Here is a 230686-nt window from a genome sequence, read left to right on the forward strand (position 1 = left end):
TGAACATCAGGGCATGGAGCATCAGCCCAGCCTCAAAGACCGGATCCCGCAGCAGCGCGGGATGAAAGACCAGCACGATGCCCGCCACCAGGACCATGGTGGCCGTCAAGGGCAGCTGGCTCAGCACCATCCGAGCCCGGGGAGAGAGCTCGTGGAAGAACCGGTGCGCCGGCAACCACGTCAAGCCACTGACGGGCGTTCTTGAGCCGCTCATGCCCGATGCCTTCCCCTCTGCCACGCCGCGGCCGGGAGTCCCGCGACTATAGCTTAGCTTTGATCCACCTATTCGCTCGGGTGGATGCTCTGATTCCGGTTTCGGCTCGTCATGTGGGCAGAAGGCATGCTGGGCCTCGCTGCCCTTGGGTGGCGGAAGCCATTACGGGAGCCACAATTTGCCCTAATATCGCGGCAATGGGCGAGTTGTTTCCTACGGATGGGTTCTACCGGTACCCGTCCACGATTGCAGCGGCGATCTCTTTGTAGGCACGCCGGGTCTCAGGTTTGAGCACATCCAGGGTGACGAGGTCGCCGTCGGCCACGCCGCGGTCGTGCGGGACGGCAATGAGCTCGCGGCAGATCCCGGCGAGGTGTTCCTCGATGGCGTCCTTGTCCACGCGGGAGGAGACTTCGTCCTTGTCCGTGATCACCACGATGGCGTTCCGGGCCAGCTCCTCGTAGCCGTGGCTGGCCAGCCAGTGCAGGGTGCTGCGGGCACGTTTGGCACCGCTCACTGCATAGCCTGCGGCGATCACCAGGTTGTCCGCTGACTGCAGGATCCCGCTCATGGCGTTGTGCGTCACGCCCGTGCCGCAGTCGGTCAGCGCCACGGAGTAGTAGCTGGAAATGAGTTTGCGGATCCGCAGGTACTCAGCCGCCGTGAGTGAATCCGAGACCTCCGGGTCCTGCTCCCCCGCGATCAGGTGCAGCCGGCCGGCGTGGTGCATGTACCGGGCCAGGGCTGTCAGCGAGTCGATGGAGTCGATGTTTTTCAGGAGGTCTGTAATGGTGCGCGGGCTGGACTGCTGGTAAATGCCCTCGCCCAGCGCGCGTTCCACCAGGTCTCCGGAGTCCGGGTTCGCATCGATGGCGCAGGGGGCGTCCCCGCGGTATTCGGCCAGCGTCAGGCCCACGCCCACGGTGGTGGAGGTCTTGCCGATGCCGCCTTTGAGGCTCAGGATCGCGGTGTTGTAGCTGCCCTGCAACTGTCGCGAGATGCGCCGGCCCAGCTCGTCCTCCTGGCGCTGCCTGGCACTGGGGCCCAGGTTCCAGGCGCCGCCGGTCATGCTGTAGATGGCACCCCGGATGCCGCCCACGGGCCGCGGCTTCTGCTCCTTTACGAACAGCCCCGGCGAGCTGATGAAGTCCGGCATAGGGCTCTCAGCAATGCTGTCTGCAACAGTAGGCCGGACGCGGCGGAACGCGGGAGCTTCAGCAGGGACGGCCGACGGCGGTGGGAGGGCTTCCCCAGCAGGCGCACCGGCGACGGAGGAGAGGGTGTCCTGCGCGGCCGTCAGGGCGGCTGCAGGTGGCCGGGTGGGAGGCGGGACAGCAGAGGCTGGCTGCGCGGCATCGGCGGCCGCGGCAGCTTCTGCCCACGAGGTCCGGCGTGTCAGCGGCACTCCGGCTTCAGGCGGGCTGGACGGGGCGGGCGGTACGGCTGGCATGGTTCCTGTCCGGACATCCGCCGGCCCGCCATCGACGCGACGAAGGTCGCGGCGTCGTCGCAGTGGCGGCTGTCCTGCATCTTCTGCATTGGCGCGCGCATTCTGATCCGCCGGATCGGACATGTTTATCCCCCAGGACGTTCGGCAAGAAGTTCAGCAGCACTCTGGTTCAAACCGTAAGTCTACGATGCTTTCGAGTGTCAGCCCGGACTCAGCGATGGGCCAGTGCGGCGGCAACTACGGCTGCGGTCAGTATTAAGAGAACGGCCAGGGCAGCGTAGCCCTGCCATCTGGGACGGTTTTTGTGGGGGTTGATGTCAACGTAGGGCATGGCTAGCGGCGGTTACCTCGCCGCAGCGCGGTGGCGTAGCAGTCCAGCATCATGCAAACCTCCGTCGATGGCAATATTCCCAAGTCAAGCTAGGAAGGACGCTACCCTCGCGTCGGGATAATTGACAAACGTGTCAATTCTGGTTGCTGGGGGGCTGCGCCGTCTGTGGAGGACCGATCGCTTGGCGCAGGTATCACGCGGCGCCGCTGATGCGGGCTTCCTTCCAGCTCTCCCATTCGCCGGGATGGAGGCTGGGACGGCCCAGGAAGTAACCTTGCGCCGATGTCATCCCCAGCCTCGTAACGGTAGCCAGTTCGGCCATGGTCTCAATACCTTCTGCCACGATCTGGGCCCCGATTTCCTGGGCGAATGTAACCATGGCGGCACCGAGCGCCCGCTGGGCATGGTCGCTGTCAAGCCCCGCAACCAGGCTGCGGTCGAGCTTAATAATGTCGGGCCGGAGCCGGAGGATGTGGCGCATTGATGAGAAGCCGGAGCCGGCGTCGTCGACGGCAATCTTCAGGCCCCGGCGCCGCAGGGGGGCCAGCGCGGACAGCAGCGGCGTGTACTCAGCCACTGGCAGTCTTTCTGTCAGTTCCAGAACTATCCGGTGGGCGGCCAGACCGGACCGCTCCAGCAGCATCGGCAGTCGGGGGTCCAGGCAGGTATCGGGTGAGAGGTTCAGCGCCACATAGAGGTGTTCGGGGAGCTTCGCGGTCCTAAACAGGGCAGCCTCCAGGGCCGCAAATTCAAGGTGTCCCCCGAGTCCAACGCTGGCGGCATCGCTGAACCAGTGCTCCGGGCTTCTGCCGTCATCACTGGGGAACCGGGTGAGCGCTTCCACTCCGGTCATGGTTCCGGTGCCAAGTTCGTAAATGGGTTGAAAGGCGGTGAGGATGCTTCCGCCCCGGACGGTGCTCTCGATGCGTTCCCGGACGTGCCCTTCGATGAGCGGTTGCACCGCCTGGGCGGCCAGGGGCCGGCTGGTTCCTTCATAGCGGGGGCGGGCCCCGTTCCTGGTGGGCCGTGCCCTGCCGGATACTTCCATCCACACGGATGTGCCATTGCGGTGGCGGTAGGAAATCCGGACCCCTTTCCAGTCCGTACCATGATCGCCGCGGGCGTCTGCCACGGCCTGCCGCGCCCCGGCGAGTTCGTTCGGTCCAATGACAGTGCTGACCGGCCTGCCGATCAGCTCGCCAGGTTCATACCCGAGGAGTGCGGCGCTGGCCCCGCTTGAGTAGCTGAAATTCTCCTGGCCGTCCACGGCCCACACCCATTCGCTGCTGGTGTCGGAGACGGTCTCCATGAGGTTGGAAACAGCGCTGCTACGGTCGCGTTCCCGGGCCTGGGCACGGACGCCCCGCGCGGCAGTGACCACGGCAACGAGGATCAACCCTCCGGCAACTGCGCAGACCAGAACGGGCCCTGCCTGTGGCTGCGGAAAGCCGTGGGCCAAGGAGTGCCAACCTGCGGCTACGGCCAGGGCAAATGCGGCCTGCACGCTTAGGACGCAGAGCAGCAGGTGGCTGCCGACAAATGACCGCATAGTCGTTTTTCCGTACTTGGCCATGCCCTGTTCCCCCATTGCACCCCGCGTTTGAGTCCGGTCATCCTGACTGGCCGCGGCCAAAGGTAGGCTAACAGGGCCGCACCAGGGTAAGTCCCATCTTTGGACTAATCTGTGGAAATCCTTGAAAAGGTACGCAAAAGCAGGCAAATCAACGTGAATGCACCTACGGTGCCGCGGTGATCATCGGCGAAGGGGTGGCCGCCGTCGCGGTGGCGGAAGGGATCGCCGTCGGGGATGCTGTAGCTGCGGAGGCGGGCGCCACAGCCGGCGACGTCGTCGGGGCGGGTGCAAGTGCCGGTGGCGCCGAGGCGTCGACTCGGGGCGAAGAAGTCACGGCCGCCGGTCCGGCTTCCGCGGGACCGTGGCCGTGGCCAGCCGATTCATGCCTACGGCTCTGTTCAACGGAGACTACCCATGCCGGCGCAGGTTTCGTTCCGTCGGCGCTCCGGTAGTCGGCCATCGTGATATCGGCCTTGGGATCGGGAGAATGCAGCGGCACCAGTGTCCATTTAGCAGGGTCGGTGTGGCTGCCGTTCAAGACCGTTTCGAAATGGAGATGGCATCCCGTTGAGGCGCCGGTTGTGCCGACCTTGGCGATAACGTCGCCGGCCTGGACGGACTGGCCCGTCCGGACAGCTATGCCTTCGAGGTGGTTGTAGGTGGTGATCAGCCCGTTGCCATGGTCCACTTCAACCCGGTTGCCGCCGCCCCACTGGTGCCAACCCACTGCCCGTACGACGCCGGCATCCGCCGAGTGGACGCGCGTGCCGCAGGATGCGGAGAAATCGAGGCCCCAGTGGAATTCCCCCGCTCTTCCGGTGATCGGACTCGTCCGGAGTCCATAGGGCGAACTGGGGAGAAGTGCCTCCAGCGGTGCCATCAGGGTTCCGGCCGCTGGGCGCTGCGAGGCGGTTGAGGCGGCACTGAGTTTCCCGGTCTCCTTCTTCGCCTCGGTATGGACGATGGAGCGGCTGTAGGTCAGCGAAGCATCGGCCCGGGCCGAGACAGCGTGCAAGGTTGAGCCGGCTGCCTGCGCAAGCGCCGTCTCCGCTGCGAAGCCGTGGCCGGCTGTGGCTGCAAAACCGACGGAAGTGTGCCCTGGCGCATATTGAGCAGCAGGAACCGAGCCGTTTGCCTGAAGTCCCATAGCGAGCAGGGCCAGCACGCCTGTACCTCCGCTGATCGTCAGCCGGCAGGCATGCCGCCGGTGCTGCCGGCTGCGGCGGGCAGCAGCCCGCGCTAGATGTTTTGCCAATATGGATGTCCCCCGTGAAGAGCCGCCTGTTGATGTGATTGGCGGGCGTTGTAACTATGGGAACACGGAGGACAAAGCGATTCGAGGCGTAAAGCCGCATATGTGAATAAGCTATGCAAACCCTCAGGCAGGCCTTGCCAAACTGGGCCGGTCTTCACAGAAAGCTGAGTAATAGCCGCGCCGCGCAGCGGCCAGGACGACTGCCTATCATGTCCAAGACCGGGGACTGAAATCTAATCCAGGGGAATGGTGACGGCGACCTTGGTTCCCCTGCCCGGAGCAGAGTCAACGCTCACGAAGCCGTGGGCTTCGTTGACGGCCATCGTCATCAAGCACACCCCGTATCGGTGGTTCCGGGAGGCTTCGGCCTGGCTTTCCGGGCTGAAGCCAATGCCGTCGTCAGAGATGGTCAGGCGGATGCCGTGGTAGACGGCCTCGAGCCGGACGGTCATTTCGGTTGCATTGGAGTGCCTGAACGCATTGGTGAGGATTTCCTGCCCGGCGCGGTAGAGCAGGATAGCGCAGGCCGCCGAAATCTCGAGGCCGTGGTGCGGAGTTTCCAGATGCACACGAACGCCCTGCTGCCGCAGCGGCATGGCCAGCCCGTAGATGCATCCCGCGAGACCCCAGGTGCGGAATTCATGCATGAGGTCGTCGGTGACGGTGCCGCCGGCGCTGTCCTTTTCCAGTACTGATGCCTGGCTCATGATTTCCCTGCTCCCTCGCATGCCTGCTCGTTTTAGTTTGCATTCCGGTCCGGCCGGACCCTCCATACAGGTAAGGATGCACCCCGGGACTCAAGGATTCCGGCAGTTAACCCCAGCCCGAGCAGAGGAATCCGGCAGTCTTTTGCAAGGTACGAGTGGGTTTCCCCCGCACCTTATGATGGGCGCCCCAAACTTTTGGACACGCCCCGCAGCGCATGTGGCTAAGCGCTCCGCTCCGGATTGGCGGCGTCCGCGAAGAAGGTCTCATCCCCTGCCGGAGCAGGGTCGACGGCGGGAGACCGGCCTCCCCCCGTGCGGTAGCGGTAGGTGGTGCTTTCGTCCTGCACAATGAAGGTTTCCACGCCGCTGCGGTTCCAGTGCAGGACCAGGAGTCCGTAGCGTTCGGCCAGCTTTGCGAGCGTTGCGAAACCGGTCACGTCGATGACCGGCCGCCCCTGGGGCGCAGTCATCGGATGCACACGGACCAGGAGTGATGAGTAACGGCGCCGAATGCCCGCGGCTTCATCCAGCGGCGCAGTGCGGCGTGCCAGTGCCAACAGCACAGCCCCGGCCACGATGACCGCGAACAGCAGCAGGGCGGACACGACGCGGGCGGTGGCAGCGGTGATGTTCCAGCCATTGAATCCAATGGTCCTGGGCGCCAGGACGGTCTGCTGGCTGGTGGCGCTGTCCGTGACGGTGAGGGCCTGCTCGCCGCCAACAAGGGAGAGCTGGAGCGGCGTCAGGGTCAGCGGAAGGTTGGGCTTGAACTCTGCGCCCGATTCCGTGGTCACCCGCGGCGTGAGGGCGATTGATACAGGGGCGGCGCTCACCCCGGTGACCGCCGCGGCCGCCTCGGCTTTGTCTTCGAGGGCGTTGAGGTCCAGGGTGACCGTGCCTTCATAGGTGTTGCCGGTGAATGACTCCGGGCCGGACAGCGGCACCGTTGAGTGCCAGCCGCTGGGGCTGGTCAGTTCCGCAGTAACGGCCACGGTTCCAGGGTCGCCCTTGTAGGCGAAGCTGACATCAACCCGGTTGGCGAGTTTGCGGAAGATCGGGTCCGGGGAGGTGGCGGTGGTGTCGTCGTAGGCGGCGGTCCGGCCGACGTCGGCGGTGTAGGCGAACGTCATGCTGGTGCCGCTCTTGATCTCGGCGGACGAGGGCACGTCGAGGGGTCCGGCCCAGGCTGCGGCACCCAGCGCCGCGCCCATGATCCCGAGGAGGCCCACAACGGCTGCGGGGATCCGCAGTGATGGGGGAAGGCTGCCGGCCGAAAGGCCTGCTGCCGAGTGGCGTGTGGCGGGGCGGTCGCTGATGTGGCGGGACACGGTGCTTCTCCTCTTTCTGCGTAACTTCCGGGTGGTGGCGGCCGTGCCGCCTCCGGCGACCAAGGCGAAGGCGATGGTTCCGAGAACTGGGGGGCTGGTCAGAATCCTCAGCCAGGTCCCGGCCTGAGGAATGTGGAGGACAGCGCGACCCACGAGGTCTGCGGCACCTGGTTGCGTGGGGTCGACAGATGCGTTGTTGTCGCCTTGAAGGACGAAATGCTGGGGATCCCCGCCGATGATTCTGTGGAGAGCCACGTCGTAACCGTTGGTGAGCTTGTATGCGGCGATGTCGCCCTTGGAGTATGACTGGGCTTTGGCGATGACGACGAGGTCGCCTTCATGGTAAACGGGCTGCATGCTGACGCCCTCGGTGACCACAACCGCCAACTGGCCGGCGCCGAAGGACAGCGCGGCCAAGCCAAGCAGTCCAGCAACCAGTGTGAGGAGTACCGCCGACAGAGTGCGGGCCAGCCGGTTAGTCATGAATCACCCATCCATTGAGAGCTGAAGGAACGGCCCGCCCCCAACCGGACGGGCCGTTCCTGGCGGTGCTACTAGCTGACTGTGACGGCGAGGCTCGTAGCGTTCGAGTAGCCGGTTGCGTCAGAAGAACAAATGATGTCGTGGACGGTTGCGCTCAAGGTCCCTGTGCAGGCGAGGTTCGTTCCCGTACCGCCGCTCAGAAGGGCAGACACTGTCTTTCCATATGTTGCTGCGTCGTCTGCGAAGGTCAGCGTGACGTTCGAGACTGAGGTATTGGAGGAGTCCACATAGGCATAGGAGATTCCCGACAGGGTTGCGCCGCTGATGGTCTGCGTAACGGAACCACCCACAAACGTGCTCGAACCGGCAGTGTTGGTAAGACCGCCGCCAGTGAAGGCGGAACCGGCAGCTACGGCGAGACCGGCGACGGACAGGGCGGTGATGATCTTGGCGGATTTGCGCATGGTGATGTTTCTCTTTCGGTTTAGGGGTGGCCCGGCTGACCTGACTGGTCCCGTGGCTTTGCGTCCCCGGCTTCCGCCGGGTTTGCCTTTATCAGTGAACCGTTGTGAAGAAGAACTTTGCGGTTTGTTTGCACCGATAAAACGAAGGTAGCAAGCGAAAAAGCCATCATCCCGGTTCCTCGGACGGTCTTGCGGGAACCCTTGGGCCCTTCTATCCATTCATTGGAGTTATCGCGGAAAATCTGCGTTTCAGGCGGAAAACCTGCGCTAAGCAAGTTGACCTAAGGCAGGTCAACGTGTTTTCCACGTGCACAGCGGACGACGTCGATAGCCCGGATTAGGAACGCAGGCTGCGGCCAGTCGACTGAACAGTCCCATCCAAGGTGGTGATCGGCGGGGAAATGGTTGACAGGTCCAGCTCCGCGGTGCGCCGGGCGCCCAGCACGATCCGCACCGCATCGCAGCTGCAGGATGCCAATAGCCGCAAGTCATCCCCTGAACGGCAACGATCCTGCCCGATTCTGCCTACACTGGACGACGAATTGTAAGTGTGAGCCGGATTACTGGCAGGGGCCGTGGAGCAAGTGGCAGCCAGGATGCCGGCACCGAACCCGTCCGCTGGACGAGATCGACCGCAGGATCATTGCCGAGCTGACCCGGGATGGCCGGATGTCCGTCACCCAGGTGGCGGAGAACGTCCACATCTCCCGCGCGCCCGCGTATACACGGATTGGCAGGCTCGCCAGCGAAGGGGTGCTGTCCAAGTTCACGGCGCTGGTGGACCCGATCAAGGCTGGCCTCCGCTCATCCGCCTACGTGACCCTGAAGCTGAAGCAGGACGCCTGGCGCGAGCTGCGCGACCAGCTCGCCGTGATCCCCGAGGTGCACCACGTGGCCCTGGTGGGCGGCGACTTCGACGTGATCCTCCTGGTCCGCGCGGTGGACAACATCGACCTGCGGCGGGTCATCTTCGATCAGCTGCAGTCCATGCCCGGGGTGCTGAACACCCAGACGCTCTTGGTGTTTGGGGATCTGGATACCCGGTAGGTCAGTGGCGGGCTTTTGCCTTGATGAGTCCTGCGGCGAGGAGCCCCATGCCCGCGAGTGATGCCAGCATGCCGCCCAGCGCTACGGCGTATTCAGTGATCGTCATTTCCGTTGCCCCTCCCCTGCTTGTCCTGCCCCGATGCGCCCAAGCTACGCCCGGAAGCTCAGCATTGGCCGCAGGCACGGCGAGGGTTTGGTCAAGATTTGGGCACGACAGGAAGGACTGGGACGACGTCACTACTCAGGGGCAACAGCCCCTACTGGTACCCGTCCACGATTGCAGCGGCGATCTCTTTGTAGGCACGCCGGGTCTCAGGTTTGAGCACATCCAGGGTGACGAGGTCACCGTCGGCCACGCCGCGGTCGTGCGGGACGGCAATGAGCTCGCGGCAGATCCCGGCGAGGTGTTCCTCGATGGCGTCCTTGTCCACGCGGGGGGAGACTTCGTCCTTGTCCGTGATCACCACGATGGCGTTCCGGGCCAGCTCCTCGTAGCCGTGGCTGGCCAGCCAGTGCAGGGTGCTGCGGGCACGTTTGGCACCGCTCACTGCATAGCCTGCGGCGATCACCAGGTTGTCCGCTGACTGCAGGATCCCGCTCATGGCGTTGTGCGTCACGCCCGTGCCGCAGTCGGTCAGCGCCACGGAGTAGTAGCTGGAAATGAGTTTGCGGATCCGCAGGTACTCAGCCGCCGTGAGTGAATCCGAGACCTCCGGGTCCTGCTCCCCCGCGATCAGGTGCAGCCGGCCGGCGTGGTGCATGTACCGGGCCAGGGCTGTCAGCGAGTCGATGGAGTCGATGTTTTTCAGGAGGTCTGTAATGGTGCGCGGGCTGGACTGCTGGTAAATGCCCTCGCCCAGCGCGCGTTCCACCAGGTCTCCGGAGTCCGGGTTCGCATCGATGGCGCAGGGGGCGTCCCCGCGGTATTCGGCCAGCGTCAGGCCCACGCCCACGGTGGTGGAGGTCTTGCCGATGCCGCCTTTGAGGCTCAGGATCGCGGTGTTGTAGCTGCCCTGCAACTGTCGCCAGATGCGCCGGCCCAGTTCGTCCTCCTGGCGCTGCCTGGCACTGGGGCCCAGGTTCCAGGCGCCGCCGGTCATGCTGTAGATGGCACCCCGGATGCCGCCCACGGGCCGCGGCTTCTGCTCCTTTACGAACAGCCCCGGCGAGCTGATGAAGTCCGGCATAGGGCTCTCAGCAATGCTGTCTGCAACAGTAGGCCGGACGCGGCGGAACGCGGGTGTTTCAGCAGGGACGGCCGACGGCGGTGGGAGGGCTTCCCCAGCAGGCGCACCGGCGACGGAGGAGAGGGTGTCCTGCGCGGCCGTCAGGGCGGCTGCAGGTGGCCGGGTGGGAGGCGGGACAGCAGAGGCTGGCTGCGCGGCATCGGCGGCCGCGGCTGCCTCCGCCCAGGAAGTCCGGTGCGTCAGTGACTCTCCGGCGTCAGGCTTGCTGGAAGGGGCGGGCGGTACGGCTGGCATGGTTCCTGTCCGGACATCCGCCGGCCCGCCATCGACGCGACGAAGGTCGCGGCGTCGTCGCAGCGGCGGCTGCCCTGCATCCTCTGCATGGGCCCGTGCGTTCTGATCCGCCGGATCGGGCATGCCTGTCCCCCCAGGACGTTCGGCATAAGATTCTGCGGCACTGGTTCAAACAGTAAGTCTAGGGGTTTGAACGGATATGCCGGCTCAGACGCGAACCAGGGCGGCGCCCGCCACTGCGGCGGTGAGGATCAGGAGGACGGCCAACACGGCGTAGCCTTGCCACTTGGGGCGGCCTTTATGGGGGTTGATGTCAACGTAGGGCATGGCTAGCTGCGGTCACCTCGGGATGCGGCAGGAGCGGTGAGCCTAACGGCGCGGCGCTTGAACCGCAGCATTTGATAAAGGACGAAGAATGGAACCAGCAGGGTGCCCAGCAGCGCGCAGAGCGCAAGGGCGTACTCGTATATAGCCACAACAGCCTCCATTGGTCACGGTGGTCCCCATTGACCACGACATAACCACATGGCAGTACAGATTGACAAGTCATGTCAACAACGGACAGGATCGCTGGCAATCAGCGACCCACTGCTATCAGCACCGCCGCAGCAGCCGCGATCAGGATGGCCAGTAGAACGTATGAAGATTGTCTTAGCCTCAGTTCCTGCGGTTTCTGCTGAGCCTGCCGCGCGAAGATTACGGCCCCAAACCGGAGAGCTGTAAATGAGGAACCCAGAGATCACGCAGAAGATGTCTACGCCCACGAAGCCACCAGTTGGCCAGCCGAGCAGGTGATCCAGGATCATTGCTGCAACCACACCGAACGTACGAAGCCTACGAAGCCCCTGTATGTCGGGACGCAGCGAGCTATTCGGCTTGGACTTATTTTGCGCAGGCTTACGCTAGGTGGCGATTGGCATTGATTTCCCCCATGTAGAGACCTGCCGAAATGATGCCTCTCGGCAGCGGCTACCTAAGACCGGCCTGGGGAATCCTCGGCGGGGTACTCCGGGCCGGACTGCGCCTGGTGGCCGCAAGTGCAATCCTGCGGATTGGCTCTTCGATGAATCGTGCTGAGAGCCAAGCCAGTGCAACAGTTATGACTAGGGCAGCGGCGAAGCGTATAAGACCAGAGGATTCACCGGTAATGACAGGCGTCAGCGCGAAAAGGACCGGATAGTGCCAGAGGTAGACGCCGTAAGAGAGACGACGCCCCGGCCGCGAAAGCGCCGGAGCGTCAAGCAGGCGCGTAAGGGTATGCTTCGGCTGGCTTACAACTGCCGCAATGACCACGGCTGTTGCCAGTGCGATCACGGCAGGAGCAAAGGATCTGTAAGCGACATCCCAGGCCCCCTCCCCGCGGGGATAAGTCACGGCGACACAAAGGCCAACCAGAGCCAGTGCGGCGGCAACTCCTGCCACCCGCCCCGTGACCTTTAACCTGCGTGCAAGCTCGGGATTCACCTCACTCATCTTGAATACGACAGCAAGTGCACAACCGATGAGCAACTGGTCAGCTCGGGTATCAGGACCGTTGTACACGCGTTCCCAGCCGGCGCCTTGGAGCTGAAGCACAAGGCGTACGGCAACCGCTGCGGCGGACAGGCAGAGAGTGACTACCAACAGTCCACGCAGTGCCAGGAACCTAAATCCGACTATCAACAGGAGAGGCCAAACAAGGTAGAAATGCTCTTCTACTGCCAGTGACCAAGTGTGTCCCATCGCGCCGCCGGAGATGCTCGGAGCAAACCACCCTCCTCTGGCAAAGTTCATGATGTGAAGTGAGGAAAGCAGCGCGTTTCCTTGTTCGTCCCTCCACGAACTGGACGGAAGGAGAAGGGACAGAGACGCCACCGCGAGACACACAAGAAGCAGCGCCGGCCACAGCCTTGCCATTCGGCGAAGGTAAAAGGCTCCCAGCCTTACCGAGCCGTGCTTCAGACGTTCATTGAGCAGGAGCAACGTGATGACAAAGCCGCTCAAGGTGAAGAAGATGTCTACACCCGCGCCGCCACCCCGCATAAGAGAGGGAACAGCGTGGTATGTGAAAACCGCGAACACAGCAAGGGAACGGATTCCATCAAGCGCGTCGAATCTCGAAGTTGCGTTCCTTCGGCGCGATGAGCGCGTGGTCTCGATGGTCATGCTCCCCCAATTCTCCAAATAAGCAAAGTCGGGGGTAATACTATCGGGCCGATAAGACCGGTAACGTTCCATGACCATGGATGCCCGGCCTCGTGTATTCACTTTCTGAAAATGCCCGACTAGTCGACTGCCCGGATAGCCGGGTTCCGTCGGAGCGCCCCATGGGCTACGGAGCATTTGCGGGACAGGCAAATGGCCCCTAACCCAAATGGAGGAGAACGTTGATATCCCAAAGGACGGGATGCCGTCCGGGTAACGACCGGGTCGACCCATTCAAGGCCGGGTTGAAGTCCTCCGCCCATACGTGACCGTGAGGCTGAAGCAGGACGCCAGGCGGAAGCTGCGCGACGAGCTGGGTGCCATCCCCAAGGTGCACCCCATCGTCCTAGTGTGCGACGACTTCGACGTGATGCACCTGGTCTGGCCATGGACAACATCGACCTGCGCCGAGTCATCTTCGACCAGCTACAATCCATGCCGGGGTCCTGGATATGCAGACCTTCCTGGTGTTCGAGGATGTGGATACGCGGGGAGGCACCAGCGGATGCGCCGGGCTTCCGGGTGACTACGGGTGTTTGAACTACCGGTACCCGTCGACAAGCGCCGCGGCGATTTCCTTGTAGGCGCGCCGGGTCTCCGGCTTTAGGCGTCCACTGTGACCAAGTCACCATCGGCCACGCCGCGGTCATTTGGCACGGCGATCAGTTCACGGCAGATCCCCGCAAGGTGTTCCTCGATGGCATCCTTGTCTACACGCGAGGACACCTCTTCTTTGCCGGTGATCACCACGATGGCATTCAGGGCCAGATCCTCGTACTGTGGCTGGCCATCCATTGCAGCGTGCTGCGGGCCCGCTTGCCGCCGCTCTCCGCGTAGCCGGCAGCGATGACTAGATTGTCCGCGAACTGCAGGATGCCGCTCATCGCGTTGTGGGTCACTCCGGTACCGCTGTCCGTAAGCGCCACAGAGTAGTAACTGGAGACGAGCTAGCGGATCCGCAGGTACTCCTCGGCCGTCAAGGAGTCCGAGACCCCGGGTCCTGCTCCCCCGCGATCAGGCGCAGGCGGCCGGCGTCGTGCATGTAACGGGCCAAGGCTGTCAGCGCATCGACGGACTTTATGTTCTTCAGGAGATCCGTGATGGTCCGGAGGCTGGACTACTGGTCAGTGTCCTCCCCACGGGGCCAAGAATAATTGCCAACGGTCGGCCTTTGCCGTCGCAGGCGTGGTGGATCTTGGTGCTCAGCCCGCAGCGGGAGCGGCCGATGGCGTTATCCAGAGGTTCAGCAAAAAGTTTCTTGTAATTCGGGAGTCGCCCCTGTGGCGCGGTCAAGGTTCGTCCAGTGCTGGTGAGCTCGATTGATGGTCGAGTCCACAGAAACCGTTCAGTCGATCACTCCGGCGCCGTCCGCTTTGGCCAGAAGTTGTCCGTGGACCCCGTCCCACGTTCCGTCGGACGCGTATAGGCGGTGCCGATTCCAAACCGTGTGCCACGGACCAAACTCCGCGGGAAGGTTCCGCCAGGCAATCCCAAACCAGTACCGGTAAATGATGCCTTCAACGACTTTGCCATCGCTCCGGAACGGACGCCCCCGGATTTAGGAGAAACGCCCTAGCGGCGGAGAGCCATCAAAACCACAACAAGCGTTCCCACCGCCAAAACACTGAGTGCAATTTAGGAAAATAAGCGAAACCGCACATCCCGCCGTGACTATCGCCCGGAAATTGTGCACCAGTATCCACGCATTGAGCCATGCAACAAAACAGATCTTCGAAATTCGATCAAGTTCAGCTGATTGCGACGAAACCGGCCTATAGGTGAACGGGAGGGCAGCTTCAGCAGTGACCCTCTGGACACAAGGGGATTAGCGCTCAAGCAGCAGAATAACGGCGACCGACCAACGTATCGGGCTATGGCAGGGTCAGAGACCGATTCCGGCTACTCCTGGCGAGTGCAGGCGCCCGAGGCGGGCACACCGTCTGCCAGCCGATACAACTAGCCCCCAGTTCAGAGACGGCAGACCTCTGGCGGACCATACCTCATAGACCCACAAACCTCCGATTCAAGAAGGAACGCGCACGTAAGGCGCCGACTTTCGCCCCGACAGTTTCAACCGTTCGTGTAAGGAATCTTCAACACAGTGCTTTGCCGCATATATTACGGCGCTCCATTATAGTGCGAATTCCATTTCTCAAGATGCGCTCAAGCGCAGCTCAATTAATCAGCAACTACAAAGCAACGGCGATCAGATCCGTCCTAAGTTGGCGAATTCCAGGTACTCGCCAAGGCATCCAAGTGTTCGCCCGAAGCAAATAGACGTACCGACCACACTGGCGTCAGGTTCATTTTGAACGTAGTTTGCAGGCAGGATATTGCGCTTTGTCGCGGACAGCCAAACGATCGCTTCGGTGATACCTGGCAAACGTACTCTCATCCAGCACAGTCTCCGGCTAGGCGGAAAATGCAACACCGCATTCTTCCGACTGGATAGGCATGCATGAGAAATCCATACCAAACGGAGCATCGATGAATATTAAAGATTCAATAAATTCAGGGAAGCCAGAACTTGATGCGAATTTGAAGCGGCGGATATTGCTTCGAATTGGAACCTTAATGACCGCCATCTCGGGTGCAGCCGCTATTAGCACGATGGGATCCGGTATCGGGAACGCAGCTCCTGGCGATAAAACTCAACCGATGAACTATGTACCTATAGCCGAAAAGGGTGCGGCCATGGGGGTGGCGACACTGGATATTGCGTCAAAACTTCCAATAAGTCAGATACCAGATCTATCGTCCGCTTATTCCGAGAAGCCAGACAATGGCGCCAAGCCCGTCGGAAAGGGTGAACTGCTAATCAACGTGAAAGACTACGGAGCAAAGGGGGATGGTATATCTGACGACACTACCGCGATTCAAGGTGCCATAAATGATGCTCATACTATGGCTGGCGGCGGTATAGTATTTCTTCCCCGCGGTACATACGCGGTGTCGAGTCTGACTGCTCGGCCCTATGTCTCAGTCCGGGGCGCAGGGCGCTATCGAACAACAGTTGTTGCCCAAGTTAGTGGCGCCCCAGCACTGGTGCTGTTCCCCGTAGGCATGGTTCAGTCCTTTTATTTAGAAGACTTGGCACTCTCGCCAGGTATAAAACCTAACCCGGACCAGCACGCCGTTTATGCTAAAGCCGTCGGTGATGGAGGGACGCCCGACCAAGGCGGATGGTGGTACGGCGGCTTGAGACGGGTCCGTATCGACCGTTTCGACGGTCACGGGATCTGGCTGCGGGGCGGCGGCCCCGACTTTCTGAAACCGCATCAGTTCTTAGTCTTTGAGGGTGTTGAAGTCTTCGCGGGACCGGGTGCTGCATCACGTTGCCTCTATCTGACGGGACAAGTGGGACAAGTAGTTTTCACGGCCTGCCAGTTTGACGGAAACGGACAGGGTATTGTCGGTGGTGGTACTTCCATCGAAGCTAGGCGGGAAGTCAACGATGCTGGATTGTTCAGTTCCGATGTCGCGCCGTATTCCATTGAGTTCTTCAATTGCACCGTTCAAGCTAATGCGCTAGGAGCACGCATCGAGCGCGCAGCAGGGTTGAAGTTCAACAATTGTTGGTTCGAGGACTTGAGATGTGGAGTGGTCTTTGAAACAAGCGTGGAAATGGGGATAGTCGAAGGCTGCAACTTCTCCGACACGGGCTCAGATCGTGGAAACGGATACGCAATCAAGGTCGGGGCCGCATCCTGTGTGACAGCAATTGGCAACAGGTTCGCCGGCACCTACGACAAGGCGCTTGTTGCGGACAGCTCATCAGGATCGTTTTTCTTGAAGGGCAACAGGTCCAACCAGTCTCCGATGAGCACAACTGGCCTTACGAAGCAACCGCCCTCTATAGCTGGCACAATCGATATCCAGGGCAGCAACACAGCGATAATCAGCGGGGGCCCAGCGATATCCAATATCACAAGCCGACATGCTCCGGGTGAGCCCGTGTACTTACGGGCATGGCTGACTGACTTTTCAATTGTGTCAGGGGGCAACATAAGCCTAGGAAATAAAGCGTCTCCGCTCGTAGTTCCTACAGGAGCAATAATTACGCTTGTTCGCATGGATCTTGGTGCCACCAACTGGTCAATCGTCTCTATCACCTAGAGAACTCGCCTCTCACTCGCGGCAGAGATTGATTATGACGTACCCGTCCAGACGATACCGAAAGCCATAGTTTTGCTTAACACCCACATGCCGCAAACTAGCCTCACGGGCAGCGCTATTCTGGGACGAATTGACGGCTAGCCCGACTTGAGTCTTTCGCATTGCATGCTCGATAGGTGCACGCTCATTCAACACCAGCCCTATCCAACCGGTCACTGATTTTTCTTGCCGGGCTCCCAGCCCAGACCTCCCACTGACCTGTAGAACGGGTAAGTACTGAATTGGCTGCGATTACCGTTCCCGCTCCGACTCGTAGGAGTTCCCCGGTCGGTGCCAATATCTTCGAGCCGGGGCAAAGCACTGCATGATCGCCGATTTCGACCCCAAGAAAAGGGCGACTACCGAGCGGAACCCATGAGTCAGCTCTCGCTATTGTGACACCATGATAGATCGTGACATTTGTTCCTAACTTCGTTTTTGGATTAATTACTACGCCAAATGCGCGGTGGACGAGATTTAATCGCTGACCGAATTGAACTTCTTTGGGGAACTCGATTCCGTAAAGAGCTAGGACTTCCCTTGCCATACGACCAACGATGGGTAAGCGCTGAGCAGTAACAAGCCTGTGCACGAAGTTTGCCATGCCCCACAGTGTAAGTCCACGTGCCTAGAGCAATGCCAAAACGATCAATTGCACGCCTGGGCCAAGTAGTCGTACCCACGAGAACGGATGTGTTACAGGCAGCGTCATGCATATTGCGAGCCGATCAAGGCCACAGCATCCGACGGGTAAGATTGCTGTGACCGCACGAATATTGCCGTTCCTGAGGGCGTGCCGATCGGCTGCCTGCAGCAATCGACACAGGGGGACCCGAGCTTGGACCTACGCGACTATCTCCGCATGCTTCGCCGAAATTGGATATTAGTTACTGCAGCCCCGCTTGTAGGCCTGTTACTCGGAGGAACGGCGTCTGTGCTCGCGACGCCAACCTACACATCCGAAACCCAGTTGTTTGTTGCTATACAAAGCTCAGGGTCTGTCCTCGAACTGCAGCAAGGAAACACCTTTAGCCAGGCAAGGGTTCAGTCTTACGTCAAGACAGTAGGATCGCCTGCGGTTCTGCAGCCAGCGATTGATCAATTGGGGCTTGACCTTTCCGCCGAGGAACTTGCAGCTCAAGTAACGGCTGGAACTGAAGCGAACACCGTGCTCATCAACATCGCAGTTTCCAGCGAGTCGCCCGTCCAAGCCGCCGCTGTCGCCGAGGCCGTGGCGAACAGCCTGATCAGAACCGTTGACAGCCTTGAGAAACCGAAAACTGGGGGCACTTCGCCCGTAAGCCTGTCTGTTATCAAGCCCGCAATTGCGCCTACCCTTCCATCAACACCCAATACACGGTTGAATCTGTCCCTGGGATTGATCTTGGGCCTTGCATTAGGGGTTGCGGCCGCAATCCTGCGCAGTACGCTCGACAGCCGTATCCGAGGCGAGGGTGATCTTAGACATGTCACCGACGCACCTCTCCTCGGCGGCATATCCTTCGATCAAAGTGCTAATCGCAGCCCTCTTCTGACTCAATCGCTTCCGCAGAGCCAACGTTCAGAGTCCTTTCGGCAGCTTAGAACGAACCTGCAATTCGCTAATGTCTCAGGCAGGGCGAAGACTGTACTTATAACGTCGTCGTTGCCGGGCGAAGGAAAAAGCACCACTGCAACTAACCTCGCAATCGCCATCGCTCAGGCTGGTCAATCTGTTTGCCTAGTTGACGCTGACTTGCGACGCCCAATGGTTCATGAATACCTAGGACTCGATCGAAATGCCGGACTGACGACAGCCCTAGTCGGCTCTGCCGATGTCGCTGACCTGCTACAGCACTGGGGCCAGGACGATCTCTATGTTTTAGCCTCCGGCCAGATCCCACCCAACCCCAGTGAACTTTTGGGATCCGATGAAATGAAATTTCTCATAGAGAGACTGGAACAGACCTTCGATACTGTCGTGGTTGACGCGCCCCCACTGCTCCCAGTCACTGATGCCGCGGTACTCTCACAGCACGTGGGAGGCGTTGTGGTGGTTGTTGGCGCGCAAAAACTTAGAGCGCAGGACCTAGGAAAGTCGCTGTCTGCCCTGGAACTGGTCGACGCCAAGATCTTGGGGATAGTTCTCAACAGGCTCCCAGCAAGGGGGCCAGATGCGTACTCCTATAGCTACTACGGATCAACTGAAGGACCTGACACTAGGCTTACGGGTAGGAAAAAAACACCGAAGGCCAAGGGCGCGAGCAAGACTCGTCCCGTAGCTGACGATTTCGACCGAACTATGTTCGATATAAATGAAGCAAGTCCCCACCGTTTCCCCGCAGGGCGCGTTTCCGGTAGAGGAACTTCGGGACATTCCGACGAATAATGCCAAAGTGCTTTTCCGTAACGGTGACTCCCTGATTTTTCCTGAAGTCTGCGGTGCATCTATCAATCTTTTTCGCGATACTCATTGCCAGTGTTGCAAAAGCCCGAAATGAGAAAGTCATGAGCAATCGCTTGTCTAAACTCGCTATTATAGGAACCAGAGGCTATCCGAGTTTCTATGGTGGATTTGAGACCGCTGTCCGAAAACTGGCACCCTATCTTGTCGATACAGGTTGGGACGTTACTGTGTATGGGCGCGATGGGGCCGTCCAGACCGAAGATCCGAACAGGGACAGTCGAGTACGGACGAAAACGACGCCCGGCTTGGAAACAAAGTCTCTAAGCACCCTTACTTATGGACTGACCGCTGTAATAGATGCGGTTAGGGATAAGCCGGACGCAGCTCTGATTATGAACGTTGCCAACGGATTTTGGATTCCACTTCTGAAGATAAGAGGAATTCCTACGGTCGTAAATGTTGACGGAATTGAGTGGGAGCGAGCAAAATGGGGAAGGCTCGCAAAAACTGTTTTTAAGCTCGGCGCGTGGTTCACAGCGAAATTTGCAACTGCGCTGGTTGCTGATTCTAAAGAAATCCAGCGCCGCTGGAAGGCAGAGTTCGGCCGCGATTCGCACTTCATACCCTACGGTGGTGAGATGACGGGCGAACTTCCCGTCCCTGAGGGGCAAAAACACAGAGGGTACATTCTCATAGTTGCCCGTTTTGTCCCGGAAAACACTGTAGGCGAATTCTTTGATGCAGTTGAGACTCTCGCTCACGAATATCCCGTTGTCATTGTCGGTTCGACCGGCTACGGTGGCGAACTTGACGCCCGTGCCACCTATCTAGCCGAGCACAACAACAGTGTCACTTGGATGGGCCACGTTAGCGATGACCAGAAACTACACGCACTCTGGCAGCATGCGGGCGCATATTTTCATGGACACAGCGTCGGTGGAACCAACCCCGCGCTAGTCCAGGCAATGGCCTGCGGCGCACCTATTGTAGCGCGGGACACCGTATACAATCGCGAGGTTCTTGCTGACACTGCTTCCTTTGTGGTGGCAGACCCAGAGGGAATCGCGAACGCTTTACGACAGGTCATGGAACGCTCCGCCGGAGGATCCTTCGATCCCTCCGGCCTTAAGAACCGTGCCCAGGAATTCTACTCATGGCGCGGAGTGTGCAAGGACTACGACGCAGCACTTCAAGAACAGCTCGGTGCCCTCACGCAGGCGTCGCAAGACAAGGTCAGCCGCCCGTGAAGATCTTATTCGACGCTTACTGGTGGCATGACGGTCCCCCATCCGGAAGAATGGTCGTTCAGGAACTTATACAGGAATGGGCCTCGTCCTTCCCTGAGGACTCTCTGATTGCACTGGTGCGGGAGGGAAAGCCTGTGACCGGTATGCCTGAGCAAGTCGAACTCGTTTCGACAAAATTGCGGCCACACGCGATAGCAACGAGGAAGCTGAAGAGCATAGCTCGCAAGCACGGTGTTAACTCCGTTATAAGCCAAAATTTTGCCGTAAACACGTCGAACTCCGCGGTATTCGTCCACGACGTTCTCTTCCAGTCGAATCCGGAGTATTTCACACCTCTCGAACGTGCTTATTTGGCAGTTATAAGTAAGAGGCTTCCTGATGCGACACACGTATTCACTAGTTCGGTCAGCGAGTCGGAGCGCATTCGGAAATACAACCCGCACGTCACCTCGATACAACCTGTAGGCTTAGGCGTCGGAACAGGGCTACAAGAAGTGATTGCCGAGCCACCGGTTGCTGCACGCGCACTAAGCCACTTCGTCTTAACCGTTGGACGCCTGAATGTACGTAAAAACCTAAATAAGGTATTTACCGCCCTAATCACGTCGCAGAAGGTTTCGCCCAGTTTTCCCCTTCTTGTCGTGGGTGAAGCGGACGGCAAAGCGCATGTGCTCGATCCCGCAGTTCAACATTTGATTGACAATGGGACGATTCGCTTTCTCGGTAGCGTCTCAAATGCTGAACTCCGGTGGCTCTACGAACACTCATCCCTGCTTATTTTTGCGTCACTGGACGAAGGCTTCGGGCTGCCACCTCTGGAGGCACTCCACTTCGGTTGTCCCATAGCCGTCAGTGACATTCCCGTTTTTAGGGAGCTGTATGAGGATGCGGCCAACTTTTTCGATCCTACGGACTCCGTCTCGATTGGCCGAGCAATTGACAGTTCTGCTGGCTCCGACGTCGGCAGTTCATCTTTGCGGATCGCGGCGCATAATTCTTGGGCGCGTACCGTACTGGAAATGCGTAATGCGATAGAACGAAAGTACATAAATGTTCGCTAGACTATTTGCATCTGCCTATTACAGGATCCGCGGTCATCGATTTGCGGCAGAAGAGATACCGAGTGCGGTACTTGCAGCCTTTACTTTTCGCAAAGCCTTTGATTTAGTGCGTGGCATTGCGTACCGTCCGTTTTATGGGTCGGCTCGAGGAATGCACTTTCGGGGTCCGCGGGTCACCGTCCGTCATCCCCGCTATGTTCATCTCGGCTCACATGTAGCGTTCGGTGCTGGCGTCAGTATGGATGCCTTCTCGACTAGAGGAATTCGGCTTGGATCGCGCGTCACCGTTGGAGACGAGGCAAATCTCGTGGCAACAGCCGTCATAAGAGAACAGGGTGTTGGGGTGGAGGTAGGGGACGACACCTCGATCGGCAGGTCAAACATCATCTGGGGACAGGGTGGCGTGAAGATTGGCGCCAACTGCTTACTGGGACCTGATGTCAGTATTTTCAGCGAAAATCATGTCTATGCTGATCCGAGAGTTCCAATCCGGCTCCAGGGAAATCATCGTGCGGGCGTAACAATAGAGGATGACTGCTGGATCGGCGCGGGGTCGACGATCCTGGCTGGCGTAGTGATAGGGCGCGGATCTGTTATCGCTGCAGGGTCGGTTGTGACCAAAGCCGTCGACGCCAATACGGTGGTAGCCGGCGTCCCTGCGAGAATAATCGGTCAGCGATCTCTCAAGACAGACAGTTTGGGCATATGAGCACGGTACCGCTGGATGGTCTCAAGGTCGCGTATCTATTTGTTCACGATGTGAATTACCCCAGGAACCGGCTTGTCAGGGAATACCTTGAAAAGTCCGGCGCGGATGTGGACGTGTATCCAGAGACACTGATTGGGCGACGCAACCCCCTGACACCTTCTTATATCAAGAATCTTATAACACTCTTGTCAGGCTACGACGTAGCGGTTCTATCGGAGTTTCAACTTAGATATGCTCTTGTCACTGGCATTGCTGCCAAGTTGTCTAACACAAGATTGATCGTTGACGGATTTGTCGGCCGCTTTGAAACTGCGGTCGGAGATTGGGGCCAAACCGCACCCTTATCACTGAAGTCTTTCGTTTACCGTGCCGTGGATTTTAGCAGCTTGCTAGTGGCAGACATTTTTATCATTGACAATGATTTCCGTGCACAGCAAGTACGCTCAAAGTACGCCGCACGAGTATTCTGTAAGCAAGTAGCCGCATTACCAGTTGGAGCCCCAAAGTGGGCTCAGCCTATAGACGCGATTAACTCAGCGTCACCGACAGGACCTCTTAGGGTCCTCTACTACGGGAACTACGTCCCGCTTCATGGAGTCGATGTGGTTTTGGCTGCCGTATCACAGTACGCCAAGAATGAACAGATTGATCTGACGCTAGTTGGGAACGGCACGGAACGCGAAAAGTTTGAGCAGAATGCGAGAAGTCTCGGAATTGCGGCGATTTGTGATTTTAGAGATTCAATAGAAGAAAAGGACCTTCGCCCACTTATAGCGTCTTCTGATGTTGTTCTGGGCGTATTTGGTGATTCCCCCAAAGCGAAATCCGTAATTGCGAACAAAGTCTGGCAAGGTTTAGCAATGGGAAAACGAGTTGTTACTCGTGAATCGCCAGCTCTAGTGGAGTTAAGATTCGTCAGCTCGACCCAACTGTTACAAGTTAGGCCGACAGCTGAGGGTCTCGCCCTCGTCCTTGCTCAGGTTTCCGAACTAAAGCAGAATGGCGCTTTGACCGAGTTCCATCAGACGCACCGTGATTTTCAAAGCTACATCGATGAACGCTTTGCCGATTTCATCGAGAATGTGAAGAAGGAAGTGCAGAGATGAGGTTGGCGATTTTCTTGCAGGCTCCCGAAGTATGGGGCGCGGAGAGGAGCCTCCTAACACTTCTCAGATCTGAAGCAGCACAGGCTCATCAGATAGATGTGTACGTCGGGCCCGGTTCGCCATTGGTACGCGAACTTTCTAACGCTGGGGTAGCCACACAGGAGTTCCCGTTCGTGCGGCACAAGTCGCTGGCTCAGGGGGGTTTGCGGAGTGCGTCGCTTACCGCAGTTGCCTCCGATTTCCTAAGCATCGCCAAACAAGCAATTCGGTCACGCAAACTATTGGCCAGGTATGACGCGGTGCTTACATTCGGTCTATGGGAGACAGCTGAAATAGCTTTAGCCGGACGGATAGCCCGAACTCCAGTCATTTTTGATTTTCACGTAACGTTTTCGGGTCGAGTTGGACGTGCTGCTCTGAGGGGTATCGCTTCGCTAGCAAAGGGCGTTATTGCGCCATCGTTGGCAACGTATCAACAGGCGGGAATTATGCCGAAGTCGGCGCGTTTCCGCGTCGTACCGCGGCCAGTCAGTGCCCTGGCACCCACCAGCCAAGCACCCCCATCTAGTAAGAAGTTGCGTATCGGTATATTTGGGCAAGTTGACGAACGGAAGGCTGTTTTAGAGGTTGTGACCACCTTGAGCCCGCTGGCCGAACTTGTCACCTTGGTGGTTGTTGGCGCTCGCCCCGAAAACATTCAAACGGCTTACGAAAAAGAAGTTATTAGGCTTGTCCAGCAACAGGGCCACGACTGGGAAGTGTGGGAGCGAACCAATGCTGTCGGAGAGCTTATGTCGGCATGCGATGTTGTGCTGAACATGTCACGACATGAAGCATTTGGAAGAACTGTCGTTGAAGCGGCCAGCGTTGGGGCTCTCCCCTTGGTAATGTCCGGTGGCGGGCCTGAGGAAGTCGTCCACGACATGACGCACGGACTTGTGATTTCTTCCTGGGAGGAACTGACAGCCACGATCGTTTCATTAAGTGATCAATTCCAAGATGGAAAGTCTGTCCGGTTGAGTCCGGAGCAAATGAGAGCCACAGTGGAGCGGTACTCACCTGCAACCATCGGAAGTCGCTACTTTGAGCAGTTGGAGGACTTATCCAAGGCCGGCCCGTTGGCAGAGTCGTGACCAAAGAAAAGCCGTTACAGGGCATGACAGCTCAGCCAAAGAACGTAGAACAATCAAGAACTTGGACTAGAGCGGCCTTGACGCTCGACACAGGGTCAATGCCTAGTCCACAGCATCTGCGTGCGATCCTAGCATCAGCTTCACTTACCTTCTCGCTCGTTACAGTCATTCTTGGGCTTGCCACGGGGGCATGGTCGCAGTCAGCGACCATCGCGACGGGCATGACCATGTTCATTTTTGCAGTTTACTCATTCCGCTTTGCTTGGATCTGCTTCACTGCTGCACTCACCATGTCCGGTATCAGCTTCCAATTGTTCGGCCTGACTGTTCTGCCTGAGCAGGTTCTTCTGACGATTCTCGTAGTTCATGCTGTCAGGTCCCAGTTGGCTATCGCAGTTCGGCCCCCACGAAGGCACAAGGCTGTCTCGAGAACGCGATTAGTTGTAGCAGGCCTCCTCATAGTGTGTTGGCTGCTCGTACTTACAGCTTTTAGTGCTTTCAGCGCGCCTTCGCCCAGCCAAAGTCTGCGCCTCGTGATTTGGGTTTTCGTCAACGTCTTGGCTGTTTTCGTTGTTCGTTGCTTAGCGCAGAACCCTGCGCTGCTCATCAAGGACGCCCTCAAGATAACGAACGTCATGCTAATCGTCTTTATAATCGGGTGGCTTGCTGCGAATCTCAGCTCATCCATCAATATCTTCGTCGAGGCAGACTATGCAAGCTCGACTTATCGGCTCAAGGGCTTGATGTTGGAGCCTAACCTTCTGGCTGCCCTCTCGCTTACGTGGCTGTGCATCGGCTTCGTTTACCGTGCGTCCATCGGTAATGGGCTCTACTGGTCTTCCTTGGCAATTATGTCGTTCGGCATCTTTATGACGTACACACGGGCCGCCTGGCTCATCCTCCTGGCACTGATCATCTGTACCTTGTGGACGACGTTCAAAGCACACAGAGGGTTGGTCGTCTCGGGGTGTTTAATGGTTCTACCTTTTATCGGCTTCTTTGTGTTTGACGAGGCAACAGGGTCCACGGGTTCCATTGCGGACACTATACAAGCTCGCTTTAGCTCAATACTGGATTTCGAGACTGGGACGGGTGCTTACCGTGCACGCACTTGGGAAATAGCCTGGCAAGACATCATAAGGGATGGTTGGTGGTCAGGCCACGGCTACAACTCATTCTCACAGTCTCATTTCAGCAGTGAAACTTCTAATGGCACCCTCTACCTTGGACTGCTGTGGCTCTCCCTTATCTACGACGGCGGCCTTCTTTCGTTCCTGTTATTCGTCTCTTCGCTATTTCTACTGTGGAAATCATCTTTGCCACACTCCGCTTGGTTCTATGTCGCATTCATTGTCCTCAGCACGAGCACAAACCCCACGTGGTTCATGTTCCCGTGGGTATTGGCCGCGTTACTTATAGCTCCTCGTGCCCCTCAAGGCTCACTGGAATTAGCACAAGGAAAATCGGCTTCCGTCTACGGATAGAGTGCGCCGAAATACTGCAGTAGGCATTAAACCGGTTCTTCGCATCTAGGCATGGTTGACCTGTTTGATTCGGTAGGGCGGTGGCCGCCGGCGGCAAGTCGGCATCTGATCTGAGTCCGTGGTAAACCGCAATCACCATTGACCAGATGGGAGTGCGAAAAATGGGCCCTAACGGGCTCTTCGCGGTTCGTGGGGAAACGGGTCCCTGGAGTGAGCGTCATGCCGCCGTGCGGACGGCACTTCTCAAGAGAATAATCGATTTGTAGTTGGCGGGATTGCGATAACCACGTGCGGTGCGCTTGATGTTTTTGATAGCGGTGTTGTTGGCCTCGACCTTGCCGGTCGTCGCGCCGGTAATGATGAGCACCTCGATCTCTTTCCACCACCTGCAGACAGTGCGGTAGAGCCTGTTCGTTTCCGGCCTGGCTGCTGCCTTCACGAGCTCTTCGAGTTTTGTGGCTCTTCGCGGTTCGTGGGGAAACGGGTCCCTGGAGTGAGCGTCATGCCGCCGTGCGGACGGCACTTCTCAAGAGAATAATCGATTTGTAGTTGGCGGGATTGCGATAACCACGTGCGGTGCGCTTGATGTTTTTGATAGCGGTGTTGTTGGCCTCGACCTTGCCGGTCGTCGCGCCGGTAATGATGAGCACCTCGATCTCTTTCCACCACCTGCAGACAGTGCGGTAGAGCCTGTTCGTTTCCGGCCTGGCTGCTGCCTTCACGAGCTCTTCGAGTTTTGTTTTCGCTGCCGCGGAGTCTTCGAGCGAGCCGCTGCGCAGCAGGGCCCGGAGCTGTTCCTTGACTTTCCAGACGGCCTGGAGGGTTCCTGTTGGATCGTCCAGCGCGAACACTTCCTTGAGTCGGAGGGCTGCCCTGCTGCTGAGGTTGTCGCCGCCGCGCAGGAGCAGCATGCGGTGGGCCCAGGCCTTGTCGACAGCCCGTCCGCGGCGGCCCTTGACCTGTTGGGAGAGGTTCTGCCGGGTCTCGGTCATGGCCTGGTTGGCCAGCGAGATCAGGTGGAAGTGATCAACCGCCACCGCGGTCCGGGGAAGCCACATCCGCAGCGCTTTGCGGAACGCCGCGGAGGGGTCGATGGCGACGACCTGCACGGCCAGCCGCCATTCCAGGGGCCGGGCGAACAGCCAGTCTCCGACGCCCTTGTGGTCCCGCCCGTCGACCACGCCGAGGACCTGTCCGGTGTCCAGGTCAACGATGGTTGTCATCCACGGCTCGAACCGGGTCCACACCTTTGTTGACGGGTCCTGGAAGTAGCGCACGGACCGGAATCGGTGTTCATCGATGCCGAGCATCCGAGGGCTGAGCTTGTCCACGTCAGGCAGTTTCAGTAAGCAGGCCTCGGTAACCGCGGCCCGGACCAACCACCAGGACACGGCGAAGCCGGCAGCGGTTTCAGACACCGCCCGGCCGGAGCGGATGACCGCCTCTGCAAGCTGGTCCCGAAGCCGGCCCGTCGAGCGGGCGCGGCGCGGGACTTGGGGCGTGGATTCAAAGAACGACAGCCGGTCGCACCTTGGCTCTTCGCAGTACCAGCGGTACTTGGACCAAAGCACTTCCACCGTGCCAGCGACCGGAATATCGCGGAGCCGCTGGAGACGGCGTTCCTTTCGCCGGGAGGCGATGACACCACAGCTCGGGCACCCCGGCGGGTGGTCGGTTTCGATAATGACCCGCCGCTGGCCGGCAGCGATGACAGTGGAAATGACGCGGTAGTCCGGAAGGTTAAAAAGGATGGTGGCAGCATCGGCTGCGACCCCGGTAGGCTCGATCACGGCTCGTGGTCCTGTTCCAGGTTGAATGCTTAGACACACTCATCCCAGCAGGGCCACGGGCCCTCTTGTCTTCAACGACACGAACACAATTCCCCATCAACCACGAAGAGCCAGTTTTGTTTTCGCTGCCGCGGAGTCTTCGAGCGAGCCGCTGCGCAGCAGGGCCCGGAGCTGTTCCTTGACTTTCCAGACGGCCTGGAGGGTTCCTGTTGGATCGTCCAGCGCGAACACTTCCTTGAGTCGGAGGGCTGCCCTGCTGCTGAGGTTGTCGCCGCCGCGCAGGAGCAGCATGCGGTGGGCCCAGGCCTTGTCGACAGCCCGTCCGCGGCGGCCCTTGACCTGTTGGGAGAGGTTCTGCCGGGTCTCGGTCATGGCCTGGTTGGCCAGCGAGATCAGGTGGAAGTGATCAACCGCCACCGCGGTCCGGGGAAGCCACATCCGCAGCGCTTTGCGGAACGCCGCGGAGGGGTCGATGGCGACGACCTGCACGGCCAGCCGCCATTCCAGGGGCCGGGCGAACAGCCAGTCTCCGACGCCCTTGTGGTCCCGCCCGTCGACCACGCCGAGGACCTGTCCGGTGTCCAGGTCAACGATGGTTGTCATCCACGGCTCGAACCGGGTCCACACCTTTGTTGACGGGTCCTGGAAGTAGCGCACGGACCGGAATCGGTGTTCATCGATGCCGAGCATCCGAGGGCTGAGCTTGTCCACGTCAGGCAGTTTCAGTAAGCAGGCCTCGGTAACCGCGGCCCGGACCAACCACCAGGACACGGCGAAGCCGGCAGCGGTTTCAGACACCGCCCGGCCGGAGCGGATGACCGCCTCTGCAAGCTGGTCCCGAAGCCGGCCCGTCGAGCGGGCGCGGCGCGGGACTTGGGGCGTGGATTCAAAGAACGACAGCCGGTCGCACCTTGGCTCTTCGCAGTACCAGCGGTACTTGGACCAAAGCACTTCCACCGTGCCAGCGACCGGAATATCGCGGAGCCGCTGGAGACGGCGTTCCTTTCGCCGGGAGGCGATGACACCACAGCTCGGGCACCCCGGCGGGTGGTCGGTTTCGATAATGACCCGCCGCTGGCCGGCAGCGATGACAGTGGAAATGACGCGGTAGTCCGGAAGGTTAAAAAGGATGGTGGCAGCATCGGCTGCGACCCCGGTAGGCTCGATCACGGCTCGTGGTCCTGTTCCAGGTTGAATGCTTAGACACACTCATCCCAGCAGGGCCACGGGCCCTCTTGTCTTCAACGACACGAACACAATTCCCCATCAACCACGAAGAGCCCGTTATGGATCTTTCCGACGAACCAGCGCAACCGAATCAAGTAGCCTCTTAAAGTCACGACGATAGGCTCCGCTGGCAAAGAAGACTCCGACTACGATGGCCTGAGCCAAGAGCGCGATGAGACAGGCCAAGACTGGTGGATCGACCACCGCGGACGAGAGCTGGCCAACAGCGGCACATACCAGCGCCAACACTAGAGCCCGAAATCCCGTACACATCAGCTGTGCAACGGGAATGTACACGAGTTTCTGCAGCCACCAGACCTGTATTGGCCATGTCATGGCCAGACCCAGCGAATACCCCATGGCCACGCCAGGGAGTCCGAAGAACGAACCGGCGATGATGCATAGAACCGAAATACCGTGAGTGACAAGGCTGTACCTCATCATTGCTGCGGCATTACCGGAGGAGACAAAAACCCAGTAGCCTACATGGCTCATAAATTGGAAGATTCCACCCGTGGCAAGCAGTGCCAATATACGAGCTGAATCTTCCCATCCCTCCCCTAAAAGGAGCTGCACGATTGCCTGAGCACTGCCGATCACGAAGCCGAACAGCAAAGCGCTTGTATAAGCAAGCGGCAGGAACATCGACAGTATGTATTTTGCGTACTTCCGAGAGTCACTGCGCACCCTTGTGAGCAACGGGAGGCCAACATTTGTTAACGGTGAAAGTAGTTGCCCGACAGGTGCTGCCACCAGTTGGTAAGCACGACTGTAAATCCCAAGCTGACCAGCATCCAATTTCAGACCGATGGTAACGGTGTCGGCGTTCGTGGCTGCGTAACCCAAGAGCAGCGATACGAGAAGCTGGCTTCCTGTCCGCAGGAATTTTTTGGCAGGCTTAAGCGAAAAGGAAAAGTTCGGTCGCCACCTAACCGCGAAGACCCGACTGCAGCAGATCACAGTCGCCGCAATGAGCTGCTGTCCGACGAGGGACCACACGCCAGCACCGGAAAGAGCCAGCGGGATAGCGGCAAGAATGCCCGCTAAATGACCCCCGAGTTCGGTAAGCGCAACTGCCGTGAAGCGCAAAGACCGAACTAGTTCCACTCGGAACTGGGCCTGAAAGCCGTTGATTAGAAAAGCGGCGGTAGTCACAGGCAGCAGTTGTGACAAGAGTGGCTCCTGAAAGACCAAAGCGGCTAGCGGAGCACCCATCATTACTAGGCCAGCAAGACCGAGACCAATAAGGATGTTGACCCAAAAAAGGCTATTTTTCTCCTCATTGCTCAGGCTGCCTGCCTGTATAGCTGCAGTTGAAAGTCCAAAGTCACGAAAAAGTTCGCCAACACTAATGACAGCAATGACGAGAGTAACGAGTCCAAAGTCGGAAGGGGGAAGAATTCGAGCAAGAATCGCGATTGAGGCAATTTGCGCTATGAACCTGACGCCTTGGGACCCCAATGTGATAGCGCTCCCACGCGCACCGGCTTGGCCTAACCCCATGACATCCTTCCTGCCCTTGTTTCTTGCACATATGACTACTAAGTTGTGCATGCCTTAGCCGCGTTTGCGCCACATGACGCACCAAGACTTCTCTTGAGAAGATCCCTGCCGGCCGGGTCAGAAAAAAGCGTCACTTTCAAAACTAACCGATGGGGGGTTGGGAGGAGACTCGCTGGGCACCTGATCATCTTTGCGGGTCCAGCCGAGTTCAACAAATCATCGGCGCCGGAATCTAAAGGCGAGGGCGATTCGCCTCCCCCGCGGACCTCCATAGGATCATTGAGAAGCCGCTCGACTTGTGTCTACGGTCCAGACTCCACGCTTGGGCCGCAATATTACTTCTCCTCGATCCCCGCCTGTATCCTATGCTGGGGGAAGCTCTCCTCGACGAATGAACGAGACCATGGAGATGCTAATTTTGGGGACGATGCCGGATTGGCGTTCGCGTACGTCGCGCAGGCTTCGCATTGTAGACGCATTCGTAGTTATTTGGGCAGTCGCTGGGGCATACGTCATCAGATTTGGCATAGAGCCGGATTTCGTTGCCGGTGGCCAGGAGGTTACCTACGTATGGCTGTCCGTTGCACTTGTTGTTGCTTGGTGGCTGATGCTTGGAGCCTGGAATTCACGGCAGAGCCGGATCCTGGGCGCTGGAGCTGACGAATATAAACGCGTGGCTGCCGCATCGCTGTGGTTATTCGGCATCGTTGCAATTGTGTCGTACGTTCTAAGATTTGATACCGCCCGAGGGTATGTAGGGATCGCATTACCAGTGGGACTCTTCGGCCTTATTCTGTCACGGTGGCTGCTCAGGCAGCACCTAAACGTAGACCGGCAGAGCGGTACGAGTATGTCCCGGCTAATGTTGGTGGGCGGGCCAAGTGCGGTCGCCCACCTAGCTAGCTCTCTTTCAAGAGCGCGGCATGCCGGCTACCTTCCCATCGCTGCCTACACCCCCGGGGTTTCCGACTCTTCTGCGCCAAGAGAAGTTTCCGGCTTACCTGTTCTGGGAAACACTCCGGACGTGCGCAAAATTCTCAATGCAATCGATGACTGCAAAGCCGACGCAGTTGCCGTATCTGCAGGAGTCCAACTGCACCCCCAAAGCCTCAGACACCTAGGGTGGGAGTTGGCCTCTCGCAACATTGGTCTGATTATGGCACCTGCCCTCACCGACATTGCAGGTCCTCGAATACACACCCAGCAGGTCGCCGGACTACCACTTATCCACGTGACGACGCCCACCCTTGAGGGCGGCCAAAGAGTCGCTAAGCGCTTGTTCGACGTAATTGTATCGGGACTACTTATTATCGGTTCCGCTCCATTAATGCTTGTGTTGGCTGTTCTTGTGAAACTTGATAGCCGCGGCCCCATTTTTTTCAAACAAGACCGAGTGGGCATTGAAGGTGCTCATTTTTCAATGCTGAAGTTCCGTTCAATGGTGGTTGATGCGGAAGATAGACTGGCGGAACTGACTTCGCTCAATGAGGGAAACGGCGTTCTCTTTAAAATGAAGAAGGATCCGCGAGTAACTCGGGTGGGTGCAGTTCTTCGTAAATACAGCCTCGATGAACTACCGCAGTTGTTCAACATTTTCGCTGGTTCGATGAGTCTTGTGGGTCCACGCCCACCGCTTCCGCGCGAAGTGGAGGCTTATGAGCAGGATGTTCGTCGGCGACTTCTCGTCAAACCGGGACTGACTGGACTTTGGCAAGTCAGTGGAAGGTCCAACTTATCTTGGCAAGACTCGGTGCGCTTGGATCTCTACTATGTCGAAAACTGGTCATTGGCCGGTGACCTGGTGATTATTCTCCGAACTGTCCGTGCTGTCTTCCACAGCACTGGAGCCTACTAATCCCTTTTAGAAAGATTGCCCTTGTTGGGAAAGGACCTACAATATGCGTATTTCTGTTATCGGCTGCGGGTACCTGGGAGCAGTTCACGCGGCTTGCATGGCGCAGCTCGGACACGAGGTCGTCGGAATCGACACCGATGAGGAAAAGATCCAAGCACTTGCTGCAGCGAGGGCGCCCTTTTACGAACCTGGACTCGACAAGCTGCTCAGCGAGGTTCAGGCTACCGGACGGCTGTCGTTTACGACCGATATATCCGCCGCCGGTGGGAGTGCCATTCACTTCATCTGCGTCGGAACCCCTCAAAAGAAGGGTGAGAATGGCGCTGACATGACGTATGTCGACGCGGCTGTTTCCTCGCTGCTCGACCACGTACAGCCGGGAGACCTTGTCGTGGGTAAGTCGACAGTCCCTGTTGGTACAGCGTCGAGGCTCTCAACCCTCCTCAAGGACCGCCATCCAGAAGCCCACCTTGTATGGAATCCGGAATTCCTGCGAGAAGGACACGCTGTCTCAGACACTCTGCACCCGGACAGGCTTGTGTATGGGGTCCAAGACGGCTCGGAGGAACACCCCGCCATCGCGATACTCGACGAAGCCTATTCCGCTCCAATATCCGCAGGAACGCCACGCCTCATCGCTGATCATCCAACGGCTGAACTTGTGAAGACCGCGGCTAACTCTTTTCTCGCCACTAAAATTTCGTTTATTAATGCTATGGCTGAGCTCTGTGAGGCAGCGGGTGCGGATGTGACCCGTCTTGCTGATGCAATTGGACTGGACGATCGAATTGGTCGGAAGTTTTTAAACGCTGGAATCGGTTTTGGTGGTGGTTGCCTGCCGAAGGATATTCGCGCCTTCATGGCGCGCGCTGGTGAATTAGGGGCGGACCAGGCCTTAACATTTCTCAGGGAAGTCGATGCAATCAACATGCGGCGCAGGGCTCGCGTCGTCGAACTGTCGCGAGAACTTTGCGATGGATCACTTCTCGGAAAACGCGTTACGGTACTCGGCGCCGCATTCAAGCCTGAAAGCGACGATGTTCGCGACTCCCCTGCGCTGAGTATCGCTGCCCAACTCCAACTACAAGGGGCAGTTGTAACGGTGACAGATCCAAAAGCACTGCCCAACGCCGCTAAGAGATTCCCGGAGCTTCATTATCAGCCCAATTGCGAAGAAGCGATCAAGCAGGCGGATGCTTTGCTGCTCCTAACGGAATGGGAAGAGTACCGCACTCTTGACCCCTACGAAGTGGCTGCATCAGTTGCTACACCGAAAATTCTGGACGGAAGAAACGTGCTGGACGTGGCCAAGTGGCGAGCAGCCGGCTGGACGTACCGTGGTCTAGGGCGCCCCTGACGATGGTTCCTTCGACAATAAAGCCACAGGATCCAGGCTCGGCCGTACCCTCTGAGGACAAACGCCCGCCGCGAACGAAGCGTCGAATTATCCCATTCGTCGTTTCATCAGTGTGCTTGGTCGCTTTAGCTGGGGCGGGAGCCTTGTGGCTAGGCGTTCAGGCATCAATCATTGATAAGGAGTTGAACGAGGCAACCCGTCTCGTTGCAACTCTAAAGGATCAGATTGCAAATGACGACGCGTTAAAGGCTGCCGAGACAGCTGACCACATCCGGGAAAAAACGGCCGCCGCCACTGATGCTACTCGTGATCCTGTCTGGACTCTCGCGGCAAGCCTTCCAGGGCTCGGACCAAACCTCAGCGCAGTGTCAGAGGTGGCACGCGCCGCTGACGACGTGGCCACTCTCGGGCTTCGACCTCTCGTAAGTGTCTACAGCTCACTGGATTGGGACGCTCTCCTGCCAAGTACCGAAGCCACCGACTTGAAACCATTGCAGACCGCATCACCAAGCGTGTCAGCGGCAGCGCAAGCTGTGCGGAACTCCGCCGATCGACTCGGATCGATTGACACGAGCAAGCTCCTGCCCCAGGTGACCGAACCCCTAAACCGAGCTAAGGACGAACTCCATTCAGTCACAGGAACGCTAGATGCTGCAGCAAGTGCATCGCGGATAGCTCCAGGGATGTTGGGAGTGGAGGCGCCGAGAAACTATCTCTTAATGATCCAAAATAATGCCGAGATTAGGGCCACCGGCGGAATACCAGGAGCATTGGCAATCCTCACAATCGACAACGGCAGGCTCAGCCTTGGTGCGCAAAGCAGCGCCGGTGAAGTGGGAGTGATGGCGCCGCCTTTGCCTGTGGAAGCAGAACAACAGGCGATCTACTCCGCGCGTTTGGGTAAGTTTATGCAAGATGTGAATTTATCCCCTGATTTCCCCTCGGCGGCAGCAACTGCACAACAGATGTGGGAACGAAAGACCGGCCAACGGGTTGATGGTGTAATTGCGATTGATCCGATAGCACTTAGTTACATCCTGAAGGCCACTGGGCCAGTGCAACTCACCGGGGCAGAAGCGGCCGCTTCAACCCAATTGGGACTCCCGACGGAGCTCAGTCACACTAACGTGGTGAGCACGCTGTTATCCGATGTGTATTCGAAGGTTGAGCAACCCCGAGATCAGGATGCATATTTTGCAGGCGTCGCACAGGAGATATTCTCAGCACTTTCCGACGGACAAGGCGATGCTGATGGACTCGTCAAAGGATTGACCCGCGCCTCGGAAGAGGGCAGGGTCCTCGTCTGGTCCCGGTCTGCCGACGAGCAGGCTGTACTTGCACGTTATCCGCTAGGGGGTGCTATCTCCGGACCGAGTGTTTCTCCGGCGCAGTTCGGCGTGTACTTCAACGACGGCACCGGGGCAAAAATGGACTACTACGTCAAGCGTACCGTCCAGCTGGTAAAGGAATGCCCTAGGGACGGATACGAGGAGACAACGGTCCGTATCACGAGCACAAATACTGCCCCCGTCGATGCCGCCACCGCTTTGCCCGCATATGTCACGGGCAACGGTCACTTCGGTGTGCCGGCAGGCTCAGTTCAGACCAACATCCTTGCCTACGGCCCTGTGCAAGCAAATGTGGAGACTGCGAAAGTCGACGGTCGGCGGACAGACTTCGCACCGTATCTACACAGCAACCGGCCTGTTGGGGTCATTGCCGTCGTATTGGGACCAGGTGAGAGCACGACGGTCGAGTTCACCTTCGGCAAAATCGTCCAGCACACGGAACCTGACTTGTTTGTCACGCCGACGGTTCAAGCTGTAAAGGACGTGATGCTCCCGATAGAAAATGCTGTTTGCGGCTGAGATGTGGACGGCTCGTTAACACTATGTAAACCGACTGGATTGAGATTGCTCACAGGGAAGACTAGATGGTAGCTTCTTACTTGGGATAACTATCCGAAGTTCTGCACAGGGTCTCGTGTGGAGGGGAACACTCCCCAGATCGGGTACATCAAAACTTAAACGTCTCCGGGGGGACACATGAAAAAAACACTCGCAGCACTCGCACTTGCCGGTTCCATTGCGCTTGTAGGCGCGGCTCCTTCAATGGCAGCCACCTACCCCGCCCTACCGCCTCAGGCCGCCGTTTCTGACGGTGTAGTCGGTCCGGGTGAGGACTTCATTTTCAGTGGTCAGGGCTTCCTTGCTGGCGAAACTCTCACCATCACCGTGACTCCGGGCGACGCTCCGGCCTCGGACGGCGCAAGCATCGCCGGAGGTGCGGCTGTCGCGGCGAAGATCAATCTTTACCTGGCTCCGAGCACTCTCAGCACGACGGCTGACGCGCAGGGCAGGTTCTCAATTCCCATTTCCATCAGCGAAGCCGGCACCTACTCCATCACGGCAACCGGCAACACCTCCGGTGTAACCGTTGGTCCTGTGACGGTTAAGGTTGTCGCTTCACTCGCCAACACGGGCGGCGCCCCGCTGGCTAACACGGGCAGCGGCCTGGCCAACACGGGCGCTGACTCCGGTCTGATCCTCTGGACCCTGGTCGGGGCTGGAGCTTTGGCTGCCGGCGCAACTTCGGTTGTTGTTGTTCGCCGCCGTGCCAAGGCTGAGGCTGCTGCCTAACAGCAACAGGCAATAACCACTGAAGAAGGTGGGTGTACTCCAGAAATGGGGAACACCCACCTTCTTTCTTTAAGGTCTCAACGGGCTAAGCAACGAAGGCTGGGGGTGGGACTGTGGTATCAATATGAGCTATGGGGAGACATTGGCGCAGAACACCGAGAGAGTACGACTTCTCCATACCACTCCCCCGCCCGCAGGTGCTCCGCTACGCCCTTCTTTTACTTCTGGCGGCATCCGCCACCGCGACCACAGCATTAGCCCTTCTACGGACCTCCTGAGGCCCAGCTTGGGGCACCTCCGCGACCAAAGGCTTTGGCAGGTCATCCTCGCAGCCATGCTGATTGCTCTGTCCGTCATGGCGTTTTGGCCAAGCCCCGTCGATCAGCCGTTACAAGGTCAACTGGCTGCTGTGCGGGATTACCTTCATCGCCACGGAATTCCAGCTTGGTTCAACTACAACTTTGTTGAGGCATCGGCAAATGTAGCGCTCTTCGTGCCGCTAGGAATAGTAAGCTCGCTGGCCTTTCCTGATAAATGCTGGTGGCAGGTTGGAGCATTTGGCCTGCTGATTTCCGGCTGCATGGAGCTGGGTCAGCTGCTATTTCTTCACAACCGCTTTTCGACCCCGCAAGACCTCGTGACAAACGCGTCAGGAGCAGTCACAGGCGCGCTCCTGACCGGATGGGCGCTCAAAAGACTAGAGGCCCGCCACCCTGCGGTAGCGGACCTCTAGAAGGTATTGAAGCGCAAAGCTAGTTCACGAAGCCCTTCATCCAGGTCTTCAGGTCCTCGCCGAACTCCACGCGCTCAGACGCGAGTGTGATGACGGCTTTGAGGTAGCTCAGCTTATCGCCGGTGTCGTAGCGGCGGCCCTTGAAGACCACGCCGTACACGCCGGAGCCTTCGCCCTCGCCTGCAGCCAGGGTCTGCAGCGCATCGGTCAGCTGGATCTCGCCGCCGCGGCCCGGCTCGGTGTTCTCCAGGACGCCGAACACTGACGGGTGCAGCACATACCGGCCGATCACCGCGAGGTTGGACGGCGCCTCCCCCACGGCAGGCTTCTCAACGAGGCTGTTCACGCGGACGTAATTCTCGCCGTCCTCCGCTGTGATGTCCGCGCAGCCGTAGGCGCTGATCTGGGACGGGTCCACCTCGATTAGGGCGATCACTGAACCGCCTGTCTTCTGCTGCACCTCCATCATGGTGCTGAGCAGGTCCTCGTCCTCGTCGATGAGGTCGTCGCCGAGCAGGACGGCAAAGGGCTCGTTGCCCACGTGCTGGCTGGCGCACAGCACCGCGTGGCCCAGGCCCTTGGCCTCGCCCTGGCGGACATAGTGGATGGGGCCCAGCTCCGAGGCGTACTGAACGGACTCCAGGCGGTCCTTGTCCCCCTTGAGCTCCAGGGCGCGCTCCAGGCCCGGTTCGCGGTCGAAGTGGTCCTCGAGGGAGCGCTTGTTGCGTCCCGTGATCATCAGCAGGTCCGTGAGGCCGGACTTCACGGCTTCCTCAACGACGTACTGGATGGCCGGCCGGTCTACGACCGGCAGCATTTCCTTCGGCATTGCCTTGGTGGCGGGCAGGAAGCGAGTCCCCAATCCGGCAGCAGGAATGACGGCTTTGGTGATAGCTTTCCCCGTAGTCATAGCTGAACCTTACAAATCAGGGGTAGACAAAGGCAATTTCTCCGCTTAAAGGGCTTACCGAAGTCCGCGGAGATCGCGCACGAGCCGCGGAGCTGAACGGAGGAATCTTGCCCATCTGGCCCGGTGCTGCACGAGCCGTCCCCGGAAGGACATGTCGGCGTTGATGTTTTGGCTCAGGAGGACTTCGGGAGGCGGGAACATAGCGCGCCACAGCATCCCGGGCTTCTCCCGCCACGGCGCCTGGACGATCGCCACGAGCCGGGCGCTTCCCGGTTCCCTGGCCATCAGCCGGTTGCTCCACTCCACTGACGGCTCCGGCCATTCCGACGCAGCGGTGTGAGGCAGAAGGTCCTCAAGAAAGGGGCGCATGGCCGCCAGGGAGCCGGTCGCCGTCGCGACGTCCAGGATGGCCAGCGCGTGGGAGTGGTGTGTGGTGATATCCGCCAGAAATTCGAGCTCCTGCCGGCATGCAGGCAGGTGGGGCGACCGTAGGGCATGCATTGCCAGGATCAGGATTCCAAGGGCCCTAGACGGGACCTGCACCCCCTGACCAGCCAGCTCAAGGTGCTCGGTGCGTGCCCACATCACCTCGAAACACTGGGGCGGCGGAACTTCCATTCCCGGAAAGCGGAAGTGGACATCGATGCAGCACGGCCAGTCAGGGTGGTCCAACGTAACCGAGTGCTTTGGGAAAGCCCAACTGTCTGGGTCAACGGGGCGTTCCCGCCAGCCCCTCTGCCGCAGCCCTTGCAGCAGGAGTTCCAAGGCGGAGGGTTCCACGAAGACGTCCACGTCAGCTGACGTCTTGGGCTGGCGCAAACCCTGGATAACACTCGCCGGCCCCTTGATGAAGAAGGCCCGGATGCCTAAGGTGTCCGCCAGCCGCGCTACCAGGGCGTGGCCCAGGAGCACGCCCTCGGAGATGCTGAGCTGCGTGACACTGCCGTCGTCCGCCGCGGGCACTGCCTAGTCCCTGGCCGCCCTGCGGCCGCTGAGCGCGACCTCGAGGGGCCCACCGGATTCGGTAGCCGCCCCGACGCCAGGGCGCAGGAGTTCAGCAGCAGGCACCGGGCTGTGTGCGGACGTATACGTTCCGTAGTAGGAGTAGGCATCGGTACCCCGGGTGGGCACGTAGTTGAGGACCGCGCCCAGGATCCGTCCCTTGACCTTGTCCAGGTTCCCCATCGACTGTGCCAGCTGCTCCTGGGTGGTCCTGCCCGTCCGCACCACCACGATGGCGCCGTCCGCCGCGCGGGAGAGGACCGCGGCATCCGTCACCGGAAGCAGCGGCGGGGCGTCGATCAGGACGACTGCGTCTTCGGCAAGGGCGTTCAGTATGTTCCTCATGGCCCGGGACCCCAGCAGCTCGCTGGGATTCGGCGGGATGCGGCCTGAGCCGAGGACTGAGAGGTTCGGCAGGGCACCCCAGGGCTGCAGGACATCCGCCAACTCGGCGGAGCCGGTGAGGACATCGGTGACACCCGCGCCCGGAACCAGGTTGAAAACGTCCACCAGCGTGGGCCGGCGGAGGTCGCCGTCGACCACTACAACGTTCTCGCCGGCGGCCGCCATGGCGACCGCCAGGTTGGCCGTGACAGTGGATTTGCCTTCTGCCTGCACGGAGCTGGTGACCACAATGATCCGCGGCGGCTGGTCCACGTCCAGGAAGCTGAGGTTGGTGCGCAGCTCCCGGAGGGCCTCTGCCATGGCTCCGCCGGCATCGTGGACCTGCGCCTCGGTACCGGCGTCCAGGACCGTGCTTTTTCCGTCCAGCCGGCGGTCCACCGGCAGGGTGCCGACCACGGGGACACCAAAGAGCCGTTCGACGTCGGCAGCCTTCCGGATGCGCCGGTCAAGCTGCCGGCGGATCACCGCATAGGCCACACCGAGGGCCAGGCCGACGAGCGCGCCCAGCGCCAGGTTGAGCTTGGTATTGGGTGAGGTGGGGCTGGCGGGGAGGACCGCCTTGCCCAGCGGAAGCACGCGCACAGCCGTTGCTGCGGGGGCCACCTGCGTGCCGTCCGGGGCTGCCGTTTCGATCGCCTCCACCTGGGCGGCGAGGCCGTTGACCCAGGCATCGGCCACGCGCTGCGCCGTGGCCGGGTCCGTGGACTGGGCGGTCACCCGGATCTCGGCGGTGTCCAGCGGGACCTTCACGGTGATGCTGCCGAGCAGTGCATCGGCGGTGGTCTTGAGCTCCAGCGAGGCGATGACCCGGTCCGCCACGAGCCGCGATTTTGCCACGGACTCGTAGTTCTTGACCTTGGCCTTGGCCAGGCTGTCCCCCGCCAGTGACAGGCTCACGTTGTCCGAGCCCGGCGTGACCACAATGCCGCTGGAATCGGAGGAGTAGATCTTGGGCTGGAGGACGGTCCAGCCCAACGCCGCCAAGGTGGCCAGCAGGGTGAACGCGACAATGGCCTTCCAGTAGACCCGAAGGACCCGGAGGTAGTCCGTCAGGTCCATGCCGGCGGGCGCTTCGGCGGGAGCGACTGTTGCGCTCATGGTGGTTCCTTCCACTCAAATCTACATACGGCCCTGGGCCAGGACTGACTTTGCGATGAGCTGCTCCGTGGCTGCGGCGACGGCGTCCCGGTAGCCTTCCGGGGTGCCGTGCACCTTGCCGACTTCTTCGGCCAGCTGGTCCGGCGTTACGGGGCTGGCGGACGCCTCCCAGATGGCCGGGCCGATGCCGCTGAGCCGCACAACCTGGTTCTCCAGCATCACCAGCAGGTCTCCGCCGATGGCGACGGCGTCCCTTGGTGCGACGCGGCGGAGGTAGCCCTCCGGGATGTGCCTGAAGCGGGCAGCTTCAGCCGCAGGGGCCTCCCACCCGCTGGTGTCCGCTGGCTGCATCCGGAACAGCGGCTCCAGGGCCGCAGGCAGGTCCGCGGCTTCCGTGTAGGTCACCTGCCAAACTCCCCCGACGCGGTCGATCAGGCGGCACAGCGACTGCAGCGGCTGGTGGATTGCTGCCTGCGAGGACGAGTCCGGGATCAGGGCGAGCACGGCATCGGCCAGCGGGACCCTCTGGAGCTTCGGCGCCGCAGGGCGGCCGCCTGGGACCCGGTTCAACAGCACGATCGACTGGAGGAAGGGCCTGGCAGGGGCCGGCAGGAGTCCAAGCTCGTCCGGTCCCACCTGCTGCTTGGGGGTGCCTGGCCTTTGCTTCACGGACAGCGGCTTGGGGTAGGGCACCACCGAGCCGTCCGGGCGGATGGCTACGGTCTCGTCCGTGACATACCCATAGACCTCTGCCAGCAGGGAAGCCGCGGTGGTCTTGCCCGTTCCGGACTTGGCCACCAGCGCCACAACGGCCCCAGTGGCAGGGTCCGCCACCCCGCAGGCGTGCAGCATCGTAAGTCCGCCCGCGTTGGCCAGGATGGCGGCCACCGTGAGCCGGGACGTGAGGTGCTCGGCCAACTCCTCGAAGGAGGCGGCCTGCAGCTGGAACGTACCGTCGTCGTACTTCTTTGACTGGTAGGTGACGGACGCCGTGAACGGCTGGTCCATGGTGGGCTCTGGCGGCAGCGGCGGGAGGAAGGGCCCGCCGCCGTCGACGCACCGCGCCCATGCCCAGCGCATGGCATCCCGCTGCTGCCACGTCACCGCAGCGCCCCAACAGACCGTGAACTGCGTTCCCAGGACGTCCAGGCACAGAAGATCGCTGCCTCTCGCCAATTCCTCGAGCAGGCGGTGCTGCCACGCCAAACGTGTTTTCTCCAGGGTTCCCGTGGACCTCACGCCGTCACCGGGAATCGCCGCGGACAGCCTCAATCAGGCGCTGGGCTTCGAGGCTGGCGAGGAAGCTTTCCACCTGGGCCTGCATCTGGCCTGCCTGGTCCTCAAAGCTGGCCTCAAGCTCCGCGTAGATGTCCCGCTCGGTCCGCCGGCCGTCAATGAGGTCCCAGATGACTGCAGCGGAACCCTCGAGGACCACTGGCTGGGTTGCGTCCAGGTGCAGCAGGGCTACCCGGCTCCGGCGTTCGGTGCAGACTTCCGCGACAAGGCCGCCACGTTTCCAGACCATCAGTAGGTAATCGTCACGGTGCCGGTGATAACCCGGTCCGTGTTGTCCGGAAGCCGCAGGGTGATGGTCAGAACGTAGGTGAGGATGCCGGAGGGTGCCGGATTGACACGCTCGTACTGGAAGAAGATGGGGACACTGACCGTCTGGCCGGCCGGAACCTCCTGGGCGGCCAGGGTGAACGTGGCGTTGTACTCATGGGCGCTCGTGTAAGCGGCGGACGTCAAGGTGGCGGACGTGATGGAGTGAACGCCGACACCCGCGCTTACGGTCCCGACCGGCTTGATGTTGACCGTGCCGGTGATTGCCCCAGTGATTGCGCTGCCGCTGTTGATGATCTGGAAATTCGCCGGGCCCGTGCCCGTGCGGCTGGTACCTTGACCGGTGGCTGAGCTGGCAATGCTGATAGTGGAAGCAGCACTCAGGAGTGTGGTCGCCGAAAGTCCCGACGCCGCCGCGGCCGGTGCGGCGATGGCGGTTGCTATCACCGGCAGGGACCAGGCTACGCCCGCAACAACCCTGCGCCGGCTGATGCCGTGCTTTTCGCTCTCAGTGACCTTCGCGTGCAGAACCTCGGACAAATGCGCTCCCGTGTCGGTGTGAAGCCGCCGCTCAGCCGTTCAGGCCCGCCAGCGTGCAGTGGCCGGGCTTTCCCGGCTCCGACAACTCTTGCCAACGCAAATAAAGATTTGGTGCAACCAACCTTCAAGGTTTGGTCAAGATCAGGGAAAGTTCTCTTGGAAAACGGTTTCACCTGCGGTGATAGGAGGCTGCGGAGCTTCTATGCGGACGGGTAAGGCCCGGACTCGGCCGCGAACGTCGTTCCGCCTTCGTCCGTCACCATCTGGTCCGATTCCCTGAGCGCAGCCGACGCGGAACAGTCATCGCACCGGCCAACAAACTGGTGGGGGCAGGCCGCGAGTTTGACTCCATCCCCGGTGGACATTCTGGTTCGCATGGTTCCCGCCGTTCCTGAATCGTCCCGGTTCACCAGGAGACTCATTCATCCAACCGCCGCGAGGGTGGTGCCGGCGAATGCTGCGGTGGGAGCCGTGGCCACTAAGCCCTCGCCTCGCCGGCACTTCCATTGAACAACCAGGCCGCGCAGGTAACACGAGTAGGCGATACCCGTTTACAACGGGGCAACCGTACTTACCCAAGTGCAGGGAACCGATCCCTACCTAAGCCCCCACCGGACTTGGCTCCCCAGGCGCCTAACCCCGAAACTGCGGCTCGCGCTTCTCCTGGAACGCCCGGAACCCTTCGGCATAGTCATCGGTTTTGCAGAGCCGGGCCTGCTCAGTGTTCTCCTCCGCCATGGCCTGCCACAGGCCCAGGCGCTGGTCCCGGATGTGGGCCACCAGCTCCTTGCTGGCCACAAAGGCGCCGGTGGCACCCTGCGCCACCTTGGCCACGATCTCCCGGGTGCTGTCCAGCAACGACTCCGCCGGCATGGCCCGGCTGAACAGCCCCTGCGCCACGGCTTCAGCGCCGGAGATCAGGTCCGCGGTGTAGATCAGGTCCAGCGTCCGGTGCATGCCCAGCCGCTCGGTGAAGTACCAGTGCCCGCCGGAATCCAGCGTGGCGCCCAGCTTGGCGAACGGCGAGCCGAATTTCGCATTCTCCGCCACGTACACCACGTCCGTGGCCAGCAGCAGCCCCAGCCCCACGCCCAGGCAGGCGCCGTGGGCGGCCGCGAACGTGGGCGCCGGGAAGGACGCCATCTTCTTCAGCAAAGGCTCCACCAGCCCGCCCAGGTACGCGGCGGCGTCGTCGCTCTCCGGCGTCACGTTCTGGATGTCGCGGCCCGCGCAGAAGGCGCGGCCCTCTCCCCTCAGCAGCAGCGCCCGCACCTCACCGCGCGAGGCGGCGGCAGCAGCGTCGTCGTACGCCTGGGACAGCTCCGCCAGCGCCTGCTCGTCCAGCGAGTTCAGCTTGTACGGGGCGTCCAGCACAACCTCGGCAACGCCGTTGGTGATGGAGAGGGAAATCATGGGGCTCCTATGGTTCAGGCGGGCAACGGTGGGACCGGGACTCAGACGTCGAAGTCGACGGTGACTTCCTTGCTGGTGGGGTGGCTCTGGCAGGTCAGCACATAGCCCTTGTCCAGCTCATCCTGCTCCAGCGCGTAGTTTTCGTCCATGGTGACGCTGCCGGTGACCACCTTGGCCCGGCATGTGCCGCACACTCCCCCGGCGCACGCGAACGGCACGTCCGGCCGGACCCGCAGCGCGGCGTTGAGGATGGACTCGCGGGCGTGGGTGGGACTGGCCACCTCGCCCTGCAGGCCGTCCAGCTTGAACGTGATCTTGTACGTCTCCTTGGACTCGTCCACCAGCACGGGACGGCCCGCATTGCCCTCCGGCTTGTCCGGCTTGCCGGACGTGAACAGCTCGAACCGGACATTCTCCGGCTTCACGCCGCGCTCGGCCAGGGTGTCCCGGCACAGCTGCACCAGCTCGAACGGCCCGCACAGGAACCACTCGTCCACATCGTCCGCGTGGATGGCGGTGCCCAGCAGCTGCCGGAGCTTCTCGGAATCGATCCGGCCGGACAGGAGCGGGGCGATCCGCTGCTCGCGGGACAGCACATGGTGGATGGCCAGCCGCTGCGGGTACTTGTCCTTCAGGTCCGCGAGCTCCTCCAGGAACATCACGTCCATGGCGGCCTTGTTGGCGTAGATGAGATCGAACCGGCACTCCGGGTTGGCGGCCAGCAGCGTGCGGGCGATCGCGATCACCGGGGTGATGCCGGAACCGGCGGCGATGGCCACGAAGTTGGCTTCGCCCTGGGAGGCGACGTCCCCGGCCAGCTCCTCCGGGTTGTTCATGGAGTTCATCCGGTTCTGCTCCACGGCCTGGCCGTCGCGGCCGTGCCGGGACACGAACGCGCCCATGGGGCTCATGACGTCCAGGGTGTCCCCGGCCTTCAGCTCGGCGTTGGCCCAGGTGGAGAACAGGCCGCCCAGGTCCTTCTTGATGGCCACCCGGATCTCGCTGGTGCCGTCCTCGAAGCTGCGTGGCTCGGCGCAGATGGAGTAGCTGCGGCGGATTTCCTTGGGTTCGCCGGTCTCGTCCGGCAGCGTGGTGCGCAGCGCCACGTACTGGCCGGGCAGGTAGTCGAACTGGCCGGCGAGCTCCGCCGGCACGTGGAAGGACACCTCGATGGCGTCCTCGGTGAGCCGGCGCACCTCCTTCACGGCGAGCGTGTGGAAGGACGGACGACGGCGGCCGGTGGCCTGCGCCTCTTCGGCGGCGGTCTGGCGGACAACAGGCATGGGGCTTCCTTACAGCACTTTGAAGTAGTCGAACGGTTCCTTGCAGTCCTGGCAGACGTACAGCGCCTTGCAGGAGGTGGAGCCGAAGCGGGTGAGCTCTCTGGTGTTCAGGCTGGCGCACTGCGGGCACTTGACGGCCATCTTCAGGCGGATGGGCCCGGCGTGCCGTGCCGCGTGGCTCATGCCCGTGGGCGGCGCGATGCCGTATTCCCGCAGCTTCTGCTTGCCGGCTTCCGTCATCCAGTCCGTGGTCCAGGCCGGGGCGAGGACCAGGTCCACCTCCACGTCCGGGTAGCCTTCCTTGGCGAACGCGGTCTTCAGGTCGTCGCGGATGGCGTCCATGGCCGGGCAGCCCGAATAGGTGGGCGTGATGGTGACCTTTACGTGTCCATCCTGCGCCACCTCGACATTCCGGAGGATCCCCAGGTCCTCGATGGTGAGCACCGGGATTTCCGGGTCCACCACGGTGGCCGCGATGTCCCACGCCTTCTGCCGCGGCGTCCGGGTCCTCGACTCAAAGTCGGAGATGTACATGTCCATGACGGTCACCAGCTTGCTCCGGGGTGTTCGCGGGCCAGCACCTGCATCTCGGCCAGGATGTAGCCGAGGTATTCGGAATGCCTGCCCTGCCGGCCGCCGCCGGGTGCGGCGGGAACGTCCGGGACCTCCAGCCCGGCCTCGGTGAGGACTTCGCCGGTGAGCCGGTCAAAGTCCTCCTTGAGCGAGGAAGGCGCGACGGCGATGCCCGCCTCCGTGAGGCGGCCCGTCAGGTCGTCGTCGCGGAAGAGTTCCTCCACGTAGGGCCACATGATGCGCAGGCCGTGGATCATCCGGGTGCGGGATTCCTCCGTGCCGCCGGCCAGGCGCAGGATCCACTGGGCGGCGTGGTCGCGGTGGTAGTCCACTTCCTTCACGGCCTTCGCGGCGATGGCGGCCAGGGTGGCGTCCTTTGATTCGGTCAGCTTGCCGTAGAGCAGGAACTGGTAGTAGCTCACCACGAACTGGCGGGCGATGGTGGCCGCGAAGTCGCCGTTGGGCTGCTCGAACAGCTGGACGCTGCGGAACTCGTGCTCGCGGCGGAAGTAGGCGAGGTCATCCTCGGACTTGGGCGTTCCGTCCTCGTTTGTGAGGGCGCCGCCGGCGTAGCTGAGGAAGGAGCGGGCGTGGCCCAGCTGGTCCAGGGCGATGTTGCCCAGGGCGATGTCCTCCTCCAGCTCGGGGGCGCGGGAAATCCAGTGGCCCAGGCGCTGGGCCAGGATCAGGGCGTCGTCGCCCAGGCGCAGCGCATACTCGGCCGTGTCCTCGGACGGCTTGGCCAGGCCGGTGCGGACCTCGAGCGCGATGTCCTCCGGGCGGAGCGCGTTGCCGGGGGTGATGCGGGTGGCGGAGGCGTTCGAATCGCCGGCCACGCCGGTGGAGATGTCGCCGTGGCCGCTCACAGGTGCTTCACCCCTTCGCTCTTGGTGTAGTACGTGGCGTGGCGGTAGTCCTTGCCCTGGGGGGACTCGAAGAACGAGCCCTTGGCGTCCGGATCGCTGGCGGCGATGGCGTCCGCGGGGACAACCCAGATGGACACGCCCTCGTTGCGGCGGGTGTAGAGGTCCCGGGCATTGCGCAGGGCCATGGCGGCATCCGGGGCGTGCAGGGAGCCGGCGTGGACGTGGCTCAGGCCGCGGCTGGACCGGACGAAGACCTCCCAGAGGCCCCAGGCGGAGCGGTCGTGGTGCTCCTGCGGAGCGGGGGATGCCTTCGGGGCGTCGCGGTTGATTTCCGTTGCCGAGCTGGCGGGAGCTTCGGGGTTGCCGTGGGGGGTCATGCTGCGTATTCCTTCTGCTTGTTAAGCTGCTTTGCTGCATAGGCGGCCGCTGCCTCGCGGACCCACGCGCCGTCGTCGTGCGCTTGCCTGCGGCGCTCAAGCCGCTGGGAGTTGCAGGGGCCGCGGCCGGCGAGCACTTCGTGGAACTCGTGCCAGTCCAGCGGGCCGTGCTCCCACTTCTTCGTGTCCTCGTTGTAACGGATCTGGTCATCCGGGAGGGTGAGGCCCAGGACCCTGACCTGCTCCACCATCATGCCCACGAAGCGGCTGCGGAGTTCGTCGTTGCTGAAGCGCTTGATGTTCCAGGCCATGGACTGCTTGGAGTTGGGCGAATCGTCATCCGGCGGGCCGAACATCATCAGGGCCGGGGCGTACCAGCGGTTCACGGCGTCCTGGGCCATCTGCTTCTGCGCGGGGGTGCCGTTGGAGAGTTCCAGCAGGATCTCGAAGCCCTGGCGCTGGTGGAAGGACTCTTCCTTGCAGATGCGCACCATGGCGCGGCCGTAGGGGCCGTAGGAGGCGCGGCACAGCGGGACCTGGTTGCAGATCGCGGCGCCGTCCACCAGCCAGCCGATGGCGCCCATGTCCGCCCAGGTCAGCGCGGGGTAGTTGAAGATGCTCGAGTAGCGGGCCTTGCCGGCGATCAGCGCGTCCGTCATCTCGTCCCGGTTCTGGCCCAGGGTCTCGGCGGCGGAGTAGAGGTACAGCCCGTGGCCGGCCTCGTCCTGGACCTTGGCCATAAGGATGGCCTTGCGCTTCAGGCTAGGGGCGCGGGAAATCCAGTTGGCCTCCGGCTGCATGCCGATGATCTCGGAGTGGGCGTGCTGGGAGATCTGGCGCAGCAGGGTCTTGCGGTAGGCCGCAGGCATCCAGTCCCTGGGCTCGATGCGCGAGTCCTCGGCGATGACGCGGTCGAAGTTGGCCTGGCCCGCCGCGTCTGCCGTTTCGCTGGTTCCAGCCGTTCGCTCAGCCGGCACTGACTGCAAGTTCTGCGCTGCCATGGTTGCTCCTATGCAAAGACCTTCGGGGGCGGCCGGAATTATTTACCGACCGTTCGTTCAGGATATGCGGGAGCGCCGGACCCCGTCAAGCGCCGACGCCACCCTTGTGATGGTGCCGGTGGATGCCCGGCCGTTGACGGAGACCGCCCGAATCTCCCGCAAAAGGTGCGCGGCCACGGTCTGTAATGTCTACGAAATGTCCCGCCCGGCCTACACCGCGCACATATACTGGCCACGCCCTACCGGGCCTAATGACAGCCTAAGGTCTCCTCACGTCGGCGTTTGGGCGCCGCCGACTGCTCCCAGCCCGCACACAGTTTTCCTGCATCGCTCGACGCCGGGCCTCCATGAAACCGGTGTTTGCACGGACGTCGGATGCCGACTTCTAAGAACGGATGATCATGAGACGGTTCCTGGTATTGATGAGTGCTGTTGCGCTGGCCTGCCTTGGCATGCCAGCGCTGGTTCCCGGTACGGCCCAGGCCGCACCGGGGCCTTGCATAGGCGCACCTGCAGCCGACGGGACGAGCTACGCCGAAACGCGGCAGTTCGTGGACACCCAGGCATGGTGGGTGCCGGAAGCGGATCAAGCGAACAACACCACCACCAACTCCGGCCACCTACACCTGGGGGCGTGCATACCTGAGCGCGAAACGATCAGTTCGGGCAACCTCACCATCAAGGTGAGGGTGGTTCTCCACGACAACCCCGGCAAGGCGAACTACGTCTCCATGGTGTTCAAAACCTCAGACAATGAAACAACCGTCCAAAAATGCTACCTGCGGGCCACTGCAGCAAACTTCAGCTGCCCGGGGCCTGCAAGCAACGGCAAAGGCGATTTTGTGTGCTCCGGCACCTGTGAGCGGTGGCTAACGTTCTCGCAGCCGATCTCTTCGTTCAACCATTCCGGCCTGCAGGAAGTCCGCTTCCGCGCGTTTGTCCCGGAGCCGGACGGCAAGCAAATGGTCGCCAGCTTCAACTGGCAGGTGGGCATCCAAAACGGAAAGTCCCCGTCGAACGTCTCGAGGTACGCCTTCCTGCGCGGCAAGGGCTGGTACACGCACGCCGAGTACTGCGAGGCCTCGGTCCGCAGCCTCCCCCTTCCCGACGGCCCGGTTTCAGGCATCTGGACGCCAGTAGTGGGGCTCACCACCCATCCTGACGGCTCGCTCCCGGCCACCCGCTCATTCATCGCGATCGACCCGGACTTCCATGCGTCCCCGGCACGCCCCGGAACCGTACTGCGGGACGCCGCCGGCCCCTACGGGCCCGAACCCTTTGGGGCTGCTCCCCTTTCCATTGACACCCGCACCCTGGCCAACGGCGTGCACAAGCTGCACCTGCGCACGTCGTGCCGCGACAACACGCTGGGTTCAACCAACTCCGGCGTGACCGTGATTCCCTTCACGGTGGCCAACTGACGGCACCCATGTCCGCCCAGTTCAGGGACGGATAGTTGGACGGGTAGCTGAAGGTGCTGGAGTAGCGGGCCTTGCCGGGCGAGTAGAGGCAAGGCCCGCTACCTGCGGAAGCAACGCTCTCTCACTTGATGCGGCCTTTCGCCCAACGCTCCTGCACCCCGCCGTAACACTTAGCCGAATTAGCGCATGGAAAGTTTGCATAATTCACTGGGACGGGTAATCTTCCTAATTAGGTAAGGCTAACCTTGGCGTACGCGGCAAGGCCCGCTGCCCTTGCCTACCCTCCCCATGCGGGGCTTATTAGCGTCCGCACTTGTTACAGCACCCCAACCAAAGGACTTACGTTGCTTCGTCATGCCCTGGCCGCAGTGGTCACCCCCCTTGCCCTCCTCGCCCTGACCGGTTGCGGCACCCAAGCCGCCGCAAACACCCAAGCCGCAAAGGACAATGCGTTCACGGTTCCCGCCGGCGTTCAGGAGCAGTACCAGGTACTGGCCGATGAGCTTGCCGAAAAGGGCAAGACCGTCGAGTCCGGGGAATGGACCGTCAACCTGATCACCGAGGCGGCCGAGCCGTGGTTTGACGAGCACGGTACGCATTTCCGTGCGCCGGAAGCCGGCGAGACCCACCACATCGAGATCATCCCTGTCGAGGCCTCGACCGGCAGGATCGTCCCCGACGTGCCGATCACGCTGGAGGTGGTAGACGCCCAGGACAAGGTGGTCCAGTCGATGGAACTGAATTTCTACTACTCCACCTTCTATCACTACGCCAACAACTTCACCGTGCCGGAAGCAGGGACTTATACAGTGCGCGCCACCCTCGGCGTCCCCGCGTTCAACCGCCACGGCGAAGAGTCCGACACGCCGCCCCTGATTGAGGGCACCACCGTGGAGTTCAAAGACGTCGAGCTGAGCTAGGTTCCACATGTCACTTTCCACCCGTTCGCGGCGCTTCGGCGGGCGGCGAAGCCGGGTTCCGCGATGACAGGCGTGGCGCTCCGGCCGGGCGCGCCGGAGGCGGGCGCCCCGGAAACAGGACCGGCGCGCCCGCCGGCACCGTTGTCACGCCGCCACAGGCAGCGACTGGTTTTCCTCGGGGTGCTGTGCACGGCCGGATGGCTGGCTTCGGTGCTCGTGGGGCATTACGTGGACTGCGGGCCGGAACTCCACCGGATCGGCCTTGCCGTTCACATCCTCGCCCTGGTGCTGTCGTTCGGCACCATCCTGGTGGTCGACTGGCTGGGACTGCTGTGGCTGCTTGGCAAGATGGAAATGCACGAGTCCGGGAAGCTTGAGGCCGCCGCAAAGCCGCTCATTTGGGGCGGCCTCGCCCTGCTGCTGGTTTCAGGCGCCCTGATCAGCCCTGACCTGACCAGCACGGTCACAGTGGTCAAACTCGTGGCCGTCCTAGTGCTGATGCTGAACGGCCTCAGCATCGCACCGGCCATGCACCGGCTGCTTGCGCTCCCGCCGAGCACACGCTTCAGCGAGCTGACAAAGAGGCTGCGGCTTCGGCTCCTGATCGCACTGACCGTTTCCCAGACCTGCTGGTGGACTGCAGTGCTCATCGGCCTCATCAACAGCACGCTGCGTCGCTGGGCAGGCGCCTGACGCGCTCTGTCAATCCGGCCAATCCGGTACTTCCCCCGCACCGGCGCGCACCGCCGTCGTGCGTTCCTGCCCGACTACCTTCCTGGCACGAGGTGCGGCGCGCCGAGGACGACGGCGCGTCGCACCTCTGGACCGCCCCTCGCCAGACAGCAACTGGGCAGGAACGCGCCCACGCGGCTTCATCCATACTTCGTAGCAAGCCCCCGAGTGCAGCCCACAGGTTCTGGGACGCGTTACGGGGGCGTTACAGTCCACGCTGCAGCTTGGCAAATGAGCCAGCTGAAACCGGTATTCCTGCGGACATGGAAGCGCCCCGATGTTATTGGGGGATACATCGGGGCGCCTGGAAAAAGCATAGGTCCGGGGTTTATTCAAATCAAATGCCAAACCCGTACGGCGGGGCGAAGGATATGGCCCAACCCCCAATAGGATTCCGAGGCCATATCCCCGCCGGTCCGCGGGTCCCTGCAGGGGCGCGAAAACGATGTTTTCTGCACAGTGGATCCCATGGCGCCGGCATACCTGCGCACGATGGCGAGGTGCCTATTGGCGGGGGGTGGAGGGCAGTCGTGGCCATGCGGACGGCGGCGCGGTCACAGACGGGACCCCCGGGAAACACTGAGAGGCCGCTGCATGACCTCTCAGAGAATACCAAGTCGGCAGCCCTGCGTGAAACGTCACCGCTCCGCCCGGCTGACGCGGCAGCCGCGCGCCGTCGTCGTGCGTTCCTGCCCGGGTGCCCTCCCCGCCCCCCGTGCAGCGCGCCGCGAACGACGGCGTGTCCCGCTTTTGGAGGGTGTCTCCCCGAATGCAACTGGGCAGGAAGGTACGGCTGGCCGCCAAACGCTCGATCACTTACTGCGGCTTTTTCCCGAACGCTCTTTCACCTCCCGCACGGCGACTGATAGAGCGTTGGCCGAAAACACACGTCAAGTGATAGAGGGTCGGTCAAAAACACACGTCAAGTGAGAGAGCGTCCCGGGCGGGGGTGGAGGGGGTTACCGGGTGACCTCTTCCAGCAGCTCCAGCACATGCCGGTACTGTTCGCCTGTGGCCCGGGTCATGCCCAGTTCGCAGGTCCGGTTGCAGGAGGCATGGGCCGCCGCCCCCATTTCCGCGACTTCCTCCCCCTGCTTCCGGGTGGCGGACGCGGTGAGCTCTGGGTGGAGCATGCCCCGGTCCCCCGCGAACGCGCAGCAGCCCCAGTTCACCGGAACATCCACCTTCTCCGCCACCGCAGCCGCCACCGCATCCAGGGAGCCGTTGATCCCCATGCGCGTGGAGGAGCAGGTGGGGTGCAGGGCCAGCGACTGGAGCTTTGCGTGCTCCGGCAGCTTGGGCAGGATGTGCTCGGCGGCGAAGTCCACGGCGTCCACGATCCGCAGCGGCCGCTGGCCCGCCAGCGGAACGTCCGACTCCACGGCCTGGCGCAAGCCCTCGGTGCAGGAGGACGCATCGCAGACGATGGCAAGTTCGCCGTCCCGGGTAGCCTCCCGGAGCGCTGCCACCGTCTTCTCCTGCATGGTCGCCTGGCCGGCCACCATGCCCTTGGAGGACCAGGGGGTGCCGCAGCAGAGCCCGTCAATGCCCGCCGGCACCAGCAGGGTGATGCCCGCGCGCCCGCACAGCTGCTCGAAGCTGTACTGGACGCCGCGGCCTGCAGACGCGCCGGCAGAACCGGCCTGGCCTGGGCCGGCCTGGCCCGCCGGCCCGAACATCGTCCCCACGCACGCGGGGAAGTAGACGGCGTCCGGCGCCCCGTCCGGCGTCGGACGCTTCCGCACGGAACCGCCGCCCGGCAGCTCCGGCGAGTGCAGCGGCACCGTGTCCGTCCCAAGGACCGCCCGGGCGGCCTTGTTGGGCGCGGCCACGGCCGCAGCGGGCAGCTTGTCCACCACGGTCAGGGCCAGCGAGGCGCCGCGGGTGACGCCTTCCCAGTGCTTCGCGGCGGCGTTCCAGGCGCCGTTCGCCACGGGGCCGGCATCCGAACGCCTGATCCGCTTCACCAGGAGGCCGGTGTTGATGTCCACGGGACAGGCGGTCTGGCACATGCCGTCCACCGCACAGGTCTGCACGGACTCGTAGTCGTAGTCCTTTTCCAGCTGCTTCACCAGCGTCGTGTCCCCGGCCAGGCGCGCGGATTCGATGGCGCGCAGGGTGACGATCCGCTGCCGCGGCGTCAGCGTCAGGTCCTTGCTGGGGCACACCGGCTCGCAGTAGCCGCAGGAGACGCAGCGGTCCACCTCTTCCGCCACCGGCGGCGCCGTCTTGATGTGGCGCAGGTGCGCCTGCGGATCGTCGTCCATGAGGACGCCCGGGTTCAGCATCCCGGCAGGATCGAACAGCTGCTTGATCCTGCGCATCACGCCGTACAGCTCGTCCCCGTACTGCCGCCGGACGTAGGGCGCCATCACCCGGCCGGTGCCGTGCTCGGCCTTGAGCGAGCCGCCCTCGCCCAGGACCAGGTCCACCATGTCCTCCGTGAACGAGCTGTACCTGTCCAGCTCCTCGGCCGTGGCGAACCCGTCCGTGAGCATGAAGTGGACGTTGCCGTCCTTCGCGTGGCCGAAGATCACGCTGTTGCTGTAGCTGTACTTGTCGAACAGCCCGATCAGTTCCCGGCACGTCCGGCCCAGCGCCGGCACGGGCACCACAATGTCCTCCAGGAGGGCCGTGGTCCCCTGCGGGCGGGCGCCGGCCACCGAGGCGTACAGGCCCTTGCGGAGGTGCCAGAGCCCGGCCCGCGCCGAGGCATCCCCGGTGAACCGGGCCTCGGCCGAGAGGTTCAGCCCCGCCAGGACGCCCTCGCCGCCCTGCCGCAGGGCGGCCAGTTCGTCCGGCCCTTCGGCCGAGTATTCAACCAGCAGCGCGGCGTGGTCCCGCACCACCAGGTCGCGTACGACGGCGGGAGTCCCCTTCAGCGCCTGGCCCACCTTCAGGGACAGGGCGTCCATGAGTTCCACCGTGGCCGCGCCGGTCCCCACCAGTTCCGGCAGCGCCGCGTTCGCGGCCTGCAGGTCCGGGAAGACCAGCAGGCCCGTGGCGGCGTGCTGGAGCCGCGGGATGGTGCGGAACACCGCCTCCGCCACGAAGCCCAGCGTGCCTTCGCTGCCCACGATCAGATGGGCCATGATGTCCACCGGGGTGCTGTGGTCCAGCAGCGAGTTCAGGCCGTAGCCCATGGTGTTCTTCATGGAAAACTGCTGCCGGATCCGGCGCACGGACTCGCTGTTGCCGCGCACCCGGGCGGCCAGCTGCGCCAGGCCTTCGTACAGTTCCGGCTCCAGCGTCCGCAGCTTCTGGTCCGCGTCCGGCGCCCCGGTGTCGATGACCGTGCCCGAGGGCAGCACCACCGTCAGGGATTCCAGCGTCTGGTAGGCGTTGTCCACGGTGCCGCAGTTCATCCCGGACGAGTTGTTGGCAACCACCCCGCCCACCGTGCAGGCCGCCTCGCTGGCCGGATCCGGGCCGAACTTGCGCCCGTACGGTGCCAGCCGTGCGTTCAGCGCCCGCACGGTGACGCCCGGCTGCACGCGGACCCGCGCGCCGCCGTCGAGCACTTCAACGTCCCTGAAGTTGCGCCGCACGTCCACCAGCACGCCGTCGGTAACCGCTTGGCCGCTGAGGCTGGTGCCGCCGGAGCGGAAGGTCAGCGGGACGCCCTGCTCAGCGCTCGCGCGCAGGAGACCGCCCACATCCGCCGCACTGTCGGCCGTCACCACGGCCTGCGGGATGAGCAGGAAGTGCGAGGCGTCATGCGCATTGGCATGGAGGTCGATGGCCCGGGTTTTGACCTGGGCGGGATCATTGACTGCCGCGCGGAGGCCGGCGAGGTCCAGGGACACCATCAGGGAACCATCCAGCCCAGGACGGGGGTGGACTGCAGGAAGATCAGCACGGTGATGAGGGCCAGGAGGCCCAGGCTCCAGCCGACGAGCTTGCGGAAGAGGGTCCCCTCGGCGCCGTCAAGGCCCACTGCCGCCGAGGCGACAGCCAGGTTCTGCAGCGACAGCATCTTGCCCATCACGCCGGCGGAGGAGTTGGAAGCTGCCATCAGCACCGGCGACAGTCCGGTTTGCTGGGCGGCGGTAGCCTGCATCTGCCCGAACAGCGAGTTGGAGGAGGTGTCCGAGCCGGTCAGGGCAACACCGATCCAGCCGATCAGCGGCGAGAGGAGGGCGAAGAAGCCGCCGGCCGAGGCGAGGGCGAAGCCCAGCGTGGTGGTCTGGCCGGACAGGTTCATGACGAAGGACAGTCCCAGGACGGCGGTCACGGTGACGATGGTCCAGCGGAGCTGCACCAGGGTGTCCCGGTAGATGCGCAGGCCCTGCGATGCGGTGATCTTGTAGAGCGCCATGGTGATGATGCCGGAGAGCAGGAGCAGGGTGCCGGTGGCCTTGAGGTGGTCCAGCTTGAACTTTGTGGCCGCCACGGGCTTGCCGGCGGAATCGGTGATGTCCAGGCCGGGCCAGGCAAACGTCACGCTGCCAACCTGGCTCAGCCATGCCTTGACCGCGGGAATCTGGGCCACCGAGAAGACCGCGATGATGATCAGGTAGGGGGCGATCGCCATCCAGATCTGGCGCGGCCCGGGCCGGGAATTGTCAGTGGGAATGCCGACGCCGGCTGCGGCGGCGGTTCCTGCGGCCGGGGCAGCTGGTCCGCTTGCTGACCCGGCGGAGCGGGCACCCGCGCGGGCGCCGGCCCCAGCATGCGCGGCTTCCGGAGCAGCCTCCACGGAACCTCCGATGCCAACGTTTTCTGCCGGCTGCCAGACCTTCAGCATCAGCAGGACGGCGGCCACGGTGACGACGGCGGCCACCACGTCCGTCAGTTCGACGGCGAGGTAGTTGGAGGTGACGAACTGGGCGGCCCCGAAGGCGGCGCCGGCCACCAGGGCAACGGGCCAGGTCTGCTTCAGGCCGCGCTTGCCGTCCACGATGAAGACGAGCAGCAGGGGCACGATCAGGGCGATGAAGGGCGTCTGGCGGCCGGCCATCGAGGACAGGTCATGCAGCGGCAGGCCGGTGACGCCGTTCAGGGCGATGATCGGCGCGGCCATGGCACCGAACGCCACCGGTGCGGTGTTGGCCAGCAGCGAGACCACGGCCGACTTCAGCGGCTTCATGCCCGCCGCCATCAGCATTGCCGCCGAGATGGCCACGGGGGCGCCAAAGCCGGCCAGGGACTCAAGCAGCGCGCCGAAGCAGAAGGCGATCAGGATCGAGAGGATCCGCAGGTCGTTGGAAATGGACCGGATGGTCCGGCCCAGCACTTCAAACCACGGCGTGGCCACGGTGAGCCGGTAGATCCACAGCGCGTTGACGAGGATCCACAGGATGGGGAACAGGCCGTAGAACATTCCGGCAGCGGTGGCGGCCAGGGCCTGACCGGCGGGCATCCGCCAGCCGACGACGGCCAGCACGAGGGAAAGCGCCAGGCTGGCCAAGGCCGCTATGGGGGCCTTGACCTTGAAGACGCCCAGAAGGACGAAGAGCAGGATGAGCGGAAGAGCCGCACAGAGGGCTGAAATCAGTAGGGACCCGGCGATGGGGTCGAGGATCTGCTGAAACATGTGTCTCCAGATTGTGTTAGGCGTCACAACTCCGTGGCGCCTTCAAATTGTCTAACAAGTACACATGACGGTCAAGTTCAGATGCTGACTTGTCTGGCAAAATAGGGAACCGGGGACAGTTTTGGGAGGAACGCCAGTGGCCGGACGTGTTGCAGCAGTCTCGATCGTGGATGCGATCGCCGCGGATTTACGGAGCCGCGTCTTCTCCGGTGAACTCGGCTCGGGCGTGGCGCTCACCGAGACGGACGTGGCGTCTTCCTACGAGGTGGCCCGCCCCACCGCCAAGGCCTCGATCGAGAAGCTCGTCGCCGAGGGGCTGCTGGACCGCGGCACCCACAAGACAGCGCGGGTGGTGGACCTGGGGCCGGAATCCGTCCGGGACATCTACCTGGCCAGGGCGTACCTGGAAAGCGAAGTGCTCCGGCGGCTGGCGTCCGGCCGGACGGTGCCGGCGGGTGCCGTGCAGGCCAACAACGATATTGCGGCGTTGAAGACCGGCGCCCCGCTTGACGTTGTGGAACCGGACATGCGGTTCCACACCAGCCTGATTGACGCGGTGGGCAACCAACGCATCAGCCGCATGTACCTGTCGCTGGTGGGCGAAGTCCGGCTGTGCATGTCCCGCGTGCAGTCACTGCACCTCCTGGATACCGCCCTGATCCAGGCCGAGCACCAGAAGCTCCTGGAACTGATCGAGGCCGGCCGCGGGGACGAAGCCGCGCAGCTGCTGGACGTCCACCTTGGCCGCGCCCGCGAACGTCTCGTGGCCGCCATGGGAGGCACGCCGGGGCCGGAAGCCGACCTGCCGCCGTCGGACGCTGCTGCCGGCTAGGCGCCGGGCATGCTCAGGAGCGGGCCCTGGCCGTCTGCTCGTGGAGCCAGCCAACGTGGCGGCGGAGCAGGTCCGCGGCAAGGTCCGCGTTCCGCGCTTCCACAGCATTGAAGATTGCGTGGTGGTGCGCCCTCAGCTCAGCGAGGACCACCGGCCACTGGCCCAGGGCCGCAAGGGCGTCCTTGATATAGCCGCGGATGGAGCCGCTGAGGGAATCCATGATGGTTTCAATCACCGCGTTGCCTGCCAGGGCACTGAGGGCCAGGTGGAACTGCGCGTCCAGGGCGTGGAATGTTTCCGGATCGATGTCCGGGGCATCCATCGCCAGGAGCAGTTCCCTGGCCCGCTCGATACCCTCAGGGTTGTCCTTTTCGGCCGCGGTCCGGGCCGCCCAGGTTTCCAGGAGGATGCGGGCCTCGACGATGTCTGCCACCGGAAGCCGGCTGCTGGCGACGTGCAGGCGGAGGGTGGAGGACAGTCCCGCCGACGGCTCTGAGACAATGACGGCGCCGGATTTGGGGCCGGACTTGTTCGAGCTGCGGAGGATCCCCATGGCGTCAAGGAGGCGCATGGCTTCGCGGACGGAGGCACGCGAGATGCCGTAGGTTTCCGCCAGGATGCGTTCTCCGGGAAGCTGGTCCCCTGCCTTGAAGCGCCCGGAGCGGAGGCCCGCTTCGACGTCGTCCAACAGGACATCGTAGGTCCGCTTCGGTGAAGATTCCGCTGCTGATTCCGCCATGCTTCCATCCTGCCCTACGGCACCAACATCACTGCGTTCCCGCCGCCGCGCGGACGGCGGAAAGGGGTAGCGGAACCGGCGCCGCCACCCCTTTCCTCCCCGGCCGCCGCGGCGGCCGGACTGCTAGATCGCCTTGCCGGGGTTGAGGATTCCCTGGGGGTCGAAGACATTGCGGATGGCGCGCTGGAGTTCGAGCGAGGTTCCGCCCAGCTCGTCCTCGAGCCAGTCGCGCTTGAGCAGGCCGACGCCGTGCTCGCCCGTGAGCGTGCCGCCCAGGCGCTGTGCCAGGTAGAACATGTCACCGAGGGCTTTTTTGGCGGGTCCATCGGTGATGGATTCGTCCGGTTCAACGACGATCATCGGGTGGAGGTTGCCGTCTGCTGCGTGCGCCACGTTGAAGATCCGGACGCCGGTCTTCCGGGAGATGTCTTCCAGGCCGGCGAAGACTGCCGCTAGCCTGTTCCGCGGCACGCCGATGTCGCAGATGGAGACCCGGCCGAGCTTCTCAAGCGACGGGATCGCTTCCCGCCGGGTGGCCACGAGCGCCTCCGCTGCTGCCGCGTCCTCCGCCTTCTCGATGTAGCTGGCGAACGGCTGGATGGCCTGGAGGAGGACATCCTGTTCGAGGAAGGCGCCGTAGCCGTCGGTCTGCGCCAGGAGGAAAGCGCCGCCCTTGGACCGGTGGCTGGTGCCGTGCGCCGCATCAACAGCTTCCAGGGTGGGGCCGTCCATGAGTTCCAGCACCGAGGGCTGCAGGCGCGCGGCGATGATGGCAGAGGCAGCCAGGGCGGCGGCATCCACATCCGGGAAATAGGCGGCAACGGTGGCGGTCTGGACCGGCCGCGGCCGCAGGCGCAGGGTGGCCTCCACCACCACGCCCAGTGTTCCTTCGGAACCGATCATCAGGGCGTTCAGGTCATACCCCGTCACGCCCTTGATGGTGTTCCTTCCCGTGCGCAGCACCCGGCCATCGGGCAGGACAACACGCAGCGCCAGGACGGATTCCCGGGTGACGCCGTATTTTGCGCACCACATGCCGCCGGCGTTGGTGGCGATGTTGCCGCCGATGGAACAGATGGCCGTGCTGGCCGGATCCGGGGCATAGAAGAGTCCGTGCTCCCGGGCGGCGGCGTTCACCTCCGCGTTGATGACGCCGGGTTCAACCACCGCCAGCTGCTCCACAGGATCGATGTGGAGGATCCGGTTCATGCGGGCCATGTCAAGGACCACTTCACCTGCCCGGGCTGACGCTCCTGCGGCCAGTCCCGTCCCGGCCCCGCGGGGAACAACCGGCACGTTGTGGGCCGCCGCCAGTTTCATGGTGGCCACCACCTCCTCCGTGCTGGTGGCGTAGACGACGCCGTCAGGGAGGCTGGGAGGAACGTAGCCGGAGCGGTCCGTGCTCACCCGGACACGTTCGTCCAGGTCCGTGGAAGCATGTGCGCTTGCGGTGAGAAGCGCCGCTGATGCTGTTGCAACTGCCGATGTACTCATGGAAGGGAAACCTCTTTGTTTCTGTGGGCATGGGGCCGGGGGCTGACGCACTCCCCCGGCCCTGTTTCATTTGTAAGGGCGGCGGGGTGTTTAGGGAACCATCCAGCCAAGTACCGGTGTTGACTGCAGCAGGACCAGGAGGATCATCACGGCCAGGAGCCCAAGGCTCCAGCCCAGGAGCTTCCTGAAGAGTGTGCCTTCGGATCCCTCCAGGCCCACCGCGGCCGCTGCCACTGCCAGGTTCTGCAGGGACAGCATCTTGCCCATGACGCCGGCGGAGGAGTTGGCCGCCGCCATAAGGACCGGAGGCAGTCCGGTCTGTTCGGCTGCGGAAACCTGGAGCTGGCCGAAGAGGGAGTTGGACGAGGTGTCGGAGCCGGTCAGGGCGACGCCCAGCCAGCCGATCACCGGTGAGAGGACAGCGAAGAATCCGCCGGCCGAGGCGAGTGCCAGGCCCAGGGAGGTGGTCTGCCCGGACAGGTTCATGACGAAGGACAGGCCCAGGACGGACATCACGGTTACGATGGTCCACCGCAGCTGCTTGAGGGTTTCCCCGTAGATGCGGAAGCCGGCGGCTGCCGGGATGCGGTACAGGGCCATGGTGATCACGCCCGAAATCAGCAGGAGCGTGCCGGTGGCCTTGAGGTGGTCGAACTTGAACTTCTGCGCCGCGACGTGCTTTCCGTCTGCGTCCACAACATCCAGGCCCGGCCAGGCAAAGCTCACGCTTCCGGCCACGCTCAGCCAGCTCTTCACCGCCGGGATCTGGGCGATTGAGAAGATGGCCATGATGATCAGGTACGGGGCGACGGCCATCCAGATTTCCCGCTGCCCCGGCCGCTGTGCCGTGCTGACGGCAGGCGCCATGACCCGGGTGGTTGCTGCTGCGGAGACGGCCTCGGTCACCGAGGCGGAGGCCGGAACCCTTCCGGAGGAGGGGCGGGCGGGCGAACCCTGGGAGCCATAGGTTCCGCTGGGCCCGTGCGTTCCGCTGGCCCCGTCTGTGCCGTTGCGGCCGTCCATGACGGGACCCGAGGCGAGCTCATCCTCGTCCGGCTCCGAACCGCTGACCTGCCCGGACATCTCAATGATTTCACGGGGCTGCCACACACGGAGCATCAGCAGCACGGCCGCCACCGTGGCTACGGCCGCCACAACGTCCGTGAGTTCGACGGCGAAGAAGTTCGAGGTGATGAACTGGAAGATTCCAAACACGGCGCCGGCCACCAGGGCAACGGGCCAGGTCTGCTTCAGGCCGCGCTTGCCGTCCACGATGAAGACGAGAAGCAGGGGCACGATCAGGGCGATGAACGGCGTCTGGCGGCCGGCCATCGAGGACAGGTCATGCAGCGGCAGGCCGGTGACGCCGTTCAGGGCGATGATCGGCGCGGCCATGGCACCAAAGGCCACAGGCGCCGTGTTGGCCAGCAATGAGACAACAGCGGACTTGAAGGGCTTCATGCCCGCCGCCATCAGCATTGCGGCGGTGATGGCCACCGGCGCGCCGAAGCCGGCCAGGGACTCCAGCAGTGCGCCGAAGCAGAAGGCGATCAGGATGGAGAGGATGCGCAGGTCGTTGGAGATGGACCGGATGGTCCGGCCCAGGGCATCAAACCATGGCGTGGCGACGGTGAGCTTGTAGACCCAAAGGGCATTAATCAGGATCCAGAGGATGGGAAAGAAGCCATAGAAGGCGCCGGCGGCCGTGGCGCTGAACACCTGGTCCAGCGGCATCTGCCACACGACCGCCGCCAGGACGATGGACAGCAGCAGGCTGGCCAGCGCAGCTTTGGCGGCTTTCACGCGGAAAACGCCCAACAGGACAAACAGGAGGATCAACGGCAACGCCGCACAGAGGGCTGACAGGCCCAAGGAACCCCAGAGAGGGTCCACGACTTGCTGGTAAGTGCTCACAAAAAACTCCTTTGTGTTTGGAGCAGGAAGGTGGAGGAAACGCGGACGGGGATGAAGTTCCAGTGAAGTTCCACGATGTGAGAGAAGGATTTCTTCAGGTGGATCCGAGACTACGGATCGGTCAGACCATTAGTCAATGGTCTGACCGATTTACTTTTAGGCATTGTTTTTTCGCCTGGCAGAACATATTGTCCATAATGCGAAAACTCATCGAAAGGACCGCAATGACCCTGACCCGGATCACCAACCCGCCCTTTGACCGCGCCTCCGAGATCCTTACGCCGGAAGCCCTGGAGTTCCTCGCTGAGCTCCACAGCCATTTTGCCGCCGAACGCGACGCCCGCCTGGAATCGCGGCATGCCCGCCGCGCGGAAGCCAGCCGGACAGGAACCCTGGACTTCCTCCCCGAGACAGCCGCCGTCCGGCAGGGTGACTGGACAGTGGCTCCGGCCCCTGCCGCCCTCCAGGACCGCCGGGTGGAAATCACCGGCCCCGCCTCCCCCGCCAAGATGGCAATCAATGCCCTGAATTCGGGCGCAAAAGTATGGCTGGCAGACCTTGAAGATGCCAGCTCCCCCACGTGGTTCAACGTCATCGACGGCCAGCTCTCGCTCTATGACGCCGCCCGCGGAACGTTGGCCTACTCGTCCCCCGAGGGCAAGACCTACGCCCTCCGCACTGACGAGCCCACCGCCGTCGTCATTATGCGTCCCCGCGGGTGGCACATGGAGGAGCGGAACCTGGAGTTCGACGGACGGCCCGCCGTCGGAGCCCTGGTGGACTTTGGGCTGCACTTCTTCCACAATGCCAGGCAGCTCATCGACAACGGCCACGGCCCCTACTACTACCTGCCCAAGATGGAAAGCCACCTCGAAGCCCGGCTGTGGAACGACATCTTCGTTTACGCGCAGGATGCCCTCGGGCTGCCGCAGGGGACCATCCGGGCCACCGTCCTGGTGGAAACCATCCCCGCGGCCTTTGAAATGGATGAAATCCTGTACGAACTGCGCGACCATGCGTCCGGCCTCAACGCCGGCCGCTGGGACTACCTTTTCAGCATCATCAAGTATTTCCGCGATTCCGGCCCGAAGTTCACGCTTCCGGACCGCGCGGCTGTATCCATGACGGTTCCGTTCATGCGGGCCTACACCGAACTGCTGGTCAAAACCTGCCACCAGCGCGGCGCCTTCGCCATGGGCGGCATGGCAGCCGTCATCCCCAACCGCCGCCAGCCGGAAGTCACCGAGGAGGCCTTCGCGAAGGTGCGGGCGGACAAGACCCGCGAGGCCAACGACGGCTTCGACGGCTCCTGGGTTGCGCATCCGGACCTGGTGCCGATCTGCATGGAAGTGTTCGACGGGGTCCTCGGAGACGCCCCCAACCAGGTGCAGCGGACGAGGCCCGAGGTCCAGGTCAACGCAGAGCAGCTGCTCGATATTGAATCGGCGCCGGGCGACGCCACCGAGGCCGGCCTGCGGGGCAACCTCTACGTGTCCGTTGCCTACACGGCCGTCTGGTTGTCCGGCAACGGGGCGGTGGCCATCCACAACCTGATGGAGGACGCTGCAACAGCGGAAATTTCGCGGTCACAGGTGTGGCAGCAGATCCGGAACGCAGCCATCCTGGCGGACACGGGCAACACGGTGACACGGGAACTGGTGGAGCGCCTGCTGGCCGGGGAAACCCAAAAACTCCGCGATGAAGTGGGTGAAGACCTGTTCAGCCGGTATTACGAGCCCGCATCGCAGATTATTTCCGGGATCTGCCTTTCGGAGGAGTACACGGACTTCCTCACCACTCCGGCGTACGACCTGCTCGAATCCGTTGTAGCTGCGCGGTAAAGGACCTGCCGGACACCAACGGAACCGGACACCAAAAAGCGCGGGCCGCCCCCCTTGGCTGGAGGGCGGCCCGTGCGTTTTCCTTTTCAACGACGAGCGCTCCTCGTGGACGATGACCTCGTGCCCTTCCTCGCTGATCGCGGGCCCGGTCATGGCCTTGCCGCGGTTGGCGTCCCGCCAGCCTCCCCTCCCAACCAGACGGGAGAGCACCACCGGCCGGCAGTCCGTTTCGCCGCCGGCTACGAATCACGAAGTGGCACCAGGAAAGATCCACCGACGGCAAGGAAGACTGATGGCTGACCTCACTGCATTCGCCCTAATCTGCTCACTGACCCCCTCGCCCGAGCCCTCGAGCAGTGAACTCATGGCCCGCCACGTGCTGGACGAGCTTGCAGCGCACGGGGTAAGCGGGAGTTCCGTGCGGGTGGTGGACCACAACGTGATGCCCGGCGTGCAGGTGGACATGGGCGCCGGCGATGCCTGGCCCGGGATCCGCAGGAAGATCCTGGCGGCGGACATCCTGGTCCTGGCCACCCCCATCTGGATGGGCCACCCGAGCAGCATCACCCAGAGGGTGCTCGAACGGCTGGACGCAGACCTCGCCGAGACGGACGACGCCGGCAGGCCCGTCATGTACGGGAAGGTGGCGGTCGTGGCGGTGGTGGGCAACGAGGACGGAGCCCACAAGACGGTCGCGGACACCCAGCAGGGGCTGAACGACGTCGGCTTCACCATTCCCGCCCAGGGCGCCACCTACTGGGTGGGCGAGGCCATGCAGACCGTGGATTACAAGGACCTGGACAGCGTCCCCGAGAAGGTCGCCGCCGCCACGGCGGGGGCCGCACGCAACGCTGCGCACCTGGCCAGGTACCTCACCTCGGCGCCATATCCTGCCGGGTAGAAGCCGGCCCGGGAGTGCCCTCGGGCCGGCGGCAGCCCGTCCGCGAAGCGGGCGGAGGGCCCCGGAATCAGGCGGGCTTTGCGAAGATCGCGGCGCTCATGACTTCGTAGCCCACGAATGCCTCGTCGCCCTCCACCCAGGCATCGTGGCCGGCCGGAATGGTGTAGGCGTGGCCGGGGCTTACCGTGGCCCGCGTCCCGTCCTCCATTTCCACGGTGAGCGTTCCGGCGGTGCAGATCCCCACGTGGTTCACCTGGCAGGTGTCCGTGTGGACCACGGTTTTTACGGTCTCGGACCACCGCCAGCCCGGCTCGAACGTGAAGCGTCCCAACGTGGCGTCGCCCAGGTTGACCACGTCCACCTGGGTCTTCGGCGGGCGGCGCTTTTCATCGGGTTCGTCAAAGGACTTTGCCTCAAGGGCGTTTACTGTTACTCCGGCCATTTCGATTCTCCAGACAGGGAGTGCTTGGACTGTTCGTCCGGGGCGCCCAGACCGCTCCGGGGGCGTTGGCTGGCCGACGCGCGCTGCGTCAACACCGCCAACAGTGGCACCCAGCGCTATCAGCGTGCGCCCACGCGTGCAGAGTGTCAATACTTGCCGCCGGGGTCCCCGGCGAAGGAATTTGCCCGGCCGCCGGGGAACCCCGCACGGACATTCCGGCTAGGATTCCGGGATGGGACTAATAATTACACTGCTTGTTGTCTGGCTTGTTCTGTCCATCCTGGGCTTCGTCATCAAAGGCCTGCTGTGGCTGGCCGTCATCGGTCTGGTGCTGTTCGTCGCCACTGCCGTCTGGGGCTGGCTGAAGCGCAACGCCTGACCCCCGCCGGGGTGGGACGCCTACTAAGGTGGGGCGCCTACTAAGGTGGGGTGCCGCCGTCGTCAGCTCGCGGGGTCGAACTGGAACTCCCTGACTTCCTGCGCGCAGCGGCAGGCGACGGCGATCTTTGCGGCCCACTCCAGTGCCGCCTGCCGAGAGGGCAGTTCGAGGATGGCGTAGCCGCCGTTGGGCACGCCCGGGCCCGGGTAGGTGCCCTCGGTGACGGTGCCGTCGCCGGCCACGAGCACCGGGGCAACGGCCTCGTTGATCCCGCCGCCGAAGACGTACACTCCCGCCGCCTTGGCCTCCTCAATGACGGCGTGGGAGTCTTCCACCACCGCTTCGAACTCCTCCTCGGGGACCACCATGGCCTCACCGGGGAACGAGATCAGGTACTTCGTCATTCGAGGACTCCTCTGCTTCGGCGGCATGATCCGGCTCTGCCCAGCGGCACCACTTTTGGCGCCCAGCCCGATTATGCGCCCGGCGCCGCACATCCGGTCAAGGCCCCACTGCTCCACCGGACTCGGCCGGGCACTCGCCCGGGCGGTGCTCGCCCACGGGCACAACGCTGGCTACTCCGCCACGAAGGCAGCCCTGGAAGGGCTGTCCGGATCGCTCCGCAAGGAACTGCAGCCCCTCGGCATCAGCGTCACGCTCATTGAACCCGGTGCCTTCCGCACCGACTTTGCCGGGCGCTCCCTCACCCAGTCGGCGACGCCGATCGCGGACTATGCGGAGACGGCTGGCAAGCGGCGCAAGGAAAACGACACCATCCACGGCACGCGGCCGGGCGACCCCGCCAAAGCAGCCGAAGCGATCGTGGCCATCGCCGAAAGCCCCAATCCGCCGTCGCTCGCCGTGCTCGGCAAGGACGTTGTGGAAGCCTTCGCCGCCGTCGCCGAAGCCGAGCGCGCGGAACTGGAGCAGTGGCGGTACCTTAGCCTCAGCACGGATATGGCCTCACCCTAGCTCCCAGCACCGAGCTTCCCGCCGAGGCGCTCGCGCATGGTGATGCTGGCCTCGTTGAGGCCGATGATCTTCACGTCCTTGCCGTGGTGCCGGTACTTCTCAGTGATGGCATCCAGTGCGGCGATGGTGGAGGCGTCCCAGAGGTGCGAGGCGTGCATGTCGATCACCACGTGCTCGGGGTCCAGCGCGTAGTGGAACTGGGTGTAGAGGTCGTTGGACGAGGCGAAGAACAGCTCACCATTGACCGCGTACGTGGCGGTTTCGTGGCCGTCCGTGGCGGTGACGGTCCGTTCCACCGTGACGAAGTGGGCCACGCGGCGGGCGAAGAGGACCATGGCCACAAGCACCCCGACGCCGACGCCGATGGCCAGGTTGTGCGTGGCAACGGTGACGATCACGGTGGCCACCATGACCATCGTTTCGCTCTTGGGCATCATCTTCAGCGTGCGCGGGTGGATGCTGTGCCAGTCGAACGTGGCCCAGGAGACGAAGATCATCACGGCGACCAGTGCGGCCATCGGAATGACGGAAACGACGCCGCCGAGCGCCACCACCAGGATCAGCAGGAAGACGCCGGCCAGGAAAGTGGAGATCCGGGTGCGGGCGCCGGAGGCTTTGACGTTGATCATGGTCTGGCCGATCATGGCACAGCCGCCCATGCCGCCGGTGAAGCCGGTGACGATGTTGGCCACGCCCTGCCCCCAGGCCTCGCGGCTCTTGTGGGAGCGGGTGTCCGTGATGTCATCCACCAGCTTGGCGGTCATGAGGGACTCAAGGAGCCCCACGAACGCCACGGCCAGGCCGAAGGGAAAGATGACCTGCAGGGTCTCGAGGGTGAACGGAACGTTCGGAATGAACAGCGACGGCAGCGAGTCCGGCAGCTCGCCCTTGTCCCCCACCGTGGGAACGGTGATGGACGCCAGGACGGTGATGAGGGTGAGGACCACGATGGCCACGAGCGGAGCGGGGACGGCCGTGGTGAGTTGGGGCAGGCCGAACACGATAACCAGGGCCAGCGCCGCCAGCGGGTACACCAGCCAGGGGACGCCAAGCAGCTCGGGAACCTGGGACATGAAGATCAGGATGGCAAGGGCGTTGACGAAGCCCACCATCACCGAACGCGGAATGAAGCGCATCAGCTTCGCTACACCGGACAGGCCCAGGATGATCTGGAGAATACCGCCCAGGATGACGGCGGCGATGAAGTAGTCCACGCCGTGGGACTTCACCAGCGGGGCGATCACCAGGGCGATGGCGCCGGTGGCGGCGGAAATCATGGCCGGTCGCCCGCCGACGAAGGCGATCGTGACGGCCATGGTGAAGGATGCGAAGAGACCCAGCCGGGGATCGACGCCGGCGATGATCGAAAAGGCGATTGCTTCGGGGATCAGCGCCAGGGCAACCACAAGGCCGGCGAGGACTTCGGTTTTGAGCCTTCTGGGCGATTTGAGGGTCTCCCGGACAGACTGAAGCTGTTCCGGCGTGTAGGCGGGGGCATCCGCGGCGGTCGTGGCGGCCATTGCTGGCTCCGTTCATGCTCAGAAAGGCGCACGCATGGAGCGCCCTCACATTTTCGAAAAGATGAAGGGGCGCAGCCTCGCGCCGGGATGCCGGGAGTCCGCACAGGCGTCTCACCGACCAGAAACAACTCTACCCTAACGTGATGGTAGGGTTGAACGCGGACATTACGGAGGCCCACGCATGACAGCACGAACCGGTACTTCCACCATGCATATCGGAGAGTTGGCGGAACGGACAGGATTGTCCCTGCGCACCATCCGCCATTACGACGACGTGGGGCTGCTTCCAGCCACGGCCCGCACCGACGGCGGCTTCCGGGTCTATTCAGAGGACGACTTCGAGCGCCTCATGGTGATCAAGCAGATGAAGCCCCTGGGGTTCTCGCTGGAGGAAATGGCCGACATCCTCGAGCTGTTCGCCCCGCAGGAAGCAGGCACCGACGACGCGCGGGCCAAACGCGCGGGGTACCTGGAGAAGGCCGTCACAGAACGCGCCAAAATGGCCCGCAACCTGGCCCAGGCCGACGAGCTCATCGAACGGCTCAGCGGCCGGGGCTGACGCTTTGCAGCACTGATCCGCGCAGGCGGGCTGCCCTCGGCCCCCCCAATAACAGCACCAAGGACAACCCGGCCGCTTAATACGGGCCGGTCAGCCCTCGCTATGATCGAAGCTGAACCCGCAGGCGCAGCGGTAAGTGAGCAGGCCGCCGTCGTTCCTTACCGCGAGCCCCTCGTCCTGCAAAGTGTCCCCACCGACCAGCTGCATGGGCTCACCGCAGTGGACGTGCGTGGCCAGCATCCGCCGCAGCTGCGGGTCTTCCGCCCGCCAGGCACGGGCCGCTCCCCGGCCATTGTTGCGTCGAACCGCCAACGGAACCTGTGAATGTGTCATAACCAACACTCCCCACTCAGGCCAGCGAGGAGAGGAGGTCGGCGCAGGCCTGCTCACAGCGGCGGCAGGCTTCGGCGCACACCTCACAGTGGCGGTGCATGCTCGCGTGCTGGCCGCACTCCTCGGCACAGGCCTTGCAGACGGTACGGCATGCTTCCAGGACTGCCCGGGTGATGCCGACATCGTAGTTGCCGTGGCGGGAAAGGATCTTTCCGGTGGCGGCGCAGATGTCGACGCAGTCAAGGTTGGTCCGGATGCACTTGGCGAGCTCGGCCACCATTTCCTCGTTCAGGCATGCGTCCGCGCACGCCGTGCACGTTTGCGCGCAGTCGAAACACGCCTGGATGCATTCCACGAGCTTGGCCTTGTCGATGCCCCCCACGTCTTTGGGGTGGGCATCGAGCATGGACTGTACATGTGTCATTGGTTTCTCTTTCCAGATCTATGCAGCAGGTCTTGACGGGGTGGAACGGCGAACCGTTCCTACGTCCTGCTGATGGAGAGATCCACGACCGTGAGCGCGGGCAGTTCCGGCTCCGGCGGGATGTCACTGGAATGAAGGCTCCCACCGGGCAACCGCTGGACCAGCGACGGCGGGTCCACCGCCCCGGTCCGCACCGGGACCGGTTCGCCGCGCGGAGCCTTCTTCCGCTCGCCCTCGTTCTCGAGTCCCGCAGGCTCTGCGGACGGTCCGGCCTCGTGAATGACGCGGACGGACTGCGACGCGGAGGCTGAAGGTTCCGCCGGACCGGCCGCGGTTGCAGCCTGCGGCGGCAGGTCCCCAACTGCCTGTCCACCCGCCGACTGCACCGGGCTGTAGCCGGGAACCAGGGCGTACCGGCTGCCGGCTGTATAGGAAGCGGCACCGGCAATGAGCAAGACCAGGAGCACCCACACGAAAACGCTCCGCAGCACAACGAGGCAGCGAAGCAGTCCATGCGCGAACGAACCCAGTGTGGCCATCACCACTTCCTGTAGAGGGCTTTTTATCAGCCTAGCTTCGGATTCCTGTTCCGCAGATCACATGAGTATTACTTTTGCGATGGAATCAGACAGGTCCAGCAGGCCTTGCCGTTCGGCGGTTGAATAGTCCGCGCTCCCGATGGCGTTGCGCATGCGCCCAAGGTGGTCCACGATCTCCGCCCGGTACCGGCCCTCCCCATCACACCACGCGAGTTCCTGGAGGAGCCTGAGGAGCCGGGCCGCGACGGCCGAATCCGCGGCCCCATAATGCCGGGGCTGGTTCATGGCGATGTCCAGGAAGTCCCCAAGCCCGGGAAGAGACAGCACCACCCTGACCCGCCCGTCGTCGTCAACCAGAAATTCCGGTCCGGGGTTCCGCTCAGCCAGCCTGCACAGGAGGGCCGAAAGGTGCCCGATGACGTGCACTGCCGTGGTGGGATCGTTGATACCCGGGGAGAGCGCACGCGCGGCAACATCCACAAGCTGCCGGAACCCGAATCCGACGTCCTGGACGTTGGTGCGCTCAAACCCGGTGGCGACGGCGGCATTGGTGGCTTTCGCCAGCTTCTCCCGGGTTTCGGCGGTGAAGGTTGCTCCCGGCGCCACAGGCCAGGCGGTGGCGAAGGGGACGCCCTGCACCAATGAGCTGCCGGGCTCCCGGTCTATTCGCAGAACAGCCCCGGAGTCTTTCGCAGCCTCCAGGAGTGCGTCCTTGTCCAAGGAGGTCAGGAAGCCCGAGGAAGCGCAGGTGATGGGAACGCTGCCGGGCCCCGGACAAGGCTCGGGCCCGCGGCCGGGGCGGTCTTCGGGGAAGACCCTGTCAATGGTTTCCTGGGTTTCCACGTTGACCCTGCGCATCATGGTCTCCACGCGGATCTCGCGGGTGAGATGCGACAGGAAGAGAACCAGCCCCACGACGCTGGCGATGGCGAGCACGAAGGCCAGCGTGACGGAGATTTCCGGAACGAAGGGGGTGTTTCCACTGCCTTCGTCCCGGACACTCCGAAGGACGGTCAGGGCGAAGGCGAACGCTGCCAGGAAAAGCGCCAGGGTTCCGTGGACAAACCGGTCAGAGGTAAAGGTCCGCAGCAGCCGGGGCGAGAACTGACTGCTGGCCAGCTGCAGCGTGACCACGGTGAGCGAAAACGTCAGGGACGTCACCGTGATGAGCGAGCCCGAGATCGCCTGCAGGACGGACCTGGCCGCTGCCGGGCCTCCGCTGAAGAGGAAGACTGTGACGCTCCGGGGCAGCTGGCCGTCAACGTTGCCGTCCAGCGCCGGCAGGGCCATGCCCAGCACCACGGCCAGGGTAACCGCCAGCAGCGGAAGCGGCCACAACCGGGTCCGCAGGGAATCGAGCCAGTGTGCGCTGCGCCCGTTCATCAATGCCACCCCTTCCATTCGTCGGTTGGCCTGAAGCTGGCTGAACCGGAAATGCTAAGCGTACTGTCAACGAGTTCCCCTGTCCCTGTAGCTGGCCGGACTCCCTAGTGAAGGAGCGTGACGCGTATGTGGTTTGATTCGTGGGCTTGAGATTCTCCGTGTCCTGGTCATTGGCTCGGTCTCCTATGCGGCCTTGGTGGTCCTGCGCGTCTCGGGCAAGGACGCTGGGCCAGCTGAACGGGAGAGCACGCCTCCTACGCCGACTCCCTCTTCGAGCCAGCCATGGCAGCCATCACCGGCAGTGGAATCACCGGCACCAGCATCTTCTCCCGCGTGCTCCAAGTCCATCTGGCGATCTACTCCGTGGCCGTCTTCGCCACCCTGGCCGGCACCCTGGGGGCGTACTTCCTGCGGCAAAAAACCAGTTCCCGTGCGCCTGCCTGCCGACGTTGCCAGTGTGCGCTTTTTCTGTCTGATAACAGCAACGTCACCGCTTGCAGGAAACCCATTGCATATCAATTACGTGCGTTGATGTGGAGTCAAGGCCTGCCTAACGTGGAGATTGGGGAAAGGTAAGGGCGATTCCGATTTACCTGATCCAGAAAGCTGACGAGGGGCTTCCCATGGGAATGTCGGAGGAAGAGCGCAGGCGCCTTGAAATGCTCGAAAAGGAGCTGGCGTCCAGTGATCCGGGCCTGGACCAGAAACTGCAGGTTGGTGCGCCCGGCGGGCATCCGCGCGAGGCAGCCGCTATGGCGCGCGGAGTGCTGGCCTTCATCGCCGCATTCGCACTCGTTATCGTGGGGATTGCCACCGAACTCGTCGTTGTGGGGGCGGCCGGCTTCCTGCTGATGGTTGCCGCCGCCCATTGGTTCCTCCGGGACTACCACTTCCAGGACTGGCCGGAAAGGCACCGGAAACCCCCTGAAGCGGCCACTCCCGGGTGAGGCCGAGACCAGCCCCGGGTTCGATACACATCTTGCAACAAGCAAAGGGTGCGGCTCCAGATGGAACCGCACCCTGGGCGCGTGGACTGTACGTCAGTCCTTCTTGAAAGCGTCCTTGACCTTTTCGCCGGCCTGCTTCAGGTCGCCCTTGGCCTGGTCTGCCTGGCCTTCGGCCTTCAGGCGGTCGTCGCCTGTTGCCTCGCCCGTGGCCTCTTTACCCTTGCCGCCAAGCTTCTCGGCTGCGTTACCAATCTTGTCGTCCAAACCCATGGTGTTTCTCCCTACGGTCGGCTCCCGCCGGCGTACCGCCAGCGGCTTACCTTCCCATCGTAACCACAAATCACTAAGGGTGCTGATCATTTCGGCCGCGGCGGGCGGTGCCGCACCTTATCCGTGGGCGGGTTCGCCCGTGATGCGGTGGTCAGCGTGGTTGATGGTTTCACGGATGAGCCGCGCCAGGTGGCCGTCGTGGAGTGAGTAGATCACGTGGCGGCCGTCCTTGCGGGTGTCCACCAGCCCGCTCAGGCGGAGCTTTGCCAGGTGCTGGCTTGCCACTGTCCGCGGGACACCCACGGCTGCCGTCAGCTCCGTAACGGTCCTGGGGCCCTGGGACAGCTGCCAGAGCAGGTGCAGGCGCGTCGGCTCAGCGAGCATCCGAAGGGTTGCGGAAGCCGCCTCCAGCAGTTCCGGCCCCGGGGTCACGTGGTGGACCAGGGACGGCACGTCAGCGGCGGAGATGGCTTTGCTACCGGGCTGGCTGCTCACTGTCCTGCTCCTTCTCTGCGCGGTCCGTGGCCTCCGCGTCATCATGCCGCGGCCAGGAAAGGAATGCTCCTGCACTGCCTATCATCGCAACAATTGTCAGGGCCAGCGCAGCCCAGCCCAGGCCCGCCGCGGCGCCCACCCACCCGGCCAGCGGATAAGTGATGATGTAGCAGGCGTGCGAGAGGGAGAACTGCGCCGCAAAAACGTAGGGACGGGTGTCCACGGTGGACGCGTGGCGGAGGAGCCTTGACGACGGCGTGAGGATGGTGGCGCTGGCAGCGCCCAGCAGCAGCCACAGGCCCAGCAGCAGCCACCACCCGCCTCCGGCGGGGCGCACGGAGAGCGCAGCGGCGCAGGCCAGGACGAAGGGGATGGCGGCGGCGCCAGCGAGCATCACGGACCTGTCCCCGAACCGGCCGAGCGCCCGCGGGGCGGACAATGCCACAATCATGGACCCCGTGCCGAAGCAGGCCAGCGCCAGGGCCAGGTCAGTTTCCGGCCGCAGCAGGACCTCCCGTACGTACACCACAGTGTTGACCAGCACCAGTGCCGTGGGGGCCGCGACCACCATGTTGAGGGCCAGCAGCGACCGCAGCCGCCGGTTCCGCCAGAAGATCCTGGCGCCCAGGGTGGTGCGGTGCCACAGCGAGGCCTGCCGCACCGCAGCTGGCATGGGTTTGGGCAGGGCACTGATGGCCACCAAGGCGGCGGAGGACAGGAAGCCGAAAACCGTCCCGAGGAACAGGTTGCTGTAGCCCACCACGGTCAGCAGCAGCGCGGCTATGGCCGGGCTGGCCAGGGCTTCCATGTCATAGGCCAGCCGGGACAGGGACAGCGCCCGGGTGTAGTCCCGCTCATCCGGCAGGACGGTGGGGATCAGCGACTGGAAGGCAGGAGTGAAGGTGGCGGAGGCGGACTGGAGCAGGAAGACCGCCACGTAGATCTGCCAGGCGTCCGTGATGAACGGCAGGGACAGCGCCATCGCCGCGCGCACCACGTCGGCCCCGATGAGGACCCGCTTCGTCGGCCACCGGGCCGCCAGCGCATTGATCACCGGCGCCAGGCCCACGTAGGCAAACATCTTGACCGTCAACGCAGTCCCCAGGACGGACCCGGCATTGGTGCCGGCAAGGTCATAGGCCAGCAGCCCGAGGGCAACCGTCAGCAGGCCCGTGCCGATCAGCGCAACCATCTGCGCGGCAAACAGCCGGCGGTACGTGATGTTCCGCAGCACCGACAACAATGGGCCCAACTCCTTGAGTGCATATGTGCATGACTATGCACTCAACGGTAGCGTCAGCGGCAGGGAAAACGAAAGGTGCGGCTCCGGTGGAGCCGCACCTTTCCTTGCTGCAAGGCATTGGAGGCGGGCCGGTTCCAGGTGGTGGTGCCGCCTCCGCGGCGCCATCAATGCTCGCGGCGCCCACCGCCGTCGTCCTTTGAACTTCGGTGCCCTGGCCCCTACAGGGGGGAGGAATCCTGAACGGCCGGCGCGCCCGCCCGGCCCGACGTGCCCCAGCCTTGCGCGAGGCGCTCGTAAACCAGGTCCAGCAGCTCAGCGGCCCGCTGGTTCACCCGCCGCGAGTCATCCAGGCTCCGGTCCAGCCGGGCTATCTCCGCCCGCAACTCGGCGATGTCCGATGCGGCTACGGCCAGGCGCAGGTGGACCTCTTCGAGCGGGTCACTCAGCGGCTCGTGATGGTGCATAGCCTCAATCAAAGGATCATTCATGGCAGTGTCCTCCGTTATGTCGGCGGGGCAACAGCACCCTGGGTGACGGGCTTTGCTTACCGCCAAAGAAGAATATATAAGCACACTTACCAATGCCCGGGAAGGCTTGCCCGGGATCAAGGCCTCTGCAAGCCCCCGGCGCTGCATCCGGTGCACTCCCCATGGCCGCCACCGGGCGGGGCTCGCCTGTACTTCCCCTTTTGTGACGCGTAATCTCAGGAGTGTGACGGGATCCATTTCCAGTCCCCTCCCGGTCCCCTGCACAGGCCCCCCGGAGCAGTCGCTGTAGTAAACCGGCGGCACACGGTGCAGAAGCGGAATGGGCCCACCATGGCAACCTCGCACTTCCAGCAGTTCCTTGACCACGCCGCGGTTTTCGATCCGTCCAGCGACGGCTGCCCGGGCCCCCGGCTGCCTCTACAGCGACCCCGCTGTCACGTGATGCCGCCCGGGCGGAGCCAGGAGGTGGCGGAGTGAGCCGCCTTCCCCTCGACGACCTGACCGCGGCTGTGGCGCGCATCCGCGGGTTGCTCTTGAGCCAGGAGAAGGCTGACAGGGCGGTCGGCCTGCTGGCCCAGGCGATCAAGGAAACCATGCCGGGCGCACCCGGAACAGGGGCCTCGCTCCTGGATCCGGGCGGCGGGCTGATCAGCAGCGGCTCCACGGATGCCGTGGTGAGGCAGGCCGACGCCGCGCAGTACGAACTGCGTGAGGGCCCGTGCCTCATGGCGTGGGCAGCGGAAGAAGTGGTCATCGTGCACGACGTCCACACGGACGGGCGGTGGCCCCGCTGGGCGTCGGCCGTTGCCGGGCTGCCCGTCCGCTCCGTGGCCAGCGCGCCGCTGCTGGCAGGAAAGGATTCGATCGGAGCCTTGAAAATCTATTCAGCCCTGCCCGGGCAGTATGACGAAGACCGCGGCCGCACCCTGGCCCTGTTCGCCGGAGCAGCGGCGACTCTTGTGGCCCACGTCCAAGGCAGCGAGGCGCCGCTTCGGATGTCCGAACAGCTCAAAGCCACGTTGGCCAGCCGGGACACCATCAACCGCGCCTGCGGGGTGCTGATGGAACGCCACGGCATCACCCATGACCAGGCACTCCAACAGCTGATCCAGGACGCTCGGGCGGCCGGTGCCTCTTTGGTGCAGGTCAGTGGAAAGCTGGTCGAGCGAGTATGAGGTCCAGGCATACCGGGGGGCCTTCTTTCCCTCCCGTCCACCGAGCCCGACCTGCCGGCCGGGGCGGCGAATGAGCTGATCCGCGGGGCTCCCCGGAGTGACAACCGTCCCCCGCCAGGCAAGTCCGCGCGTCGCGTACCGTCACCCGACATGGACCCAGGGGCGCCTGGTGACGTCCGGAACGGCTTCCCGCAGCACTTCCCTCGTGACTGTAGCGATTTCGCCTTCCCCGAGAAACAGGAACCGCAGAAGGTTGGTGATCGGGTTGCCCTCCGTCCAGCGGAAGTAGATGTGCGGCATCAGCCCGGTGACGTCCCTGATGTGGAGCAGGACGGAGGCGATGGTGTTCGGGACCACGGGCCCGTGGACTTCGAGGACGTTGTAGCCGTGGCGGGTCACACCGCGGACAAACAGTTCCGTTTCGAAATCGGAGGAGTCATCGACGATCACTTCAAGGAACAGCGGCTCGTGTTCGACGGGCAGGTGGCTGACGTCGATGGCTGAGGCGAGCTTGTGCCGGTATGCCTCTGCGGATTTCCGCAGAGGCTCGTGGGCGATGATGGCGATGGGGCCTTCGAGGGTGCTGGACATGAATTCCAGGGCCTGCTGGTCCAGGTGGACACGGGTTGCGTGCAGCTCAAAGGAGCGCCCGACGCGGGACAGCAGGGAAATCACGATGGTGCCGAGAACGAAAACCCCGGCGATTCTGGTGCCCTCGGGGCGTTCGAAGACGTTTGCAATGGTGGTGTAGGTGAAAACCAGGGCGATTGCGCCGAACCCGAGGGCGCGTCCCCGGTGGCCCCCTCGCTGCGCGGACAGCGTGACGGCGACCGCTGCGGAGGTCATGAGCACCAGGACGCCGGTTGCGTACGCGCCGCCCTGCGCGTCGACGTCGGCGTCAAAGAGGTAAGTGATGAGGAAGCTGACAAGGGTGAACACGAGCACAAGCGGGCGCACGGCCCTGGCCCACCCCGGGGCCATGCCGTAACGGGGAAGGTACCGGGGAACCAGGTTCAACAGGCCTGCCATGGCGGAGGCGCCGGCAAACCACAGGATGGCGATGGTGCTGATGTCGTAGATGCTCCCGAAGCCGACGCCGAGGTATTCATGGGCAAGGTAGGCCAAGGCACGCCCGTTCGCCTGGCCGCCGGGCTGGAATTCCTGCTCCGGAATCAGGACGACGGTGATGAAGCTGGTGGCGATGAGGAACCCGCTCATGATCGCCGCGGCACCGGTAAGCATCCGCCGCGTTCCCTTGATACGGCCCGCAGGATGTTCTTCGGTGTCGTTCTCGTCGCCCCTGACCTGGGGCATGACCGCAACGCCGGTTTCGAAGCCGGAAAGCCCCAGCGCCAATTTCGGGAAAACAATCAGGGCGACTGCCACCGCCATGAGCGGGTCCCCGTGGGAAGTCAGCAGGGTGGCCCACCAGTCGCCGACGACGACCGGTTGGGTGGAGATTTGAACCAGCGAGGCGCCCACCACCACGGCATTCAAGCCGAGGTACAGGACCACCAGGACCACCGCGACGGCGATGGCTTCCTTGAAACCGCGCAGGAAGACGGCGCCCAGCAACGCCAGGAGGAACAGGGTGACAAGGACGTTCTGTCCGTGCAGCCAGTCCGGCACAACCGGGTTCTCAATCAGATGGGCGGTGGCGTCTGCAGCGGAGAGGGTCATGGTAATCATGAAGTCGGTGGCGGCGAAGCCGAGCAGGACCAGGACCAGGAGCTTGCCGCCCCAGCTGGGCAGCAACCGCTCGAGCATGGCGATGGAGCCTTCCCCGTGGTGGCTTTCGACGGCGACCCGCCTGTAGACGGGCAGGGCGCCCAGCAACGTCACGGCGACCAGCACCATTGTGGCGACGGGCGAAACGACGCCGGCAGCGAGCGCGGCGATGGCAGGCTGGTAGCCAAGGGTGGAGAAATAGTCGACACCCGTCAGGCACATGACCTGCCACCATGGATGGACCTTCCCGTGGGAGGACGCCGCCACGCCGGGCCCAAGGTGGGTGCCTTTGCTGTCCTGGAGCCCGAACAGAAGCCACAGCCTGAAGGCTTGCATTCCCCTCGGCCGCGGCGCGGAGGGATCAGCTGGCGGCCTGCTCAACGTGGTCATGGCATTTCCTTCCACGCTGCCACTGCACTGGTTCATGCCGAAGCTAGCACCGGGCAAAAGCGGCGGAGCCCGGAGGGACCGTTTATTAATGGTTCCTTTACACGCCGCCGGCCAGGCCTCCAGCCGGCACTCGCCCCGGCCCCCGAAGGTCACAGGAAAAATACTCGATTGAAACAATTCAGCAACCTTGCCACGGCATGCTGTGCATACGGGGACACAACAGCAGGAGGCGCATCATGGAGGCACGTAAAGTTCTCACCGGCCAGCTTCGGATCGGCGACCAGATCGAGGCGTGGCACAACGGCAAGCTATTCCACCGCGGGCGGGTGACCGACGTCGTACCCGCCCTGGAACTGTTCTGGATCCTGGACGCGAGGACGGGCGCGCGGAAGCTGCTGGACCCTGAGGCGCTGGAGATCCGGCATGTGGAGGAGCAGGCCAAGCCGCTGGCCCCGGCCTGATTTCCGCCCTTTTGACGGTGCCGTCCCGGCCAAAGGGACGGCACCTGCGCGTGCATAGAATGGACCCATTGCGGCACCGCTGCGGCAGTACGGGCGTCACCCGCCCGCAACCACCACGAAGGAGCACACCGTGATCGGATTCATCGTTGCAGGCCTCATCATCGGCGCACTTGCCCGCCTCATCAAGCCGGGCAAGCAGAACCTGGGCCTGCTGGCCACCCTCCTGCTGGGCCTTGCCGGCTCCGTCATCGGCGGCGTGGTGGCTTCGCTCCTGGGCACCGGGGACATTTTCGAGCTGAACTTCCTGGGCTTCATCGTGGCCGTCATCGCCTCGGTGCTCCTGGTGGGAACGGCTGAAGCGGTGGCCGGCCGCCGGAGTTCAGTACGCCGCTAAGGCCTCCCCACGGCCATATCCAACGCGAGGTCACGCCGTGCCCTGACCGAGCGCTCAATTGGGCGCGAAGTGACGCCTTGCTGGTGTTAGGCCCTGCCCTGGTACACGTCCGGGATGCCGTCCTGGTCGGCGTCCACCTTTTCCAGTTCTTCGGCCACCCGGTAGTGCCGGTTCCGGGCCTTCAGCACGGCCGTGGCCAGCAGGGCGGCGAGCAGGGACGCGGCCAAGATGCCCACCTTGGCGTGGTCGTCCTGCAGGGTGCCCTGCCCAAAGCTCAGCTCGGCCACCAGCAGCGACACCGTGAAGCCGATGCCGGCCAGGAGTGCCACGCCGAAGACATCGATCCACTTGAACGAGGTGTCCAGCTCCGCCCTGGTGGCCTTGGTCAGGACCCACGTGGTGCCCAGGATGCCGATCGGTTTGCCCAGCACAAGCGCCGCGATGATGCCCAGGGCCACCGGGTCCGCGAGCGCTGAAGCCAGTCCTTCCAGGCCGCCCACCGCCACGCCGGCGGAAAAGAACGCGAAGACGGGTACCGCGATGCCCGCAGAAATGGGCCTGAACCGGTGCTCGAAGATTTCCGCCAGGCCTGGCCCTGCCTCCGGGCCGCCGCCGGCCTGTGACCGGATGACGGGGATGGCGAAGCCCAGCAGGACCCCGGCGACGGTGGCGTGGATGCCTGAGGCATGCACCAGGGCCCAGGTGACCGCGCCCAGGGGCAGCAGGATAAACCAGGATGCAAGGACCTTGCGGCCGAAGAAGTAGCGGAACTTCTGGGCCAGGAACGCATAGATGGCCAACGGAATGAGGGCCAGGAGCAGCGGCACGGGCTGCAGGTCGCTGGTGTAGAAGAACGCGATGATGGTGATGGCGATGAGGTCGTCCACCACAGCCAGCGTCAGCAGGAAGATCCGCAGTGCGCTGGGCAGGTGTGAGCCGATAATGGCCAGCACCGCCACGGCGAAGGCGATGTCCGTGGCCGTGGGGATGGCCCAGCCGCGCAGGGTTTCAGGACTCGTGAAGTTGATTGCCGCATAGATGAGCGCCGGAACCAGCACGCCGCCCGCGGCTGCGGTAACAGGAACTATCGACTTGCTGATCTGGCGAAGATCCCCGGCAACGAACTCGCGTTTGAGCTCCAGGCCCACCAGGAAGAAGAAGATGGCCAGCAGTCCGTCCGCTGCCCAGGCGCCGAGGCTGAGGTCAAGGTGCCAGGGCTCGTAGCCCACCTTGAAATCGCGGAGGGCAAAGTAGCTGTCCGACGCCGGCGAGTTGGCCCAGAGGAGGGCGATGAGCGCAGCGGAGACCAGCAGGGCCCCGCCCACTGTTTCCTTGCGGAGAATCTCCCCGATCCGGAGCGCCTCCGCGTAGCTGCCGCGGGAAAAGACCGCGGGCTTCCGTGGCGGAGAAGGGGGCGTAATCGGCGAGGGATGGTTCATAGGGGCTCCCGGCATCTGGGTTCGACAAAATCATGCCGACCAGACTTCCCGGCGCACCTTTGTCCATCCTACAGGGGCTGCACTGTGCGCCATTTCACTTTTTTCCCATCCGAAACAGGAGCGGCGCCGAATCACTCCTGTCCCTCAACTGGGACAACCATGTCACTTGTATGAGGAGATGCTTTCCGATGAACAAGACACTTCGTTACCTCGCTGTTCCCACCCTCGCTCTGGGGGCCCTTGCCCTTTCCGGAGCCCCAGCCATGGCCCAGGACGGCGCTAACCATTACCAGTCCACCCTGGGCCAGATCAACGGCAGCGCAGGCTCGGGCAGCATCACCCTTGATGTCACTGGCAACCAGGCCCACGTTGTCCTCAAGGTTTCGGGCCTGCCCGCCACCTTCATGGATGCCCCGTACCCGCACGTTCAGCACATCCATGGCGGAGCCCAGGGAACCTGCCCGGGCCCTTCTGCCGACAAGGACGGCGACCAGGTCATCTCCACCACCGAGGGCGCCCCGTCCTACGGCGGCATCGTCACCACCCTTTCCACCAGCGGCGACACCAGCCCCGCCGCAGGCCTTGACCTGAAGGTCGGCGGCCAGGGCGCCGCATACACCGTCGACCGCACGTTTGAACTGAATGCCGAGACCAAGGCGGCTCTCCAGGCAGGCACCGCCGTGGTGGTGGTCCACGGCCTTGACCCCGCAACCCTCAGCGCAGCCGGCCAGGCGGCAAAGAGCGACCTCGCACCCACCCTCCCGCTGGCTGCCACGTCCCCGGCCCTGTGCGGGACCCTGGTGGCCGGACAGATGAAGATGCCGTCAGGCGGCGCTGACACCGGCATTCCCCAGGAAACCGGCACCGGCACCGCAGCCCTCGCGGCGGGCGGTGGCCTCGCCCTGGCTGCCCTCGCCGGCGGCGCCTACGTGGCACGCCGCCGCAACTCCGGATCAGCCGCGTAACTACAGGCTGACTGGATCACCGTGACTGACACGAATTCCGGCCGCCGCGGGGGCGTTGGGGCCTCCACGGCGGCCGGGCTTCTGCTCGCCTTGGCCCTGGGCGGCTGCGGCTCCGGCATGACCGGAACGTCCGACGCCGGCGCCCCACCTTCCGCGGCCGTCGACTCTCCCCCGCCCGCCCCGGCTGCAGCGGCACCTTCCGTGTCCACCCCCGCAGCGGCCGTGCCTCCTGCCGCAGGACCTGCGGCCCTGGCCCGGTCCGAGCCGGTTACCCTGGAAATACCTGCCATCGGAGTGCGGACCGACCTCCTGAAACTCGGCCTGCGGGAGAACGGATCACTTGAGGTCCCCCAGGACAGCGGGAACGGTGCCCCGGCCAGCTGGTACAACGGATCCCCCACCCCTGGCGAACGCGGACCATCCGTCATTCTGGGCCACGTCAACTCGCCCAACGGACGCGGCGGCGTCTTCGCGGACCTCCGCAAGCTGGTCCCCGGGATGGACATCGCCGTTTCCCGCGCTGACGGCAGCACGGCCGTCTTCACCTCTGACCGCGGTGCGCTCTACGGCAAGGACAGCTTCCCCACGCTGGAGGTCTACGGAAACACCTCCGGCCCCGAACTGCGGCTGATCACCTGCGATGGCTACGATCCCGCCACCGGGCTCTTCGACGACAACTACGTGATCTATGCCAAGCTCAAAGCCTGACCCGCGTCCAGGCAAACACCCACCTACGGCCGTAGGATCCGGAACGGATGCGGCCAGGACGGAAGAGCCATGACTAAACGCTTCCCACTGTTCGCCGCCCTGGCACTCTCGTCCCTGCTGCTCGCAGGCTGCGCGGCGGCGGCGGGGTCGACGGAAGCCGGGGCGGGAGCGCCGTCGTCGAACACCCCTGCCCCCGCCGCCGCGCCATCGGGTGCCTCGCCCTCGCCTCAGCAGGACGGCCACGCCGGGCACCACGGCGGCGGCCCCGCGTCCCCGCGGGACGCCAGCAGGGGACCCAGCGAGGCAGCAAGGATGGTGTGCGGGGACCAGCCGATGGACCGGCTCACCGCGATCCTTGACCTTGGGGATGACCCCCATACTGTCGAAACATGGGCGGACAGCACCTTCACGTGCATCTACCACCTGGACGACGGCGCCCTGGAAATCTCCGTCAGGGAGGCGCCGGACCAGGCGGCGGCGCTGACGTACTTCGACGCCATGCAAGCCCTTGCGGTCGGCGCCGTGCCCATTGATGGACTGGCCAACCTCGGTTTTCCTGCCTACGAGACCGCTGACGGCTCAGCAGTGTTCCAGAAGGACAACTTCGTGCTGCAGGTGGACGCATCAGGCCTGCCGGGAACCGTGGGTCCGGATGCCGTCAGCCGCAACGCCCTGGCCTACCAGCTGTCCACCACCATCCTGGCGTGCTGGGTGGAGCACCACTAGCGGCGCGCGCTTTATCCCAGCGGGCCGCGTGTCCCGGGAAACCTGCTAGCCGGCCTGCTGGCGAACCGGTCTCCGCTGCCCGTCCATCGCAATGGCCTTTACAGCCGTCTCCAGGTAGTTGCGCGATTCCGCGGAGTTGGCCAGCTGCACGAGCTCTGCGGCGACCACCACCAGCTTCACGTTCCGGTGGCTGCTGGTGCTGACCAGCATTTGGAAGGCATCCTCCGACCCCATCTTCAGCTGGCCCATGAGGATGCCGCGTGCCTGGTCAATCACCGTGCGGGTGGAGGTCGCCCCAACCACCGCTTCCCGCGCCGTCTGCTCGGTTTCGCGCTGGAGCGTCGCGGTGAGGTCGATCATCACCCCTTCCAGGGCTGTGACCCGGCCGTCGTCCACAATCCCGTCGCCGGAGGTCAGAACACGCCGGGTCCGCCCCTGGGCATCGATAACGCGGTGGTACATGCAGAAGTAGCCGCCGGTCCGGACAACCTGCGCAACAATCTCCTCGCACCGGGGCCTGTCCTCGGGATGCTTGTGGGAGAACAGCAGCTCGAGGGTGGGCACAACTTCGCCCCGCCGGTATCCGTGCAGCTGGAACATGCCCTCGGACCAGCGGATCTTCCCCGACCCTAGATCCACATGGAACGTTCCGGCACCGCAGGGGCTGTCCCCCAGTGCGCTTGAGTAGGTGTAAGGGCCACGGAGTTCCGTCACGGGCCACCCCCCCTTGTAGCAGTCGTCCGCGGGCCGTCGGCACGCACTGCTCCAAGTATTGCCGCCCGGAGACGCGCCGGATAGTGCCCATAGCCCCTTTCCCCCGGCCGGGGAACAGGCAAAGAGCTTGACCGCTATACCCCCTAGGGGTATATTCAAGGTGTTGTCAGTGAAGTGGTATGTCCCGGCCGGTGCCCGCACCGCCATCACAGCCGTTCAACCCCAGCACCCTGCTACTCCAGCAAGGAATCATCCTTCACAAGGAATGGAACTGACATGTTTGACATTGAAAACCGGACCGCGCTCCCCCTGGCCTCCAGTGCCGGCTGCAGCTGCTGCTCCCCTGCCGCACACGCACACAAGGCGCCAGCCGCCGTCGTAATTTCCGACGCCGGCACAGGCTCCCGGCGGACGTTCGCCGTTGAGGGCCTCACCTGCGGCCACTGCGTCCAGACCGTCGAGAAGGCCGTCTCCGCCCTTGACGGCGTTGAATCGGCATCCGTTGACCTCGTACCGGGCGGCCGTTCCGGCCTCACCGTGACGGGCACCGTTTCGGACACGGCGGTCCGGCAGGCCGTCACCTCGGCCGGGTACTCCCTGGCTTCCAACTGACATTCCCGCCGGGGCTGATGGCCCCGGCTGCGGCGTCCTCCAAGGAGGAATATATGGAACACCTGCAGGATCACCAGCACATGCACCATCACGGCGACGGCCCCTCACGCGGGACCCTCACCAAACCCGCGGCTCCCCCGGCGGCCGGCGGGCCGGGCGGCCATGCCCGCCACGACGACGACCACGCCGTCCACACCCACGGGCAGCACGCCGGGCACAGCACGGCCATGTTCAAGAACAGGTTCTGGCTCACGCTGGCGCTGTCCGTCCCCGTGGTCTACTTCAGCCCCATGGTGGGCCACATCCTGGGCTACATGGTGCCCGCGTTTCCGGGATCAGCCTGGATCCCGCCCGTCCTGGGCACCGTCATCTTCCTCTACGGCGGCCAGCCGTTCCTGAAGGGCGGGCTGCAGGAGCTGAAAGACCGCCGGCCGGGCATGATGCTCCTGATCGCCATGGCCATCACCGTGGCGTTTGCGGCCTCCTGGGTCACCAGCCTGGGCCTGGGCGGGTTTGACCTGGACTTCTGGTGGGAGCTGGCGCTGCTGGTGGCCATCATGCTGCTGGGCCACTGGATCGAGATGCGCGCCCTGGGGGCGGCCCAGGGCGCCCTGGATGCCCTCGCCGCGCTGCTGCCCGACGAAGCCGAACGGATCACGGACACCGGAACGGACACCGTTCCCGTCTCCGAACTCCGGCCCGACGACCTGGTCCTGGTCCGCTCCGGCGCCCGCATGCCGGCCGACGGAACGGTGGTGGACGGGCAGGCGGAATTCGACGAGTCGATGATCACCGGCGAATCGAAGACCGTGCCGCGCGGCCCGGGCGATCCCGTGGTGGCCGGAACAGTCGCCACGGATACCAGCGTCCGCGTCCGGGTGACGGCGGTTGGCGAGGACACGGCACTCGCCGGCATCCAGCGCCTGGTGGCCGAGGCGCAGTCATCGTCCTCTCGGGCCCAGGCGCTGGCCGACCGTGCCGCGGCCTTCCTGTTCTACTTCGCTGCCGGCGCAGGCGTCATCACCTTTATCGCGTGGACCCTGATGGGCAGCATCCCGGAAGCCGTGACCCGCACCGTCACCGTCCTGGTCATCGCCTGCCCGCATGCACTGGGCCTGGCCATCCCGCTGGTGATCGCCATCTCCACGGAGCAGGCTGCCCGCGCCGGGGTCCTGATCAAGAACCGGATGGCGCTGGAACGGATGCGGACCATCGACGTGGTCCTCTTCGACAAGACCGGCACCCTCACCACCGGCGAGCCTCAGCTGGTGGACGTTGCGGCCGCTGACGGCGTGGGTGCAGACGAGCTGCTGGCCCTGGCCGCCGCGGTCGAGTCGGACAGCGAGCACCCTGTGGCCCGGGCCATCGTCCGCGCAGCCCGGGAACGCAACCTGACCCTGCCTGCCGCCGCCGGCTTCACCTCGCTGACCGGCCGCGGCGTCCGGGCCTCTGTGGACGGGCGCACCGTGCACGTGGGCGGGCCCGCCCTCCTGCGCGAGCTTGGCGCCGTCGAACCCTCCGCCCTGGCCCGGTCCACCGGCGGGTGGATGGACCGCGGCGCTGCCGTCCTGCATGTCATTGACGACGGCGGCCGCGTGCTGGGGGCAGTCAGCCTCGAGGATGCGGTGCGGACGGAGTCGCGGCAGGCGGTTGCTGCCCTGCAGAACCGCGGCGTGAAGGTCGGCATGATCACCGGCGATGCCCGGCAGGTGGCGCAGGCCGTGGCCGCGGACCTGAAGATCGATGAGGTGTTCGCGGAAGTCCTGCCGGCGGACAAGGACAAGAAGGTGGCCGAGCTCCAGGCCCGCGGGCTGAAAGTGGCCATGGTGGGCGACGGCGTCAACGACTCGCCGGCGCTGGCACGCGCCGAGGTGGGCATCGCGATCGGCGCCGGCACGGACGTGGCCATGGAGTCTGCCGGGGTGGTGCTGGCCGGGAACGATCCGCGGGCGGTCCTGTCCATGGTGGACCTGTCCCGGGCCAGCTACCGCAAGATGTGGGAGAACCTGGTGTGGGCCACGGGCTACAACATCCTGTCCGTGCCGCTGGCCGCAGGCGTCCTGGCGTTCGCCGGCGTGGTCCTCTCCCCGGCCGCGGGCGCGGTCCTGATGTCCGCATCCACTATCGTGGTGGCTTTGAACGCCCAACTGCTCCGGCGGGTGAAACTCAACCCGTCCGAGGTACGTTGAACGTGCAGGAGCGGCCCTGGTGAAGACCCGGTCCGGCAGAAACCAGTCCAGCAGCAACCTGTTCAGCAGAAAGGAGGAAGCAGCATGACCGCACGCACCCGCGTCCTGTCGGCCGCACTCCTCCGCGCGGGACTGCTGGCTGCCGTCCTGGCCATCGTGGCCGGGATCTTCGGAATGCACGTCATGACCGCCCACTCCTCGCACGCGGGGCACGCCGCCGTCGTCCAACCCCAGGCGGCACAACCTGCCGCTGCACAACTCTCCGGCGGGCACCCCGCCGGGGACGCCGCCGTCGTGCATTCCCTCGCCGGGGGCACGGCCGGGGACACGGCCGGGCACCTGGCCGGGCACCCCGCCGTCGAACACCCTGCCGACGAACAGGGCTCAGGACAGGCTCACGGCGCCGCTGCCGGATACCAGGCCGCAAGAGCAACTTTTTCGGCCGCAGAATCCTGCAGCTCCGGCTGCCCGGGCGCGCAGGAAGCCGGCGCGCCCTGCATCCCGCTGGCCAAGACCGCTTCGCTCGCCGTTGTCCCGCCCCAGGCCGGCACCGCCGGGCCCGCGCCCACAGCCATCGCCCGGGGCGCCGTCGGGTACTCGTACATCCCGGCAAGCCCCACACCCTGCGACCTGTCCATCAGCCGGACGTAAGCGGACTGCGCCGCGTGGCTCTCCACGCACGATTGGCCCAGTTCACATTACTTCCCTGAAGGACACCCCAAAAATGAACACGAACCTCAAAACCCTTACCATCGCCGCTGCCCTGGCGGCCTCGCTCGGCCTTGCCGGGTGCGCCGCCGGCTCCGGAGGCTCCGGCGGAAACACCATGCCCATGAACCACGGCAGCTCCGGCCCCATGGCCAGCATGATGCCGGACGCCAGTGCGGACCATAACCAGGCGGACATCATGTTCTCGCAGATGATGATCCCGCACCACGCGCAGGCGGTGGAGATGAGCGACATGATGCTCGCCAAGCCGGACCTGCCCGCGGAGGTCACCGCACTGGCCACCAAGATCAAGAACGCCCAGGCGCCCGAGATCGAGACGATGACCGGCTGGCTCAAAGAGTGGAACGTGCCCGTCATGATGTCGGACCACTCGGGACACGGCATGGGCGGCATGGTGGACTCCCAGGGCCTGGAGAAGCTCAAGGCCGCGCAGGGAACGGAAGCCGTCCGGCTTTTCCTGGAGCAGATGATCGGACACCATGAGGGCGCGATCGACATGGCAAAGCAGGAGATCGCCGCCGGCAAGCACGCCGGGTCCATCCAGCTTTCCCGGGATATCGTCACGTCCCAGGAGGCTGAGATCGCCCAGATGAAGGAGATGCTGGCCGCGCTCTAACCTGCCCCTCCCTCCCGACCCTCTCTCACTTAACGGGCCAAATTGGCCGATGCTCTCTCACTTTCCTTACGAAAGTGAGAGAGCGTCGGCTGGAAAACCGCGTTAAGTGAGAGAGCGTCGGCTGGAAAACCGCGTTAAGTGAGAGAGCGTCGGTTTGGGACGGGACGCAGGGGCCGGCCCCCGTTGCAGTCAGGCGTCGGGCCTGACGTGCTCGGGACGGATTCCGACGCCGATGAACCGGGCAGTCATCCGGCGCAGCAGGGGCGAGGCGAACCGGAGGAGCCCGACGAACCAGCGCGGCGCGACACTGTTGCCGGCGGTTGCCCGGACAATGGCCTTGTGCCCGTTGCACTGGAGCATCTGCATCACCTTCACCGGCTTCTCCCTGCGCCGCTGCACCGCCGCGAGCTTTCCGGCGGGCGCGGCCCCGGCTGCAAGGTCCCCGGAGATGGCGTTGAACAGCGCAACGGCATCCTGGATGGCGAAGTTCACGCCAACGCCGAACATCGGGGACATCGCATGGGCGGCGTCGCCGATCGCGATGAAGCCCGGACGGTACCAGCGGCGGAGCCGGTTGATCTGGACCGAAAGGAGCTTGATCTGGTCCCAGTCCACGAGGGTGGTGACGACGGGGCGCAGAACAGGAGCCGCGTGGCTGATCCTGGCCTGGAGCGCCTCCAGCCCTGCCGCACGAAGCTCGTCGTACCCGCCCTTCCGGATGACCATGCCCGACTGGTACCTGTCGCCGCGGTCGATGGTCAGGACCATGCCCTGGCGGGAGATGTAGCCGAGGGTTGCCGGCGGCGGTTCCGGCGGTTTGGGCAGGCTGAACCAGAGAACGTCGATGGGCACGCCAAACTCGTCGGGAGTCATCCCGGCCGCGGCGCGCAGCCCGGACGCCCGCCCGTCCGCAGCTACGGTGAGCGTCGCACGGATCTCAAGGTCGTCGTCGTCGTCCGCTGTCGCCGCCCGTACGCCGCGAACCTCGTCCTGCTCGACAATGAGGCCAGTGGCTTCGGTGAGCATGCGCAGCTCGAAGTTGGGAAACGCCGACGCCTCGCCGGCCAGGAAGTTCAGGAAATCCCACTGCGGCGCCAGGACCAGGAAGTTGTCGGGCTCCGGGAGGGTCCTGAAGTCCACGATAGTGAAGCGCCGGCCGTCCATGACGACGTCCATCGCGGGCAGGCGCGTGAGCGGCAGCTGCAGGAATTTTTCCCGCAGCCCGAGCTCGCCCAGCAGTGTCACGGTGGAAGGATGCACGGTGTCGCCGCGGAAGTCCCGAAAGAAGTCGGCATGCTTCTCGAGCACTGTGACGCGCAGCCCCGCGCGTGCCAGCAGGTAGCCGAGCACCATCCCGGCCGGTCCGCCGCCGGCAATGACGCAGTCACGCCCGATAACTTTCTCCACGGTCATATCATCGTGCCTCCTGCCCGGAAAGGTGAGAGAGGGTTCCCCAAAAACCCGCATCAAGTGAGAGAGGGTCCGGGTGATGCGTGTTAAGTTGAAATCCGCGGGCTGGACGGTCCGCGCACCGGCTGGAAAGAGAAAATCCCCTTGGACACGTCCGAACCAGTAAAAATCCTGACCGTCTGCACAGGCAACATCTGCCGCTCGCCGGTGGCCGAGCGGCTGCTGCAGGCGGGACTGGACCAGGCGGTGCCGGGCGGTTTCGTTGTGGCCAGCGCGGGCACCCGGGCCATGGTGGGCGACCCCATGCAGCCCCTCTCCGCGGACATCGTCCGCACCTTCGGCGGGAACCCGGACAACTTCGCCGCCCGCCAGCTGACCCCGAAGATCCTCCGCGGCGTGGACCTGGTGCTCACCATGACCTCCGCACACCGCGGCGAAGTGCTGCAGCTGGACGCCTCCTTCCTCAAACGGACGTTCACCATCCGCGAGTTCGCCCGCATGCTCGACGTCCTGGACCAGCGTGCAGCAGCGTCCGGGGGCAGCGCGCCCGCCGCCGCGCCCGCCAGGGATGATGACGACGACGGCGGCTGGCTGGGCGCCAACACCGCCTTCTGGAAGAGCCTCCCGGCACGGGCCGCGGGGGTGCGGCACCTGTCCTTGCCCGCCGACGCCGCCGAGAACGACATCGTCGACCCCTACCGGCGCGCGCCCGAGGTGTACCGGCAGATGGAGGACGAACTGGCGCCCGCGATCGTCTCCATCCTCCGCCACGCGCGCCTGAACGCACCGGCTCGCGGGACACGTGCGGAGTCGCCGTAGCGTTCGGGCGGTCCCGCACCTCTCCGGCGACCCCGGCACTTCTCCCGGCGGCGACGTTCCCGGCTGACCGCGCTGCCGCCGTCGTAATCAAGCGTGATTCGTCTGACCCCGTCAGGCGACGCAAGGTGACAGTTTGGACAACTTTGTAGCCAGCAGGGCCTCGGCTGGCGGACACTGATCCCACCCATTCACAAAGAGGTGAGGCACAATGAGCACGCCTGACGGTTCTGACCCCTCCGGCCCCAACGCATCCGCGTCCGCCCCCAGTCCCCACAACGGCAGCTGGGTGGCGCACGGCCGCCGGCGCTGGATAGCCGCACTGCTGGCGCTGGTCCTGGTGGCCGCCGCCGTCGTCGCAGTCATCAGCCTCAACCGTTCCGGCACGGAGGCGCAGCCCGCCGCGACGCAGAGCGAATCGCCGTCCCCGTCGGCCACCCCCTCGGAAACTCCTTCCGAAACGCCGCCGCCGGCCCCTGCTCCCCCGCCGCCGCCCGAGCCGATCCCGGAGCTGCCTGCGGCGCCCATGAACGTGCTGGTCATCGGCAGCGACAGCCGTGCCAGTGCTCGGGACGCCGCAGCCCACACGGCGGCAACCGGCGAGGCCATGGACCACCGGTCGGACACCCTCATGCTGGTCCACGTCCCCGCCGACCGCAGAACCCTGTACATCATCTCCATCAACCGGGATACGTGGGTGGACATCCCGGGCTTCGGCGGCGCAAAGATCAATGCCGGGCTGCAGTACGGCGGCATCGACATGACCACCCAAACGGTGCAGTCACTGTTCGGGATCACCATTGACCACACCGTGATGCTGGACTTCCACGGCTTCCGGGGCATGGTGGACGGGCTGGGCGGGATCGACGTCAACGTGCCCATTCCGTTCCAGTCCACGCACGACACGGGGCACGTCTTCGGCCCCGGCGTGAACCACCTGGACGGGCAGTCCGCGCTGGAGTTCGCCCGGGAGCGGTACGCATTTTCCGACGGCGACTTCCAGCGCGTGCGCAACCAGCAGATCCTGCTCAAAGCCATCCTGGCCCGCCTGACCGGCGGGGGCGGCCTGAACGACGTCAACGCCGTGCGCGGTCTGGTGGATTTCGCGTCCTGCTGCCTGACCGTGGACCGGGGCTTCGACCCCGTGCAGGCTGCCATCCTTGCCTACAGCCTGCGGAACCTGGACGTGAACGCGATCGGCACCATGACCCTGCCCACGGCGGGCTCCGGATTCATCGCGGGCCAGTCGGTTCTGTTCCCGGATTACGGGGCGATCAACGCCGTTGGGGCTGCGCTGCGGGAGGGGCGGATCGGGGAGTTCGCGGTTCCGTAGCCGACTGAGGCCGCGGGCATTGGCGGACGAGCGGGCCTGCCCCGCATGAGCGGTGCCGGGCAACGCCGTTCCTGCGGTCGAGGGCCGCTCGTCCGGCTAAGGGGCCCACCTGGCTGTTCAACCGGGGCTCACCCGGGGTTCACCGGCGGGAAAACGTCTGTGCGCCCGGCCCCTGGAGGCTGGACGGCATGACTGACATTTCACGCCGCACCATCGTCAAGGGATCCGTCCTCGCTGCCGCACTGGCAGCCACACCCGCCGCCGCCCAGGCCGCCACAGTGCAGTCGCCGGCCGGCGTCGCGCTGGTCCGGAACCGGCTCACCCTGCCCAGCGGCATCGCCACCGGAGACGTCACCTCCGATTCCGCCGTCCTGTGGTCACGTTCTTCCGGTGCCGGGCGGATGACCGCGGTGCTGCGGGCCGTGGACGACGGCGGCGAGGTCCTCCGCGGCCGGGGCGCCTTTGAGCGCGTCCTCCGCGGGCCCCGCGCCACCCAGGCCTCCGACTTCACCGCCAAGATCCACGCCGGGAACCTGCCCTCCAACACGCGCTTTGCACTGGAGATCAGCTTCGAGGACGACGGCGGCGCGGCCGGCGAGACTGTCAGCGGCAGCTTCCGCACGGCTCCCGACGCCGGGACGTATAACGGCAACGGCCGCACCGGTGACACAAGCAACGGCGGCGAGGTGCCGGCGTCGTCCGCCCAAAGCTTTGTGTGGACGGGCGACACCGCCGGCCAGGGCTGGGGCATCAACGAGGAAATCGGAGGGATGCGCGGCTACCGCGCCATGCACCAGACCCGCCCAGACTTCTTCATCCACTCCGGCGACACCGTCTACGCCGACGGCCCCATCACGGAGACCGTGGTGGAGAAGGACGGGCAGGTGTGGCGGAACCTGGTCACGGAGGAGGTGTCCAAGGTGGCCGAGACGCTCACGGAATTCCGCGGCCGGCACCGCTACAACCAGATGGACGCCAACATGCGGGCCATGTTCGCTGACGTCCCCGTCATTGCCAACTGGGACGACCACGAGACCACCAATAACTGGTACCCCGGCGAGATCCTGGACGATCCCCGCTACACCGTCCGCGACGTCAACACCCTGGCAGCACGGGGCCGGCAAGCGTGGCAGGAGAACATGCCCATCGCCGATTCCTCGGCCCTGTGGCGGCCGGGAACGTTCGACGACGCCGGCCAGTACCAGCCCGCCCGCATCTACCGGAAGATCAGCCGCGGCCCGCAGCTGGACATCTTCTGCCTGGACATGCGGACGTTCAAGTCCCCCAACACGGACGGCAAGGAGCCATACGCCACCTCGATCCTGGGCCAGGAGCAGGTGGACTGGCTGATCCGCGAGGTGACCAAGTCCAAGGCCACCTGGAAAGTCATCGCTGCCGACCTGCCGCTGGGCATCATCGTGGGCGACGGGCCGGTCAACCAGGAAAGCGTCGCAAACCGCGACGCCGGTGCACCCCTGGGCCGTGAGCTTGAGATCGCCGGGGTGCTGAGCGCATTCAAGCGCAACCAGGTTAGGAACGTGGTGTGGCTGACCGCCGACGTTCACTACTGCGCCGCGCACCACTACTCCCCTGAGCGTGCGGCCTTCACCGACTTCGACCCCTTCTGGGAATTTGTGGCCGGGCCGATTGCGGCGGGTTCCTTCGGACCGAACAAGATGGACGGCACGTTCGGGCCCGAGGTGGTGTTCTCCAAGGCGGGCAAGTTCGCCGGAGAGTCACCGCGCAACGGCGAGAACCAGTTCTTCGGTCACGTGCAGCTGGGCGAAGACAACACTTTCACGGCAAGCCTCCGGAACGCCAACGGCGCCACGGTGTTCTCCAAGGTGCTGACGCCGGAGCGGTAAGCCGGCGGGCATTTCCGCGCCTGATCCGGACAGCCGCGCCCCGGGCCCCGGGAGCGGGTGTCCGAATCGGGCGCGGATTTCGGTTGCGGGCGCGAGATGCCGGCCGCCGTCGTCCGTTATTTTCCCCGTCCGCTGGGTACGCCGCTGGTAGTGTTCCTGCATTCGGAACGGCACGCAGACGGGGTGATTCTCTTGAACGACGACGGGCTGACAGAGGCTGTGCAGGAAGCCGGGGCGGTGGAACTGCTACTGGTCCGGCACGGCGAGAGTGAAGGCAACGTTGCCGCCACCGAGGCCCGGGAGGCAGGGGCGGCGGTCATCGCCGTGCCGGCCCGCGACGCCGATGTGAACCTGTCCGACATTGGGCAGGAGCAGGCCAAGGCCCTGGGCGCGGCCTTGGCCCGGACCGCCGAGGAGTTCCGGCCGGACGCCGTGGTTTCCTCGCCCTATGCACGTGCCCGTCAGACGGCGGAAATCGCCGTGGAGGTGGCGGGCTGGCCCGTGAAGGTGCGCACCGATGAACGGCTCCGGGACCGCGAACTGGGCATCCTGGACCGGCTCACCCGGCTGGGCGTGGAGCAGCGTTACCCGGACGAGGTGGAACGCCGCGAATGGCTGGGCAAGCTGTACTACCGGCCGCCGGGCGGGGAATCCTGGGCGGACGTGGCCCTCCGGCTGCGCTCCGTCCTGGCGGAACTGAACAACCTCGGCACCGGGCATCGGGTGATGCTGGTGTGCCACGACGCCGTGATCATGCTCTTCCGGTACGTGCTTGAAGGGCTGAGTGAAGCAGAACTCCTGGACCTGGCGGCCACCACCTCGGTCCTGAATGCCTCCCTGACCCGCTATGTGCGGCCCTCCGGCGCCGGCCGCTGGACGCTCGAAAGCTTCAATGTCGCGGACCACCTGACCGAGCAGGGCGTTGCCGTGACCGAACATGCCGGGGACGCCAGTGTCCACCCGCGGTGAGGCGGGCGCGGCCGGGGCCGCGCAGCCAGCCCTGGTGACGCCGTCGCTCCTGCGCGACTGGCCGCTCCCTGCCGCCGGCGAGGACAAGTACTCCCGCGGATCGGTATTGGTGGTCGGCGGGGCCCGGGCGACTCCCGGTGCCGCCCTGCTCTCCGGTGCTGCCGCCCTTCGGGCCGGCGCCGGGAAACTCACCCTGGCCGTCGCGGAATCGGTGGCTGTCCACGTGGGCGTCGCGCTGCCGGAGTGCGGGACAGTGGGCCTGCCGGAAACCCCCGGCGGGTCCGTAACGGCCGAGGGACTGGACCTCATTGCCCCGTACCTGGACAAGGCAGATGCCGTGCTGGTGGGTCCGGGCCTCGATGACCTGGACCTGGCCGAGGAGCTGCTCCGGGCGCTGCTCGGGCGGGAGGCCGCCTCCGGGAAAGGGAACGACGGCGGAGGTCCCGCCGTCGTCCTCGATGCCTACGCTTTGGGTGCCTTGGCCAACGTGGAGGACCAGTCCGGTCCGTGGAAGGGGCGCCTGATCCTGACGCCCAATCCCAAGGAGGCTGAGATCCTGCTTGGCCGCGGGCTGGAGGACCTGCCGGCCGATGTTGCTGAGATTGCCGAACGGTACCAGGCGGTGGTGAGCTGCCAGGGCCTGATCGCGAGGCCGCCGGGTGATGCTCCGGAAGAGGCGGAGCTCTGGAAAATCACCACGGGGTACGGCGGGCTGGGGACCTCAGGCAGCGGGGATGTCCTGGCCGGTGCCATCGCCGGCCTTCGCGCCCGGGGAACCAGTGAAGCGCAGGCTGCGTGCTGGGGCACCCATCTTCATGCGGCTGCTGCGGACAGGCTTGCCAGCCGGCTGGGACCCTTGGGCTTCCTGGCGCGTGAACTCGCGGACGAGCTGCCCGCGCTGATGCTGGAACTCAACACCTGATCCCTCCAGGTTAAAAGCAACGCGGGGTCACTTACGGTCCATCCGACAGGGTTTTTTGCGCGATAGGTGACCCCGCGTTGCTTTCTCCGGACATGAGACGGCCCCCGGCCGAAGCCGGGGGCCGCCATACCGGGAAGTGCGGGTGTAGGCTGCCGGTGCGCTTTAAGCGCTGTGGCGTGCATACTGTGCAATCCGCCCTAAAGGCAGTCAGCAAATCCCCGACTTTCCGATCCTGTGTTGAAGCTAGGCGGCAATCTCTTGCTTGGCCCCCTTCGTCTCAATTTCAATCTTGCGCGGCTTGGCCTTTTCGGCGACAGGAATCCGCAGCGTCAGGACACCGGCGTCGTACGTAGCCTTTACGTTGTCAGCATCCAGGGTGTCCCCGAGGATCAGCTGGCGGCTGAACACGCCGCGCGGCCGCTCGGAGGCGATCAACTCGGTGTCCTTGCCTGCAGGGTCGGGGCGCTCGGCCCGTACCGTCAGGACGTTCCGTTCCACATCCAGATCCACAGAATCCAGTGCGACGCCGGGCAGATCAAAGGCGACGACAAATTCCTGGTCCTCCCGCCACGCGTCCATCGGCATCGCTGCCGGGCGCGCCGCCGTGCCGAGGACCTGCTGGGCCAGCCTGTCCAACTCGCGGAACGGATCAGTTCGCATCAACATGGCTTCCCTCCTCGTAAGAGACGGTCCAACACTTTTCCGCATCAGCCGATCTGTATTGGCTGATATAGATTTTTTATCACTGGGGAATCAGGTCTGCAAGGGGTTCCGAAGGGTATTTTTGAAGTTTTTTGCGGCCTCGCGGGACATGGGTGAGGGGCCCATCGCGGTACGCGAAAGGCCCCTCAGATGCTGGTTGTCAGCTCCGCGTCGGGTCCGGCCGCAGCGGTGCCGGGCCCGGATCCGGCACCGGCAGCGGGCCCGGGGGTTCCGGTGCGGGGAACGGATTGGGAGCCGGCGGGCCCGGGTGGCCGGGGTGGGCTGGATCTGGCTGGTCCGGGCCTGGCTCCGGCGGGAACGGCTCGGGCTCGTGCACTGGCGGGATGGTCATGTGACGTTCCCCTCTCACGTTTGATGGACGTGCCTTGGCGTGAACAGGATACGCCCGCCGCCTCAAGCCCACTAGGCCGGCGGCCCGCCGTTCCCGTCAGTCCGGGACGGCACCCACCAGCCGGAGCCAGGCGCGCAACTGGTGCAGGTCCGACTCCCCGCAGCGGAAACCGACATGGCCGTCCGGGCGCACCGCAACGATGCCGCGGCCGGGATGGCTGCTGAGCCGATGCACATGGACCTTGCGCCCTGAAAACGCGAGCTCCGCGCCCGCCACATCCCAGCCGGCATCATGCTCCAGCAGAATGTGGACGCCCGGCGCGGCCGTCAGCTCGTGAAGGCGGGCGGGCCGCCCGCCGGTGGCTGCCGGCGCGTCCGGCAGCCGGTCCCCCGGCCGCGGCCACCGCGCTGCGGGCGGGGTGCCCTCCAGCGAGATGCCGCTGTTCCGGTAGCGGACAAAAGGCTGTGCCATCAGCCTGATGCCGGCAGACGTGAGGCGCCGCCGGCGCAGCAGCACCGGCAGCAACGGCGCGGAAACCGGAAGGAGGCCGCGGAGCAGGCGCGCAAGGGGGTGGGGTGACGCTTCCCCGAAAAAGATGACGTGGGTCAGGGCCAGCACGCGCCGGGCGGCGAGGCGGCGCTCGTAGTCATAGGAGCCGAGCAGTTCCGGGTGCGTCCCGCCGTCGGAAGCAAATCCAAGCTTCCAGCCAAGATTCAGCGCATCAAGGATGCCGTTGTTCATCCCCTGGCCGCCCGCCGGCGAATGGGCGTGCGCGGCGTCTCCGGCCAGGAACAGGTTCCCGCTGCGGAACCTGCTGGCCACTCGGTGCTGCAGGCGGACCTGCGCGGACCACCGCACGTCCCGCACCGTCGCCTCCAGCCCCGACTCCTGGACGAGCCGGGCCACTTCCCCCGCCGGGACTGCCGGCCCCAGCTGCCCGAACGGGCCGGCGGCATGCGGGTCTGCCGTGCGGGTGGCGAGCAGCCGCCACGTGGCGCCCTCGCCCAGGGCGAAAAGGAACGCAAGCCCCGCGCTTCCCACAGCGACATGGAGGAGGCCGGGGTCCAGCGGGCCATCGAGCTCCAGGTCGGCCAGGACTGCCTCCACCCGGTACGGCGCCCCGCTCCACTCGGCACCGACGAGCCCGCGCACGGTACTGGATTGCCCGTCGCATCCGGCGAGGAAGCGGCATTCGTGCTGCTCCAGGCCCTGTTCGTGCGGGTTGCCAAGGGTCCGGTTCGCCCCGGGGAAGTGGCCGTCCGCCAGCCGCAGGTCGGCGCGCAACGCTCCGCCCCTGCCCGGGAAGGCGGCGAGGCCACGGAACTCAACGCCCCAGTCCACCGGCACGTCCCGGGCTTTGAGCGCGCGCCACAGAACGTCTTCGACGTCGGCCTGACGGACCAGCGTCAGGTGCGGGAAGGCCGTGTCCGGAAGGTCGGCGTGGCCAAGCCTGGCCTGCACCACCCGCTTGCCGAGGTGGATGCGTGCCTCCGGGGTGGTGTCCGCCCGGCTGAGCAGTTCGTCCGTGACACCCAGCGGCCGGAGTCCCTCGAGTGCGCGGGCGTGGAGCATCATTGCCCGGGAGGGGCGCACCCGTTCCGCCCGCCGGTCGACAATGCGTACGGTGGCTCCGTGGGCATGCGCCTGGAGCGCAGTTGCCAGGCCGGCGGGACCGGCGCCCACCACCAGGACGTCGCTGTGGACGGTCATGGGTGGCCCAGGAGCCGCCACCAGGCCGGGCCGGCCCCGGCGGCGGCAGCTTCCATCCGGGCCGGGTCTGCGAGCACCTCATCCCGGCGCAGCCCGGGCAATACTTTGTACCTGATCGAGCCCGGGACGCTCACCAGTTCCAGGACCCGCCACAGGGATGCCGCGTAATGGTGTGCCCTTTCCGCGCCATCCCATTCGTAGAAGCCCCGATACACTCCGCGGTCGTCATGCGCGCACCAGAGCTTTGACACGAAACCAGGAAACCCGACGAAGAGCGGCGTGTTGAGCAGGCTTTCGGCTTCGAACAGGCGGTGCGCCCTGCCCCGCACCAGCCTGAGCCTGAAGGCGACAACGAGGGTGCACGGCTCCCCGGGCGCGGCTCGGACGGCCGTTTCCCGGTACACCCGCGACGTGCTGCCGTCCGCGAACTGCAGGACGCGTCCCACGTTTTCCCCGGGCAGGTGGACCTGCCGCCGGGCCAGCATCACGAAGCTCCTGCCCACACACCCGGCCACCGCCCGCCAGGCCTGGGCCCTGGGGGCCGGACCTTGTTCGCTGGACATTGCCGCTCTCCTTCCGCGCCCCCTGGTGTCCGTCCGCTCTGTCCCTCCACTCCCTCCACCGTCCCGCACACCGGTCCCCGTCCCTAGGGTCTTTGGCCCTTTTCCGCCCCGCACCGCTGCCGCGCGCACCGCCGTCGGACGCCCTTTACTCCCGCGCCGGGAGGCGGCGATCCCCCGGTAGCGAACGGCCGGATAATTGTCGGCGCGGATCTATATATTGAAGGAATGACCCAGACTCCGCTGCGGGACTCCGCCGCCACTGCCGCTCCCACACCGCCGGTTGCCAAGAAGATCCCGTCCGAACGTGTCCACCACGGGGACGTTTTCGTGGACAACTACGAGTGGCTCCGGGACAAGGAATCCGCCGAAGTGGTGGCGCACCTGAAGGCCGAGAATGCCTACCAGGAAGCGGTCACCGCACACCAGGAGCCGCTGCGCGAGGCCATTTTCCAGGAGATCAAGGGCCGCACCCAGGAAACGGACCTCTCCGTGCCGCACCGCAAGGACGGCTGGTGGTACTTCAGCCGCTCCGTGGAGGGCAAGGAATACGGCATCCAGTGCCGGGTCAGGGCCGCGGACACCGGGGACAAGGTTGCCGACTGGACCCCGCCCGCCGTCCAGCCCGGCGTCGAAATCCCCGGCGAGGAAGTCCTGCTGGACGGCAACGTGGAGGCGGAGGGCAAGCCGTTCTTCTCGGTGGGCGGCTCGGCCGTAACCGTGGACGGCACCCTCTACGCCTATGCCGTGGACAACTCGGGGGACGAGCGCTTCACCCTCCGCATCAAGGACCTCAGCACCGGCGAGCTGCTGCCGGACGTCATCGAGAACATCTTCTACGGCGTTGCCTTCTCCCCCGACGGCACCCGGATTTTCTACACAATGGTGGATGATTCCTGGCGCCCGTACCAGGTGAAGGCGCACGTCCTGGGCACGCCTGTGGCCGACGATGTGGTCATCTACCAGGAGGACGACGCCGCCATGTGGCTGGGCTTCGAGCTCTCAGCTGACCGGCGCCACCTCGTGCTGGGCATCGGGTGCTCGGAGTACAGCGAAACCCGCCTGCTCCGCTTTGACGACCCCGCCCAGGAGCTCACCACCGTGATCTCCCGGAACGACCACGTGCTCTATGAGGCCGAGCCGTTCCTGCTTGCCGGGCCGGACGGCGAAAAACGCGAGCGCATCCTGCTGACGCACAACCGCGGTGCGGTCAACTCCATGGTCTCCCTGGCGGACCCGGCGGAGCTCGCCAAGCCGCTGGCAGAGCAGGCCTGGGTCACCGTCGTCGAACATTCCGACGACGTCCGCATCAACGGCGCGGGAGTCACCTCCACGCACTTGGTCGTTTCCATCCGCAAGGACACCATCGAGCGCGTGCAGTTCATCGGTCTGGCAGGGCTGGGGACGCCCGCCCAGGAAGAACCCGTGGAGCCGGCCTTCGATGAGGAGCTCTACACTGCGGGCGTAGGCGGGTCGGACTACGAGGCCCCGGTCATCCGGCTGGGCTACACGTCCTACTTCACGCCGTCGCGCGTGTACGACTTCGTGCTGCCCACCCCGCAGCAGCCCGCGGGTGAGCTGCTGCTGCGGAAGGAAAGCCCGGTCCTGGGCGGCTACGACGGCAGCGACTACGTCGCCACCCGGGAGTGGGCAGACGCCGCGGACGGCACCAGGATTCCGCTCTCCGTACTGCGGCACAAGGCCGTGAAGCAGGACTCGACGGCGGCCGGCCTGGTGTACGGGTACGGCTCCTATGAGCTGAGCATGGATCCGGGCTTCGGGATCGCGCGGCTGTCGCTGCTGGACCGCGGCGTGGTGTTCGTGATCGCCCACATCCGCGGCGGCGGGGAGCTGGGCCGGCACTGGTACGAGGACGGCAAGAAGCTCACCAAGAAGAACACGTTCACCGACTTCATCGACGCCACAGACTGGCTGGCCGGTTCCGGCTGGGTGGATCCTGCGCGGATCGCCGCCCTGGGCGGATCGGCCGGCGGCCTGCTGATGGGGGCCGTGGCGAACATGGCGCCGGAAAAGTACGCAGTGATCGTGGCGCAGGTGCCGTTCGTGGACCCCCTGACCAGCATCCTCGATCCCGAGCTGCCGCTATCCGCCCTGGAGTGGGAGGAGTGGGGCAACCCCATCACCGATCCCGCGGCCTACGCCTATATGAAGTCCTACTCCCCCTACGAGAACGTCAGGGAGGCGGCGTATCCCAAGATCGCCGCCGTCACCTCCTTCAACGACACCCGGGTCCTGTACGTGGAACCGGCCAAGTGGGTGCAGGAGCTGCGGAGCAAAACCACCGGCACCGAGCCCATCCTGATGAAGATCGAGATGGATGGCGGGCACGGCGGCGCGTCCGGCCGCTACGTGCAGTGGCGGGAACGGGCCTGGGACTACGCCTTCATCGCCGATTCCCTTGGCGCCACCGAGCTGCTGCCCGGCGCCGGCCTGAAGTAGGACGACGCCGTACGCCATCGACTGCTCCGATATTGCCGTTTAGAGCCTCCAAAACGGCGTTTTCGGAGCAATCGATGGGGAAACCGCTCAGGACTGTGGATGCTCCGCCAGCCACTCGGCCAGCGTTTCGAGATTGGCGCGGACGGTCCTTCCCTGGGCCCGTTCCACCAGCGGGTCGGCCAGCTTGCCAAAGATGCCGCCCAGGCCGGACGCGGCTTCGATCCGCTCGGTGACGCGGGTGCCGCCGTCGGCCGGTTCGAGTGTGATGGTAATGGTGAAGTCCAGCTTGCCCTCGACGGAACGGGACACCATGCGCCGGGGCGGATCAAACTCAGTGATTTCGGCGGTCCAGTCGAACTGCCGCCCCATGATCTTGCTGGTTCCGCGGCCCCGTGAACCCACGCCCAGCGGGCCGTCACCGATCTGCCCGGACGAGGTGACCGAGGAATCGTAGACGGCGATGTTCTCGAATTTCGACAGGAAGTCAAAGACCTCCTGCTGCGGCCGGGGAATGACGACGGTTTCTTCCACAACAGGCATTGGATTCTCCTTGGACAACGGCCTGGTGCCGGCCCGGCTCGGCCGGCAGGTAGGCACAGCGCCAGCTTGGCCCGACGGCTTTGGGCTGTCAAGACGCTGCCGGAAAGCTCACCCTCGTGGTTCATCGACTGCTCCAATAAAGCCCTTTTGAGCCCCCGGAACGGCGTTTTTGGAGCAGTCGATGGGCATTTCCGCGGAAGCAGGCACTCCCCTTTTATTTCTCCATCCGCTTTTCTTAACGCCCGATTTTAGTAAGGTAAGGCTCTACTAATAAGATTGCCGGATGACCACGCAGCTTGATTTCGCGCGGGTTTCTTTCGCTGCCGATCTTGCGCGCTACGGAAACCGGCCTGCCATCCTTGCCGACGGGCTGACGCTGACCTACCGGGAGCTGGCCGCCCGCGTCGACAGCTTTGCCCGGAGGCTGGGCACTGAACGGCGCCTCATCGCCCTTGCGGCGTCCAACGACGTCGAATCGCTGGTGGCCTACCTTGCCGCCCTGGCGTCCGGCCACCCGCTGATCCTCCTCCCGGAGGACAAGCCGGCTGCACTCGAATCCCTGGTGGCGGCCTACGACCCCGACGTCGTGGTCCGCTCCGCGAACGGCGAGTGCGTCCTGGACGAACGCCGGCCCGGGACCCGGCACACCCTGCATCCGGACCTTGCCCTCCTGCTCAGCACGTCCGGCTCCACGGGCTCCCCCAAACTGGTGCGCCTCTCCCACGCCAACCTGCAGGCCAACGCCGAGTCCATCGCTACGTACCTGCGAATCACGGCTGAAGACCGGGCCGCCACTACCTTGCCGATGTCCTACTGCTACGGCCTCTCGGTCATCAACAGCCATCTGCTGCGCGGCGCCGGCCTGGTCCTGACCGGACTGTCGGTGGTGGATCCGTGCTTCTGGGAGCTGTTCCGGCGGGAAGGTGCCACGGCGTTCGCCGCCGTTCCCTACACCTTTGAGCTGCTGGAGCGCGTGGGCTTCGCGGACATGGACCTGCCCAGCCTGCGCTACGTCACCCAGGCCGGCGGCCGGCTCGCCCCGGAGAGCGTCCGGCACTACGCGGAACTGGGCCGCCGGCAGGGCTGGGAACTCTTCGTCATGTACGGCCAGACGGAGGCCACGGCCCGGATGGCGTACCTGCCGCCGGACCTTGCCGCCGCCCATCCCGGCGCCATCGGCGTGCCCGTCCCCGGCGGAGACTTCCGCATCGAACCCGTGCCCGGACTGGCCGACGGCGAGCTGGTGTACACCGGGCCCAACGTCATGCTGGGATATGCCGAGACCCCGGAGGACCTGGCACAGGGCCGCACCGTCACCGAGCTCCGCACCGGCGACCTCGCGGTAAAGAACGCCGCGGGCCTCTACGAGGTGCGCGGACGGCGCAGCCGGTTCGTCAAGATCGTGGGACTGCGCGTGGACCTGGGCCAGGTGGAACGCCTCCTGGCGGACCTCGGCGTGCACGCGGCGAGCGCCGGAACGGACCAGGGGCTCGTCGTCGCCGTGGAGGGAACCCACGACACCCGGCTGCTCACCAAAGTCCTCGCCCAGGGCCTCGGCCTGCCGCGCGCCGCCGTCGACATCCATGCCGTGGCGGAACTTCCCCGCCTGGCCACCGGCAAGGTGGACTACCCGGCAGTGGCAGCGCTCTCCGCAGCTGCCCCGGACAAAGCGGCCCCGCACAAACGCACCCCGGACAATCGCTCCCCGCAGGAGCCGCAGGGCACCGCGGCCGGGCCGGACACCGTCAGGCGCATCTACGAGGACACGCTGGAGCAGACGGACATCGCGGACACGGACACGTTCGTCTCGCTCGGCGGCGACTCCCTGTCCTTCGTGGCGGCCTCGGTCCGGCTCGAGCAGGCCCTCGGCCACCTGCCCCCGGACTGGCATGTCACGCCGGTCCGCGACCTGGAACCGCGCCGGCCGGGCCGGCCCGCCCGGACCCGGCTCGCACGGCTCTTTGCCCCCACGGACACCAGCCTGGTCCTCCGGGCCGTGGGAATCTTCCTGATCGCCGGCACGCACATCGGCCTGTTCAACTGGCAGGGCATGGCCCACGTGCTGATTGCCGCGGCCGGGTTCAACTTCGCACGCTTCCAGCTCTCCGGCGAAAGGCTGCCCCGCCTGCGCCGGCAGCTCACCAGCGTGGCCCGGATCGCCGTGCCCAGCATGGTGTTCATCGCCTTCGCCTACCTGGTCACCGACCACTACGGCCTGGTCAACATCGTGCTCCTCAACGCCATCCTGGGGCCGGAGCAGGTGACCACGCAGTGGCATTTCTGGTTCATCGAGGTGATCGTCTACATCCTGCTGGCCATGACGGCCCTGCTCTCCATCCCGTGGCTGCACCGCGCGGAACGCCGATTCCCGTTCATTTTCCCGCTCATCCTGTTCGGCGGCGGCCTCCTGACCCGGTACGAACTCGTGGAGCCGGGTGTGCCGTACACCGTCCCCGCACTGTGGCTCTTCGCGCTCGGATGGGCGGTGGCCCGGTCCCGCAACCTCGCCCAGCGCTGCATTGTCTCCGCCCTGGCCGTCCTCACGGTTCCGGGGTTCTTCGAGGACGCCAACCGCGACGTCACGGTGATTGCCGGCATCCTGCTGCTTGCCTGGCTGCCCGCCCTCCCCATGCCGCGGGCCCTGGGCCGCGTGACGGTCCTGCTGGCCAGCGCCTCCATGCACATCTACCTCGTCCACTGGCTGGTCTACCCGCCGCTGGCGGGCCTGGGCCTTCCGCTCGCACTGGCCGCCTCCCTGGCGGCAGGCGTGGCCTACTGGGCCTTGTGCAACAGGGTTGCCGGCGCCGCCCAGCGTTTGCGCGCACGGACGTGAGCGGACGACGGCGGCCCTCCTCCGCCGTCGCCCGTCACCTTGTGCCAAGCCGCACCATGGGCGGCGCTGGACACGGATGTATCCAATAACACTAATCATGCTTACTATTGTCTGGCGCTGGCTGCCCGCTGGGGGCAGGCCAACCAGCGCCGTACGTGGAGGTTTCTGTGAGCATGGAAGAAATGCGTCCCCTGACCGACGACGAACTAATGGCGGAACAGGGAACCGCTTTGCCGGACAAGGAAGTTGCCTCTGTCCTTGACCTGAATGCGGACCTGGATCTTGGCATCGATGCGGCGGCACCCATCGATCTCGCCGTGGCCGCCAATGCCAACGTGGCCGCGCCGATCGACGCCGCGGCGTCCGCCAACATCCTCTCCTACGGCTCCGAGGCCCAGGCGCTGGCCGACCAGGGGGTGATGATCGAGCAGGGCATTGTGGCTGACGCCAATGCGGCTTCCGCCCAGGACAGCACCATCGACCAGTCGGACGACACCGTCGGCGACGGCACGGTGGAGGACGGCGCGGCGGGCACCGGGACTACGGAGGCCGGCACCGCCCTGCCGGACGTCGGCGCGCTGCCGGTGGACCCGGCCGCCGCACTCGACGGCGACCTGCTGAACGTCAACGTGGACCTTGCCGCCGACGCGGACATCGCGGCCCCGATCAACGGCGCAGTGGCCGCCAACGCCAACGTGGCCGCGCCCATCGATGCCGCGGTTGCCGCGAACATCGGCTCCATCGACAGCCAGGCATACGCCGTGGCCGAACAGGATGCCATCATCTCCCAGCACATCGAGGGCGAAGCCAACGCCACTGCCGACCAGCAGTCCGACCTCCGGCAGTAAGCACCCATGACCCACACAAGCGGCGGGCCACGCACCCAGGCGGGCCCGCCGTCGTCCGCTGCGCCCACCGGCGACCACCCGCTGCACACTCCCGCCCGGGCCGACGGCGTCCAGCTCATCGGGCCTTCCGAGGGATCCGGCTACCGGGAGCCGCCATCGCTGGTCCGCCGCGCCGACGGCCAGACCCTGCAACTGACGCCGCTGTTGTTCGCGGTGCTGGAGGCAGTGGACGGGACACGGACGGAGGAGGAGGTTGCCCGGCACGCCAGCGAGGCGTCCGGAAGGCTGATCAGCGCGGACAATGTCCGCACATTGATGGGCTCACAGCTGCTGCCGCTGGGACTGCTGCGGCTTGCGGACGGATCCCAGCCCGCGGTCCGGAAGGCTGATCCGCTGCTGGGCATGCGCTTCCGCTACACAGTGACCGATCCGGAACGCACCCGCAGAATCACGGCACCCTTCACGGTTCTGTTCAACCCGCTGGTGGTCGTATTGGTGACCCTGGCATTCCTGGCTGCCTGTTGGTGGGTGCTGATGGTCAAGGGCCTGGGATCTGCCACCCACGAGGCGTTTGAGAACCCGGTCCTGCTCCTGTTGATTTTTGCCGTCACCATCCTTTCCGCGGGGTTCCACGAATTCGGGCACGCCGCCGCTGCCCGCAGGGGCGGGGCCACGCCCGGCGCCATGGGTGCAGGCCTGTACCTTATCTGGCCGGCGTTCTTCACGGACGTCACGGATTCCTACCGGCTGGGCCGCGGCGGCAGAATCCGCACGGACCTTGGCGGCCTGTACTTCAACGCCGTTGTTGCCGTAGGCATCATGGGGCTGTGGTGGGCTACCGGCTTCGATGCCCTGCTGCTGGTGGTGGTCACCCAGATCCTGCAGATGGTCAGGCAGCTGCTGCCTCTGGTCCGCTTTGACGGGTACCACATTTTGGCCGACGCTACCGGCGTGCCCGACCTCTTCCAGCGCATCAGGCCCGTCCTGCTGGGCCTGCTTCCCTGGCGCTGGGGACGGCCGGAAAACCGGGTCCTCAAGCCGTGGGCGCGCGCCGTCGTGACCCTGTGGGTGCTGGTCACCGTGCCGCTGCTGCTGTTCAGCCTTGCCATGATGGTGCTCGCCCTGCCCCGGCTCCTGGCCACCGCCTGGAGCAGTGCGGCCAAACAGCAGGAGCTGCTCGCCGGGAGCCTTGGCGCCGGCGACCTGGCCGGCGCCGCCGTGCGCATCCTGGCCATTGCGGCCGTGGCCCTTCCCATGGTCGGCATGCTTTACATCCTGGTGCGGCTGCTGCGGCAGCTGGTCACCGGCCTCTGGCGAAAAACGAGCGGACACGCACTTCGGCGGACTGCCGCGATGGGCGCAGTGGCTGCACTGCTGGCGGGGCTTGCGTGGGCGTGGTGGCCCGACGGCGGCACGTACCGTCCGGTGCAGCCGTACGAACGCGGGACGTTGGCCGATGCGACGGCTTCGGTCCTGCCTGCCTCGGGCACAGCGCTGCGGGAAGGCGGCAGCGGACGGACCGTGGCCCTGTGGCCCGAAGGCGCCGCAAAGCCCACCCGGGAGAACCCTCAGTTGAGCATGGTGCTGGTGCCGGTGGACGCTCCCGCGGGGGCTGGTCCGGCAGGAACCGCCAATTCAGAGGCTCCGTCCTGGGTGTTCCCCTTTGACAGACCGGCAGCTCCCGAGGAGGGCGGCAACCAGGCCCTGGCCGTCAACACCACCGACGGGTCCGTGACCTACAGCGTCGCCTTCGCTCTGGTGTGGGCCGAGGACGGTGAACCCGTTGATACCAGGAATGAGGCCTACGCCTTTGCCAGCTGCAGCGGGTGCGCGGCCGTGGCCGTGGGCTTCCAGGTGGTCCTCATCGTGGGCCAGGCCGATGTTGTGGTGCCGGAGAACCTCTCCGCCGCGGCGAACTACAACTGCTTAGAGTGCCTTACCTATGCACTGGCCAGCCAGCTGGTCCTCACCTTGGATGGCCCGCTTAGCGAAGCGGGCATGGCCTCCCTTCAGGCGCTGTGGGCAGAAATCGCCGAGTACGGCCGGAATATCCAGAACGTGCCGCTTTCCGAAATCCAGGCCACCCTGTCCTCCTACAAGGCACAGATCATGGCCATCGTCCAGGCGGATCCCAGCGCCACACAAAGTTCCGCCCAGGAAGCCACTCCTGCTCCTTCCGGGGAACCAGGCCCAGCCCAGGCACCAACGGCCCCGGCCTCATCCGGCACGGGCACCGGCGCAACCGCTCCGGCAGGGACAGCGCCCGCCACCGCCCCGGCGACCCAGCCGGCGCCCGGCGACGCGCCGCCGTCGTACGCCCCCGTTGAGACACCGCTCCCAACGGCGGATACTGGGGGCACGGCTCCCGCAGCCGAGCCGCTTCCCACCACAAACCCCACCTAGGAGCACAGATGTCATTGGGCAAGGGAACGTCCGTGGAATGGAACACCCCGCAGGGCAAGACGCACGGCAGGATCGTGGAAAAGAAGACCAGTGACTTTGAACTGGACGGGAACACCCACCGTGCCAGCGAGGACGAGCCGCAGTATGTGGTGGAGTCGGCCAAGACCGGAGCCCGGGCCGCGCACAAGGCTTCCGCCCTGACCGAAAAGAAGTAGCACGGTGGCCGCGCAGCACGAGGTGGTCATCATCGGCGGCGGCAACGCCGGCGTGTCACTGGCCGCCCGCCTGGAGCGCTACGGGGTCAAGGACGTGGCCGTCGTGGAGCCCAAGGACCACCACTTCTACCAGCCGCTGTTCTCCCACATCGCCGGCGGCCGGGCGCAGGCAACGGAGGCCGTCCGGTCGCAGGAGTCCGTGATCCCCCAGGGCGTGACGTGGATCCACGACGCCGCCGCCGGTGTGGACACGGACGCGAACACCGTCACCCTGGCGTCCGGTTCCACCGTGTCCTACGGACAGCTGGTGGTGTGCCCCGGCCTGCAGTATGACTGGGATGCCGTGCCCGGCCTGGCCGAGGCCGTGCACTCGCCCGCCGGCGCCTCGCACTACGAGTTCGAACTCGCGTCCAAGGCCTGGACCCTGTTGAGCGGCCTCACGTCCGGCACGGCCGTCTTCACCATGCCCGCCGGTCCCGTCAAATGCGGCGGCGCAAGCCAGAAACCCATGTACCTGGCCTGCGACTACTGGCGGGAACAGGGTGTCCTGGACCGGATCCGCGTGGTGATGGTGCAGCCCTACCCCACCGTGTTCGGCGTCCCGGAGGTGGACCGGGAGCTTGACCGCAAGATCGCCGAGTACGGCATCGAGCTGCGGACCAACAGCGAACTGGTTGCCGTGGACGCGGCCGGCCAGACGGCCACCATCCGGGACCTGGCCGCCGGTACCGAAGAGAACCTGCACTACGACGTCCTCAACGCCGTTCCGCCGCAGTCCGCCCCGGACTGGCTCAAGGCGACCGACCTGCCTGCAGCCGGTGACGCCGGCGGCTTCGTGGAGGTGGACCGGCAGACGCTCCGGCATATCCGGTTCCAGAACGTCTGGTCGCTGGGGGACGCGGCCGGAACCACCAATTCCAAGTCGGGGGGCGCCCTGCGGAAGCAGACGAAGGTCCTGGCCAAAAACCTGGTGGCCGCGCGGAAAGGCAAGGCCCTGCGGGCAAAGTACAACGGCTACTCGGTGTGCCCCTTCACGGTGTCACGCGACACCGTGGTGTTCGCCGAGTTCGACGACCGGTACCGGGCCATGCCCACCATTCCCCGGGTGCCAACCTGGAACGAGAGCAGGCTGTCCTGGGTGGTGGACCGGGACATCTTCCCGCAGGTCTACTGGAACCTGATCCTCAAGGGCAGGGCGTAAGTGAGAGAGGGTCCGGGGAAACCCCGCGTTAAGTGAGAGAGGGTCCGGGGAAACCCCGCGTTAAGTGATAGAGCGTCGGTTACCCGGCCGCGGAAGTCACGACGGCGGCAGTCGCCTCCGCGATGGCCCGCTCCTCGTCCGTGGGAACCACCAGGACGGGAATGGCGGACCGCGCCGTGGAAATGACGCGCGGCTCCTTTGACCGCTCGGCGTTCAGGCCGGCGTCGAGCTCTATGCCCAGCGCGCCCAGCCTGTCCGCCACCAGGGCACGGAACTGGTGGGAGTTCTCGCCGATCCCTGCAGTGAACACCAGTGCCTTCGCCCCGCCCACGGCGACGTGGTACCCGCCGATGTACTTGGCCAGCCGGTAGGAGGTGACGGCGAGCGCCGTCGCAGCCCGCGCGTCGCCGGATTCCGAGGCCTCCACCACGGAGCGCATGTCGTTGTTGCCGGCCAGGCCTTTCAACCCGGATTCCCGGTTGAGCATGGTGTCCAGGTCCTCCGGCGTCCAGCCTGCCCGGCCCAGGAACACCAGGATGGACGGGTCCAGGTCGCCCGAGCGGGTCCCCATCACCAGGCCTTCCAGGGGCGTGAAGCCCATGGACGTGTCCACGGAATGGCCGCCCCGGATGGCGGTGACGGAGGCGCCGTTGCCCAGGTGGGCAATCACGCCGTCGAACTCTTCCATGGGCAGGTCCAGCAGCGCTGCCGCGCGCCGCGCCACGTACTCGTGGGAGGTGCCGTGGAAGCCGTAGCGGCGGATGCCGTGGTTGGTGTACAGCTCATCCGGGACAGCGTAGCGCCAGGCGTGCTCCGGGAGGGTGCGGTGGAAGGCGGTGTCGAACACGGCAACCTGCGGCATGTCCGGCCACTTCCTGGTGATGGCGCGGATCCCCAGCACGTTGGCCGGGTTGTGCAGCGGTGCCAGCGGGTTCAGGCGCTCGATGGCGCGGGTGATCTCGTTGTCAATCAGCACGGGTTCGGCGAACCGCTCGCCGCCGTGCACCACCCGGTGGCCCACTGCCGCCAGCTCCAAGCCGCCGAGTTCCTGGTGGATGGCGGCGTCCACCTGTTCCAGTGCCTCGGCATGGTCCCGCGGGCCCTCGATTTCCCCGTCCCCGTCACCGCCGTTGCCCATGCCGATCTTCTCGATCAGCCCCTCGGTCAGGACGCTCCCGGCCGCGACATCGCGCACCTGGTATTTGAGCGACGACGATCCGGAGTTGATGACGAGCACGAGCATGAGGGGCCTCCTGAGCCTTGCTTCTGCGGTTCAAACCCCACTATAGGTGGGCGCGGCGGCCGATTCCTTGCGGATGGGCCCGGCTGCGCCTAGAGTCGGGGCGGACAGGCTGGACCACGCCCGAGAGGACACTTCCATGACGAACGAACCCGCGTCGATTGACGAGAATGATCCCACCAACACGGGATCCAGCAGCACCGCTCCCCTGAATGCCCAGGCGGATTCGGATGCCCGGCCGGGCTCCGGAAAGAAGGACCCCACGGTGGTGGAGGGCGCCAACCCGGCCCTGGACGACACCGGCAACCTCAAGGCCGCCGAAACCGGCGAAGCCCCCGAGGCCCCGGAGAACACGGAGGACCTGGACCTCACCCCGCAGGGCCTGTCGGACGAACCCGCCAAGCAGGAGGACCAGGAAAGCCTGGCCAAGCCGGACAACAGCTGAACAGCACCTCATTGCCGGGCCGCTCGACGGCTGGCAGCAATGGCGACGGCGGCACCCTGGCGGGTGCCGCCGTCGTTTTATCCCTGAATATGTTGCTACCCGTGCGGTCACGGGCAATACTGGGCTTGTAACGTCAGCTCAGGGAGTGTGACAACCGGCTTGAATGAAATTTCCGGAAAAATGAAGGCCGCCAAGACACCGAAGCCGCTGAGGGTGGTGCTCTACTCCCACGATTCGCAGGGCCTTGGCCATAGCCGCCGCAACCTGGCCTTGGCGCATGCGCTCTCGCGCGGGTTGCCGGGGCTGACCGGCCGTCCCGTGAGCGGCCTGCTGATCACGGGCGAGCCGAACGCCCCGCGTTTCTGCGCGCCCGTTGGCTGGGACTGGGTCCTGCTGCCCGGAATCCAGAAGGGTCCGAACGGCTACGAGCCCCGCCACCTCCAGGTTGGACAGCCCAAACTCGTGCGGATCCGTTCGCGGATCCTGGCCGCCGTCACCAAACAGTTCAAGCCGCATCTGGTCATCGTAGACCGGCACGCCTTCGGTGTTGACAACGAACTGGCCCGTGCCCTCGGCCGGCTCCGGACGGCAAAGCCCAACTGCCGGGTGGTGCTTGGCCTTCGGGAAGTCCTGGACTCTCCCTCTGCCGCCCGGCGGGAATGGCGGGCTTTGGGCGATCTTTCGCGGGTGCGTGAGGCCTTTGATGAAGTCTGGGTCTATGGGGACCCGGCCGTCCACGATCCCCTGAGCACCGGGGAGGTGCCGCAGGAACTGGAGGACCTCGTCCGGTTTACCGGCTACCTCGCCGCGAACCGGCACTCAGCCCAGCCAGGCCCCGAATCCCGCAGCCCCTACGTGCTGACGCTCGCAGGCGGGGGCGGCGACGGCCTGGAGGTTACGCTCACGGCCGCCCGAGCGGAAGTACCGGCCGGCTATGAGCACCTGGTGGTGACCGGGCCGAACATGCCGATGGGACACCGGGCCGAAGTGGAGCGCGCTGCCGGCGCCTCCGTGACAGTCGTAGGCTCAGTGCGGGACGCCCTGCCGGAGATCAGGGACGCGGCTGCGGTGGTCTCCATGGGAGGGTACAACAGCGTCTGCGAGATCATGAGCACCACAACCCCGGCGCTGATTGTCCCCCGCACCAGTCCCCGCCGGGAGCAGCTGATACGGGCCAAGGCCCTGGCCGACCGGGGGCTCATTGATCTTTGCCGGCCCGAAGCGTTCACCCCCGAGGCCTTGGGTGCATGGTTCCGCTCCGCAGCGGGCTCCTCCACCACCCGCACCGGCATTTCGCTGAGCGGGCTGGAGACGGTGTGCGGCCTTGCTGCCGGGCTGCTCGCTAGCCCGGTAACACGCCGGAGATCGGCCCCGGCAGTAATCCAGCACCCTGGGATCCGCTCGGACTGGAGGAACCGTGCAGCTGTCTGAGCAGGTTCGCACCGGATATGTGCTGAAGGTTTACCCCAGGTTTTCGGAGACCTTTATCGTTACCGAGATCCTCGCAAGGGAAGCGGCGGGGGAAGACATCCACATTTTTTCGCTCCGCCAGGCCTCGGATCCCCGTTTCCACCCGGAACTCGCCCGCGTGCAGGCCCCTGTGACATACCTCGGCAGGCCCGCCAGGCTCGCAGAAGGATGGATGGTCATCGCCGAGGCGGAGAGGACTGTTCCCGGGTTCGGCGCATCCTTCGCCCGCATGCTGCCCGAGCTTGCCAGGGCAGATGCAGGGGAAGTGCACCAGGGCATTGAATTGGCGGTTCAGGCAACCCGCCGGGGAATCACGCACCTGCACGCGCACTTTGGGAGCCTCGCTGCCCGGACGGCGGCGATCGCCGCTGCACTGGCCGGCATACGTTTTTCGTTCACGGCCCATGCCAAGGATCTCTTCCATGAAGCTGTTGACGAGGACGTTCTGCGGTCACTGATGGCATCGGCCTCGCACGTGGTGACCGTCAGCGACTTCAATGCCGGCTTCCTGCGGGCCATTGCGCCGGACTCCGCCGGCAAAGTGCGGCGCATCTACAACGGCCTCGAACTGGGACGGTTTCCCTACCTGCCGCCGTCCGCCCTGCATTCACCCCTGCGGATTGCGGCCGTGGGCCGCCTGGTGGAGAAAAAGGGCTTCCGGCACCTCATTGATGCAGTGGCTGCCCTGCAGGCCGCGGGGGTCAGCACCGTGACGCGGATCGCGGGCGGCGGAGAACTGGAGGAAGACCTGGCAGGCCGGATTGCGCGGCTCGGGCTTGAACGCAGCGTGGAACTGCTGGGACCCCGCACGCAGAACGAGGTGATCGAGCTGCTGCGGTGGGCCGATGTGTTCGTGGCGCCCTGTGTTGTGGGTGCTGACGGCAACACCGACGGGCTTCCCACCGTACTGCTCGAAGCCATGGCTTTGGGGGTCCCGGTGGTGGCCAGCGCCGTCACCGGCATCCCCGAGGTGGTGGGGCACGACGACGGCGGGAGACAGACCGGTATTCTTACGGTCCCGGGCAGCACCGGCGAGCTCGTCGCCGCCTTGCAGGAGGTCACCCGGCCGGGTTTCGACCGGATCGGCATGGCTGGCGCCGCCAGGAGGCTCGTGGAACGGAACTTCGATGCGGCCATCCAGTCAGCGGCCCTGAGGGATCTGCAGTACCAGAGCACCGCTGTCCATTCCAGGTCTCAGCCCGGGCGGGCCACCCCTGTGGACTTCGCACCAGCTGATGCGGCCCTGAGCCCTGTCCTGACACAATCCGCAGGCCGCTGAGCAATGGCCGGCGGGGTATCAGCTGGGGTGGCGGCAATGGCTGGAAGACGGGTGGCTTATCTTTCCGTCGATCCCGGCGTTCCTGTGTTCGGGAGCAAAGGCGCGTCCGTCCACGTCCAGGAAATTGTCCGCAGCTGGCGCAACCGCGGGGCCGAGGTGACGATCTACTGCACACGGAGCGGGACGGACGTTCCTCCCGACCTGGCAGACGTCCCTGTCGTGGTGCACCCCATCAAGGCCGCCACAGGCGGGAATCGTGAGCGGGCACAGGTGCGGGCTGCGGAAAGCCTTGCTGCGCAGGTGATTCGGGATGGCGCCGATGCCGTCTACGAGCGCTACTCCCTGTTCAGCGACGCACTCCAGCGCGTCACGGAGGCATTGCGGATTCCCGGCTTCCTGGAGGTCAACGCACCGCTCATTGACGAACAGCGCAAGTACCGGGAGATCCACGACGAGGAAGCAGCCCTTGACTGCCTGCGCGGCCAGGTCCGGGCCGCCAGCACGGTTGCCTGCGTTTCGGCACCCGTCCGTGACTGGGTGCTGGACCGTACCGGCCCTGGCGCGCGGCACGTGATCGTCACCCCGAACGGTGTGAACGGCCACCGCATCAGGCCGTCACCCGAGACCGCGGGCAGGCCGGTTGTGGTGTTTGTCGGGACACTGAAGCCATGGCACGGTGTGCGGACGCTGCTGGAAGCCCAGGCTGCTGCCTCACGCGTTTGGGCACTGAAGATCGTAGGCGACGGACCCGAGGGGCCAGCGCTGCGCGCCCTCGCTGCGGATCTGGAGCTGGACGTCGAGTTCACCGGTGCTGTTCCGCCGGACGATATCCCCGCCGCCCTGGCCGGCTGTGCAATCGGGGTGGCCCCCTATCCTGCCCTGGACGATGACGCGGAACACTACTTTTCTCCTTTGAAGATCTACGAGTACTGCGCGGCCGGCCTTCCGGTCGTGGCCTCACGGGTGGGCCAGGTTCCCGGAATCATCGAGCACGGGGTCACCGGCCTGCTCGTGGATCCTTCCAATGCCGGCCGGCTGGCAGGTGCCATCGATTCCCTCGTTGCGGCTCCAGGCACCCGGGCTGCGATGTCGGCAGCCGCCCGGCGCGTTGTCCTGGAGCGGCACAGCTGGGACAGTGTGCTGGCGCGCATCACAGAAGGCGCAGCCCTGTGAGCAGACCGCGGGAACGGCCATTGCGGCGCACGCTCGCCATGGTGCGTCCCCACCTTGCCGGGCACAAGTGGTTGATGGCGGGAGGTGTGACGGCGCTGCTCTTCGAGGTGGCCTTCCGGATTCTGGAACCTTGGCCGGTGAAATTTGTGGTGGACGCGGTCACCCGGAGCCTTGGTGCGGACCTTGGCGGTCCCGGGCCTGCGGCAGGTCCGGGTCTTCTCCTCGCCTGCGGGGCTGCGGTGCTGCTGATCACGGTATTGCGCGCACTCAGCAATTTCCTGGCCACTGTGGCGTTTGCCTTGGCCGGTTCACGCGTCGCCACGGAGCTGAGGGCACGCGTTTTCGACCATGTCCAGTCCCTCTCTGCCCGCTACCACGCGACATCACGGACCGGTGACACGGTGCAGCGGCTCGTGGGCGACGTGGGCCGGCTCCAGGAAGTTGCCGTCAGCGCCGGCCTGCCCCTGCTGGCGAACTGCATCACGCTCGTGGCGATGGCCGGGGTCATGTTCTGGCTGGACCCGCTGCTGGCTCTCACCGTGCTCGCCGCCTGTGCAGCATTCGTGGCCGTCTCCAGGAGGAGCACGGGAAGAATAACGACGGCGGCCCGCCGCACCCGCAAGGGTGAAAGCTCACTCGCCAATACCGCGCAGGAGAGCCTGGGAGCCATCCGTGTCGTCCAGGCGTACGGTTTGGAAAGCGCGCTCGCAGTCCGCTTCAAAGGCAGCAACGCCAGGACGCTGAAGGACGGGGTGCAGTCCCGGCGCCTTGCCGCCGCACTGGAGCGCCGAACCGATGTCATAGTCGGCCTGGCGGGCGCGGTGGTCTTGACGGTCGGGGGCTGGCGCGTGACTCAAGGCGCCATGACTCCGGGGGACCTGGTGTTGTTCCTCATGTACCTCAAGACGGCGATGAAGCCCCTGCGGGACCTGGCAAAATATACCGGGCGCATAGCCCGCGCCGCGGCATCCGGGGAGCGGGTGGCTGAACTCCTCGAGGAACACGTGGAGATCACCGATGCACCCGGCGCCACTCCCCTTGGCACAGTGCGCGGAGCGATTGAATTCCGGGGAGTTACCGCCGCCTACATCGCTGGCCGGCCAGTGCTGCGCGGGGTGGACCTCACCATCCCGGCGGGTCGCAAGACCGCCATCATCGGACCATCCGGATCCGGGAAGTCCACGCTCGTGTCCCTGCTGGCGCGCATGCTCGACCCGGTGGAGGGTTCGGTGCGGATCGACGGGCGGGACCTCAGGGACGCCACGTTGGGTTCGGTCCGCTCGGCCCTGGGTGTCGTCCTGCAGGAGGCGGTGCTGTTCGCAGGAACCATAAGGGAAAATATCCGCTACGGCCGGCTGGACGCCTCTGACCGCGAGGTGGAGCAGGCGGCCCGCCTCGCCCATGCCCACGGGTTCATCGCAGCGTTGCCGGAAGGCTACGACACCGTGGTCGGCGAGCGGGGCGGCACTCTTTCGGGCGGCCAGCGGCAGCGCCTGTCAATTGCACGGGCCCTGCTCCGGGATTCACCGGTGGTGGTTCTCGATGAGGTGACCACCGGACTGGACCAGGCATCCCGTGCCGAGGTGATGGCGGGCCTGGACACCTTGATCAGGGGGCGCACCACGGTGTGGATCACCCATGAGGCCTCGGTGGCCCTGGCCTGTGACAGGGTGGTCTGGCTGCAGGACGGGCAGGTTCTGCTGGACGGGCCGCCCGATGAGCTGGTCGGCTATCCGCTGTTCGCCTCCTGGCTCGCGCAGCAGCTCGCAGCCGCCCGCGAGGCCCCGGCAAGGACGGAGACAGCATGAGCAACAGAGGGACTTTCCCCGGCACCGCTGCCGGGCCTGCCGGGCCTCCCGTGGACAAGGGCCTGCCCGTTCTCGACCTCTTCTTCGATGCCTCCCGCCTGAGCCACGCCTTGGGACGGCCGGCCCGGGCGGACCGCATGCGGCATAAGCCGGGCGTCTCGGCGGTGGCGCGGCTCCAGGACGGGCAGGACACGCCGCAATGGATTGCCGCGTACCACCCGTCCGCCGTCGAGAAGGCCGAAAAGATCCTGCACCGAAGCAGGCAATGGTCCTCCGGGGCCTCCCGCGTGGTGCAGATAGGAATGCCAGGCTTTCCGGGGTACCAGGTGCTTACGGGGCCCCTGCAGATGGACGGGAAGCTGCACAAACCCCTGGCCCGCTTCACCCGTTCCGGCTTACCCGGCGGCATGGCCGGGAGCCGGATCCTGAACTACAACCCGTTTCGGCGAGTCGTATTCACGGTGGGGACTGATACGGGGGAGCTCGTCTGCAAGGCCACGTCCACGCCTTTCCCCGGAACGGCAGCCCTGCTGGTCCGGCTGGGCGGCGCCGGCGTCCCGGTGGTGCCGGAATGCCTCCCGGAGGCCCTGCCCCCGGGCATTCCCCGCTCGCGGAGCCTTCGCTACTACCCGTGGTTCGGCATGGGCCACCTCGGCTCCCCCGGAGAGAGCACGGCGACGCGGCTCACTGAACTGACCCATGAAACCGGAAGGGCACTGGCACGGCTTCACTCGCTGGGACCGCTGCCGGGGGCACAGGCCATGCAGGGCAGCCCGGCGTCGAGGCTTTCCGCCACGGTGCGGCACCTTGCGAGGCTTGTCCCGGCACTGGCCGCCCGGCTGGACAGGATTCACAGAAGACTGCAACCGGTGGTGGACGTCAACTCTGGCCAAACCCTCATCCACGGTGACTTCTCCGCGGACCAGGTGCTCGTGGACGGGACCCGGATCCGCCTGATCGACTTTGACCGATGCTCCCACGGCCGTGGAGCATCGGACCTGGGGAGCTTCGCGGCCGTTGAACTCCTTGCTGCGGGTGCCGGTGCGGGCAGGCCGTCCCTCACTGCGGCCCTGCTGGAGGGTTACCGGTCAACGGACCAGCCGGTCAGCGACGCCGAGGTGGTTGCCTGGACAGCCTTCCACCTGCTGGGCAGGCTGCATGAGCCGTTCCGAAACTGCAGGGACCACTGGCATCAGGAAATGGCAGACCGGCTGGCAACAATAGAGCAGATCCTGTGACGGGCCGGATCTCCTCCGCCCTGGCTGTGCTGCACGGGCCCGCGGTCCCGCGGGCCATGGGAACCGGCGTGACCGTCCGGAAGGTCTGGCCCGGTGCCAACGGCAGCCTGACATTTGAGGCCAGGGAAACCGACACGGGACGCATCCGCGCCGGCAGCGTATCCGGTGATGGTTGCATCCGGGCCGCGCCGTACGGGTGTGACCCCGCCCTGGAAAGCCTCCGGGACGCTGCACGCGGCAGCCAATTGCTGATCCACCGATACGGGCGGCGGGCGGTGCTCCGGCACGTGCACCCGGACGGGCAGTCCACGTTCACCAAGGTGGTGCGCCAGGGCAAGGCCCCGGCACTGGCCCGAACGCACAGCCTCGCGGAAAAACTCCCGGAAACAACGGGTATCACCGTTCCCCGGCTCCTGCGGCAGGATTCGGGCAGCATTACGCTTTCCGCTGTTGCCGGCACGGACCTGCACCGCCTTGGCCGCGCCGCTGCTGCGGACATGCCCGGGACCGGCAGTGCCGCGCAGGCCGGCTGGGAAGCCGCTTGGCGGCTGTTCCCGGGGACGTGGCCGCACTTCGCCGAAGCGCCCCGAGGGGCACTGCCGTTCCATACAGCGGAAGATGAATGCCGGACGGTGGCGCAATGGGCTGGACACGCAGACGCACATGGCGCCCTCCAGGCTGCGGGCACGTCTCTTGGAGACGCCGTCGAAAGGGTGAACCTGATGCTGCTGGCCACGCCCGCGCAGGCTCCTGTCCTGTGCCACCGTGACCTTCACGACAAACAGATTCTCGTCGGCTCCCGGGAAGGGGGCCTCGGGCTGATCGACTTCGACACGCTCTCCACGGCAGAACCCGCACTGGACCTTGGAAACCTGCTGGCACATGTGGAGTTCCGGTACTGGCAGGGGCTGCTCCTTCGGGCCGCTGCAACCCACGCTGAAGGGCGGATACTTGAGGCCGCGGACAGCCTGTGCGTGGACCCGGCCCGGCTGCAGGCCTACCGCGTGGCTGCCGCCGTCAGGATTGCCTGCGTCTACGCGTTCCGGCCCCCGTACCGGCCCCTCGCCCATGACTGGTTTGCGCACATTTTGGGAAGGCTTGGGCAGCGGGGCGGGCATTCCCGGCTGGCGGACTTCGCCTAGACGGTGGCCGGCACGGCTGCAGGGAGTCCGGGCCGTCCGAGAGCCCGATAGGTCCAGCCCGCTGCGCGCCAGGCATCTGCGTCAAGGCAGCTGCGCCCGTCTACCACCGCCATGCCCGAGACCAGCCCGGCCAGCCAGGTTGGATCCAGGGACCGGTATTCGTCCCAGTCAGTCAGGACCAGCACGGCATGCGAGCCCTGGACTGCCTCCTCCACGGTCTCCACGCAGTTCAGCGCCGGCAGAATCAGCGCCGCGTTACGGACCGCCTGGGGATCGGTCGCCGTCACGATCGCACCCTTGTCCTGCAGTTCTGCAGCGACGCTGAGGGCGGGCGACTCCCTGACGTCGTCGGACTGGGGCTTGAACGCCAGGCCAAGGACAGCCACCCGTTGACCCGCAAGCGAACCGCCGCACACCTCACTGGCGAGGTCCACCATCCTGGAGCGGCGGCCCGCGTTGATGGCATCAACCTCCCGCAGGAGCGCCTGAGCCTGGCTGGCGCCCAGTTCCCCGGCACGGGCCATGAATGCCCGGATATCCTTCGGGAGACAGCCGCCACCGAACCCCAGGCCCGCGTTGAGGAAGCTCCGGCCGATCCGGGCGTCGTAGCCAATGGCGTCCGCCAGCATGGCAACGTCCGCCCCGGCAGCCTCACAGACATCGGAAATCGCGTTAATGAAGGAGATCTTGGTGGCCAGGAAGGCATTCGCCGAGACCTTGACCATCTCCGCCGTCTCATAATCCATGACCAGGCGGGGGCACCCGTCCGCCAAAAGCTGCCGGTACACCTCGTCCAGCACACGCTGGGGATGGGGCACCTGCCCGTCCGCGGCCCCCAGGCCGTCGCAGCCCGCAGGGCCGGGCAGGCCGTAAACCAGCCGATCCGGAGACAGCGTGTCCTGCACGGCGTGGCCCTCGCGGAGGAATTCGGGATTCCACACCAGCAGGGATCCGGCAGCTCCGGCGCTGAGTGTCGCGGCGATCTGCCGCGCCGTCCCTACAGGAACAGTGGACTTCCCAGCCACGACGTCGCCTGGCCTGAGATGCGGAATGAGCGCAGCAACAGCTGCATGGACGTACCTGAGGTCAGCCGCATACCCGTTCGGCTGCTGCGGAGTTCCGACCGTGATGAAGTGGACGGCGCACCCTGCCGCGTCGGCGATGTTGGTGGAATAGTGCAAGGTGCCGGCCTCGGCGCCGGCGGCCAGGAGCTCCGGCAGGCCGGGTTCGAAGAAGGAAGGCCGGCCAGCGGCCAAAGCCTGCACCTTCCCGGCATCGACATCGATGCCCACGACGTCATGCCCGAGCCGGGCCAGCGCGGCCGAATGGACCGCACCGAGATAACCGCAGCCAATAACCGAAACCTTCATCGTGGCCTCCCCCCGGGGCGTCTGGCCCGGCGCAGGCCGGACCAGGAGTATTTTCCGCTACCCTACCTGTTCACGCCTGCGCCTGGGCCTGGATGGCCGTGATGGCTACGGTGTTGACGATGTCCTCCACGGTGCAGCCGCGGGAGAGGTCGTTGACGGGCTTCCGGAGCCCCTGCAGGACAGGCCCGACGGCGACCGCCCCGGAGCTCTGCTGCACCGCCTTGTACGTGTTGTTGCCGGTGTTGAGGTCCGGGAAGATGAAAACGGTGGCCTGCCCGGCAACCGAGGACCCCGGCATCTTGGACTCGGCGATGGAGGCGTCCACCGCGGCGTCGTACTGGATGGGGCCTTCGACGGCGAGGTCCGGCCGGCGCTCACGGACCAGCTCGGTGGCCTGCCGCACCTCGTCCACCGCCTCCCCGGAGCCGGAGCCGCCCGTTGAGTAGGACAGCATGGCCACCCGCGGCTCCACCCCGAACTGGGCGGCGGTCTCCGCCGAAGCCAGCGCAATGTCCGCCAGCTGCTCCACGTTCGGGTCAGGGTTCACCGCGCAGTCGCCGTACACCAGCACCCGGTCCGGCATGAGCATGAGGAACACCGAGGACACGATCTTCACGCCCGGGCGCGTCTTCACGAACTCCAGGGCCGGCCGGATGGTGTGGGCCGTGGTGTGCGCGGCCCCGGACACCATGCCGTCCACCACGCCCAGCTGGACCATCATGGTGCCGAAGTAGCTGACGTCCTGCATGATCTCCAGCGCCTTGGCCAGGTCCACCCCCTTGTGCGCCCTCAGCTCGGCGTACTTCTCGGCAAACTTCTGCCGGAGGTCCGAGGTGGCGGGGTCCACGATGCTGATGCCGGTGAGGTCGATGCCGTTCGCTGCGGCCAGTTCGCGGACGTCAGGCTCCGGCCCAAGCACGGTGAGGTCGCAGACGTCGCGCCGGTGCAGGATCTCCGCCGCGCGCAGGATCCTCACGTCCGTTCCTTCCGGCAGCACGACGTGCCGGCGCTGCGAGCGGGCGCGTTCGATGAGGTCGTGCAGGAAGCGCAGCGGCGTCATCCGCTCGGCCCTTGGCAGGTGCAGGCGCTCCACAAGTTCGGTTTCGTCCACCCGGCGGGACCACAGCCCCAGGGCGGAGGCAACCTTGCGGCGGTGCCCGGACCAGATCTCGCTGCGGACTTCGGAGACCCGGCGCGCGGTGGTGTAGGTGTCCTCCTTCGTGGCGAACACGGGGAACGGCGCCTGCGCCAGGAGCGGGTAGATGTTGGCGTCCGGCGCCAGCCCGCCGGTGAGGATGAGCGCGGATGCCACCGGAAATTCCGGCGAGAAGGATGAGGCCAGGCAGGCCACCATCACGTCGGCCCGGTCCCCGGGAACGATCACCAGCGCGCCCTCGTCCAGCACGTTCAGGAAGTTGCCCACGTTCATGGCCGCCACCTTGATGTCCTTGACGTCGCGCTCCATGTCCCGCCGGCCCGCGATCTGCCGGACCCCGAGCGCCGTGGCCACTTCACCGGTGGTGGGCCGGGCAATCTCCTCCAGTTCCGGCAGGACGTACACGGGCCGCTTCGACGCGCCCGGCTTGACCGCCGCCCCGATCGCTTCCACGTCCTCCGGGTCCGCACGGTTCACCAGGATGGCCAGGAGCGCGCACCGTTCTGCGGCAAGTTCCTTCCGGGCAACCTCGACGGCGGCCACGGCCTCTGCAACGGTCCGCCCCTTGGCGCCCACCACGGCCACCACGGGCGTGGCCAGGTTGTTCGCGAGGCGGGCGTTGAGGTCGAATTCGACGGCGGAGTCCTGGCCCACCAGGTCGGTTCCCTCCACGATCACCACATCGCAGTGCCGCGAAATGTCCGCGAAGATTTCCACGCAGCGGGCATCGATCTCGGCGCGGTTGCCTTCCGCCAGCAGATCACGGACTTCGGTGTAGGTCAGGCCGCCGCGGCACCGCTCATCCTCCAGCGCGAAACGGGATTTCATCAGCGCCACCATGGGATCGGCCGTGGCATCCGGGCCGTGGACCACGGGTTTGAAGAAGCCGATCCTGTCCGCGTGCCGGTGCAGGGTGTCCGCCAGGCCCAGGGCAACAAGTGACTTGCCCGAGCCGGGGGTGGTTGCGCTGACGTAAATGCCTTTGGCCATGGTCCGCCCTTTGCTGTGCTGGTGCCGGTCCCTCCATCCTTGCACTTCCAACCCTCCCGCGCCGCCGCTGTACGTTCCCGCCCAGTTGCCGGCCGCCGTCGTCCCTTCCAGCCCAGTTTTCGAACGCCTCCCTGGACTGCCCCCACAGACTGCTGGCCTGGACCCTCCAAAACTGGGCTGGTCCGGCCGCCCTCCCCTTGACACAGGACCCCTCGATGGGATTACCTAATGAACATTCGGTAAATAAAGCTGGAGGCAATGACGCATGGCTGAGACAGCCCTTTCCGGGCCCACGCACCAGATCCTGGAGAACGACTACGCCTCCGAGTGGATGGGCATCCAGGTCCTCGCCATCAGCGACGGGCACGCCACCATCCGGATGACCCTCCGGCAGGAAATGCTCAACGGCTTCGGCATGGCCCACGGCGGAATGATCTTCGCCTTCGGGGATACGGCGTTCGCCCTCGCGTGCAACCCCGCCGTGCCGGCACCCGGCGAGGAAAACAGCATCACCGTGGCCTCCGGCGTCGACATCAATTTCCTCAAGCCCGCCTTCCGCGGCCAGGTGCTCACCGCGGTGGCGGACCGCCGCTCCAGCGCCGGACGCAGCGGCCTGTACGACATCCAGATTTTCGCCGCCGACGCCCCGCCCGCCGACGCCGGCCAGCCGGGCGAGCCCACCCCGAAACAGCCAGGCGAGCTCATTGCCGAGTTCCGCGGACGCAGCCGCACCATCCCCAAGAAGTAGGAAACCATGACCCTGCATGCCCCCGAATCCCCCGCAGCCACCACAGCAGCCGGACTGGACCGCGAGGAGACCATCTCCCGCGACGAGCTCGAGGCCCTCCAGCTCAGCCGGCTGCAGCACACCGTTGCCTACGCCTACGAGCGCGTGCCCCTCTACAAGCGCAAGTTCGACGACGCCGGCATCCACCCCAACGACCTGCGTGAACTGAGCGACCTGGGCAACTTCCCGTTCACCACCAAGGACGACCTGCGCGAGGAATACCCGTTCGGCATGTTCGCGGTGCCGCAGCACGAAGTAGCCCGCATCCATGCCAGCTCGGGCACCACGGGCCGGCCCACCGTCGTCGGCTACACCAAGCAGGACCTGGCGGACTGGGCAAAACTCGTGGCCCGCAGCTTCCGCGCCTCCGGCATCCGCCCGGGCATGAAAGTCCACAACGCCTACGGGTACGGCCTGTTCACCGGCGGCCTGGGCGCCCACGCCGGCGCCGAAGCCCTGGGCTGCACCGTCATCCCCATCTCCGGCGGCCAGACCGAACGCCAGATCCAGCTGATCCAGGACTTCAAGCCCGACGCCATCCTGGCCACGCCCACGTACCTGCTGACCATCGCCGACGCCATGGCCCACATGGGCATCGACCCCGCCTCCACGTCGCTGAAGTATGCGGTGCTGGGCGCCGAGCCGTGGACCGAAGAGATGCGGCACGAGCTTGAGGTCACCATGAACCTCAAGGCCTGCGACATCTACGGGCTGTCCGAAGTGATGGGCCCGGGCGTGGCCGGCGAAGCGGTGGAAACACAGGACGGCAGCCACATCTGGGAGGACCACTTCCGCCCCGAAATCATCGACGCCTTCAACCCGGTAGTGGGCAAGGAAAACGTCCTGGGCGACGGCGAGCACGGCGAACTGGTGTTCACCTCGCTGACCAAGGAAGCGCTGCCCATCATCCGGTACCGCACCAAGGACCTCACCCGCCTGCTCCCCGGCACGGCCCGCCCCGCGCACCGCCGGATGGGGCGCATCACCGGCCGCAGCGACGACATGATCATCCTCCGCGGCGTGAACGTGTTCCCGTCCCAGATCGAGGAAATCGCCCTCCGGATCCCCGAGCTCAGCCCGCACTTCCAGCTGGAGCTCACCCGCCCCGAGGGGCAGCGGATGGACCAGATGACGGTCAAGATCGAACGCCGGGAGAACGTCACCGTCGAGCAGAGCACGACGGCGGCACGCACCTTGAAGGAACAGATCAAGATCCACGTGGGTTCCTCCTGCGCGGTTGACGTGGTGGAGCCGGGCTCGCTTGAGCGGTCCAACGGCAAGCTGCGGAGGATCTACGACCTGCGCCCCAAGGGGTAGCAGCCCAAGGGGTGGCAGCGGTGCTCAGCGCCGGTCTTCTCCCGGCACCATGAGGACGAGGTTTCCCGCAATGTCCCCGCGCTCCAGCCGGGCGTGCGCCTGCCGCGCCTCAGCCAGCGGGAACCGGTCCGCGATCACCGGGGCTATTTTCCGCGCCCCGAGCAGTCCATAAAGCGTGGCCCACGCCTCCATCAGCGGCCGGCGGTCCAGCCGCCAGGACGTCGTCCCGTACAGCCGGATCCTCTTGCCCTTCGGGATCAGGTCCTGCCCTGCGGCCCGGGCCAGGAGGCGCAGGGTGGAGGCCGGGCTGCCGGGGTTGGCATACTCCACCAGCACCCCGCCGGGCCGCAGCACGGCAAGGCCGGCATCGGCCCACTCCCCGCCCGCCCCGTCCAGGACTGCATCGACGCCGGCGGGCTCCAGCCTGCGGAGGGCCCTGACCACGTCGTCCCGCTGCGTGTCCAGGGGCACCACCCCGTGCTCAACGAGCCAGCGGTGTTTGGCCGGGATGTCCACGCCGTACATCCTGAGCCGCAGCAACCGGCCGAGCTGGACGATCGCCGTACCGATCCCGCCGGCGGCGCCGGTGACAAGGACGGCCTGCCCCCGCCGGATCCGGGCCACCCGGGAGAGGGCCTGGTGGGCCACCAGGTAGTTCAGCGCAACAACCACCACCTCGCCCGCGTCCAGTTCATCGGGAATCCGCATCATGGGGTGCGAGCTGGCGAAGATGTACTCGGCGTACCCGCCCTTCTCGGTCATCACCACCACCCGGTCCCCCGGCGCAACCGCGGTGACGCCCGCCCCCGTCGCATCCACCACGCCCACCACGGCGTAGCCGGGCACAAAGGGGAACGTCGGCGGGTAGGTGGAGAGCCCGCTGCGGGCCTGCACGTCAACGGCGCTCACGCTGCACGCCTCAACCCGCACCCTGGCCTCGTCCCGTCGCGGCGTCCGCAGCCGCCGTCGTACAACCTCCAGCACTTCCGGCCCGCCCATCCGGACAGCGGCCACGCAGCGGTACTCCAAAGGCGCCTCCGGCGCCGCGGTTGAAGCCGCGGCATTGCCTGCAGCACCGGCCCTGGCGGCCAGCTCATCCAACTGGCGGGATGCCGCCGGCCCGGAAACCGCACGCCCGTGCCCGCTGGCCAGGACCCGCGGCCGAAGCCGGGCCAGCGCACCGATGGAAGCCTCCGCCGTCGGCCAGTCCCAGGTGGCAATCCGGGGCGGGGCGCTGACCCTGCGCGTCCGGCCCAGGAGGCCGCGCAGCGAGTTCACGTCAGTGGTCAGCACCGCGTCGCCGGTGAGCAGCACGCCGTCGGCCTCCCGAAAGAAGGCGACGTGCCCGGGTGTGTGCCCAGGGGTGGGCACGCACCTCCAGTCCGGAAGCCCCGGGACGCCGTCTGCCGGATCGAAAGGACGCACGACGGCGGTCAGGTCCGTCGCGGGCATGGTCCCCTGCGGCAGGACCCGCTGCAGTGGACGCAACACCCGGCGGTCAAGGGGGTTGGCGTATTCATCCAGCAGCTTCCCGGACGCCTGCGGCAGTTCATCCGGATGAACGAAGACCGGCACGTCCCATCGGCGGGCCAGGCCGGGGACGGCGCCGGTGTGGTCCGGGTGGATATGCGTCAGGATAATCGCTGCGGGCGTGCTGCCTTTTCCAAAGAGGGACTCCGCAGCGGCCGCAATCGCCTCGTCCGCCTTCGGCCAGCCGGCATCCACCAGCACCCAGCCCTGCCCGGAGCGGACAAAATAGACGTGGGAGGCGAACCGGCCGCTCCCGGTGGGCAGCTGGTACACGCCGTCCGCCACGGCTGTGGGCTGGGGTGTGCTGGGCCTCATGCCTGTCCGGCCTTCCTGGAGTAAAGCGGCTGGTTTCCCTGCCCTACCAGCGTGGTCCTCCCGCACAAACCGCCACAGGGTCCAAGGTCCCTCCCCGATAACGGCCTAAATAACCGAACGTTCATGAGAAAATGGCCGGTATGTCCACAACTGATGCACCCACCAAGCGCGGCCGCCCGGGGTACGACCAGCAATCGGTGCTCCGCATCGCCGTCGACGTCTTCAACCGGCACGGCTACGACGCCACCTCAATGGGGATCCTGGCGGACAACCTCGGCATTTCAAAGTCTGCCATCTACCACCACGTCCCCTCCAAGGGCGACCTCCTCAAACTCGCACTGGACCACGCGCTCGGCGGGCTCGAGGCCATCCTGGAAGAACCCGCGGCGGTGTCCGGCGCGGCGGATGCGCGCCTGGAGTTTGTGCTGCGGCAAACCGTGGCGGTGCTGGTGGACCGGCTGCCGTTCGTCACGCTGCTCCTGCGCCTGCGCGGCAACACCGAGATAGAGCGGGACGCCCTGGAACGCCGTCGCGCGTTCGACCACAAGGTTGCCGGGCTGATCTCCGCCGCCCGGGACGAGGGCTCGCTGCGCCAGGACATCGATCCGCGAACCGTCACCCGCCTGCTGTTCGGCATGATCAACTCCATCGTTGAGTGGTACAAGCCGGGCGGCTCCCTCTCGCCCGAACGGCTGGCGGACGACGTGATCACCATGGCGTTCGACGGCCTGCACGCGGAACCCTAGCAGCCTGCAGTACGGGTCTCGCGGCACTGGCCTACGCCGCCCCCCTCACTGGCTGGCGATGACCACCGTCATCGAAGAGCCCTTCGAGGCTGAGATGTAGGCGTTCTCGAACGAGAGCGTCCCGCTGACCACTGCCTCCTGGATGGTGCCGCGATTGGTGGTTCGCTGCACGAACTGTCCGGGCAGGATGTCCCTCGACGTGCTGCCGCCGCGTTCGATCGTTCCCGTACCCTGCCACGTGAGGTCCAAGCCGATGTCGGTCCCGTCGGAAAGCGGCACTGTGGCGGTGGCATGTACCGAAGTGCGTTCGAAAGTGAACACCTCTGTCGGGGCTTCGCCGTAGACTGAGTAGCCCTCCCCGGTGCAGACGTTGAAGCTGGACGAAGAGTAGAACATGGTGGTGCCGCCGCCGAATGCGGTTCCCGCGGCAGCCGATATGGACCTGAAGGCGCATCCGTCCTCAGACATCGTGCTTGTATAGGCCTGCGCGTACTCGGAGGTGTACTGCATCCTGAAGACGTCAGCGGCCTGTGCTGGTGGTGCTGCGACCAAGGCGCTTCCCAAAGCAGCTGCCAGGCCCGCTATCGCTGCGATGCGGGTTCTTGGATTTGAGTTTGCAGTACGCATGAAGCGCCTCTTCTTCCGATTGATTGTCCCTCCCGGCCGGGCTGGATGCCCGAAGGCTAGCACCGCCCCAGGAGCGCAGCTAGGGCCCTTCGGCAGTGCCTTCCGGGCAGCCCCGCATCCGCCGGCTCCGGCCCGGCCCCGTCTCGCCGGTGACGTTATCCGCGCGCCGCCGCGCGCGACGGAACGCGGATAATAAGCGTGCTTGGTATTTGGCCCGCTCCCCGGCTACCGTGGTAGAAAACCAGCATCCGCAGGGAGGTACCAATGAGCCAAGCCAGCGGTCCGCAGCGTACAGGCCGCCTGCGGACAGTACTTGGAACCGCCGCCCTCGCGGCCGCACTGGCCCTCAGCGGCTGCACCGGGACGCCAAGTCCCCCGGCGCCCAGCGACACCACAACCACCGCTCCCACTTCCACCTCCACCGCCACGCCGGGCAGCTCTTCGCCGGCCCCGGCACCGGCCGCGGCGGGCGACATCCCCCAGCTCGTGGAGAACCTCGCGCCGTCCGTGGTGACCATCTTCACCGAGGGCGGCCTGGGCAGCGGCGTTGTCTATTCCGAGGACGGCCTCATCCTCACGAACGAACACGTGATCCGGGGCAACACCACGGTGGAAGTTGCCTTTGCCGACGGCCAGCGGGTGGAGGGAACGGTCAAGGCCACGGATCCTGTCACCGATCTCGCCCTGGTGCAGGCAAAGCGCACCGGCCTGCCCAAACCCGTCTACCAGGCCAACCTGCCGCGCGTTGGTGAGGGGGCCGTGGTGCTGGGCTCTCCCCTGGGCTTCGAGAACACCGCCACGGCCGGCATCATCTCGGGACTGCACCGCTCCATCCCGGGCTCCGCCTCCAACAGCCTGTCCCTCGTGGACCTGATCCAGACCGATGCCCCCATCAGCCCCGGCAACTCCGGCGGCGCCGTCATCAACATGCGCGGCGAAATCATTGGCATCAGCGAGGCCTACATCCCGCCGTCTGCAGGCGCCGTGGCTTTGGGATTCGCCATTCCCGCCGCGACGGCCGTGGAGGTGGCCGAGGAGCTGCTGGCGGACGGCACTGCCGAGCACGCCTACCTGGGCCTCACGCCCGGCGAACTTACGGCCCAGATCGCCGAGCAGCTGGGCATTGACGCCAGTACCGGCGTCGTGGTCCTGGCAGTGGACGACGGCGGTCCGGCGGCACGTGCGGGCATCCGGCCGGGCGACGTGCTGGAGTCGATGGAAGGCGTGGAACTGAACGCACCGGAGAAGCTCCTGGCGGAACTCCGCGGCCGCAACCCCGGCGATACCGTAGGCTTCAAGGTCAAGCGGGGAGGTCAGAGCCTTGACGTCAAGGCGGACCTCATCGCCCGGCCCACAAGTAACACCCGATAGGAAGGTAAGAACATGAGCCACCCCAAGGACGATGCAGAGGCCGGATACATCATTCCGGACCCCTCAAAGATCCGCGAAGACCTTACCGGCGACGCCGGAGACGAAGCCAACGCCATCCGCTTCAGCGAAGAGCAGGCACTGATCGAGGAACAGTCCCACGGCATCCGCCCGGACACCTACAGCGTCCCCTCCGGCGGCCCCACCATGGCGGAGGCCCGCGGCAACATGGACCTTTCCGACCAAAGCGAAAGCGGGCACGGCACCGGCCGCGAGGATGACAGCAGCGACGACGGCCTGCATGGCGGCGCCGAATCCTGACCCCGCTTCCTGCCGGAACGGCAGCAGGGGCGCCCCGGAAACCCGGGGCGCCCCTGCTGTGTTTTGGGGGCGTTCGCTGCGCCGCTAGAGCTCGTACTCGGCCTGGACGCCCAGCTTCTCGTGGACGCAGAGGATGTTGTGCTCGGTGTCCATGAACCAGGCACATTTTTCCGAGTCGGTTGTGCAGATATGGTTCTCGGTCCTCAGGTTCGGCAGGTCATAATCCTGGAACCTGACGCCCCTGGCCTCCATGTCCCGGACCGTCCTCTCGATGTCCGTCACCTCAAAGCTCAAGGCGGTGTGCTCGGAGTGCTTACCGTCCGAAACCGGCAACAACTGCAGCATCGGGCCGCCGTCGCTGCCGAGCAATTCGCTTCCATCGTCTGCCTTGCCGCGGAGCGGGAGTCCGAGCTTTTCGGTGTAGAACCTACGGGCGCGTGCTGGATCGTCGACTGGCAGGACCGTTGTGGCTGTGTTCATTCTTAGGCTCATAAGGGCCACCTCCTACGGGCAGAATTTTACGCTTCCGCCAGCCAAAAAGATCCCCGCGCTCCCTCACTTCCCGCAGGAAGACCCACACCCTCTCTCACTTAATGCGGCTTAAGCGCCAACGCTCTATCACCTGTCGCCGGCAGGTGATAGAGCGTCCGGGGAAAACCCGCGTTAAGTGATAGAGCGTCCGGGGGAAACCCGCGTTAAGTGATAGAGCGTCCGGGGGGCTACTTGGCGACGAGGGTGAGGACGTCGTAGGTGGCCACGATCTCGTCGTCCTGGTTGGTGAGCACGGCGTCCCAGGCCACCTCGCCGTATTCGTCGGTTTCGCGGGGGGTGATCTTCTTGGCCGTGAGGGTCACCCGGATCGAATCACCTGCGGCCACCGGGGTGATGAACCGCAGGTTCTCCAGCCCGTAGTTGGCCAGGACCGGGCCCGGGGCAGGCTCCACGAACAGTCCGGCGCCCCAGGCAAGCAGGAGGTAGCCGTGGGCCACGATGCCCGGGAAGAACGGGTTGGCTTCCGCGGCCTCCTGGTTGGTGTGGGCGTAGAACGTGTCGCCGGTGGAGTTGGCAAACGCGGTGATGTCCTCCAGCGTGACCTGGCGCAGGTCCGAGCGGACGGCGTCACCGATCCGCAGCGTCTCCAGCGACTTCCGGAACGGGTGGGTCCCCTCGGTTTCCAGGGTGAAGTTGCGGTCCGCGCCGGCGTGCCACAGTCCGGTGACGGCGGTGAGCATGTTCGGCGAGCCCTGGATGGCCGTGCGCTGCATGTGGTGCATCACCGACCGGATGCCGCCCAGTTCCTCGCCGCCGCCAGCACGGCCGGGACCACCGTGGACCAGGTGCGGCACGGGCGAACCGTGGCCCGTTGACGAACGCGCGTCCTCGCGGTTGAGCATCAGGACACGGCCGTGGTGCGCCGCGATCCCGGTGACAAGTTCGCGGGCCACGGAAGGATCGTTGGTGCACACCGAGGCCACCAGGGAGCCGCCGCCGCGGGCGGCGAGGCGGACGGCGTCGGGAATGTCCTTGTACCCGATCACGGACGAAACGGGACCGAACGCCTCGAGCGAGTGCACTTCCTCGGCCTCAGGGTCCTGCCAGTTCAAGACGACGGGCGCCATGAACGCCCCGCCGTCCACCACGCCGGTGGTTCCGTCGGCGGAAGTGACCGACGGCGAATCGAGGGTTCCGTACGCAAGCTCACCGCCGGCGTCGAGCATCGACTGGACAGCGGCGCGGACGTCCTGGAGCTGCTCCACCGAGGCGAGGGCACCCATGGTGACGCCGTCGGCCCGGGGATCGCCCAGGACAACGCGCTCGGAGATCCGCTTGCCGATGGCCGCTGAGACGGCGGCAACCAGCTCCTGCGGCACGATGGCGCGGCGGATGGCGGTGCATTTCTGCCCTGCCTTCGCCGTCATTTCCGTGACCACCGATTTTACGAAGGCATCGAATTCAGGCGTCCCTTCCACCGCGTCCGGGCCGAGGATGGCGGCGTTCAGGGAGTCCGTTTCGGAAGTGAAGCGGACCCCGCCCTGGACCACGTTGGGGTGGGCCTTCAGGGAAAGCGCGGTGGATGCGGAGCCGGTGAAGGCCACCAGGTCGCGGTAGTCCAGGACGTCCAGCAGCCCGCGGACGGAGCCGGAGATCAGCTGCAGCGAGCCCTTGGGCAGGATGTTCGATTCGACGATGGCCTTGACCACTGCGGCCGCCACGTAGCCGGTGGGCGTTGCGGGCTTGACGATGGTGGGGACGCCGGCGAGGAAGGCCGGGGCGAACTTTTCCAGCATGCCCCAGACCGGGAAGTTGAAGGCGTTGATCTGCACGGCGACGCCGGGGATGCGGGTGTAGATGTGTTCGCCGGCGAAGGAGCCGTCCTTGGACAGGACCTCCATGGGGCCGTCCACCACCACCTGCGAGTTGGGCAGCTCGCGCCGGCCCTTGGAACCGAACGTGAAGAGCACGCCGATGCCGCCGTCGATATCGATCATGGAGTCCACCTTGGTGGCGCCCGTCTGGGCCGAGAAGGCGTAGAAGTGCTCGCGCCGGGCATTGAGGTACTGGGCGAGCTCCTTCAGCTTGAGGGCACGCTGGTGGAAGGTGAACCGGCCGAGCTCCTGCTGGCCCGTGCTGCGGCCGTAGTCCACAACCGCAGCCAGGTCCAGCCCTTCAGTGCTCACCTTGGCCAGGATCTCCCCCGTGCTCGCGTCCCTGACGGGCGTCGCGGACCCGGCCGATCCGGCGTCGGGAGTCCACCAGGAATCCATGATGAAGCTGGGCACTGTCTCCACGGTGTCGACCGTGGCCTGGGGAGCTGTGGCGGTGGTGGTCATCGTTGACGGGTCCTTCCAACAAGGGGGCAGGCAAACAGGACGAGTCATTACTGACCGTCCGTTCGGTAATATATTCACCATACATGAAGTGCCGTGCTGCACACTAGAAGGCCGGGACTGAATCCGGCCACCCAAAGGAGAATGTATGAGCGCCCCGTCACCCATGGATGCTGCCGAGAACCAGCCCTCTGCGCACGAGCTGTGGAAGATCACGCTCGGGGAGCTGGACGAGAAGATGGGCGTGAAGATCGTCGAGGAGTCCGTCCAGCGCGTGGTGGCCACCATGCCTGTGGAGGGCAACCGGCAGTCGTTCGGACTGCTCCACGGCGGCGCCTCCCTTGCCGTGGGCGAGGCCGTCGGGTCCTGGGCGGCGGTGATCCACGCGAGCACCCTGGGCAAGACCGCGGTGGGCGTGGACGTCTCGGCCACCCACCACCGCTCCGCACGCGAGGGGCAGATCACCATCACGGCCACGCCCATCCACCTTGGCGGCACGCTCACCACCCACGAGGTACTGATCACCAACGAGGCCGGCCAGCGGCTCTGCACCCTGCGCATCACCAACCTGCTGATGAGGCGGCACAAGAAGCCCGCCGCCGAAGCCTAGTCCCGGGTGCGCTGCCTCCGGCGCCGGACCAGCAGCATGAGCACCGCGCCGGCCGCGATGGCCGCGGCGCCCGCGCCCGCCGCCGGGAGGGCATTGGCGCCGGTATAGGCGAGGTTGCCCCCGTCCGCCGCGTCCCTGGCGCTGCCGCCCGTGTCCGCCAGGCCAGCAGGAGGGGTGGACGCCGGACCGGGGACGACGGCGGCGCCGTCGTCCGCCGGGGCTGGAGCTGTTGGGGACGGGGCCGGGTTTGCCGGGGCTGGATTTGCAGGGGCTGGAGTTGCCGGGGCAGGTTCGGCCGGTACCGGACCAGCGGCTGCCGGAGGCTCCGGGACGGGTGGCGGGTCGGCAGGCGCTGCCGGAACGGGTTCTGCCGGAGCGGGTTGGGCCGGCACTACGGGGGCAAACTCGAAATCCGCGGCGCCCGAGACGCTGAAGCCGTTGACCGTCTCCGCGGTGAACCGGAGCGTCTGCCTGCCGTCCGGTGCCGTGAAACTCCAGCTTCCGTCAGCATTCACCGGGACCTCGAACCGGTCCTGCCCCTGGAGGGTAATCCGCACGGCGGACCCGGCAGCAACGGCCGAGGCCGGGGCGGCGGGAACTGTTCCGCTGACGACCTGCCCGGGTTCATAGGCGCCGCCGGGCGCGGGCGAGGAAACCAGCGGCTTGTTGAGGAAGAGCTCCAGTTGGTAGCCGGGCAGGACCTCCAGGGATTCCTCCAAGGTAGCCGCGACGGCGAAGTTGGGCGGTGGGGGTTCGTTGGGCTGGGGGTCGTCGCCGGCGCTGTGCGTCCCTACCGCGTAGTTTCCGCTGATCCACGGACCGCCGGAGTCACCGCCGCTGGATTGCACGTTGTAGGACAGGAAACCGTTGAAGGCGCGGACATCGGCAGGGTCCGCGGGATAGGCGGGTCCTCCCACCAGGAAGATCCCCACGGCGCTCACGGTTCCGCAGGACCATCCCGTCCGCCAGCCCGAGCGGCAGACCTCCATGCCCACCACCGGGCTGGCGGTGCCGATGATTTTGACGTCCGGGCCCGGCTGCCGCGTGTCACCATGCGTGCTGGCGGCCGGCACCGGGTCCTGGTCAGGGCTGAGCGCTCCGACGACTGCAATGTCGGTTCCCACGTTGCCGGGGTCCTGAAGTGCCGCGCCGTCCTGGTCCGTGGAAATGTTGGGGTCCAGCACCCTCGAGTTGCCGGGCCCGCCCAGCTGGCTGAATTCGAAGGCACCCAAGGGCCCGGCAGGCACGCCCGGAAGCAACAGGTCCGCGGTTGTGGCCGCGCCGTCACCTGTGCAGTGCCCGGCCGTGAGGACCGCGGGAAGGCCCGAGGGATCAAACGCGGAAAATCCCGTGGAGCAGATTTCGCCTTTGTCCGTTTGGTAACCCACCCCGCCCGGGACGTCCGCCTCAGGCTTAAGGGGCGCGCCGCCGTCGAGCACTACGTTGGCGTACCTCGCGACGAATTCCGACGGCGATATCTTGCCGGGGGCGGCAGTGGTGTCCAGCGTGCCAGGCGGGGTGGAGGGCGCCCCGCCCGTGCCCTGCGTTGCCTGGGCTGCGGCGATGCTGCCCGTCCGGATGACGAATTTGCCGCCGGAATAGACCACTGCCTGCAGGCCGGCGGTTCCGACCTCGCGCAGATAGGCGTGGAACAGCTGTTCGGTGCTCACGGCGATTTGGGATCCGGGAGCGGCCGTCGCCGCAGGAACCGGAGCAGGTGCGGGCTGCGACGCTGAACTGCCGGGCGCTTCAAGGTTGAGGCCAGCCAGGCTGCCGGACAGCCGGTCGACGGCCGACTGCAGCTCGGCCCCCGTACCACTCACGATGATTCTGTTGTCCTGCAGCCTGATGCCTGTATAGCCGGGAACGCCGCGCAGCCGGCTGGCGGCAGCAGCTGCCCGGCTGCCCAGCTCCCCTGCCGCATTGAACTGCTCAGGGGTGAGGCCCAGGTCCCGCCGGACCGCGTCGGCGAGGCCCTCCTCCGAAAGCCCGGCGCTCCCCGTTTCCGCGGCGGGTGCAGTGGCAGCAGGGCCGGACGTTGCAGCCGGAGCCGGCGGCGCCGCGTCCTCCGCCTCCGTCATGGCCCAGCCGGGAGCGTAACCCAGGACGGATGCGGCGAGGACGCCGGCGGCGGCGCCCAGGGCAACACCGCGTTTTCCCCGGCGGAACGCTGCACCGGTTCTCATTGTGGTTCCTTGACGCGGGCGGCTCCGCAGAGGGACAGCACCGCATCCAGCTCGGGGACACTCAATCCGTTGGCCAGCAGGAAAGCGCGCGTGTCCAGGGTCCGCACGAAGTGGGCCACGGCTTCTCCGCGCGACTGGAGGAGGGGGCCAAGTTCATCCTCGGGCAAATAGCGTTCCCGTGCATGGGGCGGCCCATGGGTGCGGTAGCGCTCGTTGATGCCGCGGGCTGCGCGCCGGTAGCCGTCGGCAATGTCCTGGCGGGAGTCCCCCGCGAGGTCCTGGACCATGGCGGCCACCATGCCGCTGCGGTCACGCCCGGCCGCGCAGTGCAGCACCGCGCCGCCCCGGGCGGAGGCGGCGGCCAGCTCCTTGAAGACGCCCACCAGCTTGCCCGGAAAGAGCCGGGCGTTCTCCGCGTAGTGGGCAGGATCGTTGAGGTAGGGCCCGGCCACCGCGGTGAACTGCGGATGGTTCGGCTCCTCCGTGGGCGCCGAAACGACGGTCATGCCGGACCAGGCCGCTCCGCCCACGACGGGGTCCGTGCTGCGGCGCCGCGCCTCCGCAGCGTTGCGGAGATCGATCACGGTGCGGATGCCGTCGTCGTACGCCTGCTGCCAGCCCGCTTCCGTGAGCCATTCCCGCCGCCCCATCCGGTACACCCCGCCGGCCACATGCCACGCGTTGACAGCACCATGCCAGTCCATGGATCCGCCCGGTTTCCTCATTGGCAAAGTTAATCACACTGGCCACATGAGACGCACGTCATAACGTAGTTCAGCCAAGCCCCTGCCCACGCCGGGCCAGCCTGTACTCGAGGCCGGCCCGGACCATGGGCCATTCGTGCTCCAGGATGGAGTACACCACCGTGTCACGGAGAAGCCCGTCGCGGGTCCGGGAATGGCTGCGGAGCACGCCGTCCTGCTTGGCCCCGAGCCGGGCGATGGCCTCCCGCGACTGGTGGTTGAGCCAGTGCGTCCGGAACTCCACGGCAGGGCAGCCAACAGCCTCGAACGCGTGCCGCAGGAGCAACAGCTTGGACTCGGGGTTCGTGCCGGTGCCGTGGACGGACGCGGCGTTCCAGGTGGAGCCGATCTCCACGCGGGGAGTACCGGCGTCGATATTCATGTAGGTGGTCATGCCGATGATCCGCCCGGGGCTTCCGGTGGCCGGATCGGTCAGCCGGGTGGTGAAGGGCAGCATGGAGCCCTGCTCCTGCAGGGCGAGCCGCCGCTCGATCTCCCCGGCCATCTGCTCCGGCGACGGCACCGAGGTGTACCAGAGCCGCCACAGCTCACCGTCCCGGGCCGCGTCCACCAGGCCGTCGTGGTGATCCCCGGACAAGGGTTCCAGGGTTACATACCTGCCAGTGAGGGTAAGGGGTTCCAGGAAAGTCACGGCACCAGCCTAGGTGCAACCACCACGCCACGGTTACGCTGGGGAAACACCCAGGACGGCGAGCAAGGGAGTTTACGTGTCAGGAACCAATCCGGACCCGGAGGACGACAAGATCACAGGCCTGGAGCCCGGCGGTGGCGTGCCGCCGGGCGAAACGCCTCCCGGTGAAGGGTCGGTGGCAGGCACCCAGGAGCCCCGGCAGAAGGGGTCCGGGAAGGGACAGCAGGTCTTCTGGCTTGGAGCCATCGGAGCCGGCGTGCTGCTGTTCCTCCTGTACTTCATCGGCTATATCGTCGGGCTTTTCGACTAACCCGCGGTCCCCTGGCTGGGCCAGTCAAAGAAACCCTTGCCGGACTTCCGTCCCAGCTCCCCCCGGGCCACCTTCTCCTTGAGGATCCGGGGCGGGGCGAAGCGCTCACCGAGCGTGGAGTGCAGGTACTCGGCGATGCCCAGCCGGACATCCAGCCCCACGATGTCCGTGGTCCGCAGCGGTCCGGTGGGGTGCTTGTAGCCCAGGACCATGGCGTTGTCGATGTCCTCGGCGCTGGCAACGCCCTCCTCCACCATGCGCATCGCCTCGAGGGCGATGGCCACGCCCAGCCGTGAGGACGCGAATCCCGGGGCGTCATTGACCACGACGGCGGTCTTGCCGAGTGCCTCGACCCACCTTTTCGCGGCGGCGGCAAGTTCGGGGGACGTGCGCTCCCCCAGCACCACTTCGATGAGGGTGGACGCCGGGACCGGGTTGAAGAAGTGGAGGCCCAGGAAGTTCCCTGGCCGCTTCAGTTCACCGGCCAGTCCGTTGACGGAAAGCGATGACGTGTTGGAGGCGAGATAGGCGTCATCGGCCAGCCGCTCCTCGATTCCGCGCAGTGAGGTGACTTTCAGGTCCCAGTCCTCGGGAACGGCTTCCACCACCAGCTGCCGGTCCGCGAACGCGTCGTAGTCCACGCCCACGGTGAGCCGGGACGCCATCTCATCGAGGTTCGCGTCCGTCATGCCCCGCTCGATGCTCTTGGCAGCGGCAGATTCCACCCGCTCCCGGGCAGCCTCCGCGGACTGGTCGTCGCGCTCCACCACCAGCACGTCGGCACCCTTGACCAGGAAGGCATGGGCGATGCCGGCGCCCATGCGGCCGCCGCCCAGGACACCGACGAAGACGGGAAGACCAGATGGCAGGCCGGGGGCAGGTTGCGGTGTGTTCATCAGTTCTTTTCTCCGGTCTCGGCAGCGGCGCTCCCGGCTGCGTTCTTGTCGGTCTTCCGGGCCTTCTTGGCTGCGTTCTTGTCCAGGAACGCCTGCATCCGGTCGAACTTGGCCTCGGATTCGAAGAGGATGCCCTGGGCCAGCTGGTCGATCAGGGGGTGTGCTTCCGCAGGGGCGTGGAACACGGACTTGGTGATGCGCACGGCCAGCGGATCCTGCCGCCCGATCCTGTCCGCCAGGTTGTGCGCGGCGTCCAGGAGCCCCGCCGGCTCGTGGACCTCGGTAATGAGGTTCACGGCCAGGGCTTCGTCGGCGCCCAGGATCCTGCCGGCCAGGAGGATCTGCTTAGCCACCGGTTCGCCCACCAGTTCCTTCAGCCGCCAGCTGGCGCCGGCAGCGGCGAGGATTCCCAGCCCGGTTTCGGGGTTGCCGATGCGGACACCGGGGGTTCCGATCCGGAAGTCGGCGGCGTACGCGAGTTCCGCCCCGCCACCCAGGCAGTAGCCGTCAAGTGCCGCGATGACCGGCATGGGCAGCTTGGCGATCCGGACGAAGATGGTGGAGTTGATGCCCTGCAGGGCATCGTCCCGGCGCCGCTCGCGCAGCTGGCCGATGTCCGCGCCGGAGGCAAACACCCCGTCCACGCCGGCAATGATCAGCACCTTGGGGTTCTGTTCCAGCGCCGTGCAGACCACATGCAGCTCGTCCACCATCTGCTGGTCGATGGCGTTGCGCACCTCGGGCCGGTTGAGCAGCACCACCACCCGGTCGCCGCGTTCCTCCACCAGGAGGGCGTGGAACTTCTCCGCGGCCAGGTCCACAGCCGCGGGCATCAGACCTTCTCCAGCAGCATCGCAGTGCCCTGGCCCACGCCGATGCACATGGTGGCCAGGCCGATCCTGGCGTCCTCGCGCTCCATGCGCCCCAGCAGGGTGATGGCGATCCGTGCCCCGCTGGAACCGAGCGGGTGCCCCAGGGCGATCGCGCCGCCGTCGTTGTTCACAATGTCCTGTTCCAGGCCAAGGCGCCGGATGCAGGCAAGGGACTGCGTGGCAAAGGCCTCGTTAAGTTCGACGGCGGCAAGGTCGCCTACGCTGAGTCCGCTGCGCTTGAGGACCTTCTGCGTGGCCGGCACCGGGCCGATGCCCATGATCTCGGGTTCACAGCCTGCGGAGGCGCCGTCGATGATCCGCGCGCGGGGCGTCAGGCCCAGCCGCTCGATGGCTGCTTCCGAGGCGACGATGATCGCTGAGGCGCCGTCGTTGAGGGAGGAGGAGTTGCCTGCAGTGACCACGGATCCGCCGTGGGTTACCGGTTTCAGTCCTGCGAGGACGTCCAGGGTGGTGCCCTCACGGGGCCCTTCATCGGTGTCCACGACGTTCTCGGACTTGCGGGTCCTGACGGTGACGGGAACGATTTCGTCCTTGAACCGCCCGGCTGCGATGGCGTCCAGGGCCCGCTGGTGGGAGCGGACGGCGAAGGCGTCGGCGTCCTCACGGGAAATGTTGTCCACACGGGCCACCTCTTCGGCAGTCTCCGGCATGGAGTAGGTCATCTTGCCGTCCCGGGACAGCCCGCCCTTGTGGAACAGCGGGTTGGTGAAGCGCCAGCCGATGGAGGTGTCGAAAATCTGCCCGGGCTTCGCGAAGGCGGCGGTGGGCTTTTCCTGGACCCACGGCGCCCGGCTCATCGATTCCACGCCGCCGGCGATCACGATATCCGCGGCTCCGGCCTTGATCATGTGGCTAGCCTGGATGATGGCGCTCAGGCCGGAGGCGCAGAGCCGGTTCACTGTGATCCCGGGGATGTGGAGGGGAAGTCCGGCCAGCAGGGTTGCCATGCGGGCCACGTTGCGGTTCTCTTCGCCGGCCCCGTTGGCGTTGCCCAGGATGACCTCGTCAATGCTGTCCGGATCCAGTCCCGCCCGGGCCACCGCCTCCCGGAGAACCAGTGCCGCCAGGTCGTCGGGGCGGACCGACGAGAGCGCCCCGCCGTATCTGCCCACCGGCGTTCGGACCCCGCCAACAAGGAAAGCCTGCGGACCTGCGGTTGCAGCCATGGAAACACCCTTCACGCGATAAACGGCACTGTCATCTGCGGCCGGCAGCTCCCCCACTTACCGACCGTTCGTTCTGTAAATAGTACACGGGAGGGCTGATCCGTGGATACCGGATAAGGCCTAGCGGACAGTGAGGCCCAGATGGGCTGCCAGCAGCGGCGCGAGGAGGCCCAGCTGGTACTCATCTATGACCATGCCGGCCACGCTGCCGAGTCCGCTGATGCTCCGGAATTCCGTGCCGCGAACGTCAAAGTCCTTCAGCCTGGCCCCGCTGACATCCAGGGATCCGATGGTGCAGTCCTTCAGCGCCACCCGGGTTGCGGCGGCCGAGCCCAGGTCCAGCTCGTTGATGATGCAGCCGGTGATCAGGACGTCCGTGAGCTTTGCGCCCCGCACGTTGAGGAAATCCAGCTTGCCGCCGTCGATGTGGACCGACTGCCAGCCGCTCTCATGCAGTTCGGCGGACCCCAGCCGGGGATTGCGGATCTCCACCTCCCGCCAGGTTGACCGCGCCGCCCGGAAAACCGGGGCGTACAGCTCCGCGAGGATGCAGTCACGGAAGGTGGAGCCGCGGAGCTGCGCCTCATTGAAGGACGCGCCCCGGAACTCGCATCCGGCGAAGTCGGTGCCGCCCAGCTCCAGCCCATCGGCAGCCACGCGGCTGTACCGCTCGCCGTCGTACCTCCCGCCGCGCCGGAAGGCCGGCACGGCGATGTCCGTGAGGTTCTCGAGCCGCACGGGAGTGAGCCGCGGCGCAGCCGCGTCGGGGCCGCCCTTCCGCGGGATGCGCGCGGCCACTACAGCGTTTCCGCCTTCGCCGCTATTTCCGTGAGGTCCTTGGCCAGGGCTTTGCGGGTGGCAGCCATGCCCATCCTGCCGAACAGCAGCATCATGATCCTGCTGGCCAGGGTGGGCTTGATGACCTCGGCCCCGAAGGTGAGGGTGAGGTCCGTTCCGCCGTCGCGCGGGGCCAGGGTGAACCGCGTGGTGTAGTCCGCGCCGCCCTGGACTGCCTTGACGGTGGTGCTGCGGTTCCGCTCAGCCTCGGCCACCCACATCTCCACCGTTTCCGCTTTGCCCAGCATCTTCCGGGTCTCCTTCCAGCGGGTCCCCTCACCGTAGGGGCCATCTGTCAGGAGCTGGATCGAGTCCACTCCGGAGAGGGTGGCCGCGGAGCCCGGGATGTCCGTGATGACGGACCAGACTTTCTCGGGTGGCGCCTGGATGTGCTGGGTGAGGCTGAGGCTGTGGTCCATGGTTTCGAGCCTAGCGGCGGGTACGGAGAATCAACAGGCACTGCCCGCAGCAGGCGCCCAAAGGCTTGAATTAGTAAGCATGCTTCGTGTTAGTGTGAAAATGCATTGTTTTGGTCAACGGAAACGAAAGGAGGCCACACACCATGGGCCTCGGAGACAAGATCAGTAACGCAGCGGAAGACATGGGCGGCAAGGCCAAGGAAGCGGCCGGCAACGCCACCGACAATGACCGCCTGAAGGCTGAAGGCCAGGCGGACCAGGTCAAGGCTGACGCCAAGAAGGTCGGCGAAAGCGTCAAGGACGAGTTCAAGCGCGACTAGCCCTTGCCTGCGGCAGGCCCGGCCGGACCGGGCGGCTGCTACAGAGCGACAACGGCGGTGGATCCCACGGGATCCACCGCCGTTCTGTTTGCGCGGTACTTGAGGGATCAGAGGCCCGTCACCAGCCGCTGCGGGTGGGGGTGTGCCCCTGCCGGGAGTCGTCCGGCATCGTCATTTCGGCCCGCAGCCCGAGGAGCCTGATGGGGCGGCCCGGCTCGATCTTCGCCACCAGGTCCAGGACCCGGGCGAGCACTTCCGCCGGGTCCGAGGTCTCGGGGATCTTCCGGGCATACGTCTTGGTGATGAACGGTGCATAGCGGACCTTGAGCGTCAGCCCGACCACCGGCCGGCCCTCTGCCGCGACATCCTCCAGCACGTGCGCCGCCAGCTCCCTGACGGCACCGTCAATCTGCCCCGGCCCGGTCAGGTCGCGCTGGAAGGTGGTTTCACGGCTGTGCCCGCGCGCCACCCAGGGTGTGTCATCAACTGTCCGTCCGCCGTCGCCGCGGCCCAGCTGCGCATACCAGGGACCCATCTTCGGGCCGAACTCGGGGACAAGGTCGTCAGGGTTGGACGCTGCCAGCTCGGCCACCGTCCGGATGCCAAGCTTGGCGAGCCGCTGGGACACTTTCGTTCCCACGCCCCACAGCTCGATGGTGGGCCGGCTCCCCATGACGTCCAGCCAATTGCCTGCCGTGAGCCGGAAGACGCCGGCCGGCTTGCCGAACGTCGTCGCCACCTTGGCGCGGAGAAGGGTGTCGCCGATACCCACGCTGCAGTGCAGCCGGGTCGCCCCGAGCACGGCCTGCTGCAGTTGCCGGGCGTAGGCGTCCGGATCATCCGTCTGCACGCCAACAAACGCCTCGTCCCAGCCGAGCACCTGGACGGTAGCGCCCGGCTGCGAGCGCAGCACCGCCATGACCTGTTCGGACGCCTCCAGGTAGGCTTCATGGTCGACCGGCAGGATGACGGCATCGGGCACTTTCCGCGCGGCGATGCGCAGCGGCATCCCCGAGCCGACGCCGTACGCCCTGGCTTCGTAGGATGCCGTGGACACGACCGCCCGTTCGGTGGGATCGCCGCGGCCGCCGACAATCACCGCCTTGCCCGCAAGCTCGGGCCGGCGGAGCACTTCGACGGCCGCGATGAACTGGTCAAGGTCCACATGCAGCACCCAGGGTTCGCCCACAAGCCCCAGTCTGCCCCGGCGGCGCGCTCCGCACCACCGCTCCGGCACCATCGATTGCTCCGTAGCGGTCCTTTTGAGGCCCCAAAACGGCAGTTGCGGAGCAATCGATGCAGGGAAACGCCGACGGCGGGACTCCCCTCCCAAGGGGCGTCCCGCCGTCGTACGTACTGCTTGGGTGAGCCGTTAGCTGTAGAGCGCGCTCTTCGGCTCGTTGTTCTTGACCTTCTGCCAGCCCAGCCACAGGACCACGGCGAAGAACGGGATGGTGGCCAGGGTCCAGAGGCCCAGGTAGAACACCTCACCGCTCTTGCTGGTCATGGTGTCGAAGCCGATCAGGACGGTGATGGCCAGCAGGCCCACCAGTCCGGCCCAGCTGGTCCACGGCGAACCGGGCATCGGCAGGCCGGAGGTGACGCCCTTGCGGCGGCGCAGCACGATCTGGCTGGCGAAGATGGAGCCCCAGCAGAAGATCACGCCGATGGAGGCGGTGTTGAGGGCGAGGTCGAACGCGTGCGATCCGCCCAGCCAGATGTTCAGCAGGATGCCTACCGCGTAGAAGGCAGCGATGGCCAGGATGGCCGCGTACGGGACGTGCCGCTTGGACATCTTGGTGAGCCACTGCGGGGCGTGGCCGTTGTTGGCCATGGTGCGGAACACGCGGCCGATCGAGTACAGGCCGGAGTTGCAGGAGGACAGCGCGGCGGTGATGACGATCATGTTCATCACGTCGCCCACCCAGGCGAGGCCCATCTGGCCGAAGACGGTGACGAACGGGGACGTTCCGGCAACGTACTGGTCGGACGGCAGCAGCATGGCGAGCAGGGTCACGGAACCGACGTAGAACACCACAATGCGGAGGACGACGGCGCGGATCGCCTTGGGCACTTCGCGTTCCGGATCCTGCATTTCACCGGCGGTGATGCCCACCAGTTCGATGCCGTTGTAGGCGAAGATGACGGCGTTGAGCACCAGGACCATCACCAGGGCGCCCTTGGGGAACATGCCGCCTTCGGCCGCGAAGAGGTTGGCAACCGAGGCGTTGCCGTCGCCCACCCGGGCGTTGGTGACCACCATGAAGGTGCCCACCGCCAGGAAGATCAGGATGGCGCCCACCTTGAGGCAGGAGGCCCAGAATTCGAACTCGCCGAACGCCTTGACGCTGAGCAGGTTCACTGCCACCAGGATGGCCAGGGCGGCGATGGCCGAGGCTTCCACGGGGACATTGGGGAAGAAGAACTGGAAGTACAGGCCGATGGCAATCAGTTCGGCGATGCCGGTCATGCCCCAGTTGATGAAGTACATCCAGCCGGACAGGAACGCGCCCTTCTTGCCGAACATTTCGCCGGCGTAGCTCACGAAGGAGCCGGAGGTCTGGCGGTACATGATGAGTTCGCCCAGGGCCCGCATGAGCAGGTAGGCGATGACGCCCGCGATGGCGTAGGAGAAGATCAGGGCCGGGCCGGTGGAGGCCAGCCGGCCGCCGGCACCCATGAAGAGGCCGACGCCGATGGCGCCGCCCATGGCGATCATGGTGACATGGCGCCGGCCCAGGGTCTTGCTGTAGCCCTCGGCGCTGAGGGTGGGGTCGACGGCGACGGATGGGGCCGTACGGTTCTCGAGATCTGTGGGGGTAATTTGAGGCACAACGATTCCTTGTGGGTTGGGGGTTGGCCGCATCCGGACTACAGCATGATCCAGCTCACAAAATTCGGGCTTACGCCGTTGGGGCGACCGTTTGTGAGCGCAATCCTCCGTAAAGCCGAAGCTTCGCGCGGCTCGTCCATCCTACAAGACGCTGAGGGGTGCTACGTGACGCGCGCTACACAGCGGCCGTCTCAAGCACCATATTCTGCTCCCCGTCCAGCGAAATCCGGTAGGTCCGCAGGGGTTCCGCACCGGTAGTGGAGCATCCGGAGGTGAGGTCAAAAGCGTGCTGGTGCAGCGGACAAATGACCACCTGCCGGTCCACGGTGCCGTCCGCAACCGGCCCGCCGCGGTGGGTACAGACGCCGGAGACCGCCCGCAGTGAACCGTCCCGCAGCCGGAAGACGGCCACCTGCTCGCCGCCGACCCCGAAGGCCCGCCCCTCGCCCAGCGGAATCTGGTCCACCGGGCCCAGGACGTGGGCGTTGGCATGTGTTCCGGTGCTGCTCATCGGACCGGCACCTGCGGGAGGACGGTCAGGGGCAGCGACGTCCTGAACTGCCCGGGCGTTTGCGGGTCATCGCGTTCCCGCCACGGGTCAACGTAGCTGTCCACGGAGGCCTGCATCGCCTCGTCCAGCCGGCCCGCGATCCCCTCCGAATCCTCCACGATCACGGCCCGCAGGTGCTCGATGCCCACCCGCGGGACGAAGGCGTAGGTCCGTTCCAGCCAGTTGGCCTGTTCCCGGTAGTACTGCATGAACCGGCCGGTGAGGACTTTCACCTCGTCCGGATCGTCCACGGTGGCCAGCAGGTCTCCCTTGCGGATGTGGGCACCGGCGGCTCCGCCCACGTAGATCTCCCAGCGGCCGCCCTCCACGGCCACCACGCCCACATCCTTCACCAGCGATTCGGCGCAGTTCCGGGGACAGCCCGAGACCGCGAGCTTCAGTTTGGCGGGCGCCTCAAGGCCCTGGAAACGGGATTCGATCTCGATCCCCAGCTTGGTGGAGTCACCGGTGCCGTAGCGGCAAAAGTCCTTTCCCACGCACGTCTTCACCGTCCGGAAGCTCTTGCCGTAGGCATAGCCGGAGGGCATGTCCAGGTCCGCCCAGACCTGCGGCAGGTCCTCCTTGCGGATCCCCAGCAGGTCGATGCGCTGCCCTCCGGTGAGCTTGATCAGCGGGACGTTGTGCTTCTCCGCCACGTCAGCGATCCGGCGCAGCTGCTGGACCGACGTCACGCCGCCCTTCATCTGGGGCACCACGGAAAAGGTGCCGTCCCGCTGGATGTTGGCGTGGACGCGGTCGTTGATGAAGCGGGCGTCGCGTTCGTCGATGTACCGGTCGCCCAGCATCATCTTGAGCAGCGAGGCGAGCCCCATCTTGGACTTTGCGTCCTCGGCGCCGCCCGGAGCCAGCGCCTGGAACACCGCCGAAACCGACCGCAGGCCGCGGGCCCGGATTTCTGCCATCAGAGCCTGCTTGTCCAGGGGAACGCCGGGGACGTAGTAAGCGGCAGCCGGGTCCTCCTCCACGGCCCCGTCCGCCGCCCACTCCACCACCTGTCTGACCAGGAGCTTGCAGGAGCCGCACCCTTTGCCGGCACGGGTGGCGTCCATGGCCCCGGATACCGAGCTGCAGCCGCCCTTCACCGCCCCCACCAGGTCCTTCTTGCTGACGCCGTTGCAGTTGCAGACCTGTGCCTCGTCGTCGAGCTCGGCAACCCCGGTCTCCTCCCCGGGCGTGCCTAGATCGAACATCAGCCCGAGCCGTTCCTCGGGCAGCGGCAGCCCGCGGTCGAACGCCTGGGTCAGGTACGCCACCTTGCGGCTGTCGCCCAGGAGCGTGGCGCCCACCATCTTGTTGTCCCGGACCACGATGGACTTGAAGACCCCGCGGCTGGGTTCCGAAAAGACGATGTGTTCGTCCGTCTCAAGTTCCGGCCCGTGCAGGCCCATGGAGGCCACTTCGACGCCGGCCACCTTGAGTTTGGTGGCCGTGCGCGAGCCCAGGTACGCGGAGCCGGTGTCCGTGCCCGTCACATGGTTGGCCAGCACCACCGCCTGCTCCCACAGCGGGGCCACCAGCCCGTACACCTCGCCGCGGTGCTGGACGCACTCCCCCACCGCGTAGATGTCGTCCTCGTCCTGGACCCGCAGGCTGTCATCCACCACAATGGCCCGCTCCACCGGGAGCCCGCTGAGGACAGCCAGGTCCACGTTGGGACGGATCCCGGCCGCCACCACCACCATGTCGCACCCGATGTCCGGCCGGCCGCGGAGGCTGACGCCGGTCACCCTGTCCCTGCCAAGGACGGCCGTGGTCCGGCAGCCGGTCAGTACCCCGATGCCCAGTGCCTCTACGCTCCGGCGGAGCACCGCCCCGCCGTCGGGCCCCATCTGTGCGCTCATCAGGTGGCCGCCGGAGTGGACCACGTCCACGCCCAGCCCGAAGCTGCGCAGCCCGGCAGCGGCCTCCAGCCCCAACAGGCCCCCGCCGATCACCACGGCGTGCCGGTGATGTTCCTGCTGGGCATACGCCGCCATTTTGCGGGTGTCGTCGATGGTGCGGAAGCCGAAGACGCCCGGCTTGACCGACCCGCCGGGGGTGTAGAGGCCGTCCATGGGAGGAAGGTGGGAGCGGCTTCCCGTGGCGATGATCAGCGTGTCGTAGGGCGTCACCCGGCCGTCGCTGGAAAACACGTGCTTGGCGAACCGGTCGATCCGGTCGGCCCGGACGCCCGCGTGCAGCGTGATGCCGTTGTCCTGGTACCAGGACAGGGGGTTGAGGAAGATGTCTGCGTCGCTCTCCTCACCCGAAAGGACGTGGCTGAGCATGATCCGGTTGTAGTTTCCGTACGGCTCGTCCCCGAACATGGTGATGCTGAATTGCTCCGCACCGCCCCGGGCCAGGATCTCCTCCACGGCCCGGGCGCCGGCCATGCCGTTGCCGATGACCACGAGGCGCCGCCGGCTGTCCCGGCCGCCGGACCGGGAGCGCGGCCTGGCCTGGGCCCCGGCTTGCATCTGCTCCGCCACGCTGCCCATCAGTGTTCCACCATCCCCAGGTCGATCACCACGGATCCGTGGAGGCCCTCCGGAGCCGCCAGGTACAGCTCGATCACCGAGCCGCCGTCGATATCCTCCACCACGCGCAGCGGAACATGGACCTCGCTCTTGGCGCCGATGGGGAAGTAGCGCATGGGAACCCCGTTGCGCATGAGCACCACGGCGATCAGCTCACTGCTCGAGTTGCCGCCGCGGAAGTACAGCGCCTGGTTGATCACGCCGTCCGGGACATAGTGCGAGAGCTCGCTGTGCAGCGGGACGGGCTTCTCCAGGCCCACGCCCTGGAAGTGGTAGATGCCTTGCAGGAAAAGGTTCTTGGCGATCACGGACAGATCCTTTCGGCCGGCGGAAAGACGGGCATGGGCCCCATTTTCCGCCGCCGATGTTTCCGGCCGCCGGTCCCCCGGTAAAGACTGCTTTACGCGAATCTCACCGGTTTCAGGGCCAGGCTGCTGCCCCAAATGCGTGACTTATGCCCTGCCAGGCGGGAGGAAACCCCGCCAATCCGGACCAACTGCGCCGCTGCGGGGCCAAAAGTGACGCATCCCGGTCGGGATCGCCCTAAGCCTGCCCCAGGCAATCCCCTAAACCGGTGCGAGCACGCCCTTGTCCATGGAATACCGGGTCCAACGTCCGACGGCGGTGTTCCCGGCCCGGGTGCCTTCCGTGGCGCCGGCCCCACCGCTGCTCCGCCGCGCGCACGCCGCGAACCACTCCCGAAGCGCCCTGTCATGGCTGACCATCACCAGGGTCCCGGCAAAGTCCGCCAGCGCCGCCTCCAGCTGTTCCACCAGCACGGGCGCCAAGTGGTTGGTCGGCTCGTCCACCACCAGGGTGCCGTAGCCGCCCAACAGCAGCCGGGCCAGGGCAAGCCTGCGTTGCTGGCCGGCGGACAGGCTGCCGACGGGTACGTGGAACTCGCTGGTGCGGAAGAGGCCGAGGCGGAGGAGGGCCTCGGCGTGCTCGTCGATGTTGCCGCCGAGGCCCGCGGCGAAGGCCGGCAGCAGGCGCAAGGCGGGCCGTTGCGGCAGCTCCAGTTCCTGCTGCAGGTAGCCGACGCGTTCGGGCCGCGTGACGGAGCCGGCAGCTGGTTCCAGGGTTCCGGCAAGGATGGAGAGCAGCGTGGACTTGCCCGCGCCGTTGGGCCCGGTGATCAGGATCTTCTCGCCGGCGCCCGCCTGGAAGTCTGTGGTTTCCAGCCTGCCGGGCACGCTCACCCCGCGCAGTGCCAGCACCGGCGCATCCTCCTGCGCTGCCCCGGAAGGCGCAGCACCTGAGTCCGCGGCCAGATCGACGTTCAGCCGCAGGGGTACCGGCGGCCGGTCCACGGGGCTGGCTTCGAGCCGGCGCAGCCGCTCCTGGGCGTTCCGGACCTGGCTGCTGGCGGCCTTCTGCCAGGTGCCGGCCTTGAAGTCGAAGCCCATCTTGTCGCCGTCGCGCTTGCGGCCGTAGCCCATGGTCCCGGCAACAGTTTCTGCCTGCCGCTTTTCGGACTCCATTGCATCAATCCAGGTGTGGTACTGCTGGACCCAGCGCGCGCGTTCGGCTGCCTTCTCCCGGAGGTAGCCGTCGTAGCCGTTGCCGTATCGGGTCACGGCGCGGCGCTCGGCATCCACTTCGATGATGGTGGCCGCCACCTTGCGGAGGAGCACGCGGTCGTGGGATACCACCACCACCGTGCCGCGGTGGGCCGCCAGCCGGTCCTCCAGCCAGGCGGTTCCGCGGGCGTCCAGATGGTTGGTGGGTTCGTCCAGGAGCAGGATGTCCGCCGGATCGGCCAGGACACAGGCCAAGGCCACGCGTTCCTGTTCCCCGCCGGACAGGGATCCCAGCACCCGGTTCCGGTCCAGGCCGCCCAGGCCCAGCCGGTCCAGGGCAGCCTCCACCCGGTGTTCCGCGGCGTAGCCTTCGCGCAGCTGGTACTCCGTCTGCAGCCGGCCGTAGGTATCCAGTTCGTCGTCCCCGGCGTCGGCGAGGTTGGCCTCCAGCCGGTCAAGCTCCGCTTCGAGGGCACGCAGCGAGGCAAGGGAAGCGTCGACGGCGGCGCCCACGGTGAAGGACTCGGGCAGGCCATGGGTCTGGGCCAGGTAGCCCACCCTGCCTTGGGTCACCACGGCGCCTTCGTCAGGCGCTTCGAGGCCGGCCAGGATCCGGAGCAGGGTGGATTTGCCGGCACCGTTTTCGCCCACCACGGCAACGTGCTCTCCGGCCGTAATCACCAGGCTGATGCGGTCCAGCAGCCGGCGGTCGCCATAGCCATGGGAGACGTCCGAAAGGTTAAGGTGTTCAGTCAAGGGAAGTCCTCGCAAGTTTCCGCAGTGTGGCCGCCGGAGCTGAACGGGACGTTTCATCCAGCGCTCGACGGCGGCCTTGGTTTGGGAGAACAGCCTGGCGCAGGGCCGGGGCTGCTGGTCAGGACTTCATCGCTCCAGACTGCCCCGCGTGAAGCCACGAGTCAAGCTGCAGCGAGGGCCGCCGCCTTCCTGCGCCGGGCCTTCGCCAGGCGGGTGCCGATCAGGCCCTGGCGCGGGCTGAAAAGGTAGACGACGGCGAACACCACTCCCTGCGTCAGCACCACCATGGCGCCCGAGGCCGTGTCCAGGTAGTAGCTGACGTAGATGCCGGTGATCGAACAGAGCGCCGAGACCACCGGGGCGATCACCAGCATCCGGGAGAACCGGTCCGTGAGCAGGTAGGCCGTGGCGCCGGGGATGATGAGCATGGCCACCACCAGGACAACGCCCACGGTCTGCAGCGCCACCACCGATGTCAGGGCCAGGAGGCCCAGCAGCAGCGCCCCGAGCCTCCGCGGGGACAGTCCGATGGCGTGCGCATGCGTGGGATCGAAGGCGTAGAGCGTGAGGTCGCGGCGCTTGAGGATCAGGATGGCGAAAGCCACCACGCCCAGCACCAGCACCTGGATGAGGTCCGGAATGCTGACGCCCAGCAGGTTGCCGAAGATGATGTGGTTCAGGTCCGTCTGGCTGGGCGTCACGGAAATCAGCACCAGGCCAAGGGCGAACAGCGAGGAGAACACGATGCCGATCGCCGCGTCCTCCTTCACCCGGCTGGTATTGCGGACCACCCCGATCAGGGTCACGGCGATCAGGGCGAACACCAGAGCGCCGAGCGCGAAGGGGGCGCCCACAATGTAGGCCAGGACGACGCCGGGCAGCACCGCGTGGGAGACGGCGTCGCCCATGAGGGACCAGCCGATCAGCACCAGCCAGCAGCTGAGGACGGCGCAGACGACGGCGGCGAGCGCCGTGGTGACGATGGCCCGGACCATGAAGTCGTAGCTGAGGGGTTCGAGGAGGAGTTCCACGGGTCAGCTCCGCCCTTCCCGGTTGAGCACGTCCAGGCCGAACGCCATGGCCAGGTTTTCGGGCTGCAGCACCACCTGCGGCGGGCCGTGCATGAGGACCCGGTGCATCAGCAGCACGGCTTCGTCGCAGAGCTGCGGGAGCGCGTGCAGGTCGTGGGTGGAGACCAGGATGGTGCAGCCGTCCGCGGCGAGCTCGCGCAGGAGCCTGGTGATGGTGGCTTCCGACCTCTTGTCCACGCCGGCGAATGGTTCGTCCAGCAGCATGGTGGTGGCACCCTGCGCTATCCCGCGGGCAACAAAGGCACGCTTCTTCTGCCCGCCGGAGAGTTGGCCGATCTGCCGCCCGGCGTACTCCCCCAGTTCCACCCGGTCCAGTGCCTCGTCCACGGCAGCCCGGTCGGCCTTCGAGGCCCGGCGGGTGAAGCCCTGGTGGCCGTAGCGGCCCATCATCACCACGTCGCGCACGGACAGCGGGAACTGCCAGTCCACTTCCTCGCTTTGCGGCACGTAGCCGATGCCCCCTTCCCTGCGCGCCTTGGAAGGTGGCTCTCCTCCGATCCGCACCGTGCCGGCGTCGGGCTTGATCATGCCCATGATCACCTTGAACAGCGTGGACTTCCCGGAGCCGTTCATTCCCACCAGGCCGCAGATCCGCGCCGGGTCAAGGGACAGGGACGCCGAGTCGAGTGCCAGGACTTCGCCGTAGTGGACGGTGACGTTGTCCACCTGGATGGCCGGGGAGGTCATTGCCCCACCCCTGCTGTGAGTGCTTTGGTGATGATGTCGGCGTCGTGCCTGATCAGGTCCAGGTAGGTGGGGACGGGCCCGTCCGCTTCGGAAAGGGAGTCCACGTACAGGGTGCCGCCGAACCGTGCGCCCGTGGCTTCCACCACCTGCTGCATGGGGGCGTTGGAAACCGTGGATTCGCAGAAGACGGCCGGGACTTTGTTGGCCTTCACGTACTCGATGGCACGGGTGATCTGCTGGGGCGTGGCCTGCTGTTCGGCGTTCACAGCCCAGATGTACACCTCCTTGAGCCCGGTGTCGCGGGCCAGGTAGGAGAACGCGCCTTCGCAGGTCACCAGGGCCCGCTGGGCTTCCGGAACCGCGGCAAGGCTGGTGGTCATCTGGTCCTGCACGGCCTGGAGTTCGGCTTTGTAGGCGTCCCCGTTGGCTTTGAAGGCAGCGGCGTTGCCGGGGTCAAGGTCGCTGAAGGCCCGCACCATGTTGTCCACGTAGGCCTGGACGTTCACCGGCGACATCCAGGCGTGCGGGTTGGGCTTGCCCTGGTAGGAGTCCTCGCTGATGGGCATCGGCTCAACGCCCTCGCTCACCACGGCGTGGGGCACGTCCAGCCCGTCCACGAACTGCGCGAACCAGGCTTCCAGGTTCAGGCCGTTGTCCAGGATGAGGTCGGCCTTGGAGGCTTTCCGGATGTCGCCGGGAGTGGGTTCGTAGCCGTGGATTTCCGCGCCGGCCTTTGTGATGGACTCCACGATGAGCTTGTCCCCCGCGACGTTCCGGGCGATATCCGCCAGCACCGTGAACGTGGTCAGCACCACGGGCTTGCTGTCCCCGTTCCCCGAAGCCCCGCCGCCGCAGGCGGTCAGCACAAGGGAAAGCACGACGGCGGCAGCGGCCGCCGTCCTGAAGCGCACGGTCCTGCGGGCGCCAATCGGGGCAGCTTCTTTGGCGCACCGAAACGTAAATTTAGGCATACCGAATATTCTAGGGGACGCGCGTTTCCCCCAGCAACGCGGCCGGCCCACCTCCCCCCGTTCCCGCCCAACTAGGTAGCGCTAAGTGTCGTTTTGGAGCCCCAGAACGACACTTAGCGCTACCTAGTTGGGGGATAGGCTGAAGCCATGGCGACCGCCCACCGAATACCCCCTGCTCCGCAGCCGCAGCTGTACCGCTTCTCGCCGTTGGACGGGGCAACCCTGATTGTGTACGTGGCCATCGCCGGGTTCTTCGCCGTGGCGGGGGAACTCCTGGCCCCGTTCCTGCGGCAGGTTGCTCCTTCCCCGGCGGCGGCTTCCTACGCGGCGAACCTGCTTTTTTACGCCACGGTGGGCATCCTGGCGCTCCTGGCGGCCCGGAAGGTGGCGGGCCGCGACCTGAAGGTCCTCGCCACGCGCCCGTGGTTCACGCTCATGATGGTGCCCGCCGCGGTGATCGCCATGCTGATCCTGACCGCCATCGTGGTGGCCGCCGGCGGCGAGGCACAGACGTCAGAGAACCAGGCGGGCCTGCAGGAACTGATGCAGCAGGTGCCGGCCTGGCTCATGGTTCCTCTGGTGGTAGTGGTGGGACCGTTCGTGGAGGAGTACATCTTCCGCCACCTGCTCATAGGCAAGCTGAGCCGGCGGGTGAACATCTGGATCTGCTGCGCCGTCTCGGTGGTCCTGTTCGCCGCCATGCACATCGTGGGCCGGGAAGCCATCACCCTGGCTGCCCTGCTCCCCTACCTGGCCATGGGCGCCACCCTGGTCTTCGTGTACGTCTGGACAGGGAAGAACCTGATGTTTTCCTACTTCGTCCATGCGGCGAAGAACCTGCTGGCCGTGGTGTTCATCTATGCCATCCCGCCGGAGGTCTTCGACCAGCTCCAGCAGGTGCAGCCGTAGGCCTACCGCGGCCCCATCGACCCCCGTACCTTGGTGGGATGGGACTGAACATCCAGATCGTCGTCGATTGCAGCAAGCCGCACGAGCTCGCGGACTGGTGGGCTGAAACCCTGCAGTGGTCCGTGGAGCCCCAGGACGCGGCGTTCATCCGCTCCATGATCGAGCAGGGCTTCGCCACGGAGGACCAGACCATGACGCACCGGGGCAACCTGGTCTGGCGTGAGGGCTGCGCCATCCGGCCGCCGGAGGAACTGGAGTCCAAACAACCCGCAAGGCGTGTCCTCTTCCAGACGGCACCCGAGGGGAAGACCGTGAAGAACCGCGTGCACTGGGACGTGAACCTGGCCGGCCGGGACAAGGATGAGGTCCGTCGGGAGCTTGAGTCCAGGGGCGCCACTTTCCTCTGGACCGCCAGCCAGGGTCCGCACTCCTGGCACACCATGGCAGATCCGGAAGGCAACGAGTTCTGCATCAGCTAAGGCCGATTACTAGACTTGGACAGTGAGCAAACAGATTCCCGCCCAAGTGTCAGACGTCTTCGACCCCATCCGCTGGCGGACCGTGGCCGGTTTCGAGGACTTCCAGGACATGACGTACCACCGGCAGGTGGAAAGGGATTCCGACGGCGGGTGGGTGCGTGACCTGCCCGCGGTGCGGATCGCCTTCAACCGGCCGGAAGTGCGGAACGCGTTCCGGCCCGGCACTGTCGACGAGCTCTACCGTGCCATGGACCACGCCCGCATGACCCCGGACGTTGCCACCGTGCTGCTCACCGGCAACGGCCCCTCCCCCAAGGACGGCGGCCACTCCTTCTGCTCCGGCGGGGACCAGCGGATCCGGGGCCGGGACGGCTATCGGTACGTAGTACAAGACACAGCAGACGGCGAGTCGCAGGAAACCATCGACCCCGCCCGCGCCGGCAGGCTGCACATCCTGGAAGTCCAGCGGCTGATGCGGACCATGCCGAAGGTGGTCATCGCCGTCGTCAACGGCTGGGCGGCCGGCGGCGGGCACTCGCTGCACGTCGTGGCGGACCTGACCATCGCCTCCCGCCAGCACGGCAAGTTCAAGCAGACGGATGCCACCGTGGGCAGCTTCGACGCCGGCTACGGCTCCGCCCTGCTCGCACGGCAGATCGGGCAGAAGGCAGCGCGCGAGATCTTCTTCCTGGCCCGCGAATATTCCGCCGGGGACATGGTGCGGATGGGTGCGGTGAACGAGGCCGTGGACCACGAACGCCTGGAAGAGGTTGCCTTGGAGTACGCAGCTGATATTGCCCGGCAGTCGCCGCAGGCCATCCGCATGCTCAAGTTCGCCTTCAACCTTGCCGACGACGGCCTGGCCGGCCAGCAGGTGTTTGCCGGCGAGGCCACGCGGCTGGCGTACATGACGGACGAGGCGGTGGAGGGCAAGGAAGCCTTCCTGCAAAAACGCGAACCCGACTGGTCCTCCTTCCCGTACTACTTCTAGCCAGGAGCGGCATATGAACAGCGGCCCACTCAATGTAGAGCCCGCCCTCAAGGCCCTCGCGGCCGCCCTCCACGGCGAGGGCCCCGCCGTCGAACTCTCGGTCGGGAGCGACGGCGCCCTGCTGGTGGGACATGTGGAAACTCCCGGCTGCGATGACGCGGTGGCCGTGGTGCGCACGTCCGGCTCCACCGGCGCCCCCAAGGCGACGGTGTTGACGGTGGAATCTCTGGCTGCCTCCTCCATGGCTACGGCTCTGGCGCTCAAGGGCGAAGGCCAGTGGCTCCTGGCCCTTCCGGTGGAGTACGTGGCGGGCATCCAGGTCCTGGTCCGTTCCCTGTTCGCCGGCACCCGCCCGTGGGTCATGGACATGTCCCGGGGTTTCACGCCCCAAGCATTCACCGAGGCTGCCCTGGAACTGACGGACAGGATCAGGTTCACCTCCCTGGTTCCCACCCAGCTCCAGCGCCTCCTCGACGAACCGTCTCCGGAAACCCTGGCCGTGCTCCGCCGCTTCAACGCCGTCCTGCTGGGCGGCGCCCCGGCCCCCGCCTCACTGCTGGCCGCCGCCCGCGACGCCGGCGTCCGGGTCATCACCACCTACGGCTCCGCCGAGACGTCCGGCGGGTGCGTCTACGACGGCTTCCCCCTGGAGGGAGTGTCCCTCCGGGTTGAGGGGGACGGCCGGATCCTGCTCGGCGGTGACACCATCGCTGCGGGGTACCTTGAGGCCCCTGAAAGCACCGAGACGTTCTTCGAGGAGGACGGCGTGCGCTGGTACCGCACCAGCGACCTGGGCCGCATCGGCGAGGACGGCCGCCTGACCGTCCTGGGCCGCGCGGACGACGTGATCATCACCGGGGGCATGAAGGTTTCCGCGGCGCATGTCCAGGACGAGCTGGTGAAGTCCGACGGCGTCGCGGCGGCTTTCGTGGCGGGCGTGCCCTCCGCGGAATGGGGCCAGGCCGTGGCCGCCTACGTGGCGCTGGCAGAGTCCGCACGGGGCGCCGAAGCCGACGACGCCCTGCCCAGCCGGGACCATGCCGTCGTGCTTCAGCAGGAATGGCGCCGGACATTGGGGATCCTGGCACCCAAAACGGTCCTGGCCGCATCCTCGCTGCCGCTGCTGCCCAACGGCAAGCCGGACCGGCTGGCCATGACCGCCGAACTGAATGCCCTCCACGAGGGAAAGTAAAGTAGACCTGCACCATCCGGCAGGCCCCCGCCTGCCGCCCTCCCCAACCACACACGAGGTACTGACCGTGGCTACAGCCGCACAATGGATCCAAGGCGCCCGACTCCGGACGCTGCCCGCCGCGATTGCGCCGGTGCTGATCGGCTCCGCCGCCGCCTACGAGATGGATTCGTTCCTCCTGTTCAACGCCATCCTCGCGGCGCTCGTGGCACTCCTGCTGCAGGTGGGCGTGAACTTCGCCAACGACTACTCGGACGGCATCCGCGGCACCGACGATGACCGGGTGGGCCCGCTGCGGCTTGTGGGATCAGGGGCGGCAAGCCCGGAGCACGTCAAGCGGGCCGCCTTCGGCGCGTTCGCCGCAGCCATGGTCTTCGGGCTGGTCCTGGTGGTGATCACCCAGAGCTGGTGGCTCATCCTGGTGGGACTGGGCTGCGTCATGGCCGCCTGGGGCTACACCGGAGGCAAGAACCCTTACGGCTACATGGGCCTGGGCGATGTTTTCGTGTTTGTGTTCTTCGGACTGGTGGCAACCCTGGGCACCACCTACACCCAGGCCGGGCAGATCAACCTGCCCTCCATCATCGGCGCGATCGGCACCGGCCTCATCGCCACCGCCCTGCTCATGGCCAACAACGTCCGGGACATTCCCACGGACATGCAGGCCGGCAAGAAGACCCTGGCGGTCCGGCTGGGCGACAAGCACGCCCGGGAAAGCTATGTGCTGATGCTGGCCGTGGCCATCCTGCTGGTGGTCATCCTGGCTCCCGGCCGGCCGTGGATGCTGATTGTGCTGCTGCTGATTCCGGCCTGCCTGATGCCGGCATGGCTGATGATCAACGGCCGCAAGCGCAAGAGCCTGATCCCGGTCCTGAAGCAGACCGGCCTGATCAACCTCGGCTACAGCCTGCTGTTCTCACTGGGCCTGGTCCTCAGCCACGGGTTCTAGTCCTAAGCCCGCTTGCGGTCCTTGGCGTCGTTGCTGATGGCCACGTCCGGGTTGGCGTCCAGGAGGGCGTCCTCGGCGCGGGCGTCCTGGACCTCGCCGGCCGAACGCAGCGGTTTGGCCTTGCCGGAGAAACGGTGCTGCAGTGCTGCCGCTGCTTCGTCCCGCTGCTTCTGGAAGAACAGGTAGCTCACGGCGAAGGCAATCAGGGCCGCGCAGATGACGGACATCAGGGCGCCCAGGCCCAGGAAGGTGAAAAGCACGAACAGGGGTGCGAACAGCGCCAGGCGGATCAGGGAATATTTCAAAAAGGCCACTATTCAAGTTTAGCCGCCTCCCGCCCACGGCCCCTGCGCCTCCTGACGATAGACTTAATGGCATGCTCCTCCGTGTGGTTTTGGCCGTCGCAGTCCTCGCCATCTTCGTGTACGGGCTCGTCGACGTGATCCGCACCGACGCGCGCCTCACCCGCGGGATCTCCAAACCTGCCTGGATCGTGGTCATGATCGTCCTGCCGGTGATCGGGGCGGTCCTCTGGCTCCTGATCGGCCGGCCGCGCGGCGCTCCCCCGCAGCGCCAGAACTACAGCCACCCCACCGCCCCGGACGACGATCCGGACTTCCTCCGCAACCTGGAGGTGCGCCGCCGGCAGGAAGCCGAGGCCGCACGCCTGAAGAAGCTCAAGGATGAGCTGGACGCCAAGGCAAAGACCGACGACGGCGGGAAAGACAAGCACGAAACCGACGAACACGACACCGACGGACTGAAGTAGGGAACCAGTCTGATGGCCCGCGACGCTGACGGAGAAGACCGGCTGCGGAACCCTGCCGGTGCAGCGTCGCCGCCAGACGGGCCACCCCGCACACAGCCCGCGCCGCCTCCGCGGCCCGGGCTGTCCTATTCGTCCCCGGCACCGATCGTGGTGGTCCCGCCGGCACCGGGGAGCGTCCGGGTGGCCAGGAACCTCTGGCTGTTCAGCTTCGTGGCCGGGTTGGCGGTCCTGGTGGGCTCCTTCCTTACCCGGGACTCCCACTTGGAACGGCTGCGAAGCGTGGTGCAGGAAACGGCTCCCGGCGGCGACGAGACCGCCATAACCACGGCCACCGCCATCGTCTTTTGGGGAAGCATCGGTGCGCTGCTGCTGGTAATGCTCCTCGAGGCGGCAATGCTCGGCGTGGTGGCAGGCCGGCAGGGCTGGGCCCGGTTGGCACTGGTCCCGCTGCTGGCGGGGCACGTGCTGGTCATGGTGGTGACGGCCACGTTCCTGGTGCCCCCGGGCGACGCCGGCAGCTATGTGGCCATCCTCTGGGGCATCGAGATCCTGCTGGCATTCATCGGGCTCGTCCTGTTCTTCTTCCCGTCCGCTGCCGCCTGGCTCAGGTCAGGCCGGTAACGGTTTGGCCTGGCGCGACGAGTGTTGGGCGAGCTGACGCTGGAATTCGCGCACTGAACATTCCGCCACGATGCCTTCGCAGCTGCGGATCACCACCCGGCAGGCGTCCTGGGCCGCCCGGTCCGTCAGCGGGTTCTCCGCCAGTGCACGCCAGCGGGACAGCAAACGCCGTGCCTCGTCAGCCAACTGTTCGGGGGTGGCATCCGGGCCCAGCCCGAGCCGTACATGGGAGGCAGCACCCAGGCCCCCGATGAGTGCCTCTGCTTCGGCGGCAAACTCGGGGTTCAGTCCGACGCCGGTGGTCCGCAGCGTCGACAACAGCCGCAGTTCCCGGAACTCATGGGCGTTGGCCTGCAGCTTCTCCAGGGCCTCGGCGAGGTGCTCGGTCCCCTTGCGGGGAGAAGCGCGGAGCAGGGCTTCCACCCCCACCAAGGCTGTCCGGGCCTTCAACGCATCTGCCCGTGCCTGGAACTGCCGGCCCACCGTCTCCAGCAGCGGGTCCAGGCCGCTGCGCCGGGCAAGCTCGTGGGCAAGTGGCGTTGGCTGGTCGAATCCATTCCGGAGCAGGACCACCGCCAGGCGGATGCCAAAAAGGCCGTATCTCTCCAGCAGCGAGGCCCGGGCCTCAGCCGTCATGCCTTCCGGATCCGTTGCGCGGAGGAACCGGTCCGCCGAGAGCATCATCTTTTCCCTGGCCGCGCGGTCCATGCCGGCCAGCAGTTCAAGCGCGCGGAAGTCCGGCTGGCGCATGGTCCGGGCACTTTGCGCCAGGAGGCCGGCAACGGGTACCACACCCAGCGCCAGCTTCCTCAGGTTGTGGTCGCGGCGGTACCTTTCGGCGATGTCTCCGGCGGACAGGAGGGAATCGATCCGTCCTGCGCCCACCTCGTCGGCCCGGGACAGGACGGCAATGGCATTCACGGTGCCTGAGCGGCCCACGGCGGTGTCGGCAAAGGATTCCAGGAACCTTAGGTCCGAGGCGTGCATGTGCCGCATCAGGTAGATGATGGCATCAGCCTCCGACGGGGTATCCAAGGGGGTCAGGAAGCTGGTGGACCGTGCAGATATGTCCCCCGAGAGCGAGGCTATGCCGGGGGTATCGATCAGCGTCATGTCTTTCAGGCCCGGCGCGGGCCACTGGACGTCCAGGCGCTCCACGTCCTCCGCCCGCACGTCCCCCAGGACGAACACCAGCCGCCCGTCCACGCGTTTGAGGGGCAGGCTCCTGGGTTCGCCCTGCACCGGGTATAGCGTGATGCGGGGCGTGTGCCCGTGCCGGTACCACGTGATGATCCGGGTGCATTCGCCGGTATCCGTGGGAGCTATCTCTTCCCCGATAATCGCGTTCAGCAGCGTGGACTTTCCGGCTTTCACCATTCCGGCGATGGCGATCCGCAGGGGCTCGGACAGCCTGCGCCCATAGCCCTTGAGCGCGTCGGAGGCAGCAGGATCATCCCCGTACACTTCCAGGGCGGCGGCAACCAGCTCCTTGGCACCGGCCATCGTAGGGTTCTTCATCCCACGGCCGCCACGGTTGAAGCCCCCGCCGGCCGGCCGGCTGAAGGCCGGGCAGTGTCCTGGCCTCCGCCCGCCTGGCGGGGCGTTGCCGCAGATACCTCTGCGGCAACAGCTGCGGCGGCGCGGGACACCGCGTCAACCTTCTTAAGCTCCGCCTTGATCTCCCGGATGCGGGCGTCCTTTTCGAGGGCATATGTGGTGGCTGCCTGTTGCGCTGCCGCTACAGAGTCCGTCAGCGAACGGTGGTGCTCGTCCGCGATCTCCGTGAAGTGGTCACGGATGGAGCGCTGAACCAGCCGCAGCCGGTCCTTCAGCTGCTTGCCTACCTGGAACGTGACATCGTCCAGCTGGCGCCGTACCAGCGCCTTGGCTTCGGCCTGCCGGCGCTTGAGCCGCGCTTCCTGGTCTTCCCGGAATGCCTTGCGTCCCAGCAACAGTCCGGCCCCCACGGAGAGGGGATTGATCAAAGCCATCCCAAAGATCCCCGTCAGGAGGCCAAACATCAGCACACCGCCGTAGGATCCGCGCATGCCGATCAGGACCTTCTGCACCGGCTTGATGCGTCCGTCGTCGAGCGTTGGCATTTCGTCCACGGGGTCCAGGGCATCCCCGGTGTCGGAGACGCGGAACACCGGCAGGGTGACTTCATCGGCGGCGAAGTGTTCTGCCACCTGCGCCGCCAGCCACTGGGCCCGTTCACTGGTCCATACGAACGTGTCCGAAATGGCGGCCGCCGCGCATTCCTCGAGCCACTTGGAGAACTGCGGCCACGTGGGTCCCGGGTCGCCCTGGTCTATGGCTGTCTCGGCTTCCCGCTGGATCCGCCGCAGCCGGTCCCGGAGGTCGTATTCCATGTCCGCGATCAGGTCGCTGATGCCGTCGTTGAGGGTGATCTGCCACCGCGCGGAGCGTTTCCGCAGGTCGTCCGCCTCGGCCTTGGCCAGCTCCAGCCCCGCGATCATCTGGGGCGTACCCTGCGGGTTCTCGAGGGCTTCAAGCTCGGACTGCAGCGAGAGCCGCAGGTTTTCCGTAACTGACAGCAGGTCCTGGCTCACCGAACGCCGCTGGAGGCGCTGCGCCTTGCCCAGGATCTCGTTCCGGAGGTGCGTGATCAGCCCCGGGAAGCCGGATTCGGCGTTGAGCTCGGCATCCTGCAGCCGGGAAGCCTCCAGGCGCAGGTCGGAGGAGACGGGGTAGAGCGGGATGTCCGGTGCAACCTGGGCCAGGTGGGCCCGGTCCAGCTCCTCGACGCGACGCCATTCCGAGTAGAGGTCGGTCTTGGACAGGACCCCCACCACACTGGGGGTGATCCGCATGGCCTGCCGGAGGAAGCGCAGTTCCGGTTCGGTGTATTCCTGCGAGGCGTCGCTGACCAGCAGCATGGCATCCGCTGTGGGCAGTGCGGTGAGGGTGGTCAGGGTGTGTGAGGATCCCATGCCGCCAACGCCCGGGGAGTCGATAACGGTGAGTCCGCCGGTCAGTATCCTGCGGGGAAGGCAGACCTCGGCGGCCACAAGTTTCTTGCTGTTGCCAGGGTTGCCGCGTTCTGAAACGAAGGCGGCAAGTTCGGCAATGTTGACTGGCTGCCGCTCCACGTTGGATTCGTCCGGGGCGTCCGTGCCGTCTTTTGGCACCAGGATGCTCGCCGAGGCGGGATCGCCGTAGCGGACCACCGTGGGGACGGAGGTGGCGATGTCGTCATCCACCGGGCACACAGGGGCATTGACCAGGGCATTGATGAGCTTGCTCTTGCCTTGCTTGAATTCGCCGACGACGATCACCCGGATGCTCGGGTCCTTCAGCCTTGCCAGGGTTTGGTGCAGGCGTTTGCGGAGATCCGCCCTGTCCCCCGTGCCCACCAGCTGAAGGCCTTGCTCCACCAGCTTGATGAGCTGCCCCGCGCTTGCCGGCGTTGGCTGTCCTGCCGTTCCTGCTTCTGCCACGGTCTGTCCTTTGCCTCAATTCTCGGAAATGGAACGGGGGGTGAGCCCCGAAAAGCCCGGCAGGAGGGAGAAACCTCCTGCCGGGCACTTCCGCTGCCCCCGGGGCCGCCTAGCCGGCGACTGAATCGTCTATGGCCGTGTTGACCTCGATGTCTTCCACGTACACGTCGGTGTTGGTGGAGTTGTCCTCGGTGTGGGTCATCTCGGTCTCGGAGTTGTCCTGGAACGAGTCCTCGATCGCAACCTCGGTGGTGTTGGTCTCCGCGGTCGAGTTGTCCTGGAACGAGTCCTCGATCGCAACCTCGGTGGTGTTGGTCTCCGTGGTGGAGTTGTCGTTGAACGAATCCTCCAGTGCGACGTCCACGTCGGTGTTGGTGGAGCTGTCTTCGTTGAAGGAATCTTCAATGGCAACGTCGGTGGAGTTGTCCGTGTTGTCCACGCTGTTGTCCGAGTTGTCGGAGTTGTCGGAGTTGTCGTTGAAGGAATCCTCGACGGCGACATCCATATCGTGGTTCACGGAGTTGTCCGAGTTGTCGTTGAACGAATCAGCCACGTCAACATCCAGGTCTGTGTTGAAGGAGTCGTCGATGTCCGTCTTCTCGTTGCCGATGTTGATGTCGCCGCCGGCGTGGACCGAGTTGTCCGTGGAGTTGTCCGCGGAATTGTCCGTGTTGTTGGAATCGCTGATGTTGTTGGAGTCCCGGACGTATGCGTCGTCGCCGGCTGCGACGGAGCGGTCCCCCGAGGCGATGACGGAGTCATTGTCGAACCACTGCTCAACGTCGCCCTCGGCCCAGATGTTCTGGTTGACGGACTGGTCAACGATGTTGTCCCGGTCATCCACCGTTGAGGTGTAGGAGTAATTGTTCACCACGTGGTGGAGCTGCTGGACTGCGTGGGCGTGGTCATCGTGGTCGTGGTGTCCGCCGCCGCTTCCGCCACCTGCAGGAGGAGTGTGTCCGGTGCCGCCCGCGCCCCCGCCGCCGCCGCCGATGTGGCCGGTCCAGGACGTGTTGCCGCCGGTGTTGTACTCGCGGTCGAACCGGGAGGTGGTGACTGGTGCGTAGTCCAGGACTACCGGCATTGCGGCATCCACATCTGCGGAGCAGACTTCACCGAAGCCGTGGTCTTCCAGAACCTTCTCGGGATTGTCCAGGAAGTCCTGTGCGGCCTGGCGGTTGCCGAAGAGGTGCATCAGGAACTGGACGAGGTCGTTTGCGAGCGTCATTTGATTTGTCCTCAATCTTCTCTGAGTTGCGGATCGCTCGGCGTCGTAACCGGGCTTGCATCAAACGTATGGTTCGGGCCAAGGACCGGGCATCGGGCCGATTCCCCCTACCGGATGGCTTTCCGCCGGGGAATCGGGCCCCGTGCCGTTAGGGCGTTAGGGGTTATTCCTGCATAGGGTCCTCGGGGCCCAAGGCTAGGCGGAGCCGGGCCAGCAGGTCGGAGCGGTTTTCAGCGCCAAGGCGGCGGCGCATCCTGGCGATGTGGTGTTCAGCGGTCCGCGGGGAGATGTAGATGGCCTCGCCGATCTCGCGGTACGTCTTGCCCTCGAGCACCAGACGGGCCACTTCCTTTTCCCTTTCGCTCAGCCCCGGACCGTCCGGCTGCAGGCTGCCGGCCGCCTCAGCGGCGGCAGGGGTGCTGCGGGCCGCGGGGCCGGATGAGCCGTTGACTGCCGGGCTCACCTGGGGATGCAGGTCCCTGGCACAGGACAGCAGCCGCACCATGTCCTTACGCTCCTCTGCCCGCGCCGCTGCATGCCCGGCCAGCCTGGCGCCCTCCCAGGGCATGCCCACCCTGCCCAGGCCCCGGGCAGCGGCCTCCACATCAGCGGGCGTCATCCTCCCGGCCAGGACCGACACCCAGGCTTTGCCCGCTGCGGCAAGCACCGCGGCGAGGTGGCTGTCACGCGCCGCCCGTGCCAGCGCCGCCGCATGGGGCGCGAGGCCCGCGGGGTCTTCGCTCAGCAACGCTGCCTGGACCGCCGCCCAGTGGAAGGGAACGGCCCACAGCGGCGGATCGCCCAGCCGGTCAAGAAGCTGCCACGCTTCGGTGAGGTAGTGCGCCACCCGCCGGGTCTCCCTGAGGCGGGCGGCCGTGATCATGAGCTCGCCCCATGGCAGGAGGCTGTAGAGGTCCACGGACGTGTGCAGCATGGCTTCCCGGGCCCGCTCCCACGCCATGATGAGTTCCGGCACGTCGCCGTTCCGCCTGGCCAGGCCAACTTCCAGGGCTGCGCGCAGGAACTCGTCCCTGGGCACGAGCGGCCAGTGGTTCGCTTTGGAGGCCTCGTTGATCGCGAGCCGGGCATCCTCGAGTTTGTCCTGCTGCATGGCAGACCACGCCTGAAGCAGGAAAAGCCTGGGCTTCGCGGCATTGCCGCCCTGGCCGGCAGCGGTGGCAGACCGGCACACGGTTTCCGCCAGCCGCGGCTCTCCGCTGTGCAGTGCCAGGAGGGCAGCCATTGCGGCCGGCGTCTCCGGAAGGGGAAGCGCCGCGTTTGCCGCATTGAACATGTCCGAGGCATGGATCAGCACAGGGAGTGCCTGCTGCGGGTCCGCGCTTACTGATCCGTAGATGCCCTTCCCTGTCTCGACCAGCGTGGCAGCCAGGAGGGTGGGAGAAGCGGGCGGCGCGGCCGGCTGGAAAAGTGCTTCCGCGCCGGCCCGGTTGCCGCACCCGATCATGGCCACTGCCGCGAGGGGGGCTGATGGTCCAATCCGGCTGGCACCCAGCCAGCTGTACACGTCCGCTGCCCGCGCCAGCATGCCTCGCTGGGCCCAGACTGCTGCGGCCACGTCCACGCCCCGGCGCACGTCCGGCGGATCGTCGCACACGAGCAGCGAGTCGATGATCCGCGTAGCTGCGTCCAGGTCGCCGTTCGCTGCTGCGGCCTGCGCGCGGCGGGCGGCGGTCGCTGCTTCGTCGGCCCCTGCCAGCAAGGCTTCCCCATAGAGTTGGGACGCCAGCGCAGGATCATGGTCAAGAGCCTTGTCGGCCGCATGCTCCAGTTCAGCCGCCACGCGGGAATCTGCCAGGCCTCCGCGCGCCAGTTCGCGGGCGACGTCGCCGAGGGGCACGCCGTCCCTGGCGTACACCGTAACGAGCTCGCGCTGAAGCGCATGCACCTTGGCGGCGGGGACGACGGCAAGCAGGGCTTGCTGCGCCGGCCCCGCCACGGTCCCGTCCGCCGTCAGGAGTCCTGCAGCTTCTGCCCGTTCCACAAGGGCGCCAAGGCTTTGCACGTCGCCAGTGTCAAGTCTGCGCTGCAGGTCCGCTGGCAGTGGTCCAGGCAGGACGAAGCCGACGGAAAGGGCCAGCAGCAATTCACGCATAGCAGCGTTCTCGCCTTTGAGCTGCCCGGCCATCTGTTCTGCGGCACCGGGCTCCTGCACGTGGTGGTTCAGCTCGGGCAACAGGGTCACCGGCCGGATCTCATTCCCGGTCATGCTCAAGCCGCCGGTTCAGCGGCCGTGGCCGGATCGGTGGCCGGAGCGGCCTCCGTGGCCGTGGCCGGATCGGTGGCCGGAGCGGACTCCGTGGCCGTGGACGCGGTGGGTTCGGGCGCGGAAGGCGGCGGCTCCTCGGTTGCCGGCGGCGTGGGCTCCTCCGTCACCGGGGGCGGAGGCTCCTCGGTAGCTGGCGGGGGCTCCTCGGTCACTGGCGGACGCTCCTCGGTCGCGGGCGGCTCCTCAGTCGTCGGCGGCGGGTCCACGGGGACAGGGCTCCCCGTTCCCGTCTCAACCGGCACTGGGTCGCTTGTACCCGGCGCAGGATCAACCGTTCCGGCAGGGACAGCGGGTGTGCCGACGGGCTCCGTAACTCCGCCGGCACCGGTTCCGGCGGAGTCAGCTGTACCGGTACCGGTGTCAAGAGCGCCCGTTCCGCCGGAGTCCGCGGCAGCCTGCTCCGCGGCGGCGCTGGACGTCGGCCTGCTGGTGGGTGAGGCGGCCACGTCCAGGCCCGCGCCGCCCGGGGCGGAGTCCTTCGTGCTGGCACTGGCTTCGATGCCCCTCGCAGGTTCCTGCGCTTCCGCACCGGCACCGGCCGCTGCCGCCCCGCCGACTCCTCCGCCGCCGCCCGAGCCGCCTAAGGAAGAACCCTTCTCGGGGGCGGCGTCCGCCTTGGGGGTGAAGATGGATGTCAGGCTACTGAGGCCCTCGGGGCTCTGGGCAGCGGTAGCCGAAAGGACCGTGAACGCGGCCGCAGCTGCCGCGATGGCGGTCAGCCGAACCGTAGGTTTCGGCGCGTGGGCGCCGCCCCGGTGTCCGTGCTGGCCATGCCCGGCACCCTGGGCTGCGATTCCAGCCATCGCGCCTGCCGCCGTCGTGCTCTTCCGCGACCAGCTCGCCAGCCGTCCGGGCGCGTAACCCGGTGCGGCCGCATCACGGGCCGCGGCGGCACGGCCGGCTTCCGCCGCAGCGGCAGCCTGCGCCACAACCTCGGCGGCGGCTGCCTCGCGCGCCAGGACAGCCGCGGCGGCAGCACCGAGGCAAATGGAGGACTTGGGATCAGCGTCGACGGCGATGGGCCGGTCCAGCTGTTCGGAGATCACCTGCGCAACCAGGGGGATCCTCGATGATCCGCCAATGAGCAGCACGGCGGAAAGGTCCGCCGGTTCCAGCCGCAGGCTCGCCAGGGACTGTTCCAGCGCGTCCACCGTGTCCCGGATGGGCTCGTTGATCAGTGCCTCGAATTCGGAACGGACCAGGCGCACCTGCTGGTGGAATCCCGGCAGCAGGACGGAGATGCTGGCTTCGCTGTCCGCGGAGAGCGCCTCCTTGGCTTCCACGCATTCGCGCTGCAGCCTCGCCAGCGCAGCGCGGGCCCCGGGATCGGAGGTGTCGAGGCTGGAGAGGAAGCCGCCGGTGTTACTGGCCACGTAGCGCAGGACCGCCGCATCAAAGTCGGCTCCCCCAAGGTTTTCGATGCCTTCCGGGCGGCCCAGCAGCTCAAACCGGTTGTTGCCGGCCTTCCGGAGGACGGCCGTGTCGAAGGTTCCGCCGCCAAGGTCGTAGACGGCAATGGTGCTTCCCTCTTCCACGCGCACCTGGGAGGCGTAATGCAGGGCTGCGGCCTCCGGTTCCGTCACCAGGGCAACGTTCTGCAGGCTCCTGGCGGCCAGGGCTTCCCTGAGGAGCGAGGTGCGGTGGCTCCCCCAGGCGGCCGGGTGGGTCAGGATGATTTCCGACGGCGGCGCCCCCTCGCGTTCCTCTGCGCGGTCGGCCACCCAGCGGGCCATGGTGGCGAAGACGTCCTCGGCGGGCAGGGAGAGCGTGCCCACGGAGATCGGCACGGCGTCGCCCATCCGGCGCTTGAATTCCCGTACCACCCGGGCCGGGGAATCAAGCCCGCGGCGTTCCGCGGCTTCCCCCACCAGGACGGGGCCTTCCTCCGGGTAAAACAGCACAGAGGGTACTGAGGTTCCGCGGATTCCCAGCGGGAGGCACTCAGGAGAAGAGGAGGTACCGTGATCGAAGCGTGCAACGGCAGCAGCGGTGAAGCTGGTCCCGACATCAATGGCGAGAACGTAGCTCATGGGGTACCTCAGGGAATACTGTCGTTTCGCCTGCAAGCTTCATCACTGGCGAACGTCACCAAGGTAGCATTACGGCCGGACCGGGAACACCCCCATTGCTAAAACGAATTGTTATTTCCCTGCCCGGCGCCTTGGCCTCCGGAAGAAACCCCTGCTCAGAGCCCTGAATAGGAGTGGAGGCCGTTGAAGAATTGGTTCACGATGGTGAAATTGAAAATGACGCAAAGGTAGCCCACGATCGACAGCCAGGCAGCCCGCGTGCCCGTCCACCCGCGCGTTGCGCGCGCGTGGAGGTAGCCTGCGTAGACCACCCAGATGACGAAGGTCCACACCTCCTTGGTGTCCCAGCCCCAGAACCGTCCCCACGCCTTCTCGGCCCAGATGGCGCCGAACATGAGGGTGAAGGTCCAGCCGATGAAAGCAATGGCATTGATGCGGTAGGACAGGTTCTCCAGGCTCAGCGCGGACGGCACCAGGCGCATGAAGCCGAGCTTGTCAGCGCCACCGGCAGCCACCGATTTCTGCCGGTGCGATTGGACCAGCTGGAGCGCGGACATGGCGAATGTCAGGGTGAACAGCGCGGAGGACAGTACGGCGATGGACACGTGGATGATCAGCCAGTAGCTCTGCAGGGCGGGAACCAGGTGGCCCACCGGGGTCCAGTAGGCCACGGACGCGGCCACCAGCATGATGATGGCCAGGCCCACCACGAAGGTACCCAGGAAGCGGAGGTCGCGGCGGACCAGGACCAGCAGGAACACCGCCACCGCCACGAAGGCGCCGGTGGTGAGGAATTCGTACATGTTGCCCCAGGGCACGCGTCCCGCACCCAGCGCGCGGGTCACGACACCGGCACCATGGATCAGTGCGCCGAGGACGGTCAGGGCCACGGCTACCCGGGCGGGGGCGCGGCGTTCAGCGGCGTACCGCATGTCAGCGTCGGCGGTGGCCACGCCTCCGGCCCCTGCCCCTGCGGTCCTGGCAGTGGACGACGACGGCCGCTCGGCCCTGCCGGCAGGCCCGGCCAGGTGCGTTTCAGCGCGCTCCCCCACCCCGGCCGCCACCGGAACCTTGGCTGCCTCCCGGGCGTGGCCGTCGAGGCCGGCCTGCGCGGCCTTCAGGTCGATGGCGCGCAGGGCCTTGCTGCTCTTGGCCAGGTCCCAGGCGAAGGCGATGAAGGCCACCGTGTATGTGCCGGCCGCCAGGAGCATGAACAGCTCGCTGTACTGGCCCATGGTTTCGTTGATTCCAAACGGCATTACTGGTCCTTTTCGGGCCCTGGGGGGCCGGCTGGGGTGGTGGCTGGGCCTGCGGTTGCGGCAGCGCCGGCGCTATTCTCGCGCACGCTGCTGGGTGTTTGCTGGGAATCCCCCGGCTGTGCAGTGTCCGGCCCGGGGTCCAGCTGCCACTCACCGCCGAGCAGCTGACGGAGGGCAGCGGCTTCGGCAGCAAGCCGGTGGTCCTCGCCGCGGGCCAGGAGTCCGTACTCAACCATGGTGCGGCCGTCCTCGTGGGTGCCCGTGCGGATCCACACCCGGCGGCGGTTGACGTAAAGCGAGAGGATCAGTCCGGCCACGGCCAGGAGCGCAAACACCAGGGCGTAGGCCTGCCCGGGATTGTGGTGGATGTCCACGCCGATGTAGCGCTTGACGCCGTCGAAGCTGATGGTGCCCTTACCCTCCGGCAGCGTGTAGCTGGTCCCGGGGGCCAGGGTAATGCCGCCGGCGTCCAGGTTCCGTGCGTTCAGCGGTGTGAGGTCCTTGACGTCCAGTTCGAAGACGTTCTGCGGAGCCCCGTCATCCAGGCCAAGATCCCCGTAGTAGGAGTTGAGCGTCAGCTGCGGGTTGAACAGTTCCGGGTCCCCGCTGAAGGAGACCCCCTCGTTGGAGACGAAGGCGGTGGGCAGGAAGAAGCCCGCGAACCCCAGCTGGTCTGGCTTGGCGTCGGGAACCTTGATCACCACGGAGGAGTAGTAGTTGTCCCCCTGCAGCTTGGCCACCACGGGTCCCTGCATGGCCACGTTGCCGGCGCCGTCCCGGATGGTCACCACGGGAGCGTAGCCGTTGCCGGTCAGGTAGATGCTGGTGCCGCCGAGGGTGATGGGATCGTTGACCTTCAGGGTTTCCTGGCGCGCGGGTGCGTCCGGGTTTTCCTTGGTGGTGACGGCGGCGGAGAAATCGATGGGCTGGCCGAACTTGCCCCGGGATTCGCGGTCGAAGGTGATGTCGAACTTGTCCAGCTGGATGGAGTAGGGCTGCAGCTGGCTGGACTGGAAGTTGGTGCCGGGGTTGAACTGGTCATAGCCCACCAGGGTGTTCACGAAGGTGTCGCCCTCCACCAGGATGCGCTGGCCGCTGTAGCCGAACAGGCCGCCGGCGGCCACGGATACCAGCACGCCAATGAGGGAAGTGTGGAAGACAAGGTTTCCCACTTCCTTCAGGAACCCGCGCTCGGCGCCCAAAGACGGCCGCGCGCCGTCGTCGTCCCTCACTTCAACGCGGTAGCCGCGCTTCCTCAGCAGCCCGGCGGCACTGTGGATGGCCGCGGGCGCCGGAATCCCGGCGTCGGCCGGTATGACCAGGGTGCCGTACTCGGGAAGGCGGGACAGGCGTTTGGGGGTCCGCGGCGGCTGGGACCGCATGGCCCGGTAGTGGGCAATGGCGCGGGGCACCACGCAGCCGATCAGCGAGATGAACAGCAGCAGGTAGATGGCCGAGAACCAGGCCGAAGAGTAGACGTCGTACAGCTGCAGGGTGTCCAGCAGCTTTCCGTAGTCCGGGTTGTCCTTGATGTACTGGGTGACGACGGCGGGATTGGCCGGGCGCTGCGGGAACAGCGAGCCCGGCACGGCCGCGACGGCCAGGAGCAGCAGCAGGAAAAGCGCCGTGCGCATGCTGGTCAGCTGGGTCCACGCCCAGCGCAGCATCTCTTTGGGGCCCAGGGCCGGCAGCGCGGCGTCCGCCTTGGAACCTGGCGCACCGGCGCCAGTGACCGGGGCGGAAGATTTCTTGTCTACGTTCACGCGCTCGCTCATCAGATCGGCAACTTCACATCGGTTTGGAACCAGTACTGGAGTTCGGTCACCCAGGCGCCCCAGACGCCGCTGGCCATCAGCAGGCCCAGCACCACCAGGATGCCCCCGCCGGTGCGCTGGATGGCCAGGCGGTGCTTGCGGAAGAACGCCATCACACCCATGCCGCGGCGGAGTGCCAAAGCGATCAGCAGGAAGGGAATGCCCAGGCCCAGGCTGTAGACAAAGGCCAGGAAGGCGCCCTTGGCGGCGGAGGAGCCGCCGGAGAGGCTCAGCAGCTGGACGGCGGAGTAGGTGGGGCCGATGCACGGCGCCCAGCCCAGCCCGAAGGTCAGGCCCAGCAGCGGCGCGCCCCAGAGCCCGGCCGGCGGCTTGGCGTGGATCTTGGCGTCGCGCTGCAGCCAGCTGAAGCCGCCCATGAACACCACGCCCATGACGATCACCAGGATGCCCAGGAGTTGGGTGATCCAGGCATTCTGCGTGCCCGTGATGAGGGTTCCCAGCTGGCCGAAGGCACCCCCCAGCAGGACGAAGATCACGGAGAAGCCGAGCACGAACAGTCCAATGCCCAGCAGCATCCGGCCGCGCTTCTGCTTTTCCAGGTCCACGCCGCTCAGCCCGGTGACGTAACCCAGGTACCCGGGAACCAGGGGCAGGACGCAGGGCGAGAGGAAGGAAACCAGTCCGGCCAGCAGTGCCACGGGAATGGCAAGGAGGAGCGAGCCGTTCAGGATGGCTTCGGCGAAGGGGCTGTTCACGGTCCGGGCCGCCGCTACTCTGCCACGGCGGCAGCGATGAGGGCCTTCAGGGTGCCCTTTTGGACTTCGCCCAGGACACGGGAGGCCACGCGGCCCTGCTTGTCCAGCACCAGGGTGGTGGGAACCGCGCCGGGCGGAACCAGCCCGGAGACGGCCAGGAGGACGCCGCCGCCCTTGTCGTCGAAGCTCGGGTAGGTCAGGTTGAAGTTCTTCTCGAACGCCTCTGCCGTGGCTTTCTCGTCCCGGAGGTTGACGCCGAAGAACTGCACGCCCTGGTCCGTGAATTCCTGGTGGAGCTCTTCCAGGATGGGCGCTTCCACCCGGCAGGGGGCGCAGGCCGCGAACCAGAAGTTCAGGACTGTCACTTTGCCCTGGAAGTCGGCGGGCGCAACCGCGGTGCCGTTGAACAGGGTGCCGTTGACCTGGATGGCGGACTTGCGGTCTCCGGCGGCGAACTCCGTGACGGACCCGTCCCCGGCCACATAGTTCTTGTTGTCCCCCGCTTTGGCCTGCTGCGCCAGGGCGTCCTCCTGCGCACAGCCGGACAGCCCTAGGGCCAGGGCGGTCAGGGCGAGGCCGCCGGCAGCAAGCAGGCTGCGGCGGGAGGTGACGGGCGCAGGGGGCAGCCCGTTCCTTTCATTACTGTCGGTCACTACTAGGCTCCAGGGGTGCTTGCCGCACCCGGAAGTAGGGAAGCCGCCGGTTCGCTGTACTGCACGCGCAGGAGCGCGCCGCCGTCGTCGAACACCAGCGACGTGATGGATGTCAGCGTGCATTCACGCTTCCGGGGGTCGTGCCACAGGGGCCTGCCCTCGGCGCTCAGCCGGGTGGCCCAGATGGGGAGCTGGTGGCTGACCATGATCGCTTCAGGCCCGTCCGTTCCGAAGTCCCCGGCTGCCAGTTCGATGGCGCGCAGCCGTGCATCCTGCACCGCTTCCATCACCCGGGAGGCCTGGTTCCTGTAGGGCTCGCCCCACGAGGGCCGCAGCGGGTTGACCAGCCGGGGCCAGTGCTTGGGCCGGCGAAGCTCCGCCTTGGTGACCTTCATGCCCTCGAAGTAGTTCTCCGCCTCGATGATCCGCTCGTCCGTGTGGATTTCCAGGTGCAGGGCGTCCGACGTCGGCCGTGCAGTTTCCTGCGCACGGTCCAGCGGCGACGCTGCCAGGTAGGTGATGCGGGCGCCGGCTGCGGCGCGGCGGCGGAAGTGCTCGGCGAGCATGCGCGCCATCTCCTGCCCCAGCTCGGAGAGGTGGAATTCGGGCAGCCTTCCGTACAGAACGCCGTCAGGGTTGTGGACCTCGCCGTGGCGGAGCAAATGGACAGTGGCTTGGGGCATGTTTACCAGTTTCTCAAAGATGGCGTGCGATCCGAAATCTTCTACACAGAGTAGAACTGAAGTTTTTGAAGAAATGTTCCGAAGATGGGAATGAAACATGCAAATGCATGTTTATACTGGATGCAGCAGTTAGTTGATACTTCAACAGATGAAGCTTCAATAGCAGAACCCTCACAGCACACACAAGGAGCAAAATCATGGCACTTCCCGCAGACGTCACCACCGGCACCTGGACCCTGGACAACTCCCACAGCGAGATCGGCTTCACCGTCCGCCACGCGGGCATCAGCAAGGTCCGCGGCCAGTTCAAGGAAGCCGCAGCAACCCTGGACCTCCCTGAGGATGTGGCCGGCGCGAAGATCAACGCCACCATCAACACGGCCAGCTTCGATTCCGGCGATGCCAACCGCGACGGCCACGTCAAGGGCGAGGACTTCTTCGACGTGGAGAAGTTCCCCGAGATCTCCTTCGTCTCCAACGGCCTGGTGGCCAAGGGCAACAGCTACGAGCTGACCGGGGACCTGACCATCAAGGGCGTCACCCGCCCCGTCACGCTGGACACCGAGTTCAACGGCGTGGCCGTGGACCCGTTCGGCAACACCCGCGCCGGCGTTTCCGCTGAGACCACCATCAGCCGCAAGGACTTCGGCCTGACCTGGAACGCTGTCCTGGAGACCGGCGGCGTCCTGGTGAGCGACAAGGTGGCCATCAACCTGGAACTGGCTTTCATCGCTCCCGCAGCGTAATCGCCTTTCCCGCCGGCACCCCGGCACTGGACGTCCGCAGTCCGGTGCCGGGGTGCCTCCTTTTAACTCCCGACTCCACTCCCCCCTCGCCGGAGGGGTTTACAGTGAGGGCCATGAGCAACTCTCCCAGCGCGCCCCGGACCGGTTTCGCCCGGATCTTCGCGGTGGCGGCCCTTCCCACCGAACTCAAGGTTTCGTTCTGGATCTGGTTCGTGGGCGGCATCCTGGGCCTGCTGGGGGGACTCCTCGGCATGCTGGCCTCCCTGGTGCTCTTCGCTGCTGCGCCGGGAGCCGCAACCCAGGTGCTGCTGCTCATGCTGCTGGCGGCCAGCGTGGGGGCGGCCCAGATCGTGTTCGCCCTCGCCATGAAAGAGGGGAAGCACCGGGCACGGCTGGGCCTGACGGCACTCACCGGCATCACCCTGGTCCTGGCCGTCGCCAACGGGGCCATGGGCGTGGGCCAGGCTGGCAACTGGGCTGCCTTCCTCATCAGCCTGGCCGCCACTGTCCTTCTCTGGCTGCCCCGTTCGCAGGCCTTCTTTGCCGCAGCAGGACGGCGCGGGAATACCTCTTCCGAATGACCCACAAGCCGCCCGCCCCGGAGTACGGTGGACTTAAGCCATGCTGGGGGTAGGGCACAGGACCATTCCCGGCAGCCTACCTGGAACCCGACATGCAAAAGGAACGCCCATGAGTACTCCCCCTGTCCCGCCTCCCGTTCCAAACGATCCCGAGTCCGGCTCCGAGCCTGGCACGCAGGGTCCCCGCTACGGCCAGAACGCACCCCAGTCCGGCGCCCCGCAGTACGGCCAGAACGCACCCCAGTACGGGCAGAGCGCCCCGCAGTACGGCCAGCAGTCCGGCGCGCCCCAGTACGGGCAGAACGCCCCGCAGTACGGCCAGCAGTCCGGCGCACCCCAGTACGGGCAAAACGCGCCGCAGTACGGCCAGAACCCGCCGGCGGCTCCGGGCTACGGGCAGCAGCCGTACGGGCAGTCACCCTACGCGCAATACCCGTCGGAGCAGCCGCAGCCGTCCGGAAGCACGGGCGTTCCCCAGCTGGTCAACATTTCGTTCTGGTTGCTGATCGCCTCTGCCGCCATCTTCGTTGCCTCCGCGCTTGCCGGCCTCACCACGCTGGATGATCCCCGGTTCCGCGATGTCTTCGACAGCCAGGTCCAGGGCACCGGCGCCGGAGTCACGTACGAGGATATGAAGGGTGTCATCGCCGGCACCCTGGTGGTTTTCACCATCATCGGCCTGGCGCTGTACTTGTTGGTGGCATTCTTTGTCCGCAAGGGCAAGAACTGGGCACGCATCCTGGGCACCGTCTTCGCGGCACTTTCCGTCCTGGGCCTCTTCGGCCCTCCCAGTTTCGCGACCATCGGCACGTTGTTGGGGATCGCGGCCATTGTGCTGCTCTACCTGCCTGGTGCCGCTCCGTATTTCCGGCGGCAGCAGCCGTTCGCCAATCCGTACGGCGGCAACATGGGCAACCCGTACGGCCGGTAGTCCAGGCACCAACCACCCTGCGGGCGTGGGTCCCGAAAAGCAGCCGGAACCGCGAAGGAACCTAGGCGGTCTGGCCCGGGGCCTGCGCCCGCTGTGCGTGGTAGGCCAGGATCTGCAGCTCCGTTGCCATGTCCACCTTGCGGAGGTTGACCCCCTCCGGCACCTGGAGCATCACGGGGGCGAAACTCAGGACGCTGCGGACGCCGGCCGCCACCACGCGGTCGCAAACATCCTGGGCCACGGCGGCCGGCAGTGCCAGCACCACCATGTTGGCCCCGGTCCGGTGCAACACCGCTTCCAGGTCGGCCACGTCGCTGACCCGCAGCCAGCCCACTTCGTTGCCCACCACCATCTGGTCCGCGTCAAAAATGGCAACTACGTCGAAGCCGCGGGATTCAAAGCCGCCGTACCGGGCCAGGGCCTTGCCCAGGTTGCCGGCACCCACGATCGCCACTTTCCAGTCGTGCGTAAGTCCCAGGGCGGCCGCGATGTGCCGGCTCAAGTACTGCACCTCGTAGCCCACACCGCGGGTTCCATACGAACCAACGTGGGAGAGGTCTTTGCGCAGGGTTGCGGAGCTGACGCCCGAGGCCTCGGCGAGGGATTCTGAGGAGACCCGCTCCACCCCCTCGGAGAGCAGGGTGTTGAGGGCGCGCAGGTAGAGGGTCAGCCGTGCCACGGCAGCGGGCGGAATCTGTTTACCCGCCGTGCCCGTGGCTCCCGGCAGGTCCGGGACAGCCTGGGGAGTTGAATCCAGCGAAGCCACCAGCTCCTCCCTCGCATTGCGTCGTGACACCACTCTAGAGCCCCATCAGCATTGCCAACAAAGCAGGTGACGCCGATGTCCGCATCATCACAAGGTGCTGCTCCCTACTGCGCCATTGCCTGCCGGAGCACGCGTTCAAGGCGGGCTTCGTCGATCTTCCAGAAATCGCGCTGCACCCCGTCCACCAGCACCACGGGGATTTCTTCCGCATAGCGTTCACGGAGTTCCGGCTGGTGGTCCACCAACTCCTCGTCCCACTCAAGTCCCAGCGATGCGGTAACCCGCCCGACGGCGTCGCGCGCGTCTTCGCAAAGGTGGCAGTCTGCTTTGGTGATGAGGAGGACGCGCGGTGAGGCCATGCCTTAACGGTATCCCCGTTGCCCGGGCGCGGCGACGTCCGGCGTGACACCGCAGTGGGATGAAGAGTGGATTGACTAGACTCAACTGCATGCCCGTTGAGAAATACGTCGCCGTAGTCACCAAGCCGGTTGCTGCGCCGCAGCCCGGCGAGGCGGCGTTCTTCGATGTGGACAACACCCTGATGCGCGGCGCCAGCCTCTTCCACGTTGCACGGAAGATGCACCAGCGCGGCGCCTTCACCATGACCCAGGCTGCCGGCTTTGCCTGGAAGCAGTTCAAGTTCGTGGCCCGCGGCGAGAACATCGACGACGTCCATGCGGTGCGCGACTCCGCCCTGACCCTCGCCGCGGGGATCACGGTCGACGACGTAAAAGCCTTGGGCGAAGAGGTCTACGACGAGATGATCGCCTCGAGGATCTGGCCCGGCGCCAAGGCCTTGGCGGAGCAGCACCTGCGGGTTGGCCGCCGGGTGTGGCTGGTGACCGCCACACCCATCGAAGTGGCCACCGTGATTTCCACCCGGCTGGGACTGACCGGAGCCCTGGGAACGGTGGGCGAAATACATGACGGCATGTACACGGGCCGGCTGGTGGGGGACATCCTGCACGGCTCCGCCAAGGCCGTTGCCGTCCGGGCCATTGCCGACGCCGAAGAGCTGGACCTGATGCGCTGCTGGGCCTACAGCGACTCCTACAACGACATCCCCCTGCTGACCCTGGTGGGCCACCCCGTGGCCATAAACCCGGACGCCCGTCTGCGCCGGCACGCCCGGGACAACAATTGGCCCGTCTACGACTTCCGCGCAGGCCGCCGCGCAGCCACGCTCGGGCTCAAAGCGGCAACGGCCTGCGGCGCCGTCTACGGTCTCTGGAAGGGGTTCGCCCGCATCCGGGGCCCCCGCGTCTAGGCAGCGCCAACAGAAATGCCCGCCACCTCGGAAGGCGGCGGGCATTTCCACGCAGTTCGAAGTATTGCTACTTCTTGTTGCGGCGCTGGTGACGGGTCTTGCGAAGCAACTTGCGGTGCTTCTTCTTGGCCATACGCTTGCGACGCTTCTTAATAACTGAACCCACGAAAGTTCCTCACAAACTAGATGCAGTACCTGTCTGATGGAAAAGGTTCGTGGACAGAGCTACGAACTGAACAACTGACAGATTCTTACAATGACGTAAAACGTTCCTTAACAGGGTACCGCTTCCGGGAGGCGGCTATGGACAAGCTTGTCAGGCGGTCTCGGTGTGGCCGTCCACCACAGCACCTTTGAGGTACTGCTCCACCGCCTGCTCCGGGACGCGGTAGGAGCGTCCGAAGCGCACTGCCGGCATTTCGCCGGAGTGGACCAGCCGGTACACGGTCATCTTGGAGACCCGCATAACCTGGGCGACTTCAGCCACGGTGAGGAACTTCGCGTTTGAGAAGTTCTGTTCTGGCGACATTTCCCATATTCCTTTGCTGACGGATGGACAACAGTGACCCCATGTTCATGCCAATGCGGTGTTCCGATGCTGAGCCATCCACCAACCACCTATCTAGATACTCTAGATGTTCCTGTGGCAGAAGTGAAAGTAGTACGGTCCCCTATTTCATCCCCTATTTAGTGAGAGCCGACTCCCTCCGCTTGCGGGCGGAGGCGGCCAGCTGGTCCAGGACAGAGACCGAAACATCCCACTCCATGCAGGCGTCCGTGACGCTCTGCCCGTACACCAGCTCCGGTCGTCCCGCGGCGTGCCCGGCAACATCGAGGTTCTGTGCGCCGCCCACCAGGAAGCTTTCCAGCATGACACCGGCAATCGCCTGGGCCGAAGTGCCGCCGTCTTCCAGCTGGGCGCCGATCTCCATGGCCACTTCGGCCTGGCGGTGGTGGCTCTTGCCGCTGTTGGCGTGGCTGGCGTCGACGATGAGGCGGGGGTTCAACTGCTTGCCTGCCAGCTTTGCCGAGGCAGCCTCCACGTCGGCGGCAGAGTAGTTCGGTCCCTTGCGCCCGCCGCGGAGGATGACATGGGCGTCCGGGTTTCCGGCGGTGGACACCAGCGCGGCCCGGCCGTCGCCATCAATGCCGAGGAAGGCCTGGGCGGCCGCCGCCGCGCCGCAGGCGTCGATGGCTACCTGGAGGTCGCCGTCGGTCCCGTTCTTGAAGCCGATGGGCATGGACAGGCCCGAGGCAAGCTGCCGGTGGATCTGGCTTTCGGTGGTGCGGGCCCCGATGGCGCCCCAGGAAATCAAATCCGCCATGTACTGCGGGCTGATCGGCTCGAGGAATTCCGTGGCCGTGGGCAGCCCCAGCGCGGTGACCTGCTGCAGGAAGCGCCGCGCGGTCCGCAGGCCGGTGACCATGTCGTGGCTGCCGTCCAGCCGCGGGTCGTTGATCAGGCCCTTCCAGCCCACCGTGGTGCGGGGCTTCTCGAAGTAGGTCCGCATGACGATGAGCAGGTCTTCCCGGTGCTTCTCGGCCTGGCTGACCAGCCGCCGCGCGTACTCCAGTCCCGCCTTCGGATCATGGATGGAGCAGGGTCCCACGATCACCAGCAGGCGGTCGTCCACACCGTCCATGATGGCGCGGACTTCGTCGCGTCCGCGTTCGACGACGTCCGCCGCCCGTGCGTCCAGCGGCAGTTCCGCGATGACTTCCTGGGGCGTGGGCAGCGCGGTGAATTCGCTGACACGCAGGTTGGACGTCGATTTTGCGGCTTCGGCGCCGGCGGCGGTCTGGGCTGTGGCGGATGCTTCTGCTGTTGCGGTGCTCATGTTCGGGTCCTGTTCCAGATGGGAAGCGGGCCCGGATCAGAACCCGCCGGAGAAACGGCGAAGGGCAGAGAATAATCTCTGCCCTGTTGGCTCTGAAGGAAAGTTGGATGCGTGTCAGTTAGACGCGGGCCCCTCCAGAGCCAACGAAAAATACGCATACCAACGGTTTGTCATGCCTTGAACCATAACCGCAACCTGTTGCCCCCCGCAAAGTGTTACGCCGCATCGCGGGACGGGCGGCCTACCCCAGCAGCTTCCGCAGGAACAGCAGCTGCCTGATCCAGTGGTGCTCCTGGCCGCCCTCGTGGTTGTTGAACCGGTACACCTCGATCTCTTTCGCAGCACCGGTGGCCGGAACGCCGGGCGTCCCGCATCCGTACGCGTTGAAACTGGCAAAAACAGTGGAGGGCGGGCAGATGTCATCCATCTGCGCCGCCGAATACAGCGCCGGCGCGGTTGCCCAGCGTGCCAGGTTGACGCCGTCGAAATAGCGCAGCACCGCGAGGGCGGCAGCGTACCGGTCCCGGTGCCGGGCCAGGAACTGCGCTATCTCCGGGTACGGCCCGCGCGGGGTGATGTCGATGGCGCGGGGGAAGTCCTGCAGGAAGGGGACGTCGGGCAGGGCGGCGATGACGCCGTCGAGCCTTCCGGCCACCAGCCCGGCGACGGCCACAACGATGCCGCCGCCCTGGCTGACGCCGGCCAGCACCACGCGGGACGGGTCGACGGCGGGGTGGGACCGGGCAGCTTCCACGGCCCGGAAGGCGTCCACGTAGACCCGGCGGTAGTAATAACCGTCCCGGTTGGCAATGCCGCGGGTCATAAGGCCGGCGTGGGCCACGTCCCCGGCGGAAGGGTGCGGGTCCGGCGTCTCCCCCAGGGTGCCGCCGTAGCCCTGGCCCCGGGTGTCCATGATGAAGTGCGCGTATCCGGCCTGCGCCCACCGGGTGTCCTGGTTGACCAGCCCGCGGCCGCCGGAATATCCGGCGTACTGGACCACCACGGGCAGCGCCGCATCGGGTTCCCGGTGCGCAGGGAGGTGCAGCCACCCCTTGACCGGAGCACCGTCATAGCCGGCAAAGGTCACGTCGAAGGTGTCGATGACGGAAAGGTAGTTCTCCACGGGTTCAAAGCCGGGGTCCAGGGGGAACTCCCGTGCTTCCGCGATGGTTGCGTCCCAGAATTCGCGCAGGTCCTCCGGCGGCGTCACGTCCGAGGTGTAGGTACGGAGCTGGGCGAGCGGGAGATCGAAGAGCGGCATGGTTATCGAATCCTGTCCTGTGTTGACGTGTCGCAGTGCGGTCAGGCTACAGCCGCGAGAGTTCCGGCGCGAACGCCTGCAGGTCATGGCCCTGCACCACCAGGGCGCGGAGCTCAGCCAGCCCGCCGCAGACGGCACCGGCCGCCCGTGCCTGCACCAGCACATTGCCCAGTGCGGTGGCTTCCACGGGTCCTGCCACCACTTTCCTGCCCGTGGCGTCTGCCGTGAGCTGGCACAGCAGCCTGTTCTGGGAACCGCCGCCCACGATGTGCACCACGTCGACGATCCGGTCGGCGACGCGTTCGGCGTCGCGGATGGTGCGGGCGTAGCCGGCCGCGAGGCTGTCCATGATGCACCGTGTGATGGCTGCTGGATCGTTGGGCAGCACCTCTCCGGTGCGGCGAACGGCACCCCGGATGCGTTCGGGCATGTGGTCCGGGGCGATGAAGTAGGGGTCGTCCGGGTTGATCTGCGGCCCGCCGGCCGGCAGCGCGGCCGCCGCGGTGAGCAGCGCCGTCAGTTCGGGACGGACCCCTTCCTGTGCCCAGGTCCGCTGGCATTCGCTGAGCAGCCAGAGCCCGCCCATGTTCCGGAGGTACCGGATGGTGCCGTCCACGCCCCGTTCGTTGGTGAAGTTCGCCGCGCGGCTGGCTTCGGTGAGGACGGGGTGTTTCAGTTCCAGCCCCACCAGGGACCAGGTTCCCGAGGAGATGTACGCGAAGTTTTCCTCGCCGTCTTCCGCTTTGGCGGGGACTGCGGCGACGGCGGATGCGGTGTCGTGCGAGCCGACCGCCACCACCTTTGTATCCCGCGGCAGTCCCGACCGGGCGGCGATCTCCGGCAGCAGGGTGCCTATCGCTTCACCGGGCTGGATCAGCGGCGGGAACAGGTCCTTCCGCAGGCCCAGGGCGGTGAAGAACTCGGTGGCCCACTCCCCCGCCACGGCATCGAACAGGCCGGTGGTGGAGGCGTTGGTGGCCTCGGTCCGCCGCTGCCCGGTGAGCAGGAACGCGATGAGGTCCGGGATCAGCAGGGCCTGCAGCCCGTCCAGGTCCGGTTCGCTGGCCAGCTGGTAGATCGTGTTGAACTGCAGGAACTGCAGCCCGGTGGTGGCGTAGAGGCGGGCGGGGTCCAGTTTCCGGTGCACGGGTTCGACGGCGGCGCGGCTGCGGTCGTCGCGGTAGCTGAACGGCGGAGCCGTCAGCTCGCCCGCGGCGTTGACCAGGCCGTAGTCCACAGCCCAGGTGTCGATGCCGATGCTGAGGATCCGCTCGCCCTGCACGGCGGCAACCGTGGCCGCGGCCGTCAGGCCCTTCAGCACCTCCGCGAAGAGGGCGTCGAAGTCCCAGCGGAGGCCGCCGTCGATCTCCACCACGCCGTTGGAGAAACGGTGGACCACCTCCAGCTCCACGCCGCTTCCTGCGATCCGGCCCAGGATGACCCGGCCGGAGGAAGCGCCAATATCGACGGCGGCAAACACAGGCGTGTTCATCGGAGGAAGGCTGCGGCCACTCCGGCGTCCACGGGGATGTGCAGGCCGGTGGTGTGGGACAGTTCGCTGCCGGTGAGGACGGCGGCGGCGTTGGCGACGTGTTCGGGGAGGACTTCGCGTTTGAGCAGGGTGCGCTGGGCGTAGTACTTGCCCAGTTCCGTCTCGTCCACGCCGTAAACGGCGGCGCGTTTGGCGCCCCAGCCGCCGGCGAAGATCCCGGAGCCGCGGACCACGCCGTCGGGGTTGATGCCGTTGACGCGGATGCCGTGCTCGCCCAGTTCCGCGGCGAGGAGGCGGACCTGGTGGGCCTGGTCGGCCTTGGTGGCGGAGTAGGCGATGTTGTTCGGGCCGGCGAACACGGAGTTCTTGGAGGAGATGTAGATGATGTCCCCGCCAAGGCCCTGGGCGATCATGACCTTGGCCGCGGCCTTGGCCACCAGGAAGGAGCCCTTGGCCATCACGTTGTGCTGCAGGTCCCAGTCCTTTTCGGTGGTGTCCAGCAGCGGCTTGGAGATGGACAGGCCGGCGTTGTTGACCACCAGGTCCAGCCCGCCGAACGCCAGCACCGCGGCGTCGATGGCAGCGGCGACCTGGGCCTCGTCCGTGACGTCGGCCTGGACGCCGACGGCGACATCGGGCCCGCCGAGCTCTTCGGCCACCTTCTGCGCGTTCTCGAGGTTGAGGTCCGCGATGACCACGCAGGCGCCTTCGGCGGCGAGGCGGGTGGCGATGGCCTTGCCGATCCCGGACGCCGCGCCGGTGACCAGGGCGATCCGGGTGGCGTGGGACTTGGGCTTGGGCATCCGTGCCAGCTTGGCTTCCTCCAGCGCCCAGTATTCGATCCGGAACTTCTCGGATTCCTCGATCGGGGCGTAGCTGGAGATGGCCTCGGCGCCTCGCATCACATTGATCGCGTTGAGGTAGAACTCGCCGGCCACCCGGGCGGTCTGCTTGTTGGAGCCGTACGAGAACATGCCCACGCCGGGGACCAGCACGATGGCCGGGTCGGCGCCGCGCAGCGCCGGCGAATCGGCATCCGCGTGGCGGTCGTAGTAGGCCTGGTAGTCCTCGCGGTATCCGGCGTGGAGCTCCTGCAGCCGGGCAATCGAATCCTCGATGGAGGCGTCGGCCGGAAGGTCCAGGATCAGCGGCTTGACCTTGGTCCGAAGGAAATGGTCCGGGCAGGACGTGCCCAGCGCACCCAGGCGCGGGTGCCCGGCGGCTTCCAGGAAGTCCAGCACGACGGCGTCATCACTGAAGTGCCCCAGGACCGGCTTGTCCGTGGAGGCCAGGCCGCGGATCACCGGCGCCAGGGCCCCGGCTTTGGCGCGCCGCTCGGCCTCGGGCAGGGCGCCGTAGCCGGGCAGCTTCGCACCGAACGGCTCGGCCTTGCCGTTTTCCATGATGTACTTCTCGGCCTGGTCGATGATCCACAGCGAGTTCTGTTCCGCCTCTTCGGAGGTGGCGCCCCACGCGGTGATGCCGTGCCCGCCCAGGATGGTGCCGATGGCCTGCGGGTTCGCGTCCTTGATCGCCGCGATGTCCAGGCCCAGCTGGAATCCCGGACGGCGCCACGGCACCCACACCACCTTGTTCCCGAAAATCTTCGCCGTCAGCGCCTCACCCTCTGCCGCCGTCGCAATGGCAATCCCGGAGTCCGGGTGCAGATGGTCCACGTGCGCCGCATCCACCAGCCCGTGCATCGCCGTGTCAATCGAGGGGGCCGCGCCGCCTTTGCCGTGCAGGCAGTAATCGAACGCGGCCACCATCTCGTCTTCACGCTCAACGCCCGGGTACACGTTCTTCAAAGCGTTCAGCCGGTCAAGGCGCAGCACCGCAAGGTTCCCGGCCCTCAAAGTACCCAGGTCCCCGCCGGAACCCTTGACCCACAGCAGCTGGACGTCCTCACCCGTCACCGGGTCCTTCTCCGTGCCCTTCGCCGACGTGTTGCCCCCGGCAAAGTTAGTGTTCCGCTTATCCGCACCCAGGCGGTTCGAACGGGAAATCAGGTCTTCAACAGTCTTGGCTGTGTTCTGCATGCTCATGCCTTTCAGGCGCCCCATCCGGCTTGCTGGCCGCCCACGCGGTCCTCGTTGATCTTCTTCTGGTAACCGCTGGCCTTGAACGCGGCCAGCGGGTCCGCGGGCAGGCCGCGGGATTCACGCCACTCGGCCAGGACCGGCCGGACGTCGGTGTAGAACGCATCATTGAAGATGCCGTTGGCGGCCAGCACATCTCCGGCACGCTGGGCCTCGGCCAGGGCCTCGGTGTCCACGAGCAGGGCGCGGGCGGTCATTTCCTGGACGTTCAGGACCGAGCGGATCTGGCCCGGGATCTTCTCCTCCAGGTTGTGGCACTGGTCCAGCATCAGCGCAACTCCAGAGTCCTTGCCGAACCCGCCGCCGCGGATCACCTCATGCATAATGCGGAACAGCTGGAACGGGTCCGCCGCGCCCACGATCAGGTCATCATCCGCGTAGAAGCGGGAGTTGAAGTCGAACGAGCCAAGCTTGCCCAGGCGCAGCAGTTGCATCACGATGAACTCGATATTGGTGCCCGGGGCGTGGTGGCCGGTGTCCAGGCACACAAACGCCTTCTCCCCGAGCGCGAGGGTCTGGGCGTAAGAGGTGCCCCAGTCCGGAACATCGGTGTGATAGAAAGCCGGCTCGAAGAACTTGTACTCCAGCACCAGGCGCTGCCCGTCCCCGAGGGCCGCGTAGATCTCCTGCAGGGACTCGGCCAGGCGGTCCTGGCGGCCACGCATATCGTCCTGGCCCGGGTAGTTGGTGCCGTCCGCCAGCCAGATCTTCAGGTCCTTGGAACCCGTGGCGTGCATGATCCCAATGCAGTCCAGGTGATGGTCGATGGCCCGGCGGCGCACGGACTCATTGGACGAGGTCAGCGAACCGAACTTGTACTCATCATCCTGGAACGTGTTGGAGTTGATAGTGCCCAGGCCAACACCCAGGCCGGCCGCGTACTCCTTCAAAGCCGAGTAGTCATCCACCTTGTCCCACGGGATGTGCAGCGCCACCGTGGGCGCCAGGCCGGTCAGTTCATGGACCTTCGCGGCGTCCGCCAGCTTCTCCTGCACAGTGCGCGGGGTGCCGGGCGTGCCGAACACCCTGAACCTTGTACCCGAATTTCCATAAGCCCACGAAGGGACCTCGATGGCAAGCTCCCCGAGCCTGCCCAGCGCCGTTGCTACGTCATTCATGATGGTTCTTTCCGGTGTCTTGTGATGCTGTTGGTCTGCTGGATGCCGCCCCGCTGCTGGAGCCTGTTGTTTGCCGGCCCGCCGGCTTTAGGAGGTGGAGGCCTGTGCCGCGGCCAGCTGGCTGTCAAGGTTGAAGACTTCCTCCAGGACCTGGAACCCTTCATCGGGAGCCTGGCCAGTGTTTTCAAAAAGCGCTGCCATTTCCGCCTGCCACCGGGCGTTGACCTCGGTCAGGGCCATGCGGGCGCGGGCGGCATCGAAATCGTCGCATTCCACGTAGCCAACCAGGAGCCCGTCCCCGGCCAGGAACAGGGAGTAGTTGTTCCAGCCCGCGGCCTTGAGGGCGCGCAGCATCTCCGGCCACACGGCCGCATGCCGCCGCCGGTATGCGTCAATCAGCGGTGGCTGTATCGAGGAGCGGAAACACACCCTCATGTTGGACCCTCCTAAACTCGCGGAAACTTTGAATCGTTTCATTGTTACGATTCAAAGTACTCTTGAACTGGAGTAGGTGTCAAGCATTCCGGACAAGCCGTCCATGGGGCGGCCCGGACGCCTGGCACATCGCGCAGCAGCACGGAGAATCATGAACCGCTCAGCCAGTATCAAGGACGTCGCCAACCATGCCAGCGTGGCGGTGGGCACGGTCTCCAACGTGCTGAATTACCCTGACAGGGTCTCGCAGCGGACCAAGGACCGGGTGCTCAAGGCGATCGATGAGTTGGGGTTCGTCCGTAACGACGCAGCCCGCCAATTGCGCGCCGGCCACAGCCGCACCATCGGCCTGATCGTCCTGGACGTAGGCAACCCGTTCTTCACCTCCGTGGTGCGTGCGGCCGAGGACGCCGCTGCCCTTCACGGCAGTGCGGTGCTGCTTGGGGACAGCGGCCACGACGCCGGCCGGGAGGCCAATTACATCGATCTTTTCCAGGAACAGCGTGTCCAGGGACTGCTGATCTCGCCGGTGGGTGACGTGACGGAGCGCCTTGACCTCCTCCGCGAGCGCGGCGTGCCCACCGTACTGGTGGACCGGCTGGCTGACGAGGCAAAGTTCAGCTCCGTAGCAGTGGACGACGACGCCGGGGGGTACCTTGCCGCGCGGCACCTGCTGGACACCGGCCGCCGTCGGCTGGCCTTTGTGGGCGGCCCCACCTCCATCCGGCAGGTGGCGGACCGCCTGCAGGGCGCGCAGCGTGCCGTCAAGGAAGAACCCGACGCGTCGCTGGAGGTTCTGGCATCGGACGCCATGACGGTCCTGGCCGGGCGAAGCGTGGGGAACGCACTGGTGGAGCGGGGCCGGGAAAAGCTGCCGGACGGCATCTTCTGCGCCAACGACCTCCTGGCGCTGGGGGTCATGCAGTCCCTAACCATGACCCACACGTTCCGCATCCCCGAGGACGTTGCGCTGATTGGCTATGACGACATTGACTTCGCCGTCTCGGCCGTGGTTCCGCTGTCCTCCATCCGGCAGCCCACGGAGGCGCTGGGGCGCACGGCAATCGAACTTCTCGCCGAAGAAGTGGGGTCCCGGAACCCCACGCACCGTTCGGTGGTCTTCACGCCGGAACTGGTGGTCCGGCAGAGCACGGGGACTTCCGCCGGCGGCTGATATGGCACCGTCCGGTTAAGTAGGCATTGCCCGGTTGGCAGGCAACGCCCGGTCAGTCACCTTCCTGCAGCCATTTCATGGACTCTGTCCGGGAGGTGAAGAAACGGGTGGGGCAGGGCGGGATGTGCACGCCCAGGAAGAAGTTTGCGATGATCCGGTCTACCGGGCTTGCTCCCAGCAGCGCGATCCGGTTGGCAGCGCACGGGATGGAAAAGACAGCACGGGCTGCCCTGGTGACGTCCTCGGTGGTGGCCATGTCCACCAGCATCGGGTAAGTGCTGTCCCCCGCTATCCGGTTGACGGCAGCCATGGCTGCCCGTGCGTCCTGCAGTTCTATCCGGACCCTGGGTTCCCAGATCAGGTGGATGATGCCGTCGGAGCGGAGCTCCACCGTTCCCTTGCCGCCGTCGACAATTACAGGCTCCATAACCTGCCTCCCTCCCTAGGCGCACTCCCATGATCTTCCTATCTTGCCGTATGCCTCCGAGGCGGCGCCCGGCCTTGTGCCAACGCAGGAGGCATTGCCCGTTGACTGGTTCGACATGGATGGATTTGCCGTGGCTGTTGAGGAACTGGCGCTGGACACCATAGCCTGGCGAGGCCCTGGGCTTAACTGCCCGCGGCCATCCCCTCGACTTGCAAGAATGGCCATCATGGACTTCAACCGGCTGCTGCAGATCCGCCGCATCTACGCGCAGCCTGCCGCACTGGAGCTGCCCCGGGGCAGGGACATCGTGGAACGGTGGCCGGACGCCGACGTCGTGCTTGTCGACAACCACTGGAACATCCCGGCTGTGCACGGTGATGAAACGAACGTGCCGCGCTGGTCCCGGATCAAAACGGAGGCGTTGGTCCTCGGGGTCAAGAAAGCGCTGACCGTCAAGCCGAACGGCAGGTCCGCAGACTTCATTGCGCCCTCAACCGCGAACGGCTGCGCCATGGCGTGCGCGTACTGCTACGTGCCCCGGCACAAGGGGTACAGCAATCCCGTCACGGTGTTCGCGAACATCGACCAGATCGCGGGTCACTGGAGCGCCACGTTACGCGCCAAGGCATCAAGCTTGAGCCCAACCAGTGCGATCCGGAGTTCTGGGTCTACGACATCGGTGAGAACAGCGACTGCTCCGTGGACGCCCTTGTCAGCGACAACGTGGAAGATCTGGTCACGCTCTTCCGCGACCTGCCTACCGCCAAGCTGTCCTTTGCCACCAAGTACGTCAACCCGGCGATGCTGGGCTGGGACCACGGCGGCCACACCCGGATCCGCTTTTCCCTTATGCCCGCGGCTTTGGCGAAGTCGATCGACGTCAGGACCTCGCCGGTGGGCGAACGCATGGCGGCCATCAACGACTTCGTCGCTGCCGGCTATGAGGTGCATGTGAACTTTTCCCCGGTCATCATTACGGACACCTGGCTCGGCGACTGGGAGGAGCTGCTCTGCCAACTCGACGCGACGCTGAGTGCCGCTGCGAAGTCCCAGCTGGCGGCGGAAGTCATCTTCCTGACGCACAATGAACGGCTCCACGAGGTCAACCTCGGCTGGCATCCGCAGGCCGAGAGCGTGCTGTGGCGCCCGGACCTCCAAGAGGCAAAGGTCTCATCCAACGGCTTCACCAACGTCCGCTACCGCTCCGGAACCAAGGCCGGCTACGTGCGGCAACTGACCGCCCTGGTTGGGAGGATCGCACCATACTGCCGCATCCGGTACGCCTTCTGAGGGTCCGGGTTCCTGGCCGGCGTCGGGGCGCGAACCGGGCCTCGGGCCAGGGCCTGCCCCGCCGCGCGGCGCTAGACTGAAGCATGACCGGCGCCCGCCCCCGTCTCTTGGCCTGGCTCCTCGTCCTGGCAGCCTTCCTCGGGGCCTGCACGCCCGCCGTCGGCATCAACGACGCCGTTACCGGGCAAGCGAGCCCGGCCTCCCCGGCGCCGGCATCGGCCGCCCTGACCGCCCCGCCACCGGCGTCAGCGGCTCCGCCCGCCCCGCCGCCGGTACCCGCGGCACCGCCGGAACCCCAGCCGTTCGCCCTCAACCTTTACCAGGAGGGCGACTTCGTGCCGCAGTACACCTTTGACTGGTGTGTGGCAGCGAGCATCCAGATGGCCCACAACCTCATCGACGACACGGGCGGCGGCACGTGGGCGGATTCCACCCAGCAGGGAGAACTCTGGGAGATGGCCCGGGCCCGATCGTCCAACTCGTTCAACGGCGCCAACCCCCTCGGGTGGGCGCAGGTGCTGACGGAGGTTGGCATGGGGCCGTACACGGTGGTCAGCATCGCCGACTACGGGACCGCGCTCCGGACGGCGGCGCGCGCCATCGCCGCCACGGGCCGGCCGGTGGGGCTGGTCATGTGGCGCGGCCGCCACGCATGGGTGATGAGCGGTTTCGAGTCGATCGGCGATCCCGCCCGGTTCCAGGACTTCTCCGTCACCGGCGTCCGGGTCCAGGATCCGCTCCACCCGCACGGCAGCGGGCAGTGGGGCCCGTCGCCCGCGCCCAACAGCCTGCTCACCCCGGAGGAGCTGGCAACGCAATTCGTGGTCCGCGAGCCGCGGCGCTGGAGCAGCGAACTGCCCACCGGTTACCTGATGGTGCTCCCGGTCGCCGGGGCCTGACCGGCCGCGGCTGGGGACAAAGGTCGAAGGAATGCTGGCCGTGCGCAGCGGAGCCGGGCCGGTACGGCTGCCCGCCCCCCGTATAATCTCAGCATGCCGATCACGCGCCTGCACCCAGGCAGCCAAGCCCAGCCGACGGAACGCGAACACTGCGGGAGCGGTCTGTGAGCGGCGGCCTCGTCGCCCTGCTGGACGACGTCGCGGCCCTGGCCCGCATCGCCGCCGCGTCGGTTGACGACGTCGCAGCCGGAGCCGCCAAGGCAGGAGCCAAGGCCGCCGGTGTGGTCATCGACGACGCCGCTGTAACCCCGCAGTACGTGTCCGGGGCTGACCCGTCCCGCGAACTGCCGATGATCAAGCGGATCTTCTGGGGCTCGCTCCGGAACAAGCTGCTGATCATCCTCCCGGCCCTGCTGCTCATCAGCGCCTTCCTCCCGTGGGCCATCCCGTTCATCCTCATGCTGGGCGGCACGTACCTGTGCTTCGAGGGTGCCGAGAAGGTCTGGCACAAGCTCCGCCGGGACCACTCGGACGAAAAAGCGCCGGCGGTCCAGCGGGGTCCGGAGGCGGAGGCGAAGGTGGTCAAGGGCGCCATCACCACAGACTTCATCCTGTCCTGCGAGATCATGGTCATCTCCATGAACGAGGTGGCGGCCGAATCCATCTGGGCCCGGGCTGTCATCCTGGTGGTCGTGGCCCTCGCCATCACCGTGCTCGTGTACGGTGCGGTGGCACTGATCGTCAAGATGGACGACATTGGCCTGCACCTGGCCGCCAAGGAATCTGCGGGCTCGCAACGCTTCGGCGAGCTGCTGGTCAAGGGGATGCCCGCCGTGCTGGCTGCAATCACCCTGATCGGGACAGTCGCCATGCTGTGGGTTGGCGGCCACATCATGCTGCAGGGGGCCTACGACCTCGGCTGGCACCTTCCGTATGACCTGGTCCATGCCCTGGAGGCCCCGGTCGCCGGAATCGCGGGCATTGGCGGCCTCCTGGCCTGGCTCGTGAACACCCTGTGCTCAGCCGTCCTGGGACTCGTGTGGGGCCTCGCCGTGATGGCCGTCCTGCACCCGCTGCTGAAGGCCCTGCCGTTCGGCAAGGAGAAGGGCCAGCACGAGGAAGGTGACGTCCGCGCCGAACTCGCCGGTTACCGGCCGACGAAACACAAGGCGGATCCCGCTCCCTAGCTAGAGTTCCTCCACCACCAGGTTGCGGTAGGCCGCCCGGAGCGGGGCCATGTGCCGGAAGCCCAGGTAGCCGGCCCCAAGCACCTTGCCGGACGGATCCTGCCACTCAAGCAGCGGCAACCCGTTGATGGAAAAAGCCACGCGTGGACCGTCCTTCTCCACCTCCAGGCGGTAGAAGTCCACCGCGTCCCCGGCAGGCGGCAACGGATCGGCACCCTGAGCCACCAGCTGAAAACCGGCGCTCTTGCGCAGGTTGCAGGTGCGGAAGGCCCGCTCGGACTCGTATTTGTGCCGGAAGTAGGAGATGTGCAGGGCATCGATGTCCCCGGAATGGTATTGCGGGTAGTACCCCGTCCGCGGTGCGAGCCCGGGTGAGAACAGGTCCCGCCCGCCGTGCCCCCGGGCGGCGAAGAAGAGCATGGCCAGGCCCGGCTCCTCCAGCGGAAGGAACTCCCAGCTGATCCGGACTCCGTCCGGGAACTCCACCGGGCACCAGAACGTCCAGTGCGCGTGGTCCCCGAATTCCGCGTCGTCCAGCGAACCCGAAAGTTCCAGCGCACCGCCATGACCGCCCACGCTCAGCGGCCCTTCCGCCACCCAGTCTGCAACATCCTCCGGCCCGGTCAGTGCGTTGCTGTAGAGCACCTTCGTCCCCGGGCCAGGCGTTCCCAAGCCAGGCGTGCCCACTTAGCTGCGTCCCGCCGTCGTACTTAACGCACCGTCCGGGACCAGCCCCAGCTCCTGGAGCTCCGCGGCAACATGCTCCGCCACCAGGGCGGCTCCCGGCTGGGAAAAGTGGGTGTTGTCCGCCAGCCCTTCCGGCCAGTAGGCGTGCGTGCCCGGCGCAAAGTGGCAGAAGAGGGACGCCGAGTCCTCCGGTCCCAGGCGAAGGTAAAGCCCGCGCGTCCACGCGTTCAGGTCAACCACCGGCAGCCCCAGCTCCAGGCCGATTTCCCGGACCACCTCCGGGTAGTCCTCCAGGCTCGGCTCCAGGATCCCTTCCACAGCAGCGTCCGACGGCGGCGCGTCCAGGAAGTGCCGCCGCTCCACCGGGGTGCACAGGACGGGAAGCGCCCCGCGGCTCCGCACGTCCCCGGCCATGGTGCGCAGGTTCGCCGCGTAACCGGTGCGGGCCGCGAGGTGTTGCCTCTTCTGGTCGTTGTGGCCGAACTGGATCAGCACCAGGTCCCCCTCGGCTGCTTCCGAAAGCAGCCGGCCCCACAGACCCTCCTCCCGGAAGGACTCCGTGCTTGCCCCGCCCTTGGCGAAGTTGTGCACGGCCGCCCGCCTGTAGGCATGCGGCGCAAGCTGCGCTCCCCAGCCGCTCATGGGGTACTCATGCGTGGGGCAGTTGGCCACCGTGGAATCTCCGGCGAGCAGGATTTTCATGCTGTGCTTTCTGGTAGTCCGGCTCCCCCATCAGCCCTTGACGGAGCCGATGAGCATGCCTTTGGCGAAGTGTTTTTGCAGGAACGGGTAGAAGACCAGGATGGGCAGGGTTGCCACCACGATGACCGCGAATTTGATGCCCTGTTCCGGCGGGATGTAGTTGGGGTCCACGTTTCCGGTGCCGAGCAGGTCGGAGGAGGCTGTGACCTGGCGCAGGTACATCTGCAGGGTCCATTTGGAGTTGTCGGAGAGGTAGAGCAGGGGTGACATGAAGTCGTTCCAGATGCCGACCGCGTAGAACAGCGCGAACGTGGCCAGCACCGGTTTGGACAGCGGCAGCAGGATGCGCCAGAGGATCCCGACCTCGGTGGCGCCGTCCATCTTGGCGGATTCCTCGAGCTCGGCGGGAAGCTCCTGGAAGAAGTTCTTGACGATGATCAGGCTGAACGGGTTGATGGCGGCCGGCAGGATCAGGGCCCAGTAGCTGTTGAGCAGGCCGAGGTCCTTGACCAGCAGGAAAGTGGGAATCATGCCGCCGGAGAAGACCATGGCGAAGACCACCAGGGACAGGATGAGCTTGCGGCCGCGGAGGTTCCGTTTGGCCAGCGGGTAGGCCATGGTGACGGTCAGGATCAGCTGGACCCCGGTGCCCACGGCGGTGACCAGGACAGTGGTGACCAGGGCGCGGATGAAGGCGGGCGTGGAGAAGATGTACTCGTAGGAGCCCAGGGAAAACTGTTCGGGCCAGACGAAGAAGGCCCGCCGGGTGATCTCGGCTTCGGTGGCGAAGGAACCGGCGAAAACATAGATGAACGGCAGCAGGGTGATGATGCCGATCAGGGCCAGGAAGACGTAGTTGGCGGCGTCGAAAATCCGGCCGCCGGTGGTGTTGTGAATCTTCATTAGAACAGTCCGCTCTGGTTGAACCGCTTGGCCAGGGCGTTGGTGCCGAAGATCAGCACGATGCCCACCAGGGATTTGAACAGTCCCACCGCGGTGGAATAGGAGTAGGCGCCCTGGGTGATGCCCACGAAGTAGACGTAGGTGTCGAAGACGTCAGCGACATCGCGGTTCAGGGCGTTGGTCATCAGGTAGATCTGCTCGAAGCCGGTGTTGAGCATCTGCCCGATCGCGAGGATGAGCATCACGATGATGGTGGAGCGGATCCCGGGCAGGGTGATGTGCCATACCCGGCGGAACCGTCCGGCGCCGTCAATGATGGCGGCCTCGTACTGGTCCTGGTCCACGGTGGCCAGGGCGGCGAGGAAGATGATGGTTCCCCAGCCGGTGTTCTTCCAGATCTCCTGGAGCACGATCAGCGGCCGGAACCAGGCAGGGTCGGACAGGAAGTCGATGTCCGTGCCCATCACGTTGTTCAGGAACAGGAACAGCGGGCCGAAGTCCAGCGCGAACAGCAGGAAACTCAGCGACGCCACGATGGTCCACGACAGAAAGTGCGGGATGTAGACCAGGGTCTGGACGGTGCGCTTGAGGATGGAGAGGCGGACCTCGTTCAGCAGCAGCGCCAGCACGATGGTCAGCGGGAACGCGATACCCAGGTTCAGGAACGCCAGGATCAGCGTGTTGCCCAGCAGCCGGGGGAAGTCCGGGTTGGCGAAGAAGTCCTGGAAATGCTGGAACCCCACCCACGGGCTGCCGTTCACCCCGAGGAACGGGACGTAGTCCTTGAAGGCGATCGACACCCCGTACATCGGGGCGTAGCGGAAGACGGCGAAATAGAGCACGCCGGGCAGCAGCAGGAGGTACAGCCACTTATAGTGCGCGAAGTGGACGGAGAACCTGCCCCGCGGCCGGGGAGCGGAGACGGGCTGCGCCCGCTCCCCGGCCTGGGCGTCAATGACAGGGGCTGCCATTTACTTGCTGTCCTGCCAGAGCTTGTTGATTTCTTCCTGGACCTTGTCGCCGCCGCTGCTCTTCCACAGCTTGATGGCGTCCTTCAGGCCCTGCTCATCAATCTGGCCGGCCAGGTACTTGATCCGGGCATCGGCCACAATGTTGTCCAGCTGCGCGCCCTTGGCCACATACGTGGGTGAGACGAAGGCTGCTGCCGGGTTGTAGACCGCGCTCTTGAGGTCCTCGGCCATGACCTCGACCCGCTTGTCGAAGACCTCCTGTTCGTAGCCCGAGGCCTGCTTGACCGGGTAGAAGTTGTTGCCCGTGACGTTCATTCCCAGCTGGGCGTAGCTCTTGATATCGGTGTTGACCACCTTGCCCTCAGGGGTCTCGGGTTTGATGGTGGCGGCCTTGCCGTCCTCCACCGTGAAGTTCACGCCCTCGATGCCGTTGTTCAGCAGGACAGCGGTTTCCTTGGAGTTCATCTTGTTCAGGAACTCCAGCACGGTCTTCAGCTCGGCCTCGGTCCGGACGCTGGTTTTGGGAATGGCCAGGAAGCCGGAGTAACCGTCGGTGGGATGTGTGTGCAGTTCACCGTCCGGGCCTTCGAGCCCGCCGACAAAGCCGACCTTGTTTTCAAAGTCGTTGGGGTTGGCCTGCTTGAACAGGTTGATCAGCACGCTGACACGGGAGTCGACGTCGATAATGATGCCGCCCTTGCCGTTGAAGAAGGGCTCGTTCCACTTGGTCCCGTCGAAGGTGGCAAAGTCAGGGTTGATGAGCTTCTCATCCACCATCTTCTTGACGAAGCGGTTGGCTTCGATGAACTCTTCGGTCTCAAAGCTCGGGACCAGCTTGCCGTCACGTTCGGCCCAGCGGTTGCCGGCGCCGTACCAGGTTTCGATCATGTCGTAGGGGCTGTTGGACCCCAATGCGCCCCACTTCGGGATGGTGATGCCCCAGGTATCGTTCCGGCCGTTGCCGTCCGGGTCCTGTTCCGTGAAGGCCTTGGCCACCTTGTAGAGGTCCTCGGTGGTTTTGGGCGCTTGCAGGCCCAGTTTGTCCAGCCAGTCCTGGCGGAACATGACAGCCGAGCGGATCGGGTTGCGGGCGCGGTAAACGCCGTAGACCTTGCCATTGATGCTGGCGTTCCGCTCCACCGCCGGGGAAGTGGACTTCAGGTTTGGGTACTCTTTGAGCTTATCCGTGAGGTCCCAGAAGGCACCCGCTTCGGCGTTCTTGACGAAGCCTGGGGACTTGCTCTGCACCACCAGGACGTGCGGAATCTCGGACGAAGCCAGCGTGATGTTCATCTTGTCTTCATAGGAGGCGTTTGGCGTCCAGGCGATATTGACGTCCTTCCCTGTGAGTTCCTCCAACTTCTTTTGGACGGCGCCGTCCGCGGAGGGCGGCTGCGCCTCGAGGAAGGGGGCCATCACGTTGATGGCGGCCAGGTCCGCGGACTGGGTTTCCCCGGCTCCGCAGGCTGTCAGTGTCAGGGCCGTGGCGGTCACGACGGCGGCGGCCAGGCTGAGTTTTCTGGTAATCATGTTGTTCCTTTTCCACTTCTTCGGGGTTGGTTGGCGAGCATGGCTAGAGGTTTTGATACGTTTCAGTAGTGCGGTGAGGCCGACGGCGGCAAGGGCCGGAGCACCGGCGCAGGACTTCCTGGCGGGTACGACGGGTCAGGCCACTGAGGCCACCGGGACGGCATCATCGGGGGCAGCCGCTTCCGCCGTGGCGACCGATTCGTCATTGGCGCTGAAGAACCTGTCGCACAGCCAGCCTGTAACGAACAGCCAGGCGCCGACGCTGAAGAACGGGATCAGGCCGGGGACCGTGCTGCTCGCATAGAACGCGGCAGCGGAGATGAACAGCAGGATGACGGTTCCAGCCAGATGCCGGAAGGCAAAACGGGACGACGTGAGCAGGTACCGGGCCAGGGGCAGCTCATACCGCGCATACATGGGAAAGAGGTAGCACGCTGCCCCGGCCAGGAAGATGGCCACCACGAAGATTCCTGCCGCAACGAGCTGCGAAATGACATCGCCGGAGCGCGAAAAGTAGTTCCAGTTCATGGCCAGGACTACCGCCACACCCATGACGGGCAGGGCGATGGCATTGGCTCTGCCGAAGTTGCTGAAGTAGTGGGAAGCAAAGCTCCGAGCCAGCGGAGCCTCACTCCCCCGCACCCGCTTTCGTATTGCGATATGGGCGGCCGCGGTGGCCGGACCGGCACCGAGGATGCCCGCGCCAGCCAGGGCAAAGAAGATCCACAGCAGGTTCAGGCAGGCGATCCAAAGGAGCGTGTCAAAGAACGAGTAGGCACGGGCGTTGAAGGATCCAGACGGCATGGCGCAGCTCCCTCCATTTCTCCATCGTTGCAGAGGCGAAGGCGGTAGTGGTCCGCGTCACGCCAGTAATCGGTTTCTCGAAAATCTAGACCCCCTGAGGCGGTCGGGTCAAGCCAATTTTTGAATCGTTACATAACTGGACTCCAACCCTTCCCGTCCCGCACACTGGTTGGTGGAAAGCGCTTGCTGAATCCTGCTCGCGCAACGGCCAGTGCCCGCCGGGCAGAACGGAGAACCATGGGAACGCCAGGAGGCACCCGTTCCACCGAAACGCCCGCCGAAGCGTCCGCCGGGGCCTGGGCGCCTGCCATGGGCGGCAGCAGGGCAGCCAGGGTGGCCCTCGTCGGCGTGCACGGCTTCGGCACCCACCACCTCCGCAACCTTGAACGGCTCCAGGCGGCAGGCGCCGTCGAACTCATTGCCGTGGCGGACCCGCAGCCGCCGGAAGCCGGTTCCCTCCCGCCGTCGGCCGCGGTCTATCCGGGGCTGGCCGAGCTGCTCGCCGCCACCCGGACGCTGGACCTGGTCATCGTGGCAACCCCCATCCAGACCCATGCCCCGCTGGCGCTGGCGGCCCTGCGGACAGACGCGGACCTCTACCTGGAGAAGCCTCCCGTTGCGTCATTGGCGGACTTCAACCGGCTCTGTGACGCAGCCGCGGCATCGGGCAGAAGCGTCCAGGTGGGGTTCCAGAGCCTCGGTTCGCATGCCCTTCAGGCCATCGAAGACCTGCTGGCGGACGGCACCATCGGCACGCTCCAGGGCATTTCGGCCACGGGCCGCTGGGTCCGCGACCGGGCGTACTACAAACGCTCACGGTGGGCCGGAAAGCGCAGCATCAACGGCGTGGACGTGGTGGACGGTGTGGCCACCAATCCCCTGGCGCATGCCGTGGCAACGGCGTTGAGGATCGCCGGGGCACGGACCACGGCTGATGTGGTGTCCGTGGAAACCGAGCTGTACCGTGCCAACGATATCGAGTCCGATGACACCTCGGTGATCCGTATCCGCACGGTGTCCGGCCTGCCCATCACCTGCGCCCTCACCATCTGCGCGACGGAATCGGTGGAGCCCTGCGTCACCCTCCAGGGATCAGCCGGAACTGCCGTGTTCCACTACACGGAGGACCGCCTGAGCGTCACCACGGAGGCCGGCACCTCCGAGGAAACCTATGGCCGCGACGACCTCACCGAGAACCTCCTGGCGCACCGGAACGGCGGAACCCCGCTGACCAGCCCGCTGCTGGACAGCGGCGCATTCATGCTGGTCCTGGAAGCGGTCCGGACCGCTCCGCCGCCCGCGCCCATCGGTGATGCGCACGTCCGGTGGGAGGGGGCAGGTGAAGCAGCCCGCGCCGTCGTCCTTGACATCGAGTCGGCACTGGACCGTGCCGGCCGCGGGCATGCCACGTTCAGCGAGCTGGGCCTGCCGTGGGCCACCCGTGCCCCTCACGCCTTCAGCCTGCCGGTTTCCTGATGCGCCGGCAGTGGGCAGGAAAGGCCCCGGCACGCAAAGCACCAGCCACCGCCACCGGCCAGCTGCACGCCGTCAACCTCCTGACCGACGGCCTCGCGGCCTGCCTGACGGCCACGCCGCGGCCCACCTTCAGCTGGCAACTTGCCCAGCAGGAGGGCGCAGACCCGGCGCGCGCACTGCAGACCGGCTTTGAAATCACGGTGGAAGACTCACAAGGGGTGAAGTTTTGGAGTTCGGGGCCGGTCCCCTCCGCCGCCCAGCGGGGCGTCCCCTATCGCGGGCCAGCGCTCGACGACGACACAGACTATGCCTGGCGCGTGCGGGTCCGCGACGCAGCAGGAATGCCCGGGGCCTGGTCCGCGGCGCAGCCTTTCAGCACCGGGCTTGCCGATCCTTCCTGGCAGGCGGACTGGATCAGGAGGGTGCCCGGCGGCCGCGCACCCCTGGAAATCCTGGACAACGCCCTGCGGGTGGCGGGCTCGCCGTTCCTGCCGGTTCCCTGCCCGCCTGTCCGCAGCTTCCGCCTTGAAGCCCGCGTCCGGCCGGCCATGGGATGGGCGGGACTGATCCTGCGGAGCAACGGACCCGGCACAGGCCTGCTGCTGGAACTCAACACGGCGGGCGAGGTGGTCCTGCGGCATGCACCGGAATGGGACATTCCCGCCCCGGGCGCCCCGGAGACCGCCGAGCTGGCCACGGCCCGGCTGCCGCGCCAGGACCTGGCGTCCGGCTCGTGGCAGGACCTGGCGTCCGGCTCGTGGCAGGACCTGGTGGTCACTGATGACGGGCTGGCCATCAGAGTCTCCCTGGACGGTGTGGAACTCTTGGCCGTGCATGAGCCGGCCGCTGCCGGGTCCGCCGGCAAACTCGCCCTGCACCAGGGTCCGCGGACCCAGGCCGAGTACGCGTCCCTTCGCATCACCAGCGCCAGCGCCCTGCTGCTGGACCACAAGTTCAACGCCGCCGGGGACCACGCCCGCGCCTGCCTTGCCCACTGGAGTTCCACTACGGCGCACCGCCAGCCGGATGAATGGACCTTGTTCCGGACCACCCTGACGTTGACCGGTACAGTGCGCCGCGCGCGGGTGTTCCTGGCCGCGAACCACCACGCGCAGCTCTCCCTGGCCGGTACCGCCTGCTTGAGCACAACATCCTTCGGCTATCCGGGCGAAGGCTACTACGACGCCGCAGACGTCACCGGGCTGCTCGCCGCCCAGCCTCCGGCCACAGCTGTTCCGCTGACGGCCCTGCTCCACTGGTACGGCCCGGGCCAAGGCCGCGCCGCCGGACTGCCCGGCCTGCTGGTCCACATCAGCGTGCAGTACACGGACGGCCGCCGGGAAGTGTTCGGCTCCGGAGCGGACTGGACCGCAGGCGAGGCGCCCTACCGGCAGTCCGGGTACCGCAACGACGAGGGCGACCCCGTGGAACACCTGGACGGGCATGCTGCCGCCGCGGCTCCCTCCGCCGCCGATGACCTGCCCGCCGCGATCAGTTACGGCGGCCACCCGGCACCGGAATTTCCCCGGCTGCACCCGCGCCGCACTTTCCTTGCCCAGGAATTCGCGGCGCCCAAGGCCTTTCTGGCGGCTGACGACGGCACGCTGGTGGCGGACTTCGGCCAGGTCCTTCCCGGGCGCCCCGAAGTGGACTTCCTGGACGGCGTTCCCGGCCGCACCCTTATGATCCGTACCGGCTACACCCTCCGGTCCGACGGACGGGTGGACACCGGAAGGACGGCAAGCCAGAACACGGACATGTCCTTCCCGTATACGCAGTCGGCGGGCCCGCAGCAGTTCCGGGCCACGGTGCACCTGGGCTTCCGCTACCTTGAGCTTCCCGGCTTGGACACCGCAGAGGTGAACCGGCTGGGCGCACTGGTGGTGCACGGCCGGCATCCGGGCGAGGGGAGCTTCAGCAGTTCGGATCCCGCCCTGAATGATGTGTTCAAGCTGCTGCGGGACTCAGCACTGTTCGGCGTCCAGGAGCAGTTCGTGGACACCCCTACGCGGGAGAAGGGCCAGTTCCTGGCGGACGCCGTAAACATCTCCTACGCCACGATGGCGCTCTTCGGGGAACATGCCTATACCGCCCAGGCGCTGCGGGAGTTCGGCTGGTCGGCGGCCCGGTACTGGACAGACGGCGAAGACCGGGGCCGCTACAACGCGGTATACCCCAATGGGGACGGCAAGCGCGACATCCCGGATTTCTCCCTCATGGTTCCCGAGTGGGCCGAGGAGTACCATCTGCGCACCGGGGACCTCGCCCTGGTCCGGGAACTGCTGCCGCACTGCCGCAACACCGCGGACTACGCGCTGCGGCACATTCCGGCAGATGGTCCGACGGCGGGACTGGTCACCCGGCTGGGCGGCGGTTCCGGCCCCTACCTGCACGGCATCGTGGACTGGCCCGAACCCGGACGGTTCGGCTACGACATGGAGTGCGCGGCCAAGACAACCGTCAACGCCCAGGCCTATTCTGCACTCGTCGCCACGTCCCGGCTCTGCAGCCTGGCGGGCGACCACGAGGCCGCCATCCGCTACGCCTCGTCTGCCCGGCACCTGGCCGGCGCAATCCGCGCCCGCCTGCGCGTGGACGGTGTGATGGTGGACGGCCTGCACGCCGACGGCACACCCAGCTCGCACGCCTCACAGCACGCCACATCCTTTCCGCTGTCCTTGGGCATCACCGAGCCGGAACTGGCGGCCTCTGACGCCCGGCGGATCGCCGCCTTGGGCATGATGCAGGGGCCCATGACCGTGCACCGCCTGGTTCGCGCACTCCTTTCCCAGGGGCTGACGGACGCCGTGCTGGACCTTCTGACGGACAAGGACCAGCCCGGCTGGGCACGTCTTTTGGACCGCGGTGCCACCTTCACCTGGGAGGCGTGGGACCTGGTGGAGGGAACGGACTACAGCCAGTCCCACGCCTGGTCGGCATCCGTGGCCAAGGAGATCCTTGAACACCTGCTGGGCGTCCGATACAGCTCACCGGGAGGCTGCGGGCTGGTGCTCGAGCCACCGCTGTGCCGGCTGGAACATGCCCGCGGCTCCGTGCCTGCGGCGAACGGATATGTGGAGGCCAACTGGAGCCGGGAAGACGGGCTGGTGCGGCTGGAATGCACCATTCCGGCCGGAACCACCGCAGTTGTCCGGCTGCCGGCCGGCAGGTACCGGGTCACGTCCCGGACTAAGGACGCTGCGGCGGATGCCGCCGTCGAACATTCCGCTCCGGCGAGTGCCGCGAAACCGGGCATGCATCCCGACGGCGGCACGGCCAGCGGTGCAGCCAAGGTGGAGTTCCGCGTCCTTGCCGGCACCTGGACGTTCTCGCCGTCCCGGTGATCCGCACCCGCGCCGTACGCGGGCTTAGGTTTTCCGGGAGTTCAGCCAGAGCAGGAATCCGATGACGGCGGCTGACAGCATGCCTCCGGCGCCGGTGGCCACCAAGCCGAGGCGCACGCCGAACTGCTCGGTCAACCAGCCGGCCAGGAGGCCGCCCAGGGCATGGCCGCCGAGCAGGAGCGGAAGGTAGAGGGCCATCACGCGGCCACGGATTTCCGGCCCGGCTTCAAGCTGGACCGCGGTGGCGGCGCTGGTCAGGAACAGGAGGGTCATGAGGCCCACCACCGCAAGCATCGCAGTGAAGAGGACGAGGTCGGGCATCAGGGCAGCCACCAACTGGGAGAGCCCGAACAGGCCGGCGGCGGCCACGATCCCCTTCCGGCCCAGGCTTCTCAGCCGGGCTGCCAGGAGCGCTCCGGCCAGGGCACCGAGGGCGCTGACGGTATTGAAGAGGCCGAACCCTTCAACGCCGTTGTGCCACACCCGCTCGGCGAACGCCGCCAAGACCACCGGCCCGTTCATGCCGAACACACCCAACAGCCCGGCCAGGGCAATGACCAGCAGCAACGGAGGCCGTTCCCGGACGTAGCGGAACCCGGCCAGGAGCTGGCCCTGCCCGCGAACCACCGGAACGCTTGTGTGCAGCTCGGCAGGACGGATGGCCGCGATCAGGCCGAGGACCAGCAAGCACAGCAACGAGTTCGCCGCGAACGCCGCGGCCGTTCCTGCCTGCGCAATGACAACTCCTGCCAGGGCCGGCCCCGCCATGGCGCCCAGCTGGCCGGTTGCATTGTTGAGGCCGATAGCGGGCCGGAGGGCGGCGTCGCCTACCACTTCGTTAACGAACACCTGGATGGCAGGCTGGTTGATGGCCGACGTCACGCCGAGCGCAGCGCAACTGGCGTAGACAGCCCAGACGGTGATGGTGCCGGTCGCCGCCCAGGCCGCCAGGCCCAGGGCCAGGACGGCAACGACGGCCTGGCAGGCCAGCATGATGCGCCGCTTGGAAAACATGTCCACCAGCAGGCCGCTCAGGGGCCCCACCACCAGCATGGGAAGGAACTGGAGGGCAACGGCCACGCCCACGGCGGCGGGACTGCCGGTCAGCTGCAGCACCAGCCAGTCCTGGGCGAGCCGCTGCATCCACACACCCACGCTCCCTGCAAACACCAGGGCCAGGAAGAGCCGGTAGTTCCGCTGCGTCAGCGGCTGGTACCACCGGGGCTGGTCCTGCGGGGAATGGACGGACTGTTCGGAACGCTGGCGGTCGGAAGACACGTCGGACTCAACTCAATAGTGGCGGGCAGGACCAGGAAAAATGGTCAGCGGGCGGAACGCAGTTTGACCGCCGCGGCGGCGAGGATGAGGGTGCCGGGAACCACCACGAAGAGTGCTGCGAGCATCCAGACGAAAACCACTGCCCCGAAGAGTGCGGCAGCCAGCAGGAGCGATCCGGTCCAGTCCCTGACGGACAGCGATTGGGCATTTTCGAGCGCCAAGCGCCAGGCACTCTTGCCATCCTTTGAAGAGACTGCGGCGTCAGGCCACCCGGCGGCGGTGCGCAGCAGCAGGATGGCCGCCCCGGCGGCAAGGATCAGGGTGGCCGGCAGGACCACTTCGCGGCCGGGCAGCTGCCCCACCCACGCGAGCAGCAGGTTGAGGACAATCACGACGGCGGCTGCCGCCGTCGTGATTCCCAGCTTCCAGCTGCCGGGCAGGGCAGCTTTGAACGTGCCCCAGAGGCCGCGGACGGAATCGTCGCGGCCGGAGAGGTGCCGTTCCAGATGGGCGATTCCCGCCGCGTACGCGGCGGGAATCGTCACCAGCGGGACGGAGAGCACCAGGACCAGCACCCCGGCCAGGAGGGTCTCGGAGAACAGTGCGAAGCGGTTCACCGGGACGGGTTCGTGATGGTTGGGGGCGGGTGTGGTGCCGTCCATGACGCTCATTTTCTGTCTCGGGTTCCCGGCACTAGCCTTTGAGGCCCTGGGTGGAGACGCCTTCGACGATGTAGCGCTGGAACACCAGGAAGAAGATCAGCACGGGCAGGAGGGCCAGGACGGACATGGCGATCATGGCGCCGTAGTCCGAGGACTGGGTCTGGTCCACGAAGAGGCGCAGCGCCAAGGGCAGCGGGTACTTGTCCGGGGTGTTCAGGTAGAGCAGCGGGCCCAGGAAGTCGTTCCAGCTCCAGATGAAGGAGAAGATCGAGGTGGAGATCAGGGCCGGCTTCATCAGCGGGAGCATGATGGACGTGAAGATCCGGACGTGGCCGGCGCCGTCGATCCTTGCCGCCTCGTCCAGCTCACCGGGGAGGTTGCGCATGAACTGGACCATGAGGAACACGAAGAACGCGTCGGCGGCGAGGAACTTGCCGATCAGCAGCGGCACGTACGTGTCCACCAGGCCCAGCTGCTGGAACACGATGTACTGCGGGATGATCACCACGTGGAAAGGCAGGAGCAGGGTGGCGATCATCATGCCGAAGAACACGCTGCGGCCGGGAAACTTGATCCGGGCGAACGCGTAGGCGGAGACCGACGCGGAGAGGACGGTTCCCGCCACGGCACCGACGGCCAGGATCAGGGAGTTGGTGAAGAACTGCAGGGTGGAGACCCCGCCGATCCCGTCCATGGCTGTGACGAAGTTGTCGAAGCTGAAGTTGTTGGACCACAGCGACGTGTTCGCGCCGCCGATCTCGGCATTGGGCTTGAACGAGGAGGCGATCATCCACAGGCCCGGGTACAGGACCACGGCCGTGAGTGCCAGCGCCACGACGTGGAAAATGGTGCTCTTGGCGCGCTTGGCACCTGCTGATTCGGATTTCGGGTTGTAGTGCGGCACCTGTGCGTCGCGGGCGGACTGGGTGGGGGTTGCCATGGTTGTCATTTTGCATCACCGCTGTAATGGACCCAGGACTTGGACGTGCGGAAGATGATCAGGGTCAGGATGCCCACCACGATCAGGAGCAGCCAGGCCATGGCCGAGGCGTAGCCCATCCGGAAATCGCTGAAGCCCCGCAGGTAGAGGTAGAGAGTGTAGAAGAGGGTGGAGCCGGCCGGGCCGCCTTCACCGTTGGAGATGATGTAGGCCGAGTTGAAGATCTGGAACGCGTGGATGGTTTCCATCAGCAGGTTGAAGAAGATCACCGGCGACAGCATGGGCCAGGTGATGTTGAGGAACTTCCGCACCGGCCCGGCCCCATCCATGGACGCGGCCTCGTAAAGGTCGTTGGGGATCTGCTTCAGGCCGGCCAGGAAGATCACCATCGGGGCGCCGAACTGCCACACGGTCAGCAGGATGAACATCGGCATGGTCATGGCCGGGTTGCCCACCCACCCGCCCAGGTTGATCCCGAAGAGGGACAGGCCCTGGTCCACTGGGCCCGAATCGCCGAACATGGCCTTCCAGACAATCGCGATGGACACCGAGGCGCCGATCAGGGACGGGGCATAGAACGCGGACCTGTAGAACCCCTGGCCGCGGCGCTTGCTGTTCAGGAGCATCGCCACTGCCAGTGCGGCGGCGAGCTTGAGCGGGGTACCGAACACAACGTAGCTGACGGTCACGCCCACCGACTGCAGGAACCGCTCGTCCTGGAAGAGGGTGGTGTAGTTGTCGAAACCGATCCATTTGGGCGGATCAAACAGGTTGTAGTTGGTGAAGGACAGATACAGCGAGGAAATCATCGGCCCGATGGTGAGGGCGATGAATCCCAGCAGCCAGGGCAGCAGGAAGGTATAGCCGGCGCGGGCGTCCACCCCCCGCTGCCGCGACTTGCGCGGCAGCGGGGAGGCGGACGACGTCGAACGCCTGCTCAGGGTTGGGCTTTGGGTCACGGGTTCATTCCGTCAGTTGTGGACGTCTTGGTCAGTCAGTCTGCCTGGTCAGGCGTTCTGCTTGATGAGGTCTTCGGCTTCCTTGAACCAGGAATCGGCTGCACCGTCGATGGTCAACTTGCCGTAGTTCAGGTCCGAGCTGACCCGCTTGAAGGATGTCTCGAGGGTGCCGAAACCGACGATGGGCGGCTCGGGAGCGTCCTTGAGGTACTGCTCGATCGACTTTTCGTAGTCGACGACGAGCTTGTCAGTACCTTCGAAGGTGGTGCCGTCCCGCTGGGTCTTCGACGCCGGAACGCCGCGGGAGGTCTTGAAGATGTTGCCCACTTCGGGGTCGTTGACCATGAAGTCGATGAAGCGGGCAGCAGCATCCTTGTACTTGGTCTTGGCGCTGGCCACCATCAGCATGGACGGCTTGAGGAACAGGCCCAGGTTGTCCGGGTCATCCGAGGGCACCGGCACCAGCTTGAGCTCCTTGGCACCGCTGTCCCCGAGGTAGGCGGCCATGAAGTTGTCCCAGGTGACTTCGCTGGCGGTGACATTCGAGCCAAAGGGGGACTTGGGGGCGAGCTGGGTGACGCGCTCTTCGGAGACGAGGGCAGGGGTGCCGCGAAGGGCGGCGGTCTGGTTCCACCACTTCTTCAGGTCATCCTTGGTGAAGCCGAGCTTGCCGTCCTCAGTGAACGCTTGGATGTTGTTCTGGCGCAGCCAGATGTTGAACATCCACCAGACGCCGGTGTAGTCGGTGGAGCCGAAAAGCGCGCCGTTGCCCTTGGTGCCTACTTCGGCGAGGAAGGCGTTGTACTCCTTGTAGGTCCACGTGCCGTCCGGCTCGGCAATGCCCAGGGAGGCCAGCTTGGCGGGATCGTAGTAGACGGCGAAGGCGTTGGTGCTGGTGGGGATGCCGTAGGTCTTGCCCCGGATCTGGCCGGACGGCAGGAGGGACTTGTCAAAGGCATCCGTGTTGATCTTGACGGTACCCAGGTCCAGGAGCTGGTTGCGCTGGCCGTAATCCCGCAAGTAGGAGAGGTCCCACTGCATAACGTCGGGCAGGCCGCCGCCGGCAGCTTCGGTGGCACGCTTCTGCCAGTACCCGGCGAAGTCGGTGAAGTTGCCGTTGACCTTGATATCCGGGTTCTTCGACTCGAACAGGGCAATGGCCTTGCGGGTGCGCTCCGCACGGTCATCGTTGCCCCACCAGGTGTAATTGATGGTGACGGGCTTCTCGGCGGTGCCGGCCCCTCCGGAAGAGCTGGAGCCCGTTCCGCACGCCGCGAGGGCCGCAGCAGATGCGGTGCCGACGGCCACGGTGGTGAGGAAATGCCTTCTGTTGATCATGGGAGCCTCCTTGCTCGATCTGTGCAATGCTGTCGCCCACCTGCAACGGGAGTAGTGAGCTGGCTTACACGGCTTCTGAATCGATACAATATCGGCATTCCCGGCTGCGGGCAAGCGTTTTCCATGAATATGGGCAAGCGTTTTCCAAGAACACGTTTTCTCCCAGTGCCACAGCCCTCCATTAGATGAAGGAGTCCCATGGATTCGCAGGATATCCCCCAGCCGGCCAGCGTCTGGAACAACAGCGGAGGCATCGCCTACGGCGGGGACTACAACCCAGAGCAGTGGCCCGTCAGCGTCCGCCTGGAGGACCTGGAGCTGATGAGGGAAGCGGGCGTGAACTTCCTGAGCGTGGGAATTTTCTCCTGGGCACTGCTGGAACCCGCCGAAGGGAAGTACGACTTTGGCTGGCTCGATGAGGTGCTGGACAACCTCCACGGCATCGGCGTCAAGGTCGCCCTGGCCACCGCCACCGCAGCTCCCCCGGCATGGCTGGTACGGAAGCATCCGGAAATCCTCCCGGTCACGGCTGACGGAACCGTGCTGGGCCCGGGGTCACGGCGGCACTACACTCCGTCGTCGGCCGTTTACCGCCGCTACGCCAGCGGCATCACCCGGATGCTCGCGGAGCGCTACAAGGACCACCCCGCCCTGGCGCTGTGGCACGTGGACAACGAACTGGGCTGCCACGTTTCGGAGTTCTACGGCGAGGAAGACGCCGCCGCGTTCCGCCTGTGGCTCGAGCGGCGGTACGGCAGCATCGCGGCCTTGAATGCCGCCTGGGGCACGGCGTTCTGGTCCCAGCATTACGGCTCATTCGAGGAGATCCTGCCGCCCGCAGCCGCGCCTTCCACGCTGAATCCGGGGCAGCAGTTGGACTTCCAGCGCTTCAGCTCCTGGGTACTCATGGACTACTACCGCGAACTCGTGGCGGTCCTGCGGGAAGTCACACCGGGCGTGCCGTGCACCACCAACCTCATGGCTTCCAGCGCCACCAGGTCCATGGACTACTTTGACTGGGCCAAGGACCTGGACGTCATCGCCAACGACCACTACCTCGTGGCCGCCGATCCGGAGCGGCACATCGAACTCGCGTTCAGCGCGGACCTCACCCGCGGCATCGCGGAAGGGGACCCGTGGATCCTGATGGAACATTCGACGTCGGCCGTCAACTGGCAGCCGCGAAACCGGCCCAAGATGCCCGGGGAAATGCTGCGCAACTCGCTGGCGCACGTGTCCCGCGGTGCCGACGCCGTGATGTTTTTCCAGTGGCGGCAGAGCTTCGCCGGCTCGGAGAAGTTCCACTCGGCCATGGTGCCGCACGGCGGCCGGGACACCCGGGTGTGGCGCGAGGTGGTGGAACTGGGGGCGGACCTGAAGCGGTTGGCTCCGGTGCGCGGTTCGCGAGTGGAATCCCGGGTTGCGATCGTGTTCGACTACGAGGCCTGGTGGGCCAGTGAGATCGACTCCAAACCGAGCATTGATGTGCGGTACCTGGACCTGCAGCGGGCCTTCCACCGCTCGCTGTTCCTTCGGGGCGTGTCCGTGGATTTCGTGCACCCTTCCGCTTCCCTTGATGGATACGACCTCGTGCTGGTGTGCACCCTGTACACCGTCACTGACGAGGCCGCGGCCAACATTTCCGCCGCGGCCTCCGCCGGCGCCACTGTACTGGTGAGCTACTTCAGCGGGATCGCGGACGGGAAGGACCACGTCCGGCTGGGCGGCTATCCAGGGGCCTTCCGGGAGCTGCTGGGCGTTCGGGTTGAGGAGTTCCATCCATTGCTGGCCGGGTCGCAGCTGAAGCTGAGCGACGGGACCGTTTCTTCCATCTGGAGCGAGCACGTCCACCTGGCCGGCGCGGAAGCCATGCAGGCGTTTACCGAGTATCCGCTGGAAGGCGTACCGTCCCTCACGCGACGGGCCGTGGGTTCGGGAGCGGCCTGGTACCTGGCCACGTTCCCCGATCCCGACGGCATTGATTCCGTGGTGGACCGGCTGTTGGAAGAGTCCGGTGTGGCCCCCGCTGCTGCGGCCGACCCTGGTGTGGAACTGGTGCGGCGGCGCTCTGCCGGCGGGCAGGGCTTCCTTTTCGCGATCAACCACACGCGTTCGGATGCCGCCGTGGAGGCATCCGGCCAGGATTTGCTGACCGGCGAACCGTTTCCGGGGCTGGTCCCGGCGGGCGGCGTGGCGGTAGTTGCGGAGGGCTAGTCACCCGCGCCTAAGAACGTGCGACGGCGGCGCCTCCTTTGGCGTCGCCGTTCCGCTTTGCTACAGGGCGGCCTGGAGGCGGGGCGGCTTGGGGCGGAGCGGCACAGGGCGGAGCGGCTTTTCCCGTTTTCCACATAGGGCTTTTGGTGGCTGTCGTTGTCACACCCTGGTGGAAGACTTTGGCTATGGAAGCGGTATTGGGGACGGTTGCAGTGCTGGGGGCGGAGCCTCGGGTGCCCCTTGCTGCCAGCGTGCCGCAGCCCTCGCCTGTGGTTATCGAAGGGGATAAGCCGGACTCATCCCCTGCCATTCCGACCTTTGCCGATAAACCCCACGCATCGCGTGCCATTCCCACCGCTGCCGGTACACCCCACCCAACGCCTGTTGTTCCGGCTTCCGGAGGCGCGCCTGCGTCCCTGCCTGCCGCGCCGACCCTCGCTGATGCATTGGCCGTTCTGGCTGGTATTCCTGTGGCCCGCGATAGTGCGGGGATGGTTGAGCAGATGCGGCAGTGGGAGGACCTGAAATGCCTGGCCGGCGCGCAGCAGGCCCGGCTTGCTGTGGCCTTCGATCTATTGCAGCGGCAGGAGCAGGCTGACGCCGGCGTGCCCGTGGATGAGCAGGGCGCCGGTGTCGCGGCGCAGATCGCACTGGCACGGCGGGAATCCCCGGCCAGGGGGTCCCGGTTGCTGGGCCTGGCCAAAGCCCTTACGGGCATGCCCCGCACCTTCGCCGCCTTTCGGAGCGGCCAGCTGAACGAGTGGCGCGCCACCCTGATCGTGAAGGAAACCATCTGCCTCACGGTGGAGGACCGTGCCGGCGTGGATGAGGAACTCGCTGCCGACACCGGCACGCTCGACGGCGCCGGCGACCGCGCCATCGTCGCCGCAGTCCGCGCCGCGGCGTACCGCCGGGACCCCCGCTCCATCGCAAAGCGGGCCGCACGAGCGGTTACCGAACGGACCGTGAGCCTTCGCCCGGCCCCTGACACCATGACCTACCTGACCGCGATGCTCCCCGTTGCCCAAGGCGTCGCCGCCTACGCCGCCCTGGCCAGGGACGCCGATGCCGCCCGCTCTGCAGGAGACGAACGGTCCCGGGGGCAAGTTATGGCCGACACCCTCGTCGACAGGGTTACCGGCACCCCGGCCGGCATCAGCGGGGTGGAGATTCAGCTCGTTATGACCGACCGCGCCCTGCTCCAGGCCGATTCAGAGACCGCCCGGCTTCCCGGGTACGGCACCATTCCCGCAGACTCGGCCAGAAACATCGCCCTTGCCAGTACATCGGCCGCGGGAATGCCGGCCACAGACCCAAGCACCGGCAGCGCCGGTTCTCCTGCCGCTGACGGCACCGCCGGCGACGGTGCCGGAGGCGAGGGCGCCGCGGGCGATCACGCCGCTGCTGTTCGCCGCGAGCTTGATGTGTGGGTCCGGCGGCTTTACACCGCCCCCGGCAGCGGGGACCTGCTGGCCATGGATGCCAAAGCCCGGCTTTTCCCGGCGGGGCTGAAGCGCTTCCTTCAAGTCCGGGACGAAACCTGCCGCACCCCGTACTGCGACGCCCCCATCAGGCACCACGATCACATCGCTTCCTGGCATAGCGGCGGAGCCACCAGCGCCGGCAACGGCCAAGGCCTCTGCGAAGCCTGCAACCACACCAAGGAAACCGGCGGCTGGGCGGCAGAACGCGTGCCCGGCCCGCGGCATACAGTGGCAACCACCACCCCAACCGGCCACACCTACTGTTCCACCGCACCACCCCTCCCCGGAACATTCCCGGTACCTCAGGAAGACGGTAGGGGGCCACACCAGGTGGACCAGGGAGCGGAGCCCCCCACTCGTGCACATCCGGCCCGCCCCGCCCGGGCCCCGGCAGTCGCACAGTCGCCACCCCACGATGCCGTCCAACTCCCGGGAAGGGTAATGCCGCCGCGCGTCTATAGGCGGGGAGAACGCGTCCATGCGCAAGGAGCAGGTGTCGGACGGCCACGGTCCAGGGAAAGCGCCCTTCCCTGGCCGCCACAAGATTAGGCAGCTCCGCCCCGGCTGGAACCTGATGGTTCCAGCCGGGGCGAAGCTGCCGCCCGCCGTCGGACGTGGTGGGCGGAGGAGGCGCCCACCCACGTTGTCCCAAGCCGTGTTGGCGGCGTGAAGACTAGCTGCTGATTGCGGATTTCATTTCGGCGTGGGCCTTCTTGCCGGCTTCCTCCGTGGACAGCCTCTCAAAGAGAACCTCGGAAGTGTAGCGCTTGATGATTTCCTGGATGGCCCCGGCACCCTTCGGCGGCGGCGCGGGGGCTTCGCCCAGTTCGTCCTTGATCTGGTCGATGAACTTGACCACCTTCACGTCTGCCGGGGTCAGCTTGGACTCGATGGCCGCACGGACCTCGGAGTTCGGGTAGACGCCGCGGTCAGCCAGCAGGGTCTCGCCGGCCTTGACGTCGTTGGCCAGGAAGTTGATGAACTTGGCGGTCTCCTCAGGGTGCTTGGTGCGTGAGGACGCGGACCAGAACTGGGAAGCCTTGTACCAAAGCTTCGCATCGGCGGATGACCCGGTCTTGCTGGGGAACCGCAGGATCTTCAAGTCGCTGCCGGATGCCTTCTCCAAGGCAGGAGCCTGGTTGGACCACCAGAATGCCAGGCCGTTCTTGCCGGTGGCGAGTCCGGACTGGTCAAGCGGGGCGGCCTCAGCTTCCACAACCTCGGATGCGGTCGGAACGGCCTTGTTCTCGCTGAGCTGCTTCAGGAACGCCCACCATTCGGCGATGTCGCCCGGCTCGAAGCCCAGCTTGCCATCGGAGGTGTAGAGGGACTTGCCGTTCTGGCGTAGCCAGACTCCGAGTGACGCCTCGTCGGTCCCGTAGGCGGCAGCGCCGTAGGTGCCCTTCGGGGACTTGGCAGTGACCTCGGAGGCGATCCGCCCAAAGTCCTCCCAGGTCCACTTGGAGTCGTCAGGCAGCGGAACACCGGCAGCCTCAAAAACCTTCGGGTTCGCCAGGATGGTGGCGGCGTTGATGCCGGCCGCGATGCCAGTCAGGTCGTCTTCGCCCTTGCCCGCGTTCAGTGCCGCTTCGTCGAGCTTGGAGGTGTCGATGTCGTACTTGGACAGGTCAAGAAGGGCTCCGCGGCTGGAGTACTCGGTGATGTACTTTTCGTCCATCTGGATAATGTCCGGGGCATCGTTCGCCGCCACCTGGGTGGCAAGCTTGTCCCAATAACCGCTCCAGTCACCGAATTCCGGCTTGATCTTGATGTTGGGGTTTTCGGCCTCAAACTTTTTGATGGCTTCCTGGGTCAGCTGGGCCCGCTTGTCGCCGCCCCACCAGGAGAAACGGAGTTCGACGGGGCCGTCAGCGTTTTGTTGACCGGATCCCCCGCCACAGGCACTGAGGCTCAGAGCCATGACGACGGCGGCAGCAGCTGCTGCAACACCAGTCTTACGTCGGCGGCGTCGTCCGCCCGTGGAGGATGTTGCTGCCGGCTGCTTGGCTGCAGCAGGGGCAGAGCGGGAAAAAAGCGGCATTGGTGCTCCGATCTTCTTTGATCTTGGTGCTGGGGCTGGAGTTCGGGGATGAATCTCAAACGAGGTGGCACCGAAACGGGAAACCGTTTTCTTGGTCTAAGAATACAAGTAGCAAACTTGTATTACAAGATGTTTCAGAATGTTATGGACCTCGGAAGCGGCCCGTCGGCGGACGGGCCGCTTCCTGCAGCGCAGTTAGTACCGCGGCCGGCGAGGGAGGCGTGTAAAAGCCGGGACTGCTATTTGATGCCTGTGGTGGCAATGCCCTTGATGAGGAACCGCTGGCCGAAGAGGAACACGAGGAAGACCGGCAGGAGCGACACGATGGACATCGCGAACAGCGATCCCCAGCTCGTAGCCGACTGCGAATCCACGAAGGCGCGCAGTGCGACAGGAACCGTGAACATGTCGGGGTCCGTCAGGTAGATCAGGGCGCCGAAAAAGTCGTTCCACGTCCAGATGAACGTGAAGATTGTGGTGGTGGCCAGGGCCGGGACCATCAGCGGCAGGATGACCCGCAGGAAGATGCGGGGGTGGCCTGCGCCGTCGATCCTTGCGGCCTCATCCAGCTCCCGGGGAATGCCGCGGATGAACTGGACCATAAGGAAGACAAAGAACGCTTCGGTGGCCAGCAGCTTGGGCACGATCAGCGGCCAGAACGTATTCACCCAGCCGATCTGCGAGAAAAGGATGTACTGGGGAACGATCACCACATGGAACGGCAGCATGATGGTCAGCAGCATGATGCCGAACAGCAGCTTCTTCGCGGTGAACTGAAGACGGGCGAAGGCGTACGCGGCCATGGAGCAGGAGACCAGGTTGCCAAGGATCGAGCCGATCACCACGATCGCGGAGTTGATCATGTAGTGGCCGAAGGGATGCGTCAGGGCCGACCAGCCTGAGGTGTAGTTGCTCATTTCCAGGCTGTTGAGCCAGAGTCCGGGTTCGCGGAAGATCAGCTCGTTGGGACGAAGTGATGAAACCACCATCCACAGCAGGGGGTAGATCATCAACCCGCCGGCAAGGATCAGGACGGCGTGCTTCATCAGGGCCTTGCCGCGCTGGGCCTTGCTGAAGGCCAGTGTTCCGCGGGACTCGCGGGGCTTGCGATGGTTCGTAGGCTTGCCGGCACCTCCGGACTTCTTGTCCGAGGCGGGCAGCGTCTCCAGCTTAGTCGTCATAGAAAACCCAATACTTAGAAGCGATGAAGTTGATGGCGGTGAACACACCGATGATCACCAGCAGGATCCACGCCATGGCGGAGGCGTAGCCCATGTCGAACTGGCCGAAGCCCTTTTGGTAGAGGTACAGGGTGAAGAACATCGTGGAGTCCGAAGGGCCGCCGTTGCCGCCCGAGACGATGAACGCCTGGGTGAACGACTGGAAGGACCCGATGATCTGCAGCACGAGGTTGAAGAAGATGATCGGGCTCAGCATGGGGAGGGTAATCCGCCAGAACTGCTGGAGGGTGGTGGCACCGTCAACCCTGGCTGCCTCGTAGTACATGTTCGGGATCTGGCGCAGGCCGGCCAGGAAGATGATCATGGGGGCGCCAAAGGTCCAGACGTGCAGCAGGATAATCGAGCCCAGTGCCGTGCTCGGGTCAGAAATCCAGCCGGGCCCCTGGATGCCGAACATGGCGAGGACCTGGTTCACCAGGCCGGTGGTGCCGAAAATCTGCTTCCAGAGGATAGCGACGGCAACCGAGCCGCCCAGCAGGGACGGCAGGTAGAACACCGAGCGGTAGAACGGCAGGCCTCGCAGGCCTTTGTCCAGGACGAGGGCAATCAGCAGCGCCACCGCAAGCTGGAGGGGGACCCCGATGAACACGTACGTGAAGGTCACGCCAAGCGAGTTGTGCAGCCGGGCGTCCGTGAGCATGCGGGTGAAGTTGTCCAGGCCCACCCATTCCGGAGGCTGGAGGAGGTTGTAGTCGGTGAAGGACAGGTACAGGGACATCAGCATGGGGCCGATGGTGATCGCCACCAGGCCCACCAGCCATGGCAGCAGGAAGATATAGGCGGCCTTGTTGTCCCTGCCGTTGGCCTTCTTTTCCGCGGCGGTGAGTTTGCCCTTTCGCCGGGTAATGGAGCTGAGTTCGCTGATGGCGCTCACTGGTGGCGCCCCATTCGTCTTGATGGCACCGCCGCTGCCGGCATTCCTGCCGGGCGCGGTACCTGCGGTATGTGCTTAGCGGCCATGTGGTCTCCTTTGGTCATCGTGGCCTCCACGTTGGTGTTTCCGCCCTGGGCGGAGGTGTGCTCCCGCTGCGGGGCGGCATCCCCGCCAAGTTATTGGCAGTGGGAGGCCCCGCGCCGCCGGGAGGTGGGGGTTTGAAAAAGCGGCTCCGTACCAAAGTAAACGGTTTCTTGACTCGTGTATAGCCCTTTGCTAGATTTTGAGAAAACGCTTTCCGCGTGGTCTGTCACTATGAATAGAATCGAAGGGCCCAGGGGACGCAACAGTGCGATTTCGTCTCACGGAATCTCTCTTGGCGCGGATGTGCTGTTCGGGAAGATCTCGCCGCAGGGCGGCGCGAAAGGGGCTTCAAGAAGCCAGCTCCAAACCGGCCTGACCCCCGGTTGGTCCCCGGTTGATCCACGCCATCAAAACCACATCGGAACAGGAGGCCAGCCAATGACAGGTAGCAGCCAGCGCGTCAGGCCCAGCGCCATCGCCGGCTACGAAGACTGGCCCGCCTATGTCCAGCAGCACCCCCGCTACCAGGCTGCCACCATTGCAGCCCAGGAACTTGCGGACGCCCTCGGCGTGCCCGGGGCGCTGCCGTCTCCTGACGTGACCGTCCAGTGGGAGGAGACATACGACGGCGTCACCACCTCCCAGCTCAGCTGGCAGCTTGGCTTCGGTCCCCGGAGTACGGGCTGGCTGATCCGCCCGGCCGGCGCTTCCGGGCCGCTGCCCGGCATCCTGGCACTGCACTGCCACGGCGGCAACAAGTTCGGCGGCGCGGACCGGCTGGTTGAACTCCCCAAGTCCCATCCCTCCGCGAAAAACGCCCGGGCCGGCCATTACGACGGCCGCGCCCTGGCCACGGACCTGGCCCGTGCCGGTTCCGCCGTCCTGGCCCACGACACGTTCGGCTGGGGCAGCCGCCGTTTTGACCTATCGGTTCCGGCTTGGCGGACGGCCGACGCACTGGAGGCGAGGCAGGCGCAGTGGCGGCAGGACGGCGTCGTACCTTCCGAGGCCGACGTGTACAACGCCGCCGCCGGATTCCACGAGGAAACCGTGGCCAAGACCGCCGGCCTGCTGGGCACCAGCCTCGCCGGGATGGTGGCCCACGACGACCTCGCTGCCCTGGAGATCCTCGCCTCGCTGCCGGACGTGGACCAGCAAAGGCTCGGCTGCATCGGCTTCTCCGGCGGCGGGGGCCGGTCCCTGGCCCTCGCCGCACTGAGCCCCCGCATCAAGAGCTACGTGGTGACGTGCATGATGACCACCTTCCAGTCGCTTCTGCCCGCCTACCTCGACGCCCATTCATGGCTGCTGCAGACGCCGGGGCTGTGGAAGCTGGGTGACTTGCCGGAACTCTCCGCCCGGGCCGCGGCCCGCCGCCTGCTGGTGCAGTACGCACTGGCGGACCAGCTCTTCCCTGAAGACGGCATGCGCGGCGCCCACCGCATACTGGAGTCCCTGCACAGCCCCGACAGCTACACCGGGAGCTTTTGGCCCGGGGTCCACGTCTTCACCGCAGGCATGCAACAGGAAGCGATCGATTTCCTGTCCGCCTCGCTCGGCGCCAAAGACCCCAAAACCCTTCCTCCCTTCAGCTACCAAGGACCCACCTCATGATTGATCAATCCGCCACAGCGCAGCGCGGCCGCCACGCCGCCGGAGGTGCCGCCCCCGGGGGCGTCCAGCGCATCGCCCTGGTGGGCGTCCACGGCTTCGGCGAACAACACCTCGCCAACCTCGCCAGGCTCGAACAGGCCGGCACCGTGGAACTCGTCGCCGTCGCGGACCCCAACCCGCCGGCCCCTGGACGGCTCGCTGAATCCGTAACTGTCTTCGACAGCCTGGCCCAACTGCTGGCAGCAGACCCCGGCGTCGACGTCGTCATTCTCGCCACCCCCATCCAGACCCATGCTCCCCTGGCCCTCGCAGCCCTGTCAGCGGGCACGGACGTCTATGTGGAAAAGCCGCCGGTGGCCTCGCTGGCCCAGTTCCGGGAAGTGCTGGCAGCAGCCGAAACCGCGGGACGCCTGGTCCAGGTGGGCTTCCAAAGCCTCGGCTCCCACGCGCTTCCCGCCATCCGGGCGCACGTCGCATCAGGCGGCATCGGTGACATCCTCGGCGTGAGCGCAAGGGGCGAATGGGTGCGCAGCAAGGCGTACTTCAAGCGCTCCCGCTGGGCCGGAAAGCGCAACCTGGACGGCACCGACGTGGTGGACGGGGTGGCAACCAACGCCCTGGCCCACGCCGTGGCCACGGCGCTCCACCTGGCCGGGGCGCACACCCTGGCGGACGTGGAATCGGTGGAGACGGACCTGTACCGGGCACACGATACCGAGAGCGACGACACCTCCGTCCTCCGCGTGCGCACCGCCGGCGGAACCACCGTCACCTGCGGGCTGACGCTGTGCGCGCCGGAGCAGCAGAACCCGTCCGTGACGGTGCACGGCACCCAGGGCGAAATCACCTTCTTCTACACCGAGGACCAGGTGGTCTTCAGCACCGCGGACGGCGAGCGCCGGGAGACGTTCGGCCGTACGGACCTGCTGGAGAACCTGTTGGCCGCGCGCTCCACGGGCACGCCGCTGCTGTGTTCGCTGGCGGACACCGGCGCCTTCACTACAGTGCTGGAAGCCATCCGGACGACCCCGGCGCCGCAGCCCATCCCGCCGGAACATGTCACCTGGGAGGGCGAAGGCGACGACGCCCACCCCGTGGTTCACGGCGTCGCAGCCGTCATCGAAAGGGCCCTCAAGGCCCAGGCCACCTTCGCCGAGCTGGGTGTTCGCTGGGCCCGGGACCTGCCGCCGGCCCGCACGCTCACTGTGGACCGCAAGCCCGTTGCCGGGTACCAGGACGGCAGCCGGATCCGGGCAGTGTCCTCGCCCCGCCCCTACCTGCATCCCGTCCGGACCCTGGCGGGCACGGTGGTGACGGACCACCAGCCGCTTGACCACGTGTGGCATCTCGGCGTCGGGGTGGCGCTGCAGGACGTGGACGGCATCAACTTCTGGGGCGGCCGTACCTATACCCGTGAAGCCGGCCAGTACGTCTGGCGCCCGGACCACGGCAGCATCACGGTCCGGGACACCCTCGTCGAAGAAACAGCTGCCCGGACGGGCGGACGGGACGGGAAGCTACAGGAACTCCTGGGCTGGAACGGTCCCGACGGCGCGCCGGTGCTCGTCGAGGAGCGCACCTGGACCTGGTCCGGCGTCAGCCCGTCCATCTGGCGAATGTCCCTGGACTTCGCCCTCTCCCCCGCGGGCGGCCAGCCCGTCAGCCTCGGCAGCCCCGGCTCCAACGGCCGCCTTGAAGGCGGCTACGGCGGGTTCTTCTGGCGGCTGCCCGCGTGTGAGGCCGCCACCGTATGGACGTCCGCCGGCTCCGGCGAGTCCGGGGTGCACGGTTCAGTGACGCCCTGGCTCGCCTGGGCCGGAAAGTTCGACGGCGGCGCGCCAGTCGGCGGGGCATCAGGCGCCGGGGCACCCGCCGGCAGCGCCACGCTCGTCTTCGTCGCCGCCGAGGGCTCCACCGACCCCTGGTTCGTCCGCGTGGACGGCTACCCGGGCGTCGGCCAATCCCTCGCCTGGGACACCCCGGTCATCGCCGAACCGGGCCGTCCGGTCCAGCGCAGCATCACCGTTTTCGTAGCCGACGGGATCCTGGGCACCACCGACATCGAAGCACTCATCAACCAGCAGGGGAACCGTTCATGAGCCAGACCACAGCCGACAAAACGCTGCATTCGGGCAGGACGGCCCCGGCCTCCGCGGCGGACCGCGCCATCAAACGCCGGCGCGTGCTGGACATCCTTGACGCCAAAGGGCGGGAATCCCTGCTCCTGACCACCAACACCGCGCTGACGTGGTACCTGGACGGCAGCCGGGTGCACATCAGCCTGGCCGGCGATCCGATCGCCGCCCTTCTCGTGGACCGCGAGGGCGACCACCTCGTCACCTTCAACAATGAGGCCGGCCGGATCGCCGCCGAGGAGCTGCCGGCCGGCGTCGCCCTGCACTCCGTGCCCTGGTACGGCAACCTGCACGAGGCCGCTGCCGCCGTCGGACGTACTGCCTCGGCTGGAACTGGCCCGGGTGGAACTGCCGCCCAAGGCGGCACAGCCGGGCGTGGCACAGCGCCGCTGGCCGAAGCCGACGTGGCGTCGGAGCTGCGCGCCGCACGCCAGCAGCTGCTCCCGGCCGAGAGCACCCGCTATGCCCGGCTCAGCGCCGAGGTTGCCGTGATCATGACGGACGTCCTCTCCACGGCCCGGCCGGAGACCACGGAGTTCGAGCTGGTGTCCGCCTTGGCCGGCCGGGTTGTCGCCGCCGGCGCGGAGCCCCTGGTCCTGCTGTGCAACGGCAGCAGCCGCAGCGGGTTCCGGCACCCGCTGGCCACGCACTCGCCCCTGGGCCGCCGCGCGATGGCCGTCGTCTGCGCCCGTCGGGACGGCCTGGTTGCCAACATCACCCGCTGGGTAAGGTTCGACGCCGGCACGGCGGAAGAGCGCGACGCCGAGGCACGCATCGCCGCAGTGGAAGCAGACATCTTCGACGCCACGGTCCCCGGAGCACGGCTGGACCGGATCTTCGCCGAGATCCAGGCCTCCTACGCCCGGCACGGCTTCGGCGCGGACCAATGGGAGCAGCACCACCAGGGCGGTCCCGCCGGCTACGCGGGCCGTGACCCCCGGGTTACGGCCGCCGCGACGGACACAGTGGTCCTGGACCAGGCCTTCACCTGGAACCCGTCCGGGCCCGGCGTCAAGATCGAGGACACGGTCCAGCTCACCGCAACGGGCCTGCGGGTCCTCACCGTCGACCCCCGCTGGCCCTCGACGGCGGTCAACGGACTGGAGCGGCCGGCCACCCTCCAGCTCTAGCCACAACGCTCGCTCAGTTCCTGCGGCAAAACCCGAAACGCTCTATCAGTTGAAGCTGTATTACCGGCAACAACTGATAGAGCGTTTCGGTTAAACCGACATTCAGTGAGAGAGCGTTGTCAGGGAAGTACGAGTTCCCCGTCGACCCGGCGCGGGATGCCCAGCGGGTTGCTTTCGTGCAGGGCCGGGTGCAGCACCGTTTCGGGCGCATCCTGGTAGGCAACCGGACGCTGGAAGCGGCGGACCGCCGTCGCGCCCACCGAGGTGAACAGCGAGGTGGTGGCCGGGTAGGGGCCGCCGTGCTGCTGTGCCCAGTTGACGGCCACACCGGTGGGCCAGCCGTCGAAGAGGACGCGGCCGGCCAGCTCGGACAACTGGCCCACAAGGCCGGACACGTCCTCGCCCGGCTGGGCGTGCACGGTGGCGGTGAGGCTGCCCGGCACCTTGGCCAGGACCGCGGACAGCTCCTCCTGGCCCGAGTACTCGATCAGCATGGTGGTGGGGCCGAAGCACTCTTCCAGCAGCTCCCCGGGGCGCTCCAGGACCTTTGCCGCCGAGGTGGAAAAGACCACGGGTGCGGCGCCGTCGGACACTGCGTCCTGGGCCACGGTGCCGCTGACCACCTTCACGCCCTCCACGGACGCGAAGCTGCGCAGGCCGTCCGGGTAGGCCTCCGCAATCCGGCTGGTGAGCATGCCCAGGGCAGGCTTGTCCTTGCTGGCCGCCGCCACTTTCGCGGCAAAGTCAGTTCCAGCCGGGATGAACACCAGGCCGGGCTTAGTGCAGAACTGTCCGGCGCCCAGGGTGAAGGATCCTGCGAGCCCGGCAGCGAGCTGGTCCGGGCGTTGCGCCAGGGCTGCCTCCGTGACCACTACCGGGTTGAGGCTGCCCAGTTCGCCGTAGAACGGGATGGGATCGGGGCGGGACGTGGCCAGGTCGAAGAGGGCGCGGCCGCCGGGGATGGACCCTGTGAAGCCCACGGCCTTGATGGCGGGGTCCTGGACCAGCGCTGTTCCCACTTCGCGGCCGCTCACCAGGGCGAACAGGCCGTCCGGAGCGCCCGCGCCGCGCAGCGCCTCTGCCACAATCTCCGCCGTCCGTTCCGACAGCCGGAGGTGGCCCGAGTGCGCCTTGACGATCACGGAGCAGCCCACGGCCAGGGCCGAGGCAGTGTCGCCGCCGGCAACCGAGAAGGCGAACGGGAAGTTGGAGGCGGAGAAGACCGCAACCGGTCCGATGGGCCGCAGGATGCGCCGCAGGTCCGGCTTGGGCGGGGTGGAGTCCGGATCCGCGTGGTCGATGATGGCCTCAAGGTAAGAGCCCTCGGTGATCACCCGGGCGAACAGGCGCAGCTGGCCGGTGGTGCGGGCCACTTCGCCGGTGAGGCGGGCGGCGCCCAGGCTGGTCTCGGAATCCGCGATCTCGACGAGCTCGGCGGCGTTGGCGTCCAAAGCATCGGCCACAGCGTTGAGCCAGGCCGCGCGCCGGGCATCCGAGGCAGCCGCGGAAGCTTTCGCTCCCTTCGTGGCCGCGGCCGTGAGCTCGGTAAGGGAAAGGGTTGCAGTAGTCACTGGGATCCTGTTCGTCGTGATTAGGTCTGCGGGTTGTCAGTGAACCGGAAGCCCAGCCCCGGCTGGTCCGTGAGCGTCACCCGGCTGTTGCTGAACCGGACCGGCGACGGGCCGGCCAGGATCCCCAACTGTTCGAAGGATGCCTCTTCGACGTCCTCCACCATGGTGGGCTCCGCCAGGGTCAGGGCCAGCTGCCCGGACAGTTCGGGCAGCAGGTGCGGCATGACCCTGATGCTGTTGGTCCGTGCCAGCTCAACGATCCGCCGGAACGGGGTAATGCCGCCCACCCGGACGATGTTGGGCTGGATGATGTCCACCGCTTCCGCCTCAATGAAATCGCGGAACCGGTAGACGGTGTGCAGGTTTTCGCCAAGGGCAATCGGCACCGGTGAATGCTTGCGGAGCCGCCGGTACGCCCAGAGATCGTCCGCGCGGATGGGTTCCTCGAGCCACTCCAGCCCGAATTCGGACAGGACGTCGAGGGCGCGGAAGGTGGCGGGCAGGTCCCACCGCTGGTTGGCGTCGATCATGAGCTTCCGGTCCGGCCCCAGCACGGAGCGGACCGCGGCAACACGTTCGGCGTCCTCGCGGAGGTCCGGTTTGCCCACCTTGATCTTCACTGCCTGGTGCCCGGCCGCGACCCAGCGTTCGGCCTGAGCCACCAGCTCGTCAAGTGTGTAGTGCAGGTTCACCCCGGAGCCGTAGACCTCGGCAGACTCCTGCCGCTGGCCGAGGTATCCGGTGACGGAGGTTCCGGCGCGGGAGGCCTGCAGGTCCCAGAGGGCAAGGTCCACCCCGGCCATCGCGATGGTGGTCAGTCCCCCGCCGCCGGCCTCATGCAGCCGTTTCCACAGCGCGTCCCACACCACCTCGGGGTTGGCCGGCAAGCCGGCGACGAAAGGCGCAATGTCATGGTCCAGCAGTGCCTTAACCGCCTGGGGGCCGATGGTGGGCGTCCAGGAGAAACCGTGCCCCGCGCCGCCGTCGTCCGTATGGATCTCCGTGACGATCACATGGTTTTCCGGTGCCTCCACGCCCCAGCTGCGGCGCAGCGGAACCGTGATGAGGCGGGTGGTGAGGCCCGTGATGCGCGGTGCGGTGCGCACCGCTTCGGCGGCCGGGGCGCCCATCAGCGGCCGGCCAACTCGTAGCCCCTGGCGAGGATGGCCTTCAGCTGGACCAACTGCTCCTCGGCGGGGTCGACCAGGGGCGGGCGCACGGGGCCCACCGGCAGGCCGCCCAGGCGCAGGCCTGCCTTGATCAGCGAAACGCCGAAGCCCGGAGTCTGGTCACGGAGCCGAACCAGCGGCGCGTAGAAGCCCTCCAGCAGGGCGTTCCGGCGGTCCTCGTCGCCCGCTTCGTAGGCGTCGTAGTAGGCCGTGGCGATTTCCGGCGCCATGGCGAACGCGGCGGACGAGTACAGCGGGATCCCCAGTCCGCGGTAGGCGCCCTGGGTCAGTTCGGCGGTCAGCAGCCCGTTGAAGAACGCAAAGTCCCGGCGTCCCGTGGCGCGGACCGCGGACACAATTTCCTGGGCCAGGCCAACGTCGCCGAGCCCGTCCTTGAAGCCGATGACCTTGGGGTTGGCGGCCAGCCTGGTCATGGATGCGGCCGTGAACCTGGCGTTGCCGCGGTGGTACACGATGACCGGCAGGCTGCTGGCGTTGGCCACGGCCTCGACATAGGCCACCAGACCGTCCGTGGGGCCGGTGACCAGGTACGGCGGCAGCACCAGGAGCGCGTCCGCGCCTGCTTCTTCGGCAGCGCGGGCGGCGGCGAGGGCATGGCCCAGGGGTCCGCCGGCTCCTGCTACTACCGGCACCTTTCCGGCAACAACCTCGACGGCTGCAGCCACTACGATGCGGACCTCGTCGATGCTGAGGGCGTGGAATTCGCCGGTGCCGCAGGCGGGGAAGACGCCGCCCGGCCCGAACGGAAGCCGCGAGCTGATGTGTTCTTTGAGCAGTTCCACGTCGACGGCACCAACGGCTGTGAACGGGGTGACGGGGAAGAACAGTACGCCGTCGAATTTCATGGTGTCTCCTTGGCTCCGCCGCCGGTGCTGACCAGCGCGGAGTTCTCGTCGTTGAGGGTGGAACGGGACTTGAGTTCTGTGCGCCAACTGCGCGCGGGGTGCCAGCCCAGGAGTTCCTGTGCTTTGGCGATGGAGAAGGCCGGGCTGCTGCCGGTGAGCCCTGCGCTGAGGACTTCGCTTCCGGGCAGGAATTTTGGCATCAGTTCGGCCAGGGGCGCGGTGGCGAGGGCGTCAGCGGCTCCGACGAAGAAGGTTTCCCCGTTGGGGATGAACGGCATCCTTTCCAGCAGCAGGTCGAGGAAGTCCGCCACGTCCCGGGCGTCCACGTAGTTGAACAGGGCGGGTGCGGAGAGGGCGGGGTCGGCCAGCCGTTCCACAAGGGTGTGGCCCTGCTGGGTGGGCGCGTCGTCCCACTCCTCCGGGGAGATCACGTAGCAGGGGCGGAACGCCGCGTAGCGGATCTTTTCGCCCTGGGCTGCCGCGAAGGCCTGGACGGTCTGCTCCGCGATGAGCTTGGAGAGCGCGTACGCGTTCCACGGCTTCGGCGGGGTCCGCTCATCCAGCGGGAACGACGGCGGCAGCCAGCCCGCAGGTGCGCCGTAGCCCAGCACGGTGGGGCTGCTGGCGGTGACGATCTTCGGCACGCCCACTTCCGTCGCGGCGCTGACCACGGCGAAGGCGAGGCGTGTGTTCGTAGCGAAGATGACGTCCTCGGGCGCGCTGAAAGGCACCGCGATCGCAGCGAGGTGGATGACGGCGTCGGGCGTGGTTTCCCGGAGGAGGCGCGGCGCCTCGCCCGGCGCCAGGAGGTCGGCGGTTTCCTGCACCACCCCGGCGGGAAGCTGGTCCGCCGGGACGGCGTCGCGGTCCACGGAGATGACCTGGTGGCCTTTGCCGGCCAGCCCCGCCACCACGCTGCGTCCCAGCCGGCCGGAGCCGCCGGTGACAAAGATCCTGCTCATGGTTGTTCCTTCAGGTTCTCGGGCCGGTCACTTGCCGCGGCGGAGGTCGATGCCGAGGTCCAGGTCCGCGATGCGTACGGGCAGGGAGGTCTCGAGGGAGCGGTTGCCGGCGATGCCCACGGACACCGACCTCAGCCCGTCCAGGTAACCGGAGGGGCGGCCCAACTGGTCCTCGCCCGGACCGTTGAAGAGGTCCGAGAGCAGGAGCTCGTCGCCGCCGCCGTGTCCGCCTTCGCCGTTGACGATCGGCACCTCGTAGGCGGCTTCCCAGTGGCGCTGGACCACCAGGCGTTCGCCGTTGCGGCGGATGGCGTCCTCTTCCTCCACCGGGGTGGCGCTGGGGTCCACCACAGTCTTCTTGTCCGTGCTGTGCAGCACGGCGGCGCGTTCCACGACTTCCAGCTCGGCGCGGCCCTCGGTGCCGTTGACTGCGACGCGATAGCCCTCCCAGGGGCTGTGGGCGTTCAGCGAGTAGCTCAGGCGGGGCCCGCCCTGGTACTCCACCACGAGTGCGAGGTTGTCCTCGATGGTGATGCCGCCGGTGAAGACGTCCTGGTCGCGGCGGTAGCCGTCGTAGTGCTCGTTGTCCAGGAACAGCGCCTTGAGCCGCTCGTCCTCCCGCAGGTCCAGCGCGAAGGGGTCCTTCGCGCTGGTGCTTGTTCCGGCGGCGGAAGCATCGGCGTCGGGCGTGCCGCGCTCCGGACGGGGGCCCAGGCCGCGCTCGGCGGCGTTCGTGTCACCGTAGAACTTCAGCCCGCCGGAGGCGAACACGCGCTCGGGGACGTCGTCGATCCACCAGTTCACCAGGTCGAAGTGGTGGGACGCCTTGTGGATGAGCAGGCCGCCGGAGTTCTTCTTTTCGCGGTGCCAGCGGCGGAAGTAGTCCGCGCCGTGGACGGTGTCCAGCACCCAGCTGAAGTCGACGGACGTGACCTTGCCGATCACGCCGCTCTGGATGATCCCCTTCAGTGCGGTGTTGCGCGGCGAATAGCGGTAGTTGAAGGTGACCACAACGTTGCGGCCGGTCTCGTGCACGGCCTGGGTGATGCGGCGGCAGCCCTCGGCGTCGATGGTGAGGGGTTTTTCGACGACGACGTCCGCCCCGGCGCGCAGGCCCTCCACGATGTAATCGGCGTGGGTGTAGTCCGGCGTGGTCACGATGACCCGGTCGATGTTGTTGGCCTGGATGAAGGCTGTGAGGTCCGCCGGATCAAAGGACGCAACGGGTCCCGGGGCGCCGAGTTCCTGGATGAGCTGCTGGTAGAACTCCACCCGGCCGGGGTTTACATCCGAGAACGCCACCAGTTCGGCGGTATCTGCGTGCTTGCCGAAGATCGCGCGGATGTACATCTCGGAGCGCCCGCCGGTCCCGATCAGGGCGATGCGGGTCTTTCCGCCCTGGCGGGCGGCAGCAGCTTGGGCGCCGGGAACGGCGTGAAGGCCGTCCGCGGACTCGGACCGGGCCTCTGAAGCAGAAGTCGACTCGGCTGTGTTGACCATGAGGGTCCCTTTCGAAGGCTTAAATCCGGCCCGCCGGGCCGTTGTTCGGGGTTGATCCGGTTCTATGCTGACGAGGCGTGAGAAAACGCTTTCCGGATTCGTTATATGAGTTCTATCAACCGGACCGCCCATCCGTCAACCATTGGCAGCGTTGTGAGAAAGCGTTTTCTACCCCGGCGCGGCGGCCGCACGGGAAAAGCCGGGAAAACCGTGCGGGAAAATTCGGGAAAAGAAGAGAAATCGCTTTCCCGTCCCGTTATATGCTTTCACGTACGACATGCTCTGACTAGTACGTCGACAAGGAGTTGGCCGGGTACCCCCGCCAGCGGACTGCGCCCGGGCCTGCCGGCTCCGGCGCTGAGGAAGGGGCCACTTATGGTCAGGAAATCGGCTTCCGGCCGGATCGGCATCGCGGATGTTGCCCTCAAGGCGGGCGTCTCGCACGCCACGGTTTCGCGCGTCATGAACGGCAACTTCACTGTTGACCCTGAGATCGCCGCCCGCGTGAAGGCAGCTGCGGCTGACCTGAAGTACCAGCCCAACCCGGTGGGACGAAGCCTGGCCCTCGGCAAGACCGACACCATCGGCATCGTGGTGCCGGACCTGGCCAACCCCACTTTCCAGGCCATCCTCCGCGGCCTCAGCCGGGCGGCCGCCCAGGACGGCTACCGCGTCCTCATCGCCGACTCCTTTGAAGTCTCCAGCGAGGAGTCCATCCTTGCGGGTGAGGCGCGGCGGCGCTGCGATGGCCTGGTCCTGTGCGCTCCGCGCATGAGCGACGCCGAGCTGGAAGAGCTGGCCCCGTCACTGCGCCCGCTGGTGCTGATCAACCGCACCACGGCAGCCGCCGATGTTCCCAGCCTGGTGGTGGACTACGGCCAGGGCGTGCAGGACATCGCCGAACATTTGGTTGAGCTCGGGCATACCCGCCTCGCCTTCCTGGCAGGGCCTCCCCGCAGCGCGTCCAACAACCTCCGGCTCCAGGGCCTGGAGGCGTTCAAGGCCGCCCATCCGCATGTTGAGGTCACCATGCTTGAAGGCGGCTCCGATTTCGACACCGGCCATGGGTCAGTAGACGCGGTGCTGGAGAGCGGTGCCACCGGGATCCTGGCCTTCAACGACCTCGTGGCCATGGGCCTGATGAGCGGGCTGCACGAGCGCGGCCTTGACGTTCCCGGCGACATCTCCGTCACCGGGTTTGATGACATCCCCTTCGCCAAATACACGACGCCGACGCTCACCACGGCAGCGGTGCCCATCACCGAGCTGGGGGCGGAGGCATGGCACCAGCTGCGGGCCCTCATCCGGAATGAAGCGAGCCAGACTCCCGGCAGCCGCTACCAGCCGAGGCTCGAAGTGCGGGCCAGCACGGGCCCGGCCAAGGCCGCCCGCACCGCGGTGCACGGCTGACATCCGCTCACGGGGCTGGCCGGGCCTCCGCCGGATCCAGTCCTGCTTCCTTGTAGTAGCCCTGGATGTGGGCGGCAACGAGCCTTGCCGCCCGTTCGCCGTCGTCATTCCTGATGGCGGCGAGGATGCCGCCGTGCTCCGACTTCAGCCGCGATGCCGTGTCCTCCCAGTCGGGGAGGCTGGAGGTGATCTGCGCGGCATAGCTCTGGATGGATTCGCGCAACGATCCCATCATGGCGCTCACGACGGCATTGCCGGCGGCGTCGGCCAGGGCAAGGTGGAACCGGACGTCCAGCGCCAGGAACTCGTCGACGGCAAGCCCTTCCGCGGCCATCTGGTCCAGCAAGGCGGCGGCTGTCTCCAGCTCCGGCGCGTCCGGCCTGGCTTTCGACGCGGCCCAGGACTCGAGGAGCACCCGGGTTTCCACGATGTCCGCCACCGGAAGGTGCTGGGTTGCAACGTGCAGCCGCAGGGCAGAGCCGAGGGCCGCCGTGGGATCCGAAATGACCACCGTGCCGGCCTCCGGACCCGAGCCGACCCCGGCCCGGACCACGCCCATCGCCTCAAGGATCCTGATGGCCTCGCGCACGGACGTTCGCGAGACCTTCAGCTGTTCCGCAAGCGTGCGCTCGGCCGGAAGGCGGCCGCCCACGGTCAGCCTGCCCTCCGAAAGCTCATTTTCGATCCACGACAAAACAAGCTGGTGCGTCCGCATAGGGCAATGGTACTTGATGTGGTTGGACCACATGGCCTACAGTGTGGTTAGACCACAGGAGGTCCCGGATGCGGACCTGCCGGCCAATGGAGGACGCCATGACCCACACCATCCAGCCCAACAATCCGGAAGCAACTCCCGCACCGGACGCGACGGATATTCCGGCCACAACGCCGCCCGCCCCGTCCACTACCCAGGCACCGGCCGCTCCCCCGGCCGCCGCTGCCGTGCCGGCGGCGCTGAAGCGCCGCATCCCGAAGTACTCGGACCTGGCTCCGCTGATGCAGTTCAAGAAGCCGGAGTTCAGCAAGGAAGCCCGGCTCAAGCGGGCCAGCACGGTCTGGGAGCTGCGGGACATCGCAAAGCGCCGCACCCCGCAGGCGCCTTTTGACTACACGGACGGCGCCGCCGAAGCGGAAATCACCCTTCGGCGTGCACGCCAGGCCTTCCTGGACATCGAATTCCGGCCCGGCATCCTGCGGAACGTCTCCGCGATCGACCTCAGTACCGACATCCTGGGCAAGCCGTCCCGCCTTCCGGTGGGGATCGCGCCCACCGGCTTCACGCGGATGATGCAGTCCGAGGGCGAGTACGCCGGTTCCCAGGCAGCCGAGGCCGCCGGCATCCCCTACACGCTGTCCACCATGGGCACCGCGTCCATCGAGGATGTTGCCGCCGCCGCACCGAACGGCCGCAACTGGTTCCAGCTGTACCTGTGGACGGACCGCGACCGCTCGCTGGAACTGATCGAGCGCGCCGCCAAGGCGGGTAACGACACGCTGATGGTCACCGTGGACACCGCCGTCGCCGGCGCCCGCCTCCGCGATGTCCGCAACGGCATGACCATCCCGCCGGCGCTGACCATCAAGACTGTCCTTGATGCGTCCTACCGGCCCGCCTGGTGGTTCAACTTCCTCACGCATGAGCCGCTGACCTTCGCTTCCCTGTCCCGCTACACCGGCACCGTGGCGGACCTGATCAACTCCATGTTCGACCCCACCCTGACGTTCGAGGACCTGGACTGGCTGCGCGAAACCTGGAAGGGCAACCTGGTGGTCAAGGGCATCCAGACCGTGGAGGATGCCCGCCGGGTTGTTGACCATGGAGCGGACGGCGTCATCCTGTCCAACCACGGCGGCCGCCAGCTGGACCGGGCCCCCATCCCGTTCCATTTGCTCCCCGAGGTCAAGGAAGCCTTCACCAAGGACAACACGGATGCGGCGATCATGCTGGACACCGGCATCATGAGCGGCGCGGACATCGTGGCAGCCCTCGCCCTGGGCGCCGACTTCACGCTGATCGGCCGCGCTTACCTGTACGGCCTGATGGCCGGCGGCCGGGCGGGCGTTGACCGCACCCTGCAGATCCTCGAGAAGGACATGGCCCGCACCATGGCGCTGCTGGGCGCCAGCAAGATCTCCGAGCTGACCCCGGACCACGTGCGCCTGCTCAACAACTAAGCCCCGCCCGACTGGCTCGCAGTTAACGCACCGAAATCCGGATTTGAATGCGTCAACTGCGAGTCAGTTGGATTAAGAGCTACTTCTTCCGGCCGAACTTCGGCAGGTTGGGGAGGTTGGCCAGGAGATCCGCGGCCTTGGTGGCGGCGCGCCCCACGGTCCTGCCGATCTGCTGGGGCACGCTGTCATCACTCAGTGGCGCGGTGGTTCCGCCGGGAATCACGACGGCGGGACTCAGGTCCGCACCGTCCCTCGCCAAGACTCCGGCGGACACAGCCTCGGCCGCTACTGCGCCGGCGGTCGCGGCCTCCTTGTGTGCGGCAGCCGCCTTCCTGGCTTGCGCGGGCGCAGGTTCGGCCCGCTTGGCGTCAGTGGCCGCGCCGGCTGCCGCAGCCGGCGCCGGTGCCGCCGAACCGACGTCGAGCGTTTCCAGCCAGCTGGCAATCCCCTCCAGCGGCTTACGGTTCAGTGCGTAGTAGCGCTTCTGCCCCTGGGCCCTCATGCTCACCAGCTGGGCTTCGCGGAGGACTTTGAGGTGCTTGGAAATGGTGGGCTGGCTTGCCGCCAGTTCCTCCACCAGTTCGCCCACGGCCTTGTCTCCGGAACGGAGGGAGACGAGGATGTCCCGCCGGGTCGATTCCGCTATGACGGCAAATACGTCGTCTGTCACCATGCCTCCCACCCTAGCGACATATACGCCCAAAGGCATCAACTATTTCGGCCGGTACCCGTCACCATTGCCCCGGTTTCCCGGCAGTGCTAGAACGGTGTCACTGCTGCCCGGATTCCCGCGCGGCGGCCACCACGGTTTGAGGGGTGGGTGGTGATGGAGTTCCTTCGCCAGCAACTGTTCAATATCATCGCGTTCGTGTTCCTGGGCCTTTTCGTGGCGGTCTGGGGCGCGGTGCTGCTGCGCGTCGGATTCTGGGTGCCGGACGGACGCACGGTGGCGCCGCCGCTCAACGGGGCCCTGGTCACGGCGGCCGGAGTCCTCGCCACGTCGTTGAGTTCGCTGACCGCATCGGCGCTCGGTTTCACCATCGCCGAGGTCCGCCGTGAGGAGTCCGGGCAGGACACCCGCCGGCCATCAGGTCCGGGGGCGCCGGGAAGCTCAACGGCGATCAACCCGTCCGACGTCACCGCCAGGCTGTCCGGGCGGATCATTGCAGCGATCCTGGTCTACCTCGCCGTGGGCCTGGCTGTCCTGTTGCTCTGGCTGGCCAAAGGGACGGCATCAACGGACCTGATCGGCGCTTTCGCTTTGTCCCTGCTGGGCTGGCTCATCGGCGCTGCCGGGGTGGTGTTCCAGACGGAAAAGCCGAGCAGCTGACCAGGCAATCAGCGCAAGGAAGTTGAACCGGCACCGGTCGAACCGGCGGTCAGTCGAACCAGGGGTCCAGCCCGTGGAGCGGGAAGACTGCCTTCCTCGTGGCCATGACAGTCCTGTCCACGGCATCGTTGGGGTCGAAGCCCACTTCCCAGGACCGCCACCACAGTTCCACGTCGTCGCCCATCAGGAGGGGGGCGTCCCTGCCGAATTTTGCCAGGACATAGGCGCGCCAGTCCTCCGGGACGGGAGTGCGCAGCGGCACGGGCCGCCCTGACGCGATGGCAATCAGGTGGCTCCAGGACCGCGGGACCACGTCCGTAACGTTGTACCCGCCGCCCCCGGTGGCGATCCAGCGGTTGTCGCAGTGCCGGGCGGCGAGACTGCCGACGGCGGAGGCGGCCTCCCGCTGCCCGTCAACGCTGAGGTTGAGGTGTGTCAGCGGGTCCGTGCGGTGGGAGTCGCACCCGTGCTGGCTGACGATCACCTCCGGCTGGAAAGCGGCCACCAGCTGCGGCACCACCGCGTGGAAGGCGCGAAGCCAGCCGGCATCCCCCGTCCCTGACGGCAGGGCGACATTCACCGCCGTCCCCTCGGCCTGCGGACCGCCGATCTCATTGGCGAATCCGGTTCCGGGGAAGAGCGTAAGGCCGCTCTCGTGCAGCGAAATGGTGAGCACACGGGGATCATTCCAGAAGATGCTCTCCGTCCCGTCCCCGTGGTGGGCGTCGACGTCGATATATGCCACCTTGCTGATGCCGCCGTCGAGCAGCTTCTGCACGGCGAGTGCAGCGTCGTTATAGATGCAGAACCCGCTGGCCCGTTCGCGGGCGGCATGGTGCATGCCGCCGCCGAAGTTAACCGCGTGCAGCGCGGAGCCGTCCAGGATCCGGGAAGCGGACAGCAGCGAACCGCCGGCCAGCCGGGCTGCCGCCTCATGCATGCCGGCGAAGGCGGGATCGTCTTCCGTGCCCAGCCCGCGGGCCTCATCGGGCTCCGCTGGGTTGGCGCTGACCCTGCGGACCGCCGCAACAAAGTCTGCGGAATGCACCGACTCCAGCGCGGCGTCGTCCGCCACTTCGGGCGCTTCCACCACGACGTGGTCCAGGCCGAACAAACCCAGGCTGCCGGCCAGGCGGGCTGTCAGGTCCATCCGCTCCGGCGCCATCGGATGGCCCGGACCGAAATTGTAGGCAGTCATGTCAGAACTCCACGCCACCACCGTTGGGGGCGCGGGCTGGCTGAGACCCGGGAGGTATGTCATCAATCACAGGCTACCTGAGCGGGCGGCCCCTCCTGCCCGGCCATAACGCCGCATTAGTGGTTTACTACTGAGGGAAGCAGTTTCTACCGAGGAAAAGCCACACATGACGCAAAGCCAGTCGAGGCCCCGGAACCCGGCCAGCTGGCATCCCGCAGCGCAGGAGCGGGAAGGCCTCTGGATCCTTACGCGGCTGCGCGACTTCATTGACGACATCGCAAACACCTCCCCGGCCCGGCTTGCCCTCACGGTGTTCGCCGCCGTCTGCCTGGTCTTCACACTCATCCTCTCGCTGCCGGTCTCGTCCGCCGCCGGCACCCCCACCCCGGTCCACCAGGCGCTGTTCACGGCCGTTTCGGCCGTGTGCGTCACCGGCCTGACCGTGGTGTCGACGGCGGTCCACTGGTCCTTCTTCGGGCAGCTGGTGATCCTGGTGGGCGTCTTCATTGGAGGCCTGGGCACGCTGACCCTGGCCTCCTTGCTTGCCCTGATGGTCAGCAAGCGGCTGGGCGTGCGGGGGAAAATCATCGCGGCGGAATCCATGAACAACGCAGGCCGCCTGGGCGAGGTGGGCACCCTGCTGCGGATCGTCATCACAACATCAGTGGTGATCGAAGGAATGCTGGCGCTTGCCCTTGTCCCGCGGTTCCTGACCCTGGGAGAGCCGTTCTGGCAGTCCGTGTGGCACGGGATCTTCTACTCCATCTCGTCCTTCAACAATGCCGGTTTTACCCCGCATTCGGATGGGATCGTGCCTTACGAAACGGACCTTTGGATCCTGGTCCCGCTGATGCTCGGCGTCTTCCTGGGAAGCCTCGGGTTTCCCGTGGTGATGGTCCTCCAGCAGAACGGGCTGAACTGGAAGAAGTGGAACCTCCACACCAAGCTCACCATCCAGGTGTCCTTCATCCTCCTGTTTGCCGGCACTTTCCTGTGGGCTTTGATGGAGTGGGACAACCTGCGGACCATCGGGACCATGGATTTCGATGACAAGGTGACGCATGCCCTGTTCGCCTCCGTGATGATGCGGTCCGGCGGCTTCAACCTGGTGGACCAGAACCAGATGGAGTCCACCACCATGCTCTTGACCGACGCGCTCATGTTCGCCGGCGG

General features: G+C 65.9%; 206 protein-coding genes, 4 pseudogenes and 1 riboswitch (2 of these 211 only partly in view). Of the genes and pseudogenes, 88 read left to right on the forward strand and 122 right to left on the reverse strand.

Annotation, left to right across the window (positions count from 1 at the left end; all coding sequences use genetic code 11):
- From SMD14_RS15630 to SMD14_RS15660, 7 genes are all read right to left on the reverse strand, one after another.
- A protein-coding gene (locus tag SMD14_RS15630) for a PAS domain-containing sensor histidine kinase (RefSeq protein WP_321214223.1) crosses the window boundary here: on the reverse strand, positions 1–214 show its 5' portion. 1448 nt of this gene lie to the left of the window's left edge; 214 of the gene's 1662 nt are visible here — the first part of the coding sequence; it begins with the start codon at positions 212–214; its stop codon lies off the left edge, out of view.
- A gap of 226 nt (positions 215–440) precedes the next feature.
- Positions 441–1787 (reverse strand): MinD/ParA family protein, encoded by a 1347-nt coding sequence (locus tag SMD14_RS15635; RefSeq protein ID WP_409339688.1) that lies wholly within the window; start codon positions 1785–1787, stop codon positions 441–443.
- A gap of 401 nt (positions 1788–2188) precedes the next feature.
- The gene (locus SMD14_RS15640; RefSeq protein ID WP_321214225.1) at positions 2189–3544 is read right to left on the reverse strand and encodes an EAL domain-containing protein; all 1356 of its coding nucleotides are present in this window, start codon (positions 3542–3544) and stop codon (positions 2189–2191) included.
- A 187-nt stretch (positions 3545–3731) separates the two neighbouring features.
- Positions 3732–4823, reverse strand: a complete 1092-nt coding sequence (locus tag SMD14_RS15645) for a M23 family metallopeptidase (protein WP_321214226.1) — start codon at positions 4821–4823, stop codon at positions 3732–3734.
- Positions 4824–5056: 233 nt separating this feature from the next.
- Positions 5057–5530 carry an ATP-binding protein gene (locus SMD14_RS15650; protein WP_321214227.1) on the reverse strand — a complete coding sequence of 158 codons (474 nt, stop codon included), beginning with the start codon at positions 5528–5530 and terminating at the stop codon, positions 5057–5059.
- A 221-nt stretch (positions 5531–5751) separates the two neighbouring features.
- Complete coding sequence (locus SMD14_RS15655; RefSeq protein ID WP_321214228.1) at positions 5752–7341, reverse strand: signal peptidase I; 1590 nt, start codon at positions 7339–7341, stop codon at positions 5752–5754.
- 71 nt (positions 7342–7412) lie between these two features.
- Positions 7413–7805: a hypothetical protein gene (locus tag SMD14_RS15660; RefSeq protein ID WP_321214229.1), complete on the reverse strand. Its 393-nt coding sequence runs from the start codon at positions 7803–7805 to the stop codon at positions 7413–7415.
- A 22-nt stretch (positions 7806–7827) separates the two neighbouring features.
- Positions 7828–7902: riboswitch (cyclic di-GMP riboswitch) on the reverse strand.
- 572 nt (positions 7903–8474) lie between these two features.
- Between SMD14_RS15660 and SMD14_RS15665 the strand changes: the two genes are divergently transcribed.
- Positions 8475–8852 (forward strand): Lrp/AsnC ligand binding domain-containing protein, encoded by a 378-nt coding sequence (locus SMD14_RS15665; protein WP_321214230.1) that lies wholly within the window; start codon positions 8475–8477, stop codon positions 8850–8852.
- 257 nt (positions 8853–9109) lie between these two features.
- On the opposite strand, the gene SMD14_RS15670 is transcribed toward SMD14_RS15665, so the two are convergent.
- From SMD14_RS15670 to SMD14_RS15680, 3 genes are all read right to left on the reverse strand, one after another.
- Positions 9110–10333 carry a MinD/ParA family protein gene (locus SMD14_RS15670; RefSeq protein WP_321214231.1) on the reverse strand — a complete coding sequence of 408 codons (1224 nt, stop codon included), beginning with the start codon at positions 10331–10333 and terminating at the stop codon, positions 9110–9112.
- Positions 10334–10662: 329 nt separating this feature from the next.
- Positions 10663–10809 carry a hypothetical protein gene (locus SMD14_RS15675; protein WP_321214232.1) on the reverse strand — a complete coding sequence of 49 codons (147 nt, stop codon included), beginning with the start codon at positions 10807–10809 and terminating at the stop codon, positions 10663–10665.
- Between the two features lie 493 nt (positions 10810–11302).
- The gene (locus SMD14_RS15680; protein WP_321214233.1) at positions 11303–12478 is read right to left on the reverse strand and encodes an acyltransferase; all 1176 of its coding nucleotides are present in this window, start codon (positions 12476–12478) and stop codon (positions 11303–11305) included.
- 263 nt (positions 12479–12741) lie between these two features.
- On the opposite strand from SMD14_RS15680, the pseudogene SMD14_RS15685 reads away from it, so the two are divergent.
- A pseudogene (locus SMD14_RS15685) lies at positions 12742–13008 on the forward strand (Lrp/AsnC ligand binding domain-containing protein); the annotation flags it as partial.
- A gap of 50 nt (positions 13009–13058) precedes the next feature.
- Here SMD14_RS15685 and SMD14_RS15690 read toward each other — a convergent pair.
- Positions 13059–13634 (reverse strand): annotated as a pseudogene (locus SMD14_RS15690) (MinD/ParA family protein); the annotation flags it as partial.
- A 23-nt stretch (positions 13635–13657) separates the two neighbouring features.
- Positions 13658–14075: pseudogene (locus SMD14_RS15695) on the reverse strand (transposase); the annotation flags it as partial.
- 896 nt (positions 14076–14971) lie between these two features.
- Between SMD14_RS15695 and SMD14_RS15700 the strand changes: the two are divergent.
- The gene (locus tag SMD14_RS15700) at positions 14972–16633 is read left to right on the forward strand and encodes a glycosyl hydrolase family 28-related protein (RefSeq protein ID WP_321214234.1); all 1662 of its coding nucleotides are present in this window, start codon (positions 14972–14974) and stop codon (positions 16631–16633) included.
- A gap of 184 nt (positions 16634–16817) precedes the next feature.
- On the opposite strand, the gene SMD14_RS15705 is transcribed toward SMD14_RS15700, so the two are convergent.
- Positions 16818–17276: a hypothetical protein gene (locus SMD14_RS15705; protein ID WP_321214235.1), complete on the reverse strand. Its 459-nt coding sequence runs from the start codon at positions 17274–17276 to the stop codon at positions 16818–16820.
- A 234-nt stretch (positions 17277–17510) separates the two neighbouring features.
- On the opposite strand from SMD14_RS15705, the gene SMD14_RS15710 reads away from it, so the two are divergent.
- From SMD14_RS15710 to SMD14_RS15740, 7 genes are all read left to right on the forward strand, one after another.
- Positions 17511–19040 carry a polysaccharide biosynthesis tyrosine autokinase gene (locus tag SMD14_RS15710; protein WP_321214236.1) on the forward strand — a complete coding sequence of 510 codons (1530 nt, stop codon included), beginning with the start codon at positions 17511–17513 and terminating at the stop codon, positions 19038–19040.
- A 119-nt stretch (positions 19041–19159) separates the two neighbouring features.
- Positions 19160–20305, forward strand: coding sequence for a glycosyltransferase (locus tag SMD14_RS15715; RefSeq protein WP_321214237.1), 1146 nt, complete (start codon positions 19160–19162; stop codon positions 20303–20305).
- Positions 20302–21366 carry a glycosyltransferase family 1 protein gene (locus SMD14_RS15720; RefSeq protein ID WP_321214238.1) on the forward strand — a complete coding sequence of 355 codons (1065 nt, stop codon included), beginning with the start codon at positions 20302–20304 and terminating at the stop codon, positions 21364–21366. Before SMD14_RS15715 ends, SMD14_RS15720 begins: the two co-directional genes overlap by 4 nt.
- A 307-nt stretch (positions 21367–21673) precedes the next feature.
- The gene (locus tag SMD14_RS15725) at positions 21674–22075 is read left to right on the forward strand and encodes an acyltransferase (protein ID WP_321214239.1); all 402 of its coding nucleotides are present in this window, start codon (positions 21674–21676) and stop codon (positions 22073–22075) included.
- Positions 22072–23181 carry a glycosyltransferase gene (locus tag SMD14_RS15730; protein ID WP_321214240.1) on the forward strand — a complete coding sequence of 370 codons (1110 nt, stop codon included), beginning with the start codon at positions 22072–22074 and terminating at the stop codon, positions 23179–23181. Before SMD14_RS15725 ends, SMD14_RS15730 begins: the two co-directional genes overlap by 4 nt.
- Complete coding sequence (locus tag SMD14_RS20300) at positions 23178–24314, forward strand: glycosyltransferase family 4 protein (RefSeq protein WP_409339689.1); 1137 nt, start codon at positions 23178–23180, stop codon at positions 24312–24314. The genes SMD14_RS15730 and SMD14_RS20300 overlap by 4 nt, the downstream gene beginning before the upstream one ends.
- Positions 24311–25798, forward strand: a complete 1488-nt coding sequence (locus SMD14_RS15740; protein ID WP_321214242.1) for an O-antigen ligase family protein — start codon at positions 24311–24313, stop codon at positions 25796–25798. The genes SMD14_RS20300 and SMD14_RS15740 overlap by 4 nt, the downstream gene beginning before the upstream one ends.
- Before the next feature lie 217 nt (positions 25799–26015).
- On the opposite strand, the gene SMD14_RS15745 is transcribed toward SMD14_RS15740, so the two are convergent.
- The 4 genes from SMD14_RS15745 to SMD14_RS15760 all read right to left on the reverse strand — a co-directional run bounded on the left by SMD14_RS15745 (position 26016) and on the right by SMD14_RS15760 (position 30318).
- A complete protein-coding gene (locus SMD14_RS15745; RefSeq protein WP_321214243.1) occupies positions 26016–26321 on the reverse strand; it encodes a transposase in 306 nt (101 codons plus the stop codon).
- Positions 26299–27588 (reverse strand): ISL3 family transposase, encoded by a 1290-nt coding sequence (locus SMD14_RS15750; RefSeq protein WP_321214244.1) that lies wholly within the window; start codon positions 27586–27588, stop codon positions 26299–26301. Before SMD14_RS15750 ends, SMD14_RS15745 begins: the two co-directional genes overlap by 23 nt.
- Before the next feature lie 96 nt (positions 27589–27684).
- Positions 27685–28758: an ISL3 family transposase gene (locus tag SMD14_RS15755; protein ID WP_321214245.1), complete on the reverse strand. Its 1074-nt coding sequence runs from the start codon at positions 28756–28758 to the stop codon at positions 27685–27687.
- A gap of 114 nt (positions 28759–28872) precedes the next feature.
- On the reverse strand, positions 28873–30318 hold the full coding sequence (locus SMD14_RS15760; protein WP_321214246.1) for a lipopolysaccharide biosynthesis protein: 1446 nt from the start codon (positions 30316–30318) through the stop codon (positions 28873–28875).
- A 427-nt stretch (positions 30319–30745) separates the two neighbouring features.
- Here SMD14_RS15760 and SMD14_RS15765 point away from each other — a divergent pair, with 427 nt between their 5' ends.
- The 5 genes from SMD14_RS15765 (at position 30746) to SMD14_RS15785 (ending at position 36902) form a co-directional block, all read left to right on the forward strand.
- Positions 30746–32173, forward strand: a complete 1428-nt coding sequence (locus SMD14_RS15765) for a sugar transferase (RefSeq protein ID WP_321216285.1) — start codon at positions 30746–30748, stop codon at positions 32171–32173.
- Between the two features lie 43 nt (positions 32174–32216).
- Positions 32217–33530 carry a UDP-glucose/GDP-mannose dehydrogenase family protein gene (locus SMD14_RS15770; protein ID WP_321214247.1) on the forward strand — a complete coding sequence of 438 codons (1314 nt, stop codon included), beginning with the start codon at positions 32217–32219 and terminating at the stop codon, positions 33528–33530.
- 683 nt (positions 33531–34213) lie between these two features.
- Entirely contained in the window at positions 34214–35398 is a 1185-nt protein-coding gene (locus SMD14_RS15775) for a DUF4012 domain-containing protein (RefSeq protein ID WP_321216286.1), read from the forward strand.
- 177 nt (positions 35399–35575) lie between these two features.
- On the forward strand, positions 35576–36169 hold the full coding sequence (locus tag SMD14_RS15780; RefSeq protein ID WP_321214248.1) for an LPXTG cell wall anchor domain-containing protein: 594 nt from the start codon (positions 35576–35578) through the stop codon (positions 36167–36169).
- A 334-nt stretch (positions 36170–36503) separates the two neighbouring features.
- Positions 36504–36902, forward strand: coding sequence for a VanZ family protein (locus SMD14_RS15785; protein WP_321214249.1), 399 nt, complete (start codon positions 36504–36506; stop codon positions 36900–36902).
- Positions 36903–36921: 19 nt separating this feature from the next.
- Here SMD14_RS15785 and galU read toward each other — a convergent pair whose 3' ends face one another.
- The 13 genes from galU to paaA form a co-directional block, all read right to left on the reverse strand.
- The gene (gene galU, locus SMD14_RS15790; protein ID WP_321214250.1) at positions 36922–37812 is read right to left on the reverse strand and encodes a UTP--glucose-1-phosphate uridylyltransferase GalU; all 891 of its coding nucleotides are present in this window, start codon (positions 37810–37812) and stop codon (positions 36922–36924) included.
- Between the two features lie 54 nt (positions 37813–37866).
- Entirely contained in the window at positions 37867–38775 is a 909-nt protein-coding gene (locus SMD14_RS15795) for a nucleotidyltransferase family protein (protein ID WP_321214251.1), read from the reverse strand.
- 3 nt (positions 38776–38778) lie between these two features.
- A complete protein-coding gene (locus tag SMD14_RS15800; RefSeq protein WP_321214252.1) occupies positions 38779–40317 on the reverse strand; it encodes a polysaccharide biosynthesis tyrosine autokinase in 1539 nt (512 codons plus the stop codon).
- Between the two features lie 21 nt (positions 40318–40338).
- Complete coding sequence (locus SMD14_RS15805; RefSeq protein ID WP_321214253.1) at positions 40339–41523, reverse strand: ATP-binding protein; 1185 nt, start codon at positions 41521–41523, stop codon at positions 40339–40341.
- 37 nt (positions 41524–41560) lie between these two features.
- Positions 41561–41842 (reverse strand): PqqD family protein, encoded by a 282-nt coding sequence (locus tag SMD14_RS15810; protein WP_321214254.1) that lies wholly within the window; start codon positions 41840–41842, stop codon positions 41561–41563.
- Positions 41842–42420 (reverse strand): hypothetical protein, encoded by a 579-nt coding sequence (locus SMD14_RS15815; RefSeq protein ID WP_321214255.1) that lies wholly within the window; start codon positions 42418–42420, stop codon positions 41842–41844. The genes SMD14_RS15810 and SMD14_RS15815 overlap by 1 nt, the downstream gene beginning before the upstream one ends.
- Before the next feature lie 200 nt (positions 42421–42620).
- Positions 42621–42797, reverse strand: a complete 177-nt coding sequence (locus SMD14_RS15820; protein ID WP_321214256.1) for a hypothetical protein — start codon at positions 42795–42797, stop codon at positions 42621–42623.
- A 256-nt stretch (positions 42798–43053) separates the two neighbouring features.
- A complete protein-coding gene (locus tag SMD14_RS15825) occupies positions 43054–43833 on the reverse strand; it encodes an enoyl-CoA hydratase/isomerase family protein (RefSeq protein WP_321214257.1) in 780 nt (259 codons plus the stop codon).
- Between the two features lie 41 nt (positions 43834–43874).
- The gene (paaE, locus tag SMD14_RS15830; protein ID WP_157241412.1) at positions 43875–45116 is read right to left on the reverse strand and encodes a 1,2-phenylacetyl-CoA epoxidase subunit PaaE; all 1242 of its coding nucleotides are present in this window, start codon (positions 45114–45116) and stop codon (positions 43875–43877) included.
- Positions 45117–45125: 9 nt separating this feature from the next.
- Entirely contained in the window at positions 45126–45650 is a 525-nt protein-coding gene (paaD, locus tag SMD14_RS15835; RefSeq protein WP_321216287.1) for a 1,2-phenylacetyl-CoA epoxidase subunit PaaD, read from the reverse strand.
- Positions 45651–45661: 11 nt separating this feature from the next.
- Positions 45662–46555: a 1,2-phenylacetyl-CoA epoxidase subunit PaaC gene (gene paaC, locus SMD14_RS15840; RefSeq protein WP_321214258.1), complete on the reverse strand. Its 894-nt coding sequence runs from the start codon at positions 46553–46555 to the stop codon at positions 45662–45664.
- Positions 46552–46932: a 1,2-phenylacetyl-CoA epoxidase subunit PaaB gene (paaB, locus tag SMD14_RS15845; protein ID WP_157241410.1), complete on the reverse strand. Its 381-nt coding sequence runs from the start codon at positions 46930–46932 to the stop codon at positions 46552–46554. Before paaB ends, paaC begins: the two co-directional genes overlap by 4 nt.
- Positions 46929–47933 (reverse strand): 1,2-phenylacetyl-CoA epoxidase subunit PaaA, encoded by a 1005-nt coding sequence (gene paaA / locus SMD14_RS15850; protein WP_321214259.1) that lies wholly within the window; start codon positions 47931–47933, stop codon positions 46929–46931. The genes paaB and paaA overlap by 4 nt, the downstream gene beginning before the upstream one ends.
- A 401-nt stretch (positions 47934–48334) precedes the next feature.
- Between paaA and SMD14_RS15855 the strand changes: the two genes are divergently transcribed.
- The 3 genes from SMD14_RS15855 (at position 48335) to SMD14_RS15865 (ending at position 50967) form a co-directional block, all read left to right on the forward strand.
- Positions 48335–49354: a hypothetical protein gene (locus SMD14_RS15855; protein WP_321214260.1), complete on the forward strand. Its 1020-nt coding sequence runs from the start codon at positions 48335–48337 to the stop codon at positions 49352–49354.
- Between the two features lie 344 nt (positions 49355–49698).
- Positions 49699–50274, forward strand: coding sequence for an iron transporter (locus tag SMD14_RS15860; RefSeq protein ID WP_321214261.1), 576 nt, complete (start codon positions 49699–49701; stop codon positions 50272–50274).
- A 63-nt stretch (positions 50275–50337) separates the two neighbouring features.
- Positions 50338–50967, forward strand: a complete 630-nt coding sequence (locus tag SMD14_RS15865) for a hypothetical protein (protein WP_321214262.1) — start codon at positions 50338–50340, stop codon at positions 50965–50967.
- 998 nt (positions 50968–51965) lie between these two features.
- Here SMD14_RS15865 and SMD14_RS15870 read toward each other — a convergent pair.
- Both SMD14_RS15870 and SMD14_RS15875 read right to left on the reverse strand, forming a co-directional pair.
- Positions 51966–54815 (reverse strand): FAD-binding and (Fe-S)-binding domain-containing protein, encoded by a 2850-nt coding sequence (locus tag SMD14_RS15870; protein ID WP_321214263.1) that lies wholly within the window; start codon positions 54813–54815, stop codon positions 51966–51968.
- Positions 54815–56542 carry an L-lactate permease gene (locus SMD14_RS15875; protein ID WP_321214264.1) on the reverse strand — a complete coding sequence of 576 codons (1728 nt, stop codon included), beginning with the start codon at positions 56540–56542 and terminating at the stop codon, positions 54815–54817. Before SMD14_RS15875 ends, SMD14_RS15870 begins: the two co-directional genes overlap by 1 nt.
- A gap of 136 nt (positions 56543–56678) precedes the next feature.
- Between SMD14_RS15875 and SMD14_RS15880 the strand changes: the two genes are divergently transcribed.
- Positions 56679–57374 (forward strand): GntR family transcriptional regulator, encoded by a 696-nt coding sequence (locus SMD14_RS15880; protein WP_321214265.1) that lies wholly within the window; start codon positions 56679–56681, stop codon positions 57372–57374.
- Positions 57375–57387: 13 nt separating this feature from the next.
- Here the strand turns inward: SMD14_RS15880 and SMD14_RS15885 are convergent, their stop codons facing one another.
- From SMD14_RS15885 to SMD14_RS15895, 3 genes are all read right to left on the reverse strand, one after another.
- Positions 57388–58113: a FadR/GntR family transcriptional regulator gene (locus SMD14_RS15885; protein WP_157241394.1), complete on the reverse strand. Its 726-nt coding sequence runs from the start codon at positions 58111–58113 to the stop codon at positions 57388–57390.
- A 123-nt stretch (positions 58114–58236) separates the two neighbouring features.
- A complete protein-coding gene (locus SMD14_RS15890; RefSeq protein ID WP_157241392.1) occupies positions 58237–59607 on the reverse strand; it encodes an FAD-binding oxidoreductase in 1371 nt (456 codons plus the stop codon).
- Between the two features lie 90 nt (positions 59608–59697).
- Positions 59698–61521, reverse strand: a complete 1824-nt coding sequence (locus tag SMD14_RS15895; protein WP_321214266.1) for an L-lactate permease — start codon at positions 61519–61521, stop codon at positions 59698–59700.
- A gap of 224 nt (positions 61522–61745) precedes the next feature.
- On the opposite strand from SMD14_RS15895, the gene aceB reads away from it, so the two are divergent.
- Entirely contained in the window at positions 61746–63362 is a 1617-nt protein-coding gene (gene aceB / locus SMD14_RS15900; RefSeq protein ID WP_321216288.1) for a malate synthase A, read from the forward strand.
- Positions 63363–63654: 292 nt separating this feature from the next.
- Positions 63655–64263 (forward strand): NAD(P)H-dependent oxidoreductase, encoded by a 609-nt coding sequence (locus SMD14_RS15905; RefSeq protein WP_321214267.1) that lies wholly within the window; start codon positions 63655–63657, stop codon positions 64261–64263.
- Between the two features lie 67 nt (positions 64264–64330).
- On the opposite strand, the gene SMD14_RS15910 is transcribed toward SMD14_RS15905, so the two are convergent.
- Positions 64331–64705, reverse strand: coding sequence for a cupin domain-containing protein (locus tag SMD14_RS15910; RefSeq protein ID WP_321214268.1), 375 nt, complete (start codon positions 64703–64705; stop codon positions 64331–64333).
- A 232-nt stretch (positions 64706–64937) separates the two neighbouring features.
- Here SMD14_RS15910 and SMD14_RS15915 point away from each other — a divergent pair, with 232 nt between their 5' ends.
- Positions 64938–65084 (forward strand): hypothetical protein, encoded by a 147-nt coding sequence (locus SMD14_RS15915; RefSeq protein WP_321214269.1) that lies wholly within the window; start codon positions 64938–64940, stop codon positions 65082–65084.
- 62 nt (positions 65085–65146) lie between these two features.
- Here SMD14_RS15915 and SMD14_RS15920 read toward each other — a convergent pair whose 3' ends face one another.
- On the reverse strand, positions 65147–65488 hold the full coding sequence (locus SMD14_RS15920; RefSeq protein ID WP_321214270.1) for a YciI family protein: 342 nt from the start codon (positions 65486–65488) through the stop codon (positions 65147–65149).
- 73 nt (positions 65489–65561) lie between these two features.
- Here SMD14_RS15920 and SMD14_RS15925 point away from each other — a divergent pair, with 73 nt between their 5' ends.
- A complete protein-coding gene (locus tag SMD14_RS15925) occupies positions 65562–66056 on the forward strand; it encodes an SDR family NAD(P)-dependent oxidoreductase (protein ID WP_321214271.1) in 495 nt (164 codons plus the stop codon).
- Here SMD14_RS15925 and SMD14_RS15930 read toward each other — a convergent pair.
- On the reverse strand, positions 66053–67576 hold the full coding sequence (locus tag SMD14_RS15930; protein WP_321214272.1) for a SulP family inorganic anion transporter: 1524 nt from the start codon (positions 67574–67576) through the stop codon (positions 66053–66055). The two genes, SMD14_RS15925 and SMD14_RS15930, sit on opposite strands and share 4 nt — an antisense overlap.
- A gap of 181 nt (positions 67577–67757) precedes the next feature.
- Between SMD14_RS15930 and SMD14_RS15935 the strand changes: the two genes are divergently transcribed.
- The gene (locus SMD14_RS15935; protein ID WP_157241380.1) at positions 67758–68135 is read left to right on the forward strand and encodes a MerR family transcriptional regulator; all 378 of its coding nucleotides are present in this window, start codon (positions 67758–67760) and stop codon (positions 68133–68135) included.
- A gap of 90 nt (positions 68136–68225) precedes the next feature.
- Here SMD14_RS15935 and SMD14_RS15940 read toward each other — a convergent pair whose 3' ends face one another.
- Genes SMD14_RS15940 through SMD14_RS15955 form a run of 4 tightly spaced genes read right to left on the reverse strand, consistent with a single transcriptional unit; the run spans position 68226 to position 70814 of the window.
- Entirely contained in the window at positions 68226–68468 is a 243-nt protein-coding gene (locus SMD14_RS15940; RefSeq protein ID WP_321214273.1) for a hypothetical protein, read from the reverse strand.
- 16 nt (positions 68469–68484) lie between these two features.
- A complete protein-coding gene (locus tag SMD14_RS15945) occupies positions 68485–68892 on the reverse strand; it encodes a four-helix bundle copper-binding protein (RefSeq protein ID WP_157241376.1) in 408 nt (135 codons plus the stop codon).
- 59 nt (positions 68893–68951) lie between these two features.
- Positions 68952–69431 carry a hypothetical protein gene (locus tag SMD14_RS15950; RefSeq protein ID WP_157241374.1) on the reverse strand — a complete coding sequence of 160 codons (480 nt, stop codon included), beginning with the start codon at positions 69429–69431 and terminating at the stop codon, positions 68952–68954.
- Positions 69432–69488: 57 nt separating this feature from the next.
- Complete coding sequence (locus SMD14_RS15955; protein ID WP_157241372.1) at positions 69489–70814, reverse strand: DUF2254 domain-containing protein; 1326 nt, start codon at positions 70812–70814, stop codon at positions 69489–69491.
- A gap of 282 nt (positions 70815–71096) precedes the next feature.
- Between SMD14_RS15955 and SMD14_RS15960 the strand changes: the two genes are divergently transcribed.
- Positions 71097–71390 (forward strand): hypothetical protein, encoded by a 294-nt coding sequence (locus SMD14_RS15960; protein ID WP_231754864.1) that lies wholly within the window; start codon positions 71097–71099, stop codon positions 71388–71390.
- A 47-nt stretch (positions 71391–71437) separates the two neighbouring features.
- The gene (locus tag SMD14_RS15965) at positions 71438–71761 is read left to right on the forward strand and encodes a DUF3040 domain-containing protein (RefSeq protein ID WP_157241370.1); all 324 of its coding nucleotides are present in this window, start codon (positions 71438–71440) and stop codon (positions 71759–71761) included.
- Positions 71762–71854: 93 nt separating this feature from the next.
- Here SMD14_RS15965 and SMD14_RS15970 read toward each other — a convergent pair whose 3' ends face one another.
- From SMD14_RS15970 to SMD14_RS15985, 4 genes are all read right to left on the reverse strand, one after another.
- Positions 71855–72031 carry a CsbD family protein gene (locus SMD14_RS15970; RefSeq protein WP_157241368.1) on the reverse strand — a complete coding sequence of 59 codons (177 nt, stop codon included), beginning with the start codon at positions 72029–72031 and terminating at the stop codon, positions 71855–71857.
- Positions 72032–72148: 117 nt separating this feature from the next.
- Positions 72149–72526, reverse strand: a complete 378-nt coding sequence (locus tag SMD14_RS15975) for a metalloregulator ArsR/SmtB family transcription factor (RefSeq protein ID WP_321214274.1) — start codon at positions 72524–72526, stop codon at positions 72149–72151.
- A complete protein-coding gene (locus SMD14_RS15980) occupies positions 72507–73769 on the reverse strand; it encodes an MFS transporter (protein WP_157241364.1) in 1263 nt (420 codons plus the stop codon). Before SMD14_RS15980 ends, SMD14_RS15975 begins: the two co-directional genes overlap by 20 nt.
- Positions 73770–73987: 218 nt before the next feature.
- Positions 73988–74257 carry a hypothetical protein gene (locus SMD14_RS15985; RefSeq protein ID WP_157241362.1) on the reverse strand — a complete coding sequence of 90 codons (270 nt, stop codon included), beginning with the start codon at positions 74255–74257 and terminating at the stop codon, positions 73988–73990.
- Between the two features lie 473 nt (positions 74258–74730).
- Here SMD14_RS15985 and SMD14_RS15990 point away from each other — a divergent pair, with 473 nt between their 5' ends.
- Positions 74731–75432: a GAF and ANTAR domain-containing protein gene (locus tag SMD14_RS15990; RefSeq protein ID WP_321214275.1), complete on the forward strand. Its 702-nt coding sequence runs from the start codon at positions 74731–74733 to the stop codon at positions 75430–75432.
- Between the two features lie 141 nt (positions 75433–75573).
- On the opposite strand, the gene SMD14_RS15995 is transcribed toward SMD14_RS15990, so the two are convergent.
- Positions 75574–77550: an amino acid transporter gene (locus tag SMD14_RS15995; protein ID WP_321214276.1), complete on the reverse strand. Its 1977-nt coding sequence runs from the start codon at positions 77548–77550 to the stop codon at positions 75574–75576.
- Positions 77551–77786: 236 nt separating this feature from the next.
- On the opposite strand from SMD14_RS15995, the gene SMD14_RS16000 reads away from it, so the two are divergent.
- Entirely contained in the window at positions 77787–78011 is a 225-nt protein-coding gene (locus SMD14_RS16000) for a hypothetical protein (protein ID WP_321214277.1), read from the forward strand.
- Positions 78012–78141: 130 nt separating this feature from the next.
- Positions 78142–78405 carry a GlsB/YeaQ/YmgE family stress response membrane protein gene (locus SMD14_RS16005; RefSeq protein WP_139030225.1) on the forward strand — a complete coding sequence of 88 codons (264 nt, stop codon included), beginning with the start codon at positions 78142–78144 and terminating at the stop codon, positions 78403–78405.
- An 86-nt stretch (positions 78406–78491) separates the two neighbouring features.
- Here the strand turns inward: SMD14_RS16005 and nhaA are convergent, their stop codons facing one another.
- Positions 78492–79844 (reverse strand): Na+/H+ antiporter NhaA, encoded by a 1353-nt coding sequence (gene nhaA, locus SMD14_RS16010; protein ID WP_321214278.1) that lies wholly within the window; start codon positions 79842–79844, stop codon positions 78492–78494.
- A gap of 188 nt (positions 79845–80032) precedes the next feature.
- Here nhaA and SMD14_RS16015 point away from each other — a divergent pair, with 188 nt between their 5' ends.
- The 3 genes from SMD14_RS16015 to SMD14_RS16025 all read left to right on the forward strand — a co-directional run bounded on the left by SMD14_RS16015 (position 80033) and on the right by SMD14_RS16025 (position 82243).
- The gene (locus SMD14_RS16015; RefSeq protein WP_157241351.1) at positions 80033–80809 is read left to right on the forward strand and encodes a CHRD domain-containing protein; all 777 of its coding nucleotides are present in this window, start codon (positions 80033–80035) and stop codon (positions 80807–80809) included.
- Positions 80810–80830: 21 nt separating this feature from the next.
- Positions 80831–81517: a sortase domain-bontaining protein gene (locus tag SMD14_RS16020; protein WP_321214279.1), complete on the forward strand. Its 687-nt coding sequence runs from the start codon at positions 80831–80833 to the stop codon at positions 81515–81517.
- Between the two features lie 69 nt (positions 81518–81586).
- Positions 81587–82243 carry a hypothetical protein gene (locus tag SMD14_RS16025; protein WP_321214280.1) on the forward strand — a complete coding sequence of 219 codons (657 nt, stop codon included), beginning with the start codon at positions 81587–81589 and terminating at the stop codon, positions 82241–82243.
- 45 nt (positions 82244–82288) lie between these two features.
- On the opposite strand, the gene SMD14_RS16030 is transcribed toward SMD14_RS16025, so the two are convergent.
- Complete coding sequence (locus SMD14_RS16030; RefSeq protein WP_321214281.1) at positions 82289–82957, reverse strand: PAS and ANTAR domain-containing protein; 669 nt, start codon at positions 82955–82957, stop codon at positions 82289–82291.
- 276 nt (positions 82958–83233) lie between these two features.
- Here SMD14_RS16030 and SMD14_RS16035 point away from each other — a divergent pair, with 276 nt between their 5' ends.
- The 4 genes from SMD14_RS16035 (at position 83234) to SMD14_RS16050 (ending at position 87103) form a co-directional block, all read left to right on the forward strand.
- Complete coding sequence (locus tag SMD14_RS16035) at positions 83234–83569, forward strand: heavy-metal-associated domain-containing protein (RefSeq protein ID WP_321214282.1); 336 nt, start codon at positions 83234–83236, stop codon at positions 83567–83569.
- 53 nt (positions 83570–83622) lie between these two features.
- On the forward strand, positions 83623–85758 hold the full coding sequence (locus SMD14_RS16040; RefSeq protein WP_321214283.1) for a copper-translocating P-type ATPase: 2136 nt from the start codon (positions 83623–83625) through the stop codon (positions 85756–85758).
- Positions 85759–85842: 84 nt separating this feature from the next.
- Positions 85843–86409, forward strand: coding sequence for a hypothetical protein (locus SMD14_RS16045; RefSeq protein ID WP_321214284.1), 567 nt, complete (start codon positions 85843–85845; stop codon positions 86407–86409).
- Positions 86410–86482: 73 nt separating this feature from the next.
- Positions 86483–87103 carry a DUF305 domain-containing protein gene (locus SMD14_RS16050; protein ID WP_321214285.1) on the forward strand — a complete coding sequence of 207 codons (621 nt, stop codon included), beginning with the start codon at positions 86483–86485 and terminating at the stop codon, positions 87101–87103.
- Positions 87104–87292: 189 nt separating this feature from the next.
- Here the strand turns inward: SMD14_RS16050 and SMD14_RS16055 are convergent, their stop codons facing one another.
- The gene (locus SMD14_RS16055; RefSeq protein ID WP_321214286.1) at positions 87293–88516 is read right to left on the reverse strand and encodes an FAD-dependent oxidoreductase; all 1224 of its coding nucleotides are present in this window, start codon (positions 88514–88516) and stop codon (positions 87293–87295) included.
- A gap of 141 nt (positions 88517–88657) precedes the next feature.
- On the opposite strand from SMD14_RS16055, the gene SMD14_RS16060 reads away from it, so the two are divergent.
- The 5 genes from SMD14_RS16060 (at position 88658) to SMD14_RS16080 (ending at position 94418) form a co-directional block, all read left to right on the forward strand.
- Complete coding sequence (locus tag SMD14_RS16060; protein ID WP_321214287.1) at positions 88658–89332, forward strand: low molecular weight phosphatase family protein; 675 nt, start codon at positions 88658–88660, stop codon at positions 89330–89332.
- 208 nt (positions 89333–89540) lie between these two features.
- Positions 89541–90662, forward strand: coding sequence for an LCP family protein (locus SMD14_RS16065; protein ID WP_321214288.1), 1122 nt, complete (start codon positions 89541–89543; stop codon positions 90660–90662).
- A gap of 188 nt (positions 90663–90850) precedes the next feature.
- The gene (locus tag SMD14_RS16070; protein WP_321214289.1) at positions 90851–92527 is read left to right on the forward strand and encodes an alkaline phosphatase D family protein; all 1677 of its coding nucleotides are present in this window, start codon (positions 90851–90853) and stop codon (positions 92525–92527) included.
- Between the two features lie 183 nt (positions 92528–92710).
- Entirely contained in the window at positions 92711–93496 is a 786-nt protein-coding gene (locus SMD14_RS16075; protein ID WP_321216290.1) for a histidine phosphatase family protein, read from the forward strand.
- Positions 93480–94418: an NAD(P)H-hydrate dehydratase gene (locus SMD14_RS16080; RefSeq protein ID WP_321214290.1), complete on the forward strand. Its 939-nt coding sequence runs from the start codon at positions 93480–93482 to the stop codon at positions 94416–94418. The genes SMD14_RS16075 and SMD14_RS16080 overlap by 17 nt, the downstream gene beginning before the upstream one ends.
- A gap of 243 nt (positions 94419–94661) precedes the next feature.
- On the opposite strand, the gene SMD14_RS16085 is transcribed toward SMD14_RS16080, so the two are convergent.
- The 3 genes from SMD14_RS16085 to SMD14_RS16095 all read right to left on the reverse strand — a co-directional run bounded on the left by SMD14_RS16085 (position 94662) and on the right by SMD14_RS16095 (position 97745).
- Positions 94662–95084 carry an Hsp20 family protein gene (locus tag SMD14_RS16085; protein WP_321214291.1) on the reverse strand — a complete coding sequence of 141 codons (423 nt, stop codon included), beginning with the start codon at positions 95082–95084 and terminating at the stop codon, positions 94662–94664.
- A gap of 484 nt (positions 95085–95568) precedes the next feature.
- Positions 95569–97182 carry an FAD-dependent monooxygenase gene (locus tag SMD14_RS16090; protein ID WP_321214292.1) on the reverse strand — a complete coding sequence of 538 codons (1614 nt, stop codon included), beginning with the start codon at positions 97180–97182 and terminating at the stop codon, positions 95569–95571.
- The gene (locus tag SMD14_RS16095; protein WP_321214293.1) at positions 97179–97745 is read right to left on the reverse strand and encodes a hypothetical protein; all 567 of its coding nucleotides are present in this window, start codon (positions 97743–97745) and stop codon (positions 97179–97181) included. The genes SMD14_RS16090 and SMD14_RS16095 overlap by 4 nt, the downstream gene beginning before the upstream one ends.
- 225 nt (positions 97746–97970) lie before the next feature.
- On the opposite strand from SMD14_RS16095, the gene SMD14_RS16100 reads away from it, so the two are divergent.
- Positions 97971–100202, forward strand: coding sequence for a S9 family peptidase (locus tag SMD14_RS16100; RefSeq protein ID WP_321214294.1), 2232 nt, complete (start codon positions 97971–97973; stop codon positions 100200–100202).
- Between the two features lie 87 nt (positions 100203–100289).
- On the opposite strand, the gene SMD14_RS16105 is transcribed toward SMD14_RS16100, so the two are convergent.
- A complete protein-coding gene (locus SMD14_RS16105; protein WP_157241325.1) occupies positions 100290–100742 on the reverse strand; it encodes an SRPBCC family protein in 453 nt (150 codons plus the stop codon).
- 283 nt (positions 100743–101025) lie between these two features.
- Between SMD14_RS16105 and SMD14_RS16110 the strand changes: the two genes are divergently transcribed.
- The 5 genes from SMD14_RS16110 to SMD14_RS16130 all read left to right on the forward strand — a co-directional run bounded on the left by SMD14_RS16110 (position 101026) and on the right by SMD14_RS16130 (position 108242).
- Positions 101026–103575, forward strand: a complete 2550-nt coding sequence (locus tag SMD14_RS16110; RefSeq protein ID WP_321214295.1) for an AMP-binding protein — start codon at positions 101026–101028, stop codon at positions 103573–103575.
- Between the two features lie 173 nt (positions 103576–103748).
- Positions 103749–104423 carry a peptidoglycan-binding protein gene (locus tag SMD14_RS16115; RefSeq protein WP_231755068.1) on the forward strand — a complete coding sequence of 225 codons (675 nt, stop codon included), beginning with the start codon at positions 103749–103751 and terminating at the stop codon, positions 104421–104423.
- A 6-nt stretch (positions 104424–104429) separates the two neighbouring features.
- Positions 104430–106826, forward strand: a complete 2397-nt coding sequence (locus tag SMD14_RS16120) for a hypothetical protein (protein ID WP_321214296.1) — start codon at positions 104430–104432, stop codon at positions 106824–106826.
- 8 nt (positions 106827–106834) lie between these two features.
- The gene (locus SMD14_RS16125) at positions 106835–107041 is read left to right on the forward strand and encodes a DUF2945 domain-containing protein (protein ID WP_157241319.1); all 207 of its coding nucleotides are present in this window, start codon (positions 106835–106837) and stop codon (positions 107039–107041) included.
- Between the two features lie 4 nt (positions 107042–107045).
- Positions 107046–108242 carry an FAD/NAD(P)-binding oxidoreductase gene (locus SMD14_RS16130; RefSeq protein WP_321214297.1) on the forward strand — a complete coding sequence of 399 codons (1197 nt, stop codon included), beginning with the start codon at positions 107046–107048 and terminating at the stop codon, positions 108240–108242.
- A 79-nt stretch (positions 108243–108321) separates the two neighbouring features.
- Here the strand turns inward: SMD14_RS16130 and SMD14_RS16135 are convergent, their stop codons facing one another.
- On the reverse strand, positions 108322–109485 hold the full coding sequence (locus SMD14_RS16135) for an acetate kinase (RefSeq protein ID WP_321214298.1): 1164 nt from the start codon (positions 109483–109485) through the stop codon (positions 108322–108324).
- A gap of 136 nt (positions 109486–109621) precedes the next feature.
- Between SMD14_RS16135 and SMD14_RS16140 the strand changes: the two genes are divergently transcribed.
- From SMD14_RS16140 to SMD14_RS16170, 7 genes are all read left to right on the forward strand, one after another.
- Complete coding sequence (locus SMD14_RS16140; protein ID WP_321214299.1) at positions 109622–109927, forward strand: hypothetical protein; 306 nt, start codon at positions 109622–109624, stop codon at positions 109925–109927.
- A gap of 180 nt (positions 109928–110107) precedes the next feature.
- Entirely contained in the window at positions 110108–111358 is a 1251-nt protein-coding gene (locus tag SMD14_RS16145; protein ID WP_197432468.1) for a glycosyltransferase family protein, read from the forward strand.
- Positions 111345–112676, forward strand: coding sequence for a glycosyltransferase family 4 protein (locus SMD14_RS16150; protein ID WP_321214300.1), 1332 nt, complete (start codon positions 111345–111347; stop codon positions 112674–112676). Before SMD14_RS16145 ends, SMD14_RS16150 begins: the two co-directional genes overlap by 14 nt.
- Positions 112677–112727: 51 nt before the next feature.
- Positions 112728–113849 (forward strand): glycosyltransferase family 4 protein, encoded by a 1122-nt coding sequence (locus SMD14_RS16155; protein ID WP_321214301.1) that lies wholly within the window; start codon positions 112728–112730, stop codon positions 113847–113849.
- The gene (locus SMD14_RS16160; protein ID WP_321214302.1) at positions 113846–115657 is read left to right on the forward strand and encodes an ABC transporter ATP-binding protein; all 1812 of its coding nucleotides are present in this window, start codon (positions 113846–113848) and stop codon (positions 115655–115657) included. Before SMD14_RS16155 ends, SMD14_RS16160 begins: the two co-directional genes overlap by 4 nt.
- Positions 115654–116895, forward strand: coding sequence for a phosphotransferase (locus SMD14_RS16165; RefSeq protein ID WP_321214303.1), 1242 nt, complete (start codon positions 115654–115656; stop codon positions 116893–116895). Before SMD14_RS16160 ends, SMD14_RS16165 begins: the two co-directional genes overlap by 4 nt.
- Complete coding sequence (locus SMD14_RS16170) at positions 116892–118037, forward strand: phosphotransferase (RefSeq protein ID WP_321214304.1); 1146 nt, start codon at positions 116892–116894, stop codon at positions 118035–118037. Before SMD14_RS16165 ends, SMD14_RS16170 begins: the two co-directional genes overlap by 4 nt.
- Here SMD14_RS16170 and SMD14_RS16175 read toward each other — a convergent pair.
- Positions 118034–119407, reverse strand: a complete 1374-nt coding sequence (locus tag SMD14_RS16175) for a UDP-glucose/GDP-mannose dehydrogenase family protein (RefSeq protein ID WP_321214305.1) — start codon at positions 119405–119407, stop codon at positions 118034–118036. The genes SMD14_RS16170 and SMD14_RS16175 overlap by 4 nt on opposite strands.
- Before the next feature lie 70 nt (positions 119408–119477).
- Positions 119478–121553 carry a phosphate acetyltransferase gene (gene pta / locus SMD14_RS16180; RefSeq protein ID WP_157241305.1) on the reverse strand — a complete coding sequence of 692 codons (2076 nt, stop codon included), beginning with the start codon at positions 121551–121553 and terminating at the stop codon, positions 119478–119480.
- Between the two features lie 265 nt (positions 121554–121818).
- Between pta and SMD14_RS16185 the strand changes: the two genes are divergently transcribed.
- Together SMD14_RS16185 and paaK are read left to right on the forward strand one after the other, a co-directional pair.
- The gene (locus SMD14_RS16185; protein ID WP_321214306.1) at positions 121819–122301 is read left to right on the forward strand and encodes a hotdog fold thioesterase; all 483 of its coding nucleotides are present in this window, start codon (positions 121819–121821) and stop codon (positions 122299–122301) included.
- Positions 122302–122307: 6 nt separating this feature from the next.
- A complete protein-coding gene (gene paaK, locus SMD14_RS16190) occupies positions 122308–123657 on the forward strand; it encodes a phenylacetate--CoA ligase PaaK (protein ID WP_321214307.1) in 1350 nt (449 codons plus the stop codon).
- A gap of 24 nt (positions 123658–123681) precedes the next feature.
- Here the strand turns inward: paaK and SMD14_RS16195 are convergent, their stop codons facing one another.
- Positions 123682–125502, reverse strand: a complete 1821-nt coding sequence (locus tag SMD14_RS16195) for an MBL fold metallo-hydrolase (protein WP_321214308.1) — start codon at positions 125500–125502, stop codon at positions 123682–123684.
- A 140-nt stretch (positions 125503–125642) separates the two neighbouring features.
- Between SMD14_RS16195 and SMD14_RS16200 the strand changes: the two genes are divergently transcribed.
- Complete coding sequence (locus tag SMD14_RS16200; protein WP_157241297.1) at positions 125643–126248, forward strand: TetR/AcrR family transcriptional regulator; 606 nt, start codon at positions 125643–125645, stop codon at positions 126246–126248.
- A gap of 45 nt (positions 126249–126293) precedes the next feature.
- Here SMD14_RS16200 and SMD14_RS16205 read toward each other — a convergent pair whose 3' ends face one another.
- Positions 126294–126875 carry a hypothetical protein gene (locus tag SMD14_RS16205; RefSeq protein ID WP_321214309.1) on the reverse strand — a complete coding sequence of 194 codons (582 nt, stop codon included), beginning with the start codon at positions 126873–126875 and terminating at the stop codon, positions 126294–126296.
- 264 nt (positions 126876–127139) lie between these two features.
- Here SMD14_RS16205 and SMD14_RS16210 point away from each other — a divergent pair, with 264 nt between their 5' ends.
- On the forward strand, positions 127140–128246 hold the full coding sequence (locus SMD14_RS16210) for a trypsin-like peptidase domain-containing protein (RefSeq protein ID WP_321214310.1): 1107 nt from the start codon (positions 127140–127142) through the stop codon (positions 128244–128246).
- 12 nt (positions 128247–128258) lie between these two features.
- A complete protein-coding gene (locus SMD14_RS16215) occupies positions 128259–128564 on the forward strand; it encodes a hypothetical protein (protein WP_157241291.1) in 306 nt (101 codons plus the stop codon).
- A gap of 84 nt (positions 128565–128648) precedes the next feature.
- Here the strand turns inward: SMD14_RS16215 and SMD14_RS16220 are convergent, their stop codons facing one another.
- Together SMD14_RS16220 and paaZ are read right to left on the reverse strand one after the other, a co-directional pair.
- Positions 128649–129044 carry a VOC family protein gene (locus SMD14_RS16220; RefSeq protein WP_231754862.1) on the reverse strand — a complete coding sequence of 132 codons (396 nt, stop codon included), beginning with the start codon at positions 129042–129044 and terminating at the stop codon, positions 128649–128651.
- A gap of 239 nt (positions 129045–129283) precedes the next feature.
- Positions 129284–131395, reverse strand: a complete 2112-nt coding sequence (paaZ, locus tag SMD14_RS16225) for a phenylacetic acid degradation bifunctional protein PaaZ (RefSeq protein WP_321214311.1) — start codon at positions 131393–131395, stop codon at positions 129284–129286.
- 145 nt (positions 131396–131540) lie between these two features.
- Here paaZ and SMD14_RS16230 point away from each other — a divergent pair, with 145 nt between their 5' ends.
- A complete protein-coding gene (locus SMD14_RS16230; RefSeq protein ID WP_157241285.1) occupies positions 131541–132002 on the forward strand; it encodes a PaaI family thioesterase in 462 nt (153 codons plus the stop codon).
- Here SMD14_RS16230 and SMD14_RS16235 read toward each other — a convergent pair.
- The 3 genes from SMD14_RS16235 to SMD14_RS16245 are packed head-to-tail and all read right to left on the reverse strand — an operon-like array spanning position 131999 to position 135583.
- Entirely contained in the window at positions 131999–134188 is a 2190-nt protein-coding gene (locus SMD14_RS16235) for a S1 family peptidase (protein WP_321214312.1), read from the reverse strand. The two genes, SMD14_RS16230 and SMD14_RS16235, sit on opposite strands and share 4 nt — an antisense overlap.
- Positions 134185–134913, reverse strand: coding sequence for a tyrosine-protein phosphatase (locus SMD14_RS16240; protein ID WP_321214313.1), 729 nt, complete (start codon positions 134911–134913; stop codon positions 134185–134187). Before SMD14_RS16240 ends, SMD14_RS16235 begins: the two co-directional genes overlap by 4 nt.
- A gap of 49 nt (positions 134914–134962) precedes the next feature.
- Positions 134963–135583, reverse strand: a complete 621-nt coding sequence (locus SMD14_RS16245; RefSeq protein WP_321214314.1) for a GNAT family protein — start codon at positions 135581–135583, stop codon at positions 134963–134965.
- 76 nt (positions 135584–135659) lie between these two features.
- On the opposite strand from SMD14_RS16245, the gene SMD14_RS16250 reads away from it, so the two are divergent.
- The gene (locus SMD14_RS16250; protein WP_104998929.1) at positions 135660–135893 is read left to right on the forward strand and encodes a DUF6480 family protein; all 234 of its coding nucleotides are present in this window, start codon (positions 135660–135662) and stop codon (positions 135891–135893) included.
- On the opposite strand, the gene SMD14_RS16255 is transcribed toward SMD14_RS16250, so the two are convergent.
- The 5 genes from SMD14_RS16255 to SMD14_RS16275 all read right to left on the reverse strand — a co-directional run bounded on the left by SMD14_RS16255 (position 135890) and on the right by SMD14_RS16275 (position 140104).
- Entirely contained in the window at positions 135890–136789 is a 900-nt protein-coding gene (locus SMD14_RS16255) for a 3-hydroxyacyl-CoA dehydrogenase family protein (RefSeq protein WP_321214315.1), read from the reverse strand. The genes SMD14_RS16250 and SMD14_RS16255 overlap by 4 nt on opposite strands.
- Positions 136789–137622 (reverse strand): enoyl-CoA hydratase/isomerase family protein, encoded by an 834-nt coding sequence (locus SMD14_RS16260; RefSeq protein WP_321214316.1) that lies wholly within the window; start codon positions 137620–137622, stop codon positions 136789–136791. Before SMD14_RS16260 ends, SMD14_RS16255 begins: the two co-directional genes overlap by 1 nt.
- Positions 137622–138848 carry an acetyl-CoA C-acyltransferase gene (locus SMD14_RS16265; protein ID WP_157241279.1) on the reverse strand — a complete coding sequence of 409 codons (1227 nt, stop codon included), beginning with the start codon at positions 138846–138848 and terminating at the stop codon, positions 137622–137624. Before SMD14_RS16265 ends, SMD14_RS16260 begins: the two co-directional genes overlap by 1 nt.
- 120 nt (positions 138849–138968) lie before the next feature.
- Positions 138969–139646: a pentapeptide repeat-containing protein gene (locus SMD14_RS16270; RefSeq protein ID WP_321214317.1), complete on the reverse strand. Its 678-nt coding sequence runs from the start codon at positions 139644–139646 to the stop codon at positions 138969–138971.
- Positions 139646–140104 carry an SRPBCC family protein gene (locus SMD14_RS16275; RefSeq protein ID WP_321214318.1) on the reverse strand — a complete coding sequence of 153 codons (459 nt, stop codon included), beginning with the start codon at positions 140102–140104 and terminating at the stop codon, positions 139646–139648. The genes SMD14_RS16270 and SMD14_RS16275 overlap by 1 nt, the downstream gene beginning before the upstream one ends.
- Positions 140105–140247: 143 nt before the next feature.
- On the opposite strand from SMD14_RS16275, the gene SMD14_RS16280 reads away from it, so the two are divergent.
- Positions 140248–140424 (forward strand): CsbD family protein, encoded by a 177-nt coding sequence (locus SMD14_RS16280; protein ID WP_104998934.1) that lies wholly within the window; start codon positions 140248–140250, stop codon positions 140422–140424.
- Positions 140425–140542: 118 nt separating this feature from the next.
- Here the strand turns inward: SMD14_RS16280 and SMD14_RS16285 are convergent, their stop codons facing one another.
- The 9 genes from SMD14_RS16285 to SMD14_RS16325 all read right to left on the reverse strand — a co-directional run bounded on the left by SMD14_RS16285 (position 140543) and on the right by SMD14_RS16325 (position 151369).
- Positions 140543–141598, reverse strand: a complete 1056-nt coding sequence (locus SMD14_RS16285) for a DNA polymerase IV (RefSeq protein WP_321216291.1) — start codon at positions 141596–141598, stop codon at positions 140543–140545.
- A 198-nt stretch (positions 141599–141796) separates the two neighbouring features.
- Positions 141797–143257 carry an amino acid permease gene (locus SMD14_RS16290; RefSeq protein ID WP_321214319.1) on the reverse strand — a complete coding sequence of 487 codons (1461 nt, stop codon included), beginning with the start codon at positions 143255–143257 and terminating at the stop codon, positions 141797–141799.
- Between the two features lie 175 nt (positions 143258–143432).
- Positions 143433–143768, reverse strand: a complete 336-nt coding sequence (locus SMD14_RS16295; RefSeq protein WP_321214320.1) for a Rieske (2Fe-2S) protein — start codon at positions 143766–143768, stop codon at positions 143433–143435.
- Positions 143765–146284, reverse strand: coding sequence for a nitrite reductase large subunit NirB (nirB, locus tag SMD14_RS16300; protein ID WP_321216292.1), 2520 nt, complete (start codon positions 146282–146284; stop codon positions 143765–143767). Before nirB ends, SMD14_RS16295 begins: the two co-directional genes overlap by 4 nt.
- A gap of 20 nt (positions 146285–146304) precedes the next feature.
- Positions 146305–146652, reverse strand: coding sequence for a molybdopterin oxidoreductase (locus SMD14_RS16305; RefSeq protein WP_321214321.1), 348 nt, complete (start codon positions 146650–146652; stop codon positions 146305–146307).
- Between the two features lie 258 nt (positions 146653–146910).
- On the reverse strand, positions 146911–148620 hold the full coding sequence (locus SMD14_RS16310) for an ABC-F family ATP-binding cassette domain-containing protein (protein ID WP_321214322.1): 1710 nt from the start codon (positions 148618–148620) through the stop codon (positions 146911–146913).
- Between the two features lie 161 nt (positions 148621–148781).
- On the reverse strand, positions 148782–149651 hold the full coding sequence (locus SMD14_RS16315; protein ID WP_321214323.1) for a metal ABC transporter permease: 870 nt from the start codon (positions 149649–149651) through the stop codon (positions 148782–148784).
- Positions 149652–149654: 3 nt separating this feature from the next.
- Entirely contained in the window at positions 149655–150398 is a 744-nt protein-coding gene (locus SMD14_RS16320) for a metal ABC transporter ATP-binding protein (RefSeq protein WP_157241268.1), read from the reverse strand.
- A complete protein-coding gene (locus SMD14_RS16325) occupies positions 150395–151369 on the reverse strand; it encodes a metal ABC transporter substrate-binding protein (RefSeq protein WP_321214324.1) in 975 nt (324 codons plus the stop codon). Before SMD14_RS16325 ends, SMD14_RS16320 begins: the two co-directional genes overlap by 4 nt.
- A gap of 147 nt (positions 151370–151516) precedes the next feature.
- Here SMD14_RS16325 and SMD14_RS16330 point away from each other — a divergent pair, with 147 nt between their 5' ends.
- The 5 genes from SMD14_RS16330 to SMD14_RS16350 all read left to right on the forward strand — a co-directional run bounded on the left by SMD14_RS16330 (position 151517) and on the right by SMD14_RS16350 (position 155889).
- A complete protein-coding gene (locus SMD14_RS16330) occupies positions 151517–152278 on the forward strand; it encodes a lysostaphin resistance A-like protein (protein WP_321214325.1) in 762 nt (253 codons plus the stop codon).
- A gap of 38 nt (positions 152279–152316) precedes the next feature.
- Positions 152317–152757 carry a VOC family protein gene (locus SMD14_RS16335; RefSeq protein ID WP_321214326.1) on the forward strand — a complete coding sequence of 147 codons (441 nt, stop codon included), beginning with the start codon at positions 152317–152319 and terminating at the stop codon, positions 152755–152757.
- 22 nt (positions 152758–152779) lie between these two features.
- A complete protein-coding gene (locus SMD14_RS16340; protein ID WP_321214327.1) occupies positions 152780–153748 on the forward strand; it encodes a 1,4-dihydroxy-2-naphthoyl-CoA synthase in 969 nt (322 codons plus the stop codon).
- A gap of 13 nt (positions 153749–153761) precedes the next feature.
- The gene (locus tag SMD14_RS16345) at positions 153762–154940 is read left to right on the forward strand and encodes an AMP-binding protein (protein ID WP_321214328.1); all 1179 of its coding nucleotides are present in this window, start codon (positions 153762–153764) and stop codon (positions 154938–154940) included.
- A gap of 67 nt (positions 154941–155007) precedes the next feature.
- Positions 155008–155889 carry a 1,4-dihydroxy-2-naphthoate polyprenyltransferase gene (locus SMD14_RS16350; RefSeq protein ID WP_104998946.1) on the forward strand — a complete coding sequence of 294 codons (882 nt, stop codon included), beginning with the start codon at positions 155008–155010 and terminating at the stop codon, positions 155887–155889.
- Positions 155890–155891: 2 nt separating this feature from the next.
- Here the strand turns inward: SMD14_RS16350 and SMD14_RS16355 are convergent, their stop codons facing one another.
- On the reverse strand, positions 155892–156203 hold the full coding sequence (locus SMD14_RS16355; protein WP_321214329.1) for a DUF4229 domain-containing protein: 312 nt from the start codon (positions 156201–156203) through the stop codon (positions 155892–155894).
- A gap of 62 nt (positions 156204–156265) precedes the next feature.
- Here SMD14_RS16355 and SMD14_RS16360 point away from each other — a divergent pair, with 62 nt between their 5' ends.
- The gene (locus SMD14_RS16360; protein ID WP_157241258.1) at positions 156266–156658 is read left to right on the forward strand and encodes a PLD nuclease N-terminal domain-containing protein; all 393 of its coding nucleotides are present in this window, start codon (positions 156266–156268) and stop codon (positions 156656–156658) included.
- 12 nt (positions 156659–156670) lie between these two features.
- On the forward strand, positions 156671–157279 hold the full coding sequence (locus SMD14_RS16365) for a hypothetical protein (RefSeq protein WP_321214330.1): 609 nt from the start codon (positions 156671–156673) through the stop codon (positions 157277–157279).
- On the opposite strand, the gene SMD14_RS16370 is transcribed toward SMD14_RS16365, so the two are convergent.
- The 10 genes from SMD14_RS16370 to SMD14_RS16415 form a co-directional block, all read right to left on the reverse strand.
- Positions 157268–158797 carry a dynamin family protein gene (locus tag SMD14_RS16370; RefSeq protein WP_321214331.1) on the reverse strand — a complete coding sequence of 510 codons (1530 nt, stop codon included), beginning with the start codon at positions 158795–158797 and terminating at the stop codon, positions 157268–157270. The two genes, SMD14_RS16365 and SMD14_RS16370, sit on opposite strands and share 12 nt — an antisense overlap.
- Positions 158794–160740 carry a dynamin family protein gene (locus SMD14_RS16375; RefSeq protein WP_321214332.1) on the reverse strand — a complete coding sequence of 649 codons (1947 nt, stop codon included), beginning with the start codon at positions 160738–160740 and terminating at the stop codon, positions 158794–158796. The genes SMD14_RS16370 and SMD14_RS16375 overlap by 4 nt, the downstream gene beginning before the upstream one ends.
- 109 nt (positions 160741–160849) lie before the next feature.
- The gene (locus SMD14_RS16380; RefSeq protein ID WP_321214333.1) at positions 160850–161968 is read right to left on the reverse strand and encodes an IniB N-terminal domain-containing protein; all 1119 of its coding nucleotides are present in this window, start codon (positions 161966–161968) and stop codon (positions 160850–160852) included.
- 163 nt (positions 161969–162131) lie between these two features.
- On the reverse strand, positions 162132–164195 hold the full coding sequence (locus SMD14_RS16385) for a LuxR C-terminal-related transcriptional regulator (RefSeq protein ID WP_321214334.1): 2064 nt from the start codon (positions 164193–164195) through the stop codon (positions 162132–162134).
- Between the two features lie 2 nt (positions 164196–164197).
- The gene (locus tag SMD14_RS16390; RefSeq protein WP_321214335.1) at positions 164198–166285 is read right to left on the reverse strand and encodes an Hsp70 family protein; all 2088 of its coding nucleotides are present in this window, start codon (positions 166283–166285) and stop codon (positions 164198–164200) included.
- Positions 166286–166440: 155 nt separating this feature from the next.
- Positions 166441–167544, reverse strand: a complete 1104-nt coding sequence (gene ccsB / locus SMD14_RS16395) for a c-type cytochrome biogenesis protein CcsB (RefSeq protein WP_321214336.1) — start codon at positions 167542–167544, stop codon at positions 166441–166443.
- The gene (locus SMD14_RS16400; RefSeq protein ID WP_321214337.1) at positions 167544–169319 is read right to left on the reverse strand and encodes a cytochrome c biogenesis protein ResB; all 1776 of its coding nucleotides are present in this window, start codon (positions 169317–169319) and stop codon (positions 167544–167546) included. Before SMD14_RS16400 ends, ccsB begins: the two co-directional genes overlap by 1 nt.
- On the reverse strand, positions 169319–170074 hold the full coding sequence (locus tag SMD14_RS16405) for a cytochrome c biogenesis protein CcdA (protein ID WP_321214338.1): 756 nt from the start codon (positions 170072–170074) through the stop codon (positions 169319–169321). The genes SMD14_RS16400 and SMD14_RS16405 overlap by 1 nt, the downstream gene beginning before the upstream one ends.
- 14 nt (positions 170075–170088) lie before the next feature.
- On the reverse strand, positions 170089–170727 hold the full coding sequence (locus tag SMD14_RS16410; RefSeq protein WP_409339690.1) for a TlpA family protein disulfide reductase: 639 nt from the start codon (positions 170725–170727) through the stop codon (positions 170089–170091).
- A gap of 2 nt (positions 170728–170729) precedes the next feature.
- Entirely contained in the window at positions 170730–171410 is a 681-nt protein-coding gene (locus SMD14_RS16415) for a histidine phosphatase family protein (protein ID WP_157241245.1), read from the reverse strand.
- 197 nt (positions 171411–171607) lie between these two features.
- Between SMD14_RS16415 and SMD14_RS16420 the strand changes: the two genes are divergently transcribed.
- From SMD14_RS16420 to SMD14_RS16430, 3 genes are all read left to right on the forward strand, one after another.
- Positions 171608–172156 carry a YceI family protein gene (locus tag SMD14_RS16420; RefSeq protein ID WP_157241243.1) on the forward strand — a complete coding sequence of 183 codons (549 nt, stop codon included), beginning with the start codon at positions 171608–171610 and terminating at the stop codon, positions 172154–172156.
- A gap of 113 nt (positions 172157–172269) precedes the next feature.
- On the forward strand, positions 172270–172737 hold the full coding sequence (locus tag SMD14_RS16425) for a hypothetical protein (protein WP_321214339.1): 468 nt from the start codon (positions 172270–172272) through the stop codon (positions 172735–172737).
- Positions 172738–172846: 109 nt separating this feature from the next.
- Entirely contained in the window at positions 172847–173668 is an 822-nt protein-coding gene (locus SMD14_RS16430) for a hypothetical protein (RefSeq protein ID WP_321214340.1), read from the forward strand.
- A 61-nt stretch (positions 173669–173729) separates the two neighbouring features.
- On the opposite strand, the gene SMD14_RS16435 is transcribed toward SMD14_RS16430, so the two are convergent.
- A complete protein-coding gene (locus SMD14_RS16435) occupies positions 173730–174434 on the reverse strand; it encodes a redox-sensing transcriptional repressor Rex (protein ID WP_321214341.1) in 705 nt (234 codons plus the stop codon).
- A 104-nt stretch (positions 174435–174538) separates the two neighbouring features.
- Complete coding sequence (locus tag SMD14_RS16440; RefSeq protein WP_157241237.1) at positions 174539–174793, reverse strand: glutaredoxin family protein; 255 nt, start codon at positions 174791–174793, stop codon at positions 174539–174541.
- Positions 174794–174882: 89 nt separating this feature from the next.
- Here SMD14_RS16440 and SMD14_RS16445 point away from each other — a divergent pair, with 89 nt between their 5' ends.
- Positions 174883–175701 (forward strand): HAD family phosphatase, encoded by an 819-nt coding sequence (locus SMD14_RS16445; RefSeq protein WP_157241235.1) that lies wholly within the window; start codon positions 174883–174885, stop codon positions 175699–175701.
- 67 nt (positions 175702–175768) lie between these two features.
- On the opposite strand, the gene SMD14_RS16450 is transcribed toward SMD14_RS16445, so the two are convergent.
- The 8 genes from SMD14_RS16450 to SMD14_RS16485 all read right to left on the reverse strand — a co-directional run bounded on the left by SMD14_RS16450 (position 175769) and on the right by SMD14_RS16485 (position 183944).
- Entirely contained in the window at positions 175769–175867 is a 99-nt protein-coding gene (locus SMD14_RS16450; protein ID WP_003792170.1) for a 30S ribosomal protein bS22, read from the reverse strand.
- A gap of 150 nt (positions 175868–176017) precedes the next feature.
- On the reverse strand, positions 176018–176230 hold the full coding sequence (locus SMD14_RS16455; RefSeq protein ID WP_104998964.1) for a helix-turn-helix domain-containing protein: 213 nt from the start codon (positions 176228–176230) through the stop codon (positions 176018–176020).
- Between the two features lie 154 nt (positions 176231–176384).
- The gene (locus SMD14_RS16460) at positions 176385–177539 is read right to left on the reverse strand and encodes a 3-deoxy-7-phosphoheptulonate synthase (protein ID WP_321214342.1); all 1155 of its coding nucleotides are present in this window, start codon (positions 177537–177539) and stop codon (positions 176385–176387) included.
- Positions 177540–177780: 241 nt separating this feature from the next.
- Positions 177781–178800, reverse strand: a complete 1020-nt coding sequence (locus SMD14_RS16465; RefSeq protein WP_321214343.1) for an acetylxylan esterase — start codon at positions 178798–178800, stop codon at positions 177781–177783.
- Between the two features lie 46 nt (positions 178801–178846).
- A complete protein-coding gene (locus SMD14_RS16470; protein WP_157241230.1) occupies positions 178847–180292 on the reverse strand; it encodes a rhamnulokinase family protein in 1446 nt (481 codons plus the stop codon).
- Positions 180289–182331: a bifunctional aldolase/short-chain dehydrogenase gene (locus tag SMD14_RS16475; RefSeq protein WP_321214344.1), complete on the reverse strand. Its 2043-nt coding sequence runs from the start codon at positions 182329–182331 to the stop codon at positions 180289–180291. Before SMD14_RS16475 ends, SMD14_RS16470 begins: the two co-directional genes overlap by 4 nt.
- Positions 182332–182342: 11 nt before the next feature.
- Positions 182343–183509 carry an L-rhamnose isomerase gene (rhaI, locus tag SMD14_RS16480; RefSeq protein WP_321214345.1) on the reverse strand — a complete coding sequence of 389 codons (1167 nt, stop codon included), beginning with the start codon at positions 183507–183509 and terminating at the stop codon, positions 182343–182345.
- An 87-nt stretch (positions 183510–183596) separates the two neighbouring features.
- The gene (locus tag SMD14_RS16485; RefSeq protein ID WP_321214346.1) at positions 183597–183944 is read right to left on the reverse strand and encodes an L-rhamnose mutarotase; all 348 of its coding nucleotides are present in this window, start codon (positions 183942–183944) and stop codon (positions 183597–183599) included.
- A gap of 151 nt (positions 183945–184095) precedes the next feature.
- On the opposite strand from SMD14_RS16485, the gene SMD14_RS16490 reads away from it, so the two are divergent.
- Positions 184096–185118 (forward strand): LacI family DNA-binding transcriptional regulator, encoded by a 1023-nt coding sequence (locus tag SMD14_RS16490; protein WP_321214347.1) that lies wholly within the window; start codon positions 184096–184098, stop codon positions 185116–185118.
- 52 nt (positions 185119–185170) lie between these two features.
- Here SMD14_RS16490 and SMD14_RS16495 read toward each other — a convergent pair whose 3' ends face one another.
- Entirely contained in the window at positions 185171–185545 is a 375-nt protein-coding gene (locus SMD14_RS16495) for an STAS/SEC14 domain-containing protein (protein ID WP_321214348.1), read from the reverse strand.
- 226 nt (positions 185546–185771) lie between these two features.
- Between SMD14_RS16495 and SMD14_RS16500 the strand changes: the two are divergent.
- The 3 genes and pseudogenes from SMD14_RS16500 to SMD14_RS16510 all read left to right on the forward strand — a co-directional run bounded on the left by SMD14_RS16500 (position 185772) and on the right by SMD14_RS16510 (position 188921).
- Positions 185772–186835 (forward strand): annotated as a pseudogene (locus tag SMD14_RS16500) (spore photoproduct lyase family protein).
- Between the two features lie 83 nt (positions 186836–186918).
- Positions 186919–187734: a hypothetical protein gene (locus tag SMD14_RS16505; protein WP_157241220.1), complete on the forward strand. Its 816-nt coding sequence runs from the start codon at positions 186919–186921 to the stop codon at positions 187732–187734.
- A gap of 164 nt (positions 187735–187898) precedes the next feature.
- Positions 187899–188921, forward strand: coding sequence for a DUF808 domain-containing protein (locus SMD14_RS16510; RefSeq protein WP_321214349.1), 1023 nt, complete (start codon positions 187899–187901; stop codon positions 188919–188921).
- Here the strand turns inward: SMD14_RS16510 and SMD14_RS16515 are convergent, their stop codons facing one another.
- The 6 genes from SMD14_RS16515 to SMD14_RS16540 form a co-directional block, all read right to left on the reverse strand.
- Positions 188922–189566 carry a DUF1961 family protein gene (locus tag SMD14_RS16515; protein WP_321214350.1) on the reverse strand — a complete coding sequence of 215 codons (645 nt, stop codon included), beginning with the start codon at positions 189564–189566 and terminating at the stop codon, positions 188922–188924.
- A 42-nt stretch (positions 189567–189608) separates the two neighbouring features.
- Positions 189609–190310, reverse strand: a complete 702-nt coding sequence (locus tag SMD14_RS16520) for a rhamnogalacturonan acetylesterase (protein ID WP_157241216.1) — start codon at positions 190308–190310, stop codon at positions 189609–189611.
- A 30-nt stretch (positions 190311–190340) separates the two neighbouring features.
- Positions 190341–191213, reverse strand: a complete 873-nt coding sequence (locus SMD14_RS16525) for a carbohydrate ABC transporter permease (protein ID WP_321214351.1) — start codon at positions 191211–191213, stop codon at positions 190341–190343.
- On the reverse strand, positions 191213–192184 hold the full coding sequence (locus tag SMD14_RS16530) for a sugar ABC transporter permease (RefSeq protein WP_157241212.1): 972 nt from the start codon (positions 192182–192184) through the stop codon (positions 191213–191215). Before SMD14_RS16530 ends, SMD14_RS16525 begins: the two co-directional genes overlap by 1 nt.
- Entirely contained in the window at positions 192185–193714 is a 1530-nt protein-coding gene (locus SMD14_RS16535; RefSeq protein WP_321214352.1) for an extracellular solute-binding protein, read from the reverse strand.
- A gap of 135 nt (positions 193715–193849) precedes the next feature.
- Positions 193850–194518: a DUF624 domain-containing protein gene (locus SMD14_RS16540; protein ID WP_321214353.1), complete on the reverse strand. Its 669-nt coding sequence runs from the start codon at positions 194516–194518 to the stop codon at positions 193850–193852.
- Between the two features lie 237 nt (positions 194519–194755).
- On the opposite strand from SMD14_RS16540, the gene SMD14_RS16545 reads away from it, so the two are divergent.
- Entirely contained in the window at positions 194756–195994 is a 1239-nt protein-coding gene (locus SMD14_RS16545) for a Gfo/Idh/MocA family oxidoreductase (RefSeq protein WP_321214354.1), read from the forward strand.
- On the forward strand, positions 195994–199338 hold the full coding sequence (locus tag SMD14_RS16550) for a family 78 glycoside hydrolase catalytic domain (protein WP_321214355.1): 3345 nt from the start codon (positions 195994–195996) through the stop codon (positions 199336–199338). Before SMD14_RS16545 ends, SMD14_RS16550 begins: the two co-directional genes overlap by 1 nt.
- A gap of 24 nt (positions 199339–199362) precedes the next feature.
- On the opposite strand, the gene SMD14_RS16555 is transcribed toward SMD14_RS16550, so the two are convergent.
- Genes SMD14_RS16555 through SMD14_RS16575 form a run of 5 tightly spaced genes read right to left on the reverse strand, consistent with a single transcriptional unit; the run spans position 199363 to position 204515 of the window.
- Positions 199363–200616, reverse strand: coding sequence for an MFS transporter (locus SMD14_RS16555; protein WP_321214356.1), 1254 nt, complete (start codon positions 200614–200616; stop codon positions 199363–199365).
- A gap of 44 nt (positions 200617–200660) precedes the next feature.
- Positions 200661–201287, reverse strand: a complete 627-nt coding sequence (locus SMD14_RS16560) for a Poxvirus protein I5 (RefSeq protein ID WP_321214357.1) — start codon at positions 201285–201287, stop codon at positions 200661–200663.
- A 22-nt stretch (positions 201288–201309) separates the two neighbouring features.
- Entirely contained in the window at positions 201310–202227 is a 918-nt protein-coding gene (locus tag SMD14_RS16565) for a carbohydrate ABC transporter permease (RefSeq protein WP_321214358.1), read from the reverse strand.
- Positions 202224–203177, reverse strand: coding sequence for a sugar ABC transporter permease (locus SMD14_RS16570; protein WP_321214359.1), 954 nt, complete (start codon positions 203175–203177; stop codon positions 202224–202226). Before SMD14_RS16570 ends, SMD14_RS16565 begins: the two co-directional genes overlap by 4 nt.
- Before the next feature lie 48 nt (positions 203178–203225).
- Positions 203226–204515: an ABC transporter substrate-binding protein gene (locus SMD14_RS16575; RefSeq protein ID WP_157241198.1), complete on the reverse strand. Its 1290-nt coding sequence runs from the start codon at positions 204513–204515 to the stop codon at positions 203226–203228.
- A gap of 198 nt (positions 204516–204713) precedes the next feature.
- Between SMD14_RS16575 and SMD14_RS16580 the strand changes: the two genes are divergently transcribed.
- Together SMD14_RS16580 and SMD14_RS16585 are read left to right on the forward strand one after the other, a co-directional pair.
- Positions 204714–206729 carry a beta-galactosidase gene (locus SMD14_RS16580; RefSeq protein WP_321214360.1) on the forward strand — a complete coding sequence of 672 codons (2016 nt, stop codon included), beginning with the start codon at positions 204714–204716 and terminating at the stop codon, positions 206727–206729.
- Between the two features lie 491 nt (positions 206730–207220).
- Positions 207221–208762: an HNH endonuclease gene (locus SMD14_RS16585; RefSeq protein ID WP_321214361.1), complete on the forward strand. Its 1542-nt coding sequence runs from the start codon at positions 207221–207223 to the stop codon at positions 208760–208762.
- Between the two features lie 124 nt (positions 208763–208886).
- Here SMD14_RS16585 and SMD14_RS16590 read toward each other — a convergent pair whose 3' ends face one another.
- The 3 genes from SMD14_RS16590 to SMD14_RS16600 all read right to left on the reverse strand — a co-directional run bounded on the left by SMD14_RS16590 (position 208887) and on the right by SMD14_RS16600 (position 212369).
- A complete protein-coding gene (locus SMD14_RS16590; RefSeq protein ID WP_321214362.1) occupies positions 208887–210254 on the reverse strand; it encodes an extracellular solute-binding protein in 1368 nt (455 codons plus the stop codon).
- Between the two features lie 239 nt (positions 210255–210493).
- Complete coding sequence (locus SMD14_RS16595) at positions 210494–211435, reverse strand: carbohydrate ABC transporter permease (protein WP_157241190.1); 942 nt, start codon at positions 211433–211435, stop codon at positions 210494–210496.
- The gene (locus SMD14_RS16600) at positions 211425–212369 is read right to left on the reverse strand and encodes a sugar ABC transporter permease (RefSeq protein ID WP_321214363.1); all 945 of its coding nucleotides are present in this window, start codon (positions 212367–212369) and stop codon (positions 211425–211427) included. Before SMD14_RS16600 ends, SMD14_RS16595 begins: the two co-directional genes overlap by 11 nt.
- A gap of 522 nt (positions 212370–212891) precedes the next feature.
- On the opposite strand from SMD14_RS16600, the gene SMD14_RS16605 reads away from it, so the two are divergent.
- Genes SMD14_RS16605 through SMD14_RS16615 form a run of 3 tightly spaced genes read left to right on the forward strand, consistent with a single transcriptional unit; the run spans position 212892 to position 217332 of the window.
- Positions 212892–214067, forward strand: a complete 1176-nt coding sequence (locus SMD14_RS16605; RefSeq protein WP_321214364.1) for an acetylxylan esterase — start codon at positions 212892–212894, stop codon at positions 214065–214067.
- A complete protein-coding gene (locus tag SMD14_RS16610; protein WP_321214365.1) occupies positions 214064–216166 on the forward strand; it encodes a DUF6807 family protein in 2103 nt (700 codons plus the stop codon). Before SMD14_RS16605 ends, SMD14_RS16610 begins: the two co-directional genes overlap by 4 nt.
- Positions 216163–217332 (forward strand): M24 family metallopeptidase, encoded by a 1170-nt coding sequence (locus tag SMD14_RS16615; protein ID WP_321214366.1) that lies wholly within the window; start codon positions 216163–216165, stop codon positions 217330–217332. The genes SMD14_RS16610 and SMD14_RS16615 overlap by 4 nt, the downstream gene beginning before the upstream one ends.
- A gap of 119 nt (positions 217333–217451) precedes the next feature.
- On the opposite strand, the gene SMD14_RS16620 is transcribed toward SMD14_RS16615, so the two are convergent.
- Genes SMD14_RS16620 through SMD14_RS16640 form a run of 5 tightly spaced genes read right to left on the reverse strand, consistent with a single transcriptional unit; the run spans position 217452 to position 223400 of the window.
- Positions 217452–218903, reverse strand: coding sequence for an aldehyde dehydrogenase (NADP(+)) (locus SMD14_RS16620; RefSeq protein ID WP_321214367.1), 1452 nt, complete (start codon positions 218901–218903; stop codon positions 217452–217454).
- Between the two features lie 20 nt (positions 218904–218923).
- Positions 218924–220033, reverse strand: coding sequence for a mandelate racemase/muconate lactonizing enzyme family protein (locus tag SMD14_RS16625; protein WP_321214368.1), 1110 nt, complete (start codon positions 220031–220033; stop codon positions 218924–218926).
- Complete coding sequence (locus tag SMD14_RS16630) at positions 220033–220938, reverse strand: 5-dehydro-4-deoxyglucarate dehydratase (protein WP_321214369.1); 906 nt, start codon at positions 220936–220938, stop codon at positions 220033–220035. The genes SMD14_RS16625 and SMD14_RS16630 overlap by 1 nt, the downstream gene beginning before the upstream one ends.
- Complete coding sequence (locus SMD14_RS16635) at positions 220935–221900, reverse strand: NAD(P)-dependent oxidoreductase (RefSeq protein WP_321214370.1); 966 nt, start codon at positions 221898–221900, stop codon at positions 220935–220937. Before SMD14_RS16635 ends, SMD14_RS16630 begins: the two co-directional genes overlap by 4 nt.
- A 27-nt stretch (positions 221901–221927) precedes the next feature.
- Positions 221928–223400, reverse strand: coding sequence for a Gfo/Idh/MocA family oxidoreductase (locus SMD14_RS16640; RefSeq protein WP_321214371.1), 1473 nt, complete (start codon positions 223398–223400; stop codon positions 221928–221930).
- 375 nt (positions 223401–223775) lie between these two features.
- Here SMD14_RS16640 and SMD14_RS16645 point away from each other — a divergent pair, with 375 nt between their 5' ends.
- A complete protein-coding gene (locus SMD14_RS16645; protein WP_157241174.1) occupies positions 223776–224810 on the forward strand; it encodes a LacI family DNA-binding transcriptional regulator in 1035 nt (344 codons plus the stop codon).
- 7 nt (positions 224811–224817) lie between these two features.
- Here the strand turns inward: SMD14_RS16645 and SMD14_RS16650 are convergent, their stop codons facing one another.
- Complete coding sequence (locus SMD14_RS16650) at positions 224818–225525, reverse strand: FadR/GntR family transcriptional regulator (RefSeq protein ID WP_157241172.1); 708 nt, start codon at positions 225523–225525, stop codon at positions 224818–224820.
- 98 nt (positions 225526–225623) lie between these two features.
- On the opposite strand from SMD14_RS16650, the gene SMD14_RS16655 reads away from it, so the two are divergent.
- The gene (locus SMD14_RS16655; protein ID WP_321214372.1) at positions 225624–226985 is read left to right on the forward strand and encodes an alpha-hydroxy acid oxidase; all 1362 of its coding nucleotides are present in this window, start codon (positions 225624–225626) and stop codon (positions 226983–226985) included.
- Positions 226986–227064: 79 nt separating this feature from the next.
- On the opposite strand, the gene SMD14_RS16660 is transcribed toward SMD14_RS16655, so the two are convergent.
- Entirely contained in the window at positions 227065–227658 is a 594-nt protein-coding gene (locus SMD14_RS16660; RefSeq protein WP_321214373.1) for a metalloregulator ArsR/SmtB family transcription factor, read from the reverse strand.
- Positions 227659–227811: 153 nt separating this feature from the next.
- Here SMD14_RS16660 and SMD14_RS16665 point away from each other — a divergent pair, with 153 nt between their 5' ends.
- Positions 227812–228315 carry a hypothetical protein gene (locus SMD14_RS16665; protein ID WP_321216294.1) on the forward strand — a complete coding sequence of 168 codons (504 nt, stop codon included), beginning with the start codon at positions 227812–227814 and terminating at the stop codon, positions 228313–228315.
- A 49-nt stretch (positions 228316–228364) separates the two neighbouring features.
- Here SMD14_RS16665 and SMD14_RS16670 read toward each other — a convergent pair whose 3' ends face one another.
- Positions 228365–229576: an acetoin utilization protein AcuC gene (locus tag SMD14_RS16670; protein ID WP_157241166.1), complete on the reverse strand. Its 1212-nt coding sequence runs from the start codon at positions 229574–229576 to the stop codon at positions 228365–228367.
- 103 nt (positions 229577–229679) lie between these two features.
- Here SMD14_RS16670 and SMD14_RS16675 point away from each other — a divergent pair, with 103 nt between their 5' ends.
- Positions 229680–230686, forward strand: partial view of a TrkH family potassium uptake protein gene (locus tag SMD14_RS16675; protein ID WP_157241164.1) — the 5' portion only. It continues 427 nt past the right edge of the window; 1007 of the gene's 1434 nt are visible here — the first part of the coding sequence; the start codon lies at positions 229680–229682; its stop codon lies beyond the right edge, outside the window.

Source organism: Pseudarthrobacter oxydans (assembly GCF_034258515.1).
Lineage (GTDB): Bacteria > Actinomycetota > Actinomycetes > Actinomycetales > Micrococcaceae > Arthrobacter.

Bases quoted from the DNA above. Each gene is read 5' to 3' on its own strand.
- SMD14_RS15635 (WP_409339688.1), bottom strand. From the start codon at position 1,787: ATGTCCGATCCGGCGGATCAGAATGCGCGCGCCAATGCAGAAGATGCA.
- SMD14_RS15640 (WP_321214225.1), bottom strand. From the start codon at position 3,544: ATGCGGTCATTTGTCGGCAGCCACCTGCTGCTCTGCGTCCTAAGCGTG.
- SMD14_RS15650 (WP_321214227.1), bottom strand. From the start codon at position 5,530: ATGAGCCAGGCATCAGTACTGGAAAAGGACAGCGCCGGCGGCACCGTC.
- SMD14_RS15655 (WP_321214228.1), bottom strand. From the start codon at position 7,341: ATGACTAACCGGCTGGCCCGCACTCTGTCGGCGGTACTCCTCACACTG.
- SMD14_RS15660 (WP_321214229.1), bottom strand. From the start codon at position 7,805: ATGCGCAAATCCGCCAAGATCATCACCGCCCTGTCCGTCGCCGGTCTC.
- SMD14_RS15665 (WP_321214230.1), top strand. From the start codon at position 8,475: ATGTCCGTCACCCAGGTGGCGGAGAACGTCCACATCTCCCGCGCGCCC.
- SMD14_RS15670 (WP_321214231.1), bottom strand. From the start codon at position 10,333: ATGCCAGCCGTACCGCCCGCCCCTTCCAGCAAGCCTGACGCCGGAGAG.
- SMD14_RS15680 (WP_321214233.1), bottom strand. From the start codon at position 12,478: ATGACCATCGAGACCACGCGCTCATCGCGCCGAAGGAACGCAACTTCG.
- SMD14_RS15700 (WP_321214234.1), top strand. From the start codon at position 14,972: ATGCATGAGAAATCCATACCAAACGGAGCATCGATGAATATTAAAGAT.
- SMD14_RS15705 (WP_321214235.1), bottom strand. From the start codon at position 17,276: ATGGCAAACTTCGTGCACAGGCTTGTTACTGCTCAGCGCTTACCCATC.
- SMD14_RS15715 (WP_321214237.1), top strand. From the start codon at position 19,160: ATGAGCAATCGCTTGTCTAAACTCGCTATTATAGGAACCAGAGGCTAT.
- SMD14_RS15730 (WP_321214240.1), top strand. From the start codon at position 22,072: ATGAGCACGGTACCGCTGGATGGTCTCAAGGTCGCGTATCTATTTGTT.
- SMD14_RS20300 (WP_409339689.1), top strand. From the start codon at position 23,178: ATGAGGTTGGCGATTTTCTTGCAGGCTCCCGAAGTATGGGGCGCGGAG.
- SMD14_RS15760 (WP_321214246.1), bottom strand. From the start codon at position 30,318: ATGGGGTTAGGCCAAGCCGGTGCGCGTGGGAGCGCTATCACATTGGGG.
- SMD14_RS15765 (WP_321216285.1), top strand. From the start codon at position 30,746: ATGCCGGATTGGCGTTCGCGTACGTCGCGCAGGCTTCGCATTGTAGAC.
- SMD14_RS15770 (WP_321214247.1), top strand. From the start codon at position 32,217: ATGCGTATTTCTGTTATCGGCTGCGGGTACCTGGGAGCAGTTCACGCG.
- SMD14_RS15775 (WP_321216286.1), top strand. From the start codon at position 34,214: ATGTTGGGAGTGGAGGCGCCGAGAAACTATCTCTTAATGATCCAAAAT.
- SMD14_RS15780 (WP_321214248.1), top strand. From the start codon at position 35,576: ATGAAAAAAACACTCGCAGCACTCGCACTTGCCGGTTCCATTGCGCTT.
- SMD14_RS15785 (WP_321214249.1), top strand. From the start codon at position 36,504: ATGCTGATTGCTCTGTCCGTCATGGCGTTTTGGCCAAGCCCCGTCGAT.
- galU (WP_321214250.1), bottom strand. From the start codon at position 37,812: ATGACTACGGGGAAAGCTATCACCAAAGCCGTCATTCCTGCTGCCGGA.
- SMD14_RS15800 (WP_321214252.1), bottom strand. From the start codon at position 40,317: ATGAGCGCAACAGTCGCTCCCGCCGAAGCGCCCGCCGGCATGGACCTG.
- SMD14_RS15810 (WP_321214254.1), bottom strand. From the start codon at position 41,842: ATGGTCTGGAAACGTGGCGGCCTTGTCGCGGAAGTCTGCACCGAACGC.
- SMD14_RS15820 (WP_321214256.1), bottom strand. From the start codon at position 42,797: ATGCGAACCAGAATGTCCACCGGGGATGGAGTCAAACTCGCGGCCTGC.
- SMD14_RS15825 (WP_321214257.1), bottom strand. From the start codon at position 43,833: ATGATTTCCCTCTCCATCACCAACGGCGTTGCCGAGGTTGTGCTGGAC.
- paaE (WP_157241412.1), bottom strand. From the start codon at position 45,116: ATGCCTGTTGTCCGCCAGACCGCCGCCGAAGAGGCGCAGGCCACCGGC.
- paaD (WP_321216287.1), bottom strand. From the start codon at position 45,650: ATGTACATCTCCGACTTTGAGTCGAGGACCCGGACGCCGCGGCAGAAG.
- paaB (WP_157241410.1), bottom strand. From the start codon at position 46,932: ATGACCCCCCACGGCAACCCCGAAGCTCCCGCCAGCTCGGCAACGGAA.
- paaA (WP_321214259.1), bottom strand. From the start codon at position 47,933: ATGGCAGCGCAGAACTTGCAGTCAGTGCCGGCTGAGCGAACGGCTGGA.
- SMD14_RS15855 (WP_321214260.1), top strand. From the start codon at position 48,335: ATGAGACGGTTCCTGGTATTGATGAGTGCTGTTGCGCTGGCCTGCCTT.
- SMD14_RS15865 (WP_321214262.1), top strand. From the start codon at position 50,338: ATGACAGGCGTGGCGCTCCGGCCGGGCGCGCCGGAGGCGGGCGCCCCG.
- SMD14_RS15870 (WP_321214263.1), bottom strand. From the start codon at position 54,815: ATGGTGTCCCTGGACCTCGCCGGCCTCCGCGCGGCAGTCAATGATCCC.
- SMD14_RS15875 (WP_321214264.1), bottom strand. From the start codon at position 56,542: ATGTTTCAGCAGATCCTCGACCCCATCGCCGGGTCCCTACTGATTTCA.
- SMD14_RS15885 (WP_157241394.1), bottom strand. From the start codon at position 58,113: ATGGCGGAATCAGCAGCGGAATCTTCACCGAAGCGGACCTACGATGTC.
- SMD14_RS15890 (WP_157241392.1), bottom strand. From the start codon at position 59,607: ATGAGTACATCGGCAGTTGCAACAGCATCAGCGGCGCTTCTCACCGCA.
- aceB (WP_321216288.1), top strand. From the start codon at position 61,746: ATGACCCTGACCCGGATCACCAACCCGCCCTTTGACCGCGCCTCCGAG.
- SMD14_RS15905 (WP_321214267.1), top strand. From the start codon at position 63,655: ATGGCTGACCTCACTGCATTCGCCCTAATCTGCTCACTGACCCCCTCG.
- SMD14_RS15910 (WP_321214268.1), bottom strand. From the start codon at position 64,705: ATGGCCGGAGTAACAGTAAACGCCCTTGAGGCAAAGTCCTTTGACGAA.
- SMD14_RS15915 (WP_321214269.1), top strand. From the start codon at position 64,938: ATGGGACTAATAATTACACTGCTTGTTGTCTGGCTTGTTCTGTCCATC.
- SMD14_RS15920 (WP_321214270.1), bottom strand. From the start codon at position 65,488: ATGACGAAGTACCTGATCTCGTTCCCCGGTGAGGCCATGGTGGTCCCC.
- SMD14_RS15925 (WP_321214271.1), top strand. From the start codon at position 65,562: ATGCGCCCGGCGCCGCACATCCGGTCAAGGCCCCACTGCTCCACCGGA.
- SMD14_RS15930 (WP_321214272.1), bottom strand. From the start codon at position 67,576: ATGGCCGCCACGACCGCCGCGGATGCCCCCGCCTACACGCCGGAACAG.
- SMD14_RS15935 (WP_157241380.1), top strand. From the start codon at position 67,758: ATGACAGCACGAACCGGTACTTCCACCATGCATATCGGAGAGTTGGCG.
- SMD14_RS15940 (WP_321214273.1), bottom strand. From the start codon at position 68,468: ATGACACATTCACAGGTTCCGTTGGCGGTTCGACGCAACAATGGCCGG.
- SMD14_RS15945 (WP_157241376.1), bottom strand. From the start codon at position 68,892: ATGACACATGTACAGTCCATGCTCGATGCCCACCCCAAAGACGTGGGG.
- SMD14_RS15950 (WP_157241374.1), bottom strand. From the start codon at position 69,431: ATGGCCACACTGGGTTCGTTCGCGCATGGACTGCTTCGCTGCCTCGTT.
- SMD14_RS15955 (WP_157241372.1), bottom strand. From the start codon at position 70,814: ATGAACGGGCGCAGCGCACACTGGCTCGATTCCCTGCGGACCCGGTTG.
- SMD14_RS15960 (WP_231754864.1), top strand. From the start codon at position 71,097: ATGGCAGCCATCACCGGCAGTGGAATCACCGGCACCAGCATCTTCTCC.
- SMD14_RS15965 (WP_157241370.1), top strand. From the start codon at position 71,438: ATGGGAATGTCGGAGGAAGAGCGCAGGCGCCTTGAAATGCTCGAAAAG.
- SMD14_RS15970 (WP_157241368.1), bottom strand. From the start codon at position 72,031: ATGGGTTTGGACGACAAGATTGGTAACGCAGCCGAGAAGCTTGGCGGC.
- SMD14_RS15985 (WP_157241362.1), bottom strand. From the start codon at position 74,257: ATGAATGATCCTTTGATTGAGGCTATGCACCATCACGAGCCGCTGAGT.
- SMD14_RS15995 (WP_321214276.1), bottom strand. From the start codon at position 77,550: ATGACCACGTTGAGCAGGCCGCCAGCTGATCCCTCCGCGCCGCGGCCG.
- SMD14_RS16000 (WP_321214277.1), top strand. From the start codon at position 77,787: ATGGAGGCACGTAAAGTTCTCACCGGCCAGCTTCGGATCGGCGACCAG.
- nhaA (WP_321214278.1), bottom strand. From the start codon at position 79,844: ATGAACCATCCCTCGCCGATTACGCCCCCTTCTCCGCCACGGAAGCCC.
- SMD14_RS16015 (WP_157241351.1), top strand. From the start codon at position 80,033: ATGAACAAGACACTTCGTTACCTCGCTGTTCCCACCCTCGCTCTGGGG.
- SMD14_RS16025 (WP_321214280.1), top strand. From the start codon at position 81,587: ATGACTAAACGCTTCCCACTGTTCGCCGCCCTGGCACTCTCGTCCCTG.
- SMD14_RS16035 (WP_321214282.1), top strand. From the start codon at position 83,234: ATGTTTGACATTGAAAACCGGACCGCGCTCCCCCTGGCCTCCAGTGCC.
- SMD14_RS16040 (WP_321214283.1), top strand. From the start codon at position 83,623: ATGGAACACCTGCAGGATCACCAGCACATGCACCATCACGGCGACGGC.
- SMD14_RS16045 (WP_321214284.1), top strand. From the start codon at position 85,843: ATGACCGCACGCACCCGCGTCCTGTCGGCCGCACTCCTCCGCGCGGGA.
- SMD14_RS16050 (WP_321214285.1), top strand. From the start codon at position 86,483: ATGAACACGAACCTCAAAACCCTTACCATCGCCGCTGCCCTGGCGGCC.
- SMD14_RS16055 (WP_321214286.1), bottom strand. From the start codon at position 88,516: ATGACCGTGGAGAAAGTTATCGGGCGTGACTGCGTCATTGCCGGCGGC.
- SMD14_RS16065 (WP_321214288.1), top strand. From the start codon at position 89,541: ATGAGCACGCCTGACGGTTCTGACCCCTCCGGCCCCAACGCATCCGCG.
- SMD14_RS16070 (WP_321214289.1), top strand. From the start codon at position 90,851: ATGACTGACATTTCACGCCGCACCATCGTCAAGGGATCCGTCCTCGCT.
- SMD14_RS16085 (WP_321214291.1), bottom strand. From the start codon at position 95,084: ATGTTGATGCGAACTGATCCGTTCCGCGAGTTGGACAGGCTGGCCCAG.
- SMD14_RS16090 (WP_321214292.1), bottom strand. From the start codon at position 97,182: ATGACCGTCCACAGCGACGTCCTGGTGGTGGGCGCCGGTCCCGCCGGC.
- SMD14_RS16095 (WP_321214293.1), bottom strand. From the start codon at position 97,745: ATGTCCAGCGAACAAGGTCCGGCCCCCAGGGCCCAGGCCTGGCGGGCG.
- SMD14_RS16100 (WP_321214294.1), top strand. From the start codon at position 97,971: ATGACCCAGACTCCGCTGCGGGACTCCGCCGCCACTGCCGCTCCCACA.
- SMD14_RS16105 (WP_157241325.1), bottom strand. From the start codon at position 100,742: ATGCCTGTTGTGGAAGAAACCGTCGTCATTCCCCGGCCGCAGCAGGAG.
- SMD14_RS16110 (WP_321214295.1), top strand. From the start codon at position 101,026: ATGACCACGCAGCTTGATTTCGCGCGGGTTTCTTTCGCTGCCGATCTT.
- SMD14_RS16115 (WP_231755068.1), top strand. From the start codon at position 103,749: ATGGAAGAAATGCGTCCCCTGACCGACGACGAACTAATGGCGGAACAG.
- SMD14_RS16120 (WP_321214296.1), top strand. From the start codon at position 104,430: ATGACCCACACAAGCGGCGGGCCACGCACCCAGGCGGGCCCGCCGTCG.
- SMD14_RS16125 (WP_157241319.1), top strand. From the start codon at position 106,835: ATGTCATTGGGCAAGGGAACGTCCGTGGAATGGAACACCCCGCAGGGC.
- SMD14_RS16135 (WP_321214298.1), bottom strand. From the start codon at position 109,485: ATGCTCGTGCTCGTCATCAACTCCGGATCGTCGTCGCTCAAATACCAG.
- SMD14_RS16140 (WP_321214299.1), top strand. From the start codon at position 109,622: ATGACGAACGAACCCGCGTCGATTGACGAGAATGATCCCACCAACACG.
- SMD14_RS16145 (WP_197432468.1), top strand. From the start codon at position 110,108: ATGAAGGCCGCCAAGACACCGAAGCCGCTGAGGGTGGTGCTCTACTCC.
- SMD14_RS16165 (WP_321214303.1), top strand. From the start codon at position 115,654: ATGAGCAACAGAGGGACTTTCCCCGGCACCGCTGCCGGGCCTGCCGGG.
- SMD14_RS16175 (WP_321214305.1), bottom strand. From the start codon at position 119,407: ATGAAGGTTTCGGTTATTGGCTGCGGTTATCTCGGTGCGGTCCATTCG.
- pta (WP_157241305.1), bottom strand. From the start codon at position 121,553: ATGGCCAAAGGCATTTACGTCAGCGCAACCACCCCCGGCTCGGGCAAG.
- SMD14_RS16185 (WP_321214306.1), top strand. From the start codon at position 121,819: ATGGCTGAGACAGCCCTTTCCGGGCCCACGCACCAGATCCTGGAGAAC.
- paaK (WP_321214307.1), top strand. From the start codon at position 122,308: ATGACCCTGCATGCCCCCGAATCCCCCGCAGCCACCACAGCAGCCGGA.
- SMD14_RS16195 (WP_321214308.1), bottom strand. From the start codon at position 125,502: ATGAGGCCCAGCACACCCCAGCCCACAGCCGTGGCGGACGGCGTGTAC.
- SMD14_RS16200 (WP_157241297.1), top strand. From the start codon at position 125,643: ATGTCCACAACTGATGCACCCACCAAGCGCGGCCGCCCGGGGTACGAC.
- SMD14_RS16205 (WP_321214309.1), bottom strand. From the start codon at position 126,875: ATGCGTACTGCAAACTCAAATCCAAGAACCCGCATCGCAGCGATAGCG.
- SMD14_RS16210 (WP_321214310.1), top strand. From the start codon at position 127,140: ATGAGCCAAGCCAGCGGTCCGCAGCGTACAGGCCGCCTGCGGACAGTA.
- SMD14_RS16215 (WP_157241291.1), top strand. From the start codon at position 128,259: ATGAGCCACCCCAAGGACGATGCAGAGGCCGGATACATCATTCCGGAC.
- SMD14_RS16220 (WP_231754862.1), bottom strand. From the start codon at position 129,044: ATGAACACAGCCACAACGGTCCTGCCAGTCGACGATCCAGCACGCGCC.
- paaZ (WP_321214311.1), bottom strand. From the start codon at position 131,395: ATGACCACCACCGCCACAGCTCCCCAGGCCACGGTCGACACCGTGGAG.
- SMD14_RS16230 (WP_157241285.1), top strand. From the start codon at position 131,541: ATGAGCGCCCCGTCACCCATGGATGCTGCCGAGAACCAGCCCTCTGCG.
- SMD14_RS16235 (WP_321214312.1), bottom strand. From the start codon at position 134,188: ATGAGAACCGGTGCAGCGTTCCGCCGGGGAAAACGCGGTGTTGCCCTG.
- SMD14_RS16240 (WP_321214313.1), bottom strand. From the start codon at position 134,913: ATGAGGAAACCGGGCGGATCCATGGACTGGCATGGTGCTGTCAACGCG.
- SMD14_RS16255 (WP_321214315.1), bottom strand. From the start codon at position 136,789: ATGAACACACCGCAACCTGCCCCCGGCCTGCCATCTGGTCTTCCCGTC.
- SMD14_RS16260 (WP_321214316.1), bottom strand. From the start codon at position 137,622: ATGCCCGCGGCTGTGGACCTGGCCGCGGAGAAGTTCCACGCCCTCCTG.
- SMD14_RS16265 (WP_157241279.1), bottom strand. From the start codon at position 138,848: ATGGCTGCAACCGCAGGTCCGCAGGCTTTCCTTGTTGGCGGGGTCCGA.
- SMD14_RS16275 (WP_321214318.1), bottom strand. From the start codon at position 140,104: ATGGACCACAGCCTCAGCCTCACCCAGCACATCCAGGCGCCACCCGAG.
- SMD14_RS16280 (WP_104998934.1), top strand. From the start codon at position 140,248: ATGGGCCTCGGAGACAAGATCAGTAACGCAGCGGAAGACATGGGCGGC.
- SMD14_RS16295 (WP_321214320.1), bottom strand. From the start codon at position 143,768: ATGAGCAGCACCGGAACACATGCCAACGCCCACGTCCTGGGCCCGGTG.
- nirB (WP_321216292.1), bottom strand. From the start codon at position 146,284: ATGCAAGCCGGGGCCCAGGCCAGGCCGCGCTCCCGGTCCGGCGGCCGG.
- SMD14_RS16320 (WP_157241268.1), bottom strand. From the start codon at position 150,398: ATGACCTCCCCGGCCATCCAGGTGGACAACGTCACCGTCCACTACGGC.
- SMD14_RS16325 (WP_321214324.1), bottom strand. From the start codon at position 151,369: ATGCCTAAATTTACGTTTCGGTGCGCCAAAGAAGCTGCCCCGATTGGC.
- SMD14_RS16330 (WP_321214325.1), top strand. From the start codon at position 151,517: ATGGCGACCGCCCACCGAATACCCCCTGCTCCGCAGCCGCAGCTGTAC.
- SMD14_RS16335 (WP_321214326.1), top strand. From the start codon at position 152,317: ATGGGACTGAACATCCAGATCGTCGTCGATTGCAGCAAGCCGCACGAG.
- SMD14_RS16345 (WP_321214328.1), top strand. From the start codon at position 153,762: ATGAACAGCGGCCCACTCAATGTAGAGCCCGCCCTCAAGGCCCTCGCG.
- SMD14_RS16360 (WP_157241258.1), top strand. From the start codon at position 156,266: ATGCTCCTCCGTGTGGTTTTGGCCGTCGCAGTCCTCGCCATCTTCGTG.
- SMD14_RS16365 (WP_321214330.1), top strand. From the start codon at position 156,671: ATGGCCCGCGACGCTGACGGAGAAGACCGGCTGCGGAACCCTGCCGGT.
- SMD14_RS16370 (WP_321214331.1), bottom strand. From the start codon at position 158,797: ATGAAGAACCCTACGATGGCCGGTGCCAAGGAGCTGGTTGCCGCCGCC.
- SMD14_RS16380 (WP_321214333.1), bottom strand. From the start codon at position 161,968: ATGACGCTCGCAAACGACCTCGTCCAGTTCCTGATGCACCTCTTCGGC.
- SMD14_RS16385 (WP_321214334.1), bottom strand. From the start codon at position 164,195: ATGACCGGGAATGAGATCCGGCCGGTGACCCTGTTGCCCGAGCTGAAC.
- SMD14_RS16390 (WP_321214335.1), bottom strand. From the start codon at position 166,285: ATGAGCTACGTTCTCGCCATTGATGTCGGGACCAGCTTCACCGCTGCT.
- ccsB (WP_321214336.1), bottom strand. From the start codon at position 167,544: ATGCCGTTTGGAATCAACGAAACCATGGGCCAGTACAGCGAGCTGTTC.
- SMD14_RS16400 (WP_321214337.1), bottom strand. From the start codon at position 169,319: ATGAGCGAGCGCGTGAACGTAGACAAGAAATCTTCCGCCCCGGTCACT.
- SMD14_RS16415 (WP_157241245.1), bottom strand. From the start codon at position 171,410: ATGCCCCAAGCCACTGTCCATTTGCTCCGCCACGGCGAGGTCCACAAC.
- SMD14_RS16420 (WP_157241243.1), top strand. From the start codon at position 171,608: ATGGCACTTCCCGCAGACGTCACCACCGGCACCTGGACCCTGGACAAC.
- SMD14_RS16425 (WP_321214339.1), top strand. From the start codon at position 172,270: ATGAGCAACTCTCCCAGCGCGCCCCGGACCGGTTTCGCCCGGATCTTC.
- SMD14_RS16430 (WP_321214340.1), top strand. From the start codon at position 172,847: ATGAGTACTCCCCCTGTCCCGCCTCCCGTTCCAAACGATCCCGAGTCC.
- SMD14_RS16440 (WP_157241237.1), bottom strand. From the start codon at position 174,793: ATGGCCTCACCGCGCGTCCTCCTCATCACCAAAGCAGACTGCCACCTT.
- SMD14_RS16445 (WP_157241235.1), top strand. From the start codon at position 174,883: ATGCCCGTTGAGAAATACGTCGCCGTAGTCACCAAGCCGGTTGCTGCG.
- SMD14_RS16455 (WP_104998964.1), bottom strand. From the start codon at position 176,230: ATGTCGCCAGAACAGAACTTCTCAAACGCGAAGTTCCTCACCGTGGCT.
- SMD14_RS16460 (WP_321214342.1), bottom strand. From the start codon at position 177,539: ATGAGCACCGCAACAGCAGAAGCATCCGCCACAGCCCAGACCGCCGCC.
- SMD14_RS16465 (WP_321214343.1), bottom strand. From the start codon at position 178,800: ATGCCGCTCTTCGATCTCCCGCTCGCCCAGCTCCGTACCTACACCTCG.
- SMD14_RS16470 (WP_157241230.1), bottom strand. From the start codon at position 180,292: ATGAACACGCCTGTGTTTGCCGCCGTCGATATTGGCGCTTCCTCCGGC.
- SMD14_RS16475 (WP_321214344.1), bottom strand. From the start codon at position 182,331: ATGCAGAACACAGCCAAGACTGTTGAAGACCTGATTTCCCGTTCGAAC.
- rhaI (WP_321214345.1), bottom strand. From the start codon at position 183,509: ATGAATGACGTAGCAACGGCGCTGGGCAGGCTCGGGGAGCTTGCCATC.
- SMD14_RS16485 (WP_321214346.1), bottom strand. From the start codon at position 183,944: ATGAGGGTGTGTTTCCGCTCCTCGATACAGCCACCGCTGATTGACGCA.
- SMD14_RS16490 (WP_321214347.1), top strand. From the start codon at position 184,096: ATGAACCGCTCAGCCAGTATCAAGGACGTCGCCAACCATGCCAGCGTG.
- SMD14_RS16495 (WP_321214348.1), bottom strand. From the start codon at position 185,545: ATGGAGCCTGTAATTGTCGACGGCGGCAAGGGAACGGTGGAGCTCCGC.
- SMD14_RS16505 (WP_157241220.1), top strand. From the start codon at position 186,919: ATGACCGGCGCCCGCCCCCGTCTCTTGGCCTGGCTCCTCGTCCTGGCA.
- SMD14_RS16520 (WP_157241216.1), bottom strand. From the start codon at position 190,310: ATGAAAATCCTGCTCGCCGGAGATTCCACGGTGGCCAACTGCCCCACG.
- SMD14_RS16525 (WP_321214351.1), bottom strand. From the start codon at position 191,213: ATGAAGATTCACAACACCACCGGCGGCCGGATTTTCGACGCCGCCAAC.
- SMD14_RS16530 (WP_157241212.1), bottom strand. From the start codon at position 192,184: ATGGCAGCCCCTGTCATTGACGCCCAGGCCGGGGAGCGGGCGCAGCCC.
- SMD14_RS16535 (WP_321214352.1), bottom strand. From the start codon at position 193,714: ATGATTACCAGAAAACTCAGCCTGGCCGCCGCCGTCGTGACCGCCACG.
- SMD14_RS16540 (WP_321214353.1), bottom strand. From the start codon at position 194,518: ATGCCGTCTGGATCCTTCAACGCCCGTGCCTACTCGTTCTTTGACACG.
- SMD14_RS16545 (WP_321214354.1), top strand. From the start codon at position 194,756: ATGGGAACGCCAGGAGGCACCCGTTCCACCGAAACGCCCGCCGAAGCG.
- SMD14_RS16550 (WP_321214355.1), top strand. From the start codon at position 195,994: ATGCGCCGGCAGTGGGCAGGAAAGGCCCCGGCACGCAAAGCACCAGCC.
- SMD14_RS16560 (WP_321214357.1), bottom strand. From the start codon at position 201,287: ATGAGCGTCATGGACGGCACCACACCCGCCCCCAACCATCACGAACCC.
- SMD14_RS16565 (WP_321214358.1), bottom strand. From the start codon at position 202,227: ATGACAACCATGGCAACCCCCACCCAGTCCGCCCGCGACGCACAGGTG.
- SMD14_RS16575 (WP_157241198.1), bottom strand. From the start codon at position 204,515: ATGATCAACAGAAGGCATTTCCTCACCACCGTGGCCGTCGGCACCGCA.
- SMD14_RS16580 (WP_321214360.1), top strand. From the start codon at position 204,714: ATGGATTCGCAGGATATCCCCCAGCCGGCCAGCGTCTGGAACAACAGC.
- SMD14_RS16585 (WP_321214361.1), top strand. From the start codon at position 207,221: ATGGTTGAGCAGATGCGGCAGTGGGAGGACCTGAAATGCCTGGCCGGC.
- SMD14_RS16590 (WP_321214362.1), bottom strand. From the start codon at position 210,254: ATGCCGCTTTTTTCCCGCTCTGCCCCTGCTGCAGCCAAGCAGCCGGCA.
- SMD14_RS16595 (WP_157241190.1), bottom strand. From the start codon at position 211,435: ATGACGACTAAGCTGGAGACGCTGCCCGCCTCGGACAAGAAGTCCGGA.
- SMD14_RS16605 (WP_321214364.1), top strand. From the start codon at position 212,892: ATGACAGGTAGCAGCCAGCGCGTCAGGCCCAGCGCCATCGCCGGCTAC.
- SMD14_RS16610 (WP_321214365.1), top strand. From the start codon at position 214,064: ATGATTGATCAATCCGCCACAGCGCAGCGCGGCCGCCACGCCGCCGGA.
- SMD14_RS16615 (WP_321214366.1), top strand. From the start codon at position 216,163: ATGAGCCAGACCACAGCCGACAAAACGCTGCATTCGGGCAGGACGGCC.
- SMD14_RS16625 (WP_321214368.1), bottom strand. From the start codon at position 220,033: ATGGGCGCCCCGGCCGCCGAAGCGGTGCGCACCGCACCGCGCATCACG.
- SMD14_RS16630 (WP_321214369.1), bottom strand. From the start codon at position 220,938: ATGAAATTCGACGGCGTACTGTTCTTCCCCGTCACCCCGTTCACAGCC.
- SMD14_RS16635 (WP_321214370.1), bottom strand. From the start codon at position 221,900: ATGAGCAGGATCTTTGTCACCGGCGGCTCCGGCCGGCTGGGACGCAGC.
- SMD14_RS16640 (WP_321214371.1), bottom strand. From the start codon at position 223,400: ATGGTCAACACAGCCGAGTCGACTTCTGCTTCAGAGGCCCGGTCCGAG.
- SMD14_RS16645 (WP_157241174.1), top strand. From the start codon at position 223,776: ATGGTCAGGAAATCGGCTTCCGGCCGGATCGGCATCGCGGATGTTGCC.
- SMD14_RS16650 (WP_157241172.1), bottom strand. From the start codon at position 225,525: ATGCGGACGCACCAGCTTGTTTTGTCGTGGATCGAAAATGAGCTTTCG.
- SMD14_RS16655 (WP_321214372.1), top strand. From the start codon at position 225,624: ATGACCCACACCATCCAGCCCAACAATCCGGAAGCAACTCCCGCACCG.
- SMD14_RS16660 (WP_321214373.1), bottom strand. From the start codon at position 227,658: ATGGTGACAGACGACGTATTTGCCGTCATAGCGGAATCGACCCGGCGG.
- SMD14_RS16665 (WP_321216294.1), top strand. From the start codon at position 227,812: ATGGAGTTCCTTCGCCAGCAACTGTTCAATATCATCGCGTTCGTGTTC.
- SMD14_RS16670 (WP_157241166.1), bottom strand. From the start codon at position 229,576: ATGACATACCTCCCGGGTCTCAGCCAGCCCGCGCCCCCAACGGTGGTG.